Genomic DNA, 183455 nt, shown 5'->3' with positions numbered 1-183455 from the left:
CCTCGCGCCATCAGAGATGTGTATAAGAGACAGGGTCTGCCCCCACGCCGACCTGGGCGACTGGGGCGTCGAGGGCGACCGCGAGTGGACGCAGTACCTGTTCCGCGAGGACGACGACGCGAGCCCGGACGCCTGTCCGCTCCGCCCGGCTCGCGACCACCCGAAAGCGCCCGAAGCGCTGCTGGAACGGGGCGCGTGGCGCCGGTTCGTCGACTCGGCCGCGCCCGAGGACGACGGGGACGCCGGGGCCGTGATCAGGGGGCTCGGCGATGACTGACTCGTCGCGGTCGGCGGTCGCGGACGCCGCCCCCGCGCCCGTTCCCCTCGACGACGCCGTCCTCCTCCTGATCGACTTCCAGACCGGATTCGACGAGCCGGGGTGGGGCGAGCGAAACAACCCCGACGCGGAGTCGGTCGCGGCAGGGCTCCTCGCGCGGTGGCGCGAGGCCGGCCGTCCGATCGCGCACGTGCGACACGCGTCGACCGAGGCGGACTCCCCGCTGAGACCAGACGCGCCGGGGTTCGCGTGGAAGCCGGAGACCGCGCCCGCCGAGGGCGAGCCCACGTTCGCGAAGTCGGTCAACGGCGCCCTCCTCGACTCCGGGCTCGACGAGTGGCTCCGCGAGACGGGCCGCGAGTGGCTCGTCGTCTGCGGGCTCACCACCGACCACTGCGTCTCGACGACGGCTCGGATGGCCGAGAACCGCGGGTACGAGGTCGTCGTCGTCGCCGACGCCACCGCGACCCACGCCCGAACGGCCCGCGACGGCGACCGGATCGACCCGGAGACCTCCCACCGCGTCGCGCTCGCGCACCTCGACGGCGAGTTCGCGACGGTCGTCGAGGCCGACGACCTCGGCTGACGAGCGCGGGGGCGGACCCGTCCGAGAGGCGCCTCACCTCAGCCGTCCGTCGGGTCCGCGCTCTCGCCCTCGACCGCGCGCTCGGCGGCGTTCGAGAACATCCCCCGCCGGGTCGTGTACGCGAAGTACGCCCCGAGTCCGAGGAATCCGACGACGTTCGAGACGGCGACCGCCCAGAACGCGGCCTCGACCCCCCAGCCGAGCCCGGGCGTGACCGCGACGCCGAACGCCCCGAACGTCGCGGCCGCGGGCACCGCGGCGATCGCGATGGGGAACCGGATCGCCCAGTACTTGACCAGGTCCGCGACGAAGGAGGTCCGGGTACGAGAGGCGCCGTTGAAGCCGGCGAGCAGGGTGTACGTCCCCCCGAGCGCCCAGTAGGTGACCGCGAGGATCCGCAGGTACAACACCGAGAGCGACCGGCCGGCCGCGGTGAGGTCGGGTGCGAGGAAATCGGCGATCGCTCCGGCGAACACGAATTGGACGGCGCCGAGCGCGAGGAAGCCGGTGACGACGATCCCGGTCCCGACCACCGTGGTCCGCCGGGCGCGGCGCGGGGCGTTCGCGCCGAGGTTCTGGCCGATCATCGACTGGATCGCCTGTTGCATCCCTAGAGCGGGGACGATCGCGAGCGTGGAGACGCGTGCGCCGACCGTGTACGCCGCGATCCCGGCCGAGCCGCCGGCGATCGTGACCAGCCCCACGACGAGCACGCGGACCAGTTCGCTCACCCCGCGCTGGCCGCCGAGCGGGAGCCCGACGTCCGCGATCTCGCGCACGACCGACCGATCGACCGCGAACGCCTCGCGGGTGAGTCGGAACGTGTCCCGCCCGATCCCCGCCGCGTACGCGAGCACGTGGGCGAGCCCGACGACGCCGGCGATCACCGTCCCGAGGGCCGCGCCGGCGACCCCGAGCGCCGGGACCGGGCCGACGCCGAAGATGAGCACGGGCGCCGCGACGAGGTTGACGAGGACGCTGGTGAGGCTCACGTGGAGGACGGCCCGCGTGTCGCCGTAGGCGGTGAAACAGTTCTCTACCGTGTCGCTGACCGCGCCGAACGGGAGGACGGCGACGATGATCGCGAGGTACGTCGCGGTGGTGCCCGCCAGGGCGGGGTCCGCGCCCAGGAGCCGTACGAGGCCCTCGGCGTAGGCGACGACGGGGATCGCGATCGCGCCGGTCACCGCGAGCGCGAGGAGCGCGCCGTTGACCGCGACGCGGCGCGCCCCCGCGTCGTCCTCGCCGCCGGCGCGCTGCGCGACGAGGATCTGCGTTCCGACCGCGGCGACGACCACCGTCGCGCCGAGGAGCGACTGGATCGGGAGGCTGAGGCCGACCGCGGCGACGGCGTCCTCGCTCACCCGACCGAGCCAGAACGTGTCGACGAGCGCGTTCGCGACGTACACGAGGTTCTGCGCGACGAGCGGGGCCGCGAGCAGTACGAGCACTCGCCCGACCGGCCCGTCGGTGATCGCCTCGCGGTCGACGTCGAACATCGAATAGTTCCGTATCGGATACGGATAATAAAAGAATGCTGGTGTTAGATACGATACGGATCTCGACGCCGGCGGCCGATCGGTACCTCCCGATCGTCGCCCGGATCCTCACGTTTTTGCACGCGGCCGCCGTGGCTCCGGTATGCAACGCGGCCGTCGGAAGCCGGACTGGCTGAAGTCGCGTCCACCGTCCGGGTCTCGGTTCACGGAGATCAAAGATCGCCTCCGCGAGCGCGACCTCCACACCGTCTGCGAGGAGGCCAACTGTCCCAACATGGGCGAGTGCTGGTCCGGCCGGGACGGACCGGGAACGGCGACGTTCATGCTCATGGGCGACCGCTGCTCGCGTGGCTGTAACTTCTGTGACGTGGAGACGGGCGGGATGGAGCCGCTCGACCCGGACGAGCCCGCGAACGTCGCGGACGCGGTCGTCGATATCGGGCTCGACTACGTCGTGCTCACGTCGGTCGACCGCGACGACCTCGCGGACGGCGGCTCCGCGCACTTCGCCGAGACGATCCGAGCGATTAAGCGGCGCGACCCGGAGATCCTCGTCGAGACGCTGATCCCGGACTTCCAGGGCGACCCCGAGGCGATCGACCGGATCGTCGACGCCGGACCGGACGTGATCGCCCACAACGTCGAGACGGTCGAGCGGCTCCAGTGGCCGGTCCGAGACCGGCGGGCGAACTACGAGCAGTCGCTCGCGGTGCTCGATCGGGTGGATCGGGAGTCCGACATCCACACGAAGACGAGCCTCATGCTCGGCGTCGGCGAGTACCACCACGAGGTGTACCGCACACTCGGCGACCTCAGCGAGGTCGGCGTCGACGTGGTCACCTTCGGGCAGTACCTCCAGCCCTCGCGCTCGCACCTCGACGTGTTCGAGTACGTCCACCCCGACGCCTTCGAGACGTGGCGCGCGGTCGCCGAGACGGAGTTCGACTTCCTCTACTGCGCCTCGGGACCGATGGTCCGCTCGTCGTACAAGGCCGGCGAGCTGTTCGTCGAGGCGCTGCTCCGGAAGGGGCGCGCCCCCGAGGACGCCCGGCGACACGCTCGGGCCGCGGGCGGAGACTGACGATCCGCCGCGGACGGGGCCGCCACAGCGGATCCACGCGTCCACATTCTGTCATTAGCACCCCGAAACCGATCGCGGGCAAGGTGGCGATAATACCCCTTATGTGTGTGTATCTGTCAGGAATTGTGGGGTAGTTGACAGGGATATACTTATGAAAGTGGACTCTATATGAGTGGGTATGTCATACCACAGAAGACGGCGTGACGTGCTGAAGACCGTCGGTGTCGCCGGCGCGATCGGGCTCGCCGGCTGTTCGGGTAACGGCGGCGACGGCGGCGACGGAATGGACGACGGCGACGGCGGCGACGGCGGCGACGGAATGGACGACGGCGACGGCGGCGACGGTGGCGACGGAATGGACGGCGGAGACGGTGGCGACGGCGGCGGCGGTCCGGACCTGCTCACCGTCATCGGCTACCCCGAGAGCGGGATCCAACTGTTCCGCGACTACTACGCCGCGTCTGACGGTGCGGAGGACATCCTCATTCCCGACGGGCTTCAGGACCCCTCGCTGCCCGGGCAGGTCGGCAACGACATGAACAACGTCACCGGGACCGCGCCGGCGGCGGGCGGTCCGAACCAGGAGGCGTTCTCGAGCCTGTACCAGGACACCTACGACGAGACGCCGGGCGTGTTCACCTCGCAGTCGTACGACTCGGCCGCGGCGCTGATCCTCGCGAACGTGGCGGCGGGCGAGAACGACGGCACCGCGATCCGCGACCAGCTCCGGCGCATCGCGAACCCCGACGGCACCTCGTACGGCCCCGGGGAGTTCGTCGACGCCGTCGAAGCGGTCGCGAACGGCGAGAACATCAACTACCAGGGCGCGTCGAGCGCCGTTAACTTCGACCAGAACGGCGACCCGGCGTCGGCGGCCTACCAGATCTGGGAGTTCGCCGGTCAGAGCGCCGACTCCGTCAACGTCCAGGAGACGCAGAACTTCGAGGGCGAGAACCCCGACGGGGCGGGCCCGTCGGCCGACTCGTCGCCCGGCGGACTCGGCCGCGAGGTGAGCGTCGGAATCCTGCTGCCCGAGACAGGCGACCTGGCGTCGACGGGACAGCCGATGATCCGCGCGGCGGAGCTCCCAGCCCAGCAGGTCAACGAGTCCGACCTCGACCTCACCGTGAACGCCCAGTTCGAGGACACGAACACCTCGCCCGACCAAGGCGTCACCGGCGCCGAGTCGCTGGTCAACGCGGGGGTTCCCGCGGTGTGCGGGACCGCCTCTTCCGGCGTGAACGTCCCCGTCTGTCAGGAGACGCTCATCCCGAACGAGGTCGTCGGGTGCTCGCCGTCCAGCACGGCGCTGTCGGTGACGAACCTCGAGGACGACGACTACATCTTCCGGACCGCCCCGAGCGACCAGCTCCAGGGTCGGGTCATGGCGCAGGTCGCCTCCGAGCGGCTCGGCGCCTCGACCGCCGCGACGCTGTACGTCAACAACGACTACGGTCAGCAGCTCTCCAACCGGTTCAGCAGCGTGTTCGAGGACACCTTCGACGGTGAGGTGTACGACCAGATCAGCTTCAACATCGGCGAGTCGTCGTACTCCAACGTCATCGAGCAGGCGCTCACAAGCGGGAACTGACCGCGATCGGAACTGACCGCGATCGGAACCGACGCGTCATCGAGCGGCCGGCCGAGCGCTCTCGCTTTTTCCGGACGACCCGACCGAGAAGCGGCGCGTCGCTCGCGAGAGCGCTACGCGTCGCTTCCGCGCCTTCCGCTCCGCCTCACAAAAGCCACTCCGCTGACCGGCGGTCGAGGCGAGACCGACTAGCCGCCGAGGAACTCCCGGCGGACCTCCTCGTCGTTCAGGAGCACGGCCCCCTCGTCCTCGAACCGGTTCTGTCCGTTCGCGAGCACGTACCCGCGGTCACAGCGTCTGAGCGCCTCCTTGGCGTTCTGTTCGACCATCAGGATCGCCGTCCCCGTCTCGTTGATCTCGTCGATCTTGTCGAACATCTCGTCGACGAGGTCGGGCGCGAGCCCCGCGCTGGGCTCGTCGAGCAACAGCAGTTCGGGGTCGAGCATCAGCGCCCGGCCCATCGCGAGCATCTGGCGCTGCCCGCCGCTCAGGGTGCCCGCCTGCTGGTGTTTTCGCTCCTCGAGTATCGGGAACCGGTCGTACACCTTTCGGAGCTCCTCCTGCGGGACCTCGTCGAGGATGTACGCGCCCATCTCCAGGTTCTCCTCGACGTCGAGCTCCGCGAAGACGTTCTGACTCTGCGGAACGTACCCCAGCCCCTTGTGGATCACGTCCTCTGGCTTCGTCCCGCTGATGTCCTCGCCGTCGAACGTCACCGTCCCGCCCATGTGGGCCGTCAGTCCGAAGACCGACTTCATGACGGTCGACTTGCCGGCCCCATTCGGGCCGACGATGGTGACGTACTCGTCGTCGTCGACGTCGAGGTCGACGTCGGTGAGGATCTGGAGGTCGCCGTAGCCGGCGTCCAGGTCGCGGACCTCCAGGAGGCTCATACCTCACCCCCGAGGTACGCCTCGATGACCTCCTCGCTCTCTTTGATCTCCGTCGGCGTCCCGTCCTTCAGGATCCGGCCTTGGTGCATGACGATAACCCGCTCGCAGTTGTTCATGATGAGGTCCATGTCGTGTTCCACGATGAGGAAGGTGTACCCCCGCTCCCGGAGCTCGTGGATGTGTTCGAGCAGCCGCTTCTCCAACGACGGATTGACGCCCGCGAACGGCTCGTCGAGGAGCAGCACGTCGGGATCGGTCAGGAGCGCCCGAGCCATCTCCAGCAGCTTCCGCTGGCCGCCGGAGAGATTTCCGGCGTACTCGTCGGCGAGGTGGTCGATCTCGAAGAAGTCGAGCACCTCCCAGACGCGTTCGAGCTGTTCGGTCTCCTGCTCGCGCACCGACCCGCGGGTTATCGGCAGAATCGACCGCCACAGCGACTCACCGACCTGTCCTTTCGGCGCGAGCATCATGTTCTCGAGGACGGTCATCTCCTCGAGTTCGCGGGCGATCTGGAACGTCCGTGCCAGCCCCTGGTTCGCGATCTCGTGAGGTTCGAACCCGGTGATGTCCTCGCCGTTGAACCGGACCGTCCCCTCGTCGGGGTCGAGCATCCCGGTGATGAGGTTGAACGTGGTCGACTTCCCCGCGCCGTTCGGACCGATAAGTCCGGTGAGCGTCCCTTCCTCGACGTCGAAGCTGACGTCGTCGACGGCGACTATCCCCCCGAACTCCTTCCGGAGCCCCTCGACTTCGAGGGGCGCGTATCGGGCTCCGTCGTCTCCGGTGTGGGTTTCGGGATCGTCCTCGACCAGCTCCGTCAGGTCGGCGTCGGACGACGACTCCGCAGGAGCAGCGTCGTCCGCGGCCGACGACGGCTCCTCGTCGGTCGCCGCTCCCTCGACCGGCGTCGAATCACTCGCGGTGGACTCGTCCGTTTCGCTCATTGCTCTTCACCTCCGTCGGCGGCCGCCGGGTTCCCGGTTGACCCGCCGCTTCCCGGCCGCGCGAGGTCGACGCTCGAAGCGGTCTCCTTGCGGTGGCCGAGCAGGCCCTCCGGCCGGTTGTGCATCAGCCAGATGAGCACCACGCCCATGATCACCAGCCGCAACTGGCTGATGCTGTCGAGCGTGTACAGCACGAACGGCATCGGGTCGAGCGAGGCGAACCCCGCCATCGCCTCCCCGAAGTTCCGCGGCGCGTCGCCCAGTTCGAAGGCGGTCTCGACGAGGTTCTTGAAGTACCGCGGTCCCTCGTACAACAGTCCGGCGAAGATCGCCCCGCCGAGGAAGCTCCCGGTGTTCGATCCCGCACCCCCGATGATCAGCGCGATCCAGATGAAGAACGTGATGTTCGGGCGGAACGAGGGCGGCGTGATGCTCCCGCGGCCCGAGTACCAGAGGATTCCGCCGAGCCCCATCAGCGCGGCGCCGAGCACGAACGCCGTGAGCTTGAACCGGTCGGTGTCTTTCCCCAGCGCGTTCGCGACGTCCTCGTCCTCGCGGATCGCCTTCAGGACGCGGCCGAACGGGGACTTACCGGTCCGTGAGAGCAGCAGGTAGAACAGCCCGACGCCGACGAGAAGGACGATTCCGTACACTACCCCGTCGATCACCGGTTTGGGGTTGTTCGAGATGAAGTTCTGCTGGACGAACGCGACGAACCCGAGGTACGGCTCCCAGAGGAAGAGGGCTCGCAGCAGCGCTTCGAGCGGGTCCGTGTAGTTCAGGATGAGCCCGCCCCCGCCGCCGAGGCCGACCGTGTCGGCCGCCGGGTCGAAGGTGAACAGCCAGAGGTCGATCGTGTCCGGCACGGTGAACGTCTGGAACGTCCGGGACATCATCGTGAACCGGACGATCTCCGAGAACGCCACCGTGACGATCGCGAGGTAGTCGGCCCGGAGCCGGAGCGCGGGTAACGCGACCAACAGTCCGAACAGCCCCGCCACGACCACGCCGGCGAGGACGCCGACGAACAGCGGGAGGCCGAACCCGCCGACCTGTGCGGCGCCGCCCTCCGCGACCGGCGGCTTCGAGACCAGCGCGGTCACGTAGATCCCGATGCCCATGAAGCCGACGATGCCGATGTTGAACAGGCCGGTGTACCCCCAGTGGAGGTTCAACGCCAGCGCGAGCATGCCGAACACGCCGATGTAGAACGTGAGGTTCGCGATGGAGTTCAGCTGCCCGCGGAGCTCGTACCCGAACGCGACCCCGGCCAGAATGTACGCGAGGTAGATCGTGCCGAGGACGGCGAGCACGAGCGTCACGTCCCGCTCGAAGAGCCCCTCGAACCGCCCGCGGAGGTCGTCGACGCTCATGCTGTGGACCTCCCGCTGAAGATGCCTTCAGGCTTGAACAACAGGATCACGATCATCACCATGAACGCGGCCGCGCGACCGAACTCGGAGGGGATCCAGATCACCGAGACCGAGGCGGTCAGACCGATGACGATCCCGCCGCCGATCGCGCCGTAGATCGACCCGATCCCGCCGAGAATCACCGCGGCGAACACGAGCAGCAGCAGCAGCCAGCCGTCGTTGAAACCGAGCGTCCCCTTCCAGAGGACGAACATGTAGCCCGCGACGCCGGTGAGGCCCGCGCCGACGATCCACGTCGTGCGGATGACCTGCTCGGTCGGGATCCCGGTGATCCGCGCGAGGTCCTCGTTGTCGGACATCGCGCGCATCGCCTTCCCGAGTTTCGTCCGCTGGAGCAGCAGATGGACGCCGAGCATGAGCCCCGCCGCGACGACCACGAGACTGATGTCGTGGGCCGTCACCCGGAACGTCCCGTCGATCGCGGGGACGTTCACGCGCGGGACCGATCCCGCCGCGGTCGTCCCTCGCACGCCGGCCCCGAAGACGAACTGGAGCAGGTACCGGAGCGCGAACGCGACCCCGATGCTGGTTATCAGCAGCGCGATACCGCTCTCGTCGCGGATCGGCCGGTAGACGAGGCGGTCGATCACTAACGCCAGCGCGATCGTCGCGACCCCCGCCAGGACGGCCCCGAAGACGACGGCGATCGGCGCGGTCGTGATCCCGATGCCGAGCGCGCCCCCGAACACCGACCCGCCCGCACCGACGAGCAGGAGCGCGCCGACGCTGTTCTCGCCGATCCCGGCGATGAGGTAACTGGTCGCCATCCCGGCGAACGCCCCGCTGGTGAGGTAGTCGCCGTGCGCGAAGTTCGCGAAGTTGAGAATACTGTACGTCATCGAGAGTCCGATACCCGCCAGACCGATGATCAGCCCCCGGAGCAACCCGTCCCAGATCAGGGACGCGAGGCTGCTGATCTGAATCCCTCCGCTCGCGAGCCCAGTTACGAGTGACCACACCATCCACAGGGCCACGAGCACGACCCCGATGGCGAGCGGTTCCTCGCTGAGGGTTCGGCGGTATCGAACGTACGTTTCAGAGACACTCACGTGATAACACTCCTCACCATAGCGTGTGAATCAACCTATAAGACGTTTTCTACCGTCCAGCTCCCAGAAGTGTCCGTCGTCCGTCGTCTTCACCCACATTGGGTGGTATCTCAAGAACATAAACACGCCCGCCGTTCGGTCTCGCCGTCGCTATCGCGATCGGTCAGTACCCCTGGGCGTTCCCGTCCTTCCGCGGCTCGGTTGCCGCCGAGAGGACGCCGTCCCGCGACCGCGCGATCTGGGCGCCGCCGAACATGGTCGGCGGGAGGGTCAACACGTCGTGGCCCTTCCGAGCCAACTTCGCGGCGATCGCCCCGTCAGCCTGCGGTTCGAGCGCCAGTTCGCCGCTCTCGCGGTAGCGCCACCGCGGCTCGTCGAGCGCGCGCTGGAGGGGCATCTCGTAGTCGACGAGGTTCGAGATCACCTGCACGTGCCCCTGCGGCTGCATGTACCCGCCCATCACGCCGAAGGCGGCCCAGTCGTCCTCGTCGAACCGGACGAGTCCGGGGATCAGCGTGTGGAACGGTCGCTTCCCCGGTTCGAGGCGGTTCGGGTGCTCCGGGTCGAGCGAGAACGACGAGCCCCGGTTCTGGAGGGCGATCCCCGTCTCGCCCGCGACGAGCCCGGAGCCGAACCCGGCGAACCGAGAGTTGATGTACGAGACGACGTTCCCCTCGTCGTCGGCGACCGTCAGCAGGACGGTGTCGGCGTCCTCCGCGTTGGCGTCGGGGACGCCGAAGCTCACGCCGCGGTTGGCCGTCTCACCGACCTCGGCCGCTCGTCGTTTCGCCCACGCCGCGGAGGCGAGCGGCGGGACCTCCTCGTAGGCCGGGTCGGTGATGTAGCGGTGGCCGTCGTGGAAGGCGACCTTCAGCGCCTCCGCGAAGTAGTGGACGCGCTCGGGCGAGTCGTAGTCGTACTCGCCGGCGCCCACCTCGGCCGCGACGTTGAGCGCCTCCAGCGCGACGAGCCCCTGGTTGTTCGGCGGGAGTTCGTACACCTCCGCGCCGTTGTACGTCGTCGACACCGGCTCCGGCCACTCGACTTCGAAGTCCGACAGATCCTCGGCGGTCATGAACCCGCCCGCCGCCTGCACCTCCGCGGCGATGGCCTCGGCGATCTCGCCCTCGTAGACGGCGTCGGCGCCCTCCTCGGCGATCAGTTCCATCGACTCCCCGAGCCGCGGGAGCGTCACCCGCTGCCCGACCGCGGGCGACTCGCCGTCGAAGAGGTACGCCTCGCGGGCGTGGTCGCTCTCGAACAGGCCCTCGCCCTGGGTCCACGCGTCCGCGATCACCTCGCTGACCGGGTAGCCCTCCGTCGCGTAGCGGATCGCCGGCCGCAGGAGTCGGTCGAGGCCGAACTCGCCGAACCGCTCGGCGGTCGCCTCCCACCCCCGCGCGGTCCCCGGAACCGTCACCGTCTGCGCCCCGGTCGTCGGCATCTCGACCGCGCTCGGGTCGTCCTCGTCCACGTCGTCGTCGGCCGCGAGCGACGCCCGGACGTTCTCGATCGTCGCGTCGGCGGGCGCGCCGCCGCACGCGCGCATGGCGCCGACCTCGCCGTCGGCGGTGCGGTACAGCGCGAACACGTCGCCCCCCAACCCCGTCGACGTGGGCTCGACAACGTTGAGTGCGGCGGCGGTCGCCACCGCGGCGTCGAACGCGTTCCCGCCGTCGCGCAGCACCTCGATCCCCGCCTCGCTCGCGAGCGGCTGACTCGTGGCGACCACGCCGCGCTGCCCGTACACCGTCGACCGCCGAGAACCGAACCGGTCCACGTCTGGGTCCATGGCAACACGTTCGACGGAACCCGGTTAAACGTCCCCCCGGACAGTTCCGGTGTGGTTCGAGACGACGGTTGTGAGTCGGTACCATTTACCGTATCGGGGTCCTGAGATCACGGGATCAGATGACCGGTCGAGACGAGGAGACGAACGGGGAGTCGAGCGGCGAGGGCCCACCGAGCGGCGGGTCTCCCGAGGACCCCGGCCGACGCCGCGTGCTCGGGTACGCGGGACTCGCCGCGCTCGCGGGCGGCGGCGTCGCCGGCGCGTGGTACCTCTCGCGGCCGGCTCCCGCCCCGGCGTCCGGCGGGGAGGACGGGGCGGACGAGAACGGCGGCGATCCCGAGAACGACGGCGATCCCGCCGACGAGGACGCTCTCGCGGACGCGCCCGCGGAGATCCCCGCGGTGGTCAGTCGGTACGCGCCCGACCTGTACTTCGGGGCGTTAGAGAAGTGGTACCCCACCGACCCGCGACCGTACGTCGTCGAGACCGACGAGGGCGCCGTCGTCGACGGGTTCACCGCGCTCGACGAGTACTCGGCGGCGTTCCGCGAGACTGGGTCGCCGCCCGCGCCCACCGTGTTCTACAACGTCGTCGAGGCGGCGCCGGGCGTCGACGCGGTGCAGTACTGGCTCTACTCGGCGTTCGACCAGTTCACCGTCAACTTCCACTGGCACGACTGGGAGCTGTTGCAGGTGTTCGTCGACCGCGAGAGCGGCGACCCGCTGCTGCTCTCGGCCAGCGCGCACTCCCGCGCCAGCCCGAACAACGAGTTCCTCGATCCGGAGATCCCGGACGGCTCGCGGCCCGGGATCCTCTCCGAGGTGGGCTCGCACTCCAGCGCCAGCGAGGTCAACGGACTCGTTCCCAGCTTCGAGCGACTTCCGGTCGGCGACCTGGTCTCCGACGTGACCAACGACGCAATCGACGTCTCCGCGAGCCTCCGCGCGCCCTTCGCCTACGGCCTCCCCCGGGACGAGGGGGCGCGGCTCCCGTTCGTCCTCCCGGAGCTCGACGGCGCCCCCCTCCACGAGCACCCGTCGCTGTCGATCGAGCGGACCGACCTGATCGACGAGCGGGTGACCGTCGGGTCGTGGCGCGGGCTCCCGACCCCGCCCGAGGACCTCCCCCTGCGCGAGCCCGGGCTCGTGCTCGCCCACCCGGACAGCGCCGTCGACGCGGACGCGACCTACGCGCTCGAACCGCTCTCGCCGCTCGGCGAGGCGATCGACGGCTTCGTCGGCCCGCAGTTGAGCTTCGAGTTCGCGGTCCCCGGATTCGCCGAGGATGTGCTCGCGAGCCACATCACGTCGGTCGGCACGCCGTGGGAACAGGAGCGGTTCGCCGACCCGCTCTCGGACGTCACCGACCCCGCGCACCGCCGGCGGATCGACGGGTCGGAGCCCGACGGGCTCACGAACCGCGTCGCCGGTCGGGTGCGACAGCTCCGGGCCGGGACCGGCGGTACGCTCGACGGGGTCACGGACGGAGCCGCCGACGCGGTCACGGGCGTCGCCGGCGTGTCGCTGTTCCCGCTCTCGACCGAGCTGGCCGTCCGGCTCGCGAGCGAGGACCCGACCGCGACGGTCACCCGCGGCGGCGTCTTCGAGTACCTCCGCGTCGAGCCCGGTCCGCACCTCCTCGTCGCCAACGGGCCGGGGATCGCGCCGATCGCGTCCCGATTCACCCACGATGGCGGGCTCGTCCGGGTCGGCGGCGACGGGGACCTCGCGGTCGTCGCCAGCGGGGACGCCGGCTGGATCCGGGGCGACGCGCGGGAGGCCGACGGGGTCGAACGCGTGCGCGTGGTCGAGGACTATGCCGGCGTCGTCTACGAGGGCGCGCCGGTCGAGACCGATCGGTTCGCGGTCGCGGTCCACCGCGAGGGTCGGTACACGGTCGAGGTGGTCGACCGGGCGGGCGCGACGGGAGCGTACCGCGTGACGCCGGATTCGTTCGACGAGAACGGCGAGGCGGTGCGCGAGCGGGTCGAAACCGGGAAGGCCGCGCTCGCCCGGACGCTCCGAGGCGAGCTCGACGAGCTGTACGCGCTCGCCGAGTCGCTCAGCCCGGACGACGACGACGCGGACGACACTCCCGAGAACGGGACGGCCGGGGAGACGGATCGGGACCGGAACGGAACCGCGTCCGACCCGGTGCTCGACGGGATCTCCCGCGCGCGGGAGTCGGCGGCCGGAGCGGTCGCCGCCGCCGAGAACGACGAGGAGCGGGCGGCCGACGACCGGCTCTCCGCGGCCGCCTCAGCGCTGTGGCGGGTCAGGGACGCGTTCGCGACCGACGACCAAGCCGGGTACGACGACGGCGCGGTCGAGGCGCTCGATCCGAAGGCGCTCGCCGGGATCGAGCGCGCCAACGACGCCATCGACGCCCCGCTGTGAAGGCGACGCGCGTCGCCGCCCCGACTCACGGAAGACTCCCGATCCCACGACCGTGTCTCGACCTCCCGATCGGCAGCCCCGCGCTCCGCGTTCCGTTATAAGGCGATGCCGGCGTCGTCGCGTCGATGATCGCTGTTACCGGCCAGAGCGCCGGATTTCGCGTCGAGGGCGCGACGGCGCGGAACTGCGGTCGTGTATCGATAAGCGCTATATCAATTTGGCGTCCGGCAGTTGATCGTCGCCCGGTATGGGGCGAACCCGTGGAGCGGTCGGATTCGGGGACGCGGGCAGGTTTGGTCGTCCATTTTTTGTCCGGGCGGTCGCACGTCCGACGATGACCCACCATATTCCGAAGGGGGTGAGCCTCGACACCCTCCTGCAGATCGTCGCCGGTTGGTCCGCTGTCGGCGCGGCGGCCGAACCGAAGTACACCTCGACCGTCGAGGACGCGACGGACATCGCCGACGCGGTCGGGCGACAGACCCGCTTCCTCGAAGAGCTCGGGCTGCTCGAACCGGAGGGGCAGCAACACCGCCTCACGGATCGCGGCCAGGCGCTGGCCGGAGCGGTCGCCGTCGAGGACGAGGTGCAGGCGCGGAAACACGCTCGCGAGGCCCTCGCGGAGTGGCCCGTGACCGATCAGGTCCGCGGAATCGTCCGCGAGAACCCCACGGCGGAGGCGGACCTGGTCCCTCTCGTTGCGGCCGTCACCGGTCAGGACCTCGACGCCGACCGAGTCCGGAGCGGGCTCACTACGCTGCTGGAGCTGTACGACTGGGCCGGTCTGCTCGACCGGGACGAGGAGGGGCGGTACCGCCTCCCGGAGACCGAGCGCGCCGGGGAAGCCGCCGCCGAGGAGGCCGACGACGTGGAGGGGTCCACAGAGGGCGAGGAGAACGCTTCCGAGAAGAACGCTTCCGAAGAGGGCAACGCGGCCGAAGAAGCGCCGAAGGGGACCGTGACGGAAGCCGAATCGGCGGCTGAGGACGCCGAGGAAACCGGTGAAGAAGCGACCGAGGAAGTCGAGGACGCGGCCGCAGAGGCCGCCGAGGAGGTGGAGGGGGCCGCCGAGGAGACCGCAGAGAGCGCCGAAACCGCTGCCGCCGAACTCGGTGAACTCCCCGAAGGGATCCTCTCCGATCTCACATCGCTCGTCGACGAGGTCGAGAGTGCAGCCGAGGAGACGAAGACGGCCGCCGAGAAGGCGGAGGTAGCGGCAGAAACAGCGCAGGAAGCGGCGATGGGGGCGGGCGACGACGAGGCGGCAGCCGCCTCGGATCACACCCGACCAGCGACCGGGCAGCATGCGCTCACGCTCGGCGTCGATCTCGACGCCGACGCCGAGAGTCTCGAAGCGCTGATCCGGGGAATTCGGCGGGGAATCGTGGTGGAGGAAGAGCAGTCGCCGACGGCGTCCGAGCGCGACTCCGAGTGACCGCCGTCCCGACGATCCCAGGGAGTCGGGCTGCCGTGCTCCTGATCCCGTCGAACCTCGACTTCGCTCGGCAGCCGCTACCGACAGAAGGCGGCCTCGGCACTCATAGGGCTCGTCATCGCTGGTGCCGAGGCAGCTCGGAGCGGTGCATCGTCATCGGCCGCTCGCGACTACTCGCCTCGTCGTCTAAAAGGGTCCGGGCGCGGAGCGGGTCAGTCCCCGCCGTGACACGACCCGGCGTACGCGTTCCACCGTCCGGTCCCGTTCGGGATCCGCCCCGTGTCCGTCGCGTCGAACGTCGCCGCGCACTGCGCGACCGCCTCGGCCGCGGTGGGCAGGTCGTCGCTCTCCTCGTCGTCGCCCGGCGCGTCGTCGGTCGACGACGCCGGTTCCGTCTCGATGCTCGTCTCGCGCGTGCTCGGACCCTCGGGACCGATCGCCGTCTCCGATTCCGAGCTCGGGTCAGCAGTGTACTACGGGTGGCACGTCTCCCCCGATGAACGCATCCTTAATAATTGTTCATGTTTGTTCGTGCGGCGCGGCGCTCCGACGTCGACCCGTCCGCCTCACTCGAACGACTCGGGCTCGATCCCGGAGAGCCGCATCGCGTTGCCGGTGACGCCGAGGCTCATCCCCATGTCGCCGACGACGACCGCGACCGCGACGCTCACCAGCCCCAGCGGGACGCCCAGCGCGAGCAGGAACTTCACGCCGAGGCTCGCCCAGACGTTCTGGCGGATGACGCCGTTGGCGGTGTGCGACAGCGCGTACAGGTACGGGAGCTTCGCCACGTCGTCGCCCATCAGCGCGATGTCGGCGGTCTCCAAGGCGGTGTCCGTCCCCGCGGCGCCCATCGCGACGCCGACCTCGGCGGTCGCCAGCGCGGGCGCGTCGTTGATCCCGTCGCCGACCATCGCCACCTCGCCGTACTCGGTCTGCAGCGACTCGACCGCCTCCACCTTCTCCTCCGGCAGCAGCTCGGCGCGGTACTCGTCGACGCCGACCTCCTCGGCGATGGCTCGCGCGGTCCCCTCGTTGTCGCCGGTCAGCATCACGACGCGCTCCACGCCGAACTCCCGGAGGCGCTCGACCGCCCGCTTCGAGTCGGGCCGCACCTCGTCGGCGACCGCGACGGCCCCGGTCAGCGCCGTCGCCGTCCCGACGAGCACCACCGTCTTTCCCTCGCGTTCCAGCGCGGCGAGGGCTCCCTCGGCGAACTCGCCGGGCTCGGCGTCGGCCGCGAAGCCGTCCTCGGCGGCCTCCTCGCCGTCGCGGCCCTCGGCGACGACCCCGCCGTCGGTCTCCGCTCGGGCCCGCGAGAGGTCGAACCCGAGCTCCTCGAACAGCGCGGGCTTCCCGGCGTAGTACGTCTCGCCGCCGATCTCGGCCCGGATCCCCTTCCCCGTCAGGCTCTCGAAGCCCGTCGGCTCGGGGAGGTCGGTCACGCCCGCGCGGTCGGCGCGGTCGAGGACCGCGGTCGCGATCGGGTGTTCGCTCCGTCGCTCCAGCGCCGCGGCCCGGCGCAGCAGCGTCGCCTCGTCGGCGTCGCCCAGCGGGAGCAGGTCGGTGACGGCGAGTTCGCCCTTCGTGAGCGTCCCGGTCTTGTCGAGCGCGACGGCGTCGACGTCGCCCATCGCTTCGAGGTGGTTGCCGCCCTTGATCAGGACGCCGTTCTTCGCCGCGCTCGTGATCCCGGAGACGACCGAGACGGGCGTCGAGATGACGAACGCGCAGGGACAGGCGATCACGAGCAGCGTGAGCCCGCGGACGAACCACGTCCCCCAGTCCGCCGCGAAGACGAACGGGTACCCCGCGAGGTCGACGGTCACCGGCTCCGCGATGACCAGCGGCGGGATCGCGGCCGTCAGGACCGCCAGCACCACCACGACCGGCGTGTAGTACCCCGCGAAGCGGTCGACGAACCGCTCGGTCTCGGTCTTCTCGGCCTGCGCGCCCTGCACCAGTTCGATGATCCGCGCGAGCGTCGAGTCGCCCGCGGTCGAGGTCACCTCGATCTCCAGGTACCCCTCCTCGTTGATCGCGCCCGCGAACGCCTCGTCGCCGGGCGCCTTGTCGACGGGGACGCTCTCGCCGGTGATCGGCGACTCGTCGACCGCGCTCTCGCCCTCGATCACGGTCCCGTCGAGCGGGACCTTCTCACCGGGGCGGACGACGACGGTCTCGCCGACCGCCACGTCGTCGGTGGGGACGGTCGATTCTTCGCCCTCTCGCCGGACGGTCGCCTCGTCCGGAGACAGCTCCATCAGCTCGCGCAGGGAGTCGCGCGCGCGGTCCATCGCGTAGTCCTCTAACAGCTCCGCGACGCTGAAGAGGACCGCGAGCGTGGCGGCCTCGACGAAGTAGCCGATCCCCGTCGCCGCGACGATCGCCGTCCCCATCAGCAGGTCGATGTCGAGGCTCCGGTTGCGCGCCGAGTAGTAGCCGCCGCGGACGACGGGGATCCCGCTGGCCGCGACGGCGCCGATGAACAGGACGTCGGCGAGTGAGAGGGGGGCGCCGAGCACGCTCGCGACGGCGGGATTTCGCCCGGTCAGGACGAACTCGAACAGGAGCCCGGCGACCACGAGCGCCGCGCCGAGCCACGTCTTCTTCGCGCGCGGCGTCGTCCAGACCTCGGCGGGGGGCGCGACGGCGACGCCGCCGGACCCCGCGTCGGCGCCGCTGGCGCCTCCGGCGTCGCCGTCCCCACCGCCGGCCGACCGCCCGCCCGTGACCTCGTAGCCGGCGCCCTCGATCGCCGCGACCACGTCGTCCTCGTCGACGGCGTCGGGGTCGTACGTCACCGTCGCCGTCCCGGCGGTCGGGTTGAGCGCGGTGTCGGTCACTCCGTCCAAGCGCCCGAGCGCGCTGTCGACCTTGCCGGCGCAGGAGGGGCAGTCCATCTCGGGGACCGCGAGGCTGGCGGTCAGCTCCCGGCGCCTACCGTCGGTATCGGAACCGCCGCCACCGTCGGCCCCGTCGGTTTCGCTTGAGCCGTCTCTCATTACGTGGAGAGTGGGCCCGTATATCGATAAGCCTTGGTTGGAATATTCCAAGTGCTGCGAGCCGAATGAGCGGGGCGACGTCGAGGCCGCCGTCTCACTCCGAGGCCGGTCCGGCGTCGACGACCCGCTCCTCGGCGACGTGCGCCTTCGCGAGGCGCTCCTCGGCCCGACGGAGCCGGTGGGTGAGCGTCGACCGCGGCACGTCGAGGTGGTCGGCGAGGTCGCCCGCGTCGACCTCGCGCGGGGACTCGTAGTATCCGTGTTCGACGGCGGCCCTGAGCGCGGCCTCCTGCTCGGGGCTGAGGCCGATGTCGCCCCCGTTCGAACCCGGCCCGTCGGTCGCGCCCGAGGCGCTCGCCGTCTTGAGCAGTTCGGTCCGGGCGGCGTCGCCGACGGCCGCTCGGAGCGCGTCGAAGAAGTCGCCCACGTCGCCCTCGCCGGAGTGGATGAGCCGCCAGGTGTAGTGGCGCCCCTCGTGGCGCGTCTCGAACAGCACGCTCTCCCCGAGGTGGTCGCGCGCGATGTGTGGCACGGACGCGCAGACGGGCGTGGGTTCCCAGTCGGTGTACAACACCAGCGCGTCGTCGGTGTGATCGAGGACGCGAGTGGTCTGGGTCGCTCCGCAGTGCTCGGTCGCGAGGCAGTCGGCGTAGTAGTCGCCGTCGAGGAACGCGGCCTCGACATCGTCGAGCGCGGCCGGGGTGCCGGCCGCGTGGTCGACGCGCCAGAGGTGGTCGTCGGTGGCGTGGACCGACAGCGACCGGACCCGGGCGCCGGGGTGGTCGGCCAGCGCGTCGGCGACCCTGTTGCGCCCCGGCTCGTACTCGAGGGCGAAGACGAGTTCGCGCATACCGGGCGGTAAGCGCTCGGCGGGTATTAACGCGCGCCTCGCTGACGACCCGGCCTATTCGAAGTCGCCGCTGACGATGTCCGCGACGCGCTGGCGGTCGAACAGCTCCTCGTCGACTCCGTACACCTGACCGGCGGCCCGCTCCGTCAACACGAGGTTCGTGATCGGTCCCTGATAGAGCGACCCCCCGCGGTAGACGTCTCCGTTCTCGACGGCGGTGAGCCGGCTCGCGACGTTGTGGTCCTCCATGAACGAGACCACCGTGTCCCGGAACTCGGCCTCGGTCTTGGCCTCGTTGCCGCGGAGCAGCAGCACGTCGGGGTCGATTTCGAGCAGCGTCTCGTAGTCGACCTGCCCGCGGTCGCTGTGGAAGTCTCGGACTCCGGTCGTGGCGAAGGCGTCCTCGACGCCCAGGTCGCGCCACTGCTTGAAGCTCGTCCCCCCGTCGATGAGGTACGGGGAGAACGCCGTGGGCTCGTCGACCGGCTGGGGCCACATGATGGCCACGGACGGTCGCTCGCCCTCCGGCGGAACGATCTCGTCGACCCGGCCGAGGAACTCCTCGTGAACCGCGTCGAACGCCTCGTAGCGCTCCCGCTCCTGAAAGACCTCGGCGAGCTTCTCGAAGGCCTCGTACAGCGAGAGGTACTCGTAGTCGTGCCACCCGTAGCCGCGTGAAAAGATGCTGTTGCCGAAGAACGGCGTTCCCGCCGACTCGATCTGGTCGATGTCCTCCTGTTCCCAGTTGCTGGTCCGACCGAGGATGAAGTTCGGATCTATCACGAACACGTCCGCGTCCTCGCCCAGTTCGAGGAAGCTCTCGACGTCCAGCTCGCTCTCCCACAGGGAGGTCATCCCGCTCTTGTCGACGCTCAGCCCCGGGATCTCGTCGTAATACTGCGTGTGGTACCGCGACGTGAGGTACACGGCCTCCGGCGGGGCCTGCCCGAGCGCGATCCCCATGTCCGCCCAGCTCCCGTTGTTGGCGACCCACGTCTCGGGGACGCCCTCGAACTCGACCGATCCGACCGGCTCCATCGTCACCGTGTACGTCTCGGGCGCGGATTCCTCCCCGGACTCGTCGTCGGTCCCGTCTCCGCCACTTCCGTCGCTCCCGCCTCCGTCGTTCCCGCCTCCGCCGCTCTCGTTTCCGGCGTCACCGTCTCCCCCACCCGTCGGGCCCGCGTCCGTGCTGTCGGTACACCCGGCGAGCAGCCCGGTGGCGGCGATCGAGCCGCCGTACGCCACGAAGTCTCGCCGAGTCGGCGCGCTTTTTCCCGCCTGTTCTCCCGTCGCGTGGTCTTCTGCCATATGTTTTAGGCCAGACTAAAACTTAATAACGACTTCGATTTTTAGGCGAGCCGAAATCCTTCGGCGTCGCGCACGTCGTGGCGGTCCCGCCTCCCGAAGCCGGTAATCCGACGCGAAAGACGATTTGATATACCGAAATATGATTCATACGTTCGCCGTCCGAACGTGTTCGGGCGCGTTTCGCGGCCGTGGGAACCCTCGAAACCGGGTTCGGTGGGTCGTGAGTACTCCGGGTATGGTCGAGAAGACTGACCGAACCGGCGGATCGGGCGGAGCGCGCTCCGTGGACGGCCGACGCTTCGAGGTGTTCGTTCGCGAGGAGGAGACGGACCCGCTCCGTCACGTCGGGACCGTCGCCGCGCCGACGCCCGACGCCGCCCACGAGGAGGCGAGCAAGCTCTTCGCGTGGTACGCCCGCGACGTGTGGGTGTGCCCCGCCGACGAGACCCACCGGTACTCCGCCGAGTCGCTCGCGGGCGACGAAGCGGGAGGGGAGGCACCCGCCGACGCCGACGAGCCACGCGTCTACAAGGAGACCGAGGGGACTCCGACCGTCTCGTGCGGCGGGGCGCCTGCGGCCGACGCGGCCGACAACGACGACGCGGAGGGGTCCCGATGATCTCCGTCAGCAAGCTCCTCTGCGGCCTCGACGCCGAGAGCGACGGGCTCCGGTACGACGCTGCCGACGGGTCGGAGAAGCCCCAGATCACGGACGACAAACAGCGGCGCCCGGTCGTCGTCTGGAACACCACGAAGCGGTGTAACCTCTACTGCGAGCACTGCTACGCCGCCGCCGATCAGGCGGGCGCGCCGAACGAGCTGTCGACCGCGGAGGGGAAGGCGCTCATCGACGACCTCGCCGAGTTCGGGGTGCCGGTGATCCTCTTCTCCGGCGGCGAACCCCTCGTCCGCGAGGACCTCCCCGAACTGGTCTCCCACGCCGCCGACGCTGGGGTCCGCCCCGTGCTCTCGACGAACGGGACCCTCTTGACTCGTGATCGCGCTCGCGAGCTGAAGGAGGCCGGCCTCAAGTACGCGGGCGTCTCGGTCGACGGGCTCCCCGAGCGCAACGACCGCATCCGGGGCGAGGAGGGCGCGTTCGACGCCGCGGTCCGCGGGATCGAGGCGTGTCTCGACGTGGGGCTCAAGACCGGGCTCCGGTACACGATCACCGAGCACAACGTCGAGGACCTGGCGGGGGTCGTCGACCTGCTCGTCGACGTGGGCGTCGACCGGTTCTGCTTCTACCACCTCGACTACGGCGGGCGCGGCGCCGACATCTCAGACGTGGACCTGAGCCCGGAGGCGACCCGGCGAGCGGTCGCCGACCTGTGTGACCTCACCCGGGAGTACCACGAGGAGGGCGAGGAGATCGAGACGCTGCTCGTCGGCAACTACGCCGACGCGGGCCACCTCGTCGAGTACGCCGACCGCGAGATGGGGACCGACCGCGCGCGGCTCATCTACCGGTACCTCGAACGCAACGGGGGCGACCCCACCGGCGAGCGCGTCGCCGACGTCGACCCCGTCGGCAACGTCCACCTCACCCAGTTCTGGCAGGGGTACTCGCCCGGAAACGTCCGAGACCGGTCGTTCGGCGCGATCTGGTCGGACGAGTCGAACCCGCTGCTCTCCGGGCTCCGGAACAGGGAGGACCGCCTCTCCGGGCGGTGCGCCGACTGTGCGTACCAGTCGATCTGCCGCGGCGGCTCGCGGCTCCGCGCGCTGGCAGCCCACGACGACCCGTTCGCTCCCGATCCGAAGTGCTACCTCACCGAGGCCGAACGCGACGGGAACGCGGCGCTGAGTCGGGTTCGGGGCGGCTCCGCGGCGGACGCGGACTGAGCTATCGGTCCGACTGCCGCCGTCGGCGGCGGTCGACGCCCGCGCCCGCGAAACTCACAGAGGAACAAGGAGGAAGCCCACGGCTTCAGCCGTGGGAGGAATCCGACTCCGCTCCTTCGATCTCGTCGAACACGTCGGTGACGAGCTTCGCCTGGGCGGTCCGGAGCCGCTGTGAGAGCGCGGACTTGCTAATCCCTAGCTCGGCGGCCAGCTCGCCGAGCCCCACGTCGCGGTCGCCGTCGAAGTAGCCGCGGACCACCGCGAGTTCGAGCCCCTCCCGCTGTTTCGGCGTGAGCGCGGAGAGGTCGAAGGTCACCTGCTCGGTCGCCTCCGGGCCCTCGACGACCGCGAGCCGGACCAGCCGGACGTGATCGAGGACCTCCCTGAGCTCCCCGACCACGTCGCGGACCGTGTCCCGGTCGTCGACGTAGGCGGTCACGAGCATCGTCCCGTCCTCGACGCGCCGGACATGCGGGACGCACCCGAACCCCTGGAAGATCCGACAGAGGCAGTCGTCGGAGACCTCACCGCGAGCGCGGACCAACCCGTCGCCGTCGGCCGGCTGCACGTCGACGGTGCACTCGTGACCCACCGCGTTGACGGCCACGTCGCTCGCGTCGGGGACCTCGGAGACGATGGGGCAGTCCCAGTCGTCGCTCGGATCGATGTCGAGGTCGACGCGGAGCCGGCGTCCGTCCCCTGCGGCTTCGGCCATGGACCTGCTTGTCCGGCCGGCGGCTTAGACGCTCGGCGGATCCTCAGTGCCCGAGAACGCGCCGTTTATGTGCCGCGCCGCGGTGGAGGAAGACGACGTGCGCGAGACAGCACGCGGAGCCTTCGAACTGGCACGCCCGGGCAACTGCGTCGCCGCCGCGGTCCTCACGGCGACCGGCGCGTTCGTCGCCGGTACCGGCGACGCGCTCGCCCCGGCGGCGATCGCCGCGGTCACCACCGCGTTCGCGGTCGCCGCCGGCAACGCGATCAACGACTACTTCGACCGCGAGATCGACGCCATCAACCAACCGGACCGTCCGATTCCGCGGGGTGCGGTCTCGCCGCGGGGCGCGCTCGGGATCTCCGGCGTCTGGTTCGCGGCCGCCGTCGCGCTCGCGCTGGCCCTTCCGCTGCTGGCGCTCGCCATCGCCGCGGTCAACCTCGTCGCCCTCGTCACCTACACGACCGTCTTCAAGGGGACGCCGGGGCTCGGCAACGCCCTCGTCTCGTATCTCGTGGGCTCGACGTTCCTGTTCGGCGGCGCCGCCGTCGGGCGGCCTCGGGCGGTCGTCGTCCTGGCGCTGCTCGCGGCGCTCTCGACGTTCGCCCGCGAGGTGATCAAAGACGTCGAGGACGTGGTCGGCGACCGGGAGGAGGGGCTCCGGACGCTCCCCGTCGCGATCGGCGAGCGCCGGTCCCTGTGGATCGCGACCGGCTCGCTCGTCGTCGCCGTCGCCGCCAGCCCGCTCCCGTACCTCTCCGGGACGTTCGGCGGCGCCTACCTCCTCCTCGTCGCGGTCGCCGACGCGGTCATGCTGTACGCCTGCTACGAGGCGTTCGCCGACCCGGCGGCGGCACAGCGGCGGTTCAAATACGGGACGTTCCTCGCGGCGGTCGCGTTCGTCGCCGGTCGCGCTGCGCTGCTTGTTTAAAAATGCGATCCGTCCGGTCGCGATCGGTTACGCCGTCGCTCGTCGGACGGAACCACTGAAAAATCCGGGAACCGAAACCCGCGAACCGCTCGACGACGGACAGTTAGGTGACGGTCACGCGACGTTGAAGCCCTTATCGCGGAGGAAGTCCTCCACGCGACCCGAGTGGTTCCCCTGCAGTTCGATGGCGCCGTCCTCGACGGTGCCACCGCAGGCGAACTTGGACTTGAGATCCGACGAGAGGGAGCTCATGTCCACGTCTTTCGGGTCGAATCCTTCGATGACCGTTACCTCCTTACCGTACCTGCGCTCGTCGATGCGGATGCTGATCTGCTGGGACTCTTTCGCGACGTCCTCGCAGACGCAGAGTTCCTGGGGCAGTCCGCACGTCGAGCAGACTTCCGACATTACGACCGAAACTACAGGATGCCCGTATTAAATAGTGTCGGGAGTGCGAGCGCCGTGCACGGCGAGCGCGGTCGCCCCCCGCCCGGGACCGCTTCACTCCCCGTCGAACAGCCGACCGATCACGGGCGTCCGCTCCAGCGCGAGCCGGCGGACCGTCCGCCGCGCCTCGTCCGCCTCCGCGCGCGTCACGGACCCGGCGTACGCCGCTCGCTCGTACGTCTCGCCGACCGTCCGCGCGCGCTCGTCGCCGTCGCGGAGCGGGAGGTCGTCGAGGTACGCCCGCGGCGTCTCTCCGGGCCGCCGCTCGCGGTAGCGCCGCGCCAGCAGCCGCTCCAGGTCCGCGAACGCCCGCTTCGCGTCCTCGGCGGGCTCGTCGCGGCCCCAGGGCACCCGAATCCGGACGGCGCGGCGCGCGCGCGCCGCGAGGCCGAACCGGCGGGCGCCGGCGACGCCGACGATCACGACGAACAGCCAGTACGCGACCGCCTCCCGCGACGGAAGCGGGAACCCGCCGTCGCCCCCGCTGGCGCCCGGATCGGCGCCGCCGGCGGGCGTCCCGTTCCGGATGAGTCGCTCCTGTGAGAACCCGCCTTGGGCGGGCAAGCTGTCGGTCCCGGTGGCGTCGCCCGCCCCGTCGCCGGCGGTCCCGTTGCTCTCGTTCGTCTCCGAGAGCGGTTCGTCTTCCGACCCGGAGGTCGTGCCGGATTCCGGGGCGGGCGTCGGCTCGCCGTTCGGCTCCGCCCCCTCGGCGTCGACGTCCGCATCGCCGCTCTCGCGAGCCTCGGCGAGGCGCTCGCTCCGGGCCTCCTCGCGCTCGCTCGGCGGGGTCGGGTCGAACTCGACCCAGCCGTGCCCCGGGAAGTACGCCTTCACCCACGCGTGGGCGTCCTGTCCCCGGACGACGTATCGGTCCTCGCCGACCCGCTCGCCCTCGGAGTAGCCGGTCGCGAACTGCGCCGGGATCCCCTGCGAACGCAGCATCGCGACCATCGTCGTCGCGAAGTAGGTGCAGTAGCCGGCGTCCATCTCGAAGAGGAACGCGTCGGCCACGTCGCCCTCGGGCTTCTCGACGGCGAGCGAGTAGTCGTACTCCTCGATCAGGTACCGCTCGATCGCGGCGGCCTGATCGTAGGGGTTCTCGGCGTCCGCCGCCTCGACGATCGCCTCGGTGCGCTCGCCGACGCGGTCGGGCGTGCTCTCCGGGAGCTGGGTGTACCGCTCCTCGATCGCGGGGTCGTACTCCGCGCTGGCGTTCCGGAGCGCCGCGGGCTCCGCGTCGAGCACCCGACTCTCGACGGTCGTCGTCTCGCCGGGACGCAGCGCGGCGCCGAGCCGGAGCGCTCCGCGCTCGTCGACCTGCGCGGTCGAGGCGCCCGAGCCGCGCACGTCCACGGCCTGCCACGGCGCGGGCAGCGCCGTCGACTTCACCTGCGGGGTGACGGTGACGTTCGCCGTCGTCGTCTCGCCCGGCGGGCCGTCGAGCGATCCCTCCAGCGTCGACCGTTCGCCGGACCGCACCCAGCCGTCGCCGGTGTAGGTGTCGTAGGCGGCGACGTGCCAGTTCGACTCGACCGGGCTCTCGATCTCGTACCGCACCTCGGGCGACAGCCGCGTCTGTCCGACCACCTCCACCTCGTCGCCGGCGCCGAGCGACGACTCCAGCGTCTGGCCGCGGTCGGCCGTCCACGGCTGCGCCGCGCCCGCCGGCAGCACGGTGACCGTCGCGCTCACGAGGACCATCGCCGCCAGCACGGCGGCGAACTGGTCGCCGTGGCTCCGTAGCGCGTCGAGCGTTGACAGCGTCGAGAGCCCGGCGGCGAGCGCGGCGCCGACGACGCCGATCAGCGCGGCCAGCCCCCCGGCGTCGCCGGTGCACACGAGGAATCCGAGCGCGCCGCCGGCGACCGCAGTGGCCCCGGCGTGTCGCCCTCGGCCGGCGAGGTACGCGACGAGGAACGTCGGCACCGGCGCGACCGCCAGCACCCACACGTCCGCGAGCGCGAGTCGGAGGATCGAGAGCCCGGTCAGAAGCGACACCACGTCGAGCGCGACGCTCTCGACCGAGAAGAGCGCCCGCCGGCTCGCGGGGACCGCGAAGTAGTAGCCGGCGAGCCCCGCGGCGAAGAGGACCGCGGTCAGCCGGACGGCGGTGCGCTCGGCGACGACGCGCGAGAGGACCGCGCCGGCGACTCCCGCGACCGCGACGGCCGCGGCGGTCCGCGCCGTCCCGCCGACCACGTTAGTCGCCTCGAAGAACACGCCGAGGTACGCCGCGGTGACGAGCGCGACGCCGACGATCGCGGGATCCGCGAACCCGCTCCAGTCGTCGGCGGGGGCGTCGGCCTCCTCGCGGCCGAGGTCCGGTGGCTCCCCCGACGCTCGGTGGCGATTGGCGGTAGTTCGTCGCCGCCCGTTTCCGGGCGTTCGTCCGCTCATCGCCCGCCCGCCTCCGGTTCGGGGCGAGCCGGGAGCTCCGCGTCCGCCGGTTCTTCGCCCTCGCCCGCGGACGCCCGGAGGTCGTCGACGGCGACGGTTCGCCCCCCGGTCCGATATCGAGCGCCGTCGGCGTCGGCGATCACCTCCACGTCGGCGTCGTCGACGGCGACCGCGCCGGGACCGGTCACCGCGGCCAGTTCGAGCGCGGCGCGTCGCCCCTGTGGGCCCGGGAGGACCGACACGCTCCCCGCCGGCAGCGTCAGATCGACGGGGACCCCGTCGTCGAGCAAGGCGAGCGCGAGGCTGGCGGCCGCGCTCGCGAGGGCGTCGGCCCCCTCACGCTCGCCGGCCGTCCCGCCCGCGATCGACACCCGTCCGCGCCGCGTCTCGGCGGCGAACTCCTTGACCACGATCTCGTCGCGCTTCGCGGTCGTCGGCCAGTGTACGTCCCGGAGGGCGTCGCCGCGCGCGTACTCCCGCAACCGGTCGAACTCCTCGCGCTGCCGGCTCACGCCGACCGCGTCGTCGGCGTACAGCGCCCGCCGGAACCGCGCCGGGATCGGGTGGCAGGTCGGATACGCGATCACCGCGTCCGTGTCGTCGACGACCACCTCGCGGTCGAAGAGCCCGAACACGTCCGTCGCGGTCACTCTGGTCGGCCCCAGCCTGCGCTCTCCCCGCCGCAGGTACCGGACCCGATACGTCACCGAGCCCCCTCCGATCGACGCGCGGATCGGCGCCTCCGGGCCCTCCAGCCCGTCGTCCGTGTCGTCGTCGATCGCCGCCAGAAAGGTCCCGGACGCCCCCGCGGTCGCGGGTCGGAGCTCGAGACGGACCTCGGCGCGCTCGCCGACGAACCCGTCCGCCGGCGGGACCCGCCGCACCTCGGGGTCCTCGACCCGCGCCAACTGAACGTAGCCGGCGGCGAGCGCGACGATCCCCGGGAGGACGACCGCGTCGAGCGCGCGTCCGCCCGCCGCCAGCCCCAGCAGGCCGCCGAGCACGCAGACCGCGCCGACGACGCGGCCGCGCCGGGTGAGGGTCGCCTTCGGCATCGGCTCACTCCACGGGGACCCGGTCGAGGGCGTCGGCGACGATCTCGGCGCCGTCGGCGCCGCCCGAGTCGGACCGGATCCGGTGAGCGAACACCGTCGGCGCCTCGGCCTGTACGTCGTCCGGGATCACGTAGCCGCGACCGTCGAGCGCGGCGCGCGCCTGCGAGGCCCGCAACAGCGCGAGGCTCCCGCGCGGGCTGACGCCGAGGCGGGCGTTCCGTCGGGTGTGGACCGCCAGCCGCGCCACGTACCGGCGCAGCTCCTCGGTCGCCTCGATCGCGCCAACCGCGGTCCGGGCGCGCCGAACGTCCTCGATCGTCGCGACAGGCTCGACCGACTCGACGGGGTGGTCGCCGGCCATCCGCCCGATGATCTCGGCCTCCTCGTCGGTGTCGGGGTAGCCGAGCCGGATCTTCTTGGTGAACCGGTCGACCTCGGCGACCGGCAGGTCGTACGTCTGCCCGGGCTCCACGTCGTTCTGGGTCGCGATCACGCAGAACGGGTTCGGGAGCTCGCGGGTCACCCCGTCGGTCGTCACCTGCCGCTCCTCCATCGCCTCGAGGAGCGCCGACTGCGTCTTCGGGGGCGCGCGGTTGATCTCGTCGCCGAGCACCACGTTCGCGAACACCGGCCCCGGCTGGAACTCGAACTCGTCGGTGCGCTGGTCGAACACGTTGACGCCCGTCACGTCGGAGGGGAGGAGATCGGGGGTGAACTGCACGCGCTTGAACGAGCCGTCGACCGAGCGCGCGACCGCCTTCGCGAGGGTCGTCTTCCCGACGCCGGGCACGTCCTCGACGAGGAGGTGGCCGCGGGCGAGCAGGGTGACGACGACGTGCTCGACCGCCTCCCGCTTCCCGACGATCACCTCCTCCACGTTGTCGGCGACGCGCTCGGCGAGTTCGGCGACCGCCGCGGGCTCCATCGCGGGCCCCTCGGCGGCGTCCGGGGCGTCCGCCGCCGAGGCGACCGTCCCAGAGTCGCCGTCCGCGTCGGGCTCGCCGACGCCCGCCCCGAGCGGGCCGGATTCCCCCGGATCAGTCATGGCGTCGCCCGTCGTCACGGACCGCGGTCCGCGGTCCACGTGTGGCGACCCGGTCCGGGCGGGCGCCCACCTCCGCGGCGGTGACGGGTCGGCGCGCGCCGTCCCGCCGGGGGTCGACCGTGCGAGTAGTACCCACAGTCATCGACATAGCTCGGATTAGGGTGGAAGCGGCATATGCGTTCCGCCGAGCCGCGTGCGGCGCGGGCTTCGGGACGCGCCGTCCGTCGACGGGGACGAACGACCTATCGCTCCCGCACGTTCCGGCCGGCCGGCTCGCCGAACGACTCCGCGCCGGTGACGGGGTCGCGCTCGTAGACGACCTCGCCGCGGACCGTCGTCAGCTCCGGGAACACGCCCAGAAGACCCTCGAAGGGGGTCCAGTCCGCCGCGCCGTGGAGCGCGCCGGCCTCGATCTCGCGGGGGTTGGTCATGTCGACGAGCACGAGGTCGGCGTCGGCCCCCGGCTCGATCCGGCCCTTCCCCTCGATCCCGAAGATCGACGCCGGGTTGGCGGCGACCACGTCGCGGACGCGCTCCAAGGAGAGGTTCCCCTTCCGGACGGACTCCAGCAGGAGCGGGTAGAGCGTCTCCACGCCCGGCACGCCGCTCGGCGCGTCGACGAGTCCCCGCCGCTTCTCGGCGACCGTGTGGGGCGCGTGGTCGGTGGCGACCACGTCGACGTCGCCGTCGCGGAGTCGCCGGAAGACGCCGGCCCGCCGCTCCTCCGAACGGAGCGGGGGATTCATGCGCCCGAAGGTGCCGAGCCGCCCCGCGTCCTCGCGAGACAGGAAGAGGTGGTGCGGCGTCACCTCGCAGGTGGGCGGGGCGTCGCCCGTCGCCCCCTCCCGCGCCTCGACGACCGCGTCGATCCCCTCGGGTGTCGACGTGTGCGCGACGTGCACCTGCGCGTCGCTCTCGGCGCCCGCGTCGAGGGCGCGCTCGACCGCCGCGGCCTCGGCCTCCGCGGTCCGGTAGGCCGACCACGCGTCGGCGTTCGCGGCGGTGCCGACCCCGCCGAGGTCGCCGTCGAGCGCGCTCTCGTCGAACAGCGTCTCGTCCTCCGCGTGGACCGTGACGGGGACGTCGCGGGCGGCGGCCTCGGCGAGCGCCTCCTCGAACAGGTCGAGGGCGATCCCCATCTCGCCGGTCGAGTCCGCGAGGAACACCTCGCCGAGCGCGAACAGGGGGCACTCGAAGAGACTCTCGGGGTCCCAGTCGGCGGTGACGCCGCCGTTGATCCCGTAGTCGACGAGCGACGGCGCGGCGAGGTCGGCCTTCTCGTCGAAGGCGTCGCCGTCGACGGTCGGCGGCGAGGTGTTCGGCTGGTCGACGACGGTCGTGACCCCGCCAGCGGCCGCGCCCCGCGAGCCCGAGGTCCACGTCTCCTTGTGGCTCGCGCCCGGCTCGCGGAAGTGGACGTGCGCGTCGACGGCGCCGGGGAGGAGGTGGCGCCCCCGCGCGTCGACGACGCGCTCGCCGGCGTCGGCGTCGAGTCCCGCGTTCGTCGGTTCGACCGCGTCGACGGTCCCGTCTCGGACCCGAACGTCGCGGACTCGTCCGTCGGCCAGCTCCGCACCCGTGATGAGCATGGCTACGCGCTCGCGGCGCGCCGCTTAAACCGTGGTGGTTCGGGCGTCGCGGTCGCCGCGGTCGTCGCGGGGGAGTCGGACCCGGCCGCAACGCCCCCGAGCCACCACAAAGCGTTTGTCTCGCGCGAAACCCGTTCGGGTATGGCCCTCCCCGCGCTCTCCACGCCCGCGTCCGTTCCGGTCGTCACGGCGCTCGTCGACGCGGCGATCGGCTGGCTGTGGACGCTCGCGCTGTTCCTCTTCCCCGGCCTCGTCGCCGCGGGACTGGGCGCCCCGTTCCTCGCCGCCGAACGCCTCCGGTCGCTGTTCCGCGCGCTCCCGCCGGATGGTCGGATCCTCACCTCGTACGTCGGCGTCTCGATCGCGCTTTCGGTTCCCTACCTCGCCGGCGTCGTCCTCACCGTCGCGCGCGCCGCCGAGGCGGGCCCCGCCTGGAGTTCGGGGTTCTTGCTCACGACGCTGCTCTGTGGGATCGGGGTCGGGCTCGTCGCCCCGGCGGTCGCCGTGATCGGCCTCCCGCGGCTCGGCGTCGATTGGGACCCGACCGGCTACGGCCCCTCGACGTGGGGGCTCCTCTTCGCCGCCGGACTCGCGTACGCGGTCGCCGCCGCGATCCCCCTCGTCGCGCTCGCGATCGGCATGGCCCTGCCCGGCGGGTACTGACAGTTGGCGACGGTCGGTCGGAACGGGCGCGGAGCCTCGCGGCACCGACCGGAAGCGTAACTTTTTGTAGATTCCCGTGAGGCCCTCCCGATATGCTCCCCGCACCGTTCCGGTTGTTCTTCGTCGCCGTCCCCCTCCTCGTCGCCGCCGGCGCGCTCGCCATGGCGGCGTTCCCCCGTCGGATGACGAGCTGGCAGGCCCGCGGTCCCGAGGGCACGACGCGGATCGAGCCGAGCGAGACGCGGATCCTGCTGATGCGGATCATGGGCGTCGTCGTCGCCGGACTCGCGCTCCTGATGGTGGTCGCGAACTTCGCGTTCATCCCCTGACTGGGACGCCGCGTCCCGAACTCCGAACACCGAACCCACCGTGCCAACCGGTGCCGACGCTCCGATACGGTTTTGGGGCGGCCGGCGGAACCACCGGTAAATGCTGTCTCGACAGTTCGTCCGGGAGAACCCCGAGGTCGTCCGCGAGGCGCTCGCCAACAAGGGCGTCGACGTGGACCTCGACCGGATACTCGACGTCGACGAGGAGTGGCGAGAGCTGAAGAGCCGGGGCGACGACCTCCGGCACGAGCGCAACGAGGTCTCCTCGAAGATCGGCGACCTGAAACAGGCCGGCGACGAGGAGGCGGCCCAGGAGGCGATCGAGCGCTCTCAGGAGCTCAAGGCGGAGCTCCAGGAGATCGAGGAGCGCGCCGACGAGCTGGAGGCCGAACTGGAGGCGTCCCTGCTCGAGCTCCCCCAGATCCCGCAGGAGTCGGTGCCGGTCGGCGAAGACGAGTCTGAGAACGTCGAGCGGCGCCGCGAGGGGTTCGACGACCTCCGCGAGCTGCCCGACGACGTGGAGCCGCACTACGACCTGGGCGAGGACCTCGAGATCCTCGACTTCGAGCGCGGCGCGAAGGTCGCCGGCGGCGGCTTCTACGTCGCGAAGGGCGACGGCGCCCGCCTGGAGCACGCGCTGATCCAGTTCATGCTCGACGTGCACCGCGAGCAGGGGTACGAGGACGTGTTCCCGCCGATCCCGGTCAACTCCGCGTCGATGCGCGGCACCGGCCAGCTCCCGAAGTTCACCGAGGACGCCTACCGCGTCGAGGGGACCAACGAGGACGAGTACGACGACGACGACCTCTGGCTGCTCCCGACCGCGGAGGTGCCCGTCACCAACCTCCACCGCGACGAGATCCTGCTCGGCGAGGACCTCCCGCTGAAGTACCAGGCGTACACGCCGAACTTCCGGCAGGAGGCGGGCGAGCACGGCACCGAGACGCGCGGGATCGTCCGCGTCCACCAGTTCAACAAGGTGGAGATGGTGAACTTCGTGCGCCCGGAGGAGAGCGACGAGCGCTTCGACGGACTCGTCGACGAGGCCGAGGAGGTGCTCCGGCGCCTTGAGCTCCCGTACCGGATCCTGGAGATGTGCACCGGCGACCTCGGGTTCACGCAGGCGAAGAAGTACGACATCGAGGTGTGGGCGCCCGCCGACGACATGGACGAGGGGCCCGCCGAGGGCGGCCGCTGGCTGGAGGTCTCCTCCGTCTCGAACTTCGAGGACTTCCAGGCGCGTCGCGCTCAGATCCGGTACCGCGAGGAGCACCACGAGTCGGCCGAGTTCCTCCACACCCTGAACGGCTCGGGGCTCGCGGTCCCGCGGATCGTCGTCGCGATCTTGGAGTACTACCAGAACGACGACGGCACCGTCACCGTCCCCGAGGCGCTGCGCCCGTACATGGGCGGCACGGAAGTCATCGAGGGCCACGACGCGGTCGGCGAGACGAAGTTGGGCGGGGAGTAGGCGACGCGGACGGCCTCCGATGTCGAACGCCGCTGCGGCCTCCGACGTGAACGCCGCTACTGGTTCTCTAAGGCGTCGAGGATACACGCGGCGGCGACGACCGCCTCCTTCGGCACGTCGCTCGCGTCGTCGATGGTGACGGTGTAGGCGTCGCGCATCGAGAACTTGCCCTCGATGTCGCCGACGTGACCGCCGTCGGCGTCGAATATCTCGTACTTGTTCGGGAAGAGGTTCGCGGCGCCGACGAGGTGCCGGAGCGCCGAGAGGAGTTTATTCTTCGACCGAATGGTCGCCAGCGCCTCTCCGGTCTCGGGGTCGCGGATCGTCCAGTTCTCCACGAACAGCGAGTAGTCCTCGTCGAGGACGACGACCTCCTCGCCGGTGCCCGCGTCGGTGATGGCGTAGCTGCCCGCGACGTCCATGATGCCGCCCGCCTTCACCGAGAAGGCGTCCTCGTCGTCGCCGGTGACGAACGGGAACTCCTCTTTCAGCTTGAACATCTTCTGTTTCCCGCGCAGGACGACGTTCCCGGCGCCGTCGCGGACGGTGTACTTGTTCCGGACCATCGACTGTTTCACCTCGTAGCGGTCGTCGCTGAGATCGACCGTGGAGATGTCGTAGGCGTCCGAGTCGGAGGGGAACACGGAGTGCTCGCTCATGGCCGGCAGGAGGATCAGGCGTCGGAAAACGATTCCGCTCCGCGCGACGGGAGCGAACCGCCCGCGACAGCGCCCCTCAGGGAGTGAGTCGACCGGGATTCAGGGCGTGAGTCGACCGACCGAGAGCCACTCCACGTCGGCGTCGCGGGCCGCGTCGCGCTCGGCGGTATCGTCGCGATCGTCGTCGCTCACCGCCGTCAGCGCGAACACCATCTCCTTGCGGACACCGCCGGCGAGCCGCACGTCGAGCGACAGTTCGCGGGGCGAAAACCGGTGGTCGGCCTCGACGACGCGCACGAGGTGCTCGGAGTGGGGCAGGTCCTCGACCGTCTCCACGTCGAGGTAGGTCCGGAAGTCCGCGCCGAACTTGAACCCGGTCTTCGGGACGGCGTCGGCCTCGCGGAGGCGTCTGTAGATCGCGAGCCGCCGGTCGAACCGCTCCCCCTCCACGTCGCGACCGCGGGCGACGACCGCGGCGGCGGGGCCGTCCGCCTCCGGGGCGCCCCCGCTGGAGGACTCCTCCGCCGCGCCCGCCGCGTCCACCGACGCCGACAGCGACAGCACGCCGTCGGCCGCGAGCGACGCCGCCTCGACTAAGGAGAGCTGGACCGCGCCCTCGACCGCCGCGGCGCGGCCGGTGAGCGGCTGGCCGTAGAACCCGCGCTCGTAGAGCCCCTCGGGGGCGTCCCAGACGACGACGCGGTCGGCGAGGAGGACGCCAGTCAGCCGATCGGGCGGGTCGTAGTCGGTCGCGCCCGCGATCGTCCCGTCCTCCGCCGCGAAGTAGGTGATGTCGGACTCCTCGTCGACGACGGCGAGGGTTCGCCCCGCGAGCCCGGCGGCCGGGAGCGACTCGCGCTCGCCGACGACCTGCACGGGGTACTTCACGTTCCCCGTGTCGGGGGTCGAGCCGCGCTCGTAGGCGACGAAGTCGACCGCGTCGGGCGCGTCGACGTCGCCGCCCGGCCACGGCTCGCGGGCGGGCGAGAGGTAGAAGCCGCGGTCGCGCAGGTCGGCGTAGACGAGGTAGCGCACCGCGAACCGGTCGGCCGCGGCCGCGCTCTCGACGAAGAAGCGCTCGAAGCCGACCTCGCCGTTCCCGTCGCCCGCGCCGTCGCCGAGGGCGACGCCAGAGAGGTCGCCGCGGAACAGCAGGTGGGCCGCCTCGACTCGCGAGAGCGCGATCTCGTCGCCGCCGAGCGGCCGGCCGTAGCCGCCGGAGTCGTGGAACCGCTGGCGGGCGTCGCCGGCGACGTGAACCGCGTCGCCGCGCAGGTGCCCTGTCGGTTGCATACCGAACGACGGGTCCGGGCGGGGTAAGGGGGTTGCGGTCGGCGGCGGGCAGACCGGCGGCGGACCTCCTCAGCGCCGGGTAAGGGTAAAGGGTCAGTGGCCGGAACGGAGCGTATGAACGACACCGCCGGCCTCCGGCTCACGGTTCGCGCCGCCGAGAAGCGGGACGCGGGCCGGGGCATCGCTCGGCTTCCCGAATCCTCTCGGAAGCGACTCGGCCTCCTCAGCGGCGACACCGTCGAGATCCGCGGCGACCGCACCGCGGTCGCGAAGGTGTGGCCCGGCGGCGCGGACGCGCGGGACGGCTCCGTCCTCATCGACGCCGACACCCGCGCGAACGCCGGCGTGAAGGTCGGCGACACCGTCACGGTCGCCGCGGTCAACGTCGAGGACGCCGACCGGATCGCGCTCGCCGCGCCCGCGGAGCTCGCCGACGTCGACGTGAGCCGCGAGGTGGTCGAGCGCGCGCTCGCCCGCGACCTCCGCGACCGCCCCGTCACCGAGGGCGAGGCCGTCCACGTCGAGCGGCTCGGCGGGATCCGGTTCGTCGTCAGCGAGACGGACCCGGCTGGCACGGTTCGCGTCACGAACCGGACCGACGTGTCGGTGACGTACGGAGGAGCGGACGAGTCCCGGTCCGACGCGAGTACCGGAGGCGGTCGCCGGACCGCCTCCGGACCGGAGTCGGGCGGCGGCGCTCCCGCGGACCGATCCGCCGGGAGCGGCACGGCCGGGAACGACGTCGCCGGCACCCCCGGAACCGACGCTCGACCCACCGGCGGGGGCACCGCGCCCCCGGAAGAGCACACCGCGGGCGCGACCTACGAGGACATCGGCGGGCTCGACGAGGAGCTGGAGTTGGTCCGCGAGACGATCGAGCTCCCCCTCTCGGAGCCCGGCGTGTTCACCCGGCTCGGGATCGACCCACCGAAGGGCGTCCTGCTCCACGGGCCGCCCGGCACCGGGAAGACGCTGATCGCGCGAGCCGTCGCCAACGAGGTCGACGCGACGTTCATCACCGTCGACGGCCCGGAGATCATGTCGAAGTACAAGGGCGAGTCGGAGGAGCGCCTGCGAGACGTGTTCGAGCGGGCCGCCGAGGAGGCCCCGGCGATCGTCTTCTTCGACGAGATCGACTCGATCGCGGGCAAGCGCGACGACGGCGGCGATGTCGAGAACCGCGTCGTGGGACAGCTCCTCTCGCTGATGGACGGGCTCGACGCCCGCGGCGACGTGATCGTCATCGGCGCGACGAACCGCGTCGACACGCTCGACCCCGCGCTCAGGCGGGGCGGTCGGTTCGACCGCGAGATCGAGATCGGCGTCCCCGGCGAGGCCGGCCGCCGGCAGATCCTCGACGTGCACACGCGCCGGATGCCGCTCGCGGACGACGTGGACCTCGACCGGATCGCGGCCCGGACCCACGGGTTCGTCGGGGCCGACATCGAGGGGCTCACGCAGGAGGCCGCGATGACCGCGCTGCGGCGCGCCCGCGAGTCGGACGCCGAGGCGCTCGACGACGTGACCGTCGGGAAGGCCGACTTCGAGGCGGCCCACGCGAGCGTCGAGCCGAGCGCGATGCGCGAGTACGTCGCCGAACAGCCGACGACCGACTTCGCCGACGTGGGCGGCCTGCCGGAGGCGAAGGAGAAACTGGAACGCGCCGTCACGTGGCCCCTGACGTACGGCCCCCTCTTCGAGGCCGCCGACGCCGACCCGCCGACGGGAGTCCTGCTTCACGGGCCGCCCGGTACCGGGAAGACCCTCCTCGCCAGGGCGATCGCTGGAGAGAGCGGCGTGAACTTCATTCAGGTGGCCGGGCCCGAACTGCTCGACCGGTACGTCGGCGAGTCCGAGAAGGCGGTCCGGGACCTCTTCGACCGCGCTCGGCAGGCGGCGCCCGCGATCGTCTTCTTCGACGAGATCGACGCGATCGCGGCCGACCGCGACGGTGCCGGCGGCGACGGCTCCGGAGTCGGCGAGCGCGTCGTCTCACAGCTGCTCACGGAACTGGACCGCGCGAGCGACAATCCGAACCTCGTCGTGCTCGCGGCGACGAACCGCCGGAACGCACTCGACCCCGCGCTGCTCCGCCCCGGGCGGTTGGAGACCCACATCGAGGTCCCCGAGCCCGACCGCGACGCGCGCCGGAAGATCCTCGACGTGCACACCCGCGAGAAGCCCCTCGTCGAGACCGTCGACCTCGAACACCTCGCCGACGAGACCGAGGGGTACTCCGGCGCCGAGATCGCGTCGCTGTGCCGGGAGGCTGCCCTGATCGCCATCGAGCGCGTCGCCGACGAGCACGGCGAGGCGGCCAACGACCACGCCGACGAGGTCGGGGTCACCGCCGACGACTTCGCGGCGGCGCTGGAGAGCGTCCGCCCGGCGACGCCGTAGGGGGGAAGATGTCGGCCGACGCCGGGAGGCAGGCTCCCCCCGACTCGGACTCGCCCACCCTCCGCGGCCTGCTCGCGTCCGTCCTCGCCGCGGTCCGGTCGCGGCCACCGTCGGAGTTAGGGCTCGTCGCCCTCCCGCTACCGGCGCTGCTCGTCGGCGTGAACCTGCTTCCCGGCGTCGAGGCGTGGAGCTTCTCGCTCGCGACCGAGGGGGTGTTCGAGAGCCGGTGGGCGCTGTGGACCGCGTTCGCGTCGAGCTTCGTCCACGCCGACACGGTCCACCTCGCCGACAACGTCGTCAACTACTGGCTGCTCGTCGCGGTCGCGTACCCCCTCTCGGTCGTCGCCGGCTGGCGGCGACGGCTCCTCGGCTCGGTCGCGGTCTACCTCGCGGTCGTCCCGCTCGTCTCCGCCTGGGCGACCGTCGTCGCGCTCGGCGGCCTGACCGACGCGCCGACAGCCGGCTTCTCGGACGTGAACAGCGCGCTCCTCGGCTACCTCGTCGCCGTCTGGTTCGCCGCGCTGGCGGCGGAAAGCGGTCGGAGCCGAAGCGGGGGTCCGCCCGGCGTCGACCCGCGGTGGTCGGTCGTCGCCGTCTTCGCGTCGCTCGCGGTCGCGTACTTCGCGCCGAGCGGCGCCGGCTACTTCCCCCCGCTGCCCGCCGTGGGGTCGCTGTTCGCGGTCGGGGCGGTCGTCGCCGCGGTCGGTCTGTACGCCGCGGTCGGCCGCCCGCGGGTGGCGGAGCTCGATCTGGCTCCGGAGCGCGAGCTCCTGTACGTCACCGGTGCGAGCGTCGCGGCCGCCGGCGTGATCGGGTCGCTGGTGCTCGTCCCGTTCGGCAGCAACGTGTTCGCGCACCTCGCCGGTTACGTCGTCGGGTTCGCGGTGCCGTTCGTCGGCGTCCTGGTCGACGGGACGGCCGATCGCGGAGGCGGCTGAAAAAGCCCGCGCCGCTCCGCTCAGTCGTCGTGGCCGTGGCCGTGACCGTTGTCGCCCGCGTGGTCGCCGTCGGCGCCGAACTCGTCGACCGGCGTCACGCTGTAGTCGACGGTGAGCGTGTCCTTCGTCGCGCGGACCTTTCCGACGAACGTCGAGATGTCCGCTAAGCGCCCTTCTAGCACGAATAGCTCCATGCAGTACCGCGAACCGATATGGTTGTGGAAGTTGGAGGCGACGAGCCCCTCGTGTTCGTGGCGGAGCCGCATCATCCGCTCCTCGACGCTCGTGGTCTCGTAGTCGAAGAGCACGGTCACCACCGCCATCAGGTCTCTGTCCTCCAACTTCGCGTCCTCGAACTCGCCGAGGAGGTTCCGAGAGGCCTCGCGGACGACCTCGCTACGCCCGGTGTAGCCGTGTTCGTCGGCGAACCCGTCGATCCGCTCCAACAGCTCCTCCGGCATCGAGACGCTGACGACCGTCATGTATTAACTGAAGGCACCGATCTTGTTAATCCTTGAGGTTCGGACCGCCGGTGCCGGCGGTCTCGCCGTCGCTGACGCCGGCGGTTTCGCCGTCGCTGACGCCGCCGGCCGGCGGTTCGTCGGGGGCTCCGCCGCCGATCCGTTCCGAGAGCCACTCGTAGTGATCGAGGAGGGCGCGCTCGCCGGCGTCGGTGAGCGCGTACACGTCGGCGAGCCCCTCGGTCCGCCGATCGAGGAATCCCGACTCCACGAGCGAGGTCAGCGTGGCGTAGAAAGACTGCGGGTCGATCCGCTCGTCGTAGTGCGATTCGAGCCGGCTCTTCAGCGACTGCGCCCGCAGCTCGCCGGCGTCGTACAGCAGCGCGCACAGGTCGCGGCGGCGGCCGCTGTGGAGCCACTTCGTCATACGTCCGGTTCCGCCCGGCGCCTCACGACCGTTTCGGTCGCGGGTGACGGACGCGATCTGGGTGCGAGATTGCCCTCTTCCGAAGAGACAACATGTTTTGTTCTCTCGGCCTTTTGCCCTCGAATATCTATTTACCCTCGGTTATTCTGGCCGATTGATGCGTATTATGTGTATAAACATGTGTGTACGGAACTTTAATCAGTCACAAGCGTCTGTCGTTTCGATATGCACGAGACGATCGAACGTCTGGTCTGTCGACACCGGTACGAGCGACGGGCGGTGGTCGTCGATCCGAACGAGGTCGTGGAGCGCTGTGCGAAGTGCGGCAAGGAGCGCGTTCGGGGTGCCGCCGGGTCGTAGTGATCGACGGCGGGCCTCTCAGGTCGGCCCGAACAGTTCGTCGAGTCGGCTGACGCGCCGGTCGCCGAGCACGCATCGCCCGCGGTCCTCGTGGCCCACTCGCTCGACGTGGACCGCGTCGAGCCCCGCGTTCCACGCGGCGCCCACGTCGCTTTCGCCGTCGCCGACGTAGTAGCCGCGGTCGCTCCGAGGGTCGACGCCGAGGTCCGCCATCGCCAGTTCGATGGGGTCCGGGTCGGGTTTCCAGCCTGTCTCGTCGGTACAGCAGACCACCGCGTCGAACCGGTCGCCGAGGTCGAGCCGGTCGAGCACGGGCTCGGCGAGGAACCGCTGACAGTGGGTGACGAGCCCGGTCGGGCCGCCGGCGTCGTCGACGCGGTCGAGCAGCCGGGCCGCGTCGTCGTGGAGATACGTCGCCTCCGCGCGAGCGACGGGATCCTCCTCGGCGTGGAACGCCGGCCAGAATGCGTCGGGGTCGACTCCGAACTCCCGGAGGGTGTCGCCGCGGGCGCCGCCGAGCCCGTGCCAGAGGACGTACGCCTCCCGGTCGGAGAAGGGGCGGCCGAGCCGGTCGCCGACGCGGTCGAAGACGCCGCGGGTGTACGACCACTCCGCGTCGACGAGCGTCCCGTCGAGGTCGAACAGGTGGAAGTCGTAGTCGGCGACGACCATGGGACCGACCGTAGGCAGTCGGGCGATAAGTGCGTTGTGGGGGCGCGGTTCCGAGCCGGTCACTCCCCCCGCAGGTGGATCGACGACCCGAGGTACTTGTGCAGAACCTCGTCGACCGAGTCGGCGTTGAACCGGTCGAGGTCCGCGGCTATCGCCGACTCCAGCGCGTCGAGGTGTTCGCGGTCGGTCCGGAGCTCGCGGAAGTCAGCGGCGACGACCTCGACGCCGAGCCGGTCGCTCGCGAGGCGCCGGAACGAGGGGGCGTCGCCGATATCGCCGCGCCAGAGCCGGTCGCGGAAGAACAGCCAGCCGTCGGTTTCCGGCTTCTCCGCCGGGATCTCCATCGTCGCCTCGAACCGATCCGGGTCGACGGCGGCGCCCTCGGGATCGAGACGGAACTCGACGCGGAAGACGTAGGCGGCGTCCATCGGCGGCGGATCGGTCCGCCAGAGGATAAAAGTACATACCCCTCGGTCGTGTCGGTCGACACGTATGTTGGATCGCCTCCGCGACCTCGCCGAACGCGCGTACCGCCGGCACCTCCGCCGCGAGATCGAAGACGTGCCGACGCACGTCGCGATCATTCAGGACGGGAACCGGCGGTACGCCCGCGAGCATGGCGACGACGCGCCCGACGGCCATCGAGCCGGGGCCGCCACCACCGAGCGCGTGCTCGACTGGTGCGCGGACCTGGGCGTCGCGGAGCTGACGCTGTACGCCTTCTCGACCGAGAACTTCGAGCGCCCGGACGAGGAGTTAGAGCCGCTGTTCGACCTGTTGGAAGGCAAGCTCCGCGAGTTCGCCGACGCCGACCGCGTCCACGATCAGGGGGTCCGCGTCCGCGCGATCGGCGACATCGACCGCCTCCCGGGGCGGGTTCGCGACGCGGTGGACTACGCGGAGCGTCGCACCGCGGACAACGACCGGTTCACGCTGAACGTCGCGCTGGCGTACGGCGGGCGGACGGAGCTGCTCGACGCGGCGACGGCCATCGCTCGCGACGTCGACGCGGGAGACCTCGACCCCGCCGACGTTGACGTCGGGACCGTCGAGGACCGGCTGTACGACCGCCCGGTACGCGACGTCGACCTCATCGTCCGGACCGGCGGCGACGAGCGCACCTCGAACTTCCTGCCGTGGCACGCCAACGGCAACGAGGCGGCCGTCTACTTCTGTGCGCCGTACTGGCCCGAGTTCTCCGAAGTGGAGTTCCTCCGCGCTATCCGCACGTATCAGTCTCGCGAGGAGTCGTGGCGCCGGGACAGAGCGGATCGGGCGGTCGCGCTCGTCCGGGCGGTCGCCGAGGTCGAGATCGTGGAGGCCCGGGCCGTCGCGGGGCGGCTCCGCGACCGGCTGCCCGCCGTCGACGCCGGGGCGCTCCGGGACGCCGTCCCCGGCGAGGACAGCGGTCCGGGGGCGGTCGAGATCGAGACCGACTCGCGACGGAGCGACGCGGACGAGGCGTCGACTGACTGATCGCGGAGCGACGCGGACGAGACCGGCGCGCCGCTCCCCCCGGACGAGGGCTCAGACCTCTTTCCGGGTCATCTTGTCGAACGCGACCGTGACCGATTCGGTCGCCATGTCCCCGTCGGCGCTCGCGTCGAGTTCAGGCGGGCTGTACTCCTTGATCCAGGCCCCCTCGAACCGCCACTCGAGGAGCGGCTCCGGATTCCCGCCTCGCCCGTCGAGCAGTTTAACCGCGATCTCCTTCCGCCCCTCGTCGGCCTTCCCCGCTCTGACCGCTTCGTGCCAGTCGTAGAGGCGGTTGACGTCCTCGCGCTGGATCCCCCGCTCCATCTCGAGGTCGTCGAACGTCGTCTGTCCCCAGACCTTCTTCTCGTAGTCGGCGTCGTTGCCCTCGCGGTACTCATCCTGTTCCGTGGAGCGACCCGGGATGGTGACGGTCTGCCAGCCGGACACCGCCTCGCCGTCGAACTCGACTTCGAACCGGTCGGTCCGCAGCGCGTCGTGTCGGCTCAGCGCGGCGGCGTCGGCGGTCGCCTCCGTCTCCGCCTCCGCCGCGCTGGACGCGAGGCCCAGCGCACCGGCGACGCCGATCGTTTGCAGCACTGTTCGCCGTCCGATGGTCGGTAGCATGGTCTTGTCCTCTCTGTGTGCAGCGACGGCCGCGCAGTCGTTCGTTCGGACGGTTCACCTCGTGTGCGATCGTTCGGACGGTTCACCTCGCGCGGTGCGTATCGACGCGGCGTCGGCACGCGTCGCGGGCGTCGGCGTGTGCCGTCCATCCGTCCCGACCACGCCGAACGCCCCCTTACAGTTGCGTATGTCACATTTAAATATTACCGATCTTTTAAAACATATCAGACAGAACGGACGACAGAACGCAACGACTCGGCCGCTCTCGGCTCCGATCAGTCCGATCGCTGTCAGACGTCGGCGGGACGCCCGTTCAATCGCTCACGCCGGGTTCTTCCGCGTCAGGTCGCTGCCGCAGATCGGACACCGCTCCTTGTTCTCGTCGAAGGTGCGGTTGCAGCCGACGCACTGGAACTTCCACTCGCGCTCCTCGGTGATCCCGTCGCGCGCGATCGCTTCGACCGTGATATCGAGCCGCTCGGCGACGTTCTGCATCGCGTAGTCGTCGGTGACGAGCGTCGCGCTCAGCTCCAACGCGGTGGCGATCAGGCGGGTGTCGGTGTCGGACAGCTCCGCGGCGTCCCCGGAGCCGCGTGCGGCGCGGCGCACGTTGTCGAGGACCTCCGGGGCCGGGACGTGGATCGTCATCCCGGAACCCTCCATCGCGTCGAAGCGGAGCGCTCCCTCGCCGGTGAGCTCTTCGTGGACTTCGGGCACCGAGACCACGTCGTCGTCGGTGGTGTACTCGTGGATGAACGCCGATGTGTCGAGGACTTCCATCAGCGGGCGACGACGATGTAGTCTTTCACCGCCTGCACGTTCGCAACCGGCACTTTCAGACGGCCCATCTCGTCGATGTCGAAGCCCGAGCGCTCCGGGCTGAGGTGCTCGTGGGGGCTCACGAGGAGGTCGGAGAGCTCGCCCGACTTGAGGTCCATCGTGATGTTGTAGAGGTCCCCGAGTTCGGTTCCGTCCGCGCTCATCACCGCCTTCCCGGAGAGGTTCTCCGCGAGGATGTCGACCATGTTCGCACGGTCCCGGGCAACGGTCTTAAACTCCACGGGGGCGTCGGACGGGCGACAGACGGGTTCGGGGCGCGACGACCCCGGCCGGCGCGGCGAGACGCGGCGAGACGCGACGGCCTCGGACGCCCTCGTCCACTCGATCCGGGCGGACGCGTTTTGAAAGGCTTAACTGACGTCCGGGCGGAACGGTAGACAACCGACCTTTTCGGGGCGATCACTGATGACCGACCACACAAACGCGGACACCCTTCGGACGCCGATCGTCGCCGTGCTGGGCCACGTCGATCACGGCAAGACCAGCCTGCTCGACAAGATCCGCGGCTCCGCCGTCAGCGAGGGCGAGGCCGGCGCGATCACCCAACACATCGGGGCGACCGACATCCCGCTCGACACCATCTCCGGGATGGCGGGCGAGCTCATCGACCCGACCGACTTCGACCTCCCCGGTCTCCTCTTCATCGACACGCCGGGTCACCATTCCTTCTCGACGCTGCGCGCCCGCGGCGGCGCGCTCGCCGACATCGCGGTGCTCGTCGTCGACGTGAACGACGGCTTCCAGCCGCAGACGGAGGAGGCGATCGACATCCTCCGCCGGACGGGCACCCCCTTCGTCGTCGCCGCCAACAAGGTGGACACGACGCCGGGGTGGAACCCGCAGGAGGGAGAGCCGATCCAGCGGAGCCTGGAGGCGCAGTCGGAGCGCGCCGAGTCGATGCTCAACGAGAACCTCTACGAGATCATCGGCCAGCTCTCCGACGCCGGCTTCTCCGCGGACCTCTACTGGCGCGTCCAGGACTTCCAGAAGAACATCGGCGTCGTCCCCCTCTCGGCGATCACGGGCGAGGGCGTCCCCGACCTCCTCACCGTCCTGATGGGCCTCTCACAGCGGTTCATGAAAGAGGAGATGGCGATCGACGTCTACGGGGCCGGCGAGGGAACGGTCCTGGAGGTGAAAGACGAGCGCGGCTTCGGCGCCACCATCGACACGGTGGTGTACGACGGCGTGGTCCGCAACGGCGACCAGGTCGTCGTCGGCGGGCAGGACGAACCGATCGTCACCGAGATCCGGGCGCTGCTCCAGCCGCGACCCTTAGAGGAGATCCGCACCGAGAAGAAGTTCGAGAAGGTGGGCGAGGTCGGCGCCGCCGCCGGCGTGAAGATCGCCGCGCCAGACCTCGACCGAGCGATGGCGGGCGCGCCGGTGCGGGTCGTCCGCGACCGCCCGGTCGACGATGTCGTCGAGGAGGTGAAAGCCGAGCTCGCGGAGATCGAGGTGGACACCGCCGAGGACGGCGTCGTGGTCAAGGCAGACACCCTCGGATCGCTGGAGGCGATGGCGAACGCGCTCCGCGAGGCCGAGGTCCCGATCCTGCGCGCGGAGGTCGGCGACATCGCCCCGCGCGACATCGCCGTGGCCGAGACCGCGAACCAGGACGAGCACAAGGCCATCCTCGGGTTCAACGTCGATCTGCTCGCGAACGCGGAGACGGAGCTGGAGAACGCCGACGTGAAGCTGTTCACCGACGAGGTCATCTACCAGCTGATCGAGGAGTACGAGACGTACGTCGAGGAGAAACAGCGCGCACAGCAGGAGACGGTGCTGGACAAGGTCGTCCGCCCCGCGCGGTTCCGCATCCTCCCGGACCACACGTTCCGCCAGAATGACCCCGCGGTCGTCGGCGTCGAGGTCATCTCCGGCACGGTCCAGAACAACCGCAACGTCGGCTACTTCGAGGGCAACGAGTTCACGCGCGCCGGCCAGCTGTCCGGGATTCAAAAGCAGGGCGACGACGTCGACGAGGCGCGCGCCGGCGAGCGCGTGAGCATCGCCATCGACGGCCCCACCGTCGGCCGCGACATCGAGGAGGGCGACACGCTCTGGACCGAGGTCCCCGAGAAACACGCGAAGATCTTAGAACAGGAGCTGAAAGAGGAGATCACCGCCGACGAGCGCGAGGCGCTGTCGGCGTACTTGGAGACCAAGCGGAAGCGGGACCCCTTCTGGGGCAAGTAGGTCCTCGAACCGACGACGCGGCTCCGTTCGAACTCCGTCCACCCGGCGCGGGCGGAAGCCCGATTATCCCGGAGGGCTTGCGGTCGCGTATGGAGTACTCGGCGGAGTTCGATCGCGAGATCGAGGCGATAGAGGAGACGGCGATCCGTCTCGCGGACGCCGAGTCGGGCCAACGGACGGGCGACGACGAACGGAACCTCCTCGTGGCCCAGCTCGACCACGTGCTCAACACCTACCCCGTCAGCTGTGACGCCGTCGTCCGGCACATCGAGGAGGTCAAACGGATCCGAAGGACCCGCGATCACTGGTCCACCGCCAGCAAACACGTCGCGACCGTTCACGAGGCCTTCCTGGCCGACATCTGTGACGACTACCGCCCGACCTACTGACCCCAGCGGCGATCGGGCGCCGACACGACAGCCGGGCGACTAGCCCACCAGCCGCGTCGCGGTCGCCTTCCACCGGATCGCCACCTCGTCGCCCGTGTCCAGGTCCAACCGCGCGGCGCTTTCCGCCGTGATCAACACCCGGAAGACCGCATCCTCCGTCTCTCCCACCGCGACCCGGACCGTCGACACCGTCTCGCCGGCGTCGACGCCGACGACCACGCCGCGCCGGCGGTTGCGGGCGCTCGTCGCGTCCGGGTCGACCGCCTCGTCGCCCCGATAAACCGTCACCGCGTCCGCGCCGATCCGCACCTGCACGGCGTCACCGGGGGCCACGCCGCCGGCCTCGGATTCGTCCGTCCCGTCGCTGACGCCCGTCCCGTCGTGGAGCCCGCGCACCCGTCCGATCGCGGTGTCGACGTCGGCCAGCTCGCCGTCGACGCCCGCGACCGTTCCGTCGAGCACCGTCTCCGGAACCCGCGCGGTCGCGGCGAGCACGGCCTGGAGGCGGTCGTACCGGTCGAGGAGGGCGCGGCCGCCCGCCGAGAGCCGACTCCCGCCGCCGCCGGAACCGCCGCGCTGACGCTCGACGAGAGTCCCGAACGCGTCCTCCAGCGCCTCGATCCGCGAGAGGGCCCGAGCGCGGGAGCGACCCAGCTCCGCGGCCGCCCCCGCGACCGACCCCGCCTCGTGGACCGCGCGCAGAAGCGCGGCGTCGCGCCCGTCGAACTCGACGCCGTCCTCGATGAGCGCGGCTCGGCCGCGGCCCCTGGCGCCGGTACCGCTGCGGTCCGCCGTCTCGTCCATATCCGGGCGGAGGAACTCGGGCGTGTTGGCGCTTTCGGCCGGTGCCCGCCACGAGGCGGGGGAACCGACCGGTCCGGAGGGCCGAGGCGCGGGACAAAAGCTATATCCGATATCGGTCCCCGGTTGTATCTATGCCGATACAACGGCGGAAGTTCGTGGCGGCGCTGGGCGCCGGGGCGGTCGCGAGTACAGCCGGCTGTTCGTCGACGGACAGCGGCAACGGAGACGGGGGCGACGGGACCGGCGGGAACGGAACCGACGGAAGCGGGAGCGCCGGCGAGTCGATCGGGGTCGCCGGCGAGACCCTGACGCTCACGACGACGACGAGCACCTACGACACCGGGCTCCTCGACGCGATCCACACGGACTTCGAGGAGATGTACGGCGTCACCGTCGACGCCGTCGCGCAGGGGACGGGCGCGGCGTTGGAGACGGCCCGCAACGGTGACTCGGACATCGTGATGGTCCACGCCCGCGGACTTGAGGACGAGTTCATGCGGAACGGGTACGGGATCAACCGCCGCGACCTGATGTTCAACGACTTCGTGATCGTGGGTCCGGAAAGCGATCCGGCGGGGATTCAGGGGATGTCCTCGGCGACGGAGGCGCTCACGACGATCGCCGAGGCGGAGGCGGCGTTCGTCTCGCGCGGCGACAACTCCGGCACGCACACGAAGGAACTCAATCTCTGGGAGGCCGCGGGCACCGAGCCCGGCGGCGACTGGTACCAAGAGACCGGCTCCGGCATGGGCGAGGCGCTGAACATCGCGAACCAGCAGGGCGCATACACGCTCTCTGACCGCGGAACATTCATCTCCCAGCGCTCGGAGATCGACCTCACGATCCTCGTCCAGGGCCCCATCGAGGACGGGCCGGAGATCCTCGCGAACCCCTACGGAGTCATGGCCGTCAACCCCGGGGTCCACGACAACGCCAACTACGACCTCGCGATGGCGTACATCGGGTGGATCACGAGCCCGGGCGTCCAGGAGTCCATCTCGGAGTACCAGATGAACGGCGAGCAGCTGTTCTTCCCGGAGGCCGTCTCGGAGAACCCCGACTTCCAGCAGTACGTTCCGGAAGGTTGGAGTAGCGAGTCGTCCGACGAGTGAGCGTGCCGATCGAACCAGTCGCACAGCTGCTCTCGGTGGCCCTCGACAGTTCGGTCCTCCTCGGCGGTTCGGGTCCCCTCGACCTCCCGTTCAGGGAGGGGTACGTCTGGAGCATTATCTACGTCTCGCTGTACGTGAGCCTCACCGCCGTGACGCTGAGCACCCTGTTTAGCGTGCCGGTCGCCGTCCTGCTCGGCTTCGCCGAGTTTCCGGGGAAGGGGTTCGTGAAGTCCGTCATCAACACCGGAATGGGCTTTCCGAGCGTCGTCGTCGGCCTGGTCGTGTTGTTCGCCGTCTCCAACCAGGGGCCGCTCGGGGCGCTGGAACTCATCTTCACCACGGAGGCCATGATCATGTCGCAGTTCGTGCTCGCGACGCCGCCGATCACGGCCATCACCCTCGCGTCCGTCTCTGGGGTTGACGACGGCGTCCGCGACGCTGCGCGCGCGCTCGGCGGAACCCGCCTCGACACGGCGCTCGTCGTCCTGAAGGAGGCGCGGTACGGGATCGCAACCGCGATCCTGGCCGGCTTCGGTCGAGCGATAAGCGAGGTCGGCTCCGTCCTCATCGTCGGCGGCAACATCACGAGCGCGGACGGGATCTCGAAGACCCGGACGCTGACCACCGCCATCCAGCTGGAGGCGCGTCAGGGGCAGTACGGGACGGCGATGATCCTCGGCGCGGTCCTCGTCGCGCTCGTGTTGACAGTCAACGCCGTGGTCGTTCACTTCGGCGACAGCGGGGTGACGCGGTGATGCTCCGTGCGACCGGCGTCTCGAAGTCGTTCGGCGGCGAGCGCGTGTTCGACGACCTCTCCGTCGAGGTGGACTCCGGCGAGGTCCTCGGCGTTATCGGCCCCTCCGGCGTCGGCAAGACGACGCTCCTCCGGACGCTCGCGCTCTCGCTCGAACCGGATGCGGGAACCGTCGCGCTCGGCGGCACGGACGCGTGGGCCGCCGAGGAGGCCGACCGGCTCGCCCTGCGTCGACGCGTCGGGATGGTGTTCCAGGAGGCCAGCCTCTTCGACGCCTCCGTGGGTCGCAACGTCGAATACGGGCTCCGGGTCCGGAGCCCGTGGGCCGACCGGATCGCCGCGTCGCTGGGACTCACCGGCACACCCGACGCCGTTCGCGAGTCGCTCGCCGTCGTCGGACTGACGGAGAAGGCGAACCAACACGCCGACTCGCTGTCGGGCGGGGAGGCCCAACGCGTGTCGTTCGCCCGCGCGCTGGCGTACGACCCGGACGTACTGCTGCTCGACGAGCCCACGTCCGACCTCGACCCGCGGAACACCGCCGTCATCGAGGAGGCGATCGAGGAGGCCCGCGCCCGCGGTATCGGCGTCGTCGTGGCGACCCACGACATGCATCAGGCCGAGCGGGTCGCGGACCGCGTCGCGGTGCTGCTCGACGACGGGATCACGGAGGTCGGCCCGACCGAGGTCATCTTCGAGAACCCGTCGGACGAGCGCACCCGTAAGTTCATCTCCGGCGAACTGGTGTACTGACGGCGATCAGACGTCGAAGTCGAGTTCGACCGCGTCGCCGGCGTCGACGTCGCCCGAGTCGACAACGTCGTCGCCGGCGGCGAACCCGGCGTGGAGGTGCTCGTAGGTGCGGTCGATCGCCTCCACGATCACCTTCGTGCCGCCCGTGACCGGCATGAAGTTCGTGTCGCCGTTCCACCGCGGGACGACGTGGGTGTGGAGGTGGTCGATCGAGCCGCCGGCCGCCGAGGCGCCGAGGTTCTGTCCGGTGTTCACCCCGTCGGGACCAACGTCGCGGCGCAATGCCGACAGCGTCGCCGCCTTCAGCTTCGCGTGATCGAGGAGGGTCGCGTCGTCGAGGTCGGTGGGATCCTCGACGTGTTCGTCCGGGATCACCATCGCGTGACCGGGGTTGTACGGCGCGTTGTTCAACAGGACGTAGTTGCGCTCGCTGCGGGCGACGACCCGCGCGTCCCGGGCGTCCTCGCGCCCGGGGAGGACGCAGAACGGACAGCCGTCGATCGGGTCCGCGTCGCGCTCGACCCACTCGATCCGCCACGGCGCGTAGATCCGGTCCATCAGTCGTCGAAGCCGTGGATACCGGCGGTCGTCACCTCGACGCCGTCGTCGGTGATCAGGAGGGTGTGCTCCGCCTGACTGACGAGGGCGTCGTCGGCCTCCTTCAGGACGGGGTACCCCTTCACCGCGTTCGCCTGCTTCAGCCGGCGCAGCGCCATCTCGGCGCGGTCGGTTTCGAGCCACCGCGCCGCGAACGGGAGGTCGTCGAACGCCTCTATCTCTTCGAGGGCCTGTCGCGCTCGGCGGTCGCGGACGCTCGCGGTTCCCTGCCGCTCGAAGATCTCCTCGTCGGTCCCCTCGCCGACCTTCCCGCGGCCGTCGGTGGCGAACGGCTCGATGGCGACCGCCTGCCCCGGCTCCAGCTCGGCCGAACGGTCGACGCCGCGGTTCGGGACCGTCGGCCCCGTGTGCGCGTCGTAGCGCTCGACGCCGTGACCGGAGAGGTTCAGGACGGGCGTGTAGCCGTACCCGCGGATCACGTCCTCGATCGCCTGTCCGACGACGCCGACCTCGACGCCCGGGCCGGCTTCGTCGACCGCGGCCTCCAGCGCCATCTCCGCGGCCTCGACCAGCTCGGGGGTCCCCGTGTGATCGACCGTGACCGCGGCGTCGGCGATGTAGCCGTCGACGTGGACCCCGACGTCGAGACACACCATCTCCTCGCCGAACTCGGTGTCGTCCTCGCGCCCCGGCGTGGCGTGGGAGGCTTCGGGGTCGACGCTGATGTTGACGGGGAACGCGAGCCCCGCGTCCTGCTCCCGGATGAAGTCCTCCGTCCACTCGGCGACTTCGAGGTGGGTTCGTCCCGGCTCGACCATCTCGCGGGCCTCGTTCATCGCCTCGACCAACACCGAGCCGGCTTCTCGGTAGCTCTCGACCGCGTCGTCGTCCAGGGATCCGTGGCTCATGTCTCCGGATTTGGCGACCGACCGCAAAGAGGTTGCGGAGGGAGTGCGTGGCCGCTCACCGCGTCACGGCGCGGAGTCGCGGTCGGGGCTCAGACCGCCGTCAGCCGGCTTCCTTCGCTCTGTCGTCTCGCCTCGTTCTGTCGTCTCGCCTCGTTCTGTCGTCTCGCCTCGCTCTGTCGTCTCGCCTCGTTCTGTCGTCGCGTTATCGGGCGTCGGGAGCCACATCGTGATCAGGGTCCCCGTCGGCTCGCGCGTGTGAATTCCCAGTTCCCCGCCGGACTCGGTGACGATCCAGTGGACGAGCCAGAGGCCGAGCCCGCTCGCGTGTTCGAGCGCCGTCTCGCGGGCCTCCGAGAACACGCTCCGCTCGACCGGCGGGATCCCGGGACCGTTGTCCGCGACGGCGATACGGTATCCGTCGCCGTCCGGATCGACGGCCACCTCGACGATCGGCTGCTCCCCGTCGTTGTGGACGACCGCATTCTCCAGTACGTTCCGGATCGCGGACTCCAACAGCTCGTCGGCGCACGCCACCGCCGCGTCCGGCGTCGACACCGTCACCGTCGCCTCCGGGAACGACGAGTCGAGCGACTCGCAGAGCCGCGTGACCAGCTCCGACAGATCGATCTCCGCCCGCGAGCCGTCGCTGTGGAGCGCGACGTCGATCTCGCGGGCCTGGTCGCTGAGGTGCGTCAGCGTCTCCACCTTCCGGTCGATCACGTCGAGGTACTCGTCCCCCTCGTCGTCGACGTGGTCGCGCAGGAGGTCCGCGTACCCGCCGATGACGTTCGTGTCGTTCTTCAGATCGTGTCTGAGGACCCGGTTGAGCACTTGGAGCCGCTGTTCGTACCGCCGGCTCTCGGTCACGTCGGTGGCGGTGATCACCGCTTCCTCGGTGTCCTCGAACAGGCGCTCGACCACCGTCTCGAACTGGCGCCAGTTCCCGTCTGCGTGAGCGATCCGGTGGTCGAGCGACTGCGGCTCGTCCGTCTCGAAGGCCCGCTCGAAGGCGCGTTGCGCCTCTCGGCGATCGTCGGGGTGGACCAGATCGATCGCCGGTCGCCCCTCGATCGCCGCGGGCGAGTGGCCGAGGAGTCGCTCTATCGACGGACTCACGTACCGGAGCAGGCCGTCGGTCCCGCAGACGGCGATGACGTTCGGCGACTTCTCGATGAGCGCCCGGTAGCGGCGCTGAAGCGTCTCCTGCTCGGTAACGTCTCGGAACAGGAGGACGGTTCCGCCCGCCGCGGGCGCCGCCTCACTCCCGACCCGATATCCGGTCCCCGCCGTGGCGATCGGGTGAGCGGTGACGGTCAGAAACCGGGAATCTGGCCCGCCGTCGACGGTCACTCTGAGACCGTTTTCGGGATCCGGACCGGGGCCGCGGCCGGATCGACCCCCGTCGGCGGTCTCGGTCGACAGCGCGAGGTCGGCCACGGCCGGAGCGCGCTCGAACGCCGTTTCGACGCCGCAGCCGACCTCTGCAGACGGGAACAGCCCTCGGGCCGGACGGTTCAGATCGACGACACGGCCGTCGTCGTTGACGACCACGACGCCGTCGGAGAGGTTAGAGAACACCGCGTCGCGGGCGATCGGCGAGAGGTCGAGGAGCCGGTAGCGGAACACGACCCAGCCGAGGAGGCCGGACGTGGCCGCGAACGTGACCGGCGTGAGGTCGACGAACACGGGACCGAGAAACCCCGCGATCCCGACGACGCCGACGGTCATCGGCGCCACGGCCGCGGCGAGCAGCAGCGCGGCCTGCCGCCGGAACACGCCGCCGCGGACGAGCGCGGCGTAGCCGAGCACGCCGAAGGTGAACAGGTTCACGGCGTAGCTGTACGTCATGAAGCCGACGAGCGCCGGCGTCGGCAGGTACTCCATGACGAGGTACCCGTTCGAGCCGTCCAGCGACGGCGACGTGTAAAACAGCGGGTCGGCGCCGATCACCAGGACCCCGCCGACGGCGGCCGCGGGGACGAGACACAGCAGAGCGAAGCGACGGGGTCGGAGCCACGACCGCCAGCCGACGTACGCGAACACGAACGCGGGCCAAGCGACGCCGAGCACCGCGATCCCGACCCAGACGAGGCGGTTCCACAGCAGGGTCGCCTCGAGCGTCGCCGCCGACAGCTGTGCCGCGTACGCCAGCGACCAGAGACCGCTGGCGACGGTGACCGCGACGAAGCTCCGCACGAGCGGCAGGTCTCCCCGCGACCGGTTCCGGACGGCGTACACGGCGAAGGAGAACGACGCGAGCGCCGCCACGAGCAACGGGGCCGTGTACGGCGTCGGTTGCCACTCCATCGATACCGCGTGGATGACTGTGGCAGATAAAAAGGAACCGGACCGAACGTCCTAATACCGGGGCGAAACACCGGAACGTATGCTCGAACCGGGCGATCCCGCACCCGAAGTTGCGCTGACCGATCAGCACGGCGACGCCGTCACCGTCGATCCGTCCACCGCGCGCTACACGGTGGTCTACTTCTACCCGCGCGCCGACACGCCGGGCTGTACGACCGAGGCCTGCGGTTTCCGCGACGAGTGGGATGCCTTCGAGGACGCCGAGGTCGCGGTGGTCGGGATCAGCGACGACCCTCCCGAGGACCTCGAACCCTTCGCCGAGGAGTACGACCTCCCGTTCACGCTCCTCTCGGACCCCGACGGCGAGGTCGCGAGCGCGTACGACTCCTACGGCGAGAAGCAGATGTTCGGCAACACCTTCGACGGCGTGTTCCGGAACACGTACGTGCTCGACCCGGACGGGACAGTCGTCCTCGCCTACGAGGGCGTCTCCCCCGAGGACCACGCGAGCGAGATCCTCGACGACATCGAGGCGCTGGAGGGCTGAGCTGACGACCGGGCGACACCACCCGTACCCCGTACTATTATTACCCGGTGGCGTGCAGGTGAAATGATGCCCTCCAAACGCGCGTTCGCGAAGCGCCTAGCGGCGCTCGCGGCGACCGGGCTGGGAATCGGCGAACCGATCGACTCGCTGACCGGCCAGCCCCCGCCCGACGCGGTGCTCGCGGCCGACTCGGCCCCGGCCGGGGGAGCCGGGGGCGCCGCCGACTCCGGCCCCACCAGCGAGACGGCGAGCGACCGCGCCGGCGCGGGAGGCGACGGCCCGCGGTCAGCGGTCGCAGCCGGTACGTACGACCCGGCTTCGACGGCGTCGGCGTCGGCCGACACGGTCGTGACCGGTCGGCTCGACCCGACCGCCCTCGCGGCCACCGGCCTCCCGGGCGGGGTTGGCGGCCGCGTCCGTCGACTCCTCGGCCGCTACGACGCCGTCTCGCTCGCCGGCGTGCGGCAGGCGACCGGCGGCGCCGCGCTCACCGACGACGGAGTCGAGGGGTGCGCGGTCGCCGTCGGCGACGTCGACGCGGCCGCCATGATCGCCGAACTCGACTCCGACCCCGAGGTCGTTCGCGAGCCGGACGACGGCTCCGGGTTCGTCCGGTTCCGGGCCCGCACGCTCGGGTCGGCGGTCGCCGTCGCGGACGGCGAACTCGTGGCCGCGCACGGTCCCGATCCGACCGTCGCCGGGACGCACCGAGACGCCGGGACCGGAGGCGGTGCGGCCCGCACCGGCCGGCGACGAGCGGCCGCGACGGCGAACTACGGACCCCTCCCTGGGCTGCTGGGCGGCGACGCCACGGTGTGCGTCGACCTCGGCCCGGACGCCAGGGCGCACCTGCGGGACGCGCTCGCCGACGCGCCGGCAGAACTCCAGACCGCGCTCGACGCGTCCGGCGCGGTCGGCGCGTCGCTCCGAGTGATCGACGACAGCGACGACCGCGACGACGGCCCGCGGGTCGCGCTGCGGTACGGCGCGGTCGCCGACCCGCGACGGCTCGACCTGGACACCGCCGAGGCGCTCGCCCGAGCGGCCCGCGAGGGGGAGACCTCGCTGTCAGAAGCGACGGTCACCCGCCACGGGCGAACCGTGATCGTCGACGGCGCCGCTGACGGCGACCTCTTCGCGTCTCACGCCTCGCTGCTCGGGGCGGGCGTCGGCGACCCGATCGAGGTGACTGACGGGTGAGGGGTGCCGGCGAACACGGCGGAGGCGAGACGATATCGGCGACGACCGAACAGACGAGACGGTATCGGCGATGACCGAACGCACGAACTCACGATGACGACACCACACGACACCACGACGCGACGGCGACATAGACCGGGGGCGGGCCGATGAGCGCCGACGGCCCTCCCTCGAAGACACCGGACGACGCGGACGACGAGACGACCGACGACCCGACGGTCCGAAACGCTTCCGCGACCGAGCCGACCTCGAACCCCGCTGGTACCTCCACCAGCGGGGCGCTCGCGGCGCTGTCCGACCGCGTCGAGACCCGACACGCGATCGGGGTCGCGGCGGTTCTCGCGCTGGTCGCGGGACTGCTCGTCGCCCCCGGCGTGTACGGCGCCGTGAGCGGGCCTGACGGGACGGTCGCGGTGGTCGAGATCGACGGCAGTATCGACTCCGCGACCGCCCAGCACGTCGAGGACAACCTCCGAGACGCCCGCACGAACGACTCGATCGAGGCGGTCGTCCTCGAAGTCGACAGCGGGGGCGGCCTGCCAGCACAGAGCGAGCGAATGTACGCCGCGGTCGACCGGACCGCCTCGGTGATGCCCGTCTTCGCCGCCGTCGACACGCTCGGCGCGTCCGGCGCCTACCTCGCTATCGCGCCGGCCGACCGGATCTACGTCGCGCCCTCCGCGCAGGCGGTCGGCAGCGTCGGCGTCGCCGGCACCGCGCCGGCTCCGAACGGGCCGAACGCGGGGACGACCGGCCCGGACAAGGCCGGAAGCGATCCGGACACCCAGCGCGAGCGGCGGCAGACGCTCGCGAACCTCTTCTTGGAGAACGTGATCGAACAGCGCGGCGACGAGATCGAACTCGACCGGGAGGCGATCGCTCACGCCGACGCCTACCTCGGCACCGAGGCGGTCGAGAACGGGTTCGCCGACCGTTTCGGCTTCGTCGACGGCGCGGTCGCCGACGCCGCCGCGGAAGCGGGGATAGACGACTACGCGGTCGACACGCGCCGCACGGAGAGCGCCGTCCCCGCCGGGATCCCGCTGCTGGAACGCGACGACGGAACGGTCGTCGTCGCCGGCGACCGCGGGGACGAACTCGGCGACGGCCTGATCCTCGCCGTCGCGCCCGAGGCGTGGGACGAGACCGTCGGCGACGACATCGCTATGACGAGCTACACCGGCCGGCTGCCCGCCGAGGAGCGCGGCGCGGGGTCGACGGACGGCGGCGAGGCGGAGTCGACGAGCGACGGCGAGCGAGAGTCGGCGAGCGGTCCGGTCGCGGCGACCGGGGGTGAGAGCCGATGAGCGTCGACCTCCGAACGACGGTCGGCGCGTTCGCCGTGGTCTTCCTCGCGGTGGTCGGCGTCGCCGCCGCGGGCGGCGTCGTCCTCGACGGCGCCCCGCCCGAGACGGACGCGGTCTCCGACGACCACTGGGAGCTGGAGACGGTCGAGCCGGAGACCGCCGACGAGGGCGGCGCGATCGAAATGGCGAGCGACGAGCCCGCGAACACGGTCGTGATCCACGTCGGCAGCGCGGCCGGCGGGCTCGGCGGCGGGACCTCGATCCTACCGATCGAAGACGACGCCGGCCCGGACGAGGCCGACGTGGGCACGCTCGGCGGCGTGGACCGCGGCGTCGCGCCGCTCGCCGCGGCGCTCGTCGAGAGCGGCCACGAGGTGACGTACTACCGCGGTCCGGTGTCGGGAACGTCGCTGCCGTCGCTGCTCTCGGAGGCCGACGCGTTCGTCACCACGAGCCCCGGCGCACTGTCGGCGACCGACGCCGACGCGGTCGTGTCCTTCGCCGAAGCCGGCGGCCGGACGCTCGCGACGAGCGACCCCGGAAGCGCCGGCCCGCTCACCGACTTCGCCTCGTCGCTCGGCGTCTACGGCGATGCGGGCTACGTCTACGACATGGAGAACAACGACGCGAACTACCTGAGCGTGTTCGTCGAGCCGACCGGCTCGGCGGCGCTGACAGAGGGCGTCGAGCGGGTCGTCTTCCGCGGCGCCGCCCGCGTCGGTGGCGCGGACGAGTCGGCGATGCTCGCCACCGCGGAGACCTCGCGGCTGTCGACGACTCGCGAGGCCGGGTCGTACGGCGTCGCAGTCCGCAATGAATCGCTCGCGGTGGTCGGCGACTCGAGCTTCCTCGAACCGGAGAACGCCGACCGCGCCGACAACAACGTCCTGATCGGCAATCTCGCCGACTTCCTCGTGACGGGCGAGAACCCGGACGTCTCGTTCGGTCCGGGCGCCGGCCCGGGCGGGGCGGTTCCGCCGGGCGGCACGGCGCCGCCGGGCGGGTCGCCGACGCCGCCTTCGGAGCCGAGCGATCCCCCGGAGAACGCGACCGCGACGTAGCCGCTCTCCCTTTCGGATCTCTCTTTCTCCCTTCTCGCTTCTCTCTTCTCCCTTCTCGCTTCCACCTCCTCGACCGCCGTCACCCGGGGAACCGAACTCCGGCCGCGGCGGCGGCGATCTCGCGCCGCTTCAACAGACCGAACCCGGTGACGATGACGGCGAACCCGGCGACGGTGAGCGGCGTGATCGGCTCGGCGAGCAGTACGGCCCCCGTGACCGTCGCGACCACGGGGACGACGTAGGAGACGAGGTTGATCTCGAAGGGGCCGAGCCGGTCGAGCAGCGTGAAGTAAATCGTGTACGCCACCGCCGACGAACAGAGCCCCAGGAACGCGAGCGCGACGAGCGGGCGCGGCGCCGTCACGGGTGGCTGTTGGGCCTCGCCGAGTCCGAGGCTGAGCCCGTGGATGAGCAGCCCGCCGAACAGCATCGCCCAGCCGGTGAGCGCGATGCTCGAGAAGCTCGTCTCAACGGTGCGGAGTCCGACGCTGCCGACCGCGACCGCGAGGACGCCGATAGAGATGAGCCCGACGCCGATCGTGACGCCGCCGCCGAGGCTCGCGGGGTCGGGCTGGGCGACGAGGCCGACGCCGACGAACGCGAGCACCACGCCGAGCGCGCCGCGAGCGTCGAGGTCGGACCCCCCGATCCAGACGGCCGCGACCGCCGCGGTCGCGATGGGAACGAGGCTGTAGGTGATCGAGGCGATCCCGCTCGTCGTGTACTGCTGACCGACGAACAGCAGGGAGTTGTTTGCGGCGACGGAGAGCCCGCCGCTGAACCCGATCGCGGCCAGGTCGCCGCGGGTCCGCGGGAGCGGGCCGCTCTCGGTCAGGAGGACGTACGACACGAGCACCAGCGCCGCCAGATCGAACCGGTATGCGGCGTACAGCACGGGAGGGTAGTAGTCGAGGCCGACCTCGATGGCGACGAAGGAGCCGCCCCAGAGCAGCGCGAGCGCGAAGAACAGTGCGACGTCTCGATACCGGGACACGAACGGAGAGAGAGATCCAGAGAGTAAAGCGGTGTCCGTTTCGCCTCAGTAGCCGCGGACGATCAGGTAGTCGGCCAGATCGGCCAACAGCCCGCGGGACCCGCTTTCGGGGAGGATTTCGAGGTGTTCCTTCGACCGCTCGGTGAGGTCCTCGGCCGTCTCGCGGGCGTACTCGATCGAGCCGACCTCTTCGAGGGAGGTCACCGCGTCGTCGATGGCTTCCTCCGTCACCTCGGCGGGGGTGTCGGCGTCGACCAGCCCGTCCACGTCGACGCCCTGCTGGCGGGCGTGGAGGGTGATCAGCGTCTCCTTCCCCTCGACGAGGTCGGAGCCGCGCTGCTTGCCCAGGTCCTCGGAGGGGACGGTCAGGTCGAGCACGTCGTCTTGGATCTGGAACGCTCGTCCCGAGTCGATCCCGTACTGGTAGAGGGCGTCGACGACCTCCTCGTCCGCGCCGAGCAGGAGCGCGGGCGTCGCGGCCGAGGCGCCGTAGAGGACGGCGGTCTTCAGCTCCACCATCTCCAGATACTCCTCCGGGAGAATGTCATCGCGCGACTCGAAGGAGACGTCGAGCGCCTGCCCCTCGCAGATCTCCGTGCAGGTGGACGCGAGCATCCGCATCGCCTCCAGCCCGTTGGCCGGGTCCGATCCGGTCTCCGTCATGAACTCGAACGCCTTCGAGTAGAGCGTGTCGCCGGCGAGGATGGCGGTCGAGGTGTCGTACTGCTCGTGGACGGCCGGGACGCCCCGCCGGAGGTCGTCCTCGTCCATGATGTCGTCGTGGATCAGCGTGAACGACTGGATCACCTCGATGGCGACCGCGGCGCGCATCACGTCGACGGTGTTGCCGTCGAGGGCCGCGAACTCGCGGAAGTCGCCGCTCATCGGCTCGGTGCCCGTCACGGCCTCCGCGGCCAGCGTCGTCACCGTCGGCCGGAGCCGCTTGCCGCCGGCTTCGAGGATGTATCGCGTCGCCTCGTAGAGCCGCTCCGGGTGTTGTACCGGCAGCTCCTCGTCGATAGCGGCGTTGACGAGCTCACGCCGCTCGCGGATGGCCTCCAGCACCCGCGCCTCCTTCGTCTCGCTCGTCATTCGACGAGCTGGATGACGCTCCCGTTCTGCGTGACGTGCACGTCACGTCCGAGCTTGTACCCCTGCGACTTCGCGAGGTCGACGTACGGCGAACGACCCTTCAGCGTCTGGTGACCGGGGATAAGGTGCTGGGGCTGGAGCGCCTGCAGCATCTCGTAATGCCCCTCCTCGCGGAGGTGCCCGGAGACGTGGATGTCGTCGTAGAGGCGCGCGCCCTGCATCCGGAGGAGCTGTTCGGACTGGTACCGCTGCCCCTCGTTGGTCGGCTCCGGGATGACGCTCGCGCTGAAGACGACCTTGTCCCCGTCGTCGATTTCGTACGGGGTCTCGCCGCGGCCCATGCGGGTGAGCATCGCTCGCGGCTCGCCCTGGTGGCCCGTCACGATGGGGAGGAAGTTCCCCTTCCCCTCCTTCATGATCCGCTTGAACGCGCGGTCGACCGACTTCCGGTGGCCGTACATGCCGACGTCGCCCTGGAAGTCGACGAAGTCGAGGCGCTCGGCGGTGCCGGAGTACTTCTCCATCGAGCGCCCGAGCAGGACCGGCTGCCGGCCGATCTCGCGGGCGTACTCGACGAGGGTCTTCACGCGGGCGATGTGGGAGGAGAACGTCGTGGCGATGATCCCGCCCGAGTAGTCCTCCATCGAGGTCAGCGTGTCCTCGACGTGCTTCTTCGCGTACGACTCGGAGGGCGTCCGGCCCTTCTTCCCGGCGTTCGTACAGTCCTCGATGTACGCGAGAACGCCCTCGTCCTGCCGGCCGATCTCGCGGAAGCGGTCCATGTCGATCGGGTCGCCGATGACGGGCGTGTGGTCCAGCCGCTTGTCGAGCCCGTAGACGATCGCGCCCTCGGGCGTGTGGAGGACCGGGTTGATCGCGTCGATGATCGAGTGGGTGACGTTGACGAACTCCATCTCGACCTGCTCGGAGTCGCCGATGGCCATCGTGCCGCCCGCCTTCATCTTCACGAGGTCGTTGTCGACCTGGAACTTCCCCTCGTCGGCGATCTGCTGTTTGACCAGCTCGATCGTGTACGGGGAGCCCACGATGGGCGCGTCGTACCGGTGCGCGAGCTTCGGGATGCCCGCGATGTGGTCGAGGTGACCGTGGGTGGGGACGATCGCCTGCACGTCGCCCTCCAGCTCGCTCATGACGCGGTCGTCCGGGATCGCGCCCATGTCGATCAGGTCGAGGCTGTGCATGCTCTCGGTCTCCACGTTGTCGTGGATGAGGACCTTACTGAGGTTCAGGCCCATGTCGAAGATGACGATGTCGTCGCCCGCTCGGACCGCCGTCATCTGTCGACCGACCTCTTCGTAACCGCCGAGTGTCGCAATTTCGATTTCCATAGTTTGTGGGTTCGAACGCCGTGGTGGCGTCCATCACTGAAACCCCGCAAGGAGCCGTCAGCGCTACGTTCGTCCGCGCGTCGTTGAGGCCCCGCTACGGCCGAGCCGACGTCGACTCACCGTGTCCCGCGGGAGTGTGGTGTCCGGAGGTACAGTAGCCCGTCTTAAAAACACCCGGGTTCGGACGCGCTCTCGTCGGCTCGGTGCCGGCGGCCGCAACGCATTTCGGTTCGCTGGGCGAACCGCCGCCGATGTCAGATCTCCCCCGCCGCCGAGCCCTCCTCGCGGCCGCGTCAGGGATCGCCGCCCTGGCCGGGTGTTCCGGCAGCGACTCGGCGTCGAACAGCTACCCGAGCAGGAACCGACCGATCGACGACTACGAACTCGAACACGCGCGTGACGAAACCGGCGGCGCCCTGTTCGCGCAGGGCGATAGCCTCCCGTCGCCGCCGAGCGACGCCCGCGCGCCGCAGCGTCGCCGGGGCCGCCGCGTGCTGACGGGCGAGGCGGCCCTCTCGGAACTCACCTTCGCCGACGCGCCCGCGGCGCGGACGCTGCGGTCGTTCTGTGCCGCCACCGACTTCGACGCCGCGTCGGTGTACCTGCTCGCGATGCCCGTCGGCGCGTGCCGGGAGATCCGGTTCCGGTCGGTCTCCGTCGAGCGTGACGAACTCGCGAACGGCGACCTCCACCCGCACGCCGACTTCTGCCGGGCCTACCGCCCGGCGAACGTCGACTGCGACGCCGACGAGACCCACACCGTCGGCTTCGCGATCCGGCTCCCCGTGGCGGCCGACCGGTCGACCGGAGCGGGGCGCGGCATGGCCGGCTCCTGTCAGGGGCCGGCCGGGCGCCCGGAGGTGTTCAACGGCTCCGTGACGGTCGACGGCTCCGTGACGGTCGACGGCTCCGTGACGACTCCGAACGGAGGTGACGACGCGTGACGCCGCGTCGGACTTCCCGTCGCCGGCTCCTCGCGGGGCTCGGTTCGGCCGCCGCGTCGGCGCTCGCCGGCTGTTCGGGGCTTCCGGTCGGGGACGAGTCCGGTCCGGATCAGCCCCCGGTGTCGCTGGCGACGGACGACATCGGGCCGGTCGCGTGGCCGGAATCCCCGTTCCCGGTCGCCGTGCCCGGATCGCTCGCGGACGCTCACGAGGCGCGCGCTCGCGCCCTGCTCGACGAGGTCCCGACCGAGCCGTCGATTCCGAACGAGGCGGTCGCCGCGGACCTCGGGAGCGACCGGGAGCGGGCGGCGTCGGGGATCGACCGCGCGGTCGACGACCCGTGGCCGCTCGGCGCGCTGGCGGCGTGGCGGCGGCGCCGCGAGCGCGCCGCGACCGTCCGCGGCGCGTACCGAGCCGCGACCGGCGACGGAGACGCGGCGGCCGCGGCGGAGCGGCGCCAGGCGGTTCGCGCCGACCTGCGGGCGTTCGAGGCCGACGTGACGTACCGGGCGCGGTCGACGCGAGAGGCGGTGCTGGCGTACGATCCGGTCGAGTCGCTGCTCGCCGACGCCGAGCGACACGTCCGCCCGACGCCGGCGTACCCGGACGACCCGGTGGGCGAGCCGTTCCGGGCCGGCAAGGCGGTCGGGCACGTCGAGACCGCGCGGGCGACGCTCGACGACGCGACGGGCCTCCGCGAGGCGTACCTCGCCGAGCGGTCGGGGACGACCGCGCGGTGGACTGACGTGGCCGCGGCGGCCGAGGCGCTCGGCGGGTCAGCGCGTCGGACGCGAGGAGCGGTTCGCGAGTCGCTCAGTGGCGTTCCGTCGGGCGACGACCTCCAGGACACCGTCGCGCGAGAGCTGCTCCGCGAGACGGTGTGGATCGTCGAATCGCGGATCGACGACATCGACGGGGCGATGGACCGCGGCGCGTACGCGACCGCGGTGGTCGCGGCCGGGCGGGCGCTGGCGGCGATCGAGGCCCGCCGCGCGGCGGGCGAGGCGATCCGCGACGGCGCGTATCGAGAGCCCGTCACGCGGGCGTCGGTGCGGGCGACGGCGGACCGAGCCCGCGCCGCCGTCGCCGATATCGAGGAGGCCGAAGCGCCGCGGCTGGCCGCGGCGTTCGGGCGTCCCGCCCTCGACCGAATCCGGTACGCGTCCGATCTCGTCGAGGACGGATACGGGAGCGTCGTGCGCGTTCGGGCGCTGTTGGTCCACGCCGTCCTGCTCGCCCGGTCGGCACCGGCGGCGGCGACGTTCGTCGACGAGCGGCTCTGACGAGGCTCGTCGACGAGCGGCTCCGACGCGCGTTCTCCCCGCACGTGCGTCGTCCCGGTATTTTTATTAGTGCGACGGGCGGCGGTACGGACAATGAGTGGACGACCCCTCGACGTGCTCGAAGCGTCGCTCGAGGACCCGGTGACGGTACACCTGAAGGACGGAACGACCTACTACGGCATCCTCGCCGGTTACGACCAGCACATGAACGTCGTCATCGAGCCCGAGTCCGACGTGGGCGATCGCGTCGACGACGATCTCGAAGGCGAGTTCGCGGTCGCGATCGAAGACACAACGATTATACGCGGCGATAACGTCGTCACCATCAAAGCATGACCGGCTCCGGAACGCCCTCTCAGGGGAAGAAGAACAAGACGGTTCACGTGAAGTGCCGCCGCTGCGGCGAGAAATCCTACCACGTCAAGAAGGAGCGCTGCGCTTCGTGCGGCTTCGGCGACTCGCCGTCCCGTCGCGACTACGCCTGGCAGTCGAAGACCGGCGACAACTGACGACCGCGCTCTCTTTCGACGCTTTCGTTTCTCACGTCACTAGCCGCTGCGCCGGGGCTGATCGGCCGCGAGCCGCTTTCGATCCCCCGACGCGACCGCCGGGAGCCCAACCGTTAACGGCGGCTGTCGCCGACGGCGGGTATGGATCTCTCTATCGTCGACCTCTCGCCGGTCCCCGCTGACGGAACCGCCGCCGACGCGTTCGCGAACACGGTCGCGGCCGCGGAGCAGGCCGAGCGGCTGGGCTACTCGCGGTTCTGGGTCGCCGAGCACCACGGAATGGGCGATCGCCTCGCCGGGACGACCCCGGAGGTTCTCCTCGGTCGCCTCGCGGGCGCCACCGAGGAGATCCGGATCGGCTCCGGCGCCGTCCTGCTCAACCACTACAGCCCGTACAAGGTCGCGGAGGCGTTCGGCACGCTCGACGGGCTCGCACCGGGACGGATCGACGCCGGCCTCGGCCGGGCGAACGGGTCGCCGGCGTCGGACCGCGCGCTCGGCACGGACCGTCGCGTCGAGAACCCCGACGAGGACCACGAGGAGCGGATCCGCGCGGTCGTGAACCACCTGTACGATGCCTTCCCCGACGACCACCCGTACGCCGACCTGACGGTCCCGCGATCCGGGGCGGCTCCCCCCGTCCCGTGGGTGCTCGGCTCCAGCCCGTCGAGCGCGGCGATCGCCGGCAAGCTCGGCGCCCGGTTCTGTTTCGCGGCGTTCATCCGACCGGGGCTCGCCGAGCGCGCCTTCGAGACCTACCGCGAGGAGTTCGAGCCCGCGGAGGTCGGCGACGGCCCCGAGGAGCCGTACGGGATGGTCGCGGTCAACGCGGTCGCCGGCGAGACGGACGCGGCCGCGGCCCGGCGCCGCGCGCCCGCGGAAGCGACCTTCAAGCGGATGCAGCGCGGTGTGGTGGGATCGATTCCCTCGGTCGAGGAGTCGATCGCGGAGCTCGGCGGCGCGCCCGACCCGACGCCAGGGACCCTCGATCCCGACGAGTGGCCGCGAGCGATCTCGGGGAGCCCGGAGACGATCGAGGGCCTGCTCGAACAGCTCGCCGATCGGGTCGGCGCCGACGAGATGATGATCCAGCACACGGTGCCCGACCACGAGGACGCGCTGGCGTCGCACGCGCTGCTCGCGGAGGCTGTCGGGCTGGGGGGCGACTAGCAGACGGGGTCGCCGCTGTTCCTTCCCCCTCCTGCCGCTATTCGACCCGCGGCGGATTCCGGAACAGCCCGTCGACCATCGGTAGACAGCCCGCGAGCGCGGCGACCGCGGTGGCGGCCGGCCACGCGTCGAACGCCGCCGTCCCGAGCGCGTAGCCGCCCGCGAACAGCAGCGGCATGCACGCGAGTATCAGGTCCGCTCGCGAGAGGCGCTCTGGCAGTCCGGCGACGCGGTCTTCGACCATCCCGGTCACTCCATGTACCCCAGGTCTCGGAGCTTCTGGCCGATCCGGCGGGCCTCCGCCTCGCTGATCTCGTCGTCCGACTCCATCTCCTGAACGACCACGTGTTTCACGAACTCCTTGACCGAGCCGAACGGCTCGTCCTCGATGTACTCCTCGACGTCCGCCACGAACTCCTTGCGTAGCGAGATAGTGGTGTAGTCGCTCATTGCCTCTGGTCACTCGTTCCGGGGTGAAAAGTCTAATTACATGTAATTACAATTCACGGCCACTCGTTTTCGGCCGAACCGCGTCTGCGCGACGCTGATGACCGAGCGACCGCCGGTTCCATGCTATCCGTTGCGGCGGATCGACGCTGAACTCCTCCAAAGCCCCAGCCGGCGGCAACGCCGCCGGCGACGCCACCGCAGATCGGTTTACAAACGAACGTCGCCGTCGGTCGCAGCGCTACTCCACGCGCTCCCGGGCGGCCGCGATCAGCATCGGCAGCATGACGGTCGCGTCGCCGTGGACGGAGGCGTTGCGCGCGTCCTTCTCCAGTTTCCCCCACGACCGGGCCTCCTCGAGGCTGGCGCCGGAGAGCCCGCCGGTCGCCTCTGGGTCCATCGTGATCTGGACCGCGTAGTCGTAGGCCCGCGGCGTGACGAGCATCGTCTGGAGCGTGAAGTTCTTCGGCACGCCGCCGCCGACGAGCAGGCAGCCGGCCTCGTCGGCGTCGAACGCCAGGTCGGTCAGCGCCGTCATGTCGTCCAAGGCGTCGAGCGTGAAGTCCGCGGTCTGGGCGTACATCCAGGCCTGGAGCCCGAGAACGGAGTCCTGTACGGCGGGGCAGTAGACGGGCACGTCGCAGTCGTAGGCCGCGGCGGCGACGCCGGGGTCCTCGGCCACGTCGTCGCGCTCGTTGACCGCGGCGTTGGCGCGGCCGAGTTCGCGCGTGAGGTCGGCGATACCGACGGCCCCGTCGTCGCCGTCGCCGTCCGGATCGGCCTCCAGCTCCGGGAACACCTCCTCGCGCAGGTGGCCCTCGAAGGCGGCGAAGTGCTCCTGCGGGAGGTAGACGTTGTAGATGCGGTCGACCCCCTCGTCGCGGAGCCCCTCGTCGTGTTCGCGAGGGGTCTTCTCGGGGTCGTGGGTCCGACCGTGGTGGTGTTTCCCGCCGATGGCCTCGATGGCGTCGTGGGTGAGGTTCGCGCCCGTCGTCACCAGGGCGTCCACGTAGCCGTCCCGGATGAGATCGGAGACGATCCGTCGCATTCCGGCGGGCACCATCGCGCCCGCCAGCGAGAGGAAGACGGTGCAGTCCTCGTTCGCGAACATCTCCGCGAGCACGTCGCCCGCCTCGTTGACCGACGCCGCGCCGATTCCCGCGTCGCCGTACCCCTCGACGAGCTGCCCGACCGTCATGCCGGCCGTCGCGCGGGTGTGCCCGACCGGGTCCTCGTGGAACTCCTCGCGCGGCGGGTCGCCTCCCGGGTCCTCCGGCTCGCGGCCGCCGTCACCGCCGCTGTCCCCGGCGGGGTCGATCTCTCCGTGGTCTTCGTCGCCGCTATCGCTCATGGTGAGAAGTGCGGCGCGCGACCGTTTGAAACGACCGATCCATCAGTCGCTCATCGAACTCTCTCGCCCGCTCTATCGCCCGACCGCGCCCCCGCTCACCGGCGGGAACAGCGCCAGCTCGTCGCCCGCTTCGAGGGTCGCGTCCATCCCGCCCTCTCGGCGGACGTTCCGACCGTTCCGGAGGACGTTAATGTGATCGGCGACCTCGCCGTCGTCGAGCACCCGGTCGCGGAGGTCCGGGTGAGTCTCCAACAGCGCCTCGAGCGCGTCGTCGACCGTGTCGCCCGGCTCCGCCGCCACGTCGATCTCGCGTCCGCCGGCGATCTCCGCGAGGTCGGCGAACAGCTTCCACTCCATACGCGGATCCCCGCGCGGGCGACTCAAGAGCGTTGCGCCCGGTCGGCGTCGTCGGGGGTCTCGTCGCCGGGTTCGCTGTCGCCGGGTTCGCCGTCGCCGACCGCGCCATCACCCCTCCCGCCGTCGCCGGCCCCGTCGCCTCTCCCGCCTGCGGGCGCCGCCTCGGCTCCCGCCGCGGCGGCCGCCTCGAACCGGCGGATCGCGTCCGGGCGGCCGACGAGGTACACGAGGTCACCGGCGCTGAACGCGTACGCGCGAGACGGAATCGGCTGGACGGACCCCTCCTTCGGCCGGACCGCGGCGACGACGGTGTCGACGTCGCCGACGGTACTCCCGTCGAGATCGCTTCCCGCTTCGACGGTCACGGACGCCATCGTCTCGTCCGCGTTCCGCAACAGGGAGGCGAACTCGCGGTCCGCCTGCGGCTCCGCGGGGAGCGTCACGATCCGGTACCCGCCCTCGTCGGTCAGGCGCTCGGCGTCCGACTCGTCGAGAACGAGGGTGACGGCGTCGCCGGCCACCCCGCGCAGCTCGCCGGTCGCGACGCGTTTCGGTTCCGGGTCGTCCCGCCACAGCTGGACCGTGTCGCCGACGGTGGCGTTGTTCGGCGGGTCCGCGGCGACCGCGACCGCGGCGGATCCGGGCGCGAGCGTCGGTCCGAGCCCGGCGGCGCGGGACCCGACCGCGAAGTACTCGACGCCCCCGTCGGCGTCGAGGTCGACGTCGACGTAGCCGACGCCGTACTCCTCTTTGAGTCGCGAGACGAGCCGCTGTCGGAGCTCCTCCTCCGAGATCTTCCGCGGGAAGAGCAGGGTCGTCTCCGCGAGCTCCGCCTTCTTCTCCGGGGAGACGGGATCGTACGTGTCCATGTCGCCGATCTCGTCGTCCGACGGAAGCGTCACCGCCGTGAACCGACCCACCGCGCGCACGATCCCGCTCAGCTCGCCGTCGAGCTGTTTGGCCCCGGAGAGCGCGAACACGTCGACCGCGAGCCGGTCGCCCGCGTATCGACCGACGGGGGCCATCACCGCCGCGACGCCGAGCGAGACGAGGTTGAAGAACACGCTCTCGGGCGCCAGAAGCGCCGGGTTGTCGCCGATCGCGACCGACCCCAGCGAAGTCGTATTGAGGTACAGCGCGACGACCGCGACGCCGAGCAGACCGGTCACCCCTTCGGGGATCTCCGTGCGGAAGTACCAGCGGTACGCCAGCGCCGCGCTCCCAGCGACGAGGACGGCGAGGACCGCGAACGTGACGAGGGTGACAGCCGCCTGCCGCGGCCGCGCGAAACCGACATCCACGGCGGCAGTGACGGCGGCGACGCTCGCCGCGTCCGCGCCGGCGACCGCGGCGAGCGCGGGGGTCACGCGGCCACCTCCGCGAATCGGTCTATCGCGTCGCGGCTCCCGACGACGAACAGCTCGTCGCCGGCCGACAGCGACTGCGACCCGTTCGGCGCGATCGTCCACGACTCGTGGCGCGCCGCGAGGACGGCGACGTCGTACGCCTCTCGGATCTCGGCCTCGCCGATAGTGTGGCCGTCGAGCGGCCCGCCGGCGACGACGGCGACCTTCCGGAACCGCTTGCCGGTCCGCCGCAGCAGCGCGGTGAGCTCGTACTCGCGGCGGGTGCCGCGCGACAGCACCAGCACGCGCCCCCGGTCGGCGCGCAGGAGGGCCGTCGCCTCGGCGCGGTCGACGGCGACCGTCACCCGCCCCTCGCCGCCGGTCGTCGTGGGCGCGGTCGCCGCCGGCGGGGAGGCGACGGTTTCCTCCCCGCCGTCGGTCTGGAGTGCGTCGTCCGGGTTCACGCCGTCGCCGCCGGGAGAGGCGGGAGCGGACGCCGCACCGGCTCCCGGCTCCGGCTTTCCGCTCGACCGCGCGGCGAGCACGGCCCCCTGGACGTCGAGGTCCGGGGTGACCACGCGAACGAGGTCTCCGCGAGCGATCCCGGTCGGCACGAGCGCCGACACCGACACCGCGCGCTTCCCTGCCGGCACCCGCTTCGAGAGCGCTCCGGTCGGCGGCGCGGCGGACACCGTCGCGCGCGCCTGCTCGTCGATCCGGACGGCCACGTCGGCCAGGTCGAGTTCGGTCTGTAACCGCTCCGCGAATCGGTCCTCCAGCTCCGCGAGCGGGAGGTCGGCCGGGAAGGTCCAGTCGCCGTCGAGGATCGCTCGGCGCGTCTCGGCCGGCAGCGGCGGGTACCCCTCCATGTCGTTCACCTCGCCGGTCACCTCGACGGAGACCCGGCCGCGACCGCCGACGAGCTCGATCACGTCGGTCGAAAGCGTCCGGTCGCGGAGCTGTTTGAGCGAGATCCGCTTGGGGACGCTGGCGCCGAGCCGGTCACCCTGCGCGTGGGCGTACATCGAGAGCATCAACACCACGACGATCGCCGTGAGGATCGCCGGCGCGCGCTCCGACGACCGGATCGTCTCGTCGTTGAGCGCGAGCAGCCCGCCGTTGACGCCGGCGATCGCGAGCGACAACACGACCACCCCGAGGCCGGGGATCGTCACGTCGGTGACGTACTTGAACACGAACCCGAGGACCCCGGCCACCAGCGCGGGGACGATCCCGGTGATGACGCCGAGGTAGATCCCGAAGACGATCTCGACCGGCAGTGACATACGCCCCCAAACCGGCGGCGCGGTTATACGTGTGTCGGCGCCGGGCGCCTCACGGGGCGTCCGTCACGCGCTTCGGAGAGCCCGTCGGCTTCGCTCGCGGGGTTTAAGTCCGCCGTCGGCGACCACCTCGCATGGAGCTGACCCGCGATTGGGTGACCGTGCGGGCGTCTATCGCCCTGACGTTCGCGGTCGCGATCCTGTCCATCCTCGCCGGGCTCGCCCAGATCGGCGGACTCGGGGTCGACGGCCCCTTGGCGCCGTACGTCCCCGGAGTCGTCCGGCAGACCGTCGGATTCACCGGGACGATAACCGGGTTCGCGATGCTCGGAAGCGGCTTCGCGCTGCGGAACGGGTACCGCGTCGGCTGGTACTCCACAGCCGTTCTGCTCCCCCTGACCGCGGTTCAGGGACTGATGCAGGCGTCGGTGCTGTCGTTCCCGCTTGTCGCGCTGTCCGTCCTGTCGGTGCCCGCGCTGGCCTACAACCGGCGGCGGTTCGACAGGAGCTACTCGCCGTCCCCGACGCAGCTCGCGGCCGGCGCCGCGCTCGTGAGCGCTATCGCCTACGGGACGATCGGGTCGTACGCCCTCCGCGACCAGTTCGAGGGCATCGAGACGATCGTCGACGCGTTCTACTTCACCGTCGTCACCGCCTCGACGGTCGGGTACGGCGACGTCCACCCCGCGGGCGGTCCCGCCTCGGACATCGCACAGCTGTTCGTGCTCTCCTCGCTCGTGATGAACGTCGCCGCGTTCGCGGTGGCGCTCGGTGTCCTCCTCACGCCCGCCATCGAGGCGCAGCTCTCCAAAGCGCTCGGAAAAATGACCGACAAACAGATCGACCTCCTCGACGACCACGTCCTCGTGCTCGGATACGGGGACCTGACCGAACCGATCCTCGAAGAACTCGACGCCCGAGCCGGGACCGAGTACGCCGTCGTGACGACCGACGAGGCCGCCGCGAGGCGCCTGACCGAGCGTGACGTGTCGGTGTTCAGCGCGGACCCGAGCGACGTCGACCCGCTCGAACGGGTCAACATCGAAGGCGCCCGCGCGGTCGTCGTCGCAACGAACGACGACGCGCGGGACGCGCTCGCGATCCTCACCGCCAGACAGCTCAACCCCGACGTGCGGATCGTCGCAGCGGTGACTCAGCGAGAGAACGTCAACAAGCTCCGCCGAGCCGGAGCGGACCAAGTGATCTCGCCCGCGACGCTGGGGGGCCACATCCTCATCGACTGCGCGTTCGGCGCGGACAGCGAGGACGCGACGACCGACCTCCTCGGCGACGCGGTCGACGACGTCGAGGACCTCGACGACGCGGCCGACTGACGGCGCCTTTTCGCCGCTGCCGACTCCTCAGCGACTCCGCCGTCCCTTCGTCTGCCGGTAGTCTCTGCTCAACACGTTCTCACGCATGTGCTCTCGGAACGCGTCGGCGTCGGCGTCGGCCATCTCCGCCGGCTCCTTCATCGGGACAAGCTCGAAGCCGCGCCCGCGGATCGTCGTCGCGTGCTCGGCGTCGATGTCGAAGGAGTCTGGGCGTCGAGTGGTGTACTCGACAGCGAGTTCGCGGAGCGGTCGCTCGCCGACGGGGACGATGATCTGCGGGTTGATCATCCGGATCTCCGCGTTGAGGAACGGCTCGCAGGTCTCCACCTCTCGATCGGTCGGCTCGCGCTCGGGGTGACGACACCGCGTCAGGTTCGTGAGAAAGATGTTCTGTACGTCGGGCTCCGCGGCGTCCGGCGCCGACCGGACGAATCCGAGGTCGGCGAGGATCGACTGCACTCGCTCGCCGGCGCCCGAGCCGGTGAACGGGACGCCGTTTGACTCGGCGCTCGCACTCGGTCCCGCGCCGACGACGAGGAATTCGCCGCCTACGTCGCCGTAGCCGTGGACGACGCGGTCGCGGGAGCCGCACAGCTCGGGACAGTTCTCGCAGTCTGCGTCCATCCCGAACGGGTTCCGGAGCTCTTTCTGGTTCGCGTCCACGGCCCCACTGCGTCCCGAGGGCTGGTAAACGCTCCGCTGGCGGGAACAGAGGCGTGGAGAACAGCGGAGGCCAACCCAGCCGTACCGTCAGTTCAGCGCGTAGGTGTCGCCGTCGCAGTCGACCATTCCCTCCTTCCGGAGGGTCTTCAGAATGCTGTACAGCGAGAGCTTCTTCATGCCCAGCGAGTCGCCCATCTCCGAGACGGTCGCGTGGCCGTTCGTCGTCAAATACAGGTACACAAGCTTCGCGCGAGGGGACTGCAGCTCCGGCGGGAGGGCCGGTGCTGCGGTTCGTGCTGTCTGTGTCTCTAACATCTTGTCCGATCCATTGTGTTCGACGATAATAAACCCCCTATTCAACGATCGTCGAAGTCACCTGAAGAGCCGATAGAGAATGGAACACGAACGAACCGCGTCGAAACGCGATCAAGGACGATGATTCTTCGGTCGTCGCCGTCGCGAGATCGCCGCGGGTTTCGACCGATGACGGATAGGAGACCGTGATCGATCCGGATCGATAGTGGCCGACTCCGCTTCAGCACGCGTTCAGCACGCGTTCAGCACGCGTTCAGCACGCGTTCAGTACGACCGGTTCTTCGGCTCGTAGGTCTTGTTCTCGCCTTCGAGGATCGTCGGCTTGTACCACAGTTCCGGCTCACCGTCGTTCCACGAGACGAGCGTGTGTTTCAGCCAGTTCTCGTCTTTCCGCTCCTGGTGTTCCTTCCGCCAGTGGGCGCCGCGGAACTCCTTACGTGCGAGCGCGCCCATCGTGAGCGCCTCAGCGATGTCGAGGATGTTCCGGGTCTCCATCGTGTGGATGAGATCGGTGTTGAACGTCCGGGACGGGTCCGAGACGGCCACGTCCTTGTACGCCTCGCGCGCCTCGCGGAGGTCGTCGAGCGTCTTTTCGAGTCGCCCCTCCTCGCGGAACACGTTGACGTTCGCGGTCATCGTCTGTTGGACCGTCGAGCGGATCTCGGCGTGGTTCCGGCCCTTCCGCGAGAGCAGTTCCTCGACGCGGGCCTCGGCGCGCTCGACTTCGGCTTCGAGCACGCCGTCGGGGTCCGTCGCCACCGCGCCGCCGTCGGCCGCCGCCGGACCCTGCCCGCCGGTCTCGCCGACCTCGGTCTCGAACTCGTAGTCGGCGGCCTCCCAGTCGCCGTCCTTGCCGGTCGTGACCTCGGCCTCGCCCATCTCCTCCCCGGCCGCGTGGCGCCCGGCGCGCTTGCCGAAGACGATGAGCTCGGGCAAGGCGTTGCCGCCGAGGCGGTTCGCACCGTGGACCGACGCACAGGCGCACTCGCCGGCGGCGTAGAGGCCGCCGATGACGGTCTCGCCGAACTCGTTCGTCTCGATGCCGCCCATCGCGTAGTGTTGGCCGGGCTTGACCGGCATCGGCTCGGTGAGTCCGTCGGCGCCCTCGAAGTCCTCCGCGAGGTGGAGGATGTTCTCCAGCCGGTCGAGGATGCGCTCCTCGCCGAGGTGCCGCATGTCGAGGTGGACGTACTCGTCCTCGATGCCGCGTCCCTCGTTGACCTCGGTCAGCTCGGCGCGGGAGACCACGTCGCGGGAGGCGAGCTCGCCGTCGTTGTTCGCGTACCCGTGCTCGAACATGAACCGCTCGCCCTCCTCGTTATAGAGGATGCCACCCTCGCCGCGGACCCCCTCGGAGATGAGGACGCCCGTCGACGGCAGCGTCGTCGGATGGAACTGAATGAACTCCATGTCCTCCATCGGGGCGCCCGCGCGGTACGCCATCGCGACCCCGTCGCCGGTGTTCGCGACCGCGTTCGTGGTGTGATCGAACACCTGTCCCATCCCGCCGGTCGCGAGGATGACGCCGTTCTCGGCGCGGAACCCGCTGATCTCGCCGCTCTGGATGTCGTAGGCGACGACTCCGTGACAGGTCCGATCGGCCGGGTCGTCCTCGTCCGTGACGGCGAGCTCCATCACGTGCCACTCGTCGTACACCGTGATTCCGCGTTTGACCACCTGCTCGTACATCGTGTGGAGCATCTGGTGGCCGGTCTCCGCGCCGGCGTACGTCGTTCGGGGGAAGGACAGGCCGCCGAACGGTCGCTGGGACACGCGTCCGTCCTCCTCGCGCGAGAAGGGCATCCCCCAGTGTTCGAGCTGGATGACTTCCTCCGGGCTCTCCTGACAGAGGGCCTCGACCGCCGGGGCGTCCCCGAGGTAGTCGGACCCCTTCATCGTGTCGTAGGCGTGGTCCTCCCAGGAGTCGGCGTCGCGCAGCGCCGCGTTGATTCCTCCCTCGGCCGCGCCCGTGTGCGATCGGACCGGGTGAAGCTTCGAGACGATGGCCACGTCGGCCCCCGCTTCCTGTGCCGCGATCGCCGCCCGGAGTCCCGCCCCTCCGGCGCCGACAACGATAACGTCGTGTTCGTGCATTGTTGTATGGAATCTCGTTAGGTTCGAAGTGACTTGAGCGTGTCCACCACGCTCACCAGAACTTCAGGTTGTTCTTGACGGCCTCGCGTTTCAGCTCCTGGATGTGCTCGGTGAGGGGGATGTCCTTCGGGCACACCTCGGTACAGGAGAACTGAGTCTGACACCGCCAGACGCCGTGCTCCTGCTCGATGATCTCCAACCGCTTCTGTTTGATGTCCTCGCCCTCGCGCTCGTCCATCGCGAACCGGTAGGCCTTGTTGATCGCGGCGGGGCCGAGGTACTCGTTGTCGCCGGCGGCGATGTTACACGATGACATACACGCGCTACACCAGATACACCGGGTCGACATCTTGATCTTCTCGCGGTTCTCCCGCGTCTGGCGCTGCTCTTCCAGTTCGCCGTCGGGGTACTCGTTCGTCTGGAAGTACGGCTCGACGGCCTCCATCTGGTCGTAGAAGTGCTCCATATCGACGACGAGGTCCTTCCGGACCTCGGCGTGCGGGAGCGGCTCGACGCGGATCGGCTGTTCGAGCTCGGCGATCTGGGTCTTACACGCCAGCTTCTGGCCGCCGTTGACGAACATCGCGTCGGAGCCGCAGACGGCCTGTCGGCAGGAGTGCCGGAACGTGAGCGAGGAGTCGTACGTGTCCCGCGAGTACATCAGCGCGTCGAGGACGGTCATCCCCTTCGTGAACGGCACGTGGAACGTGTCGAACCGGGGCTCCTGTTTCCCCTCGACCTCGGGGTCGTACCGGAACACCTTCAGCTCGACCGTCTCCTCGTCGGCGGCGGCCTTCTCGGCCTCCTCGGCCTGCCGGCGCGCGCGCTCCTCGGCGGCGCGCCGTCGTTTCTCGTCCCGGCGCTCGTCGCCCTTCGAGGGAACGTCCGCCTCGGCGTCGGTTTCGCTCGATTCCTCCGTCTGTGTCGGTGTCTGCGTACTCATAGTTCAGAGAAGCGGGAAGCCGCCCGCCCATGCGTTCGCCGTCCGAATCCCCTGGAACAGCAGCACGACGCTCGCGGCCACGAGGGACCACTTGACGACCGTGCGTTTGGTGCCGGTGAGACCCTGGTTGACGAGGGCGTTGTACACGCCGTTGACCCCGTGGAACGTCGCGGTCACGAGGAACAGGATCATCAGCGAGTAGTAGCTCAACTGCTCCATCCGCGCCGAACTGGCCGCGAGCGAGACCTCGTCGGCGTGGTGGACGAAGTGGAGCAGGAAGAAGTGGAACGCTAACACGATCAGCAGAAACGCCGCCGTGACGCGCTGGAGCAGCCACATCCGACCGCCGGAGTTGAACGAGGAGTAGCGCTCCGCCATCTCAGAACGCCCCCGCGATGAAGGTCGGAACGGACGCGACGGTGATCGCTCCCGTGAGGATCAGCGACGCGTAGAAGCTCTTGTCCTGTGCCTCCAGCCCGACCCCGAGGTCGACGAGGAGGAGCCGGGTGCCGTTGAGCATGTGGAAGACGGCGACTGCGAGCAGGCCGACCTCCAGGATGCGCACCAAGAGTAGCCCTTCGAGGCTGACGATCGTCCCCGTGAACACGTCGGTTTCGGACCCCTGGAACATCATCGTCGCGCCGTCGGCTGCCGGGATCGCGGTACTCAACACGGCGATGTGGGTGAAGAGATAGCCTATCAGCACCCACCCCGTGAACTTATGGAAGATCCAGGCCCACATCCCCGCCTCGAACTCCCGCCAGCGGCTGAAGTCCTCGATGAGGCCTCGATTGTACGACTGGCTCATACCTAACGGTTCTGAACCGGGGTCGTATAGTAGTTACTAACACGGCGGGATCCACCCCGACGGATCCCCCTCCCGTGTCCGGGTGTGATCTGCCACCTCGTCGGCGTGATCTGCCACCTCGTCTGTATGTTACTCACTGCCCTGTCACTCACTACCGCGTCTGTGTGTCACCCGGGTCACGGCTTACCTTAGCAGGGCGATCCTGCTCGCGGAAGCCTTTTATGTGCTGCCCCCGGTCTTACGGATGCAATGGCGAAAGGCGAAGTTGACTTCTTCAACGACACTGGCGGCTACGGATTTATCGAGACTGACGACGCGGACGAAGACGTGTTCTTCCACATGGAGGACGTCGGCGGCCCGGACCTCGAAGAGGGTCAGGAAGTCGAGTTCGACATCGAGGAAGCGGACAAAGGTCCGCGCGCGACGAACGTCACCCGCCTGTAGATCCGGCGACGACGTTCAGTCAGGGTGTATCGGCTTTTCGACTGTTCTACACCGCTGAGCCGCTGCTCCGTCCGCCGTAGCGGCCGAGCGTTCCCCGACCGATAGGGATTTACTAACTGCTGACTGACCAGTCAGTCAATGAGCGAACAGCCGAGCGCGGCCGACGAGATCATGGACGGGGTCTACCGCGCGCTCCGCGCCCACGGCTACGCCGACGTGACGATGCAGGACATCGCCGACGAGTGCTCGAAGAGCAAGTCGCTGCTCCACTACCACTACGACACGAAGGAGGACCTGCTCGTCGCCTTCCTCGATCGCGTCATCACCGACTCGGAGCGGCGGATCGCGGCTCACGCCGACGACCCGCCCGCGGAACGGCTCGCGGGGTTCATCGGATGGTTCGTCTTCGAGCCCGGGGCGGTCGACCGCGAGGCGTTCCACATCGCGCTCCTCGAACTCCGCACGCAGGGGCCGTTCAACGAGCCGATCCGCGAACAGCTCGCCCGGAGCGACCGGCTGCTCCGCGGCACCGTCGTCGACATCCTCGAATCGGGCGTCGAGGAGGGCGTCTTCCGCGACGTCGACGTCGAGGAGACGGCGGCGCTGCTGGTCGCGACCCTCGACGGGGCGCGGACGCGACAGATCACGCTGAGTCGCGGGGCGAACGCTGACGACGGTAACGGTTTCGGCGACGACTCGGACGCGGACGGTTCGAACGCGGACGGTTCGGACGCGGACGGTTCGGACGCGGACGGTTCGGACGCGGACGGTTCCGGTCCCAGACCGAGCGACGACACGGACGGAGTCACCGAGATCGCCGAGCCGGATCCGACGTACACGCGGACGGTCGCGGAGGCGACGTTTCGGCGGATCGTCGAGCCACTGCTCGCTGAAGGTGCCGAGTCGCCGTCGCTCGAAGCGGGGATCGCGGCGATGGAGCCCGTCGACGAGGGCGGGAGCGAATGACCGGCAGTCGGAGGCGGGGTGACTGAGATGGGGCCGTTCGGGATCGACCGCCCGCCGACCGTGCTGCTCGCGGTGATCGCCAGCACCTTCTTCGTCGGCTTCGGCGGCGGGGTCGTCTTCCCGATCCTCCCGAACCTCGGCGCCGTCCTCGGCATCTCGGCGTTCATGGTCGGCGTGATCCTCTCCGCGAACCGGTGGGTGCGGCTCGTCGCGAACGCGCCGGCCGGCGCGCTGGTCGACAAGTACGGGACGCGCACGCCGTTCGTGATCGGGCTGTTCGTCGAGGGCGTCGCCACCCTCGGCTACGTCGTCGCGCTCGCGATGCCCCCCGCCGAGTCGCTCCGCCCCCTCGCGACCTCGCTGCCGACGCTCGCGGCCGGTCCGGTGACCGTCGGTCCCGAGGGGTGGTTCGCCGCGATCGCGGCGGCCGTCGCGCCCGAGACGTGGTTCCTGATCGCGCGGGTGCTCTGGGGCTTCGGCTCCGCCGCGGTGTTCGCGACCGCCTACACCATCGCCGCCGACCTCTCCGACAGCGGTTCTCGGGGGACGAACATGGGCGTCGTCCGCGGCGGGATCACGATGGGGTTCCCGGCCGGACTCGTGCTCGGCGGGATCGTCTCCGCGGTCGCGGGCAACGTCGCCGCGTTCGTCGTCGCCGCCGCGTTCGCGCTGACGGCCAGCGTCGTCGCTTATCGTTACGTCCCGGAGACGCACGTTGCGGGCGACCGCTCCGGGGACGCGATCAAGCCGTGGGACGTCGACACCGCGGTCCCCGCGCTGACCGTCGGGCTGGTCAATTTCGGGCTGATGTTCGCGTACATCGGCGCGTTGTTCTCCACGCTCGTGTTGTTCCTCGGCGCGAACGATATCTCCCTGCTGGGGCTCGCTCCGCAGGGAACCTCCGGACTGTTCATGGCTGGCACCGTCCTCTCGGCGTCCTTCTTCATGCTCGTCGGGGGGCGGATATCGGACACTCGTGACTCCAGAACGCCGATTCTGTTGACGTTCCTCGTGGTCTCGTTCGTCGGGTTCCTCCTGCTCGCCCGCGCGGGATCGGTGGTCTCGCTCGGGCTCGCCTGCGTCTTCATCGGCGCAGGACAGGGCGGGACGAGCGGCCCGATGATGGCCCTGCTCGCGGACCTGACTCCCGACGAGCGGATGGGCCGCGCGTCGGGGACGAACAACGTCCTCGGGGACGTTGGCGGCGGCCTCGGTCCGATGGTGTCGCTGCCGCTGATCGAGGCGGTCGGCTTCGCGCCCATCTACGCCGCCTGCGCGGTCCTCCCGCTCGCCGCGGGCGTCACGCTGCTCCTCGGCGTCCGCCGTGAGACCGGGACGTTCCTCCCCGGGCGCACCGCGGGGGAGACCGCCCCGAGCGAGGGGTCGGCTCCCGCGGATTCATAACCCGACCCCCGGCTGCCTGAGGCGCGAAGCGCCTCGCTGTCGCGAGGACAAACCGCCGATAAGCGAACGGACGGGCCTTGGAGAAGTTCACCACTCCCGAGCCCTTATAAGCGATCACCGAACCGGCCTCATTCCGCGAAGCGAAGTACCGACCGCCCCGAGCCCGATATCGGAAGTGTGCGAACCGCTAGCTCCCCCTGCCCGAAAGAACAACCGTTAAAAGTCGCCGTCGGGTTCGTACGGACATGGCTGGAACTATCGAAGCGCTCGTCCCCGGCGGGCAGGCCAATCCCGGTCCGCCGCTCGGTCCCGAGCTCGGGCCGACGCCCGTGGACGTTCAGGACGTCGTGTCGCAGATCAACGAGGAGACCGCCGCGTTCGACGGCATGGAAGTGCCCGTCACCATCGAGTACGACGACGACGGCTCCTTCACGATCGAGGTCGGCGTCCCGCCGACGGCCGAACTGATCAAAGACGAGGCCGGCTTCGAGACCGGCTCCGGCGAGCCCCAGGAGGACTTCGTCGCGGACATGTCGATCGACCAGGTGAAGAAGGTCGCCGAGCAGAAGTCGACCGACCTGCTCTCGTACGACGTGAAAAACGCCGCCAAGGAGGTCGGCGGCACCTGCGCCTCCCTCGGCGTCACCATCGAGGGAGAGGACGCCCGGACGTTCGACGACCGCGTCGACGCCGGCGATTACGACGACGTCCTCGAAGCGTAACGACGCGTTCCGACGCGACTCCGCGGTAACCCGCCGCGATTTCGATTTTTCCGTCGTGAGTTTCCCCGTACCGCTAGCGCGTCGCGTGCCGGTGCGGTTCTCCGGGCCTCCCGCCAGAGACCCCACCGCCTTTTTACTCGCGACGCGCCGAACCGCTACCATGCCCGATCTCCACCCCGTCGCGAAGCGGATCCACAACGTCCAACCCCGACCCGTTCGGCTCGCCCTCGACGACGGCGAGACCGGCGTCTTCGAGTTCTCCTCGACCGAGTTCTTCCAGCGGGAGTTCCGCGGCGAGGGCGTTCGCATCGACGCGGACGGCGACGCCGAGTTCCGCCTGATCACTTCGGACGACTACGAGTCCGTGCTGCTCGGGCGGTCGGGTCCGGAGGAGGAGGGGTGGACCGTGGTCGGCGAGGTCGTCGAGGCGGAGCGCGCCGAGGCGTGACCGTCGGGGACCGCGCTTCGATCCCTCGTCACCGAACGACGGTGACGGGGACCTCGGCGCGGCGGACCACGGCCTCGGCGACGCTCCCGAGGAGGACCCGAGAGAGCCCGGTCCGGCCCTGACTCGCCAGCACGACGTGGTCGAACGGTTCGCCGGGGTCGTTCCCCTCGCCGACCGGCTTCTCGCCGCCCGCCACGGCGAGGATCGTCGTCGTCGGTCGCCCGACCTCCAGCCGCGTCTCGACGTCGCGTTCGACCGCCCCGACCGCCTCGTTCAGGATCCGCTCGCCGCGCTGCTTGGCGCTCTCGTACCACTGATCGGCGGCGCCGGGGAACCCGCCCTCCGCGCCCGTCGCGGAGTCGGCGGGGTTGATCACGTGTAGCGCCGTCAGATCGGCGTCGGGCCACTCCGACGCCGCGAACTGGAGCGCCTCGGTCGCCTCCGTCGATCCGTCGACCGCAACGAGGATCCGTTTGGTCATGTCTGCGCTTCTCTCGCTCGGCGCAAAAAGGCGGCGGCGTCTCGTCAACTGTGCCGCGTCACGCACTCCGAGAGCCCGATCAGCTCGACGGGCTCGGAGTTGTCCGGCGAGTAGACCACCATCTGTCCCTTCTCCATGTACGGCACCTTCCCGGCGAGGTTGGCGGGGATGTTGACGCTGGAGATCGCGTCCTCGTCGCCGAGGTTCAAGACGATCTTGGTGTTGATCTGTTTGAACACCGACTCGGCCACGTCCTGGGGGTCCTGCGTGATCAGGAAGAGACCGAGCCGCTCCTTGCGACCCTGCTTGGCCGCCTCCGTGAACTTCTGGACGACCTTTCGGGCCTGCACCGTGTCGGCGTCGGCGAGGAAGTTGTGCGCCTCGTCCATGCCGATGAGGAGGGGCGTCTCCTCGATCCGGTCGCTGTCGGGGTCGTTCGAGAGCTTGTCGTCGACGAGCAGCCCCGCGACCGCGAGCACGACGATCTCCTTCTGTCTGGAGGTCGGGAGGTGGTACGTGGGAACCACCGAGAGCCCGCCCGGTCGAACGAGGGTGTGGTCCAGCTCGGTGATCGGCTTCGCGTCCTGGTCGAAGACGCCGCCGGGGACGCCGCGGACTCGGCGTTTGACGGCGTCGAACGTCGCCTCGTGGACCCGGCCGCTCTCGTCGAGCTCCTCTTTGAGCGCCGGGTCGTCGAGGTACGAGAGGAACTGGCTGTAGGTGCCCGAGTCGCCGTAGTCGCGGAAGAAGCGGTTCAGCAGGGTCAACAGGGCGGGGTACTGGTTCTCGTTGAGCCCGGAGCCGGCGACGAGCCACGGCATGTCCCGCGCCAGCGAGAAGGGGATCGTGAACTCAACGCGCTCCGCGCGGTGTCCCTCGCCCGGATACGTCGCGTTCGCGACCCGCGGCACCAGCGCGACGGTGTCGTCGTGACCGCCGTGCGCGATCCCCTCGCGGTCCAGCCGCCGGGCGAAGTCGGCGTCGAGGTCCGGGTTGTCGTCGTGCATCTGCGCGTACTCGTCCTGCGGGTCGAACTGGACGACCGCCATCCGCGACTCCCGCTCGTCGCCGGTCGGGTAGGTGCGGTCCGCGTCGAGGTACTGCCGGAGGACGTTCTTCGAGGCGTGGGTCTTCCCGGACCCGGTCCCGCCGGCGACGAGGGTGTGCCGGAACGCGAGCGGGTCGCCGTCGGCGTAGTCGTCCTTCACCCGGTAGTCGACCGTCGGGGGCTCCGCGGCCGTCCGCACCTTCTCACCGCCGACGGAGAGGTGACCAAGGAAGACGCCGTCCTCGGGGATCTTCAGCCCGGTCTTGATCTCGGCGTCGTCGGACGCCTCCTCGACGACCGCGCCGGGTTTGGGCACCCGGTCGGTCATCCGGCGTTTCATGTCGTCACCCTCGCCGTACACGACCGACATCGGCTCCAGCTCGGCCATGAACTTGTAGTCGCGCTCGGCGAAGTCGTCGCGGCGCATCTGCCGACGCGCGTGGATCTCGGTGGCGTCGTCCGACCGGAACTCCTGGGCGTACTCCAGCCCGGTGATCCGGCAGAACAGCCGCTCGCCGTCGGGGTACGGGATCAGGAGGTACTTCCCCAGCCGGACCGCCTCGCGGTTCCCCGTGGTGACGAACGCCCGCAGCGTCGTCTCCTCGGCCTCCTCGGCCACGCGGAGCCCCTGCGAGACGGAGACGACGCCGAGCCCCGTGTCCTCGCCGGTCGGCTCCACGCCGTACGCGGCGAATCCGTCGTCGGCCGGTCCTTCGCCGTCGGCCGGTCCTTCGCCGTCGGCGTCGGCGTCGGCCTCGGCTGCGCTACCGCCGTCGGTCGCGCCGCCGTCGTCGACCGTGTCGTCGTCACTACCCACGATACCACCGGACTCGGCGGTCGCGGAGTCGGCGGCGTCGGCGTCTCCGCCGCCGTCGCCCTCGTCGTCGCCGAACTCGGTGAAGTCCTCCAGCGTCATGGCGGACCCACCGCCTCCGACGCCGAAAGCGTTTCCCCCTCGTCGTCCGGCCCGGGCCGTCCTCGCGGGCCCCTTTTGAGTCTCCGGGCCGTATCGGTGACATGATACTCGTTCGCGGCAGCGGCGGCGGGACGGAGCTCACCGGCACGGTGTTCGAGCGCGGTGAGGAGCCGCCCGCCTACAAGGGAGCCCCCGACGAGGACGCCCCCTACGTCTGGGTGTGCGACTCCTTCTACGAGGTCGAGAGCGGCGGGTCCGCCCTGCTCGTCGACGGCGAGGAGATTCGGGTCGCCTTCGAGGAGCCGATGCCCCGCGGGTTCGACACCCGCGAGCAGGCGCTGACCGCGGCGAAAGAGCACGTCCGGACGCAGTTCGCCCGAATCGGCGTCGCTCCCGACGACGTCGAGGTCGAAGTGACGAAGGAGGATCCGGCCTGAGCGCGCGATCAGCCGGCGTCGTCGCCCCCCTCGCCGTCCTCGGGGTCGGAGACCCCGAGCGGGAGGGTCTCGCCGCGGGCGGCGTCGCCGTCGAGCCCCTCGTAGGCGTCGTCGATGAGCCGGGCCAGCTGCTCCTCCGGACTCACGCCGCGGGCGGCCGCGAGCGCCGCGAGCCGCTCGTACTGCTCGTCCGGCACCGACACCGTTCCCTCGTTCATACGCGCCGGTGCGACCCGGAAGTACAAAAGCGTTGTTCGGAACCCGACGCTACCGGCTCGTTTCGGGCCGGTTTCGCCGGGTGGCCCCCGACCCGCTCTCCCCGGGTAGGCCCAACTCTTCGAACCGCTCGAACAGTGCGTTCATCACCGTCGACTCCGCCCGAGAGAGGTGTTCCCACACGGTGGTGGATCCGAGGTCGAGCTCCCCGGCGACCTCCTTGACGCCGACGCCGACGCCGTGGTCGTAGTACCCCGTCGCGATGGCCGTCGCGAGCACCTCGCGCTGCCTGTCTGTGAGTCCGTTGAGAATCCCCGCTGCGGGCAGTCGCGGAGGGCGGTCGAGGTCGGCGAGCTCGACGTTGCGGGCGAGCTCGACTTCGTTTCCGCCGCGTTCGATCCCGCGGATCAGCCCCGAGAGGTCGTCGTCGGCCCGCAGGGACACCGTCCAGTGCTCGATCCCGCCGGAGATGGTCGTGCCCATTCGGTAGTGAACGCCGAGCCCCGCGAGCCGCTCGCCGATCCCCTCCCAGCCGGCGGTGTCGGTGGTCAGCGCGACGTACGCGTGACCGCCGTCGACCGGCGAGATCGGTTCCGTTGACATCACGGGGTCGGCGCGGCGGAACTCGGTCAGGAACGACTCGATCTCGGCGGTCGGCCCGCGGAACTCCACGATCCGCTTCCGCACCCCGCCCGAGCCGGTCATCGAGGAGACCGAGCGGAGCGTCACCTCCGGGTGTCGGGCGCTCACCTCCGACTCCGGGCCGCCCCGGTGGCGGACCCGCAACGTCACTTCGCGCATGGGTGACCGAGGTCGCCGGCGTTCAAACCGCTTCCGACGGCGCGCTTATTGTACCGCGCCGCCAAGGGAATCCCGAATGCCCGACCGACCCTCCGGCGGCGGAGAAGAGACGGAGCCGTCGATCGACCCGGAACAGACGACCGTCGACGCCGAGCGCGGTGTCGATGCCGGGGCGGCCGCCGGCGACGATGCCGGGCCGGCCGCCGGCGGCGATGTCGACGGCGAGGGGGCGACCGAGGTCGACGACGAGGTCCGGCGCCGCCTCCGGGAGGCCTACCTCAACGACGCGGATCGGGAGCTGATCGTGACCGGGGTGCGGTCGGCCGACGAGGAGGTCGTGGTGGAGTTCCGGACCCCGCACGGCGACGCGACCCACACCGAGCGGTTCCCCGCTCCGCGACACGGGTCGCTGGCGGAGTCGGAGGCGTTCCTCGCGTTCCTCGAAGCCGCCGGGGTCTCGCCGCTCGACGTCGACGAGGTCGTCGGCGCCCGCGTGCCGGCGACGTACGAGGGCGACGGGTGGCGGCTCGACGAGTCGTACCTGCCCGACGCCGCTACCGAGGCGCGCGACGGCGACGCGGAAAGGGGAACCACCGGTGAAAGCGACGCCGGCGGCCCGCGGTCGACGTTGGAACGGTCGAGGGAGTGGCTCTGGACGTACCGCTACTGGCTGTTCGCGGCGGCGCTGATCGGCGGCGAACTGCTGTTCGTGGCGCTCGTCATCGCGCTGTTCACCTGAGGCCTCCCGACGGCAGACCGCGTCGGCGGCCCGCTACTCCTCTTCGAGTATCTCGCCGGCCTCGTCCCGCTCGGCCTCCTCCACGTCGGCGCGCTTCCGGACGTCGACCCGGTAGTCGGTGAGGATGTCGCGACCGAGGAGGAGCGGGTACTCCATGTGCCCGCGGTCCTCGACGCTGGCGGTGACGGTGTGCTGGTTGCCGCCGATCCCGATCACGAGGTCGACGACGGGACGGGCCTTCCCGCCCTTCACGCTCCCCGACTTCACGCGCGTCATGCTCTTGATCGGGCCGGCGCCGATCTCGGCGGCGAGCTGGGTGTCGATGCTCGTTCGGGTCGCGCCCGTGTCCGACTTCGCGAGCGCCTGCGTGGAGCCGGAGGTGCCGGTGACGACGACCTCCTCGATGTAGCCGATCACCGGCTGTTCGGTCGGGGTCGGCTTCGGCATCGGCGCGCAGGAGGGCCGCGAGTCGTCGAGCGTCGCGGCGATGCGATCGACGTCGTCGCCGTCGACCTCGCCGCCGACCTCCTCGATCGCGAGCTTCGCGATGTGAGGGGCCGGGCTCGTGCCGGTGGCCTCGAAGAGCCCCTTGAACCCCGCCGTCGGGTTCACTTCGAGCACGTACCAGCCGTCGTACCCCTCGACCAGGTCGACGCCGGCGTAGTCGAGGTCCATCACGTCGGCCGCGTACAGCGCGGTCTCCGCGGCCTCGTCGGGCATGTCGTCGGTGGCGTCCTCGACCGCGCCGCCGAGCGCGACGTTGGTCCGCCAGTCGCCCTCGGGCGCGTAGCGGTACATGGAACCGATGATCTCGTCGCCGACGATGTACACGCGCAGGTCGCGGTGCTTCTCGTCGTCGCGGTCGATGAGCTTCTGGAGGAACGCCTGTCGGTTGCCGACCTTCGGGTTCACGCGCTCCGTGAGATCGACCTTCCACGTCCCGCCGCCGTGGGTGCCGATCGCGGTCTTGTACACGCCGACCTCGCCGAAGCGCTCGCGCCCCTCGTTGAGCCGGTCGTTCGACAGCGCGAGGAGCGCGTCGGGCACGCGGATGTTCCAGTCGGCGAGCGTCGCCGCCGTGGCGAACTTGTGGATCGACGCGAGCACGGCGTTCGGCTCGTTGAGCATCGGCCTGATGCGCTCGAACGTCGTCGCCAGCCCGAGCAGCTCCGCGGGCTGGTCGGTGTTCGAGAGCAGCAGCCGGTTCGCGATCACGTCGACCGCGGGCTCGACCGACACGTCGCCGTCGTCGACGCTGATGGCGGCGTTCTCCTCGCGGAGCCAGACGGGCTCGTGCCCGAGGTCCTCGACCGCGTTACAGATCGCCTTCGTCTCCTTGCTGTTGTGCAGCGAAAGCACTCCCACCCGTACTGGGTCCGAACTCATGCGAACACCTGCACAGGCATTCGTAAAAGGTCGACCGATCGGTGCCGTTCTCCGGAGCCCCGACCCGGGGGGCCGGAACGCCGCCGACCCGCGGGTCGCCATATATATACTCCCCGCCGTGCTCCGGTTTGGCATGAGCGACGATCGGATGTTCACGTACAACGGCGGCGCGGTGCCGCCGGGCGAGACGCAGAACATCCGCTACGGAATCAGCGAGACGTACCTCGGCGACCCGGTCCGGATCCCCGTGACGATCGTCAACGGCGAGCGCGACGGCCCCACCGCGTTCCTCACGGCGGCCGCCCACGGCGACGAACTCAACGGTATCGAGGTCGTCCGCGAGGTCGCCCACGAGTGGGACCTCTCGGCGCTCGCGGGCACGCTCGTCTGTCTCCCCGTGCTCAACGTTCCCGGCTTCATCGCCCAGCAGCGCTACCTCCCCGTCTACGACCGCGACCTGAACCGGTCGTTCCCCGGGAAGGCGGGCTCGACCAGTTCGAAGCGGATGGCCCACCAGATCTACGAGAACTTCATCGCGCCCTGCGACTTCGGGCTCGACTTCCACACCTCCACCCGCGGCCGGACGAACATGCTCCACGTCCGCGGCGACATGACCGACGACGGCGTTCACCGCCTCGCGCTCGCGTTCGGCTCGAAGGTTGTCATCGACAGCGACGGCCCGAGCGGCACCCTCCGCGGCGAGGCGACGGACGACGGCATCCCGACGATCACGATCGAGATGGGGGAGGCGCACCGCTTCCAGCGCCCCCTCATCGACGACGCGCTCGCCGGCGTGCGCTCCGTCTTCGCCGAGTACGGGCTGCTCGACACCGACACGGTGCGCTGGCCCGGCTGGCGGACGATCGTCGCCGGCACGGGCGAGAAGACGTGGCTCCGGGCGGACTCGGGCGGCATCGTCGACACGCACTTCGAGAGCGGCTCGCTCGTCCGCGAGGGCGAGCGGATCGCGACGATCACCAACCCGTTCAAGAAAGACGAGGTCGCGATCGAAGCGCCCTTCACCGGGCTGCTGATCGGCCTCCTGGAGAACCCGGTCGTCTACCCCGGAAACCCGCTGTGTCACCTCGTCGAGATCGACGAGTCGACCAGACGGGCGATCGAGGCCGGCGACGCGCCCAAGCCCGTGGGACAGCCGACCGCGACCGACTGAGGGAAGACCCGATCGGTCCCGGGTGCGGTCGGGCCCTACCGCCGATCCGACCGCTCCCGGAACCCGAGCGCCGCCGCGGCCAGCACCGCGAAGAAGCCGCCGAGGAACGCGAGCGGCTGGACCGCGATCCGCTGGGCGACGACGGCGCCGGGCTCGCGCTCGACGGTCCGGGTCCAGAACTCGTAGCGCTCGCCCTCGTACTCGACCACGAGGAGCCCGTCGCCCAGCGTCGGCTCGGCGGGGTACGACAGCGAGTCGACGCGCTCGTCCGGTTCCTCGACGCCGAAGCCGGCCTCCGCGTCGAGCGCGCGGTCGAACGCCGCCCGGGCTTCGGAGTCGAGGTCTGCGTAGTCGACGACGCCGTCGGCGGTCTCGTTCCCCGCCTCGGGCGCGTCGACACCCGCCACGGGCGACCCGCTCTCGACCGGCTGGACGGTGTGAGTGTACGCGGGGTCGGGTTCGCCGATCGGAACCGGGAGGTACAGCGGGTTCGCCATCAGGAGGACGCCGACGGCGACGAGGCCGGCGACGGCGAGCCGGGTGCGCATGGGCGGGGCTTCGGCGGGGGAGGATTTGAGGCTTTCCGCGGGGAGCGGGGCGCGCGGAGCGGTTCCCGTCTACTCGAGAGGTGTCATAGAACGGTTTACACACCTCAGTGACCGATCCGTGAATCGCTCAATACAGAGCGTCTGTGCAGCATAGTATCGATCTGCAACTGATTCAAACCGTGCTATTTGACAACGCTAGTTAATTTTTCGGCACCCATTTACAGGATGTCGACTTCCTCGCCAGAGTTTATCACTCCGGTTTCGATCCTGCCCGTTGCGACCTTATCGCCCTTCGATAGCTCTCCGGCACCAGCGAGATGGACGAGCGGTGCGTCCAGTGCTGCTACAGTCAGCTTTTCCGCCCCCATCCCGAGGATGTAAACTTCCTCGCCACCGCCGTCAGCCATCTGCTCGTCGTTGTCTCCCTCGAGGATACCATTTAGGGGGCCTGGCATCATCCCAGAGTCAGCGACAGATTCGGGGGTCCCACTGACCAAAGCCGAGCCGAACCGACTCCGGTCGCGGGAGAACTGCTCGACGATGCGGCCGTCGTAGTCGTCGCTCCCGATGTCCTCCGGGGTCACGCTCGCGACTTCGGTCGGCCCCTCCGCGAACAGGAGCGTCACCGAATCCTCGAAGAGCGCGCCCTCGTCGAGGACCCATCCGCCGGCGAAGACGATCTGGTCGTCGTTACGGATCCGCTCAAGGTAGAACAGCCCAGGCAATGGAGTCGGGCTGTCTTCGGGCGTCGCGGTGACGGGACAGACCAGCGTCGGGCTTACCGGCGTCGGGCTTACCGAACCGTCGCCGCCGGAGTCACCCGACGACACATTATCTCCCGGCATCACCATGTCTCTGTCTTCGCCCAGGATGATCTCACCCGTGACATCTCCGGACGCGAGGAAGACGCGTTTCCCGTCGGTGTCGGCCGACGCCGCCGCGGCACTGACGACGGCGCCGCCCTCAGTACCGTAGCCGACGATGGCCCGGTTCTCGGTGGTGTAGGTGTCCAGTTCCGCAGAGAGGATGTTCTGGCGGGCGACGTCCTCGTGGAGCGAGATGGGGCCGTCGAGTTCGATATAGTCGTCGGTGTAATCGAAGCAGCACACCGGGTCATATCGGTTGTTGAACGGCGTCCGTCGCCCGTCTGGTTCGTACGAGGACGCGAAGTACGCCAGCACGTGGTCCAGTGTGAGAACCTCGGCCAGCGAGCCACGGTCGCCCGGGAGACTGGCGTCGGGCAGACACACAGTGAACGACTCGCCGATGGTCGGCGCGTCTCCCAGATACTCGATGATATCGATGAACCGCGGCCGGCCCGGGTAGCGCTCGACGAGTTCGTCGTCGAGGCGTTCGATATCGCCGAGGACGATTTCCTCGACACCTTCGAGTTCCCGCTTTGCAGCGGTCCAGTCCCCCTCGTCGACGGCTCCGCGGGCGATCCGGATCCCCTGGACTCGACCATCCGAGTTCTCCCGGACAGTCCCACAGACGTCCGTTTCACACTCGTCGAGTGCCGGTCGGAGTGCCTTCGTGGTCGCGTTGATGAACGCGTCGAACGCTTCTCTGGCCGCGGTCGGGTCTTCTCGATCCACGGCAGCCTGTGCGGTCGTGACGTGACCGAGCAACGCCAGTTCGACGTCGTGAATCGCTTCGAGGACGTCTCCATCCCCATCATCGTCGTCCTCGTCGTCGGGTCCGGCCCACCACTCGAATTTGTTCGAGCGCGAGGAGTTGTAGTCCTGGGCGCGACCGAGAGCACTCCCTTTGATTATGGGCGTATTGTCGCCTTCGTAGTCCGGTGCCTTCGTCACCGCGCTGGTCGACCAACCTTCGAGTTCGATCGACTGGGAGTCCGCTCGGACCGTCGCCGGGACGTGCTGGACCTCGGCCGGACCATTGCTGAAGAACTGAGTCCCGTTACTATTCGTCTGCTCGCTAGTACTACTGGCCGACCCATCCGAGGGCGGCCGTCCTGCGTAGAACGCCGCCGGTGCGGACACCGTCGTCCCGACCACTAGGTCGCCTGCACTGTCTAACAGGCCATCGAGCGCGGAACACCCAGCTAACCCACCGAGTGCGACAGCCCCACCCGCTGCGAGGAGCGCTCTGCGGGTCGCTAGCGGAGTACTACTGGCAGTATCCAACGGCTCAACATCTGCACGACGTTTCTCACTCATTATTAATATTATAATTGACACTAGTATTTAAGTTAGTATTATCATACATTCGACTGAGCATGACGGATCGAAGACTTCTCTAGTTCGATTCGGCACACGAAATCGTTTCCCGTGATCGCGTTCCGAACGAGAGACACTCTCTGCAAGATACGCAGGTCAATTCTGACGGCTGATTCACCTAATCACGGGTGAAATCAAACCCTTGCGAATAGTTCTGAGACACCCTCGTCTACTTGAGGTCTCCCAACTACTCGATGTCCGGCGCCTTCTCACCGGCGGGGACGACGATCTCCAGCCAGTTCTCCTCGGGCGGAAGCGGGCAGGAGAACGTCTCGCTGTACGCGCAGAAGGGGCTGTACGCGAGGTTGAAGTCGATCGTCACCGCGTCGCCGTCGGCGAGGTCGCCGTCCGGCTCAAGCTCCATGTACCGCCCGTTGCGGTACGTCTGCTGGCCCGTCGTCTTGTCGCGGAAGGGGACGAAGACCGCGCCGTCGTCGCCCTCCTGCCGGTACCCCGCGAGGGTGTGTTCCTCGCCGTCGACCTCGAACGCGAAGGTGACGATCCGGAGGTATCGGACGGGGTTGCTCGCGGTGGTCTCCATCTCGACCGGTTCGGGGTCGTCGTGGACGGTGACGGTCGCCTCGACCCGGTAGTCGGGGTTCGGCGCGAAGTAGTCGAGGCCGTCGAAGTCGTCGCGGTGCTCGGGCGGGATCGGCGACTGCGGGTGTTCGGCGAAAAAGTCGTCCTTCTCGCGGCGGTTCGCGCGGAGGCGCTCGGCGTAGTCGTCGGTCATGTCCGAGTCGAGGGTCGCCGGGGGTTTCAGGGTCGCGGTCCGGGGGCGGATCGCCGACGAGGCCAACCCCCCTGCGGCGACCGCCTCAGAGCGCCTGCAGGTCGGCCAAGCAGTCGTCCAGATCGCGAGTGGAGGTCGCCAGCGAGAACCCGTCGACGCGGGCGAGGTCGGCGGCGTGGTCCCACAGGTCGCCGTCCTCGATCCCGTGGAGCACGACCGCGTTCGGCGTCGGGCTCACGACGCGCAGCGCGACCAGCGGCGACTCGCCGCGCGTGACGCGGGTGAACACGAGCGCGCGGTTCGTCGACTGGCCGTACAGCCGGTAGAACTCCTCGCTCGACAGGCGGGTGATCGCCTCGATCGAGTTGATGACGGTGTGGCCGTTGACGTGGTCCTGCTCGCCGCGCACGATCTCCGTCGCGCCCATCGCCTCGTAGAACTCTTCGAGGGGAACCGCCGTCGAGTACTCCCGGAGGTCGTGGACGATGTCGCTCTCGAACCCGGCGGAGAGCACGCGCGCGTACTGTCGGAGCCGCCCGCCGCCGCGCCGCTCGTCGATGTCCAGGAGCCCCTCGACGGTCCGCCGGACGACGCCGATCCCCGGGCTCTCCCGGCGCCCGCTCTCGTAGTCCGAGACGACCGACGAGGAGACGTCGAGCTGGTCGGCCAGCTCGGTCTGGGAGACGTCGAAGTCGGTCCGCCACTTCCGCAGCGTCGCTCCGGGGTCGTCGCTGAGCGTTATCTCACCGGCGATCCGGCGAGAGAGCTCCTCGCGTGCGTCGCTCATGACGCGATCCGAGAACGGAACGCCGCAAAAGACTATCGAAAACGGGGTTCGTCGAACGTCGACAGCTGGCCGAGAACACGCCGTCGTGCGACCTCACTCCACCGTCAGCGAGTAGACGATGACGCCGAACCCGACCGCTGTCAGCAGGCTGTTGATCGCGATCCCGACGGCCAGGCTCGACCCGATGATCTGGTGGGAGACGCCGCCGATCAGCGCCCCGACGGTGACGATGCCGAAGCCGATGCCGAGCGCCCGAAGCGAGGGATCGCCGGTCCGGCCGTACGCCCGGAGCGCGTAGTAGGTGATGCTGCCACCGAGCGCTAGGATGGCGGTCTTTGCGACGATGACGAACAGATTGATGTACGTATTCATGTTTCCTCGCGGAGCTCCGACCACAGGTCGGCCAGTCGTTCGTCCCGGGTGCGCTCCGGACGGGTGAAGTCGACCTCGAACTCGCGGTCGTCCTCCTCGTCGATCGAGACGGTGACCGTCTCGAACGAGACCGAGTAGCGGGTCGTGTGCTGCCCGTCGCGGCGGATGTCCGTCGACTCCGACAGCAGGGACGCGTCGGTGAGCAACTCCAGCTTCCGGTAGGTCGTCGACAGGGGGATGTCGCACTCCTCCGAGATGTCGCTGGCAGTCTTCGGCTCGGAGAGCGCGGTCACGATCCGCCGTGCGTCGTCGTCTGCGAGCGCGTCCAACACGTCGCCTACCGACGGCGGATCCTCCTCGCGCGACGAGTCCCGCACCATACGTGTCCGTTCGACTGCCGGGACTTAAAGCATCGAACTTCGTCTCGCGGCGCCGCGGAACGCGCCCCGTTTTTGTGGGTGGGCGGCGTACGACGGTTCCATGGACTCGTGGAAGCGGCGGGTCGCCGGGTACTCGGCGTTCGTCCTCTTCGTGCTGGTCTTCACCGCGGTCGTCTACCGCTACGGGATGCGGGTGTACGAGGGGGACCCGCGGACGATGATCGAGGCGCTGCGCTTCTCGGTCGAGATGTTCACGACCACCGGATTCGGCGGGGACTCGCCGTGGGAGAGCCAGCAGTTGAACGCGTTTATCGCGGTGATGGACCTGGTCGGCATGGTGCTCCTGATCGGCGCGCTGCCGGTCGTGGTGACGCCGCTCTTGGAGGAGGCGTTCTCGACGACGGTTCCCAGGTCCCTGGACGAGGATCTGTCCGGTCACGTCGTCGTCTGTTCGGACACCTCGCGGTCGGCGGCGCTCATCGAGGAGTTCGACTCGCACGCGATCCCGTACGTGTTCGTCGAGCCGGACGACGAGAGAGCGGTGCGGCTCCACGAGGCAGGGCGGACCGTGGTCCGCGCGGACCCGGAGTCGACGGCGGGGCTGGCGGCCGCGAACCTCACCGACGCGCGGGCGCTGGTGACGGACCTGTCCGACCAGGTCGACGCGAGTATCGTGCTCGCCGCGAAAGAGCTGGACCCGGAGATACGGGTCATCAGCGTCGTGGAGAATCCCGAGCGCGAGCGCTACCACCGGCTCGCCGGCGCCGACGAGGTGCTCTCGCCGCGGTCGCTGCTCGGCGAGAGCCTCGCCGCGAAGGTGACGACCGCCCTGCAGACGGACCTGGGCGAGGCGGTCGTGATCGGCGACTCGCTCCAACTCGCGGAGGTGTCGGTCCCGCACGGGAGCTCGCTCGCCGGGTCGACGCTCGCCGACAGCGGGATCCGCGAGCGCGCCGGCGTCAACGTGATCGGAGCGTGGTTCAACGGTGAGTTCGATGCGGCGCCCCCGCCGGACGCGACGCTGTCGGCCGGGACGGTCCTGCTCGTCTCCGGACGGTCGGACCAGTTGGAGCGGCTCGTCGAGCTGACGAACTCCGCCAGGCGGCGGTTCGGCGCCGGAGAGACCGTGGTGGTCGGGTACGGACAGGTCGGTCGAAGCGTCGCCGAGTCGGTCGCGGACGCCGACCTGTCCGTCACGGTCGTGGACCGGGAGGACGCCGAGGGCGTCGACGTGGTCGGTGACGCGACCGATCCGGAGACGCTGCGCGACGCCGGGGTCGAGACGGCACAGACGGTCGTGCTCGCGCTGCCGGACGACACCACGACGGAGTTCGCGACGCTCGTGATCCGCGATCTGGCGCCGAACACGCAGGTGCTCGCTCGCGTCGAGGAGGCCGCGAGCGTCCGGAAGATGCACCGGGCGGGCGCCGACTACGTGCTCTCGCTCGCCACCGTCACCGGGCGGCTGTCCGCCTCGACCGTCATCGAGGACCGCGACGTGCTCTCGCTCAACCAGCAGATCGAGGTCGTCAGGAGCCGCGTCTCCAGGCTGGCCGGGAAGACGATCGGCCGGGCGGATGTCCGCGAGGCGACCGGCTGTACCATCATCGCGATCGAGCGCGGCGACGAGACCGTGACCGAGATCGGCCCCGACACGCGGATCGAGCCGGACGACGAGCTCGTCGTCGTCGGCACCGACGAGGGTATCCGGGAGTTCGAGCGCCGGTTCGTCTGACCGATCCCCGGGCGGCAAGTCGGGGGTGTCCGCCCCGCCTCGCCGTCGGTCTCGGCGGGCTCGACGCCGGAGCAAGTCGAACGCTTCAAGTATTCGCTGGCTGTTCGTCCCTGTATGAAAGACCAGGGACGCTCCACGCGCAAGCGGACGGGCGGTCGACTCAAGCACGCCTCGAACAAGAAGCGCCACCAGCTCGGCCGCGAACCGGCCGAGACGACCGTCGGCGAGACGCGGGTCCAGTACATCGACTCCCGCGGCAACGAGAAGAAGGTCCGCGCGCTCTCGACGAACGTCGCGCAGGTCGCCGACGGCGACGAGGTCAGCGAGGCCGAGATCGAGAACGTCTCCGACAACCCCTCGAACGTCAACTACGCCCGCCGAAACATCATCACCAAGGGCGCCGTCATCGAGACGTCCGCGGGCCGCGCCCGCGTCACCTCGCGTCCCGGCCAGACCGGGCAGGTCAACGCGGTCCTCCTCGACTGAACGGCTTTCCGCTCCCTCACGACCGACCGCTTTCTGAACCTATTTACCTGTTCGAGACGACGAGCGACGCGTGTATCTCGGCGTCGACGAAGCCGGCAAGGGTCCCGTGCTCGGACCGATGGTCGCCGCGGCGGTGCTCGCCGACCCCTCGGACCTCCCGAGCGACGCCGACGACTCGAAGCGGATCGCCCCGTCTCGCCGCGAGTCGATCGACGCCGCCATCCGGGAGGCCGCCGACGTCGCGGTCGGCGTCGCGTTCGTCGAACCCGCCGAGATCGACCGGCCGGACACGGACATGAACACCCTCACCGTGCGCGGCCAGGCCCGGGCGGTTCGGGCCGCGCTCGACGGCGGCGTCGCAGTCGGCCTCAACGGGCCGGTCCGCGTCGTCGCCGACGCGGGTGACACCAGCGAGGCGCGGTTCGCCCGGCGGCTCGGCGAGTTTATCGCCGATCGGGACACCAACGCCGGCGATCCCGGCCTCCCAACCGTCGACGTGTCCGCCGCCCACGGTGCCGACGAAGACGATCCGGTCGTGGGCGCCGCGAGCGTCGTCGCCAAGGTGGCGCGCGACCGGCGAATGGCGGACATCGACGCCGACTACCCCGCGTACGACGGGCTCGGCAGCGGCTATCCGAGCGATCCGACGACGCGGGACTTCCTTCGAGCGTACGTCGACGATCACGGCGATGTTCCCGACTGCGCGCGGCGCACGTGGGCGACCTGCGAGGACGCGCTGGCGGCCGCCGAGCAGTCCGGGTTGGACGAGTTCTAGCGAGAGAGACGGCCCCTCTGATCCCCCTTCGCCCTACACTACCCCGGCAGCCGCCGTACTCACGGCCTCGATGAACGTCTCCCAGACGGAGAAGTCGGTGAGGATCGAGAGCACGGTGTCGGCGCCGAAGAAGGCGAACAGCGCCGCGGACGCGAGATGCGCCCGGCGCATGTCGAACCGGTGGGCGAAGGTGTGGAAGAAGTACGCGTTCGCGAGGCTGATCGGGATGATCGCCAGCATCTCGCCCAGCCAGATGGCGGAGGTCGCGCCGTACTGGACGGCCAATCCGATCGTCACCAGCTGGGTCTTGTCGCCGAACTCGCCGGTGGCCATGAGCACGAAGATCGGGAGGAAGCCGCCGAACGAGCCGGCGTATCGCTCGAGCGGCCTCGGAAGCGTCACAGATTCCAACGCGTCGAGGGTCGCGTCGTTCGGCTCCGGGGTCGACTCGGTCGCTTCCGGGCCATCGTCGTCCCCGTCGACGGCGATCCGTTCCGGCTCCCGGTCCGGCATCGACCGGTACAGCAGGTACGCGAACACGAAGAACAGCGTCGCGGTCACTGCGTCGAGCGCGACGCCCGGGAGCGCCGCCTGCAGGGCTTGGCCGAAGGCGATCTCCACCGCGGTCCAGCCGGCGAACGCCGATCCCGCGGCCGCGACGACCACCTTCGGGTCGTACCGAGTCGACAGCGCGGCGATCATGAACTGCACCTTCTCGCCCGGCAGCACCGCGAGCTGCGCGACGAACGCGACGATCAGTATCTCCGAGTAGGCTGTCATACGTTTCGGTCTCCGTTTTGAGTGGTGCAGGCTGGCCCGAGCGAGCCCGCTCGCGCGACGGCTGTCGCCCCGATTGACGTGTCAGCCGAGCTCCGGGGTTCGAGTCGGCCGTCCGTCGACATGGACGATTTAGAGGAGTCTAAAATAATAATTTGTCGTCTTCCTTTTCACTCTACATAAACCGGGTGAGCCGGCGTCCCGCGCCGCCTCACCGGATCGTCAGCAGGCGACGCAGGATGTCGCCGTACGCGGGACGGGTGATCAGGACGCCGATCAGGACGCCGAGGATGGTGAAGATCGCGAACCCTGACAGGTCGCCGAGCGACAGCACCATCAGCGGCGACATCGCGATGATCGTGGTCGCGGCGGCCGCGCCGATCACCCAGAAGGCGCGCCGGAACCGGGAGTTGAACACCTTCCGAGAGTTCACCTCGCCCTCGCTCATCACCTCGTCGGCGATGATCACGAGGTCGTCGACCCCCGTTCCGACGACCGCGATGAAGCCGGCGATCACGGCCAGCTCGAGCGGGTAACTCAACAGCGCGGCGATTCCGAGCAGCGCGTACACCTCCGCGAGCGCCGTGACGATCATCGGGAGCGCCACCGCGGGCTCGCGGTAGCGCAGGAACACCATCCCGGCGACCGCGAAGACGGCGAGGATCCCGGTCACCAGCGAGTAGGTCTTGTAGTTCTCACCCTGCGTCGCCGAGATGGACCGGGAGGTCCCCTGCCCGCTGATGTCGAGCTCGGCCGGGAGCGCGCCGGCGCGCAGGTTGATCGAGATCTGCTCGGCCTCGCTGAACTCGCTCGTCGTCAGCCGGAAGCCGCCGTCGGTGGCCCAGCCCCCGCTCGCCATGCTGTCCGCGAGTTCCGCGTCCATCCCGAACGAGTTGACGACCTCGCCGTCGACGGTGAGCAGGAGGCACGGGTTGCGCTCGCCTGAGAGGGAGCCGTTGGCGTACCGGCACTGGTCCTGGTTGGAGTTGTACGCCGAGGCGAACCCGCGGTCGTCGACGGCCTGCTGGAAGCTATGGGCCGGCGACTGCTCGCCCTCCGGCGCGGTGTTCCGGACCGTCACCGGCACGTACGCGCCGGTGCCTCGATCGGCCTGAGCGGCGGTGCCGATGTCCTCGAAGTCGTCTTGGATCAGGACCTCCTCTTGGATCGCCGTCCCGTTCTCTGTCGCGTACGCGATGTCGATCTGGACGGTCCCGCGCTCTTCGAGGAGCTCGATCACGTCTTCCCGTCCCTCGCCGGGGACCTCGACGAGGATGAAGTACTCGCCGGTGAGCGACTGGACCTGCTGGACGCTCCCGCCGGAGAGGCCCGCCTCGTTGATCTTGCTCGTGATGACCTCCTGTGCGATGTCGCGGGTCTCCTGCGTGACGCCGGAGCGGATGTCCTCGTAGGCGTACCCCGAGGCGTCCATCGCCGCGCGGAACTCTGACTCGGTGACCGTCGGGTTCGTCACTTCGACCGCGTTCTCCTCGGGGACCGCCCCGATGTCCCGTGCGGAAGCGTTCTCCAGCTCGGCCGCGACCGCGCGCGCGACCTCGTCCGGCTGGTCGCCCCCGAAGTCGACCTCGGTGGCGGTGTAGCCGATGAGGGGGGCTCGGACCCGCGTCCCGCCCGCCAGATCGAGCCCGTACTGGAGGTTCGTGACGCCCTGTTGGGCCTCGGAGACGTTCTCTCCGGGCGCGGTCTGCGGGCCGAACTGCGGCGCAAACAGCGCCACGGTCGCGCCGAGCACGACGACGACCAACAGCAGGATCCGCCAGTTGTTCTTGATCGGTTCGAGCATTAGCGCTTCACCCCCTCGAACTTGTACCAGCGAAGCAGCGAGACGTTCAGCAGGTACGTGTTCATCAGGTCGGCACAGAGGCCGACCGAGAGGATGATCCCGATGTTCCGGAGCAGGTCGACGCCGAACAGCGCCGCGACGATCGCCATCACGATCATCGCCGCCATCGACGTGAGCGTCATCGTCACCCCGGTCCGCATCGCGCGGTTCACCGACTCGTAGAACTCACCGGTCCGGCGTAACACGGAGTTGTTCAACAGGATGTCGGAGTCGACGCTGTACCCGATGATCATCAGGAGCGCCGCGATCGTCCCGAGCGTCATCTGGATCCCGAGGAGGTTCATCACCGCAATGGGGACCACCAGGTCGGAGAACGCCGACGCGACGACCGCGAGCGACGGGACGAACGTCCGGAACATCGCGAACACGAGGACGCTCATCCCGAGGAAGGCGAGCGCGACGCCGATGATCGCGGTCCGAGCCGTGTCGGACGCGAAGCTGGGTGACACCTGGTCGATCGCGTTCGTGGACAGCCCGGCCTCCTCGGCCTGTGTCGACAGGTCGTTGGCCAAGCCCTCCGGGTCCTCGTCGGCCGCTCGGAACGTCACCACGTACACGTCGTCCGCGGGGATCGATCGGACCGAGTCGGGCTGCCGGTCGAACGCGGTCTCGATCTGCTGTTCTACGTCGCCGCCGTCGTCGGCGATCCGGAGCTCCACGCCGCCCGTGAACTCCAACCCGAGATTCGCCGGCGCGCCGGTGACGAGGAACCACCCGCCGATGATCGCGAGAGCGAGAACGAGGACCGCGAGCGGGATCGCCACGAGCTGCCGGTTCGAGTACTCGGTGTAGTTGACCTCCGGTACCTCGATCGCTACCATAAATACCGCTTCCTGCGCGGGCGCGAATAAGCCTTCTTACTCATCCCTCGTACCTTCTTACTCATCCCTCGTACTCGTCTACGGTGTCGCCGCCACCCGCGATTCGCTCTCCCTCATCACACCGTCGACCGGTCGAACGACGGCGCGTCCCGCCGCAACGAATTAGCGTCCCGACCCCGTACCGTGACGTATGGAACCGACCGCCACCCGCGTCGTCCTCTCGTACCCGGAGGGGCTCAGCGACTGGGGACGCGATCAGGTCGAAACGGACCGCTATCGGGGCTACTTCGCCCGGGTCCTCGACCGCGTCGCCGTCGGGGACGCCCGCGAGGAGTTCGTCGACGTCGGCTGTTGCGGCGACAGCCTCGACGTGCCGTTCCGCGTCGAGCGGATCGAGGTCGACGGCGACCCGGTCGACGCGGCGGTCGTGACCGACGCGACGGCGGTCGACTACGAGACGAGGGCCGGCGGCGTCGAGGGGGGCTGGCGCGTCCAGAGCGCGGCGGGGCCGTCGAGTGGGGCCGCCGATCGGGAGTGACCGGCTCACCGACTCCGGGGACCGCCCGGGGACCGGCTCAGGGCATGTACCGCACGCTGACCACGCCCGGCTCCGACCGGATCTCGACGCGGTTTACGCCGAGCCGAGCCGCTCGCGACAGCGTCGCCTCGCGGTCGTCGATCACGTCCGCGACCGCGTCCGCGGTGTCCGCTTCCGGCGGCGTCAACACGTGGACCTCGCCGACGCCCGCTCGCTCCTCGCGTGCGAGCTCGCCGGTCTCCGTCTCGGCCGCGAGCTCGCGCTCGTGGACGGTCGGGGGCTCGTCGCTCTCTTCGATCGATAGCGAGCGGCGCTCGGCGACCTCGACGACCTGATACGTGACCTCCATCGGCGGGTCCGGGGCGACGGTCGCCTCCACGGCGTCGTCGACCGCGAGCCCGGGGTTCGAGCTCAGCGTGTGCACCTGGCCGTCGTGGACGTCTTTCAACACCGCGGAGTCGCTCTCGACGTGCGTGACGAGGAACGTGCTCTCCTTCTCGTCGGTCATTACCGATCGTAGGCGACCGAGCCTTTTCCGGGTTTCGAGCCGCGTCAGCACCGACCAACGAGGCGGCGAGTCAGTCCCGGACGACCCGCGCGTTCCCGTCCTCGACGACCACGTCCAGTCCGCGTTCGTGGACGAACGCGGCGGTGTAGTCGGGGACGACGCGCTCGGCGGCGAACCGGGCGCGGAGGACGGGCACGGCGTCGAGCAGGTCGTCGCCGTCGACCATCGCGGGAGAGGACTCTAAGAACTCCACGTCGAGGTCGGCGTCGGCGCCGCGCGCCGCGAGCGTCGGGAGGCTGGGGTCCTCGAACGCGCCGTCGAAGTCGATCGGCGCGGTGAAGCCGGCGAAGTAGGTGCGTCCGCGGGTGGAGGGGCCGAGCACGACCTCGTTGGTCCGGAGCTTCATCGCGGCCGAGTCGATCACGGTCCGCGAGAGCAGCGGCGCCTGCGGGGTGACGACCGCGACGGAGTCGGCGTTCTCCTCGCGGAGCAGGTGGGTGACGGTGTTGCCCGCGCGCGCGCCGAACGACGACCCGACCTGTCGCTCGAACCGGACCTCGTCGGTGCCGCCGAGGGTGTCGGCGACGAGGGTGCGCAGTTCGGCCTCGGGGCTCGTGTCGGTGCGGTGCTCTGCGGGGAGGTCGTCGTCGACGGGGTAGTTCACGAGGAGCTCGCCGCCGGAGCGGTCGACCGCGAGGACAGCGTCGCGGAACAGCGCCTCGTACAGGTCGGCGGCCTCGGCGGTCGACAGCGGCGTCGACTCCGCGAGCCCGGTCGCGACGAGCCCCTCGCGGGGCGGCTTCGCAAGCACGGCGACGACAGTCATGTCTCGAACCGAATCGCCCGCGCGCCTTCAAGTCGCCGCTTCGGTCGCGGGGACGCGGCGGCGATCGCGCCCTACGAGAAGTCGCGCCGCATCGCGATCTCGAACCACGGACAGAGGCGGAGCTGCCGGTACAGCTCCGGGTTCTCGTGGAGGTGCTCGTAGTCGGCCCACAGCATGCCGCCGATCTCCTCCTCGTCGGGGTCGAGCGAGGCGTCGTCCAGGGTCACCTTCAGGACCGAGCAGACCTCCCACTCGACGCCCTCGTTGGGGTAGTAGCGCTTGTACTCGAACTTGTCCGTCACCCGGAGGTCGTCGTACTGATCGGGGGTGATCCCCAGCTCCTCCTCTAAGCGCTGTTCGGTCGCGTCCTCCTGTGACTGCCCCTCGACGGGGTGGGATGCGACCGTCCCGTCCCAGTGTGCGTCCCACAGCCGCTTGGTGGGCGCGCGCTGGGCCAGCAGGATCCGGCCGTCGGTGTCGTACACGAGACAGGTGAACGCCCGGTGGCGGATCCCGTCGCCGGTGTGGGCGTCGAGCCGGTTCACCGTCCCCCGCTCGGCGTCCTCGGGGTCGACGGCGATCACGTCCTGGAGCGCGTTCTCGTGGTCCGCGTCGGCCTGACCGGCGGAATCGCCGGTCGCGGCCGCGTCCTCGGAGCTCATGCGAGGTAGGTCGATCACCAGGGCTAATAAGCGTTCGATACATCTTCCGCCGACTGATGGGCGAGTCGGTCCGCCGCGCCCCTCATCGCCGCCGCTCGCGACCGCGGTCCGACGCGCTTAACCGCGTCCCGCGGCTACGTCGCGCGGATGAGTGACCCGGCGCTCGACGTCGTCGAGTTCGTGTTGACGACGCACCTCTACACCGAGAACCGCGACCTCGACGAGAACGACCTGCCGCCGCGCTTCCGGCAGGTGTTCTGGTCTGACGACGCCGCCGACGACGCACCGGGCGGCGTCGAGCGACCGCTCAAGGCGACGAGCGAGACGACCCGCACCGCGACGGGAGTCGACCACCCGTGGGACGCCGTCTCCGACCTGCTGTTCACCCAGCGGACGGAGTTCTCCGGCGAGATATCCCTGACCCAGCCCGCGATGGCGCTGGAGTGGTACCGCGACCACGCGGACGACGACCGGATCGCCGAGAACCCGACGATCGTCGCCGCGCTCGAGCTCGCGGAGGACCTCGACGCGCCCGTGACCCACGAGACGGCGCGCGACAGCGTCCGCCCGATCCAGGCCGACCGCGTCTGGATCGACGCCCTGCTGGAGGAGTACTTCGACGAGGACGAGGACGGAGAGATGCTCGATCTCGTCAACGTGCAGGCGCCCGAGGAGATCGAGACGACGCTCGCCGACCTCGTGCTCACCGGCGACCAGGAGGGAGAGATCCAGAAGATCGTCAAGGCGATCGAACACCGTGAGTACCTCGCGAGCATCGGCCTCCGCGAGATCGGGAAGCTCCTGTTCGTCGGCCCGCCGGGGACCGGAAAGACCACCGTCTCGCGCGCGCTCGCTCACGAGCTCGGCATTCCGCTCGTCGAGGTGAAGATGTCGATGATCACGAGCCAGTACCTCGGCGAGACCGCGAAGAACGTCGAGAAGACCTTCGAGGTCGCCAAGCGGCTCTCGCCGTGTATCCTCTTCATCGACGAGTTCGACTCGGTGGCGAAGACCCGGCGCTCCGACGAGCACGCCGCCCTGAAGCGCGCGGTCAACACCCTCCTCAAGTCGATCGACGAGGTGTCGCTCGTGCGCGACGAGGTCCTCCTCATCGGCGCGACCAACCACCCCGACCAGCTCGACGCGGCCGCGTGGCGCCGCTTCGACGAGATCGTCAACTTCCCCAAGCCGGACCGCGACATGCGCGCGGACATCCTCCGGGTCGTCACCCGCGAGATGCAGATCGCCGACTTCGACCCGGACGAGGTCGCCGACCGAACCAGCGGGCTCACGGGCTCGGACCTCCGGATGGTGCTGCGCGAGGCCGTCCTCGGCGCGCTCACCGAGGACCGGATGACGATCACGCAGGAGGACGTGATGGAGGCCGTCGAGGACTTCGAAGAGCGGGATAACCTCAAGAATATGGACATGATCGACGGCGAGGGCGCGGAGGTGCTCGGCGAGACGGACTCGGGCGAGCAGGACCACACGCACGATGACGAGGGCGACGCCGCCCACGACCACGGCGCGCACAGCCACTCGCACGACTGACGCGCGGAGAAAAGCGCAGAAGGCGCGTCGATTCCGACTTACGCGAACGTGTCGACGATCGTTCCGCTGTCCTCGCCGGTGGTGTAGTAGTAGCCGTTCTCCTCCGAGAGCGTCCCCCAGTCGGCCCAGCTCCCCTCGTAGTTGCGCACGTCCTCGAAGCCGAGCTGATCGAGGACGAACCAGCCGACGGACGCGCGGATCGCGGTCTGGCAGTAGGCAACCGCCGTCTCGTCCGGCGAGAGGCCGGCGTCGTCGATCCACAGCGTCTCCAGCTCTTCGGGGGTCCGGAGCCGGCCGGCCTCGTCGTCGATGCTCTGGACGAAGTTGAGGTTGGTCGCGCCGGTGACGTGGCCGAAGCGGTCGAGGTCGCCGCGCTGGTCCTCGCCCCAGTACTCCGCGGGCGAGCGCATGTCGAGGATCGGGATCGCCGCGCCGTCCTCGTCGACGTTGTCGGCGACGAACTGCCGCGTCGCCACCACGCCGGTGTCGAGTTCGGTCTCGTACTCACCCTCCTGCGCCTCGGGCGCCTCCGAGACGGTCTCGCCGCCCGCGGCGTCCCAGACGGAGAACCCGCCGTCGAGCAGGCTCACCTGCCCCTCGTGGCCGAGGGCGTTGAGGGTGTAGATCGCGTACGTCTCCCAGAGGTTCGCCTCCTCGCCGTACACCACCACGTCGTCGCCGCGCTCGATCCCCGCCTCCGCGAGCGTCCACGCGATCGCCTCCGGGGAGACCTCGAACCCGTCTTCGGTCTCCTCGGCGTAGGTGTCCAGCATCTCGGAGTCCGGGAAGTGGTACGCGCCGGGGATCCGGCTCTCGCCGAACGCCTCCTCGTCGCGGGCGTCGAGCAGGTGCACGTCGTCGAGGTTCGAGTCGAGCCACTGGCTGTCGACGACGCCGTCGAACTCGGCGGCCGCGGGCGTGGTGTACGCCGCCGGCCGTTCGCGGCCGCTCTCGGTCGAGCCGAGACAGCCGGCCGTCGCCGCGAGCGCCGCGCCCGCCGAAGCCAACACCGATCGCCTGGAGGTCCGCGTGGATCTGTCGTCCATTCGGTCGCGAGTTGCGTCGTGACCACGATAACCCTGTTAGTGGAGGCCCGTGTTACCGTCGGCTCCGACGAGAGCGGCGACGCCGTCCTCGTCACCGGACAGATTTGCGAGGCCGGATCCCCCGCCGGCGCCCTCTCCTCACTCCGCCGACCCTCACTCCCGCACGCCGACGACCGTGTAGGCGAATCCGCGGTCGACGATTCGGGGGTCGAACCCGGCGTCAGCGAGGTCGTCGGCGAGGGCGTCCGGCGCCCGGAACCGGGACTTCATCCCGATCGCGTGCTCGCTCGCGACGAGGGCCCGGCCGAGCGGGTTCGTCGGGTCGAACTCCCGGATCACGAGCGCGCCGCCGGGGGCGATCACGCGCGCGGCCTCCTCGATCGCGGCCGCCTGGTCGGGCAGGTGGTGAAACGCGTCGACGATCGTCGCGGCGTCGACCGACCCGTCGCCGAACGGGAGTCGGCCCGCGTCCCCGGCGACGCCCGAGAGTCCCCGGTGCTCCCGAGCGCGGGCCAACATCACGAGCGAGGCGTCGACGACGGTGATCTCGGGACCGGCCAGGGCGGTCGTCGCGCGTCCGGAGCCGCCGCCGACATCGAGCAGTCGATCGATCGGTCGCGTCGCGTGATCGAGCCCGGCGGCCAGCGCCTCGCCGTCTGCCGGCGGCATGACGCGGTCGTACAGCGGCGCGATCCGGTCGAAGAAGCCAACGTCGCCGAGGCCGTACATGGCGGCGATCGGTCGCGGACGAACTTAAAAGGCGTTCGCGGCGAGCCCCCGCTCATTTACATCGGCGAGCCGTACCGGTCGCCATGGAGTACGCGTTCCTCGGCGGTCCGGGCTCGGGGGCGACGCTGCGGCTCGACTACCGGGCGTTCGCCTACGCCGGCAAGTTCGTCGTCGGCGCGCCGGGCAAGGCGGCGCTGCGGACCCCCGACGGCTCGCCGGCGGTCCCCGAGTGGGAGCCGGACGAGCCCCTCCCGCCGACCGTCGAGGCGAGCGAGTTCGACGACGACGTGGTCGCGGCCGTCTCCTTCTCTCCCGACCGGACCGACCCCGACTGCTGCCGTCTCCGGTACGTCACCGTTCACGTCGCGCGCCGCGGCGAGGGGCTCGGCCCGCGGCTGATCGACCGGACCGTCTCGCGGCTCGCGACCGACGGGTACGACCGGGTGAAGATCGCGGTCAACAACCCGTTCGCCTACGCGGCGCTCTCCAAGTGCGGCTTCGCGTACACGGGCGAGACGACGGGGATCGCCGAGCTGGTGCTGGAGCGCCCCGCGGCCGAGCCGGCCGCGGTGAGCGGGAGTGCCGGAGGGAGCGAAACCGCGGGCGATCGGTACCGCGACGGGCTCCGCGCCTTCCGCGACGGCGACCGCGACCTCGACCCGGTTGAGCGGGAGTTCGTCGCGGCGCGGCTCGGGGAGCGCGAGGAGTAGCCGGTCCGTCAGTTCAGCGCCCAGATCCCGTAGTTGAGCGCGGTCGCGAAGCAGACCCACGCGAGGTACGGGACGAGAAGGAGCGCGGCCCGCCGGTCGACCCGGTCGAACGCGACGATCGCCGCGACCACGAGCGGGAGCAGGAGTCCGAGGACGACGAGTCCGAGGTCGGCGCGTTCGAGCCCCCAGAAGACGGGCGACCACGCGACGTTGACGGCGAGTTGGACGGCGAACAGCCCGAGCGCGATCCGGGCGTCGCGGCCGAGCCGTGCCGCTTCGCCGGCGCTCCCCTCCACCTCGCGTCCGCCGAGGTAGACGAGCGCGGCCGCGGCGCCGATCAGCGCGTACAGGATCGGCCAGACGACGCCGAACGCCCAGCTCGGCGGGTAGTAGGCGGGCAGGTCGAGCCCGCCGAACCACGCGCTCTCGGTGGCGGTGAAGGGGACGCCGACCGCGCCGATCAGGTTGACCCCGACCGCGGCGGCGACGACGAGCAGTGCGTCGCGGCGGTCCGGGAGGCGCGCGGCGGAGGTGGACATGAAGCGCGATACGCGCCCGACCGGTTTAAAACGTCCTCAGGCGCCGTCAGATCACGTCGTAATCCTCTCGGAACGTCTCCAGCGTGGCCGCGAGCACGCCGATGACGATGGGACCGACGAACAGCCCGGTGAAGCCGACGGAGTAGATCCCGCCGAACACCCCGAGGAGGATCACCGCGGGGTTCAGGTGGGCCTGCTGGTCGATGACGATCGGGCGCGCGTAGTTGTCCACCATCGCGATGACGAGGACTCCGTACACCGCGAGGAAGACCCCCGCGGTCACCTGATCGATCGCGACGAGGTACACCACCGCGGGTCCCCAGACGAAGAACGCCCCGACCAGCGGCACCAGCGCCAGCACCGCCATCACGAAGGTCCAGAAGACGACGTTGGGGATCCCGGCCGCCCAGAGGCCGATCCCGGCGACCAGCGCCTGCAACAGCGCCACGACGATGTGCCCGATCACGACCCCGCGGGTCATCGCGTCGACGCGGTCCACGAGGTCCGCGGTGACGTTCGACGGGAGCGGGCTCGTCAGCCGGAGCCACCGCACGAACGCCGGCCCGTCGAGCAGGGTGTAGTACACCAAAAACAGCGCCAGCGAGAGCCCGACCGAGGCGCGGATCGCGGTGGTGACGATCCCGCCGACCCCGCCGAACAGCGTGTTCGCGAGCAGCTGGCCGATCGTCGCGAGGACGTCGCCGACCTCGACCTGCTCCCCGGTGAGCGCCGTGATCTCCGCCTCGATGGCCGCGACGTCGATGCCGGTGTTCCCCCGCGCGATCTCTGTGAGGTCGCGGACGAACACCCAGGAGATGTACGCGAGCGGCAGGATGACGGCGACGATCGACGAGAAAATGAGGAGCAGCGCGGACAGCATGTTCCCCAGCCGGCGCGACAGCGACTCGCGGAGCCGGTCGGCGAGGGCTCTCCGGAGTCGCCGCGAGAGCCGAACGTGAAACGGGTAGAGGACGTACGCCAGGATCGCGGAGGCGATGACGTACTCGATGAACGGGCTGATGACGAACAGCGTCAGGAGCGCGACCGAGCCGATGAGGAGGAGGAGAAACGATTGCCCGCGGTTCATGTCGGTCGGTCACGCCGCCGACGTATAAACGTGGGCGGGAGCCGGCGAGTCGCGGATCCCCGGTCAGGCGCTCGCCTCGTCCTCGTCGAGCCCCGGCGCGGCGGACGGGTCGACCTCGTCCGGCTCCTCGCGATCGCCGCCGACGACCGTCTCCCCGTCGTCGGTCTCGACGTACACGTCGTCTGCGAAGCCGGCCAGCGCGTTCTCGTACTCCGCCGTCTCCAGCTTCTCGGGCGTCTCGGGAGCGTCGACGACGCCCTCGGCGGGTCGGAACTCCCCGAGCGGGTCGTCGATCGTGATCCCGTGGTCGGCGAAGAAAGACTCGTAGCGCCGGTAGTGCGGCTCCAGCTCGTCGCCCGGGATCTCCATCATCTCCGTCCAGCCGTGGTTGAAGAAGTCGAAGTTGGCCTGTACGTGGGTGATCTCGCGGGCCTCCGCCTCCGGGAAGCCGGCCTCCAGCGCGGCGACGTAGGTGTCCATCGTCGCGTCGAAGAAGCTGTCGAGGTGGGCGCGGCGCTCCTCGCGGCGGTCCTCGTCGGCCTTGTTGAGGAAGATGCTCGTGTGGAGATCGACGAGCTTGTCGTTCGCCACGTCGCCGACGACCGGCGTCGTCAACGCCTTCTTCGCGGCCCAGTGACGGATGTTCTGCCGGATCTTCATAGCCGCTGTTGGAGAGCGACGACCTTGAATCTGTGGCGCGGCGCTCGTCACCCGTCGATCCTCGGCGCTTCGCCGACGCCGGTCTCCCCGGACGAAAGCGTTATTGCACGAAATGCCCAATATACCTGCATGACCGAGACGAGCCCCGACGACGACTGGGCCGCACAGATCGAGGCGCAGCGGCGGGCGAAACGCGAGCATTTCCGGGACTCCCCGCGGTCACCGCTTCCGGCGTCGATGCGCGGCGACGACTTCCCCGGGCTGGCGTACTTCGATCCGGACCCGGCGTATCGGTTCGCCCTTTCGCTTCACGAACACGACGAGAAGGAGACCGTGACCGTCGAGACGACCGCGGACGGCGAGCAGACGTATCGCCGCTGGGGGGAGTTCCGGTTCGAGGTCGACGGCGAGTCCGTGACGCTACAGGCGTATCGCCCGACCGACGGCGGCGACCGCTTCTGGGTGCCATTCCGCGACGAGACCAACGGCGAGGCGACGTACGGGGCGGGGCGGTACCTCGACTTAGAGCCCGACCGCGACCGCGTCGACGGCGAGTGGGTTGTGGACTTCAACGTGGCGTACAACCCCACGTGCGCGTACAACCACGCGTACGAATGCCCGCTTATCCCGATGGAAAACTGGCTGGACGTGGCGATCGAGGCGGGCGAGAAGGAGTTCCCCGCAGCCCCCGCCGGCGCCGACCGCTGACGCGGGCCGGGTCGTCGTCGGACTGCTCCGTGCCGAGCGACTGTCAATCGCCTCGTCGAGCGGCATTGCGGGTAATTCACACTGTGTCACGCGCGGATGACAACCCACATTAACCATGAATCCGAACCCCCGCGTATGAGCGATTCGTACGTGATCGTCGGTGACGGTATCGCGGGGGCGTCCGCGGCCGAGACGCTCCGCGAGGAAGCGCCCGACGCCGAGATCACGGTTCTCACTGACGAGGGGGAGTCCCTCTACAATCGGATCCTGATCAAGGAGTACGCGAAGGGGAAACTCCCCGAGGCTCCGATTTCGATCCATCAGGAATCGTGGTACGACGACCACGACGTCGACCTCCGGCTCAACACGGTCGTCGTCGACATCGACATCGAGAACGACGCGATTCACACCCACGAGGGCGAGACGTTCGAGTACGACTCCCTCCTGCTCGCGGTCGGCGGCACCCCCCAACAGCTCCCGGTCGGTAACGCCGACGCCGACGGGATCCACCACTTCTGGACGTTCCAGGACGCCCGCAAGATCAAGGAGAGCGTCGAGGACGCCGAACGGGCCGTCATCGTCGGCGCCGGCCTCCTCGGCATCGACTTCGCGGCGATCTGCGGCGCGCAGGACGTCGAGGCGAAGTACCTGATGCGCGGCGACAACTGGTGGCGCTACGCCCTCTCCGAGGAGGGCGCGGAGATCATGCACGACGCGATGCGCGAGCGCGGCGTCGAGCCCGTCTTCGATTCCGGGGTCGACCACTTCGAGGTCGACGACGACGGCCACGTCGAGGCCGCGGTAGACCCGAACGGCGAGCGCTACGAGTGCGACTTCGCGGGCGTCGCGATCGGGCTCGACTTCAACACCGAACTGGTCGAGGACACGCGGCTGGAGACCGAGAACGGCATCGTCGTCGACGAGTTCATGCGCACCAACGTCGACAACGTGTTCGCCGCCGGCGACATCACCACGTTCAACGACCTGGTCTTGGGCCAGCAGGCGAAGAACGGCTCGTGGGGGTCGGCCAAGGAACAGGGGACGATCGCCGCCCGCAACATGGTCGAGTACGGCAGCGAGGAGTTCGAGTGGGTCTCCTCGTACTCGATCACCCACTTCGACTTCCCGTTCCTCTCCTTCGGCCACCCGACGCTCGGCGACGACTCGGTCGAGGCGACCACGGCTGAAGGCGAGTGGCGCCGCGTGGCCCTCAAAGACGGGAAGATCGTGGGGGGCGTGCTCATCGGCGACCTCTCGCCGCAGTCGGCGTTCAAACAGCTCATGCGCGAGGGCCGCGACGTGAGCGACCAGACGGAGCTCCTCATGGAGCCCGGCTTCGCCGTCGACGACCTCCCGGCCGCGACCGAACAGCAGTGAGCGACGTCTGAACGGGTCGGGAACCGCCGCTCGAACGACGCCGCCCGTCCTACCCGACTTCGACACCATCCGACCGACACCTCCCTACCGACACCGCCCGTCCCGCCCGTCCCGCCCGTCCCGCCCGTCCCGCCCGACGCGCCGGTCAGTAGGTTTTCACCGCTCGACACCGACCTCGATTTATATGACACAGGAAACCGACGACGGTAGCGATTTCTCGCCGCCGGACGGCGAGTTCTTCGCGTCCGTCGTCGAGGGGAGCGCGGACCCGATCGTCTCGATCGACGGAGACGGGTCGATCGTCTACGCCAACCCCGCCGCGGAAAACGCGCTCGGCCATGACGCCGCGTTCCTCACGGGCGGTCGACTCGCCGAGCTGATCTCGGACGAGACCGCCGAGCAGCGGGCCGCCTCACTCCGCGCTCGGCTCGGCGACCCGGCGGGGCTCGTCGACGCGGGCGACGTTTCGGTGCCGCTGAAGACGGCCGACGGGGAGACGCGCACCTTTTCGGCGCGGTTCCACGCGCACGAGGCCGGCGGCGAGACCGTGTACTCCGCCGTGTTCCGCGAGCGGAGCGCGGGCGATCGGGACCGCGAGCTCCGGACGTTCCGGAACCTCGTCGAACACGCGGGACACGCGATCTACGTCACAGACACCGACGGGACGATCGAGTACGTCAACCCGGCGTTCACTCGCCACACCGGCTACGAGCCCGAGGAGGTGATCGGGGAGACCCCGGCGGTGCTCAACTCCGGTGAGATGTCCGACGAGTACTTCGCGTCGCTGTGGGAGACGCTCCGCGCCGGCGAGGTGTGGAAGGAGGAGATCGTGGACCGGCGGAAGGACGGGAGCCGCTATCACGCCCATCAGACGATCGCGCCCGTGTTCGACGACGCGGGGAGCGTGTCTCGGTTCGTCGCCATCCAGACCGACGTGACGGAACGGAAGGCGGCCGAGGGGAAGCTGAAACAGTACCGCGACATCGTCGAGCGGCTCGACGACCCGATCCTGTTGCAGGACCGCGACGGCACGTTCGAGCTGCTCAACGAGGCGGTGAGCGAGTTCGCCGGCGTCGCCCGCGAGGACCTGTACGGGGAGGACGAGACCGCGTTCATGGACGCCGAGACGGCCGCGGAGATCGACGAGCGGCGACGAGAGGTGCTCCGGACGGAGGAGCCGGCCGACTACGAGGTGTCGCCGTCGTTCGAGCGGACCGGCCGCGAGGCGACGTTCAGCACTCGGCGGTACCCGTACTACGACGGCGACGGGGATCTCGCGGGGACGTTCGCGATCTGTCGTGACGTCACCGAGATCAAGGAGCGGGAGATCGACTTGGAGCGGTTCAAGCGCGCGGTCGACGGCGCCACGGATCTGATCGCCGCGGTCGACCGCGACGGGCGGTTCCTGTTCGCGAACGAGCGGTACCGGACGTACCACGGGATCGGCGACGCGGACGTCACCGGGCTCACGCTGTCGGACGTCGTCGACGACGGCCGCTACCCGGACGTGCGACGGCAGGTGTCCCGGGCGCTCGCGGGGCAGTCGGTGGAATACCGCGCGACGCGGACGCACCCCGGTCGCGGAACCAGAACGTTCGACGTGCGGTACTATCCCCTGGAGGGTCCCGACGAGGGTGACGATAGCGTCGTCGGCGTCGTCGGGGTCCTCCGCGACGTGACGGACAGCGAGAACCGCGCGCACCAGCTCCGGGTCGTGGACCGCGTGCTCCAGCACAACCTCCGGAACGCGATGACCGTGGTCCGCGGTCGGGCGCGGCAGATCGCCGCCGACGCGGAACCGCGCGAGGAAATCGCGGACGAGGAGCGGGCGACCGGAGGCGACGACCCGATCGCGACGGCGGCCGACGACATCGTCGCGCGGGCCGAGGCGCTGCTGTCGACGAGCGAGAAGGCCCACCAGATCACCGAGGTGTTGAGCGATCCGCCGGAGACCGAGCCGGTCGACATCGCGCGCACGGCCGGGACGCTCGCGGCCGAGGCCGGCGACGAGTTCCCCGAGGCGTCGGTGACCGCGTCGACGCCGGACGGGACGGTCTACGCGTCGGCGACGGCGTGGATCGACCGGGCGATAGACGAGCTGGTCCGAAACGCGATCGTCCACCACGATCGCGAGTCCCCGACCGTCGAGATCGCGGTCGCCGCGACCGACGACGAGGTCGCGATCACCGTCACGGACGACGGCCCGGGGTTGACCGGGATGAACCGAGACGTGTTGGAGACCGGCGAGGCCGTCGACGCCCTCTACCACGGCAGCGGGCTCGGTCTCTGGCTCGTCTACTGGGTGGTCCAGCAGTCGGGCGGCGAGGCGACGGTCCGCGAGGCGGTGCCCCGCGGGTCGGTCGTGACGGTCACGCTTCCGCGGTCCGACCGGTGACGGACCGGACGGACTGCGGCGACGAGAGCGTCTCCCGCGGAGGCCGACACCACCGATGGATTTATCACAATTTACCATGTTATTAGTTACCGTATGCCACTCCGAGAGACGGACAGGCGCATGCGGCTCCGGCGAACCGGAATTATCCCGGCCGACGCGCGGGTCCGCCACTACGACGAGCTCGACGAGGAGACGCAGGTGACCGTCCGAGAGCTCGCGGGGCGACCGCGGACGGCCCCGGAGGTCAACGACCTCGACGACGGCGACGTGGTGAAGTTCACCGACTACTACGAGGTTCGCGCGCGCTGAACCGGTCGCGCGGTTGATCGCCCCGTCGGTCGTCGCGGTCGGTTCCCGCGAAACGCGAGCGATCCCGGAAGCGAAGTTGTTTTCGCCCGCCGCGAGAACGGTTCACCATGGACAGTGGCGGATCTACCGACATGACGCTGGCGTTCGAGCTGAAGGCGTTGAAGGCCCTCGCGGACCCTAACGACGTGTTCAACAACGCCCGGCAGTGGACGGAGTACGTCGGCGTCGTCAGCGAGAAGCCGACCTACGTCGTCACGAACTTCACCCGCAAACACCGCGTGCGCCAGGACTTTTTCTCCGGGCCGCGCGGCGTCGAGGAGAGCCTGGAGAACATCGCCCAGCAGTTCGACACCGAGCGGCACGTGTTCGTCGGCGTCGACGAGGAGGACGAGGCGATGGCCGAGACGACCGGCTGGGAGTTCCTCCACGTCGAGGACGCGGCGGACGCCGCGGGCTGGATCCTCGCCACCGGGGACGAGGAGACGGAGACCACCGAGGAGTCCTCGCGCGACGACTGGCCGTAATACGGTGTCCAGCGTCCGCGAATCGATCGATCGCCGCGTCGGAGAGGTGTTTTCACCGTCGACGAGATACGTGGGACCATGAGCGACGCGCGCGACCACGACGAGGAGAGCGACCACCACGGTGAGGACCACCACGGTGAGGACCATCACGATGAGGACCACCACGGTGAGGACCATCACGATGAGGACCACCACGGTGAGGACCATCACGATGAGGACCACCACCACAGCCACGACCACCACGGTCACGACGTCGACTCGGTGGCGTTCGGCGTCGTGACGGTGTCCTCATCGCGGTCGCTGGACGACGACCCCTCCGGCGAGTACCTCGTCTCGGCGTTCGAGGAGGCCGGCCACGAGGTCGTCGTCCGCGAACTCGTCCCCGACGAGTACGACAGCGTGCAGGGGACCGTCGACCGGCTCGCGCGCCGGAAGGACACCGACGCGGTCGTGACCACCGGCGGAACCGGCGTGACGCCCGACGACGCGACTCCCGAGGCCGTCAAGGGGCTGTTCGCCAAGACGCTCCCCGGATTCGGCGAACTGTTCCGCCGGCTCTCCTACGAGGAGGTCGGGACGCGCACGATCGGCTCGCGGGCGGTCGCGGGGATCGTCTCCGCCACCCCGGTCTTCTGTCTGCCCGGCTCCGAGAACGCGGTCCGACTCGGCGTTGACGAAGTGATCCTCCCGGAGGTCGGTCATCTCGTGGGGCTCGCGGGGCGAGGCGTGGACGACGGGGAGGAAGGGGAGAGTGAGGACGACGGAAAAGCGGACGCGGACGGCGCGGAGAGCGACGACGGCGAGTGAGGCGGTGACGGCGCGGTCGCGGTTGGTCCCCCTCAGACCGTCGCGAGGAAGTTCCGGATCAGGTCGTGGCCCGCGGCGGTCAGCACGCTCTCGGGGTGGAACTGCACCGCCTCGATAGGGTGCTCGTGGTGGCGGATCCCCATCACGATCTCCTCGCCCTCGTGGTCCGTGGTGGCGGTTACCTCGAAGGCGTCGGGGACCTCGGTGGCGGCCAGCGAGTGGTAGCGCCCGGCGCGGAACCCCTGATCGATCCCGGCGAACACCCCCTCGCCGTCGTGGTCGACGGGGAACGCCTTGCCGTGGATCGGTTCGGGCGCGTGGCCGACCGTCCCGCCGTACTCGAACACGGCGGCTTCGAGGCCGAGGCAGACGCCGAGCGTCGGGACTTCCGGCGAGAGATCGCGCAACACCGGCATCGTCACGCCCACGTCGCGCTCGTTCTTCGGGTGGCCGGGGCCGGGGCTGACGAGGATCGCGTCCGGGTCGGCGTCGCGGATCTCGGCCAGCGACGCGGTGTTCTTGAACACCTCGACCTCGATCGGCTCCGGCTCCCCGCTCGCGTCGCCGTCGAGCGGCTGGTCGGAGACGTACTCGACGAGGTTGTACGTGAACGAGTCGAAGTTGTCGACGACGACGACCTTCATTCGTCGACCTCCGTACCGGCGGGGAGGGGGCCGTCCGCGGCGTCGGTTCCGGTGTCGCCGTCGTCCCCGCTGCCCTCTCCGCCGTCTCCGCCTCCCTTCCGGATCCGGTCGATCGCGGCCAACGCGCCGTTCATCTTCTGTTCGGTCTCCTCGTACTCGGCGGTCGGGTCGGAGTCCGCGACGAGGCCGGCGCCGGCGCGGACGGTGACCGCGGTCTCGTCCGGACCGCTCGCGTCCGGCGGCGACTCGTCGAGCGTCGCCGTCCGGATCACGATCGCGAAGTCGGCGTCGCCGGTCCACGAGTAGTAGCCGACGCCGCCGCCGTACGCCTCCCGCGGGGTCGTCTCCAACTCCTCGATGATCTCCATCGCGCGTACCTTCGGCGCGCCCGTGAGCGTGCCCGCGGGGAACGTCGCGCGCGTCGCGTCGAAGGCGTCGGCGTCGGCCGCCAGCGTCCCCGTCACGGTCGACTCGATGTGCTGGACGTGGCTGTACTTCAGCACGTTCATGAACTCCTCGACGCGGACGGAGCCCGCCTCCGAGACGCGCCGCACGTCGTTGCGCGCGAGGTCGACGAGCATCGTGTGCTCGGCGCGCTCCTTCGGGTCCGCGAGCATCTCGCCGGCCAACCGCCGGTCCTCGACCGGACTCGTCCCTCGGGGGCAGGTGCCCGCGATCGGGTTCGAGACGACCCGATCGCCGCGCACCGACACCAGCGTCTCCGGGCTCGCGCCGACGATGCTGCGGTCGTCGTGGCGCAGGACGTACATGTACGGCGAAGGGTTCACCTCGCGCAGCGCCGCGTACAGCCCGAGCGAGTCGACCTCGCCGCGGAGCTCGCGGCTCCGCGAGATCACGCCCTGGTAGATGTCGCCGTCGAGGACGTGCCGCTTGGCGGTCCGGACCGCCTCCTCGTACTCCTCGCGGGGACCGGCGGACTCGTCGTCCACGCGGATCCCGTCCGGCGCCGGCGGCTCGGCGTCCCGGAGTTCGGCGCCGACCCGCTCCGCCTCTGCGAGGAGGTCGTCGTAGACGGCCGCGGGGTCGTCGTCGACGCCGACCACGGGAGTGAAGACGAGCTCGACGGTCCCCTCCTTGTCGTCGAAGACGACGGTCCGGGTCGTCAACGCGAACTCGGCGTCCGGGAACTCCGTCTCGGGGCGGTCGACGCCGACTTCCTCCAGCCAGAGGTCGTAGACGGCCTCGTACGCGAGGAACCCGACGAACCCGCCCGAGAGGATCTGCCGGTCGGTGTCCGGGAAGCCGCGCAGGCTCACGTCCGGGAACGCCGCGCGGATCCGGTCAATCGCGTCGCCGCTGTCCGGCGATAGGCCGTCTTTCGCGCCCCCATCGACGAACTCCGCCGCCGGACCCAGCCGGGTCACGTCCGTCCGGTCGGGGTGGACCGAGACGATCGCCTCTGGGTCGTAGCCGACGAACGAGTACCGGGCGTGCTTGTCGGCGTCGCCGTCGGCGGTGAACGCGCCGTCGGGGTCGCTGGAGGCGACCTTCTCGCCGGACTCGAGGAGGAACCCGTACGGCCCCTCGCCCACCAGCGTCGCGTACGCCGACAGCGGGGTCACGTCGGCATCGAGCGACGCGGACGCGCGCACCACGACCGGCCGCTCGGCGTCGGCCGCGAGGTCGACGAACTCCGCCTTCGTGCGGTCGAGCGGGGTCGCAGGATCGGTCATGCCAGCTCCATCTCCCGGCCCGCGTTCGCCACGAAGCGGGCGACCGCGTTGTGGTCCTTCCGCCCGTCAGACAGCTCGACGCCGGAGGCAACGTCGACAGCGAACGGGTCCGCGGCGCGGACCGCCTCGGCGACGTTGTCGGCAGTGAGTCCGCCGGCGAGGACGACCGGCGAGGTGAGCCGGGCGGCGAGGTCGCCGGCCCGCTCCCAGTCGTGGGTCTCGCCGGTGCCGCCCGCGCCGGAGTCGTCGGTCGAGTCGATCACGAGGGCGTCGGCGACCGCGTCGAACTCCTCGGCGCGGCCCGGGTCGTCGGCGTCGACCGCGAGCAGCACCTTCCGCTCCGTCTCCGCGCGGATGAACCGGATCTCGTCGGGGGTCCACTCGCCGTGGAGCTGGACGGCGTCCGGGGTGATCATCCGCAGGAGTTCGACCGCGCGCTCGGCCGACTCGGGCATCGTCACGAGCGTCGCGGTGACGAACGGCGGCACGTCCGCGAGCAGCTCCGCCGCCGTCGCCGGGTCGACCTCGCGGGGGGAGTCGACCGGCACCTCCGAGATGACGCCCACCGCGTCGGCGCCGGCGTCGACCGCGGCCCGGAGATCGGCGCCCCGCGTCAGCCCGCAGATCTTCACCCGCGCCATCAGTCGTCCTCCGGGGTGACTTCTGCGACCGAGTCGCCGCAGAGCGCCGCGAACTTCTCCGCGGCCGCGCCGGAGTCGATCGCCTCGGCCGCGCGCTCGACGCCCGCCGCGAGCGTGTCGGCCTCGCCGGCGACGTAGATCGCGGCGCCCGCGTTCGCGAGGATGAGGTCGCGCTTGGGACCGGTGACGGTGCCGTCGACGATCCCGCGGAGGTCGGCCGCGTTCTCCTCGGGCGTCCCGCCGGAAACCGCCTCGATCGGGGCGCGGTCGAGACCCAGGTCCTCGGGCGTGATCGTGAACTCCCGCACCTCCTCCCCCTCGACCTCGGCGGCGACCGTCTCCGAATGGATCCCGATCTCGTCCATCCCCGCGCCGTGGACGACGAGGGCGCGCTCGACGGGCATGTGCGCGAGCGACCGGGCGATGAGGGGGACGAGCTCCGGGTCGTACACGCCGAGCACCTGCGCGTCGGCCCCGGCGGGGTTGGTGAGCGGACCGAGCACGTTGAAGATCGTCCGCATCCCGAGCTCCTTTCGCGGGCCGATGACGGCCTTCATCGCCGGGTGGAAGACGGGAGCGAGCATGAACCCGATCCCGTCCCGCTCGATCGCCTCCTCGACCGCCGGCGGCTCGGCCTCCACGTCGGCGCCCGCGACCTCCAGCACGTCGGCGCTCCCCGACGAGGAGGAGACCGAGTAGTTGCCGTGCTTGGCGATCGGCACGCCCGCGCCCGCCGCGACGATCGCGGCCGTCGTCGAGACGTTGATCGTGTCGTAGTCGTCGCCGCCGGTCCCGCAGGTGTCGACGAGCGGCTCCCGGTCGGGCTCGATCGTCCGAGCGGCGTCGCGCATCCCCTGTGCGAACCCGGCGATCTCGGCCTCCGTCTCGCCCTTCGCGCGTAGCGCGGCGAGCAGCGCGCCGATCTGCGCCTCCGTCGCCTCCTCGAAGACGAGCTGCGCGGCCTCGCGCGCCTCGTCGACCGTCAGGTCCGCCCCGTTCGTCACGTGCTCGACCGTGTCGTTGATATTCATTGTGTACACCGATGTAGTGTTTCGCGTTATGATGTACAAGTATGTACATCGGTATAACGCTGTCGCCGGACCGAGAACCGATAGCACGCGACGAGGAGAAGAGGGATCCGGGGGAAGGAGAGCGGAGGAGGAAGGGCCGCCGGCCCGAGTCAGTCGTCCGCGGCCGCGGGCGCGACCGGCCGCTCCGTCTCGGGCGCGGCCGGCTCGGTCGCCGTCGACTCGGACACCGGCTCCCACGCCATGTCGCGCTCGTACTCGAACGCGCGGTGGTCCTGCGTCGGGTCGACGACCGTTAGCGAGAGCCAGCCGTTGTCCAACAGCTGGGTGAGCTCCTCGTGGTCGGCCAGGGCGTCGGTGACGCGCTCGACCGGCGCGTGGACGACCGTCGAGAGGCGGAGCGGCTGGTGGTACGGGGTCTCGTCGTCGGCCATCAGCGACTGGAGCGGGAGCCCGGTCATCAGGTCGCCGCCGTTGCCCTGGTAGACGCCGACGTTGCCGACGGGGTTCTGCGTCACCTTCGACCCGCTGCCGTAGACCGCGTTGTCGACGGTCGAGAAGTAGTACTGGGCGTTGATCCACTGGGTGACGACCATCGGCCCCGTGAGGATCGCTTCGAGCGCGTCCCCCTCGGGGTCGGTCGCCCAGTCGTACGAGTGGAGGAAGGCGCGACCGTCCAGGTCGAGGTCGCTCGTCAGCTCGCGCGGCCCGACGACGAAGCCGGCGTTGCCCGCCAACCCCCACTCGGGACGCGTCTCGGCCCAGTCGGCGGCGCGGCGCTCGGCGTCGTCGACGCTCGCAGACGCGTCACCGCCCATCGACTCGACGCGCTCGGCGGTCGCGTTCTCGCGGGCGGTGTCGAGATCCGCGCGTAACCGTTCGATATCGTCCGCGTGGCTCTCGGGCACGTCGCCGTACAGTTCGATCTCGTCGGTCGTCGTGTTGTGCTCGCCGGCGAGGAAGACGGTGTCGCCGGGCACGTCGAAGCCGCGTTCGCGCAGCGCCGCCTTCACCTCGGGGTCGGCGCAGATGTTCGCCAAGACGCGCGCGTTCGGTCCGCCGGGGTTGCCGGCGCACGCGCCGCAGTCCAGGCTCGAGTCGTAGGGGTTGTTGGCCGTCTCGCTCGCGTGGCCGGTGAACACGACGAGCCGACCGAACTCGGTCCACCCCATCAGTTCGAAGGCGGTCGCGGCGTACTCCACCTTCTCCTCGCGGGTGAGCCCCACCGGAAGCCCGTCGGCGTGAGTGTGCTGATGCTGGACGATCTGGTCGCAGAACTCGTGGCCGTCCGGCACCGCGTCGTCGGCGGTAGTCAACAGATCGCGGACGCGGCCCGGCACGAGCGTGCGCGCCGCGAGCGCTACCCCGTAGCCGCTCCCGGCGTTCTCGACGAAGCCGAAGGCGCTGGCCGGATTCGTCTTCAGCGTCTTGACGACCTCTCCCGCGGCCTCGCGGAGACTAGACCACCGGTCGTGACGGTCCTGCGTGTCGCCGTCGGTCGGGACCTCGCTGACCCGGTGTTGGGGGTCGAGGATGGGCGGACAGGCGTCGACCGACACCTCGGCGTCGTACCCCTGATACTCCATCGGGACCCCGAAAAACCCGGCGTAGCCGTGCGTCTCGTACTCGCCCGTCGCCTCGATGTGGCGGCGGATCACCTCCGAGCGAGTGTCGATACAGAACACCAGTTGCGCGTCGGGGCGGTCCGCCGACTCGCTCTCCTCCCGCTTCCGGCTCTCGGCGGCGACACGGTCGACGACCTCGGACCGGTAGCTCGCCTCCCACGCGGTCAGGAACGCCTCGGCGATCTCGTCGGCCGAGTCGGAGCCGGCGCTCCCGGGGCCGATTGACGGCTCGATCTCGGCACCGAACCCGTCGAGGAGAGAGAGGCGGACCGCGAGGTAGTCCGCCAGCGTGATCGGGTGGGCCGACTGCCACGTCCCCCCGTCGTCGTCACGCTGCTTGATGAAGCCGGTCCACCCCGGGAGCGCGGCCAACTGTTCCTCGAAGACCGGTACCCACTGGCTCTCCGGATACGGTTCCAAGACGGCCTCGATGGCCTCGGTCGGGGTTTCGGGGAGCGACGCCGCGACCCCGTCGGGGACTTCGCCGTCGTGTTCGGCCACCTCGCGGAAGGCGGCGTAAAACCCGTCGTCGCGGTTCGGCATCGACCACTTGGCGTGTCCCTCGTCGAGGAAGGCCGACAGCCACTTCGTCAGCACGTGATCGGCCCGCTCGGCCTCGTCGTCCGGCGCTTCCGGCTCGACGCCGGTGTCGACGCGTTCGAGCAGCGCCTCCGGCTCGCCCTCGTAGCCGCGGTCGGCGAGCTCCGATGCGAGCGTCTCGCGGTCGATCTGCCCGTCGTCGAGCGCCGCCCGGAACGTCTCCCGACTCGGGTAGCCGCGCCCGCCCAACAGGTCGGCCGCCTGCGTTACCGCCTCGCCGAACGGCACGTCCTCGAACCCCGAGAGGGGGTTGGCCGTCACGAACGAGTGGATCGGCCAGACCGCCCCGACCGTCTTCGCCGCGCTGTCGATACCGTCTTCGATGGTGGATTCAGTACTCATTGGGATCCTCCGTTGTCGTACTCCTCCGCGTTCGTCAGGACCGTGCTGGACGACGGGTGGCTCGCGTTCAGAAGCGTAACGTAGAGCCGACGACTGCGTTCGTAGAGTCCGGCTTCGATGCCGACGTACGCGCCGAGGAAGGCGATGGCCACGAGACCGTGGACCGCGGTCAGTTCGGCCGGGGCCGTGACGACCGGGACCCCGGACAGGACCGCCGATATCCCCTCGTAGACGAGCGCGTACACGGCGATCGCCGGTAGGAAGACGAGGGGAACCGCTCCGTAGCGGACCGCCGCCGGAAGCGACGTGTTCCGGACCGCGCCGCGGGCTCCATGGAGGGTCGTGAACGCCACGAACAGGGCGAGCAAGAGCCCGGTGTCGACGCTCGTTCCCTTTCCGGTCAGCAGGGCGAACACCGCGCCGCCCGCCAGTCCGGTCGCCAGCGTCACGGCGACGTCGACGACGCTCGTCGAGTGGTCCGTCGTCTTGCCCGGGCTCTTCCGTTCGATCTCTCCGCCCGCGCTGAGGAAGTGGTAGGCCTTATAGAATCCGTGCAGAACCAGGTGAGTGATCGCGGCTCCGAAAAATCCCAGGCCGGCCTGCATGATCATGAACCCCATCTGTCCCACCGTCGAGCAGGCCAGTTTGCTCTTCACGTCCGGGCGGACCGCCTTGAAGAGCTTCCCGAGCAGCGCGCTGGCCGCGCCGATCGCGACGATCCCGAGCATGAGGGTGCCGTCGACGGTGACGACCGGCGCGAAGCGGAGGAGGAGGACGCCGCCCGCGTTGACGAACCCGGCGTGCATCAGCGCCGACGCCGGGGTGGGGGCGGTCATCGAGGAGAGCAGCCAGCCGTGGAACGGGACGAGCGCGGACTGGATCATCGCCGCGAGGACGAGCGCGACGGCGGCGACGACCCACACCGGCCCGCCGAGCGTGTCGGCGCTCGCGGCGATACCGGACACCGTCGTCGCGCCGGTCGCCCACCAGAGCGCCGTCAGCGCGACGCCGAGGAGGGCGCTGCTGGCGAGGAAGTACCGACGGGCGACCGCCGCGGCCGCCTGCGCCTGCTTCCACCCGTCGACGATGCCGATCAGCCTCGCCATCACGAGCCCCATCGCCAACCACAGAAGTCCGAACAGGGCGAGGTGGTCGGCCGCGACGAGCGTCATCACGATCGTCGCGAAGCCGAACACGGCGAGGAAAAAGCCCGTCTCGTGGGCCTCCCCCGCCATGTAGCGGCGCGAGTAGCTGTGGACGATACCGCCGAAGAAGGTGACGACCACCCACATCAGGACGGTCAGTCCGTCGACGGCGATCACGCCGGGAATCTCCGGGGCGAAACCGAATCGGACCCGGCCGACGAGGGCCGCGACGCTCGCGGCGAACAGCGACCAGATGAGCCACGTGAGTGCGACGGGCACGAGCGGCGATTCCGCCGTCGTGTCCGGGAGCGCTCCGACAGTCGGTTTCGAGGTGCGTCCTGCCATCGTTCAATCCATCCGACCGCTCTCGGCAGCCGACGCGAGTCGGCGAACCGATATTGGTCGTCTCTACACCCACAAGAGAACAGATTGCCTATTAAATCTACTTGTGTTCACAAATCGTTCGTTAGAATGTCGTTAAAGAACATTATAATCATCTGTCGTTGTCGCGTTCGCGGCCGGGCGGCGCGCGTCGTCTTCGAGAGCGCCTCGCACGACCCGGTCGAGCGGCTGACCCGATCGAGCGGCCGATCCGATCGAGTGGCCGATCCGATCGAGTGGCCGATCCGATCGAGCGGCCGACCCGGTCGATCAGCCGTCAGCGGTCGTCCGGCGCGCGATCCCGACGACGACCGGTTCGTCGTCTACGAGTCGGTCTCGGCGTCGAACTCGCCGAAGGGCGTGGCCTCGTGGCTTCGAACGAGGACCTCGTCGGCGACGGTGAGCCCCATGTCGAGGAGCTCTTGCGCGACGGGCGTGATGTCGTCGTCCGACTCGCCGACCGCCGTCACGAGGAGGTTCTGCTCGCCGGTGACCAGCTCCTGGACCGAGATGACGCCGTCGATCGCCAGAATATCCGGGAGCATCTCGCCGCGCTCCGGTATCGAGGCGGTGCAGTAGAGCAGCATCCGGAGCGGATACCCGGACTTCTGGTAGTCGATCTCGGCGCTGTACCCCTTGATGATCCCGTCGGACTCCAGCCGCTGGATGCGCTTGCGGACGGTGCTGTCCGACGTGCCGGTACGCTCCGCGATGTCTCCGGACGACATGTTTCGGGCGTCCTCCTGTACCGCGTACAGGATCGCCCTGTCCACGTCGTCGATCGCTTCGTCGGCCATACCGGTGGATCCGTGGCATAGCCACTTTATGCTTGTATGTCGATTTCAGCGTCCGAACACGCCGATCGGGTGGACGCTCCGCCGCGAAACGCGGAGTCCCGACGACGGATCGCCGCGAGAAGGTCCCGGTCTACGCGAGGTCGAGGGCGGCTTCGCCGTCCGCCTCGACGACGACTACGGGGACCTCGGCGTCGTCGATCACGGTGTCGGTGGTGGAGCCGAACACGAAGCGCCCGACGGTGCCGGTCGTGGGTGCGCCGACGACCACGAGGTCGTAGTACGGGGACTGCTCGACGATCGCGCCCGCGGCCGACCGGTCCTCGACGAGCCAGCGGTCGGCACGGTCGAACCCGCCGAGGCGGTCGCGGGCGGCGTCGAGCAGCCGCTCGCCGGTCGCGGCGTAGTCGTCGCCGTCTCCGGGATCCGGGGCGTCCCCGTCACTCCCGGCGTCGCTCCCGTCCGCGCTCGCCGGACCGTCGGCGAGGGCACCGTCGGTGGGGACGACGTGGAACAGTTCGAGCCACGCGTCGGTCGCGCCCGCGATCTCCCGCGCCACGTCGACGGTCGCTCCCGAGTGCGGGCCGGGACCGACGGCGACGAGGATCGACGAGACGCGGTCGGGACGCGCCGCGCGGTCGATCCCTTCGAGCGTCGCGTCGGCCGCGGCCGGTGCCGCCGCGAGCGCCTCCGTCACGGCGGACTCGACGATCGGCTCGCCGGCGGCGTCGTCCAGCGTCGTGTTTTTTGCGCTCAGATCGTCCGTAACCGCCTCCCCACTGATTTCCGGGTCCGCAGCTCGGCCGCCCCCGTCGTCGGCGCCGCTCCCGTTCATGTCGTTACCGTCAGACGTGCGTCTGATAAATCCCGTTGGTCCGGAGTCCGGCGCTGTCACTCGCGGAAGAACTCCTCGCGCTCGAACGGCTCGTCTTCGCCCTCGACGACGACCACGTCGAGCGCGGTGACCTCGGCGCCGACGCCGAGCAGGCCGGCGAGGCTCGGCTCCGTCCGGCCCTCGTCGCCGGAGATCAGCTCCTTGATGTAGAGCCCGCCGGCGCCGCGGATCTCGACGGTCGCGTGGCGCGGGTCGTCGAGGTCGGCGGTCGCCTCGTACACGTCGCGCTCGCGGGTGAGGCTCGCCCGGCGGTGGTCCACCCGGTTCGGGGTGTACTGCTCGACGGTCGTCCCCTCCAGCTCCTCGACCGCGGCCGCGAGCGCGTCGGCGTCCACGTCGGCGTCGAACGCCACCTGCGCGCGGTAGCGCTTCGCGGCGTCGTGCTCCTTCACGCGCTCGACCATGTCGTAGGTCGCGAGCCGGAGCCCCTCGACCTCCACGGCGCCGTCGGCGAAGGCGTTGATGTCGCTCTGGAGGCGATCGGTGTCGACTCGGCGCCGCCGCGGCTCCTCGACCTCGATCACGAACGGGCGCCCGGTGCCGAGCATCAGCGCGTCCACGTCCTCGCGTCCCGCGCCGTGGAACGTCGCCTCCGTGCCGTCCATCACGTCCTCGACGACGGGCGCGGTGTACTCCTCGACGCTGTCGTCGTAGAGATAGCCGGAGCCGCCGCAGTGGTCGCAGGGGTCGGCGCCCTGCCGCCCCGAGCCCTTGCACTCCCGGCAGGGCCACTCGGTCTGGGGGATGTCGCGCTCCAGTTTCCTGTATCGCCCGTACACGAACGTGGAGTTTACCTTCGCGTCGACCTCGTCTTCGGCCAGGTCGATCGTGAACTGCACGTCCGGGCGGTCGAAGGAGACCTCCGCCCCCGTGAGCCGACCGAACCGCTTGCCGACCTCGCGGTTGAACTCCGACTTGAACGGCTCGCCCGCGTCGTCGTCGAGCCCGGCGTCCGCGCGGAGCAGCGCCTCGTTCTCCTCGATCAGCGGCGGCGGGCGGGTGCCGACGTTGTAGGTGGCGAACTCGACCCCTTCGACCGCCTCGGCGGCACGCTCGGCCCACTCGTCGAACTCGGTGCAGCGCCCCTCGCACACCCAGCAGTCCGCCGTCTCGACCGGCTCGTGGTCCTCGTCGTCGCGCAGCGCGAGGGAGACGCGCAGCGCCGATCCCCGCTCGGCGTTCGACAGCCCGAAGCTCCGGTCGGCGACGAGCCGGCCGAGACACGCGTCGCACACCGGCCCCGTCCCGGTCGCCCGCGCCGCGACCTCGAGTACGTCCATACGGTCCCCAGCGTCGCCCGTGGTAACTGTCTTACTACATCGCGGGGCTCGCTCGCGGACGCGCTCGGGGCCGTCGAGCGCGACCCGCCGCGGCCGACTCCCGGCCGACTTAAGGCGGTCCGCGTCGTTTCGCCGGGCGTGAACGAGTCGGCCTCGCGAGAGGAGAAACTGGAGCTCGGCGTCGAGCTGTTGGCCCACCTCGAACACGAGGAGCTGGCCCTCCCCGACGCGATCGACCGGATCGAGACGGTGACGACGAGCCCCTCGCTCACCCGCGAGATCCTCGACGCCGCCGAGAAGCGCGGCGTCATCGAGCGCGAGAACGCCAGCCTCCGGGTCCAACGCGGCGGGACGTACGTGAACTACGAGAGTCAGGTCGTTCAGCGCGAGGGTTCGTTCGAGTGCCGCCGCTGCGGGACGGCGATCACGACCGGCCACTTCGTGCAGTTGGACGCCGGGGAACTGGGGCCCTTCGGCTCCTCGTGTATCCGGAAAGTGACCGGTCGGGACCGCGACGACGGCGACGCCCGGACGGAGTAGCCGTCGCGGGCGTCATCGAAGGGGTCGCAAACGTGATCGATAGCGGAACGTCGCCGCGCGCTCCGCGTCGCCGGGGCCCGGCGGAACACGGATCAGCGCCGTGACCGTACCGTTCGCCATGTACTTCCCGACGCACCTCGCCGCCGCGGCGCTTCTCGGTCGGTGGTCGCGGCTGTCCGTCCCGTGGCTCGTCGTCGGCGCCGCCCTTCCGGACCTCGTCGACAAGCCGCTGGCGCTGCTCGGCGTCGTCGACCTGTATCACACGGTGGGACACACGGCGCTGCTCGCGCCGCTGACCGTCACGGTCGCGTTCGCGTCCCCGACCGGTCGGGCGCTCGCCGCCGGGTGGGCATCACACCTGTTCCTCGACGCCCTCCACGTCGTCATCAACGGTCGCCCCGGCGACGCGCTGTTCCTGGGCTGGCCCCTCGTCGTCCCGCCGGACCCGCTCGCGATCCCGCCGGGCGAGTTCTTCGTCTATTACCTCTGGTCCCCGTCGTTCGTCCTCGAGTGCGTCTTCTGGGGAGTCCTCGGTGTGGTCCTCCTGCGAGCGGCTCGTTCGAATCGCCCGCTCCGGGAGCTGTGGGACCCGTCGCTCCGACAGTCAGAGCCGCGCTCGAACCGAGACGACGCCGATCGATAGGGCACTATCGGTCGCCGCCGTGCCCGACGAAGTCAGGATTCACGCCGGTAGAGAACCACGAGCACCGCGACGAGGCCGACCTGTGCGGCCTTATCGACGTATCCGAGCGCCGAGAAATCGGGTGCGTTGACGACGTACCAGACGACGACCTGTCCCAGCGTGAACGGGATCCCGAGGAGGTACACGAGCGCCCGCCGGTAGTTCGCGACGACGGCTGCGCAACCGGCCAAGAAGCCGACCCCGGCGACGGCGAACGACAGCCCCATCGGGCTCGGGACGAAGAGCGCGGCCAGGTAGAGGTGCAATACCCCGGAGACCGCAGCCAGCGCGACTCCGACCAGATGTAACGTCGACAGCGATCCGGTCTCGACGCGGGATTGTGTCGCGGTATCAGTTGACATAGCGGCCTATGGGGCACGCGCGTATTCAATCCACGGTTCGGTCCACGGCGTCGCGGAGCGCCGCGCCGAAGCGGTCGCGGGCGAAACGGTCGCGGGCCGTCGACGGCGGTTCGCCGTCGCTGGCCGCGTCGCTCACGAGGTCCGCGGCGTCGGAGACCGAATCGAACAGGCGGTCCTCGCGCTCGTCGAGTACCTCGCGCTGGCCGCCGCTGTCGGGGGCGAACGCGACCATCCCCGCCGCGACGTACTCGGCGACGGACATCCCGAAGTGCTCTTCGGGTTTCGTGTTGAGCCCGTAGCGATGGGTACACAGAAGCGTCTCCAGGCGAGCGCGCCCGACGTCTCGTTCGACGGTGACGTACGGTCGTTCGGCGGCCGCGGCCGCGATCCGGGCGGCGTAGTCGCGGTACGCTCGCGGCGCCGACCCGACGACGTGGAGGTGGACGCGGTGCCCGCGCTCGCGGACCTCGTCGACGATACGGATCGCGTCGAGCGGTCGCTTGTCGGGTGCGAAGCGGCCGACCGTGACGATCCCGTTCTCGCGGTCGGTCCACGGCGTTTCGCATTCCACCGGGTCGACGGGCGGGTGGACGACCGCGGGGCGCGTGCCGTAGAGCCGGTCGACGACGTCGGCGGTCCACGCGGAGTTCGCGAGCAGCGTCACGTCCGGACCCATGAGCGTGTCGTCCGACGGCGCGGACAGGCGACTCCAGAGTCGGTCGAGGCGACCGGGGTCCCCGTCCGGGAGCCGATCGAGTCGGAACTGCGGGTAGTGGACGTACTGGACCGACGGGATCGGGAGGTCGAGCTCGTTCGCGGTGCTGATCGCGACGTCGAACCGGTCGGCGATCCGCTCGAACGAGCGCTGCAGAAAGGCGCTCCGAGCGGCGAGTTGCGGACCGATCCGAGGGGCCGCGACCGACAGCACCCCAGCGACCGCCCGCCCGAGGGGCGGCACGTGGACCGCCACGCCGTCGAGGTCGTATCCGAACCGGTCGGCCAGGGCCGCGGGCTCCGTCTCCGAGGCGGTGACGAGGGTCACGTCGTGCGCCGACGCGAGCGCCTCGCAGGTCGCGAGGCAGACCGCGTCGGCGCCTCCCTGGAAGTCGAGCGTGTTGTGCAACACCGCCACCCGAGCCATGACACGGGATTAGGACTACCTCATGTTAATCTCTCCCGTACGCTTTTGTGGGTTTAGCCGAAGGTCCGCCAATGGAGTGCGCATTCATCGGTGCCGGTTCGGTCGCACGCCGATACGCGGCCGGAATCGACGGGTCGAGGCTCGAACTGGCGGCGGTGTGTGACCTGGACGGCGGTCGGGCACGCAGCCTCGCGAACCGTCACGACGCGGCGGCCTACGAGGATGTCGACGCGATGCTCGCCGACGTCGCGGCGCCGCTCGTGGTCAATCTGACGAGCCACGGCTCCCACGCGTCGGTGACCCGACGAGCGCTGTTGGCCGACAGGCACGTGTTCAGCGAGAAACCGCTGGCGCTCGACGCCGAGGAGGCCGCCGACCTCGTCGCGACCGCCGAACGCCGCGAGCTGGCGCTAACCTGTGCACCGATAAACCATCGCTGTGACGCGCAGCGTCACGTCCGCTGGCTGCTCGGTGACGGGCGACTCGGGCCGATCCGCCTCGGCTACGCTCACGCGCACGTCGGCAGGGTCACGGAGTGGCACGACGATCCGGCGTCGTTCCTGGCGGTCGGACCGCTGTACGACGGCGCCGTCTACCCCCTGAACTGTCTTATCTCTTGGTTCGGACCGATCGGGCGCGTCAGAGTCGCGGACGGGTTCGCTCCCTGGCCCGACCGGGAGACCGAGACGCCCGGACGGGACAGCCACGTCGAGGCCACCCTGGAGTTTCGGACCGGTCCGACGGTCCGCCTCACCGCGAGCCTGTACGCGCCCCACCGGAGTCGCGAGTTCAACAGCCTCGAACTGCACGGCGACGACGGGTCACTGTATCTCGCAGACAGCGGCGCACTCGCCGCCGACTCCGACACCGTGAGGGTGGGGGGCGACGGTCGCAGATACGTCGACGCGCCGCATCCGGCACCGCGACGGGAGAGGCGGTACGTCGACGGACCGGCGCGCGTCGCGGCCGCCGTGGCGTCCGGCCGCCGGCCGGTCGCGAGCGCGCGTCGGTCGACACACGTCGTCGCCGTCTGCAACGCCGTCGAGTCCGCGGCCGCGGACTGCGGCCCCGTGACCGTCGACGCGCACGGGGTCGCCTCACCCGACCTGTCCCCGCCGCCGGTCCGACCGCACCGCGACGGACGGGAGACCGGGCGCGCAGGGGCCGCCCTCGGGGCGGGAGGCGGCGCGTCCCGCGAGGCGGCGGTCAGGCTCCCGCCCGTCGGATTCGGCTGCTCCCGGTACCGCGACGGCGAGTACGTCGACCGGATGGGCTCGGTCGCGACCGCGCTGGACGCCGGGTACCGACTGCTGGACTCCGCCGAGCTGTACGGCAACGAAGCGCGGATCGGCGACCTGCTCGCCGCGCCCGGAAGCCCGGACCGCGAGGGGCTGTTCCTCGCGAGCAAGGTCTGGAACACGAACCACGAACACGTGGCGGAGGCCTGCGAGGGGACCCTCGAGGCCCTCGGCGTCGACGCCCTGGACTGCTACATGCTCCACTGGCCGACCGCCTGGGCGTACCAGGGCCCGCTGCGGGACTTGGCAGAACGGCCGCCGGCGGAACAGGAGGCGCTGACGTTCCCCACCGACGACGACGGTGATCCGGAGACGGTCGACGCGTCTCTGACGGAGACGTGGACGCGGCTGGAACGCGTTCACGAGCGCGGTCTCGCACGGACGATCGGCGTCTGCAACGTCGGCATCGACCAGCTCGAACGCATCGCAGCGGAGGCCGACGTGCTCCCGGCCGTCGTCCAGGTCGAATCGCACCCCTATCTGCCCCGGGAAGAGCTCGTCGAGTGGTGCCACGAGCGCGGGATCCGCGTCGTGGCACACTCCCCGCTCTCGGCGCCCGGGCTCCTCGACGACCCGGCTCTGCACGAGGTCGCCGCCGACCGCGACGCCACCCCGGCGCAGGCCGCGCTCGCCTGGCAGGTCGACCGCGGGGTCGTCCCGATCCCGTCGAGCACCGACCCCGAGCACGTCGTCGAAAACGTCGCGGCGACACGGGTCGAACTCTCGGCGGGGGACCGCGAGCGTATCGCGTCGCTCGCCGACTCCGATTTCGAACGATGACCGACGGGCGGTCGCCGCGACTGCGCCGACAGTGGCGCGGCGTCACCGTCGCGCTGGCGGCGGCACTGATAACCGCCGGAATCAGCCTCGACGCGTCGCCCGCGCTACCGCGGCTACCCGGACTGACCGACAGCGCCGCGGTCCAGTGGGCGGTCCCGACCGCCGCGACCGGCGGGTTCGTCGTCTGGTTCTGCCGGCGCCACCTCGACGCGAATCGTCACGACACGACGGCGAACGCTGGCGAAGAGCGGTCGAGCGCCGAAGGCGAATCGCCGTCGACGTACGCGACGCTCGGCGTCGCGAACGCCGTGACGGTGGGGCGCGGGGGGTTGTTCGCGGCGGTCGCGGGGTTCGTGGCCGTCGACCCGGCGGGCCGGGTGGTCTGGTTGCCCGCCGTCTGTTACGGGACCGGTTGCGTGCTGGACCTCGCGGACGGCGCTATCGCGCGGCTGCGCGGCCGCACGACGATTCTCGGCGCGAAACTCGATATGGCCGTCGACACGCTCGGATTCCTGGTCGCGCCGGTCGTCGCCGTCGTCTGGGGTCGTCTCCCGGTCTGGTACCTGTCGCTGTCGGCCGCTCGCTACCTGTTCAAGGCCGGACGCGGCTACCGTCGCGCCAGCGGGCGACCGGTGTACGACCTCCCGCCGAGCGCGGTCCGTCGCCCGCTGGCCGGCGTCCAGATGGCGTTTATCTCGATCGCGCTCGCGCCGGTCCTGCCGGCTGCGACCGTGCGAGCGCTCGCGGCCGTCGTTCTCGCTCCGTCGCTCGCGGTGTTCGCGCGCGACTACCTCGTCGTCTCGGGCCGCCTGTCGCCGGGCACTGATGACGGGTGAGTCCCGCGCGAGTGGCCCGAACAGTAATGAGGGAGTAATCCTGATGACACGTATTCAGTGACAGACGCGATACAAATGGCGCTCGTTCAGATCGACGAGTACGGACCGTGGACGGTCACGCCGAGCGTCCGTCGGGAGACCGACCTCCAGTCGCTTCAGGCCGACCTGTACGCCGACTTCGCCTCGTTCGTCGGCGAGCGGGACGGCTACGCGTTCTACAACCGCTTCGACAACATGGTCGCCGTGACGAACGGACGCGACGCGGAGAGCCACCGCCGGTTCCAACAGCGGGTCCGGAACCGCTATCCGGTGACCGTCAGCGTCGGCGTCGGCCGCGCAGCCACTCCGGTCGCGGCGCTGGGGCTCGCGAGCGAGCGACTCCAAGCCACCGGGAGCGCGCAGTCGGCCGACCGTCGCGAGGCGTTCGCGACCGGCGAGACGAACCCTGTCGCGAACGCGCGCGAGCGCGTGACCGTGGCGCATTTCGACGTGGTCGACGCCACCGGGTCGCTCACGGATCGCGAGAACGCCGTCGACGCGACGCTCGCCGTCCGGCGGGCGACCCTGGAGCTCGCGACCCACCTGCGCGACGCGCACGACAGCATCGCTCACTTCGTCGGCGGCGACAACGTGATCGCCGTCTGTCCCGACCTGGACGCGAGCGCGTTCGACCGCGCCGTCTCGCGGGTCCGCGAGGCGACCGGAATCGAGTTACAGGTCGGGGTCAGTCGAGGCGAAACGGCCCACGAGGCCGGTCACGGGGCCAAGGAGGCCCTCGAGGTCTGCCGAGAGACCGGGACGCGCGTCCAGGGCCTCGACGGGGTGAGCGCCGACGACTGATGAACCGCACGTCGCTGTACTTCACCGGGCCGCAGACCGTAGACCGACGGCGGACACCCGTCGACCCCTCGGCCGACGAAGTCGTCGTCGAGACGCGGGTCTCGGCGATCAGCTCGGGGACCGAACTGCTCATCTACCGCGGCGAGGCACCGACCGACGTCCCCGCCGACGAGACGCTGGACGCGCTCGACAGCGACCTCTCGTATCCGGTGAAGTACGGGTACGCGGCCGTCGGCGACGTGATCGCCACCGGGGCCGCCGTCGCCGACGAGTGGCTCGACCGCGCCGTCTTCGCGTTCAACCCCCACGAGTCGCGGTTCGCGACGACGACGGACGCGCTCGTTCCAGTTCCGAACGAGGTGAGCGCCGAGGTGATGGCCATGGCCCCCTCGGTCGAGACGGCGACCTCGCTCGTCCTCGACGGCCGCCCAAGAATCGGCGAGCGCGTCGTCGTCTTCGGCGCCGGCGTCATCGGGCTCTGCACCGTCGGCGTCCTGTCGTCGTTCCCGCTGGACCGGCTGGTCGCCGTCGACCCCATCGACGCGCGCCGCGAGCGCGCCGTCGACCTTGGTGCCGACCGCGCGGTCCGCCCGGACGAAGTCAACGGTCTCGTCGCCGACTGGCCCGACCCCGGAGGGGCGGACCTCGTGTACGAGCTGTCCGGGCGCCCGGCGACGCTCGATAGCGCGATCGATACGGCGGGGTACGACGGGCGCGTCGTCGTCGGCTCGTGGTACGGCGAGAAGGAGGCGACCGTCGAGTTGGGAACGGACTTCCACCGCGGCCGCATCTCCGTCGAGTCCAGCCAGGTCAGCACGCTCGCCCCGGAAACCCGCGGCCGGTGGACCAAGGGCCGTCGGATGGACACCGCGTTGTCGCGTCTCACCGGCCTCGATCTCGACTCGCTCGTGACCCACCGCGTGCCCTTCGACGAGGCCGAGTCGGCCTACCGACTGCTCCACGAGCAGACGGACGACCCCCTGCAGGTGCTGCTCACCTACGACTGATCGACCGGTATCGAACTGAAACCCCCCCGGCCATCGAAACGGAACACACCGACCATGACAGACCCCCGACACCAATACCGACTGACGGTCACGCGCGAGTTCGTCGCACAGCACTACCTCACGGTTCCGGATCCGGAACCGCCGGAGGGGGAAGTCCACAGCCATCAGTTTACCGTGGAGGTCCGTTTTGCCGGCCCCGAACTCGGGGAATACGGATATCTCGTCGATATCGACGCCGTCGAGTCGACCGTAGACGACCTCGAGGAGCGGTATCGGGACGCGCTGTTGAACGACCTCCCGGAGTTCGAGGGACTGAACCCGAGCGTCGAGCACTTCGCGAGGCTGTTCGGCGACCGAGTCGCCGACGCGATGGTGGATCCGAACCCCGAGGCGCTGGCCGTCCGCATCTGGGAGGACGACTTCGCGTGGGCCAGCCATCGCCGCGCGCTCGACGGATGAACCACGCGGCGACGCGGTACCTGGAATCCAAGCGGTCCGTCGACGAGCGCGCGCGCTCGCCGCGAGTGCGCGACCGCCTGCTCGCCGCGCTTCCCGAGGCGCCGCGCGTCGTCGAGGCGGGCTGCGGGACCGGCGTCACCGTCCCGACGCTGCTCGAGTGGGGCGTCGACGCCGCGACGTATCTCGGTATCGACAGCGACCCCGGCGTCGTCGACTTCGCTCGGGCCGTGCGGCCCCGGGAACTGCGTCGCCGCGGGTACGACGCGCGAGTCGCCGACGGAACGCTCTCGGTGGGCGACCTGACCGCCGCCTTCGAGACGGGCGACGCGCTCGCGGCGCTCCACGCGGAATCCGAGGCGGACCTCGTCGTCGCGCAGGCGTTCGCCGACCTCGTCGATCCCGGTACGCTGATCGACGCCGCCGAATCGGCGCTCCGGCCCGGCGGGCTCGCGTACCTCCCGATAACCTTCGACGGCGGGAGCATCTTCCAGCCGGACCACCCGGCCGACCGCGCGGTCGAACGCGCGTACCACGCGGCCATCGACACCCGGCCGGACCGGGACGTCCACGCGGGGCGCCACCTCGCCGACCTGTGTCGACGGCGGGCGGGGACGCTCCTCGGCATAAAGAGTTCCGACTGGATCGTCAGACCTCGGGGCCACGGCTACCCCGCCGACGAGTCGTACTTCCTCGAACGGATCCTCGATTTCGTCGCCGACGCGCTCTCGAACGCCGATGTCGACCGCGGTAGCGACTGGCTCGAATCCCGGCGCAGGCAGTTGCGGGGCGGCGAACTCATCTACGTCGCACACCAGTACGACCTCCTGTACCGCACACCCGACGGCGACTGAACGCTATCGGCGGCGCTCGGCGGGGATCGCGCGCGACGCCCGCAGCCGTTGTTTATAAGCATCGCCCGCCCTCTCTCTCCGCTATGACCGACGACCTCGACACGCCGGTGCTCGACAACCACCTCCACCTCGATCCGCGTCACGGTCGCGGGATCGACGCCGTCGAGGACTTCGTCCGGCTCGGCGGCACCCACCTGCTCGTGGTGAACAAGCCGTCGTGGCACCTCGGGGTCGAGCCCGACGAGCCCGCCGACTTCCGGCCCGTCTTCGAGGAGACGATCGAGGCGGTCGCGAACGCGAACGAGGTCCTCCCGGGGCGCGCGTGGCCGGTCCTCGGCGTCCACCCCGGCCTGATTAGCCGGCTCGTCGACGAACGGGGGTTCTCGCCCGAGGACGCCCGCGACCTGATGCAGGGCGGGATCGAGGTCGCGAGCGAGTTCGTCGCCGACGGAGACGCGCTCGCGCTCAAGTCGGGACGCCCCCACTACGAGGTGAGCGACGCGGTCTGGGACGCCTCGAACGCGGTCACCCGGCGCGCGTTCGAGCTGGGGGCCGCCATCGGCTGCGCCGTCCAACTGCACACCGAGGCCAGCGAAGATCTGACTGACCTCGCGGCGGTCGCCGAGGAGTCCGGACTCGACCCGACGAACGTCGTGAAACACTACGCCGAGGGACGGCTCGCGGGGCCGACGCCGAGCGTGATGAGCGAGAAGGACCGGCTGGAGCGCGCCGCCGAGTCGGGAGCGCCGTTCCTGATGGAGACCGACTTCGTCGACGACCCCGAGAAGCCGGGGATGGTGCTCGGCCCGAAGACGGTCCCGCGCCGCGTCCGCTGGCTGCTGGAGGAGGGGTACGACGACGCGGTCCGCACCGCTCACGTCGAGACCCCCCGCGCCGTGTACGGGATCGACACCGAGGCGACGCTGGATCGAGAGGCCTGAGCCGCGACGCCCGAATCCCGCCGTCGAGCGGGTGAGAGGGCGTCTCGGGCGACGATCGATAGGAAAGACATTTGAGTAGTACGGGCGACGTACGGTACATGACCGACGACGACGCCGTCGAGACCTTCTATACCGACGAACGGTGGCAGAACTGGCTCGACAGGCTCGAAGAGGAGGATTTGGACCCAGAAAACGAGGACTCCGCGCGGCTCCTGTTGAACCTCCAAGACGACGCCGCGATCGCGGTCGTGAAAGTGCTCGCGGCGCTCGACGACGGGCGAATCGACGAGGACCGCGCGGTCGAGGAGATCCGCACCGTCCGCGACATCGTGCTCGCCGACGTCGAGTTCGACGACGAGGACAAGGTCATGCTGATCGACGGCGTCCAGACCTCGCTCGTCCCCGTCTTCTACGCGGCCGAGGAGTACGTCGTCGGCGGCGTCGTCGAGGGCGACGTGAGCGAGTTCGTGCGCGCGGCCGCCGACGCGGAGGCCGACGACGACCTCGACGCCGCGCTCGGCTACGTCGTGCAGGCCGGAACCCGGATCATCGACGGCGAAGCCCTCGACATCGACCTCGTCGAGGACCTGGAGTACGGGCTCGTCTCCGAGTGGGTCAACGGGCTGGACTCGCTGCAGTCCGCCATCGAGGACCCGGAAGTCGTCGAAGAGGAAGAGGGCTGAGCGCGGCGGTCGGTTCGATCCCGCCTCTCTCGGATCCCGCACTTTCTGCACCCCTCGCAACCTCCGCATTTTCCGTACCCCTCGGATCCCCGTTTCGATCGCTTTCGCGGCTTCCGGCCCACCGAACGCCCGCAGTGACTGCGAAGCGGTTCGTCCGAGATGAACCGTTTTGAACTCACGTGACGTTACCCCCGTATGGCCCCCTCAGCGGCCGGAATAGCGATCGTGTTGCTCGCCGGCTGGACGGTCAGCTCGTTCGTCCCGTTCGTGCCGAGCGGCGTCCTCGCGGCGCTGACCGTCGTCGGCTACGCGTACACCACCGGCTTCGCCGAGCCGGGCCTCGGAGTTCTGCTCGCGCTCGTTCTTGTCTCGCTTCTGGCGTCCGCGGCGGAGCTGTTGGCGGGGCTGATCTCCGGGAGACTCGGCGGCGCGTCGACGCGTGCCGTGGCCGTCGGCACCCTGGCGGGTATCCTGTTGCTGTTCGTCGTGGGCCCGATCGGTCTGGTGGTCGGGGTGGGCGGGGCCGCGTTTCTCGAGAGCCTCTACGAGGACGCCGGCGAGCCGCGTGTCGCCGTCCGGCGGTCGGTGTACGCGGTGGTCGGGGTCTTCGCCGGCCCGTTCGTCCAAGCGGTCATGTTGGCCGGCGTCGCCGTCGTGTTCGCCCTCTCCGTCCTGTGAATCTGATTGGGAACCTCACCCGGCGACCGCGAACAGCAGCAGGTTGTGCGCCGCCGGGCCGAGCCCCATCGCCGCGACGAACCCCAGGAGCAGGTACCCCTCCGTCGGCCGGTCACGGACGTACTCCGCGAAGAGCCAGACGACCGCGCTCGCCACCGCGAGCTTCACCAGCAGGAACAGCCACCCCTCGCCGATCACCGGGACCGACGGGATCCAGTCGAACTCCAGCAGGATCCGCGAGAGCGGCGTGCGTTCGCCGAAGCCGAGCTGAGTCGTCCCGACCGCGGTCGAGACGCCGTCGAGCGCGTGGCCGAACACCGCGAGCGCACCGACGCCGCCGGTGATCGCGGTCTCGGGGCGGAACCGCGTCAGGCCGACCCAGGCGGCGCCCGCGATCGGGAGAGTGAGCGCGAGCGCGACCGTCGACCAGCGCGCGCCCGCCGGCGAGAGCCCGGTCGAGACCGCGACCGCGACGACCGGGGCGAGGCAGAGGGCGCCGGCGACCGCGAGGGTCTCCGCCACGCGGTCCGGGCGGGCGGCGTCGGCGGCGAGCCACGCCGCGCCCGCCAGCGATCCCACCGTGAGGTAGACGGTCGGCGAGCCGGCGAAGGGGGCGAGGACGGGCGGGAGCGCGTCGACGACGTAGAGGACGTGGGCCGCCGAGCCAAGCGCCATCCACGGGGCGAGCGCGAGCACGCGCCGGCCGGTGACTCGGGGGCGCCGCCGGCGGAGCGCGGCGACGACCCCGCCGGTCGCGAGCAGGACGGCGAGGAGGTACGGCGCGGGCGGCAGCGTCGTTCCCGCCGGGAGGAAGGGGAGGCCGCCGACCATCAGACGGACAGCACCGGCTGGCTGGCGTACAGGAGGACGTACTCGGCCGCCTTCCCGAGCACCTCGCCGGGGTCGCCGGAGACGGGCTCGCGGGGGACGACGATGAAGTCTGACTCCAGCTCCTCGGCGGTGTCGAGCACGACGCTGCCGGGGTGAACCGTCTTCACCGTCGTGGAGAAGCCGTAGGCGATGGAGTTGCTGTGGGAGACGCCCGCCGCCTCCGCGCGCCGCGCCACGGAGTCGGTGAACGCCTCGGTGTCGTCGGCCACGTCGCTCTCGTCGACCACGCCGTGGTCGATGGCGCGGACCACGTCCTCGTCGAGCACGTACAGGGCGTGGACGCTCGCGCCGTACTCGGCGGCGACGGCGATCGCGTAGTCGACCGCCTCGTGGGACTCCTCGCTGCCGTCCACCGACACGAGGACGAGGTCGATGTCGAGATCGGTCATACGCGAGTCGTCGGCGGGGGAGGGCAAAAAGCCCGCCCTCTGCGGTCGCCGCCGAGGCGGACGCGCGAGCGAGCGGACGATCGGAGCGCCCGCCCTCAGAACTCCGCGAGGTCGCGCTGTCCGGCCTCGCGTCGCTCGGCCGGCGGCACGTTGGTGGCGACGATCTCGTCGACCTCGTCGCGGTTCCCCGCGTCGCTGTTGATCGCGCGGGTCGCGCCCTCGCGATCGACGCGGAACCCCGCCTCCGCGTACGGCTCGTACATCACGCCGCTGTTGCTGAGGACGACCCACACGCCCGCCTCGTCGAGTTCGGCCGCCACGTCGAGCAGTCGGCGCTGGTCCTCGCGGTCGAACCCCTCGGCGCTGTACTCGTTGAAGCTCGCGGTCGCGCTCATCGGCTCGTAGGGGGGATCGAAGTAGACCAGGTCGCCCGGATCCGCGGCGTCGAGGACGTACGCGAAGTCGTCGTTTCGGACCGTCGAGTCCGCGAGCGCGTCGCTCGCGCGCCGGATCCGGTCGCGCTGGACCCAGTCGGGGTTCGCGTACCGGCCGACGGGGACGTTGAACCCGCCGTCGGCGTTCTCGCGGTAGAGGCCGTTGTAGCAGGTGCGGTTGAGGTACAGGAGGAGCGCGGCCTCCTCCAGCGGGTCGAACTCGCCCTCGTACGGGCGCCTGTTGAACCGCGCGCGCTGCTGGTAGTAGTAGCTCTCCACGTCGCGGCCCCGAGCGGTCTCCTCGGCGTAGGGAAGGGCGGAGTCCGGCTCGGCGTCGGGATCGGCGAACGACTCCAGCCGTTCGATCAGCGCCTCGGGGTCGTCGCGCACCCGCTCGTAGAAGTTCACCAGTCGCGGGTTCGCGTCGTTGACCGTCGCGTCCGGCGGTTCGAGGTCGAAGAACACGGCGCCGCCGCCGAGGAACGGCTCGTGGTAGCGGCCGTACGTCGCCGGGAACCGGGCGTACAGCTCGTCGAGGAGCTGCCGCTTCCCGCCGGCCCACTTCAGTATCGGCTCGGCCATGCGATGTCTGGGGTCGCCCGCCGCGGCGTAAAAACGTCTCGGGCGCGGGGCGGAGGGCTACGGACGCGGGTCGGAAGGCTACGGACGCGGGTCGCGGACAGTCGAGGGGTACGGACGCGGTCTCGTACCGATGCGGTCAGTCGTCGGCGGGCTCCCCGTCCGGATTCGGGAGGTCGGCGAGGTGCTCGGCCACCTCATCGAAGTTCGGACCGGGCTCGATCGTCTCCTCCTCGCGGTCCCACTCGATGTATCCCGCCTCCTCCAGCGCGGGGAGATGGGTTTCGCGGAGTTCGGCCGCGATCTCGTCGGCTCGCCCACGGACCTGCAAGTCCGCGACCGTCCCGACGGTTCCGTCCGCGAGCCCGGCGATGACTCGGCGGCGTTCCGGGGTCGAGACCGTCTCCGTCCGTTCGGAAGGGGTATCGTGAGTCGTTGACATTGACTGTTCGTATCTACATCACGAATCGCATCGGAATAAAAGTACGGGCCGCGAGACGTCGTGCGCGTCCCGCTATCGGACCCGCAGCCCGCGGTGGAGCGTGTACGCGGGAACGAGCAGGAACAGAAGGGGGGTCCCCGTGAGCGGGTGCGCCAGCAGGGAGCCGGCCGCGAGGATCAGGTACCCCTTGGCCGGCGGCGACCACGCGGTCCGGGTCCCCATCGCGTCGAGCTCCGCGGCGAAGGCGTACAGGAACCCGCCGGCGACCGCGAGCCACAGCGCTCCGGCAACGAGCGTCGCGGAGAGCGTGCCCGCCGCGTCGACGACTCCCGGGGGCACGCTCCGCCCGGCGGCGTACGTCGGATCGACCAGCGCGCGGGCGGCGATCGACGCCGGCAGATACAGCGCGGCGACGGCGACGGTCGTCCAGAAGGTGACGTCCTCTCGCCCGCCCGACGCCGGAGCACCAGTCATAGTCGGAGGGTGGCGATCGAGCGGGAGAGGCCTTCCGATACCCGATCGGTATCCGGTCCGGATTCCCGCTCTACCCCTTCCCCTCCGGAGGCCCTTCGGAACGCCTCTCCGAACGCTCCTCGCGGCGTCGATCCCGCGAAACACGGCCATACGTACTAGATATCTTACGGGTGTATGAAACAGTACCATGACAACAATTACACCGCATTAACGAACGTTTTAGACCGTTTGAAGGCGCGTACCGTGGTACCACTTCTCAGAACATATTTGTGATATGAAAGTTTTTACCCAGGTGGTTCGTACGCGTATCTATGCAACCGATGAAGAACGGCCCCTCGTCCGCCGGCCGCTCGCCGGGACCCAACGCCTCCCCCGACGGCAGCGTCCGTGCCTCGTTCGCGTTCCTCGCGCTCGTCGCCCTGGGCGTTCTCGTGGCCGCGTACCCGCTCGTCTCGCTCGGCGTCCTGACCGGCGTCGTCGCCCTCGCGATCCTGGCGCGCTCGCTCTCCCGCCACGTCGACCGCGAGACGGTCGGCCGCGTCAGTATCCCCGGACTGGGCACCGTCGAGTACCGATTCACCCGAAGCTGACGACGCGACGCGTCGGACCACCGCGAGTCGGTCCGGCCCGGAGGAACAGGCGTTTCCCCTCTTCTTTGCGGCGCCCGAATCAGACGGAGGCGACCCGCTCGCCCACGTCGAGCCCGTTCGCGAGCGCGGCGTGGAGCCGCCCCTCGCCGGCGACCCAGTCGCCGAGGAGGTACAGGCCCTCCCGACGGGCGGAGTCGATCGGCCCGTGAGCGACGCCCGCCTCCGGTTGCGCGTACCGCCAGCCCTGGTGGTCGGTCCACGCCGGGTCCGCCAGTCGGTCGTCGCCGACGATCTCGGCGGCGTGGTCCGCGAGCGCCGCGACGTTTTCGGCTGGGTCCGCGTCGTAGCGCTCGACCGACCACTCGTGGTTCGCCTGCACGACGAGCAGGCTCTCTCCCTCCGGAACGTGGCCGGGCTTGCACTCCTCGCGGGATATCCACCCGATCGCGTGTTCCTTGTCGGTGTTGACGAGGCCGTAGTAGGGCACGTCCAGCGAGAAGGGGTAGCGCAACACCGCGGTCCAGACGGTGCGGTACGGCACGTCGCCGACCGCGTCGACGAGCGCCTCGCGGACGGGCGAGTCCCACTCCGCGTCTCGGAGCAGCGCCGCGGTCTGCGGCGCGGGCGGGTTCAACAGGAGGGCGTCGAACGGGCCGCGCGTCGCGCCGTCGGCGTCATCGACTTCCCACCGGTCGCCGACCCGGCGGACCGTCTCGATCCGCGTCCGCCGGTGGACCGTCGCGTCGGTCCGGCCGAACAGCCGCTTCGCGATCTGGGTGAGCCCTCGTCGGTAGCTCCACTTGTGCTCGTCCGCCTCGCGGCCGGGCGAGACCTCGCCGTCGGCGTCGAAGACGTGGACCGGCTCCGCGACGTCGACGAGCCCCTCGTCGTCGAGCGTCTCCGTGATCAGCTCGACGACGCGCTCGTCGTCGGCCTTCAGGTAGTTCGCGCCGTAGTCGTACGTCAACTCTCCGTGGCGGCGGGTCGCCGCGCGGCCGCAGAGCCCGCCGGACTTCTCGAAGACCGTCACGTCCGCGTCCGGGAGCGCGCCGTCGACGGTGAACGCCGCGGCCGCCGCCCCCGCGCCCGCGCCGACGATGCCGATGTGTGTCACGGTCTCGCGAAGGGGGCGCAGTCACTTAATCGGTCGCTCGCGATCGACTCTCCCGTCGGGAGCGACGCCGCTTCGACCCGCAGCCGAGCAGGCAAGAACCACCCCGACGAGGCGTTTTATTCCCGCGTGCCGACAGCGTGCGGACACGAACCGCGGCCCGACGGGCGGACGGGCCGGCCTCCGACACTCCCATGACCCACGACACGACCGGACGCGCGACCGACGGTGACGATGACTGACGGCGGCGCTCCCCCGGAGGACGCAGGCGTCGACTACGCCGGGCGGGCCGCCGACATCCTCGGCTTCTCGCGCTGGTGGCAGATCGTCGCCGCCGCGGGGATGATGGCGGCGGTGAGCCCCTATCAGTACGTCTGGTCGTCGATCGAACAGCCGCTGGCCGAGAGTCTCGACCTCGCGCTCCCGGCGCTCGGCGCGGTGTTCTCCTTCTACGTCGTCTTCCAGTCGCTCTCGCAGTTCCCCGCCGGGAAGTGGCGCGACAGCCGCGGGCCGGGTGCGCTCACGTTCCTCGCCGCCCTGCTCGCCGGCGGCGGGTATATCGGCCTCGCGTACGCGACGACCCTCTGGCAGCTCTACCTCCTGTACTCGCTCGGCGCGATCGGCGTGGGGATCGTGTACACGGTCGCGGTCAACACCGCCGTCAAGTGGTTCCCTGACCGCACGGGGCTCACCACGGGCGTCGGGACGATGGCGTTCGCTGGCGGCAGCGCGCTCGTGGTCCCGTACGTCCGCGCGAACGCCACCGTGGCCGCCTACAGCGACGTGCTCCGGAACGTCGGGATCGGTATCCTCGTCGTGACGCTCGTCGGCGCGTACCTCCTCCGGGACCCGCCTGACGACTGGCTCGGGCTGGAGGACCGCGACGACGACGGCGACGACGAGGGGATCGCGGCCTCGCTTCGCGGGCGCGCGTACACGACCCGCGAGATGCTGTCGACGTGGCAGTTCTGGCTGCTGTACGCGATGTTCGTCGCGATGGCCGGGGCCGACCTGATCGTCATCGCCAACGTCGTCAGATTCGCCGAGCAGTTCGGCCTGGCGGCGGTCGTCGCGACCGCGGCCGCGACCCTGCTTCCCGTCGCCGCCGGCGTCTCGCGGATGATCCTCGGGGAGGCCTCCGACCGCTTCGACCGGAAGAAGGTGATGGCCGCCTCCTTCGTGCTCGCCGGGGTGTTCCGGCTCGCGCTGATCGGCGCCGGGCGGGCCGAGGCCGGGGTCGCGTTCGTCGCGCTGGTGATGGCGGCGATGTTCTTCTCCTCGCCGCTGTTCGTCTACTTCCCGTCGGTGATCGCGGACTACTACGGGTCGCGTAACTCCTCCGGCAACTACGCGGTCCTCTACACCGCGAAGGTCGGCGGGGGGATTTTCGCCGGCACCGTGACCGGCTACCTCGTCGCGACGGCCGGCTGGGTCCCGACGTTCGCGCTCGGGGGCGGCCTCGCGATCGCCGCGGGGCTGGCGGCGCTCCTCCTCCGACCGCCGAGCGGCTCCGGGCTGGAGGCGGACGCGGCGACCGCGCCCGACTAGACCGCTGCCGATTCGCCGCCCGATCGTTCTCCGTTCTCCCGCTCACCCGCGCCGCAGTTCGGGAACGGGCGTGGGCCTGAACGCGGGCGGCGGTCCTCCTTCACCACCACGGCACGTCTTGGTCGTGAGCGTTCGGGTCCTCCGACTTCAACACGAACGGCGTCACGAGTTTGAGGATGAACGCCTCGCCGCCTTCGAGACGCGAGTAGTCCAACGCCTCCAGGTCTACAACCTGCGTGTCTTTCAGCCGCGTGATGCCGTAGCCGTAGTTGCGTTCCCGCCGAACTGGAGGCCATCCAAGGCGCTCTCGTCGAGCGGGAGGACATCGTCCCGGTCGGCGTGGAGGTACGCGTTGATGTACCACTTCGTCGTCTGCTGTTGCGAATCGACAGCTACCGTTGAAATCCCGCCACAGTGGCTCTCTCCTGTAGGACGACCAGCGTTAATCCGAACGCCAGTCGGTGATATCTGTGACAGTCTCGTTTTCGAGGTCGACTGTGGCAGAGTAATACATCTCGTCGGTGGAAGGGTTGCGGATCCTGATGGCGGCCTCGCCTTTGACGTATTCGGGATGACGGTCGACGGTGACCGTACCTGTCTCGTCACTGTCTTCGACTGTGAGGGTGAACGTCTCCGCTCCCTCGGCTGTCTCATTTTCCGTCGAGGTACTATTGAGGCCGGTGAAGGTCGTGGTCTGGACAGAGTCCACGGTCAGTTTGTGGATCGGTTCAACGGTCAGTTCGTACTGTTCCACGTCCTGAAGTACCTGCTGTACGGTCGCGTTGTCATGGGCGATCGCTTTGGCGTGGCTGCGTTCGCTGTCCGTCAGTGGGTCCTCGGTCTCCGTGTTCACCTGATAGGTTCCACTTCCTTGTTGTTCGATTTCGATACTGTCGACCCGGGTCATGTTGTCGACGACGGTAACCTGCTGATCACCCTGTTCGACGGTGACGTTGTCTTCAGACACGACGAACGCTGTACCCGGCCCGGAAGGGTCGTGAGGAGTAGTGTCACCGACCGCGGTGCCGATGACAGCAAGCCCGACACCGAGAACGGCAAGGACCACCAACAGGGTGAGACGGGACTGTAGATCGGATGCCATTCGTGTTTTGGACTTAGGTGAAAGACCACATCAGTACTGCGTGAAACCGGTTGGGAAACGGTTGGAAATGCGTTTCACAGGCGTTTCATCCCGGTTTTACAGCGAAAGAGCGATACGCATTAGACGGAGTGCTCATTACCCTGTTCATATGGACGTGTCAGCCCTCCGCGGCAGGCGCCTTATCGCGGCGTCCGCGTTCGTCGCCGCGGTCCTCGTGCTTGCCATCCAACTGATCACCCCCTCACCGGTTATGGTCTCGATCGGTGACAACGGCGCGCAAACCACCCAGCTCGGCCAGTACTTCACGTACACCGACGTCGCCCTCATCACTGTCGCAGCCTCCCTCCTCGGTGCCAGCGGCACCTACCTCTTACTCCACGACCACACCACCACAGTCCCGACAACCGAGTCAGCGACACCGCATCCCATCGCAAACGACGGAGAACACCCACCGACACGACAAGCGGTCAGTGACGGACACGGCAGCGGCGCTGTCCAGCACAACACAACGGCCCCTGAGGAACGGTGGGAGGAGACGGTTGACCGGTTACACAACAACGAGGAAATAATCTACACCGTCGTGCTTGAAGCCGATGGTGAACTTCCACAGCGGGATATCGTCGAGGGAACCGAGTTGTCTAAGGCTACGGTCAGCCGAACCTTGGATACCCTCGAAAGCAAGGGCCTGGTCGAGCGGAAACGCAAAGGGATGGGTAACGTCGTCGTCCTCACATGATCTTCGGTGAACTACCGGCTGAAACGGGTTCCAAACCGGTTCCGTAATGCGTTTCCAATCAATCACTTTCAGGTCTTTCATCTAACGGTCTACGTGGAGAGCACCCCTCCTCCAGGGTTTGGGGGTTTCGGTGGTGTCTCCACGCTACCAGGTGATTGACGAACTATGCGCACGAAACTTGCCGTCCTCGCGGTCGCCGCACTGCTCGCCCTCGGTACGGGTAGTGTCGTCGCCGCAATGGACACTCCTACGGCCGACACAGCGTCGGATGATGCATTGCCAGCCAACTACACCGTTGACGTCATCAACCCCGGAGAGGTGAGCGATGAAGAGGTCGATCAGGCCATCGAGACAGCTTGGGCGAACCAGACAGTCCGGAGTTACTTCGATGAGGTAGCTGCCGTTCATTTCGAGGTATGGGCCTCCGGGTTGGACGAGAATGTGATCTACGTCAAGGTTGCTCCGATTGAGGAGCCGGACGAGACACGGGTCATCACCGACGTCAACCTCTCAACGAAGCAGGTCACCGACATCGATGAACCGGTGAAACTCAACGCCTCCAACGCCATCACGATCGACGCAACCGACTACGATCTCAACGATACGGAACACAGTCAGAACACGAACAATGAAGAAAACGCCACGAGACTCACAGCTGACCAAGCCACCCAGATAGAGCTGAACGACAGATCGATTGAACGTGGGGGAGACGGCACCTTCACCTTCGAAGTCGAAGACGACGACGAAACCACCACGACCGTCCCCTCAGAAGAGATTATCAGGATCGACCTGCCTCCAGAGAACCAGACAGTCAACGGCGAATAAGACTAACCGGCATTAAAACACGCTCCAGTCCTCTTTCTTTCCAACGCTTGTGAGATGGAGATTGTTGGTGAACTACACTTGAATGAGGAGTTCTGGGTTGGTGTTGACGATCACATTAGCACCACATCGTCTGTAAAAAGAGACAAAAAGAGTGTGAAACAGTGCCAGATTCATTCGTTCATGGTATAGAATTAAAAAGAATTGAAGTCTAGGTGATGCTGCTGAATAGAATAGCCGTGTTTTCAACTACTACTAATCATCATTCCGGTGAGCTTCGCGGCCGACGGGAAACGCACATCCGTGCGCCGCCCCTACGGTCGGGCGATGGAGGTCGCGCTGATCACGGTCGGCGACGAACTGCTCGCGGGCGACACGGTGAACACGAACGCCAACTGGCTCGCCGGGGAGCTGAGCGACCGTGGCGTCGCCGTGAAACGGGTCCTCTCCGTGCCTGACGACCGCGCCGTCATCGCGGAGCGCGTCCGGGCGTACGCCGACGCGTTCGACGCCGTGATCGTCACCGGCGGACTCGGCGGGACTCCGGACGACGTGACGATGGAGGCGGTCGCCGACGCGTTCGACCGCGAGCTGGCCCCGACCGACCTGACGCGCGAGGCGGTCGAGCGGCGGTTGGCCGAGATCCGCGAGCGCCTCCCCGACAGCGACGTCGACGTGGACGTCGAGGCCGAGGCCGCGGTCCCGACCGGGAGCCGCCCGCTCCTGAACGACCCCGGGCTCGCGCCGGGCTGCGTCGTCGAGGGCGTCTACGTCATGCCGGGGATCCCCGATGAGCTGAAGGCGATGTTCGACTCGGTCGCCGACGAGTTCGCGGGCGACCGGCGGTCGCGGTTCCTCTACACGGTCGAGCCCGAGTCGGACATCGTCCCCGCGCTGGAGGCGGCGGGCGAGCGATTCGACGTCGCGGTCGGCTGTTACCCGGACCGCGAGGCGGCGCACAACCGGCTGAAGGTGACGGCGACCGACGCGGACGCGCTCGACGAGGCGACCGCGTGGCTGCTGGCGAACGTCGATGCCAGCGAGACGCCGGTGCGGCGCGAGTGGGGCGAGGAGTGACGGTGCGGGATTTATTACTGTCGGCGACGCTACCCTACCACGACCCGTCCACGGGGCCCCAATGTCGATGTCTCACTCCGCCGGAACGAGTGGCCCGAGCGAGCGACGCGCCGCGTCGAGTCCTCGCCGATGACTGACTCCCTGCGCGGCTTCTTCGACGAGATCGACGCCCCGAGCCGGTCGCTCGTCGTCGTCAACCGGACCGAGCCGGAGCCGGTTCGGAGCCTCCTCGACTCCCTCCTCGAGGAGCAGTCGGTCGCGATCACCGAGCGCGACATCCCGGACACCGACTCGGACGTCGTCATCCTCGTCGAGGACGGCGAGGTGATCGCTCGCTCCACGCTCGACGACCTGCTCGACTCGGTCCTGCTGATCAACTCCGACCTGTTCAAGACCGGCGCGATCGACCTCGACGAGGTCGTTCTCCCGGACGTGCTCGCCCGCCTCGACGAGGTCCCCTTCCGGCTCCGGGGGTACCCCCATTCGAACAAGGAGAAGCTGCTGTTGGTCGTCGTCTCCCGCGTCATCGAGCGGATCGCGGCCGAGGCGGGCGGCGGGACGCTCCGCGCGTCCTTCCAGCGCCTCTCCCGGATCCGAGACGAACGCGGGACCCGAAAGGTGTACGAGGCCCTCGGTAACGCCGGCGTCGACGTCCACGTCTACGGGATCGGCGACGCGGACCCGTCGGCGTCGCTCCCGGTGACGGTCCACCGGGGTCGGTCGTACCCCTACCGCCGATCGTGGTTCGTCGTCTTCACGCCGCCGGAGTCGGATGTCGGCCGCCCCGCCGCGCTCGTCGCCCTCGAAGACGAGCCGAACGTGTGGGACGGCTTCTGGACGTTCCGCCCGGAACTGGTCTCTCGGATCGACCGCCACATCGCGTCCGCGCTCTGAGCGGCGTCGGCCGAACCGACGCTGTCTCACTCCTCACTCGTTCGATAGCTCCGCCCGCGCCGACCGCCACCCCTCGAAGAAGGCGCCGACGGGGTGGTAGTCGGGCTCGACGCCCGGCGGGTCCTGTGCGACCAGGTCGCCGTCGGCGTCCGGCGGCAGCCGCTTCTCGTACCAGACGCCCGCTGGCCCGCGGAACAGGTCGGTCCGGACGAGGAACCGCCGGTGCCAGTTCCGGAACCGATCGGCCTCGTCGATGTCGCCGCGGGCCGCCGCGCGCTCGGCGAGCGCGGCGGACGCGCCGATCGCCTCCGCGAGCGCCCACCCGTACCGGTCCTCGACTATCGGCGACCCGTCGGCCGCGTGAGTGTACACGAACCCGTTCTCCGACCAGCCGTGGTCGACGGCGGCGTCGAAGAGCTCGCGGGCGCGGGCGTACCAGTCGGGGCTCGCCGACGTATCGCCGCCCGCCCCGTCCTCGCCCTCTCCGCGCTCGTACCGATCGAGCAGCGCGAGCAGCTTCGCCCACTCCGCGTGGTGGCCCGGCTGGTACCCCGGCGGTCGGAACTGGTGGCGCGGCTCGTCCTCGTTGTACGCGAAGTCGTGCTCCCAGTCGGCGGTGTAATGTTCCCACAGCAGGCCGCCGGTGTCGGCGGCGAAATCGACCGCGATCGCCTCGGCGACGCGCCGCGCCCGGTCGAGGTACTCCGAATCGCCCGTCGCCTCGTAAGCGGCGAGGTACGCCTCGCAGGCGTGCATGTTCGCGTTCTGGCCGCGGTACGGCTCCCGCTCGGTCCAGTCGGCGTCGCAGTCGCTCCGGAGGAGCCCCCGGTCGGCGCGGAAGCGGTCGTCGATCAGGTCCCGGGTCGCGTCGAGGTCGGCCTCGGCGCCGTCGATCCCGGCGTCGACCGCGCGGGCGTACGCCAGCAGGGCGAACGCGTGGCCGTACGCCGACCGCGTTCGGTCAACCGGTTCGCCCTCCCCGGTGACGACGAGGCGGTACCCGCCGTCGTCGGCGCGGTGCGCCTCGCGGAGGAACCGCAGGCCGTGCTCGGCGGCGTCGAGACACCAGTCTGGGCCGTCGGCGAGCGCGCCGACCGCGAAGTTGGCGACAGACCGACAGGTCGCGACGAGGTGTCGGCGGTCCCCGGCGTACGGGTCGCCGGTGGTCGGGTGGAGCAGACGGTAGCCGCGGTCGGTCAGCGCGTCGGGGTACTGCACGCGCAGGACCGAGAGCAGCCGCGCCCGGTGCGATCGCGCCCGCGTTCGGACCGCCTCGCGTGTCGTCTCGTCCATCGGCGGCCGGTTGGGCCGCGACCGGGTAAAACCGGTGCGTTCCGAGCGCCGGTCGCGACGAGTCACCACTCGACGTAAGCGAGGTACGTAGCGCCCTCGTACTCCAGGAGCCACGTCCCGTAGAAGTCGTCTTCCCTGATCCCCTCGTGGTCTCGGATCCGCTCGACCACCGATCGGAAGGCGTCGTCGTCCTCGAAGTACGCGCCGTCGATCGACTCCTCGACGACCTCGCGCTCGGCGTCGGAGAGCCCCGAGAGCACGAACAGGTACCGGTCTCGGACCTGCTCGGCGAACGTCTCCACGTCGGGCGCCACCTCGGTCGTCTCGTACCGGTACTCGACTTCCGGCGCGGTTCGCGAGTCGACCGCGACTCGGTACCGCTCCCCCTCGTAGACGAGCACGTCGTACCGCCGCTCCGGCACGAACACCGAGTCGTTCCCGACCTCCTCGGCGCTCCCGTAGCTGACGCCGATGTCGTAGCCGTCCCCCTGGGGCGGGTCCGCCTCGGAGAGGATCGGTTCGAGGCGCTCGCGGTCCGTCTCCGGGAGGTCCTCGAACGCGATCTCGCCCAGGTCGGGCGTCGCGTCTTCCGGGTCGAAGTCGACGAGCACCTCGTACACCGTCACCTCGCTGCTCGCGATCCGGGTCTCCGAGACCTCGTAGAAGGCCCCGTCGACCCGGACGGTGTCGGTGCGGTCGAACAGCTCGTACCGCCCGCGCCGCGTGGCGGACCCGTTTTCGATCGCCGACGCGACGAGGTCGTACTCCTCCGAGCCCGGATCGGGCTCCATCGACACCTCGTCCGCGATGTCGTCCGCGGTCGCCGCGTTCAGGTCGAGGACGACGGAAGGGTGGCCGCAGCCGGCGAGGGCGACGGAGAGGAGGGCGGTTCCGCTCGCGAGGAATCGGCGGCGTCGCATGCCGTAGGTGACAGCGAGTCTGAACGAAAGCGTTGCGGTTCCGCGAGGGGCGGGGGCAGCCGGTGCGCCGGGAAGCGGCGGCCCACCTCGCCGGCGCCGCGGTCGAGCCGGCAGAGGCCGATCGGACCGCCAACCGATCCGTCAGTTAAAAACCACCGGATGGATACGGCACCATCTCCACACGGGTCGAACCCGTCTCTCGACACGATGACGGCGCAGGCATCTCCAGCGTCGAGACAGTCGTCGACGAGAGACGACGTACAGTTCGCGCCGGCCGAGGGGCAGGAGGGCGACCGCCGGATCGCGTACGCGGAGTACGGGGTCGAAACCGGCTCTCCGGTGGTGTTCCTCCACGGCACGCCGGGGTCGCGGCGGCTCGCGGAGCTGTTCGAGCCGGCGGCGCGGGACAGCGGCGTCCGGCTGCTCGCGCCCGACCGCCCCGGATACGGCCGCTCCGACCCCTGGCCCGGCCGATCGATACGAGACGGCGAACCGATCGTCCGCGCCGTGCTCGACCACGCCGGAATCGACGCCGCGCGCCTCGTCGCGTTCTCGGGCGGCGCGCCGTACGCGTTCGCGGCCGCGGCGGGGATGCCGGCTCGGGTGAATCGGGTGGACGCGGTCGCGGGCGCGACCCCGCCGGAGTACGTTCACGAGCCCCCCGCGGTACAGCGGGTGCTGAGCGGGGTCGGGTCGACGGCCCCGCCGGTCCTCGCCGCGCTGTTGCGCGCCCAGCGATGGGTCGCGGCGCGCCGCGACCCGTCGTTCGTCGTCGCCCAGTACACCACCGGCGATCCGACCGCCGCCGTCTCCGACCGCGCGGCCGAGGTCGTCCGGGGGGACTTCCTCGAAGCGCTCGCCCGGCACCGCAGCGGCGCGGTGGCCGAGTTCCGACAGACTGCGGCGGAGTGGGACGTCGATTTCGGCGACATCGACGCGCCGGTGCGGCTCTGGCACGGCGACGACGACGAGAACGTCCCGATCGCGGCGGTTCGACGCTTCGAGGCGGCGCTCCCGACCGCCCGGCTGGAGGTGCTCGACGGCGCGGACCACCTCGGGACGCTGCTGCGCTCCGTCCCCGCGACCCTCGGCGACTGAAACACGAGCGTTGAAATGTCGGCTCCCCGAAGGTCGTACGACGGCGAAATGAAACGCGTCCAGTTCTCGGCGACGTATCCGGACGGGCTCGTCCACCCGCTTCACCGGCGGGTGACCGACCCCGGTCCGGTCACCCGCGCCGAACTGTTGACGTGGAGCCCCACTGCGGACGCGACGACGCTGTTCTGGTGTGACGCGGACGCGGACGCGACGGCGTCGGTCGTGCGGGCCGTCGACTCGCTCGTCGAGACGGAACTCGTCGAGGACGGGGAGGGGACGTACGCGTTCCTCCGGCAGGACGGCTACGAGTTCGCGCCGGCGGTGCTGGACGCGATCGCGGCCGCCAGCGTGGTCTTTCTCCCGCCGGTCGCCTTTCTGGAGACCGGCGCCGTGCGGTTCGAGGCGGTCGGGGAAGCGGGGGCGCTCGGCGCGTTCCACGATGCGCTCGCCGACCTCGGCGACGTCGCCATCGAGCGGGTCCACGAGTTCGAGCGGTCGGCGTCGCCCTCGCGGCTCACCGACCGACAGCGGGCCGCGCTGGAGGCGGCGGTCGAGGCGGGGTACTACGAACTCCCCCGCGACGGGACGATCGCGGACGTGGCCGCGGCTCTCGACTGCTCGACCAGCACGGCGGGCGAACTGATTCGGAAGGCCGAGGCCGCGGTGATCCGCGAGTTCGTCGCGGGCGGCGGACGGGACGCCCATTCCCGATAGAGGCGATGGCGCGCTCGGCTCGGAACCCGAAAGCTCGCCGCTATCGCTTACGAATCCGCCCGGAGCGCACCGGCGAGGTCGTCGGCCACGTCCGCGACGGCCTCGGTCGCCCGGTCCACCTCGCTGAGCGTCATGAACCCGTGCACCTGGTCCGCGTAGTTCTCGTAGCGGGTCGGCACCCCGTCGCGGACCAGCTGCTCGGCGTACGCCCTCCCGCCGTCGCGGAGCGGGTCGAAGCCCGCGGTGACGACCGTGGCGGGAGCGACGCCCGACACGTCCCCCGCGTTCGTCGGGTCGGCGTACGGGTTGCGCTCGTGGAGCTCGTGGTCGTAGTAGCAGTCGAAGAACCACTCCAAGTCCGCCTCGTCCAGAACGATGCCGGCGTGCTCCTCCATCGACGGCTGGCCCGCCTCGACGCCGACGCCGGGGTACAACAGCGCCTGGTACGCGATCTCGGGGCCGTCGCGCTCGGCGGCCATGAGCGCGGCGACGGCGGCGAGCGCGCCGCCCGCCGAGTCGCCGGCGACGGCGACCCGCCCGGTCCCGTCGATCGCGTCGGGGTTGGCCGCCGCCCACTCCACCGCCGCGTACGCGTCCGCGACCGCCGCGGGAAAGGAGTGTTCGGGCGCGAGCCGGTAGTCGACCGAGAGGACGGCACAGCCGCTCTCCCGCGTGAGGCGGCGACAGAGCCGGTCGTGAGTGGCGACGCTCCCGAGCACGAACCCGCCGCCGTGAAAGAACACGACCGTGGGAAACGGGCCGTCGGCGTCGGGGAGGTACAGCCGCGCGTCGAGGTCTCCTGCCGGCCCCGGAATCGTCCCGTCCACGGTCTCCCCCACTGTCGGCGGATTCCGGTTCCGAATCCGCATCGCCGGCCCCGTGAGCAGTCGCGTGAGCTTCAGCCCCCACCGGCTGTGCGGTATCGGGACCCGCTCTTGGCGCTCGACCGCCGCCCTCGCCTGCGGATCGATCTCGTCGGCGTGCATGGTCGACCCTGTGGCGAAGTGAGAGTAAGCCTTGGGGACGGCGAGCGGGTGAGTACCTATTTGACGAAGCGGACGGACACGTCGACACGAAGGGACGGCGTCGGTGTCCGCCGACCGCACCCGAGTTCCACCCGGCGTCCCGCTCTCTTTCCCCTACGATGAGCAAGGAGCAATCGGCGGCCGGCCGGGAGGAAACGGGCCCGCTAGCGACGTTCCGTCAGTTCTTCGCCTTGGAACGGGACGTGCTGGTGGTGTCGCTGGCGATGTTCGCGTTCAGCCTCGGCTTCCAGATGACGAGCCGGTTCCTCCCCGAGTACATGGTGGCGCTCGGCGCGTCCGGCTTCGTCGTCGGGCTGTTCGGAACGTTCGGCAACGTCATCTCCGCGATGTACCCGTACCCGGGCGGCGCGGTCTCCGACCGGATCGGGTCGCGGTACGCGCTGACCGCCTTCGGACTCGTCTCGACCGTCGGCTTCGCCGTCTGGTTCGTCGCCCCGAGCGTCGGGGCGGTCACGGTCGCGGGCGTGACGGTCGAGCCGTGGATCTGGATCTTCGTCGGGCTAGTCCTCGCGCAGGCGTGGAAGTCGTTCGGCCTCGGCGCGACGTTCGCCGTGGTCAAGCAGGCGACGGACTCCTCTCGGCTGGCGGCCGGGTTCGCGAGCACCGAGACGTTCCGACGCACCGCGTTCCTGATCGGTCCTGTCCTCGCCGCGGTCCTCATCGGCCTCCACCCGGCGTTTACGGTGAGCTTCCGGTACGTGCTCGCGGTCGCGATCGCCTTCGGGATCGTCGGGACGCTCGCCCAACACGTCCTGTACGACGCGAGCGGCGACGCCGTCGGCGGCGGGCGGTTCGAGGGGATCGCTCGGATCCGGCGGGACCTCCGCGAGATGCCCGACCCGCTCCGCCCGCTGCTGATCGGCGATACGCTCGTCCGGTTCGCGAACGGGATGGTGTACGTGTTCTTCGTGCTCGTCGTCACGCAGGTCTTCTCGGCCGGACTGGAGACGACGGTCGCGGTCGGCGGCTTTTCGTACGCCGTGGACCTCTCGCCGCAGGCGTTCTTCGGCTACCTGCTCGGCGTCGAGATGGCCGTCGCGCTGGTGACGATGGTCCCGGCGGCGAAGCTGGCCGAGCGCGTCGGGCTCAAGCCGGTCGTCGCGCTCGGCTTCTTCGTGTACGGCGCCTTCCCCGTCGTCCTCGTCTTCGGCCCCGAGCTCCTCTCGTCGATCCTCTCGCTCCAACCGGCGCTCGTCCTCGTGTTCGCGTTCTCCGGGCTCCGGTTCGCCGGGCTCCCCTCGCACAAGGCGCTCATCGTCGGCCCCGCGGACCGGGGCGCCGGCGGTCGCGTCACCGGGACCTACTACCTGCTCCGGAACACGCTCGTGATCCCGAGCGCCGCGATCGGCGGCTACCTGTGGGACTTCGTCAGCCCCGAGGTCGCCTTTTCCGTCGCCGCCGTGATCGGGATCGCCGGAACCGGCTACTTCCTCGTCTTCGGCGAGGAGTTCGAGGCGTACGCGTGAGATTGCGAGCGTCCCGATCGATAGTGGGAGTAGGTGTTGCAGATCTGAGGTGGTGATTGAGTATTTAAATAGTGATGAGCGACGGTGACGATCGCTTATAAACCGACACTGTGCGGTGGCGCGCGCCTCCGAGTGGCCGAGAGGCCACGAGGAGCGCGTGCGAGGTCGCCGGCGCGTAGCGCCGGCTGCCAGAGGGACCTCGGGTCCCTCGTTGGAGTCAGTCGCCCGAAGCAACGCGGAGGGCGACTGACGAGGTTGGGGAGGTGTGAGGTGCGTGCTGTGCGGTTCGGGTGGGACTCAAAGGGGCAGCCGCGAGGGCGAAGCACGCCGCAGCAAGCACCGCAACGAGGGAGCGGAGCGACCGAGAGCGGAGCGCAGCAAGGCGCGCGAGCCGTCGCGACTGGGGCTTTGGAGGTCCTCACCGCAACGTCGTCAGAGACTTATAAACAGCCGATAGCAACATCACTCGATCGCTTATAAACAACTATTTCACCAATTCGCTATACCNTCACCGCAACGTCGTCAGAGACTTATAAACAGCCGATAGCAACATCACTCGATCGCTTATAAACAACTATTTCACCAATTCGCTATACCCACTCCCGGCATCAACCAGTTTTCACTGTACCGACGCATCGGACTCCGAGAAAAACGATCGAACGTGGTTCGAGCGCGCCTTACGACGACGACGGCGACATCTCGATGTTGAGGCTCTTCTGGACGATCTGGGTGAACGCCATCGAACAGAGGAAATACCAGACGATCCACATCTGGATCGGACCGACGAGACCCGCGGTCCACTCGACGGAGCCCGCGATGGGGACGACGAGCTGCCCAAGTTCGTACTGGGCCTCGCTGCCGCGGTAGCCGACCGCCCAGTACATCCACAGGAACGCCGGGATCGTGAGGAACATGATCCACACCATCGGGCGGAACTGCTCTTTGAACATCCCGAGCTGGTCGCCCATCGCGTCCATCTGCTCCTCCTGGATGGCGTCGAGCGCCTCCTGGTCGTCCCGTTCCTTCGCCTCTTTCCGACGGTCCTGGATGTCCTTCATCCGGTCCTGGTACGCGCTCATCTTCTCCATGTCCATGAGCCCCGCACGCAACAGGGTCGAGTACAGCCCCGTCGCGAGCGCGATCACCATGATAACGACGTAGAAGGGAACGACGTTGAGGAGCGGTCCCAGCACGACGTCGAAGGCGCCGGCGATCGCGTTACGGACCGGATTGACGGCGTAGCCGACGAACGCGCCGATCGTCGCGACCGCGGCGATCTTGTCCCACTTCGTCCACGTGGTCGTCTCCGGGGTGTCGACATCGCTGCCGCCGGTCAGACCGCCGTCGTCGCTCTCCAGCCCCGCTTCGATGGCGTCGCGGTCCGCCAGGGCGAAGCCGGTATCGCCGTCGACGAGGACCTCCTTCTCGATGAGTCGGCCCCACTGGCCGCTCGTGATCTCGTCGCGGACGTCGACCCACTGAACCTCTCCGTCAGTGGCGTTATCGAGGACGACCTCGACCGCGTCTCGCATCTCGCCGTCATCGCTGACCAGCGAGCGGACTCTCCGTTCGACCTTGCTCATTATCGCTCGGTTGTCGTCGGACGGTTAAGAACCTTGCAGGATCGCCGGCGATGCGGAAGTCGCTGCGATCCCGGTATCGACGACCGGGTCCCTACTCGTCGAGAACGCCGCGGATGCGCTCGAAGACCTCGTCGGGCGTCGCCTCGCCGTCGACCTCGACGAGGTCGCCCTCGTCGCGGAAGTGCTCGATGACGGGCTCGGTGTTCTCGTAGAACACGTCGAGGCGCTCGCGCGCGGTCTCCTCGGTGTCGTCGTCGCGCTGGATCAGCTCGCCGCCGCACTCGTCGCAGACGCCCGGCTCCTCGGGCGGCTGGAAGTCGACGTGGAAGTTCGCGCCGCACTCGTCGCAGACGCGACGACCGGTGAGTCGGTCGACGAGGACCTCCTCGTCGACGTCGAGGTAGATCACGGCGTCCAGGTCCGTGATCTCGGAGAGGTACTCCGCCTGTTCGAGGTTGCGCGGGTAGCCGTCGAGCACGAACCCGTCGGCGTCCGCCAGCGCGGCCTCGACGATCTCGTTGACGACCGGGTCCGGGACGAGTTCCCCGGCCTCCATGAACGAGCGGGGCGTGCCGTACTCGGTCTCCATGTCCTTGTTCGCGCGGAGCGCGTCGCCGGTCGTGACGTGCTCGACGCCGTACTCCTCGGCGAGCTTCGCGCTCTGTGTTCCCTTCCCGGCGCCGGGTGCCCCCAACAGCAGAATTCGGTGACTCATACCGGACCGGTCGCCCGCCGCCCCTAAAGACTTGAAGATTCCGGCCAACGCTACGCGCCCTCCGGGTGGCGTCGGCCGAGGCCCCTCCGACGCTACCGTTCGCCTCCGTTCTCCTCCGGGTCGGTGTCCGGGTCGGCGTCGGCGTCCGCGTCGGCGTCCGCGTCGGCGTCCGCGTCCGGGTTCAGCCGGAGCCCCATCTCCAGCTCGAAGCTCTCGGCGTCGGAGGTCTCGAACCCGATCTTCTTGTACAGCGAGACGGCCGCGCGGTTCCACCGCTCGACGGTGAGCCACACCTTCCGAATCCCCTCGGCCTGTCCGTGGCCCAACAGCCCGCGGATGAGATGGGTGCCGATGCCGGCGCGCTGGTACTCCTGGTGGACGAAGATCGCCAGCTCGTAGGCGTCGCCGTCGGGCACCAGCGTCGCGTGGCCGGCGACCTCGTCGCCGCACCACGCGATCACGTTGAGGCAGTCGTCGCCGAGGATCGCGTCCAACCACTCGCGGATCCGCGTCTCCCCGCCCGGCGGGATCCCCTGCGCGCGGTCGGCCGGATCGAAGGCGTCGTACATCTCGACGAGCGCCTCGTACCCATCCTCGGTACTCTCGTAGGGGCGGATCTCGATGGGACGTTCCTCCCGATCGGTGAACTCCGTGGGGGGGACGGGGAACTCGTCGGCCACCGCCTCGGGGTATCCACGGTCGCTCATCTGACCAGCGTGACGGACGTCTTGGCGTTCAGCAGTACGAACTCGGCGATCGACCCGATCGTGATCTTCCCCATCGGGCTCGTGTGTCCCCCGCCGAGGACGATCTCCTCGAACCCCTCCGTCTCCGCGAGCTCGACGAGCCGGCTCCCCGGATCGCCCTCGATCAGTCGGACCTCGGCGTCGATCCCCGCCTCCTCGACCGCCGACTCGGCCCGTCGCGCGATCTCCGCCGGGTCGATCGACGAGTCCGGGTTCTCGACCACCGCGACGGTGAGGTCGTCGTCCGCGACCGCCGCACGCTCGACGGTCCGGTCGAGCGCGCGGAACGAGTCGTCGCTGCCGCCGATCCCGCAAAGCACCTTCATACGTCCCCGTCCGTGCGCCGGTACAAAAATGGATCTCCGATCTCGGGAGGCTGTCGAACGCCGCCGACCGGCCGTCGTCACAGATGGGCAAGGCGGAAGCCCGCGGTGTCAGCCGTGCGACTCTGACTGACCGACAACCCTTTTGTTCGGGGGTCGGGTTACTAAACACATGAACGACCCCACCGATCCCGCGTCTGACGGGGGATCGGACCCCTCCAACGGGACCGCGGGCTCTGCGGCGGACGCGTCGGAATCGACCGACCCATCCCGACAGCGGGACGCCGACGCCATCGCGGACGAGGGTGCCGGCGGCGACGCGAGCGGAAACGCCGTGAGCGGTGCTGACGCCCCGAGCGACGGTGAGGACGCCGAGGCCGCCCCGAGCGACGGTGAGGACGCTGCGAGCTCCGATCGGAGTCAGGAACAGGTACCCCCGGAGGTCCGCAAGTACGAGCGGTTCAAGAAGATGGACGGCGCCCGCTACGAGCGCGTCAACGAGTTCCTCCGCGACCGGACGTACATCACGGCCCGCGAGTGGGCGATAGCGCGGCTCTGCGCCGACTTCCGCACCGAGACGGGCGTCGAGATGACGAAGATCGGCGAGAACCTCCCCGAGCTGGTCCCCTTCATGACCGACACGTACACGCCGCAGGCGGTCAATCAGGCGCGCTACTCCTTCGAGGAGAAGGTGACGAAGGCGGGCGCGACGTTCCTCTACGGTGCGATGTCCGGCTTCTTCACGGCCGAAGACCTCGACGAGATGATGTACGAGGTGACGGAGGTCGCGAAGTTCCTGTTGGAGGTCGAGGGCGTCGACCTCGCGGTCGCCGACGAGCTCGAAGCGGAGGACCGGATCAGCGAGGTGATGCGCGAGGTGCGCGCGTCCTCCGCCGACCTCCGGGGCGAGGAGGTCCGGTGTCCCGAGTGCGGGCACGTTCACGAACCCGCCGAGGAGTAGCGATGGAGAGATTCCCGGAGGCGCTCGACGGCATCCCGGACGCGGTCGTGATCGTCGACGGCGACGGCGTCGTCCGGGCCGGAAACGAGCGCGTCGAGGAGGTCCTCGGGTACACGCCGACGGAGGTGGAGGGGACGGACTTCGAGTCGCTGCTGTACGACCCGGGTACGGGCGGGGCCGGTGAGGAGCTCCACCGCTACGTCGTCGACCCCGAGCCCCGCTCGATGGCCGCGAGTCTGGACCTCTGCGCGCGGCGCGCCGACGGGACGGAGGCGCCCGTGACGCTCAGCCTCGGCCCGTTCGAGCGCGACGGCGAGACGTTCCTCGTCGCCACGATCGTCGACGTCAGCGAGGAGCGCGCCGACCAGGCCGAACTCCACCGCCGGACGCGGACGCTGGAGGCGCTCCACGAGGCGACCCAGCACCTGCTGAAGACGACCGACCGGGAGTTCGCCGCTGAGGCGGCGGTCGAATACGTCGAGGGGGTGCTCGGCCACCCGATCGCGGCGATCTGGCTGTACGACGAGGACCGCGACGCTCTCGTCCCAGTCGACTGGACCGAGGCGGCCGACGAGATCGTCGGCGATCACCCGACCTTCGGGCCCGACGAGCCCAGCATCTCGTGGGAGGTGTTCGAGTCCGGCGATCCGATGTACGTGGAGGACACGCAGACGGAGTCGGACCGACACAACCCGAATTCGGCGATCCGCAGCGAGCTGATCCTCCCGCTTGGTCGGTACGGGCTCATCAACATCGGGTCTACGGGCCGGGACGCGTTCGACGAGTCCGACCTCGCCGTGGCGCGCCTCTGGGCCGCCACAGTCACGATGGTGTTCGTTCGGATCGAGCGGGAGCGCCAGCTTCGGGTTCGCGAACAGGAGATCGCCCGCGAACGAGACCGGCTGGAGGAGTTCGCCAGCCTCGTCTCCCACGATCTCCGGAGCCCGCTCAACGTCGCGACGGGGAACCTCGACCTGATCCGCGAGCGCCTTCGAGAGGAGCACGAGGACCTGTCCCAGATTGACACCATCGCCCGCTCGCTCAACCGGATGGAGACGCTCGTTGAGGACATGCTGACGCTCGCTCGGCAGGGGGCCGCCATCGACGAGACCGAGTCGGTCTCGCTCGCGACGCTGGCGGAGGAGTGTTGGGAGGGCGTCGACACCGCGGCCGCCGAGCTCGTCGTCGTCGACGACTTCCGATTCCGAGCCGACAGGAGCCGGCTCCGGCAGGCCGTAGAGAACCTGTTCGGCAACGCGGTCGCGCACGCCGGCGAGTCGGTCCGCGTCGAGGTCGGCCCGCTCCCGGACGGAGACGGCTTCTACGTCGCCGACGACGGGCCCGGTATTCCGGCGGACCGCCGCGACGGGGTGTTCGACGCCGGTGTCTCGACCGACCCGGAGGGAACCGGCTTCGGACTCAAGATCGTCGCCGAGGTGGCCGACGCGCACGGATGGGCCCTCGACCTCGTCGACGCCGCGGACGGCGGCGCGCGGTTCGAGTTCCGGGGGATCGAGCCCGCAGATACCGACGCCTGAGAACAGGGGACGTGCGTCGCGGGCTCAGACACCCTCGAACGAGGGGAGGTGCCACGTCGAGACACCGTTCCTGTCGACCGCGATATCGACGTTCGGCCCGCGATCGGCGCTCGGGAGCTCGACCTCGATCCGGCCCTCTCCGGTTATCCCGTTGTCCTCCATGCGGCCGATAATGCGGTACCCGCCGCGCACGTCCGTTATCGACCGCACCTCGACGGCTGTCTCCGGATCGATCGCGACATCGAAGTCGGCGACCCTGTCCTCGGCCTCCCCGTCGCGGTCGGCGGTCGCCCGTCGCGTCACGGTCACCGCGAGCTCGCGCGCTTCCTCGGTGACGTTGAGGAGGCGGACGCCGAGCGGAGGCGAGGTGCGCTCGTCGTCGGAGGCGGTGTCGCCGTCGTCGCCTCGGTCGTCGGTCTCGATCGCCCGCCGCTCCACGCCCAGCCGCAGGGTCCGCTCCGGCGTCACCAGGTACGGGACGGGATCGCCGTACAGTTCGCCCACGGAGCGGGCGCCGTCGTCGTTCTCGTGGTACACCGACCCGGCGTGCTGCGCGGTCGCGTAGTGGTCGTCCCCGGAGGCGTGATCGAACGTCGCGACGGCGTCGATCGTCACCTCCACCGCCCCCTCCGCCGCGTGACGGTTGTGCGCGCGGATCTCCTCGTACGCGGCGACGTACTCCGCGACCGACTCCGGTCCGAGGTCGTCGGGGCGTTCCGGGAGGTCGCGCTCCGTGACCCCTCCCTCGCCCCCGCCATCGGCGAGGTCGGTGCAGCCCGCGAGCCCGGCGCACACACCGGTCGCTCCGACCCCGAGGAGGAACGCGCGTCTGTCCATGCGCGAGTCTCCGACCGGGCCGTTGAAAAGGTCAACGGAATAACAAACGCGCGCTTGTGTCGTCGGGCGCACGCGCCTCCCGGACCGCTCGTCCGAGGCCCTACACGTCGAGCACGTGATGAGCCACCGCGTCGGGATCCGCCCTCCCGTCGCCGGCGTCGGTGTCGAGGACCGCGACTCGGAAGTCGTCGTCCGCGCCGTCGACGGGGATCGGGAGCCCGCCGGGGTTCACCCGCACCGTGCCGCCGCGCTCCTCGACGCCGTGCGCGTGGGTGTGGCCGTGGAACACGTAGTCGTAGTCGCCGCAGTCGACGAGGGCGTCGACGACGACCGCGCTCGTGCCGTGAGTCACGGCGACGTCGACGGCGCCGTCGCCGAAGGAGAGCGTCCCCGCCTCGCCGAGGTACGTTCCGAAGGAGTCGACGGTCGACTCGACCGCCCACTCGCCGTCGTTGTTGCCGCGAACGGCGTAGAAGTCGAACCCGGCGTCGGAGTCGTTTCCGGCGTCGGAGTCGTTTCCGGCGTCGAACGGGGTCACCGAGAAGGGCGCGACGAAGTCGCCGCAGTGGACGACTGCGTCGACGTCCTGGCGTTCGAACAGCGCTACGGCCGCCTCGACGGCGGCGAGGTCGTCGTGGGTGTCGGAGACGATGCCGATCCGCATTGTCACCTCGCGGATCGCGCCGCGCGGTGATAAAACGTGGCCGGCGACGCTACTCGAACACGTATAAACCAATCGGCCCCCGACCGCGTTCTCACGATCCGTGGATCCTGTTTCCGGTTTATCAGTCTCACCCGTTCATGTTCGGTCGTCATGAACGACGAGAGCGATTCCGGGCGGCGCACTGTTTCCAGACGCGGCTATCTCTCGGCGGCCGCGGCGCTCGGAACGGTCGGGATCGCGGGGTGTGGCGCCCCGCGTGCGGACGCCGGAACCGGCGCGGAGAACGCGGCCGGCAGCGGAGACGTGGTCGAACAGGTCGAGGAGTGGTCCGGGAGCGACTCCACGGGCGTCGAGACGGACCACCCGTACACGTCGCCCCGAACGACGATCGACCTCGACGAGCGGGACGGGGCGATCACGATGTCCACGACCCCGTGTCGCCACCAGTTGCTCGGCGAGGACACGCGCGGCGGCCCGTGGGAGCTGCCCGAGGTCTGGGCGTGGCAGACGCCGGACACGGACCCGAGCGTTCCCGGCCCCCTGCTCCGGGTCACCGAGGGGACCGAACTGGAGATCACCTACGATAACTCGGAGCACAACCGCCCGCACACCTTCCACGTTCACGGGCTCTCGAAGAGCTGGATGGACGACGGCGTTCCGACGACGACGGGCCAGCAGGTCGCGCCGGGCGAGGAGCACACCTACGAGATCACCGCGAACCAGCCGGGTACCCACCTCTACCACTGTCACTACCAGACCCAGAACCACCTCGACATGGGGATGTACGGGATCCTCCGCGTCGATCCCGAGGGGTACGAGGCACCCGACAAGGAGGCGTTCATGACGATCAAAGACTGGGACACCCGCCTGTCGGCCTCGATGGCCGGCGGCGACGTGGAGTTCAGCCACCGCGACCGCAACCCGGACGCGTTCACGGTCGACGGGCGCTCCGCGCCGTACACCTTCCACCCCGAGGAGGCGTCGCCGCTGATCGTCGAGGAGGGCAATCGGGTGCGGATCCACTACGTCAACGCCGGCTACGAGTCGCACGCGATGCACACCCACAACCACGGCTTCACGCTGGTCGAGAAGGACGGCGGCGTCATCCCCGAGGCCGCCCGCCACCGCGAGGACGTGATCCCCATCGCGCCCGCCGAGCGCAAGACCATCGAGTTCACCGCCAGCGCCGACCCGGGCGTCTACGCGCTCCACTGCCACAAGGTGAACCACGCGATGAACGGCGACGCCTACCCCGGCGGCATGATCGGCGGGATGGTCTACGAGAGCGTGATGGGGTCCGAGCAGTTCGCCTCCGTCATGGACCTGGCCGGCTACGAGGTCTGATCCGGGCTCTCACGGGTCGTCTCCCCGTGAGCCTCGCTCGCTCGCCGCCGGCGTGACGACCGCCCCGGCCGACGCCGACTAACAGCAGAACATGAACGGGTACACCAGCGCGACCCGGTCGCCGTCTTCGATCTCGGTGTCGAACCCCTTCTCGTTCTCGTTGAAGTGACCGTTCACGAGGATCCGGGCGTACGCGATCGTCTGCTCGCCGACCGGGTTCTTCGTCCACGTCCCCGGCAGCTCCTCGGGCGTCGGTGCCCAGCCGCCGTGGGTCGCCTCCTCCTCGCTTTCCGCGATCAGCATCTCCTGGAGCTCCGGGTACTCCTCGAACAGCTCGTCGAGGAACTCCCTGAGTGTGTCCCCCTCGAACGTGTACCCGAACTCGTACTTCCCGAGCTCCGTGCGGACGTGACCGGTACACCGCACCGTGACCGTGGTCTCGGCGGTCGTCTCCGACGCGGTCTCGGCGGTCGTCTCCGACGCCCTCTCCGACTCCGACGCCGCCGGCTCGCTAGTCGTTGGCATACCCTCCCGTACGCGGTGTGCCCCGGTAAGCCACCGTACGAACATGTTCGTGCAGTCGGCTCGCGTGGCCGATCGGCGACCGTTGCGTCCGCGACGGCGGACGGTGTCAGTCACTGGGAACGGCGTCCGAACATGTTGCCGCCAAACTGATAGTCCGTGTGGCGGTAACGCGGACTTGATGGAGCTCACACGCAAGACGATCGCGAAGGTCATCGTCGCGGCGTTCCTGTTGAACCTGGTCGTGATGGGCGCCGGGGCGTGGTTCGCGTATCAGGAGGCGCCGCCGATCCCCGAGGAGGTCGTCGGTCCCGACGGCGAGACGATCGCCACCGCGGAGACCGTCCAAGAGGGGAAGGCGGCGTTCCAGCAGTACGGGCTCATGAACCACGGGTCGATACTCGGGAACGGCGCGTACTACGGCGAGGACTACACCGCCGGGGCGCTGGAGCTGAAGACCGAGCACATGCGCGAGTACTACGCGCAGGAGGAGTACGGCGCCGGCTACGGCTCGCTCGACTCCGCGGAGCGCGCGGCGGTCGACCAGACGGTCCGCGACGACCTCGACAGCGCGCACGACGGGAGCGACGTCGTCCGGTACTCCGCCGCGGAGGCGTACGCCCACGAGCGGGTGCGCGAGACGTACGTCGAGCGCTACCACGAGGGCGACCACGACCGCGGCGTCCCGGTCGGGATGATCGACTCGACCGAGGAGGCCGAGGACTTCGCCGACTTCGCGCTGTGGACCGCGTGGTTCTCCCACACCGACCGGCCGAACAGCGACAACTCCTACACGAACGAGTGGCCCTACTCGCCGGGCGCCGGCAACGACGCCACCGGCGCCGCGATGACGTGGAGCGTGATCGCGATGGTGCTGCTCGTCGGCGCCGCGGGCGCGGCGATCCTCCTCTACAAGTCGGTGAAGCTCCCCGAGCCGTCCGCCGCGGGAATCTCCGTGCCGGAGCCGGGCGACGTGAGCGTCTTCCCGAGCCAGCGCGCCGCGCTCCGGTTCATCCCCATCGCCGCCGGGCTGTTCTTGGCGCAGGTGTTGCTCGGCGGGTTGCTGGCGCACTTCTACATCGAACGGGCCGGGTTCTTCGGGATCGAGGAGGTGTTCGGGATACACATCCTCCAGATCCTCCCCTTCTCGATCGCGAAGACGTGGCACATCGACCTGGGAATCCTCTGGATCGCGTCGACGTGGCTCGGCGCCGGCCTGTTCCTCCCGCCGCTGCTCACCGGCCACGAGCCGAAGCGCCAGTCGAGGTACGTCAACGTCCTGCTCGCCGCGTTAGTGACCGTCGTCGTCGGCGGGATGGGCGGCATCTGGCTCGGTGCGAACGGCTACTTCGACGGCCAGCTGTGGTGGCTCCTCGGCAACGAGGGGCTGGAGTACCTCGAAGTCGGGAAGGTGTGGCAGGGCGGCCTGCTTGTCGGGTTCATCCTCTGGGCGATCCTCGCGATCCGCGGGCTCAAGCCGCTGCTCGACCGGGAACCCGTCTACGGGCTCGCGCACATGATCCTCTACGCGGGCGGCTCGATCACCCTGCTGTTCGTCGCCGGCTTCATGTTCACGCCGACGACGAACATGGCCGTCACGGAGTTCTGGCGGTGGTGGGTCGTCCACATGTGGGTCGAGGGCGCCTTCGAGTTCTTCATCGTCGCGATCATCGGGCTCACGCTCGTCTCGATGAACCTCCTCACGCGGCGCAGCGCGGAGAAGGCCGTCATGCTGCAGGCGCTGCTCGTGATGGGGACCGGCGTCATCGGCGTCTCGCACCACTACTGGTGGATCGGGATGCCCGACTACTGGGTGCCGATCGGGAGCGTCTTCTCGACGCTGGAGCTGCTCCCGCTGATCTTCATCCTCTACGAGGCGATCGGGCAGTACCGGGCGATGACCGAGACCGGCGGGTTCCCCTACAAGCTTCCCTTCATGTTCATCGTCGCCAGCGGGGTGTGGAACTTCGTCGGGGCCGGCGTGCTCGGCTTCTTCATCAACCTCCCGCTCATCAACTACTACGAGCACGGCACCTACCTCACCGTCGGCCACGCCCACGCCGCGATGTTCGGCGCGTTCGGGTTCCTCGCGCTTGGGATGGTGGCGTACATGCTCCAGCTGTCGATCGACCCCGAGCGCTGGGACGGCTCGTGGCTGCGGGCGTCGTTCTGGCTGTGGAACGTCGGGCTCGCGCTGATGGTGTTCGTCTCGGTGCTCCCCGTCGGCTTCCTCCAGTTGGAGGTCGCGTTCACGGAGAGCTACGCCGCGGCGCGCAGCCTCGCGTTCTACGAGCGACCGCTCGTCCAGACGCTGTTCTGGGCGCGGATGCCCGGCGACAGCCTGCTCATCCTGGGGACCGTCGTCTACTTCGCCGACCTGATCCGCAAGCGGTTCGTGCTGCGGAGTTCCGCCGAGGACCCGACGATCGACGACATGGCCGTCGCGGAGGGGATCATCGACGACGACTGAGGGCCCCCGGAAGCCCGGTCACCCGTCGAGCCGGTTCTCGCGGCTCGACCACCGCTCCGCGTCGGTCGCCAGATCGCGCACCTCCCGTCTGATCCCGGCGTAGTTGTCGACGATGTCGACCGTCGTGACGATTCCCACGGGCGTCATCCCCTCGACGACGACGAGTTTCTTCACTCCCTCAGACCGCATGCGGTCGGTCGCTGTCCGGAGGGTCTTCGTCGGTTGGACCGTCGCCAGCGGGCCGCTCATCGCCTTCCGAAGCGGGATAGCCGAGAAGGGGGCGTCGGTGACGCACGCCGCGTGGAGCACGTCGGCCTCGGTCGCGATCCCCGCGGGCGTCTCCCCGTTCGTGACGACCACGCTGCCGACGCGGTTCCGGAGCATTCGCTCGGCCGCGTCCCTCACTGACGCCTCGATGTCACAGGTGACGAGATCGGTCGACATCACCTCTTCGACGAGCATGCGGCCCGGTACTCGGGACGGCTACTTGAGGGCGAGGGTCGGTCCGCGGGCGCGCTCGCGACGCGGTCCGGTCACTCCGCGCGCCACTGCCCGCCGAGCTCGTCGCGCTCCATCGACTCCGCGCCGCCGTCGCGGAACACGCTCACCCGCCCCGTCTCCTCGCTCAGCGTCACCGTCGCCACGACCTCCGGGCGGACGGAGGTCTCGATCGCGCTCATGTGGCGCGATCCCATCCACGGCTCGTAGCTCACGTCGTCGACCAGCTCCGTCTCGCCGCTGCGAGTGCCCAGGTCACGGAAGCGCACCATCTGCGACTCGATCTCGCCGTCGACCGCGACGACGATGCCGCCGTCCTGCTCTCGGCTCACCGACTCGGCCGCCTCGACGAAGCCGTCCGCCGCGAACGCCGTCGGACAGCTCTCGCGAGGCCAGCAGTTGTCGCCCATGGGATCGGCGTAGTCGCCGTAGTCGCGGTCGGCGACGACCGCGAAGTAGAGCCCCGGCCCCTTGACGTGCGGCTCGTCCCACCCGTCGAACGCGAGGCTGACGTGTTCGACGCAGTAGGTCAGGCGGTCGACGATCTCTCGGACCCGGTCGTGAGAGCCGTACTCGATCGCGAGCCCGCTCATTCGGTCCCCTCCGGTCGGTGGTCCGTGACGCGAACGCTCATACGTTCAGAAACGGGCGGGTCGTATATAAGCGGTCCCGAGTCGGGTCGGGTCGAGTCGGGTCGGGTCGAGTCGGGTCGGGTCGAGTCGGGTCGGGTCGAGTCGGGTCGGGTCGAGTCGGGTCGGGTCGAGTCGGGTCGGGTCGAGTCGGGTCGGGTCGGGTCGGGTCGAGTCAGGTCGGGTCGAGTCGGGTCGGGTCCGGTCGCGCCGCCTCACCGCCACTGCGTGAACAGGGCGGCGTCGAACCGGTCCGCGCGGACGAGTCCGACGCCGAACGCGACCGCCACGGCGGCGGGGAGCAGGTTCCCGTACCAGAGGTTGATCCCGCCCCAGAGGATCACGAAGCTCACCATGTCGTCGAGCATGAACTCGCAGTCGCGCAGGCGGTCGTTGAGCGCCCCGATCTCGAAGGCGCGGTCGAGCGCGGCCACCGCGACCGTCGCCGACAACACCCATCCGGCGTAGTTCGAGAGGGGGACGCCGAAGAAGGCGCCGCCGCCGAAGCTCCAGAAGCCGAGCGCGACCGCGCCGGGGTCGAGCACCACGTCCATCGCGACCACCGCGGCGATCACGCTCGCGAGCCGGACCCAACCGTTCGACGCTCGCGGACCGAGGAGGAGGAGACACAGCAGGTAGGCGTTCACCACGAGCGGGATGAAGAAGACCGGGAGCGCCAGCGGCACTCCGCCCAGCATCGGCCCGAGGCTCACGGTGTACTCGAAGGAGCCGTAGGGCCAGCCCGTGGCGACGCCGAACAGCTCGATCGCGTAGGTGTACGCGATCAGGACGCCGACCCACCCGACCGCGCGGCGGTCGAGCGCGGGCAACGCCCCGACCACGAGCGGGGAGCGCATCACCAGCACGCCGAACAGCACGAACCACGGGTTGAAGGCGAGCGGCTCGGGCACCCACCCCTCCGCGCTGCCGACGAGCGCGACGGCGCCGACGAGGGGGAACAGCACGGCGATGGTGAACCGGTTCTCGCGGACGACCCGGTCGAGCAGGCGCTCCGCCTCGCGGCGCGTGTCGGGGAGGCGGGCGCGGAGCGCCCCGAGCCGTCCCGACACCGAGGCGGAGGGTGGGGAGTCGCTCACGCGAGCGCCTCCGTGATCGGGTAGACGCGCCAGATCCCCCCCATCGCCAGCAGGGCGCCGACGGCGGTGTTCAGCGCCGGGAACCACCAGTACGCGCGGTCGACCGCGATCGACGACCGGGCGACCCACGCGACGAAGACGGGGTAGACGGAGAGCAGCGCGCCGAGCCGGAGGTCGACCGCGGCGAACGCGACCGCGGCGGCGATCCAGCAGGCGGCGCAGTAGGCGTACGTCCGGTCCTCGCCGAGTACCGTCGCCGTCGTCCGGATCCCCGCGGCGCGGTCGGGCTCGATGTCGGGGATCGCGGAGAAGGTGTGCATCCCCATCGCCCAGAGCCACGCGCCCGCCAGCGCCACGAGCGGCGGGTGCGTCCCCGCGACGGCGGCGTACGCGGCCGCGCCCGGTAGGACGTACAGCCCGTTCGAGGCGGAGTCGAGGAGCGGCGTCGTCTTGAACCGCACCGGCGGGGCGCTGTACGCGGCGCCGAGCAGCAGGAAGCCGGCGAGGTACGGCCACGCGACCCGCGGCGTGGCCGCGAACGCGGCGAGCCCGAGCGCCCCGGAGGCGACCACCGCGATCGAGACGAGTCGGTCGCCGCGCCAGCGCGCCTCGCGGCTCTCCTTCTTCGGGTTCAGCTCGTCGATGTCGGCGTCGAAGGCGTCGTTGACGCCGTAGAGGAACACGTTCGCGGGCACGAGGAAGTACGCCGCGAGCCCCACCGTCACCGGCGTGAACAGCCCTCCCACGTCGGTGACCCCGTAGGTGACGCCGACGGCGACGGGGCCGGCGAGGTATAACCAGAACCGCGGCCGCGACAGCACCAACAGGTACCGGAGGAGGTCCGGGATCGATCGCCGATCGGAATCTGTGGGTCGGTCGGTGTCGCTCACGGCTCCGATCACGCCGTCTTCGACAGCTCCTCGGCGGTCAGCTGTCCGCTGATGAGACACATCGGGACGCCGATACCGGGGGTCGTCGTCGACCCCGTGAAGTAGAGCCCGTCGACCGCGTTAGAGCGGTGCGGCGGCCGGAGCAGCGAGGTCTGGCGCAGCGTGTGCGCCAGCCCGAGCGCGCTTCCCCGATAGCTGTTGTACCGGTCTGCGAAGTCGTCGACGCAGAACGTCTCCTCGAAGACGATCCGGTCGCGCAGCTCCGTGCCGGTGTTCTCGGCGATGTCGTCCAACACGAGCTCGCGGTACTCCTCGCGCAGCTCGGGGGTGTCCTCCAGCCCGGCCGCGATGGGGACTAAGGCGAACAGGTTGCTGTGCCCCTCGGGCGCGACCGTGTCGTCGGTCTCGGAGGGGACACAGAGGTAGTACGCGGGGTCGTCGGGCCACGACGGGTCGTCGAATATCTGCTCGAAGTGGTCGTCCCACCCCGTCGGCAACACCAGCGTGTGGTGTTCGAGGTTCGGCACGTCGCCCTCGACGCCGAGGTACAGCAGGAACGCCGAGGGCGCGTACGTCCGCGACTCCCAGTACTCCTCGCTGTACTGGCGCTTGTGTTTCGGGAGCAGCTCCTGTTCGGTGTGGGCGTAGTCGGCGTCGGAGACGACCAGATCCGAGAGGTAGCGCTCGCCGTCGGCGGTATCGACCGCGAACCCTCCCCGCCGCCCTTCGATGGCGGTCACCTCGGCGTCGGTGACGTACTCCACGCCGAGGTCGTCGCCGAGCTCGACGATCCCGTCGACGACGGCGCCGATCCCGCCCTCGGGGTAGTAGACGCCCATGTTGTAGTCGACGTGGCTCATCAGGTTGTACAGCGCCGGGGTGTTGTACGGCGAGCCGCCCAGGAAGACGAGCGTGTACTGCATCAGCTGCTGGAGCTTCGGGTGGTCGAAGTAGCTCTCGACGTGCCCCTGCATCTTGCCTAAAAGCGAGAGCCCCCAGGAGTAGCGGAGCACGTCTTTGTCGACGTAGTCGCGGAGCCGCGGGCGGTCCTCGTAGACGAAGTGCTCCATCCCGATCTCGTAGGTGCGCTCGGACTCCTCCAGGTAGGCCTCGAACGCCTCGCCCGCGCCGGGCTCGTACTCCTCGAAGAGGGCCTTGTTCGCCTCGCGGTCGGGGAGCACGTCGACCCTGTCGCCGTCCTTCCAGAACACCCGGTAGTGCGGGTCGAGCCGCTCTAACTCGTAGAAATCCGACGGCTCGCGTCCGAAGTGGCCGAAGAACCGCTCGAACACGTCCGGCATGAGGTACCACGACGGCCCCATGTCGAACCGGAAGCCGTCGGCCTCCAACCGGCTCGCGCGCCCGCCGAGCTGCTCGTTCTTCTCCAAGAGGGTCACGTCCGCGCCGGCGTCCGCGAGGTAACACGCGGTCGAGAGGCCGCCGAATCCGCCGCCGATCACGACGACGGACTCGCCGGCCACGGCGTCGATGTCCGGGGCCACGTCCATGTCCGATCGTACGGCGGCAGCGGTATAAATACCGGCCAGGCGGTCGGACGGAGCTGGCGTCGGGAAGGGCCCCGGACGCGCTCCGAGTGGGTACGCCTAAGTCGGCGACGGCCCTACCGAGTTGCACATGGATCCCACGGTCGCGATCACCGGCGCAACGAGCGGGATCGGGCGGGCGGTCGCCGAGGCGTTCGTCGACGAGGGGGCGTTCGTCGCCGTCTCCGGACGCGACGGCGACGCGGTCGACCGGACGGTCGCGGCGCTGAACGAGGGCGAGGGAGCAGACGGAGACGGAGACGGTGGCGAGACCGCCGGCACCGCGTGGGGCGCTCGCGCCGACGTGCGCGACGAGTTCGACTTGGAGCGGTTCTTCGAGGGCGTCGCCCGCGAGGCCGGGCCGATCGACGCGGTGTTCGCGAACGCGGCCGTCTTCCACGGCGGGCCGGGCGAGAGCCCGATCGACGAGGCGAGCTACGCCGGCTACGACGACACGATGCGGACCAACGCTCGCGGCGTCTTCGCGACCATTTCGGAGGCGGTCCCGCACCTCGCCGAGGACGCGCGTCTCGTCGTCCCCTCCGGCGCCGTCGCCAACGAATCCCGACCGGGGATGGGGGCGTACGCCGCCTCGAAAGCGGCCGCCGAGGGGATCGCGCGGGGGTTCGCGGCCGACCTCGACGCGACTGTCGGCGTCGTCGACCCCGGGCTCGTCGCGACCGACCTCACCGGGAAGGAGCGCGCCCGCGACCCCGAGAGCGTCGCGCCGCTGTTCGTCTGGGCCGCCACCGAGGCGCCCGCCGAGGACCTGAACGGCGAGCGGCTCGGCCTGCGCGAGTGGAAGGCGGCGACGCGGTGAGCGCCCCGAAACCGACCGGCCCTGCCCGGATCAGACCTTCTCGATCCGCGACGCGACGTCGAGCGCGGGCCGCTCCGACGCCAGCGCGGCCACCGCGTCCATGAACGCCGTCCGGTAGCTCGCCGGCCCCGCGGGGTCGCGCTCGGCGGCGCGCTCGCCGGCGAGTCCGTACGCGGCGCACCCGGCGAGCGCGGCCTCGGTCGTCGACGCCGGCGGTCCGTCGCCCTCCCCGACCACGGCCGCGAACGTCCCGAGCGTGCTCGCGAGCATGCAGCCGGAGCCGACGAACGAGCCCATGCGCTCGTGGCCGACCGCCAGCTCGTACGCTCGCTCGCCGTCGGCGACGATATCTGTCGCTCCGGACGCGACGACGACCGCCCCCGTCTCCGCGGCGAGCGCCCGCGCCGCGTCCGCCACGCCGGCGTCGCTCTCGCCCACCGACTCGACCCCGCGAACCGTCGCCTCCTCGCCGGCGAGCCCGCGGACCTCCCCGGCGTTCCCCTTGATCACGTCGAACGCCACCGCGTCCAGCAGCCTGCCGACCGACTCGACGCGGTGTGGCGTCGCGCCGTAGCCGACCGGGTCGAGCACGACCGGGACGCCCGCCTCGTTGGCGCGCCGCCCCGCGTCGACCATGGCGTCCACGTCGGTCGTCGACGCCGTCCCGGTGTTGATAACCACCGCGTCCGCGCCGGCTGCCATGTCGCCCGACTCCGCCGGGGCGTCGGCCATCACCGGGAGGCCGCCCCAGTGGAGCGTGACGTTCGCGGTCTCGCTCGTCGTCACGTCGTTGGTGAGGTGGTGCACGAGCGGCGAGGCCGCCTCGACCGCCGACAGCAGCTCGCCGACCGACAGGTCCTCGATCGGGCCGCCGTATTCGTCCTCGCTCGGCTCACCGCTCATCGTCGACCACCTCCCGGATCTCCGCGGTCGCGGCACGCGGGTCGTCCGCGGCTGTGATCGCCGAGACGACCGCTACGCCGGCCGCGCCCGCCGCCGCGACCGCCCCGGCGTTGCGGGCGTCGATCCCCCCGATCCCGACCACGGGGAGGTCGACGGCGCCGGCGATATCGGCGACGCGATCGGGGCCGAGCCCGTTCGTCTCCGCCGGCACGTCCTTGGTGTCGGTCGCGTACACCGCGCCGACGCCGAGGTAGTCCGCCCCCGCGTCGGCGGCAGCCCGGGCCTCGGGGACCGTCGACGCCGACACCCCGACGATCGCCTCGTCGCCCAGGCGCTCGCGGGCGACCGCGGCCGGCAGGTCCGACTGCCCGAGGTGGACCCCGTCGGCGCCGACCGCGGCCGCCAGGTCGACCCGGTCGTTGACGATCAGCGGGACGCCGGCGTCGGCGGTGAGTTCGCGGAGCCTCCGTCCGAGTTCATACCGCTCGCGCGCCGGTCTGCCCTTCTCGCGGAGCTGGACGACATCGACGCCGCCGTCGAGAGCCGATTCGACGATCGCCGCCGTCTCCCGGCCCGCCGACCGGCTCTCCTGTGTCACGAGGTACGCCCGCCACTCGTTGGGATTCATTAGTGGTACCTTCGAGTGGTCAGTGAAAAGTGATTCCGTCCGCGTCGGCGAGCGCGCGTCAGCGAGCGCCCGCGTCGTCGTCGGCCCCTACTCGCCGTCGGCGATCGATTCGATGACCTCGACGCTGCCGGTGAGCTGCCGGTGGACGTACGGCATGTCGATACCGGCGTCGTCGAACGCCTCCTTCACATCGGTGACGTACTCGGAGCGCACGCGGACGAAGTCCCCGCGGTCGGGCTCGTCGATCCACCAGCGCGACTGCAGCCCAACGGCGGAGTCGCCCAGCTCGACCACCCGCACCGAGGGCGCGGGGTCGTCGAGGATCTCCGCGTGGGCCTCGGCCTTCTCGACGATGATGTCGGTGGCCTCGGCGATGTCGTCCTCGTAGCCGATCCCGAAGACGAACTTCTGGCGGAGCGTCTCGTAGGCGACCGGGTTCGTGACCGCGTTGTTCGCCAGATCGCCGTTCGGCACCGTGACCCGCTCGTTGTCGAAGGTGCGGACGCGGGAGACACGGAGGTCGATGTCCTCGACTCGTCCCGCGTTCCCGTCCCACTCGATCCAGTCGCCGACCTCGAACGGCTTGTCCTTCAAGATGAAGATCCCGGCGACGAAGTTGCCGAGGAGGTCCTGTGCGGCGAAGCCGACCGCGAGCGCGACGGCGCCGCCGAAGACGGCGAACGCCGAGAGGAAGGCGCCGTAGCCCGCGATCGTGAACCCGATCGCGACCGCGGCGACCCAGACGACCGCGTTCGCCACGCTCGACGCGAGGCTTCGGACGGCCTCCTCCAGTCCTCGCGACTCGATCGCTCGCTCCACGCCGGGCACGAAGACGGCCTTCCCCACTAGTAGGGTGGCGACGAACCCGACGACGAACAGGAACACGGTGAGCAGGAATCCGGCGGCCGTCGCCGCGATCCCGCTCAGTCCGAACTGTAGTGGTAGCATCATCATCCCATTCGGAGGGGTATTTAAAGAAGCTACTGGCAGCGCAGTTGTTTATCGGGGGTCGGCCGTCGCGATCGGACCGGGGTCGGTCGTCGCGATCCCTCGCTCCGCTCCCCTCACCTCAGTCGCCCCGCGCCGGGCGAGGGTCGAGCGGCCCGTCCCCGCGCGCGACGCCCCGGAGCCGCCGCCCGTGCGGGTCGTCCGCGCGCATTCGGTTGCGGACCGCCAGCGGGACCCACGCGTCGCGGTCCGCCGGAGGCCCGGCCGCCTCCGTCCCCGAGGGCCTGAGACCGTCGGGGAGGTACCGCGCGTAGGTCGGGAGTCGCTCCCGCAGCGGCATCCCCCCCGCGTCGGCGACCGCCCGGAGCCCGTCGAGGTCTGGCCACGCGTAGGCCGGGTTGACGTAGTCGTCGGTGACGGGGGAGACGCCGCCGAGATCGTCGATCCCGCAGTCGACGAGGTCGGCCGCGGGCGAGAGGTTCGGCGGCACCTGCACAGACACCTCCGGCGGGAGCGCGGCCCGCGCCATCGCGACCACGCGGCGCATCGTTTCCAAGCCCGGCTTCGCGAAGTCCGAGCGCTCGTTCGGCACGACGTTCTGGACGATCACCTCCTGGACGTGACCGTGCCGCTCGTGGAGCTCGCGGATCGCGAGCAGGCTCTCCGCGCGGTCGCGCCAGCCCTCGCCGATGCCGACGAGGATGCCGGTCGTGAAGGGGACGCCCTGCCGCCCCGCCGCGCGGATCGTGTTGAGCCGCTGGCCGGGGGTCTTCCGGCGGCCGCCGCCGTGTGCGTCGACGTCGGCGGTCGTCTCAAGCATGACGCCCATCGAGGCGTTCACCTCGCGGAGGTCCGCGAACGCCGCCTCGGTGAGATCGCCGGGGTTCGAGTGGGGTAAGAGCCCCTCCTCTAAGGCGATCTCGCAGGCGCGGTAGAGGTACTCCAGGATCGAGTCGTACCCCCACTCGTCGAGCGTCTCGTGGATCTCGGTGTACCGGTCGTCGGGCTCGTCGCCGAAGGTGAACAGCGCCTCCGTGCAGCCGGCGTCGGCGCCGACGCGACAGCGCCGCCTGACCTCCTCTGGCGACAGCAGCGACGCCTCGCCCGGCACGTCGTAGTAGGTGCAGTAGGTACAGGTGTACCGGCACGCGGTCGTCAGCGGGACGAAGACGTTCCGGGCGAAGGTGAGCCGGTCGGCAGGCTGGACGTCGGCGGGCGTGACCGAGAGCAGCCGCTCGACGCGCTTCGCGTCGGGCTTGATCTCGATCCCGTACTCCTCGGCGGCCGCGAACACGGTCGCCTCTCGCCGCCCGGACTCAAAAAGGATCGCGGTCCCGGATCCGAGCGCGCTCACTGGGGGTCGCCGTCGGCCCGGTGCGAACCGATCTCACTCCCGCCCGATCCCGACCCGCCCGTCGGTCGCGTCGAGCGCGAAACCGGCGTCCCGGAGCCACCGCGCCGCTCTCCCGCCGTCGGCTTCGTCGTCGGCTTCCGCGTGGATCAGGAGCTCCGCGAGATCCGCCGGCTCGTCGGCGTCGGTCGCGAGTCGGTGGGAGTCGACGACCGCGACGCTCGCGTCGATCTCGTCGGCGATCCGGTGGTGATCGAGGTAGGAGGCGCCGTGGTAGTCGACCCGGAACTCGGGGCGGGAGACGACGAGCGCGTTCGTCCCGCCGCCGCGGCCGGGCGCGATCGCCACGTCGGCCTCGCGGCCGGCCGCGAACAGCTCTCGCAACGACTCCGGGGTCGCGAGCGCGAGGTCGGCCATGACGACCGCGACGGGCTCCTCATCTCCCTCCGCCTTCCCGCCGCTCCCGAGCCGTGCGTCCAGAACGGCGTTGACCGCGTCGGTCAGGGGCCGATCGTCGACCGTCACCGGACAGGGGAGGTCGGCGTCGACCGCGCCGGTCGCCAGCACCCGCGGCTCGCCGCCGGCCCCGCTGATCGCGTCGAGCACGTCCCGGAGCATCGCGTGCGCGAACGCGGCCCGCTCGTCGGGCGTGAGGACGCCGGAGAGTCGCGACTTGGGGCGGTCGGTCGAAAACGGGACGAAGACCTCCATTGCGGGCGACGGCGGCCCTTAGAACAGCGATTCCAGCTCGTCGCTGTCGTCGCTCACGAGGTCGTCGAGGTTCTCGTCGCTCTCCTCGCGGATCTCGTCTAAGTTGTCCTGCGCCTCGATGGCGACCTGCTGGAGCTCCTTGATCCGCGGGACGTTCGTGACGCCCGCGAGCAGGATGACGGTCGCGACGAAGCCGGCGCCGCGGTACGGGTAGTCGCCGCCCCGGACCTCCATCGAGCCGGTCTGCTCTTCGAGCCACTTCCGGCCGCGCTCGATACCCTTCCGGTTGAGGTACTCCGGCGGCCCCGCGAGCACGAGCAGCGCGCGCTCCGCGCCCTCGATCTCACAGGGGAGGGTGAGCCGGCCCAGCGCCGCCTTGCGGACGAGGCTGGTGATCCGGTTCGTGGTGTGCGCGCTGTCGAGCTCGTCGTCGCCGTCGTCGTTGCGGAGCCGCGAGAGCAGTCCGCCCGAGGTGCGCTCCTCGACTTCCTCCTCGGCGTAACCGACCGTGGAGACGCCGCCGCCCGAGAGCGTGTTGATGATCTCCGAGGAGTCGACGACGCTCTCTGCGACCTCCTGGCCCTGCTGGACCTCGCCGGCGCCGAAGAGGATTCCGAACCGCCGGACGATCTCCTCGTTGATCTCCTCGTAGCCGCCCTGGACGGACTCGCCCGTCTTCCGCCAGGCGTCGTTGTCGAACACCATCAGGTTGTCCACCTCGCGGACGAACGTCTGGAACGAGCGGGCCGCGTTCAGGGTGTAAATACCTCCCTCGTCGCTGCCCGGCAGGATGCCGAGCCCGTAGACGGGCTCGGTGTAGATCCGCTTGAGGTGCTTCGCGAGCACCGGCGCGCCGCCGGAGCCCGTACCGCCGCCGAGCCCGGAGACGACAAGGAACGCGTCGACCTCGTGGACCGGGATCGAGTCGATGGCTCCCTGCACCTCGTCGATATCCTCCTCGGCGATCTCCGCGCCGAGCTCGTTGTCCGCGCCGACGCCGTGCCCCTTCACCCGGGACTGCCCGATGAGCACGCGCTGGTCCTCGGCGATGTGTTCGAGTCCCATGAGATCGGCCTTGGCCGTGTTGACGGCCGCGGCCGCGCGGACGATCTCCGATCCCGTCCGCTTGTCGTACTCCAGGAATTTGTCGACGACTTTCCCCCCCGCCTGTCCGAATCCGATCATTGCAAGTTTCATCGTGTGCTCCCTCCGCGTTTGAAATGAACAGAACGTGATCGCATATTTAAGCCTTCGGTTGGCGTTATTACCCGTGATATTCGACTCGCTGACAGGAGGGGGTGGTCGGCGCTCGGATCGGGGGCAGTGCGGCGGCGCAGTCCCGCCGAGCGCGTCGCATTCGCCTCCATCACGCCACCCCCAGGTGCTCTCCGAGGGTGGTCAGCTCCGCGGGGTCGACGCCGAACGCGGCCACGTCGTTGTCGGCGGTCGTGTTGTCGAACTTCAACGATCGATACTGGTCGGGACCCATCGGGAATCCGGGGACGGCGCCGAGGACGCTGAGCCCGATCCGAGCGAGCGGCATCGGCAGGGGGAGGATCGTGACCCCCTTCTCCTCGGCCTCGTACACGAGGTCGGTCACCTCGCGCAGGGTCAGCGTCTCCGGCCCGCCGACCTCGTACGTCTCGCCGACGTGCTCGTCGCCCTCCAGCGCCGCGACCAGCATCGGGACGAGGTCCTCGACGTGGATCGGCTGGAAGCGGGTCTTCCCGCCGCCGGGAAGCGGGTACAGGGGGATGCCGGGCGCGAACATCCCCTTCAGCCGCTTGGTGAAGGAGACGAACTCGCCCCCCTCGCCGAAGACGACGGACGGTCGGAAGATCGTCCAGTCGAGGCCGCTCTCGCGGACGATCTCCTCGGCGGCCCCCTTCGCGCGGATGTAGGCGGTGTCGCCGTCGGGGTCGGCTCCGAGCGCGCTGAGTTGGACGAACCGCTCGGCGCCGCCGTCTTCGGCCGCCCGCACGAGGTTCTCGGTGCCGCCGCGGTGGATCCGGTCGTGCATGACGTTCCCGCCCTTCGGCTCGAACAGCGGCGAGAGCGCGACCAGATTCACCACCGCGTCCTGTCCCTCGACCGCCCCGGCGATCGAGTCGTAGTCGGTGACATCGCCGGTCGCGGACGCGACCCCTTCGGGAGTGTCGCCCGGCGATCGCGAGAGGGCCGTCACCTCGTGGCCCCCGTCCGCGAGTGCGCCGCAGAGGTACGACCCGATGAACCCGGTTCCGCCGGCTACCAACACTTTCATGCACAGTACGTCGGGCGGAACGCCCGTAAACCTACCGCGGCGTCAGACGCGGCGGTGACGGGAACGCGGAGCGTGCGAAACGGGGGATACCGGAGGGGAGCGGGGAGAGCTCCGGCCGACGCGGCGAATCAGTCCCCGTCGCCCGGGTCGGGGACCGTCAACACCGGCACCGGAGACGTGCGGACGATGCGCTCGGCGACGCTCCCGAGCAGGTACCGCTCGATCCCGGTGCGCCCCTGCGTCCCCATGACCACGAGATCGATCGCGTTTCCGTCGACGTACGCCTGGATCCCGCGCGCCGCGGACGACCCGACCTCGACCGTCTCCACGGTATCGACGCCGGCCTCCTCGGCGGTCGCCGCCGCCTCCGCGACCGTCTCTTCGGCCCCCTCGACCAGCGTATCCACGCCCGCGTACCCCTCGTGACCGATCACCCCGACGTCGACGACGGAGAGGACGTGGACGGTCGCGCCCGCGCGGTCGGCGAACGTCAGCGCGCGATCGAGGGCGTCGCCGGCGCGCTCGCTCCCGTCCGTCGGCACGAGGACGTTCCGGTAGGGGTACCGCACCGTCTCGCCGTCGGGCCGAATACTGAGAACCGGCACGGTCGACTCCCGGACGACGCGCTCGGTGGTGCTCCCGAGGAGCAGGCGGTCGAAGCCCGTCCGGCCGCGGGTCGGCATGGCGACGAGATCCATCCCGTACTCCCCGGCGTACGTGCCGATCGTCTCGGCGACGCCGCCCTGGAGCACCTCGGTCACCGTCTCGACGCCCCGGTCGGCGGCGCGGTCCGCGGCCGCCTCGACGACCTCCTCGCCCTCGCGTTCGAGCACGTCGACGACCTCGCCGCCGATTCGCGTGACGCTGTCGTGGGTCGTGTCGGCGACGTTGAGGACGTGGACCGTCGCGTCGTGGTCGTCCGCCAGATCGAGGACGTGGTCGAACGCGGCGCTCGCCCCGTCGCTGCCGTCGGTCGGGAACAGGATGCGGTCGAACATACGCGTACGCTCACAGCGTGTGGTGAAAAGGTTCGCGACGGTCCCCTCCCTCCCCCGAAGGCACCGATCAGGAGGCGATCGGTCGGCGCGACCGACCGCGGTCAGGCGCCGCCCGGCCCGCCGGAGCCGTCATCCGCCTCGTCGCCGGCCCCGTCGGCCTCCTCGATCCGGACCGTCGAGATGCGGGCGCCGTCGACGGCCGTGACTTCGAAGCCGTAGTCGCCGGCCGCGACCGTGTCGCCGGCCTCCGGAGTGCGACCGAGGCGGTCGAGCACGAGCCCGCCGAGCGTCTCGAACCCGTCGCCGGCGAAGTCGGTTCCGAGCGCGTCGTTGACGACGGACAGCGAGACCGATCCGTCGGCCTCGTAGGCCCCCGCTCCGGTCTTTCGGACCGCGTACTCGCCGCGGTCGGCGTCGAACTCGTCGCGGAGGTCGCCGACGAGCGCCTCGACAGCGTCCTCGACCGTGGCGATCCCCTCGAAGGCGCCCCACTCGTCGACGACCGCGGCCATCTGGCGGCGCTCGTCGCGGAACTGCACGAGGAGATCGCTGAGCGACGTGGTCTCCGGGACGATCACGAGATCGCGCGCGAGGTCGGCGGCGGTGACCGACTCGCCGCCCGCTTCCCCCGCGCGCAGCACGTCCTTCACGTCGACGAAGCCGACCACGCGGTCCGCGTCGTCGGCCGCCACCACCGGATACCGAGTGTGGCCCGCGTCCAGCACGGTCGCGCGGATCGCGGCGAGGTCGGCGTCGGCCGGGATGCTGGTCACGTCCGGCCGGGGGACCATCGCTTCCCGGACCACGGTGTCGTCGAGTTCGAAGACGGCGTCGATCATCTCGACCTCGACGTCGGCGACGTGACCGGCCTCGCCGGAGCGCGCGAGCACGCGGCGGATCTCCCGCTCCTCCATCGTCTCGTCCGTCTCCGAGGCGGGCGGGACGCCGATCATGCGCGTGAAGGCGTTCGCCGCCCCGTTGAACACGACGATGCCGGGCGAGAACAGGTAGTAGGAGAGCTTCATCGGGGGGGCCAGGAGCATCGCGACGCGCTCCGCCTGCGCGATCGCGATCGTCTTCGGCGCCAGCTCCCCGAACACGACGTGGAGGAACGTGATGACGCTGAACCCGATCGCGAACGCGACGAGGTGGACGAGGTTCGCGGGTAAAAGCGGTCCGAGAACCGGCTCGATCAGCGCGGCGACCGCGGGCTCGCCGATCCACCCGAGCCCGAGCGAGGCGATCGTGATCCCGAGCTGCGTCGCCGCGAGGTAGTCGTCGAGGCTCTCCATCACGTCCTGGAGCGCGCCGGAGCCGGGGCGACCCTCCTCAACCAGCTGCTCGACCGAGGTTGAGCGGACGCGGACGAACGCGAACTCGGACGCGACGAAGAAGCCGTTCAACACCACCAACACGAGCGCCGCGACCACCCGGCTGACGGAGATCGCGACGTCTACCATCGACGCCTCCGCGGTGCGCGGGCGTGGCGGGTGTGATTGGTGCGACGCGCGTGAGGAGTGTCGGCGACCATGCCGTCGGTTCCACGCGAAGGCACTAAAAAGGGGGTTCGTCGGAACCCGCGCCGTTTATTCCTCACCGCGCCGGAGCGCGACCATGCTGATCACGCTGGAGGGGCTCGACGGCAGCGGGAAGACCACCGTCTGGGAGGCGCTCCACGACGTTTACCCCGACGCGACGTTCACCCGCGAGCCCACCGACAGCTGGTACGGCGAGGCGGTCGACCGGTCGATCGCGGCCGACGACGCCGACCCGCTCGCGGAGCTGTTCCTGTTGACCGCGGACCACGCCGACCATCTCTCGGGGACGATCGAGCCCGCCCTCGCCGACGGCGACCTCGTGATCTCCGACCGCTACTCCGACTCCCGGTTCGCCTATCAGGCGGCGACGCTCGCCGCCAGCGACGTCGACATCGACCGCCCGCTGGAGTACATCAAGGGGATCCACGCCGCCTTCTCGCGGCCGCCGGACGCGACGATTTACCTCGACCTGGACGCGCGCGAGGCCGCCGAGCGCGCGGGCCGGACCAACAAGTTCGAGCAGGACGGCTACCTCGCCGCGGTCCGGAAGAACTACGAGCGGCTGATCGACGCCGAGCCGGACAGGTTCGTCCGCGTCGACGCCTCGCGGTCGCCGGAGGCCGTCATCGCACGGATCGAGGAAGCGATCGCGGAGCTGGTCGGCGAGTAAGGTCCTGAGCCGAAATTACTCTGTGTCCGGGAGCTCCACGTCGTCCGGTGACGGGACGTAGAGGTAGTCGATCGTCGCCCCGAGCACGACGGGAAGCCCGATGAGCAGGGCGGCGAGCAGCGTCGGACTGCCGAGGTCGATGCCGGCGCCGACGTTGAGGACGCCGGCGAACACCAGCATCGAGAGCAGCAGCAGCATCGGGGTCAACACGAGGGTGTACACGACCGACCCCCACGAGGTGTTCAGCCGGAGCCGGAAGAATCGGGTCGCCACCCCGGCGATCAGCGTGTGGAAGGCCACGAGGGCGATGAGGCTGACGAACCCGAACAGCGCGAGCATACCCGACGTACGGGCTCCCGGCATTTGCCCCTATCGGCCGGCGGGCGGCGCGCTCGGTCGGCGGGTTCACGGCCGGCGGGCGGCCTAGAACCCGCCGCTGTTCCCCTGCTGGCGCGCCGCGGACAGCAACCCGTCGAGCGGCTCCGTGTACTCGTAGCCGGGGATGACGCCCTGCACGTACGTCCCCTCGACGAAGTCGATCAGCGCCCCGGCGTCGTCGACGCCGCGACGCTCGTTGATATCGGTCAGCTCGAAGTCGACCTCGATCTCGTCGTCGCCGACCGCGACGGTCGGGTCGAACTCGCGGTCGCCGCGGGTGACGCCGCCCACGTCGACGACGCGGAGCTCGAACGTCTCGATCCACCCCTCCTCGACCACGTCGGCGACCTCGTCGGCCGCGGTCGCAGAGAGGGTCGGCACCCGAACGGTCACCGCGAACCGGACTCGGCCGTCCGCGGCGGGCTCGGCGCGAACCTCGGCGTCGAAGGGGGTCGTCTCCGCCGTCCAGACGCCGTCGCCCGCGGGCTCGAAGGAGCCGTGGTCCGCGAACGCGCGGCGGACGCGGTCGGGGAGCTCGCCGCCGCCGGTCCCCCGACCGGTCGCTCCGTCGCCCTCGTCGCCGCCGATCCCGCCGTCGTCCTCGGCTTCGGTCTCGCGTTCGCTCATACCGGAGCGGAGGCGACACGCGAGTAAAAGCGCGTTGCGTCGGGGATGCGACTCGGGCCGGGGATGCGGCGCTCCGTCGCCGCCGACGGCGGCGCCCTCGTCACCGGTAGTGGCACGCCGGGCCGGTACTGGTGCGCCTTTGTATCCGGACCGACGAGAGGGGATATGGCTGAGCAGTTCCGCTCGACGGAGGCGCTGATCGACGCGCTCGCGGACGTCTCGTTCGACCGCCCGCCGGCGCTCGTCAGCAACGCACACGTGACCGGACTCGGCGTCGCCCGCGCGCTCGACGCCCACGACGTCCCGGTGATCGCGCTCGACCGCCCCAGCGACGGCGCAAGCGGGACCGAGAGCGGCGGGGCGGGAAGCGACGGCACCCGCCGCCACGACGGGCTCGCTCCCCCCTCGGACGCGGTCGACTTCGCGGGCGCGGTGACGTACCCGCTCGACGACCTCGACGGGTTCCGCGAGGACGTGGAGGCGATCGTCGACGCGATCGGCCGCGAGGCGGTCGCGTTCGGCTGCATGGACGAGTGGGCGCTGGCGTACGCGCGGGCCGACCCCGAGGGCGTCCGTCTCCCCTTCGCCGGGGTCGACACGCTCGACGACGTGTTGAACAAGTCGGAGCTGTACGCGACCTGCGAGGCGCTCGGCGTGCCGTACCCCGAGACGTACCGGCTCGCGGAGACGGCGGACGCGGCGACGGGATCGCCCGAGCCCGACGCCACGCTCGACGAGGCGGCCGAGGCGCTCGGCTTCCCGCTCGTGGTGAAACCCGAGCTCAAGCGCGACTTCGAGGAGGCGTTCGGCACCAACGTGCTGGAGGTCGCCAACCGCGAGGAGTTCGCGGACGCGGTCGGGGCCGCCGCCGAGGAAGGGATCGCCGTGATGGCCCAGAAGCGCGTCGACATCGCGACCGGGCGGGACCACTCGCTCGCGTCGTACGTCCCGCCCTCGGGCGTCGAGGACGCGCTCGCGGTCGTCGGCAACGCCGCGGTGCGATTCCCTCAGCAGTTCGGCACCTCCTGTCTGGTGGAAACGGCGGACGAGCCTGACATCGAGGCGCGCGCGCTGGCGGTGCTCGACGACGCCGGCTACCACGGGATCAGCGAGTCGGAGTTCGTGTACGACGACGACCGCGGGGAGTTCCTCCTCCTCGACGTCAACACCCGCCCGTGGAAGTGGATCGGGATGCCGGTCGCCGCGGGCGCGAACCTCCCGATGGCGGCGTACGCCGCGGCCACCGACGCCGAGTACGAGTCGCCGGGGACCGAGCCGACGCGGTGGGTGTACCTCCGCGACTACCTCGCGCTGCTCGCCGGCGACGACGCGTTCTGGGACCAGCTCTCCGCCGACGACTGGCGGCGGCTCGTCTCCGGCGACTTCGAACGCGGGGGGAACCTGACGACCGGCGTCTACCGCCCCTCGGACCCCGCGCCGGCCGCGAAGCTGTTCGAGACGGAGTTCGTCGACCGCGACTACTACTGCGCCTGCTGAGGGCGCTCCGCGCGTTCCTCGTCGTGTCTGCGAACGAGCGATCCGACGTACCAGAACTTCAGGGCCATCGAGGCGGCTCCGCCGAGCGCCGATCGAACCGGGTTTCTCCGGTAGGCGGAAACGAACGCGTACCCCGTCAGCGGGACGTTGAGCAGGTTCAGCAGGTTCGGATACGACGGCCCGAGGACGCGCTCGCCGCGCTCTTCGACCCACCACTCCTCGGCGAGCACGACCCGCGTCATCCACGCGTCGTCGTCCTCAGGCGGCGAGAACAACACCGGGTTGACCAGCGTGAACGCGACGGCGGCGACGGCGAGCCTCCAGTTCCGGTGATACACCGCGTAGAGGAGGACGGGGAGCACGAGCACGCGGCTCCACCCGCTTTTCGGGTTCGAATGCCGCTCCCAGAACGATCGCTTGGCTCGTTCGACTACTCCCATATCCGATTTGAACCCCGCTCGGCACAAATGCGTTTCTCCCGGTCAGTCGCGGAGCGCCGTACGCGTCACAGAAGGACCGGATCGCGAAGTGCTCGCAGCAGGGATGCGGGGGAAGGGATTCGAACCACGGTCACTCCGCTCGCTGCGCTCGCTTCGTTCCCTGATTCGAATCCCTCCAGATCCGAGACGCGGCGCTCACGAGGTGTGAGCGCCGCGATATGCGGGGGAAGGGATTCGAACCCTCGAACCTCTACAGGAGCGGATCTTAAGTCCGCCGCTTTTGGCCAGGCTCAGCCACCCCCGCGCGGATTCGGATTCCGGCGGCGGGGTCAAACCCCTTTCGGATGCCGCGGCGACGCCCGAGATACAACCGGGGCGCCCGCGGAGCCGGACGCCCCTACCAGTCCACCGAGAGCGTCCCGTCGCCGTGCGGGTCCGGCGCGATCTCCTCGTCGGTGCGGCGGTCGACGACGTGGATGACGCCCTGCTCCTTCTTCGCGGGACACACCTCGGCGGCCCGCACGTTCTCCTCTAATTCGTCCTCGCCGATGTAGTACGAGCGCGGCTTCGCCATCCCGCTCTGCACGTCCATCACCCAGTTGTCGGCGACCTCGGCGCACTTGCCCGCCCCGAAGCACTTGTTCGCCTCGAAGACGATCTTGTAGGGCTTCTCGTCGATCGGGGGTCCCTCACCGCCGATGTCGCTCGCGCGCAGCACCTCGTCGTCGGCGTCCGCCTCGTCGCTCATACCCGTGATCGACGCCGGCGGGACTTTCGTCTGTCGGTCGTTCTCGTCTCCCGGCCGCTCTCGACGCGAGGGTTAGCGAGGGTTAGCGAGGGTTAGCGAGGGTTAGCGAGGGTTAGCGAGGGTTAGCGAGGGTTAGCGAGGGTTAGCG

The 183455-nt window shown here is 69.9% G+C and carries 190 protein-coding genes, 1 tRNA gene and 1 pseudogene; 79 read left to right on the top strand and 113 right to left on the bottom strand.

The window, feature by feature from the left end; genetic code table 11:
- A partial coding sequence (locus tag C471_RS04050) for a YqcI/YcgG family protein (protein ID WP_193366107.1) occupies positions 1-277 on the top strand: 277 nt, incomplete at its 5' end.
- On the top strand, positions 270-863 hold the full coding sequence (locus C471_RS04045; protein WP_004046750.1) for a cysteine hydrolase family protein: 594 nt from the start codon (positions 270-272) through the stop codon (positions 861-863). The genes C471_RS04050 and C471_RS04045, both read left to right, overlap by 8 nt.
- A 38-nt stretch (positions 864-901) precedes the next feature.
- Here the strand turns inward: C471_RS04045 and C471_RS04040 are convergent, their stop codons facing one another.
- A complete protein-coding gene (locus tag C471_RS04040) occupies positions 902-2362 on the bottom strand; it encodes an MATE family efflux transporter (RefSeq protein ID WP_004046749.1) in 1461 nt (486 codons plus the stop codon).
- Positions 2363-2504: 142 nt separating this feature from the next.
- Here C471_RS04040 and lipA point away from each other — a divergent pair, with 142 nt between their 5' ends.
- Both lipA and C471_RS04030 read left to right on the top strand, forming a co-directional pair.
- Positions 2505-3443 carry a lipoyl synthase gene (gene lipA, locus C471_RS04035; RefSeq protein WP_004046748.1) on the top strand — a complete coding sequence of 313 codons (939 nt, stop codon included), beginning with the start codon at positions 2505-2507 and terminating at the stop codon, positions 3441-3443.
- A gap of 319 nt (positions 3444-3762) precedes the next feature.
- Positions 3763-5034 (top strand): ABC transporter substrate-binding protein, encoded by a 1272-nt coding sequence (locus C471_RS04030; RefSeq protein WP_394295187.1) that lies wholly within the window; start codon positions 3763-3765, stop codon positions 5032-5034.
- A gap of 188 nt (positions 5035-5222) precedes the next feature.
- Here C471_RS04030 and C471_RS04025 read toward each other — a convergent pair whose 3' ends face one another.
- The 5 genes from C471_RS04025 to ggt all read right to left on the bottom strand — a co-directional run bounded on the left by C471_RS04025 (position 5223) and on the right by ggt (position 11145).
- The gene (locus C471_RS04025) at positions 5223-5927 is read right to left on the bottom strand and encodes an ABC transporter ATP-binding protein (protein WP_004046746.1); all 705 of its coding nucleotides are present in this window, start codon (positions 5925-5927) and stop codon (positions 5223-5225) included.
- Complete coding sequence (locus C471_RS04020; RefSeq protein WP_004046745.1) at positions 5924-6871, bottom strand: ABC transporter ATP-binding protein; 948 nt, start codon at positions 6869-6871, stop codon at positions 5924-5926. Before C471_RS04020 ends, C471_RS04025 begins: the two co-directional genes overlap by 4 nt.
- Positions 6868-8244: a branched-chain amino acid ABC transporter permease gene (locus C471_RS04015; protein ID WP_004046744.1), complete on the bottom strand. Its 1377-nt coding sequence runs from the start codon at positions 8242-8244 to the stop codon at positions 6868-6870. Before C471_RS04015 ends, C471_RS04020 begins: the two co-directional genes overlap by 4 nt.
- A complete protein-coding gene (locus tag C471_RS04010) occupies positions 8241-9353 on the bottom strand; it encodes a branched-chain amino acid ABC transporter permease (RefSeq protein WP_004046743.1) in 1113 nt (370 codons plus the stop codon). The genes C471_RS04015 and C471_RS04010 overlap by 4 nt, the downstream gene beginning before the upstream one ends.
- A gap of 163 nt (positions 9354-9516) precedes the next feature.
- The gene (ggt, locus tag C471_RS04005) at positions 9517-11145 is read right to left on the bottom strand and encodes a gamma-glutamyltransferase (RefSeq protein ID WP_004046742.1); all 1629 of its coding nucleotides are present in this window, start codon (positions 11143-11145) and stop codon (positions 9517-9519) included.
- 119 nt (positions 11146-11264) lie between these two features.
- Here ggt and C471_RS04000 point away from each other — a divergent pair, with 119 nt between their 5' ends.
- Together C471_RS04000 and C471_RS03995 are read left to right on the top strand one after the other, a co-directional pair.
- The gene (locus C471_RS04000) at positions 11265-13541 is read left to right on the top strand and encodes a hypothetical protein (RefSeq protein ID WP_004046741.1); all 2277 of its coding nucleotides are present in this window, start codon (positions 11265-11267) and stop codon (positions 13539-13541) included.
- Between the two features lie 334 nt (positions 13542-13875).
- Positions 13876-14976, top strand: a complete 1101-nt coding sequence (locus C471_RS03995; RefSeq protein WP_004046740.1) for a hypothetical protein — start codon at positions 13876-13878, stop codon at positions 14974-14976.
- Positions 14977-15542: 566 nt separating this feature from the next.
- Here C471_RS03995 and C471_RS03990 read toward each other — a convergent pair.
- The 3 genes from C471_RS03990 to C471_RS03980 form a co-directional block, all read right to left on the bottom strand.
- The gene (locus tag C471_RS03990; protein ID WP_004046739.1) at positions 15543-17981 is read right to left on the bottom strand and encodes a heavy metal translocating P-type ATPase; all 2439 of its coding nucleotides are present in this window, start codon (positions 17979-17981) and stop codon (positions 15543-15545) included.
- A 94-nt stretch (positions 17982-18075) separates the two neighbouring features.
- Complete coding sequence (locus C471_RS03985; RefSeq protein ID WP_004046738.1) at positions 18076-18831, bottom strand: helix-turn-helix domain-containing protein; 756 nt, start codon at positions 18829-18831, stop codon at positions 18076-18078.
- 54 nt (positions 18832-18885) lie between these two features.
- Positions 18886-20142 carry an ABC transporter substrate-binding protein gene (locus tag C471_RS03980; RefSeq protein ID WP_004046737.1) on the bottom strand — a complete coding sequence of 419 codons (1257 nt, stop codon included), beginning with the start codon at positions 20140-20142 and terminating at the stop codon, positions 18886-18888.
- Between the two features lie 235 nt (positions 20143-20377).
- Here C471_RS03980 and C471_RS03975 point away from each other — a divergent pair, with 235 nt between their 5' ends.
- Both C471_RS03975 and C471_RS03970 read left to right on the top strand, forming a co-directional pair.
- Positions 20378-20761, top strand: coding sequence for an Htur_1727 family rSAM-partnered candidate RiPP (locus tag C471_RS03975; RefSeq protein WP_004046736.1), 384 nt, complete (start codon positions 20378-20380; stop codon positions 20759-20761).
- Positions 20758-21987, top strand: a complete 1230-nt coding sequence (locus C471_RS03970) for a TIGR04347 family pseudo-SAM/SPASM protein (protein ID WP_004046735.1) — start codon at positions 20758-20760, stop codon at positions 21985-21987. Before C471_RS03975 ends, C471_RS03970 begins: the two co-directional genes overlap by 4 nt.
- Before the next feature lie 85 nt (positions 21988-22072).
- Here C471_RS03970 and C471_RS03965 read toward each other — a convergent pair whose 3' ends face one another.
- Complete coding sequence (locus C471_RS03965; protein ID WP_004046734.1) at positions 22073-22702, bottom strand: helix-turn-helix domain-containing protein; 630 nt, start codon at positions 22700-22702, stop codon at positions 22073-22075.
- 67 nt (positions 22703-22769) lie between these two features.
- Between C471_RS03965 and C471_RS03960 the strand changes: the two genes are divergently transcribed.
- On the top strand, positions 22770-23633 hold the full coding sequence (locus C471_RS03960) for a geranylgeranylglycerol-phosphate geranylgeranyltransferase (RefSeq protein ID WP_004046733.1): 864 nt from the start codon (positions 22770-22772) through the stop codon (positions 23631-23633).
- 114 nt (positions 23634-23747) lie between these two features.
- Here the strand turns inward: C471_RS03960 and yciH are convergent, their stop codons facing one another.
- The 5 genes from yciH to C471_RS03935 all read right to left on the bottom strand — a co-directional run bounded on the left by yciH (position 23748) and on the right by C471_RS03935 (position 30166).
- The gene (yciH, locus tag C471_RS03955) at positions 23748-24041 is read right to left on the bottom strand and encodes a stress response translation initiation inhibitor YciH (protein ID WP_004046732.1); all 294 of its coding nucleotides are present in this window, start codon (positions 24039-24041) and stop codon (positions 23748-23750) included.
- Between the two features lie 93 nt (positions 24042-24134).
- Positions 24135-26477: a transglutaminase domain-containing protein gene (locus tag C471_RS03950; protein ID WP_004046731.1), complete on the bottom strand. Its 2343-nt coding sequence runs from the start codon at positions 26475-26477 to the stop codon at positions 24135-24137.
- Positions 26474-27532: a DUF58 domain-containing protein gene (locus tag C471_RS03945; RefSeq protein ID WP_004046730.1), complete on the bottom strand. Its 1059-nt coding sequence runs from the start codon at positions 27530-27532 to the stop codon at positions 26474-26476. The genes C471_RS03950 and C471_RS03945 overlap by 4 nt, the downstream gene beginning before the upstream one ends.
- A gap of 4 nt (positions 27533-27536) precedes the next feature.
- Positions 27537-28577 (bottom strand): AAA family ATPase, encoded by a 1041-nt coding sequence (locus C471_RS03940; protein ID WP_049908953.1) that lies wholly within the window; start codon positions 28575-28577, stop codon positions 27537-27539.
- A 242-nt stretch (positions 28578-28819) separates the two neighbouring features.
- Positions 28820-30166, bottom strand: coding sequence for a dihydroorotase (locus C471_RS03935; RefSeq protein ID WP_004046728.1), 1347 nt, complete (start codon positions 30164-30166; stop codon positions 28820-28822).
- A gap of 141 nt (positions 30167-30307) precedes the next feature.
- Between C471_RS03935 and C471_RS03930 the strand changes: the two genes are divergently transcribed.
- From C471_RS03930 to serS, 3 genes are all read left to right on the top strand, one after another.
- Positions 30308-30829, top strand: a complete 522-nt coding sequence (locus C471_RS03930) for a hypothetical protein (protein WP_049908952.1) — start codon at positions 30308-30310, stop codon at positions 30827-30829.
- A gap of 92 nt (positions 30830-30921) precedes the next feature.
- Positions 30922-31158: a hypothetical protein gene (locus C471_RS03925; protein ID WP_004046727.1), complete on the top strand. Its 237-nt coding sequence runs from the start codon at positions 30922-30924 to the stop codon at positions 31156-31158.
- A 100-nt stretch (positions 31159-31258) separates the two neighbouring features.
- Positions 31259-32629, top strand: a complete 1371-nt coding sequence (gene serS, locus C471_RS03920; protein WP_004046726.1) for a serine--tRNA ligase — start codon at positions 31259-31261, stop codon at positions 32627-32629.
- A 56-nt stretch (positions 32630-32685) separates the two neighbouring features.
- Here serS and C471_RS03915 read toward each other — a convergent pair whose 3' ends face one another.
- Positions 32686-33288, bottom strand: a complete 603-nt coding sequence (locus C471_RS03915) for an LURP-one-related/scramblase family protein (RefSeq protein WP_004046725.1) — start codon at positions 33286-33288, stop codon at positions 32686-32688.
- Positions 33289-33387: 99 nt separating this feature from the next.
- On the bottom strand, positions 33388-34581 hold the full coding sequence (gene endA, locus C471_RS03910; protein ID WP_004046724.1) for a tRNA-intron lyase: 1194 nt from the start codon (positions 34579-34581) through the stop codon (positions 33388-33390).
- 114 nt (positions 34582-34695) lie between these two features.
- On the opposite strand from endA, the gene C471_RS03905 reads away from it, so the two are divergent.
- Positions 34696-36981 carry an AAA family ATPase gene (locus C471_RS03905; RefSeq protein ID WP_004046723.1) on the top strand — a complete coding sequence of 762 codons (2286 nt, stop codon included), beginning with the start codon at positions 34696-34698 and terminating at the stop codon, positions 36979-36981.
- Positions 36982-36989: 8 nt separating this feature from the next.
- On the top strand, positions 36990-37919 hold the full coding sequence (locus C471_RS03900) for a rhomboid family intramembrane serine protease (RefSeq protein ID WP_004046722.1): 930 nt from the start codon (positions 36990-36992) through the stop codon (positions 37917-37919).
- Between the two features lie 20 nt (positions 37920-37939).
- On the opposite strand, the gene C471_RS03895 is transcribed toward C471_RS03900, so the two are convergent.
- Positions 37940-38401, bottom strand: coding sequence for a CopG family ribbon-helix-helix protein (locus C471_RS03895; RefSeq protein WP_004046721.1), 462 nt, complete (start codon positions 38399-38401; stop codon positions 37940-37942).
- Between the two features lie 25 nt (positions 38402-38426).
- The gene (locus C471_RS03890) at positions 38427-38807 is read right to left on the bottom strand and encodes a PadR family transcriptional regulator (RefSeq protein WP_004046720.1); all 381 of its coding nucleotides are present in this window, start codon (positions 38805-38807) and stop codon (positions 38427-38429) included.
- Between the two features lie 225 nt (positions 38808-39032).
- Here C471_RS03890 and C471_RS18170 point away from each other — a divergent pair, with 225 nt between their 5' ends.
- Positions 39033-39167, top strand: coding sequence for a hypothetical protein (locus C471_RS18170; RefSeq protein ID WP_275039930.1), 135 nt, complete (start codon positions 39033-39035; stop codon positions 39165-39167).
- Between the two features lie 18 nt (positions 39168-39185).
- On the opposite strand, the gene C471_RS03885 is transcribed toward C471_RS18170, so the two are convergent.
- Positions 39186-39839 carry an HAD family hydrolase gene (locus tag C471_RS03885; RefSeq protein WP_004046719.1) on the bottom strand — a complete coding sequence of 218 codons (654 nt, stop codon included), beginning with the start codon at positions 39837-39839 and terminating at the stop codon, positions 39186-39188.
- A gap of 59 nt (positions 39840-39898) precedes the next feature.
- Positions 39899-40267, bottom strand: a complete 369-nt coding sequence (gene lwrS, locus C471_RS03880; RefSeq protein ID WP_004046714.1) for an LWR-salt protein — start codon at positions 40265-40267, stop codon at positions 39899-39901.
- 64 nt (positions 40268-40331) lie between these two features.
- On the opposite strand from lwrS, the gene uppS reads away from it, so the two are divergent.
- Complete coding sequence (gene uppS, locus C471_RS03875; protein ID WP_004046708.1) at positions 40332-41315, top strand: polyprenyl diphosphate synthase; 984 nt, start codon at positions 40332-40334, stop codon at positions 41313-41315.
- A 51-nt stretch (positions 41316-41366) separates the two neighbouring features.
- Here the strand turns inward: uppS and C471_RS03870 are convergent, their stop codons facing one another.
- The 3 genes from C471_RS03870 to C471_RS03860 all read right to left on the bottom strand — a co-directional run bounded on the left by C471_RS03870 (position 41367) and on the right by C471_RS03860 (position 42964).
- Entirely contained in the window at positions 41367-41912 is a 546-nt protein-coding gene (locus tag C471_RS03870; RefSeq protein WP_004046706.1) for a phage tail protein, read from the bottom strand.
- Positions 41913-42260: 348 nt separating this feature from the next.
- Positions 42261-42719, bottom strand: coding sequence for an NOB1 family endonuclease (locus C471_RS03865; protein ID WP_004046704.1), 459 nt, complete (start codon positions 42717-42719; stop codon positions 42261-42263).
- Entirely contained in the window at positions 42719-42964 is a 246-nt protein-coding gene (locus C471_RS03860; RefSeq protein ID WP_004046702.1) for a PRC-barrel domain-containing protein, read from the bottom strand. Before C471_RS03860 ends, C471_RS03865 begins: the two co-directional genes overlap by 1 nt.
- Here C471_RS03860 and C471_RS17340 point away from each other — a divergent pair.
- The 3 genes from C471_RS17340 to C471_RS03850 all read left to right on the top strand — a co-directional run bounded on the left by C471_RS17340 (position 42963) and on the right by C471_RS03850 (position 45367).
- The gene (locus C471_RS17340; protein WP_160163121.1) at positions 42963-43124 is read left to right on the top strand and encodes a hypothetical protein; all 162 of its coding nucleotides are present in this window, start codon (positions 42963-42965) and stop codon (positions 43122-43124) included. The genes C471_RS03860 and C471_RS17340 overlap by 2 nt on opposite strands.
- A gap of 60 nt (positions 43125-43184) precedes the next feature.
- Entirely contained in the window at positions 43185-44978 is a 1794-nt protein-coding gene (gene infB, locus C471_RS03855; protein WP_004046699.1) for a translation initiation factor IF-2, read from the top strand.
- Positions 44979-45067: 89 nt separating this feature from the next.
- Positions 45068-45367, top strand: a complete 300-nt coding sequence (locus C471_RS03850; RefSeq protein WP_004046698.1) for a hypothetical protein — start codon at positions 45068-45070, stop codon at positions 45365-45367.
- Between the two features lie 39 nt (positions 45368-45406).
- Here C471_RS03850 and C471_RS03845 read toward each other — a convergent pair whose 3' ends face one another.
- Entirely contained in the window at positions 45407-46171 is a 765-nt protein-coding gene (locus C471_RS03845) for a TOBE domain-containing protein (protein WP_004046696.1), read from the bottom strand.
- 131 nt (positions 46172-46302) lie between these two features.
- Between C471_RS03845 and C471_RS03840 the strand changes: the two genes are divergently transcribed.
- Genes C471_RS03840 through C471_RS03830 form a run of 3 tightly spaced genes read left to right on the top strand, consistent with a single transcriptional unit; the run spans position 46303 to position 48790 of the window.
- Positions 46303-47283 (top strand): substrate-binding domain-containing protein, encoded by a 981-nt coding sequence (locus C471_RS03840; RefSeq protein ID WP_004046694.1) that lies wholly within the window; start codon positions 46303-46305, stop codon positions 47281-47283.
- A 2-nt stretch (positions 47284-47285) separates the two neighbouring features.
- The gene (locus tag C471_RS03835; protein WP_394295186.1) at positions 47286-48038 is read left to right on the top strand and encodes an ABC transporter permease; all 753 of its coding nucleotides are present in this window, start codon (positions 47286-47288) and stop codon (positions 48036-48038) included.
- Positions 48038-48790 carry an amino acid ABC transporter ATP-binding protein gene (locus tag C471_RS03830; RefSeq protein ID WP_004046691.1) on the top strand — a complete coding sequence of 251 codons (753 nt, stop codon included), beginning with the start codon at positions 48038-48040 and terminating at the stop codon, positions 48788-48790. Before C471_RS03835 ends, C471_RS03830 begins: the two co-directional genes overlap by 1 nt.
- A gap of 6 nt (positions 48791-48796) precedes the next feature.
- On the opposite strand, the gene C471_RS03825 is transcribed toward C471_RS03830, so the two are convergent.
- From C471_RS03825 to C471_RS03815, 3 genes are all read right to left on the bottom strand, one after another.
- On the bottom strand, positions 48797-49348 hold the full coding sequence (locus C471_RS03825) for an HIT family protein (RefSeq protein WP_004046689.1): 552 nt from the start codon (positions 49346-49348) through the stop codon (positions 48797-48799).
- Positions 49348-50256, bottom strand: a complete 909-nt coding sequence (gene map / locus C471_RS03820) for a type II methionyl aminopeptidase (RefSeq protein ID WP_004046686.1) — start codon at positions 50254-50256, stop codon at positions 49348-49350. The genes C471_RS03825 and map overlap by 1 nt, the downstream gene beginning before the upstream one ends.
- A gap of 63 nt (positions 50257-50319) precedes the next feature.
- Entirely contained in the window at positions 50320-52563 is a 2244-nt protein-coding gene (locus C471_RS03815) for a histidine kinase N-terminal 7TM domain-containing protein (RefSeq protein ID WP_004046685.1), read from the bottom strand.
- Between the two features lie 79 nt (positions 52564-52642).
- Between C471_RS03815 and bcp the strand changes: the two genes are divergently transcribed.
- From bcp to C471_RS03795, 4 genes are all read left to right on the top strand, one after another.
- The gene (bcp, locus tag C471_RS03810; RefSeq protein ID WP_004046684.1) at positions 52643-53110 is read left to right on the top strand and encodes a thioredoxin-dependent thiol peroxidase; all 468 of its coding nucleotides are present in this window, start codon (positions 52643-52645) and stop codon (positions 53108-53110) included.
- 66 nt (positions 53111-53176) lie between these two features.
- Positions 53177-54310 (top strand): hypothetical protein, encoded by a 1134-nt coding sequence (locus tag C471_RS03805; protein WP_049908945.1) that lies wholly within the window; start codon positions 53177-53179, stop codon positions 54308-54310.
- A gap of 149 nt (positions 54311-54459) precedes the next feature.
- Positions 54460-55617 (top strand): S49 family peptidase, encoded by a 1158-nt coding sequence (locus C471_RS03800; protein ID WP_004046682.1) that lies wholly within the window; start codon positions 54460-54462, stop codon positions 55615-55617.
- Positions 55614-56678: a hypothetical protein gene (locus C471_RS03795; RefSeq protein ID WP_004046681.1), complete on the top strand. Its 1065-nt coding sequence runs from the start codon at positions 55614-55616 to the stop codon at positions 56676-56678. Before C471_RS03800 ends, C471_RS03795 begins: the two co-directional genes overlap by 4 nt.
- A gap of 79 nt (positions 56679-56757) precedes the next feature.
- On the opposite strand, the gene C471_RS03790 is transcribed toward C471_RS03795, so the two are convergent.
- From C471_RS03790 to C471_RS03780, 3 genes are read right to left on the bottom strand one after another with little or no spacing between them, the layout of a single operon-like run.
- Positions 56758-57672 carry a DMT family transporter gene (locus C471_RS03790; protein ID WP_004046680.1) on the bottom strand — a complete coding sequence of 305 codons (915 nt, stop codon included), beginning with the start codon at positions 57670-57672 and terminating at the stop codon, positions 56758-56760.
- Between the two features lie 45 nt (positions 57673-57717).
- Entirely contained in the window at positions 57718-58764 is a 1047-nt protein-coding gene (gene idsA3, locus C471_RS03785; RefSeq protein ID WP_004046679.1) for a geranylfarnesyl diphosphate synthase, read from the bottom strand.
- The gene (locus C471_RS03780; RefSeq protein WP_004046678.1) at positions 58761-60113 is read right to left on the bottom strand and encodes a ribonuclease J; all 1353 of its coding nucleotides are present in this window, start codon (positions 60111-60113) and stop codon (positions 58761-58763) included. The genes idsA3 and C471_RS03780 overlap by 4 nt, the downstream gene beginning before the upstream one ends.
- Before the next feature lie 251 nt (positions 60114-60364).
- Here C471_RS03780 and C471_RS03775 point away from each other — a divergent pair, with 251 nt between their 5' ends.
- From C471_RS03775 to C471_RS03755, 5 genes are all read left to right on the top strand, one after another.
- Positions 60365-61057, top strand: coding sequence for a hypothetical protein (locus tag C471_RS03775; RefSeq protein ID WP_004046677.1), 693 nt, complete (start codon positions 60365-60367; stop codon positions 61055-61057).
- Positions 61054-62340 carry a hypothetical protein gene (locus tag C471_RS03770; RefSeq protein ID WP_004046676.1) on the top strand — a complete coding sequence of 429 codons (1287 nt, stop codon included), beginning with the start codon at positions 61054-61056 and terminating at the stop codon, positions 62338-62340. The genes C471_RS03775 and C471_RS03770 overlap by 4 nt, the downstream gene beginning before the upstream one ends.
- Before the next feature lie 93 nt (positions 62341-62433).
- Positions 62434-62676 carry an LSM domain-containing protein gene (locus C471_RS03765; RefSeq protein WP_004046675.1) on the top strand — a complete coding sequence of 81 codons (243 nt, stop codon included), beginning with the start codon at positions 62434-62436 and terminating at the stop codon, positions 62674-62676.
- A complete protein-coding gene (locus C471_RS03760; protein WP_004046674.1) occupies positions 62673-62849 on the top strand; it encodes a 50S ribosomal protein L37e in 177 nt (58 codons plus the stop codon). Before C471_RS03765 ends, C471_RS03760 begins: the two co-directional genes overlap by 4 nt.
- A 141-nt stretch (positions 62850-62990) precedes the next feature.
- Entirely contained in the window at positions 62991-64019 is a 1029-nt protein-coding gene (locus tag C471_RS03755) for an LLM class flavin-dependent oxidoreductase (RefSeq protein WP_004046673.1), read from the top strand.
- 37 nt (positions 64020-64056) lie between these two features.
- Here C471_RS03755 and C471_RS03750 read toward each other — a convergent pair whose 3' ends face one another.
- The 6 genes from C471_RS03750 to C471_RS03725 form a co-directional block, all read right to left on the bottom strand.
- On the bottom strand, positions 64057-64263 hold the full coding sequence (locus tag C471_RS03750; RefSeq protein ID WP_004046672.1) for a hypothetical protein: 207 nt from the start codon (positions 64261-64263) through the stop codon (positions 64057-64059).
- 5 nt (positions 64264-64268) lie between these two features.
- Positions 64269-64469, bottom strand: coding sequence for a hypothetical protein (locus tag C471_RS03745; protein WP_004046671.1), 201 nt, complete (start codon positions 64467-64469; stop codon positions 64269-64271).
- Between the two features lie 238 nt (positions 64470-64707).
- Positions 64708-65817: a deoxyhypusine synthase gene (locus C471_RS03740; RefSeq protein WP_004046670.1), complete on the bottom strand. Its 1110-nt coding sequence runs from the start codon at positions 65815-65817 to the stop codon at positions 64708-64710.
- 72 nt (positions 65818-65889) lie between these two features.
- A complete protein-coding gene (locus tag C471_RS03735) occupies positions 65890-66174 on the bottom strand; it encodes a ubiquitin-like small modifier protein 1 (RefSeq protein ID WP_004046669.1) in 285 nt (94 codons plus the stop codon).
- Between the two features lie 23 nt (positions 66175-66197).
- Positions 66198-67541, bottom strand: coding sequence for a cation:proton antiporter regulatory subunit (locus tag C471_RS03730; protein WP_004046668.1), 1344 nt, complete (start codon positions 67539-67541; stop codon positions 66198-66200).
- Entirely contained in the window at positions 67538-68806 is a 1269-nt protein-coding gene (locus C471_RS03725) for a potassium channel family protein (RefSeq protein ID WP_004046667.1), read from the bottom strand. The genes C471_RS03730 and C471_RS03725 overlap by 4 nt, the downstream gene beginning before the upstream one ends.
- 131 nt (positions 68807-68937) lie before the next feature.
- Here C471_RS03725 and C471_RS03720 point away from each other — a divergent pair, with 131 nt between their 5' ends.
- Positions 68938-70137 carry an NAD-binding protein gene (locus C471_RS03720; RefSeq protein ID WP_004046666.1) on the top strand — a complete coding sequence of 400 codons (1200 nt, stop codon included), beginning with the start codon at positions 68938-68940 and terminating at the stop codon, positions 70135-70137.
- A 27-nt stretch (positions 70138-70164) separates the two neighbouring features.
- On the opposite strand, the gene C471_RS03715 is transcribed toward C471_RS03720, so the two are convergent.
- The 6 genes from C471_RS03715 to sdhC form a co-directional block, all read right to left on the bottom strand.
- Positions 70165-70800, bottom strand: coding sequence for a uracil-DNA glycosylase (locus tag C471_RS03715; protein ID WP_004046665.1), 636 nt, complete (start codon positions 70798-70800; stop codon positions 70165-70167).
- 87 nt (positions 70801-70887) lie between these two features.
- A complete protein-coding gene (locus C471_RS03710) occupies positions 70888-71115 on the bottom strand; it encodes a TrmB family transcriptional regulator (protein WP_049908944.1) in 228 nt (75 codons plus the stop codon).
- 264 nt (positions 71116-71379) lie between these two features.
- A complete protein-coding gene (locus C471_RS03705; protein WP_004046663.1) occupies positions 71380-73209 on the bottom strand; it encodes an FAD-binding protein in 1830 nt (609 codons plus the stop codon).
- Positions 73210-73261: 52 nt separating this feature from the next.
- Positions 73262-74152 carry a succinate dehydrogenase/fumarate reductase iron-sulfur subunit gene (locus C471_RS03700; RefSeq protein ID WP_004046662.1) on the bottom strand — a complete coding sequence of 297 codons (891 nt, stop codon included), beginning with the start codon at positions 74150-74152 and terminating at the stop codon, positions 73262-73264.
- Between the two features lie 3 nt (positions 74153-74155).
- Positions 74156-74530, bottom strand: coding sequence for a succinate dehydrogenase subunit D (locus tag C471_RS03695; protein ID WP_004046661.1), 375 nt, complete (start codon positions 74528-74530; stop codon positions 74156-74158).
- Between the two features lies 1 nt (position 74531).
- Entirely contained in the window at positions 74532-74960 is a 429-nt protein-coding gene (sdhC, locus tag C471_RS03690; protein ID WP_004046660.1) for a succinate dehydrogenase, cytochrome b556 subunit, read from the bottom strand.
- 249 nt (positions 74961-75209) lie between these two features.
- Between sdhC and C471_RS03685 the strand changes: the two genes are divergently transcribed.
- The 5 genes from C471_RS03685 (at position 75210) to C471_RS03665 (ending at position 78944) form a co-directional block, all read left to right on the top strand.
- Positions 75210-75404 carry a cold-shock protein gene (locus C471_RS03685; RefSeq protein WP_004046659.1) on the top strand — a complete coding sequence of 65 codons (195 nt, stop codon included), beginning with the start codon at positions 75210-75212 and terminating at the stop codon, positions 75402-75404.
- 138 nt (positions 75405-75542) lie between these two features.
- A complete protein-coding gene (locus C471_RS03680) occupies positions 75543-76370 on the top strand; it encodes a TetR/AcrR family transcriptional regulator (RefSeq protein ID WP_004046658.1) in 828 nt (275 codons plus the stop codon).
- A gap of 27 nt (positions 76371-76397) precedes the next feature.
- The gene (locus tag C471_RS03675) at positions 76398-77774 is read left to right on the top strand and encodes an MFS transporter (protein WP_004046657.1); all 1377 of its coding nucleotides are present in this window, start codon (positions 76398-76400) and stop codon (positions 77772-77774) included.
- A 245-nt stretch (positions 77775-78019) separates the two neighbouring features.
- Entirely contained in the window at positions 78020-78496 is a 477-nt protein-coding gene (locus C471_RS03670; protein ID WP_004046656.1) for a 50S ribosomal protein L11, read from the top strand.
- A gap of 160 nt (positions 78497-78656) precedes the next feature.
- Positions 78657-78944: a hypothetical protein gene (locus C471_RS03665; protein ID WP_004046655.1), complete on the top strand. Its 288-nt coding sequence runs from the start codon at positions 78657-78659 to the stop codon at positions 78942-78944.
- Between the two features lie 28 nt (positions 78945-78972).
- On the opposite strand, the gene C471_RS03660 is transcribed toward C471_RS03665, so the two are convergent.
- Complete coding sequence (locus C471_RS03660; RefSeq protein ID WP_004046654.1) at positions 78973-79425, bottom strand: universal stress protein; 453 nt, start codon at positions 79423-79425, stop codon at positions 78973-78975.
- A gap of 44 nt (positions 79426-79469) precedes the next feature.
- The gene (locus tag C471_RS03655; protein WP_004046653.1) at positions 79470-81389 is read right to left on the bottom strand and encodes an ATP-binding protein; all 1920 of its coding nucleotides are present in this window, start codon (positions 81387-81389) and stop codon (positions 79470-79472) included.
- A 101-nt stretch (positions 81390-81490) separates the two neighbouring features.
- Here C471_RS03655 and C471_RS03650 point away from each other — a divergent pair, with 101 nt between their 5' ends.
- The gene (locus tag C471_RS03650; RefSeq protein WP_004046652.1) at positions 81491-81826 is read left to right on the top strand and encodes a DUF7113 family protein; all 336 of its coding nucleotides are present in this window, start codon (positions 81491-81493) and stop codon (positions 81824-81826) included.
- A gap of 8 nt (positions 81827-81834) precedes the next feature.
- Here C471_RS03650 and C471_RS03645 read toward each other — a convergent pair whose 3' ends face one another.
- Both C471_RS03645 and C471_RS03640 read right to left on the bottom strand, forming a co-directional pair.
- Positions 81835-82044, bottom strand: a complete 210-nt coding sequence (locus tag C471_RS03645) for a ribbon-helix-helix protein, CopG family (protein WP_004046651.1) — start codon at positions 82042-82044, stop codon at positions 81835-81837.
- Positions 82045-82093: 49 nt separating this feature from the next.
- Positions 82094-82843, bottom strand: a complete 750-nt coding sequence (locus tag C471_RS03640) for a helix-turn-helix domain-containing protein (protein WP_004046650.1) — start codon at positions 82841-82843, stop codon at positions 82094-82096.
- 76 nt (positions 82844-82919) lie between these two features.
- Between C471_RS03640 and C471_RS03635 the strand changes: the two genes are divergently transcribed.
- Entirely contained in the window at positions 82920-83582 is a 663-nt protein-coding gene (locus tag C471_RS03635) for a hypothetical protein (RefSeq protein ID WP_004046649.1), read from the top strand.
- Between the two features lie 33 nt (positions 83583-83615).
- On the opposite strand, the gene C471_RS03630 is transcribed toward C471_RS03635, so the two are convergent.
- A complete protein-coding gene (locus C471_RS03630) occupies positions 83616-84968 on the bottom strand; it encodes a putative ATP-dependent zinc protease (protein WP_193366106.1) in 1353 nt (450 codons plus the stop codon).
- A gap of 133 nt (positions 84969-85101) precedes the next feature.
- On the opposite strand from C471_RS03630, the gene C471_RS03625 reads away from it, so the two are divergent.
- Complete coding sequence (locus tag C471_RS03625; protein ID WP_004046645.1) at positions 85102-86139, top strand: succinylglutamate desuccinylase/aspartoacylase family protein; 1038 nt, start codon at positions 85102-85104, stop codon at positions 86137-86139.
- A gap of 35 nt (positions 86140-86174) precedes the next feature.
- Here C471_RS03625 and C471_RS03620 read toward each other — a convergent pair whose 3' ends face one another.
- The 6 genes from C471_RS03620 to C471_RS03595 form a co-directional block, all read right to left on the bottom strand.
- Complete coding sequence (locus C471_RS03620; protein WP_004046643.1) at positions 86175-86687, bottom strand: hypothetical protein; 513 nt, start codon at positions 86685-86687, stop codon at positions 86175-86177.
- 218 nt (positions 86688-86905) lie between these two features.
- Positions 86906-88501 carry a hypothetical protein gene (locus C471_RS03615; protein ID WP_004046638.1) on the bottom strand — a complete coding sequence of 532 codons (1596 nt, stop codon included), beginning with the start codon at positions 88499-88501 and terminating at the stop codon, positions 86906-86908.
- A 613-nt stretch (positions 88502-89114) separates the two neighbouring features.
- A complete protein-coding gene (locus C471_RS03610; RefSeq protein ID WP_049908950.1) occupies positions 89115-89660 on the bottom strand; it encodes a DUF1684 domain-containing protein in 546 nt (181 codons plus the stop codon).
- Between the two features lie 85 nt (positions 89661-89745).
- Positions 89746-90447, bottom strand: a complete 702-nt coding sequence (locus C471_RS03605) for a helix-turn-helix domain-containing protein (protein ID WP_004046634.1) — start codon at positions 90445-90447, stop codon at positions 89746-89748.
- 93 nt (positions 90448-90540) lie between these two features.
- On the bottom strand, positions 90541-90819 hold the full coding sequence (locus C471_RS03600) for a DUF7521 family protein (RefSeq protein WP_004046633.1): 279 nt from the start codon (positions 90817-90819) through the stop codon (positions 90541-90543).
- Positions 90816-91199, bottom strand: a complete 384-nt coding sequence (locus C471_RS03595; RefSeq protein WP_004046631.1) for an ArsR/SmtB family transcription factor — start codon at positions 91197-91199, stop codon at positions 90816-90818. Before C471_RS03595 ends, C471_RS03600 begins: the two co-directional genes overlap by 4 nt.
- Positions 91200-91299: 100 nt before the next feature.
- Between C471_RS03595 and C471_RS03590 the strand changes: the two genes are divergently transcribed.
- From C471_RS03590 to rnhB, 3 genes are all read left to right on the top strand, one after another.
- Positions 91300-92934 (top strand): potassium channel family protein, encoded by a 1635-nt coding sequence (locus C471_RS03590; RefSeq protein ID WP_004046630.1) that lies wholly within the window; start codon positions 91300-91302, stop codon positions 92932-92934.
- Positions 92935-93048: 114 nt separating this feature from the next.
- Positions 93049-93420, top strand: coding sequence for a 30S ribosomal protein S8e (locus C471_RS03585; RefSeq protein ID WP_004046628.1), 372 nt, complete (start codon positions 93049-93051; stop codon positions 93418-93420).
- Positions 93421-93490: 70 nt separating this feature from the next.
- Positions 93491-94195 carry a ribonuclease HII gene (gene rnhB / locus C471_RS03580; protein WP_004046626.1) on the top strand — a complete coding sequence of 235 codons (705 nt, stop codon included), beginning with the start codon at positions 93491-93493 and terminating at the stop codon, positions 94193-94195.
- 33 nt (positions 94196-94228) lie between these two features.
- On the opposite strand, the gene C471_RS03575 is transcribed toward rnhB, so the two are convergent.
- The 3 genes from C471_RS03575 to secF form a co-directional block, all read right to left on the bottom strand.
- Positions 94229-94975, bottom strand: a complete 747-nt coding sequence (locus C471_RS03575; RefSeq protein WP_004046624.1) for a TMEM165/GDT1 family protein — start codon at positions 94973-94975, stop codon at positions 94229-94231.
- Between the two features lie 208 nt (positions 94976-95183).
- Positions 95184-96776: a preprotein translocase subunit SecD gene (locus C471_RS03570; protein WP_004046622.1), complete on the bottom strand. Its 1593-nt coding sequence runs from the start codon at positions 96774-96776 to the stop codon at positions 95184-95186.
- On the bottom strand, positions 96776-97657 hold the full coding sequence (gene secF, locus C471_RS03565) for a protein translocase subunit SecF (protein WP_004046621.1): 882 nt from the start codon (positions 97655-97657) through the stop codon (positions 96776-96778). The genes C471_RS03570 and secF overlap by 1 nt, the downstream gene beginning before the upstream one ends.
- A 190-nt stretch (positions 97658-97847) precedes the next feature.
- Here secF and C471_RS03560 point away from each other — a divergent pair, with 190 nt between their 5' ends.
- Positions 97848-98195 (top strand): hypothetical protein, encoded by a 348-nt coding sequence (locus C471_RS03560; protein ID WP_004046620.1) that lies wholly within the window; start codon positions 97848-97850, stop codon positions 98193-98195.
- A 37-nt stretch (positions 98196-98232) separates the two neighbouring features.
- Here the strand turns inward: C471_RS03560 and C471_RS03555 are convergent, their stop codons facing one another.
- The 3 genes from C471_RS03555 to C471_RS03545 form a co-directional block, all read right to left on the bottom strand.
- Entirely contained in the window at positions 98233-98703 is a 471-nt protein-coding gene (locus C471_RS03555) for a DUF5812 family protein (RefSeq protein ID WP_004046619.1), read from the bottom strand.
- Positions 98704-98773: 70 nt separating this feature from the next.
- On the bottom strand, positions 98774-99529 hold the full coding sequence (locus C471_RS03550; protein WP_004046618.1) for a DUF2064 domain-containing protein: 756 nt from the start codon (positions 99527-99529) through the stop codon (positions 98774-98776).
- A gap of 71 nt (positions 99530-99600) precedes the next feature.
- A complete protein-coding gene (locus C471_RS03545) occupies positions 99601-100191 on the bottom strand; it encodes an NUDIX hydrolase (protein WP_004046617.1) in 591 nt (196 codons plus the stop codon).
- Positions 100192-100338: 147 nt separating this feature from the next.
- On the opposite strand from C471_RS03545, the gene C471_RS03540 reads away from it, so the two are divergent.
- Positions 100339-101742 carry an ATP-binding protein gene (locus tag C471_RS03540; protein ID WP_004046616.1) on the top strand — a complete coding sequence of 468 codons (1404 nt, stop codon included), beginning with the start codon at positions 100339-100341 and terminating at the stop codon, positions 101740-101742.
- 38 nt (positions 101743-101780) lie between these two features.
- On the opposite strand, the gene C471_RS03535 is transcribed toward C471_RS03540, so the two are convergent.
- Positions 101781-102788, bottom strand: a complete 1008-nt coding sequence (locus tag C471_RS03535; RefSeq protein WP_239638612.1) for a sulfurtransferase — start codon at positions 102786-102788, stop codon at positions 101781-101783.
- A 153-nt stretch (positions 102789-102941) separates the two neighbouring features.
- Positions 102942-103517 carry a class I SAM-dependent methyltransferase gene (locus C471_RS03530; protein ID WP_004046614.1) on the bottom strand — a complete coding sequence of 192 codons (576 nt, stop codon included), beginning with the start codon at positions 103515-103517 and terminating at the stop codon, positions 102942-102944.
- A gap of 83 nt (positions 103518-103600) precedes the next feature.
- Between C471_RS03530 and C471_RS03525 the strand changes: the two genes are divergently transcribed.
- Complete coding sequence (locus C471_RS03525) at positions 103601-104227, top strand: GNAT family N-acetyltransferase (RefSeq protein ID WP_004046613.1); 627 nt, start codon at positions 103601-103603, stop codon at positions 104225-104227.
- Between the two features lie 8 nt (positions 104228-104235).
- Here the strand turns inward: C471_RS03525 and C471_RS03520 are convergent, their stop codons facing one another.
- The 3 genes from C471_RS03520 to C471_RS03510 form a co-directional block, all read right to left on the bottom strand.
- Complete coding sequence (locus C471_RS03520; protein ID WP_004046612.1) at positions 104236-104766, bottom strand: TspO/MBR family protein; 531 nt, start codon at positions 104764-104766, stop codon at positions 104236-104238.
- Positions 104767-104812: 46 nt separating this feature from the next.
- Entirely contained in the window at positions 104813-105853 is a 1041-nt protein-coding gene (locus tag C471_RS03515) for an AI-2E family transporter (RefSeq protein ID WP_004046611.1), read from the bottom strand.
- 63 nt (positions 105854-105916) lie between these two features.
- Complete coding sequence (locus tag C471_RS03510; protein ID WP_004046610.1) at positions 105917-106513, bottom strand: DUF6149 family protein; 597 nt, start codon at positions 106511-106513, stop codon at positions 105917-105919.
- Between the two features lie 129 nt (positions 106514-106642).
- On the opposite strand from C471_RS03510, the gene C471_RS03505 reads away from it, so the two are divergent.
- From C471_RS03505 to C471_RS03480, 6 genes are all read left to right on the top strand, one after another.
- Positions 106643-107221 carry a DUF1684 domain-containing protein gene (locus C471_RS03505; protein ID WP_004046609.1) on the top strand — a complete coding sequence of 193 codons (579 nt, stop codon included), beginning with the start codon at positions 106643-106645 and terminating at the stop codon, positions 107219-107221.
- A 135-nt stretch (positions 107222-107356) separates the two neighbouring features.
- Positions 107357-108598, top strand: a complete 1242-nt coding sequence (locus tag C471_RS03500) for an NAD(P)/FAD-dependent oxidoreductase (RefSeq protein WP_004046608.1) — start codon at positions 107357-107359, stop codon at positions 108596-108598.
- 184 nt (positions 108599-108782) lie between these two features.
- On the top strand, positions 108783-110993 hold the full coding sequence (locus C471_RS03495) for a PAS domain S-box protein (protein ID WP_004046607.1): 2211 nt from the start codon (positions 108783-108785) through the stop codon (positions 110991-110993).
- Between the two features lie 93 nt (positions 110994-111086).
- Positions 111087-111302, top strand: coding sequence for a hypothetical protein (locus C471_RS03490; protein ID WP_239638611.1), 216 nt, complete (start codon positions 111087-111089; stop codon positions 111300-111302).
- Between the two features lie 107 nt (positions 111303-111409).
- Positions 111410-111826 (top strand): DUF7124 domain-containing protein, encoded by a 417-nt coding sequence (locus tag C471_RS03485; RefSeq protein WP_004046605.1) that lies wholly within the window; start codon positions 111410-111412, stop codon positions 111824-111826.
- Positions 111827-111904: 78 nt separating this feature from the next.
- Positions 111905-112633, top strand: coding sequence for a MogA/MoaB family molybdenum cofactor biosynthesis protein (locus C471_RS03480; RefSeq protein ID WP_004046604.1), 729 nt, complete (start codon positions 111905-111907; stop codon positions 112631-112633).
- 32 nt (positions 112634-112665) lie between these two features.
- Here C471_RS03480 and trpG read toward each other — a convergent pair whose 3' ends face one another.
- The 9 genes from trpG to C471_RS03435 form a co-directional block, all read right to left on the bottom strand.
- Positions 112666-113277, bottom strand: coding sequence for an anthranilate synthase component II (gene trpG, locus C471_RS03475; RefSeq protein ID WP_004046603.1), 612 nt, complete (start codon positions 113275-113277; stop codon positions 112666-112668).
- Positions 113274-114971 (bottom strand): anthranilate synthase component I, encoded by a 1698-nt coding sequence (gene trpE / locus C471_RS03470; protein ID WP_004046602.1) that lies wholly within the window; start codon positions 114969-114971, stop codon positions 113274-113276. The genes trpG and trpE overlap by 4 nt, the downstream gene beginning before the upstream one ends.
- Positions 114968-115612 carry a phosphoribosylanthranilate isomerase gene (locus tag C471_RS03465; RefSeq protein WP_004046601.1) on the bottom strand — a complete coding sequence of 215 codons (645 nt, stop codon included), beginning with the start codon at positions 115610-115612 and terminating at the stop codon, positions 114968-114970. Before C471_RS03465 ends, trpE begins: the two co-directional genes overlap by 4 nt.
- The gene (trpD, locus tag C471_RS03460) at positions 115612-116643 is read right to left on the bottom strand and encodes an anthranilate phosphoribosyltransferase (RefSeq protein WP_004046600.1); all 1032 of its coding nucleotides are present in this window, start codon (positions 116641-116643) and stop codon (positions 115612-115614) included. The genes C471_RS03465 and trpD overlap by 1 nt, the downstream gene beginning before the upstream one ends.
- A gap of 149 nt (positions 116644-116792) precedes the next feature.
- Entirely contained in the window at positions 116793-119207 is a 2415-nt protein-coding gene (locus tag C471_RS03455) for a DUF2309 domain-containing protein (RefSeq protein WP_004046599.1), read from the bottom strand.
- Complete coding sequence (locus C471_RS03450; protein WP_004046598.1) at positions 119204-120697, bottom strand: proton-conducting transporter transmembrane domain-containing protein; 1494 nt, start codon at positions 120695-120697, stop codon at positions 119204-119206. The genes C471_RS03455 and C471_RS03450 overlap by 4 nt, the downstream gene beginning before the upstream one ends.
- Positions 120698-121056: 359 nt before the next feature.
- Entirely contained in the window at positions 121057-121530 is a 474-nt protein-coding gene (locus C471_RS03445) for an Lrp/AsnC family transcriptional regulator (RefSeq protein ID WP_004046597.1), read from the bottom strand.
- Between the two features lie 130 nt (positions 121531-121660).
- On the bottom strand, positions 121661-122362 hold the full coding sequence (locus C471_RS03440) for a universal stress protein (RefSeq protein ID WP_004046596.1): 702 nt from the start codon (positions 122360-122362) through the stop codon (positions 121661-121663).
- 56 nt (positions 122363-122418) lie between these two features.
- Positions 122419-123702 carry a tRNA pseudouridine(54/55) synthase Pus10 gene (locus C471_RS03435; RefSeq protein ID WP_004046595.1) on the bottom strand — a complete coding sequence of 428 codons (1284 nt, stop codon included), beginning with the start codon at positions 123700-123702 and terminating at the stop codon, positions 122419-122421.
- A gap of 138 nt (positions 123703-123840) precedes the next feature.
- Between C471_RS03435 and C471_RS03430 the strand changes: the two genes are divergently transcribed.
- Both C471_RS03430 and C471_RS03425 read left to right on the top strand, forming a co-directional pair.
- Positions 123841-124242 carry a DUF5830 family protein gene (locus C471_RS03430; RefSeq protein WP_004046594.1) on the top strand — a complete coding sequence of 134 codons (402 nt, stop codon included), beginning with the start codon at positions 123841-123843 and terminating at the stop codon, positions 124240-124242.
- Positions 124243-124360: 118 nt separating this feature from the next.
- Positions 124361-124885, top strand: a complete 525-nt coding sequence (locus C471_RS03425) for a hypothetical protein (RefSeq protein ID WP_004046593.1) — start codon at positions 124361-124363, stop codon at positions 124883-124885.
- A 32-nt stretch (positions 124886-124917) separates the two neighbouring features.
- Here the strand turns inward: C471_RS03425 and C471_RS03420 are convergent, their stop codons facing one another.
- Together C471_RS03420 and C471_RS03415 are read right to left on the bottom strand one after the other, a co-directional pair.
- Complete coding sequence (locus C471_RS03420; protein ID WP_004046592.1) at positions 124918-125286, bottom strand: DUF7475 family protein; 369 nt, start codon at positions 125284-125286, stop codon at positions 124918-124920.
- A 25-nt stretch (positions 125287-125311) separates the two neighbouring features.
- Positions 125312-126427, bottom strand: a complete 1116-nt coding sequence (locus C471_RS03415; protein ID WP_004046591.1) for a glycosyltransferase — start codon at positions 126425-126427, stop codon at positions 125312-125314.
- A 71-nt stretch (positions 126428-126498) separates the two neighbouring features.
- On the opposite strand from C471_RS03415, the gene C471_RS03410 reads away from it, so the two are divergent.
- The 9 genes from C471_RS03410 to C471_RS03370 all read left to right on the top strand — a co-directional run bounded on the left by C471_RS03410 (position 126499) and on the right by C471_RS03370 (position 134800).
- Positions 126499-128505 carry an aldo/keto reductase gene (locus tag C471_RS03410; RefSeq protein ID WP_004046590.1) on the top strand — a complete coding sequence of 669 codons (2007 nt, stop codon included), beginning with the start codon at positions 126499-126501 and terminating at the stop codon, positions 128503-128505.
- A complete protein-coding gene (locus C471_RS03405) occupies positions 128502-129341 on the top strand; it encodes a CDP-alcohol phosphatidyltransferase family protein (RefSeq protein WP_004046589.1) in 840 nt (279 codons plus the stop codon). Before C471_RS03410 ends, C471_RS03405 begins: the two co-directional genes overlap by 4 nt.
- 75 nt (positions 129342-129416) lie before the next feature.
- The gene (locus tag C471_RS03400; protein ID WP_004046588.1) at positions 129417-130181 is read left to right on the top strand and encodes a GTP cyclohydrolase IIa; all 765 of its coding nucleotides are present in this window, start codon (positions 129417-129419) and stop codon (positions 130179-130181) included.
- Positions 130181-131188: a zinc-dependent alcohol dehydrogenase gene (locus C471_RS03395; protein WP_004046587.1), complete on the top strand. Its 1008-nt coding sequence runs from the start codon at positions 130181-130183 to the stop codon at positions 131186-131188. Before C471_RS03400 ends, C471_RS03395 begins: the two co-directional genes overlap by 1 nt.
- Before the next feature lie 54 nt (positions 131189-131242).
- Positions 131243-131647: a 6-pyruvoyl trahydropterin synthase family protein gene (locus C471_RS03390; protein ID WP_004046586.1), complete on the top strand. Its 405-nt coding sequence runs from the start codon at positions 131243-131245 to the stop codon at positions 131645-131647.
- Positions 131644-132498 carry a class I SAM-dependent methyltransferase gene (locus C471_RS03385; RefSeq protein ID WP_004046585.1) on the top strand — a complete coding sequence of 285 codons (855 nt, stop codon included), beginning with the start codon at positions 131644-131646 and terminating at the stop codon, positions 132496-132498. Before C471_RS03390 ends, C471_RS03385 begins: the two co-directional genes overlap by 4 nt.
- Positions 132499-132581: 83 nt before the next feature.
- Complete coding sequence (locus C471_RS03380; protein WP_004046584.1) at positions 132582-133439, top strand: TatD family hydrolase; 858 nt, start codon at positions 132582-132584, stop codon at positions 133437-133439.
- 98 nt (positions 133440-133537) lie between these two features.
- Complete coding sequence (locus tag C471_RS03375) at positions 133538-134122, top strand: DUF2150 family protein (protein WP_004046583.1); 585 nt, start codon at positions 133538-133540, stop codon at positions 134120-134122.
- 195 nt (positions 134123-134317) lie between these two features.
- Positions 134318-134800, top strand: coding sequence for a DUF456 domain-containing protein (locus C471_RS03370; RefSeq protein WP_049908942.1), 483 nt, complete (start codon positions 134318-134320; stop codon positions 134798-134800).
- 15 nt (positions 134801-134815) lie between these two features.
- On the opposite strand, the gene C471_RS03365 is transcribed toward C471_RS03370, so the two are convergent.
- The 5 genes from C471_RS03365 to C471_RS03345 form a co-directional block, all read right to left on the bottom strand.
- Positions 134816-135631 carry a DUF63 family protein gene (locus C471_RS03365; protein ID WP_004046581.1) on the bottom strand — a complete coding sequence of 272 codons (816 nt, stop codon included), beginning with the start codon at positions 135629-135631 and terminating at the stop codon, positions 134816-134818.
- Positions 135631-136080, bottom strand: coding sequence for a universal stress protein (locus tag C471_RS03360; RefSeq protein ID WP_004046580.1), 450 nt, complete (start codon positions 136078-136080; stop codon positions 135631-135633). Before C471_RS03360 ends, C471_RS03365 begins: the two co-directional genes overlap by 1 nt.
- Positions 136081-136175: 95 nt before the next feature.
- Complete coding sequence (locus tag C471_RS03355) at positions 136176-137096, bottom strand: DNA adenine methylase (protein ID WP_004046579.1); 921 nt, start codon at positions 137094-137096, stop codon at positions 136176-136178.
- A 136-nt stretch (positions 137097-137232) separates the two neighbouring features.
- Positions 137233-137535 carry a hypothetical protein gene (locus C471_RS03350; RefSeq protein ID WP_004046578.1) on the bottom strand — a complete coding sequence of 101 codons (303 nt, stop codon included), beginning with the start codon at positions 137533-137535 and terminating at the stop codon, positions 137233-137235.
- A 72-nt stretch (positions 137536-137607) separates the two neighbouring features.
- A complete protein-coding gene (locus C471_RS03345; RefSeq protein ID WP_004046577.1) occupies positions 137608-138009 on the bottom strand; it encodes a hypothetical protein in 402 nt (133 codons plus the stop codon).
- Between the two features lie 311 nt (positions 138010-138320).
- Between C471_RS03345 and C471_RS03340 the strand changes: the two genes are divergently transcribed.
- A complete protein-coding gene (locus C471_RS03340; protein WP_239638609.1) occupies positions 138321-138599 on the top strand; it encodes a hypothetical protein in 279 nt (92 codons plus the stop codon).
- Between the two features lie 79 nt (positions 138600-138678).
- On the opposite strand, the gene C471_RS03335 is transcribed toward C471_RS03340, so the two are convergent.
- Positions 138679-139713 carry an NAD(P)/FAD-dependent oxidoreductase gene (locus tag C471_RS03335; protein ID WP_004046575.1) on the bottom strand — a complete coding sequence of 345 codons (1035 nt, stop codon included), beginning with the start codon at positions 139711-139713 and terminating at the stop codon, positions 138679-138681.
- A gap of 231 nt (positions 139714-139944) precedes the next feature.
- Here C471_RS03335 and C471_RS03330 point away from each other — a divergent pair, with 231 nt between their 5' ends.
- Positions 139945-141258 (top strand): MFS transporter, encoded by a 1314-nt coding sequence (locus C471_RS03330; protein ID WP_004046574.1) that lies wholly within the window; start codon positions 139945-139947, stop codon positions 141256-141258.
- 103 nt (positions 141259-141361) lie between these two features.
- On the opposite strand, the pseudogene C471_RS18315 reads toward C471_RS03330, so the two are convergent.
- Positions 141362-141639 (bottom strand): annotated as a pseudogene (locus C471_RS18315) (hypothetical protein); the annotation flags it as partial.
- Positions 141640-141700: 61 nt separating this feature from the next.
- On the bottom strand, positions 141701-142360 hold the full coding sequence (locus C471_RS03320; RefSeq protein WP_204365924.1) for a hypothetical protein: 660 nt from the start codon (positions 142358-142360) through the stop codon (positions 141701-141703).
- 148 nt (positions 142361-142508) lie between these two features.
- Here C471_RS03320 and C471_RS03315 point away from each other — a divergent pair, with 148 nt between their 5' ends.
- From C471_RS03315 to C471_RS03300, 4 genes are all read left to right on the top strand, one after another.
- Positions 142509-143096 (top strand): helix-turn-helix transcriptional regulator, encoded by a 588-nt coding sequence (locus C471_RS03315; protein WP_004046572.1) that lies wholly within the window; start codon positions 142509-142511, stop codon positions 143094-143096.
- 165 nt (positions 143097-143261) lie between these two features.
- Positions 143262-143921, top strand: coding sequence for a hypothetical protein (locus C471_RS03310; protein ID WP_004046571.1), 660 nt, complete (start codon positions 143262-143264; stop codon positions 143919-143921).
- Positions 143922-144245: 324 nt separating this feature from the next.
- Positions 144246-144995, top strand: coding sequence for a competence/damage-inducible protein A (locus tag C471_RS03305; RefSeq protein ID WP_004046570.1), 750 nt, complete (start codon positions 144246-144248; stop codon positions 144993-144995).
- Positions 144996-145124: 129 nt separating this feature from the next.
- The gene (locus C471_RS03300; RefSeq protein ID WP_004046569.1) at positions 145125-145889 is read left to right on the top strand and encodes a DICT sensory domain-containing protein; all 765 of its coding nucleotides are present in this window, start codon (positions 145125-145127) and stop codon (positions 145887-145889) included.
- A 33-nt stretch (positions 145890-145922) separates the two neighbouring features.
- Here C471_RS03300 and C471_RS03295 read toward each other — a convergent pair whose 3' ends face one another.
- Positions 145923-147182: an AGE family epimerase/isomerase gene (locus C471_RS03295; protein WP_004046568.1), complete on the bottom strand. Its 1260-nt coding sequence runs from the start codon at positions 147180-147182 to the stop codon at positions 145923-145925.
- Positions 147183-147244: 62 nt separating this feature from the next.
- Entirely contained in the window at positions 147245-148102 is an 858-nt protein-coding gene (locus tag C471_RS03290; protein WP_004046567.1) for a hypothetical protein, read from the bottom strand.
- 207 nt (positions 148103-148309) lie between these two features.
- On the opposite strand from C471_RS03290, the gene C471_RS03285 reads away from it, so the two are divergent.
- Positions 148310-149200: an alpha/beta fold hydrolase gene (locus C471_RS03285; RefSeq protein WP_004046566.1), complete on the top strand. Its 891-nt coding sequence runs from the start codon at positions 148310-148312 to the stop codon at positions 149198-149200.
- Between the two features lie 48 nt (positions 149201-149248).
- Positions 149249-149914: a helix-turn-helix domain-containing protein gene (locus tag C471_RS03280; RefSeq protein ID WP_004046565.1), complete on the top strand. Its 666-nt coding sequence runs from the start codon at positions 149249-149251 to the stop codon at positions 149912-149914.
- A 47-nt stretch (positions 149915-149961) separates the two neighbouring features.
- Here the strand turns inward: C471_RS03280 and C471_RS03275 are convergent, their stop codons facing one another.
- Complete coding sequence (locus C471_RS03275; protein ID WP_004046564.1) at positions 149962-150900, bottom strand: alpha/beta hydrolase; 939 nt, start codon at positions 150898-150900, stop codon at positions 149962-149964.
- A gap of 158 nt (positions 150901-151058) precedes the next feature.
- Here C471_RS03275 and C471_RS03270 point away from each other — a divergent pair, with 158 nt between their 5' ends.
- A complete protein-coding gene (locus C471_RS03270; RefSeq protein WP_004046563.1) occupies positions 151059-152426 on the top strand; it encodes an MFS transporter in 1368 nt (455 codons plus the stop codon).
- Between the two features lie 677 nt (positions 152427-153103).
- On the opposite strand, the gene C471_RS03265 is transcribed toward C471_RS03270, so the two are convergent.
- From C471_RS03265 to C471_RS03250, 4 genes are all read right to left on the bottom strand, one after another.
- Positions 153104-154009, bottom strand: a complete 906-nt coding sequence (locus C471_RS03265) for a DUF106 domain-containing protein (protein WP_004046562.1) — start codon at positions 154007-154009, stop codon at positions 153104-153106.
- A gap of 91 nt (positions 154010-154100) precedes the next feature.
- Positions 154101-154724 (bottom strand): adenylate kinase, encoded by a 624-nt coding sequence (locus C471_RS03260; protein WP_004046561.1) that lies wholly within the window; start codon positions 154722-154724, stop codon positions 154101-154103.
- Positions 154725-154816: 92 nt separating this feature from the next.
- Positions 154817-155431, bottom strand: a complete 615-nt coding sequence (locus C471_RS03255) for a GNAT family N-acetyltransferase (RefSeq protein ID WP_004046560.1) — start codon at positions 155429-155431, stop codon at positions 154817-154819.
- Positions 155428-155796 carry a universal stress protein gene (locus C471_RS03250; protein WP_004046559.1) on the bottom strand — a complete coding sequence of 123 codons (369 nt, stop codon included), beginning with the start codon at positions 155794-155796 and terminating at the stop codon, positions 155428-155430. The genes C471_RS03255 and C471_RS03250 overlap by 4 nt, the downstream gene beginning before the upstream one ends.
- Before the next feature lie 169 nt (positions 155797-155965).
- On the opposite strand from C471_RS03250, the gene C471_RS03245 reads away from it, so the two are divergent.
- Both C471_RS03245 and C471_RS03240 read left to right on the top strand, forming a co-directional pair.
- Complete coding sequence (locus C471_RS03245; RefSeq protein ID WP_004046558.1) at positions 155966-156754, top strand: DUF5806 family protein; 789 nt, start codon at positions 155966-155968, stop codon at positions 156752-156754.
- A gap of 2 nt (positions 156755-156756) precedes the next feature.
- Entirely contained in the window at positions 156757-158292 is a 1536-nt protein-coding gene (locus C471_RS03240; RefSeq protein ID WP_004046557.1) for a sensor histidine kinase, read from the top strand.
- A gap of 24 nt (positions 158293-158316) precedes the next feature.
- Here the strand turns inward: C471_RS03240 and C471_RS03235 are convergent, their stop codons facing one another.
- Together C471_RS03235 and C471_RS03230 are read right to left on the bottom strand one after the other, a co-directional pair.
- Positions 158317-159129, bottom strand: a complete 813-nt coding sequence (locus C471_RS03235) for a hypothetical protein (protein WP_004046556.1) — start codon at positions 159127-159129, stop codon at positions 158317-158319.
- Between the two features lie 100 nt (positions 159130-159229).
- Entirely contained in the window at positions 159230-159793 is a 564-nt protein-coding gene (locus C471_RS03230; protein ID WP_004046555.1) for a YfcE family phosphodiesterase, read from the bottom strand.
- Positions 159794-159943: 150 nt separating this feature from the next.
- Between C471_RS03230 and C471_RS03225 the strand changes: the two genes are divergently transcribed.
- Entirely contained in the window at positions 159944-161137 is a 1194-nt protein-coding gene (locus tag C471_RS03225) for a multicopper oxidase domain-containing protein (protein WP_004046554.1), read from the top strand.
- 78 nt (positions 161138-161215) lie between these two features.
- Here C471_RS03225 and C471_RS03220 read toward each other — a convergent pair whose 3' ends face one another.
- Entirely contained in the window at positions 161216-161662 is a 447-nt protein-coding gene (locus C471_RS03220) for a MoaD/ThiS family protein (RefSeq protein ID WP_004046553.1), read from the bottom strand.
- 178 nt (positions 161663-161840) lie between these two features.
- Between C471_RS03220 and C471_RS03215 the strand changes: the two genes are divergently transcribed.
- A complete protein-coding gene (locus tag C471_RS03215; protein ID WP_004046552.1) occupies positions 161841-164129 on the top strand; it encodes a nitric-oxide reductase large subunit in 2289 nt (762 codons plus the stop codon).
- A gap of 18 nt (positions 164130-164147) precedes the next feature.
- Here the strand turns inward: C471_RS03215 and C471_RS03210 are convergent, their stop codons facing one another.
- The 5 genes from C471_RS03210 to C471_RS03185 form a co-directional block, all read right to left on the bottom strand.
- The gene (locus tag C471_RS03210; RefSeq protein WP_004046551.1) at positions 164148-164591 is read right to left on the bottom strand and encodes a CBS domain-containing protein; all 444 of its coding nucleotides are present in this window, start codon (positions 164589-164591) and stop codon (positions 164148-164150) included.
- Between the two features lie 71 nt (positions 164592-164662).
- Positions 164663-165220 (bottom strand): diadenylate cyclase, encoded by a 558-nt coding sequence (locus C471_RS03205; RefSeq protein ID WP_004046550.1) that lies wholly within the window; start codon positions 165218-165220, stop codon positions 164663-164665.
- A 251-nt stretch (positions 165221-165471) separates the two neighbouring features.
- Positions 165472-166353 carry a bisanhydrobacterioruberin hydratase gene (gene cruF / locus C471_RS03195; RefSeq protein WP_004046548.1) on the bottom strand — a complete coding sequence of 294 codons (882 nt, stop codon included), beginning with the start codon at positions 166351-166353 and terminating at the stop codon, positions 165472-165474.
- Positions 166350-167255: a prenyltransferase gene (locus C471_RS03190; RefSeq protein ID WP_004046547.1), complete on the bottom strand. Its 906-nt coding sequence runs from the start codon at positions 167253-167255 to the stop codon at positions 166350-166352. The genes cruF and C471_RS03190 overlap by 4 nt, the downstream gene beginning before the upstream one ends.
- Entirely contained in the window at positions 167252-168751 is a 1500-nt protein-coding gene (locus C471_RS03185) for a phytoene desaturase family protein (RefSeq protein WP_004046546.1), read from the bottom strand. Before C471_RS03185 ends, C471_RS03190 begins: the two co-directional genes overlap by 4 nt.
- A gap of 127 nt (positions 168752-168878) precedes the next feature.
- Here C471_RS03185 and C471_RS03180 point away from each other — a divergent pair, with 127 nt between their 5' ends.
- Complete coding sequence (locus C471_RS03180) at positions 168879-169607, top strand: SDR family oxidoreductase (protein ID WP_004046545.1); 729 nt, start codon at positions 168879-168881, stop codon at positions 169605-169607.
- A 30-nt stretch (positions 169608-169637) separates the two neighbouring features.
- Here C471_RS03180 and thiM read toward each other — a convergent pair whose 3' ends face one another.
- The 9 genes from thiM to C471_RS03135 all read right to left on the bottom strand — a co-directional run bounded on the left by thiM (position 169638) and on the right by C471_RS03135 (position 178869).
- Positions 169638-170510, bottom strand: a complete 873-nt coding sequence (gene thiM, locus C471_RS03175; protein WP_004046544.1) for a hydroxyethylthiazole kinase — start codon at positions 170508-170510, stop codon at positions 169638-169640.
- Positions 170500-171138 (bottom strand): thiamine phosphate synthase, encoded by a 639-nt coding sequence (gene thiE / locus C471_RS03170; RefSeq protein WP_004046543.1) that lies wholly within the window; start codon positions 171136-171138, stop codon positions 170500-170502. The genes thiM and thiE overlap by 11 nt, the downstream gene beginning before the upstream one ends.
- 87 nt (positions 171139-171225) lie before the next feature.
- Positions 171226-172086 (bottom strand): mechanosensitive ion channel family protein, encoded by an 861-nt coding sequence (locus C471_RS03165; protein ID WP_049908948.1) that lies wholly within the window; start codon positions 172084-172086, stop codon positions 171226-171228.
- A gap of 121 nt (positions 172087-172207) precedes the next feature.
- Positions 172208-173380, bottom strand: coding sequence for a 7,8-didemethyl-8-hydroxy-5-deazariboflavin synthase subunit CofG (cofG, locus tag C471_RS03160; RefSeq protein ID WP_049908947.1), 1173 nt, complete (start codon positions 173378-173380; stop codon positions 172208-172210).
- A gap of 93 nt (positions 173381-173473) precedes the next feature.
- Positions 173474-174148 (bottom strand): 2-phospho-L-lactate guanylyltransferase, encoded by a 675-nt coding sequence (cofC, locus tag C471_RS03155; protein ID WP_004046540.1) that lies wholly within the window; start codon positions 174146-174148, stop codon positions 173474-173476.
- 18 nt (positions 174149-174166) lie between these two features.
- Complete coding sequence (locus C471_RS03150; RefSeq protein ID WP_193366105.1) at positions 174167-175345, bottom strand: tubulin/FtsZ family protein; 1179 nt, start codon at positions 175343-175345, stop codon at positions 174167-174169.
- A gap of 169 nt (positions 175346-175514) precedes the next feature.
- The gene (locus C471_RS03145) at positions 175515-176411 is read right to left on the bottom strand and encodes a complex I NDUFA9 subunit family protein (RefSeq protein ID WP_004046538.1); all 897 of its coding nucleotides are present in this window, start codon (positions 176409-176411) and stop codon (positions 175515-175517) included.
- 128 nt (positions 176412-176539) lie between these two features.
- The gene (locus C471_RS03140) at positions 176540-177409 is read right to left on the bottom strand and encodes a universal stress protein (protein ID WP_004046537.1); all 870 of its coding nucleotides are present in this window, start codon (positions 177407-177409) and stop codon (positions 176540-176542) included.
- A gap of 101 nt (positions 177410-177510) precedes the next feature.
- Entirely contained in the window at positions 177511-178869 is a 1359-nt protein-coding gene (locus tag C471_RS03135; protein ID WP_004046536.1) for a hemolysin family protein, read from the bottom strand.
- A 154-nt stretch (positions 178870-179023) separates the two neighbouring features.
- Here C471_RS03135 and tmk point away from each other — a divergent pair, with 154 nt between their 5' ends.
- Positions 179024-179617: a dTMP kinase gene (tmk, locus tag C471_RS03130; RefSeq protein WP_004046535.1), complete on the top strand. Its 594-nt coding sequence runs from the start codon at positions 179024-179026 to the stop codon at positions 179615-179617.
- A gap of 15 nt (positions 179618-179632) precedes the next feature.
- Here the strand turns inward: tmk and C471_RS03125 are convergent, their stop codons facing one another.
- Both C471_RS03125 and C471_RS03120 read right to left on the bottom strand, forming a co-directional pair.
- Entirely contained in the window at positions 179633-179956 is a 324-nt protein-coding gene (locus C471_RS03125) for a hypothetical protein (protein ID WP_004046534.1), read from the bottom strand.
- 84 nt (positions 179957-180040) lie between these two features.
- Positions 180041-180622 (bottom strand): DUF5813 family protein, encoded by a 582-nt coding sequence (locus C471_RS03120; protein ID WP_004046533.1) that lies wholly within the window; start codon positions 180620-180622, stop codon positions 180041-180043.
- Positions 180623-180787: 165 nt separating this feature from the next.
- Between C471_RS03120 and C471_RS03115 the strand changes: the two genes are divergently transcribed.
- Positions 180788-182119, top strand: coding sequence for a carboxylate--amine ligase (locus tag C471_RS03115; protein ID WP_004046532.1), 1332 nt, complete (start codon positions 180788-180790; stop codon positions 182117-182119).
- On the opposite strand, the gene C471_RS03110 is transcribed toward C471_RS03115, so the two are convergent.
- The 3 genes from C471_RS03110 to C471_RS03100 form a co-directional block, all read right to left on the bottom strand.
- Complete coding sequence (locus tag C471_RS03110; RefSeq protein ID WP_049908941.1) at positions 182104-182559, bottom strand: DUF6653 family protein; 456 nt, start codon at positions 182557-182559, stop codon at positions 182104-182106. The genes C471_RS03115 and C471_RS03110 overlap by 16 nt on opposite strands.
- A gap of 219 nt (positions 182560-182778) precedes the next feature.
- Positions 182779-182863 (bottom strand) — tRNA-Leu (locus C471_RS03105).
- A gap of 93 nt (positions 182864-182956) precedes the next feature.
- Positions 182957-183307 carry a ferredoxin gene (locus C471_RS03100; RefSeq protein ID WP_004046530.1) on the bottom strand — a complete coding sequence of 117 codons (351 nt, stop codon included), beginning with the start codon at positions 183305-183307 and terminating at the stop codon, positions 182957-182959.
- Between the last annotated feature and the right edge of the window lie 148 nt (positions 183308-183455).

Source organism: Halorubrum saccharovorum DSM 1137, assembly GCF_000337915.1.
GTDB lineage: Archaea > Halobacteriota > Halobacteria > Halobacteriales > Haloferacaceae > Halorubrum > Halorubrum saccharovorum.
This window is presented reverse-complemented; position numbering and strand designations above follow the sequence as displayed.

Coding starts and splice junctions, on each gene's coding strand:
- C471_RS04045 (WP_004046750.1), top strand. CDS start 270: ATGACTGACTCGTCGCGGTCGGCGGTCGCGGACGCCGCCCCCGCGCCC.
- C471_RS04040 (WP_004046749.1), bottom strand. CDS start 2,362: ATGTTCGACGTCGACCGCGAGGCGATCACCGACGGGCCGGTCGGGCGA.
- lipA (WP_004046748.1), top strand. CDS start 2,505: ATGCAACGCGGCCGTCGGAAGCCGGACTGGCTGAAGTCGCGTCCACCG.
- C471_RS04030 (WP_394295187.1), top strand. CDS start 3,763: ATGGACGACGGCGACGGCGGCGACGGTGGCGACGGAATGGACGGCGGA.
- C471_RS04025 (WP_004046746.1), bottom strand. CDS start 5,927: ATGAGCCTCCTGGAGGTCCGCGACCTGGACGCCGGCTACGGCGACCTC.
- C471_RS04020 (WP_004046745.1), bottom strand. CDS start 6,871: ATGAGCGAAACGGACGAGTCCACCGCGAGTGATTCGACGCCGGTCGAG.
- C471_RS04015 (WP_004046744.1), bottom strand. CDS start 8,244: ATGAGCGTCGACGACCTCCGCGGGCGGTTCGAGGGGCTCTTCGAGCGG.
- ggt (WP_004046742.1), bottom strand. CDS start 11,145: ATGGACCCAGACGTGGACCGGTTCGGTTCTCGGCGGTCGACGGTGTAC.
- C471_RS04000 (WP_004046741.1), top strand. CDS start 11,265: ATGACCGGTCGAGACGAGGAGACGAACGGGGAGTCGAGCGGCGAGGGC.
- C471_RS03995 (WP_004046740.1), top strand. CDS start 13,876: ATGACCCACCATATTCCGAAGGGGGTGAGCCTCGACACCCTCCTGCAG.
- C471_RS03990 (WP_004046739.1), bottom strand. CDS start 17,981: ATGAGAGACGGCTCAAGCGAAACCGACGGGGCCGACGGTGGCGGCGGT.
- C471_RS03985 (WP_004046738.1), bottom strand. CDS start 18,831: ATGCGCGAACTCGTCTTCGCCCTCGAGTACGAGCCGGGGCGCAACAGG.
- C471_RS03980 (WP_004046737.1), bottom strand. CDS start 20,142: ATGGCAGAAGACCACGCGACGGGAGAACAGGCGGGAAAAAGCGCGCCG.
- C471_RS03975 (WP_004046736.1), top strand. CDS start 20,378: ATGGTCGAGAAGACTGACCGAACCGGCGGATCGGGCGGAGCGCGCTCC.
- C471_RS03970 (WP_004046735.1), top strand. CDS start 20,758: ATGATCTCCGTCAGCAAGCTCCTCTGCGGCCTCGACGCCGAGAGCGAC.
- C471_RS03965 (WP_004046734.1), bottom strand. CDS start 22,702: ATGGCCGAAGCCGCAGGGGACGGACGCCGGCTCCGCGTCGACCTCGAC.
- C471_RS03960 (WP_004046733.1), top strand. CDS start 22,770: ATGTGCCGCGCCGCGGTGGAGGAAGACGACGTGCGCGAGACAGCACGC.
- yciH (WP_004046732.1), bottom strand. CDS start 24,041: ATGTCGGAAGTCTGCTCGACGTGCGGACTGCCCCAGGAACTCTGCGTC.
- C471_RS03950 (WP_004046731.1), bottom strand. CDS start 26,477: ATGAGCGGACGAACGCCCGGAAACGGGCGGCGACGAACTACCGCCAAT.
- C471_RS03945 (WP_004046730.1), bottom strand. CDS start 27,532: ATGCCGAAGGCGACCCTCACCCGGCGCGGCCGCGTCGTCGGCGCGGTC.
- C471_RS03940 (WP_049908953.1), bottom strand. CDS start 28,577: ATGACTGATCCGGGGGAATCCGGCCCGCTCGGGGCGGGCGTCGGCGAG.
- C471_RS03935 (WP_004046728.1), bottom strand. CDS start 30,166: ATGCTCATCACGGGTGCGGAGCTGGCCGACGGACGAGTCCGCGACGTT.
- C471_RS03930 (WP_049908952.1), top strand. CDS start 30,308: ATGGCCCTCCCCGCGCTCTCCACGCCCGCGTCCGTTCCGGTCGTCACG.
- C471_RS03925 (WP_004046727.1), top strand. CDS start 30,922: ATGCTCCCCGCACCGTTCCGGTTGTTCTTCGTCGCCGTCCCCCTCCTC.
- serS (WP_004046726.1), top strand. CDS start 31,259: ATGCTGTCTCGACAGTTCGTCCGGGAGAACCCCGAGGTCGTCCGCGAG.
- C471_RS03915 (WP_004046725.1), bottom strand. CDS start 33,288: ATGAGCGAGCACTCCGTGTTCCCCTCCGACTCGGACGCCTACGACATC.
- endA (WP_004046724.1), bottom strand. CDS start 34,581: ATGCAACCGACAGGGCACCTGCGCGGCGACGCGGTTCACGTCGCCGGC.
- C471_RS03905 (WP_004046723.1), top strand. CDS start 34,696: ATGAACGACACCGCCGGCCTCCGGCTCACGGTTCGCGCCGCCGAGAAG.
- C471_RS03900 (WP_004046722.1), top strand. CDS start 36,990: ATGTCGGCCGACGCCGGGAGGCAGGCTCCCCCCGACTCGGACTCGCCC.
- C471_RS03895 (WP_004046721.1), bottom strand. CDS start 38,401: ATGACGGTCGTCAGCGTCTCGATGCCGGAGGAGCTGTTGGAGCGGATC.
- C471_RS03890 (WP_004046720.1), bottom strand. CDS start 38,807: ATGACGAAGTGGCTCCACAGCGGCCGCCGCCGCGACCTGTGCGCGCTG.
- C471_RS18170 (WP_275039930.1), top strand. CDS start 39,033: ATGCACGAGACGATCGAACGTCTGGTCTGTCGACACCGGTACGAGCGA.
- C471_RS03885 (WP_004046719.1), bottom strand. CDS start 39,839: ATGGTCGTCGCCGACTACGACTTCCACCTGTTCGACCTCGACGGGACG.
- lwrS (WP_004046714.1), bottom strand. CDS start 40,267: ATGGACGCCGCCTACGTCTTCCGCGTCGAGTTCCGTCTCGATCCCGAG.
- uppS (WP_004046708.1), top strand. CDS start 40,332: ATGTTGGATCGCCTCCGCGACCTCGCCGAACGCGCGTACCGCCGGCAC.
- C471_RS03865 (WP_004046704.1), bottom strand. CDS start 42,719: ATGGAAGTCCTCGACACATCGGCGTTCATCCACGAGTACACCACCGAC.
- C471_RS17340 (WP_160163121.1), top strand. CDS start 42,963: ATGTTCGCACGGTCCCGGGCAACGGTCTTAAACTCCACGGGGGCGTCG.
- C471_RS03860 (WP_004046702.1), bottom strand. CDS start 42,964: ATGGTCGACATCCTCGCGGAGAACCTCTCCGGGAAGGCGGTGATGAGC.
- infB (WP_004046699.1), top strand. CDS start 43,185: ATGACCGACCACACAAACGCGGACACCCTTCGGACGCCGATCGTCGCC.
- C471_RS03850 (WP_004046698.1), top strand. CDS start 45,068: ATGGAGTACTCGGCGGAGTTCGATCGCGAGATCGAGGCGATAGAGGAG.
- C471_RS03845 (WP_004046696.1), bottom strand. CDS start 46,171: ATGGACGAGACGGCGGACCGCAGCGGTACCGGCGCCAGGGGCCGCGGC.
- C471_RS03840 (WP_004046694.1), top strand. CDS start 46,303: ATGCCGATACAACGGCGGAAGTTCGTGGCGGCGCTGGGCGCCGGGGCG.
- C471_RS03830 (WP_004046691.1), top strand. CDS start 48,038: ATGCTCCGTGCGACCGGCGTCTCGAAGTCGTTCGGCGGCGAGCGCGTG.
- C471_RS03825 (WP_004046689.1), bottom strand. CDS start 49,348: ATGGACCGGATCTACGCGCCGTGGCGGATCGAGTGGGTCGAGCGCGAC.
- map (WP_004046686.1), bottom strand. CDS start 50,256: ATGAGCCACGGATCCCTGGACGACGACGCGGTCGAGAGCTACCGAGAA.
- C471_RS03815 (WP_004046685.1), bottom strand. CDS start 52,563: ATGGAGTGGCAACCGACGCCGTACACGGCCCCGTTGCTCGTGGCGGCG.
- bcp (WP_004046684.1), top strand. CDS start 52,643: ATGCTCGAACCGGGCGATCCCGCACCCGAAGTTGCGCTGACCGATCAG.
- C471_RS03805 (WP_049908945.1), top strand. CDS start 53,177: ATGCCCTCCAAACGCGCGTTCGCGAAGCGCCTAGCGGCGCTCGCGGCG.
- C471_RS03800 (WP_004046682.1), top strand. CDS start 54,460: ATGAGCGCCGACGGCCCTCCCTCGAAGACACCGGACGACGCGGACGAC.
- C471_RS03795 (WP_004046681.1), top strand. CDS start 55,614: ATGAGCGTCGACCTCCGAACGACGGTCGGCGCGTTCGCCGTGGTCTTC.
- idsA3 (WP_004046679.1), bottom strand. CDS start 58,764: ATGACGAGCGAGACGAAGGAGGCGCGGGTGCTGGAGGCCATCCGCGAG.
- C471_RS03780 (WP_004046678.1), bottom strand. CDS start 60,113: ATGGAAATCGAAATTGCGACACTCGGCGGTTACGAAGAGGTCGGTCGA.
- C471_RS03775 (WP_004046677.1), top strand. CDS start 60,365: ATGTCAGATCTCCCCCGCCGCCGAGCCCTCCTCGCGGCCGCGTCAGGG.
- C471_RS03765 (WP_004046675.1), top strand. CDS start 62,434: ATGAGTGGACGACCCCTCGACGTGCTCGAAGCGTCGCTCGAGGACCCG.
- C471_RS03760 (WP_004046674.1), top strand. CDS start 62,673: ATGACCGGCTCCGGAACGCCCTCTCAGGGGAAGAAGAACAAGACGGTT.
- C471_RS03755 (WP_004046673.1), top strand. CDS start 62,991: ATGGATCTCTCTATCGTCGACCTCTCGCCGGTCCCCGCTGACGGAACC.
- C471_RS03750 (WP_004046672.1), bottom strand. CDS start 64,263: ATGGTCGAAGACCGCGTCGCCGGACTGCCAGAGCGCCTCTCGCGAGCG.
- C471_RS03745 (WP_004046671.1), bottom strand. CDS start 64,469: ATGAGCGACTACACCACTATCTCGCTACGCAAGGAGTTCGTGGCGGAC.
- C471_RS03740 (WP_004046670.1), bottom strand. CDS start 65,817: ATGAGCGATAGCGGCGACGAAGACCACGGAGAGATCGACCCCGCCGGG.
- C471_RS03735 (WP_004046669.1), bottom strand. CDS start 66,174: ATGGAGTGGAAGCTGTTCGCCGACCTCGCGGAGATCGCCGGCGGACGC.
- C471_RS03725 (WP_004046667.1), bottom strand. CDS start 68,806: ATGTCACTGCCGGTCGAGATCGTCTTCGGGATCTACCTCGGCGTCATC.
- C471_RS03720 (WP_004046666.1), top strand. CDS start 68,938: ATGGAGCTGACCCGCGATTGGGTGACCGTGCGGGCGTCTATCGCCCTG.
- C471_RS03710 (WP_049908944.1), bottom strand. CDS start 71,115: ATGTTAGAGACACAGACAGCACGAACCGCAGCACCGGCCCTCCCGCCG.
- C471_RS03705 (WP_004046663.1), bottom strand. CDS start 73,209: ATGCACGAACACGACGTTATCGTTGTCGGCGCCGGAGGGGCGGGACTC.
- C471_RS03700 (WP_004046662.1), bottom strand. CDS start 74,152: ATGAGTACGCAGACACCGACACAGACGGAGGAATCGAGCGAAACCGAC.
- C471_RS03695 (WP_004046661.1), bottom strand. CDS start 74,530: ATGGCGGAGCGCTACTCCTCGTTCAACTCCGGCGGTCGGATGTGGCTG.
- sdhC (WP_004046660.1), bottom strand. CDS start 74,960: ATGAGCCAGTCGTACAATCGAGGCCTCATCGAGGACTTCAGCCGCTGG.
- C471_RS03685 (WP_004046659.1), top strand. CDS start 75,210: ATGGCGAAAGGCGAAGTTGACTTCTTCAACGACACTGGCGGCTACGGA.
- C471_RS03680 (WP_004046658.1), top strand. CDS start 75,543: ATGAGCGAACAGCCGAGCGCGGCCGACGAGATCATGGACGGGGTCTAC.
- C471_RS03675 (WP_004046657.1), top strand. CDS start 76,398: ATGGGGCCGTTCGGGATCGACCGCCCGCCGACCGTGCTGCTCGCGGTG.
- C471_RS03670 (WP_004046656.1), top strand. CDS start 78,020: ATGGCTGGAACTATCGAAGCGCTCGTCCCCGGCGGGCAGGCCAATCCC.
- C471_RS03665 (WP_004046655.1), top strand. CDS start 78,657: ATGCCCGATCTCCACCCCGTCGCGAAGCGGATCCACAACGTCCAACCC.
- C471_RS03660 (WP_004046654.1), bottom strand. CDS start 79,425: ATGACCAAACGGATCCTCGTTGCGGTCGACGGATCGACGGAGGCGACC.
- C471_RS03655 (WP_004046653.1), bottom strand. CDS start 81,389: ATGACGCTGGAGGACTTCACCGAGTTCGGCGACGACGAGGGCGACGGC.
- C471_RS03650 (WP_004046652.1), top strand. CDS start 81,491: ATGATACTCGTTCGCGGCAGCGGCGGCGGGACGGAGCTCACCGGCACG.
- C471_RS03645 (WP_004046651.1), bottom strand. CDS start 82,044: ATGAACGAGGGAACGGTGTCGGTGCCGGACGAGCAGTACGAGCGGCTC.
- C471_RS03640 (WP_004046650.1), bottom strand. CDS start 82,843: ATGCGCGAAGTGACGTTGCGGGTCCGCCACCGGGGCGGCCCGGAGTCG.
- C471_RS03635 (WP_004046649.1), top strand. CDS start 82,920: ATGCCCGACCGACCCTCCGGCGGCGGAGAAGAGACGGAGCCGTCGATC.
- C471_RS03630 (WP_193366106.1), bottom strand. CDS start 84,968: ATGAGTTCGGACCCAGTACGGGTGGGAGTGCTTTCGCTGCACAACAGC.
- C471_RS03625 (WP_004046645.1), top strand. CDS start 85,102: ATGAGCGACGATCGGATGTTCACGTACAACGGCGGCGCGGTGCCGCCG.
- C471_RS03620 (WP_004046643.1), bottom strand. CDS start 86,687: ATGCGCACCCGGCTCGCCGTCGCCGGCCTCGTCGCCGTCGGCGTCCTC.
- C471_RS03610 (WP_049908950.1), bottom strand. CDS start 89,660: ATGACCGACGACTACGCCGAGCGCCTCCGCGCGAACCGCCGCGAGAAG.
- C471_RS03605 (WP_004046634.1), bottom strand. CDS start 90,447: ATGAGCGACGCACGCGAGGAGCTCTCTCGCCGGATCGCCGGTGAGATA.
- C471_RS03600 (WP_004046633.1), bottom strand. CDS start 90,819: ATGAATACGTACATCAATCTGTTCGTCATCGTCGCAAAGACCGCCATC.
- C471_RS03595 (WP_004046631.1), bottom strand. CDS start 91,199: ATGGTGCGGGACTCGTCGCGCGAGGAGGATCCGCCGTCGGTAGGCGAC.
- C471_RS03590 (WP_004046630.1), top strand. CDS start 91,300: ATGGACTCGTGGAAGCGGCGGGTCGCCGGGTACTCGGCGTTCGTCCTC.
- C471_RS03585 (WP_004046628.1), top strand. CDS start 93,049: ATGAAAGACCAGGGACGCTCCACGCGCAAGCGGACGGGCGGTCGACTC.
- C471_RS03575 (WP_004046624.1), bottom strand. CDS start 94,975: ATGACAGCCTACTCGGAGATACTGATCGTCGCGTTCGTCGCGCAGCTC.
- C471_RS03570 (WP_004046622.1), bottom strand. CDS start 96,776: ATGCTCGAACCGATCAAGAACAACTGGCGGATCCTGCTGTTGGTCGTC.
- secF (WP_004046621.1), bottom strand. CDS start 97,657: ATGGTAGCGATCGAGGTACCGGAGGTCAACTACACCGAGTACTCGAAC.
- C471_RS03560 (WP_004046620.1), top strand. CDS start 97,848: ATGGAACCGACCGCCACCCGCGTCGTCCTCTCGTACCCGGAGGGGCTC.
- C471_RS03555 (WP_004046619.1), bottom strand. CDS start 98,703: ATGACCGACGAGAAGGAGAGCACGTTCCTCGTCACGCACGTCGAGAGC.
- C471_RS03550 (WP_004046618.1), bottom strand. CDS start 99,529: ATGACTGTCGTCGCCGTGCTTGCGAAGCCGCCCCGCGAGGGGCTCGTC.
- C471_RS03545 (WP_004046617.1), bottom strand. CDS start 100,191: ATGAGCTCCGAGGACGCGGCCGCGACCGGCGATTCCGCCGGTCAGGCC.
- C471_RS03540 (WP_004046616.1), top strand. CDS start 100,339: ATGAGTGACCCGGCGCTCGACGTCGTCGAGTTCGTGTTGACGACGCAC.
- C471_RS03535 (WP_239638612.1), bottom strand. CDS start 102,788: ATGGACGACAGATCCACGCGGACCTCCAGGCGATCGGTGTTGGCTTCG.
- C471_RS03530 (WP_004046614.1), bottom strand. CDS start 103,517: ATGTACGGCCTCGGCGACGTTGGCTTCTTCGACCGGATCGCGCCGCTG.
- C471_RS03525 (WP_004046613.1), top strand. CDS start 103,601: ATGGAGTACGCGTTCCTCGGCGGTCCGGGCTCGGGGGCGACGCTGCGG.
- C471_RS03520 (WP_004046612.1), bottom strand. CDS start 104,766: ATGTCCACCTCCGCCGCGCGCCTCCCGGACCGCCGCGACGCACTGCTC.
- C471_RS03515 (WP_004046611.1), bottom strand. CDS start 105,853: ATGAACCGCGGGCAATCGTTTCTCCTCCTCCTCATCGGCTCGGTCGCG.
- C471_RS03510 (WP_004046610.1), bottom strand. CDS start 106,513: ATGAAGATCCGGCAGAACATCCGTCACTGGGCCGCGAAGAAGGCGTTG.
- C471_RS03505 (WP_004046609.1), top strand. CDS start 106,643: ATGACCGAGACGAGCCCCGACGACGACTGGGCCGCACAGATCGAGGCG.
- C471_RS03500 (WP_004046608.1), top strand. CDS start 107,357: ATGAGCGATTCGTACGTGATCGTCGGTGACGGTATCGCGGGGGCGTCC.
- C471_RS03495 (WP_004046607.1), top strand. CDS start 108,783: ATGACACAGGAAACCGACGACGGTAGCGATTTCTCGCCGCCGGACGGC.
- C471_RS03490 (WP_239638611.1), top strand. CDS start 111,087: ATGCCACTCCGAGAGACGGACAGGCGCATGCGGCTCCGGCGAACCGGA.
- C471_RS03485 (WP_004046605.1), top strand. CDS start 111,410: ATGGACAGTGGCGGATCTACCGACATGACGCTGGCGTTCGAGCTGAAG.
- C471_RS03480 (WP_004046604.1), top strand. CDS start 111,905: ATGAGCGACGCGCGCGACCACGACGAGGAGAGCGACCACCACGGTGAG.
- trpG (WP_004046603.1), bottom strand. CDS start 113,277: ATGAAGGTCGTCGTCGTCGACAACTTCGACTCGTTCACGTACAACCTC.
- trpE (WP_004046602.1), bottom strand. CDS start 114,971: ATGACCGATCCTGCGACCCCGCTCGACCGCACGAAGGCGGAGTTCGTC.
- C471_RS03465 (WP_004046601.1), bottom strand. CDS start 115,612: ATGGCGCGGGTGAAGATCTGCGGGCTGACGCGGGGCGCCGATCTCCGG.
- trpD (WP_004046600.1), bottom strand. CDS start 116,643: ATGAATATCAACGACACGGTCGAGCACGTGACGAACGGGGCGGACCTG.
- C471_RS03455 (WP_004046599.1), bottom strand. CDS start 119,207: ATGAGTACTGAATCCACCATCGAAGACGGTATCGACAGCGCGGCGAAG.
- C471_RS03450 (WP_004046598.1), bottom strand. CDS start 120,697: ATGGCAGGACGCACCTCGAAACCGACTGTCGGAGCGCTCCCGGACACG.
- C471_RS03445 (WP_004046597.1), bottom strand. CDS start 121,530: ATGGCCGACGAAGCGATCGACGACGTGGACAGGGCGATCCTGTACGCG.
- C471_RS03440 (WP_004046596.1), bottom strand. CDS start 122,362: ATGAACGGGAGCGGCGCCGACGACGGGGGCGGCCGAGCTGCGGACCCG.
- C471_RS03435 (WP_004046595.1), bottom strand. CDS start 123,702: ATGGACGTACTCGAGGTCGCGGCGCGGGCGACCGGGACGGGGCCGGTG.
- C471_RS03425 (WP_004046593.1), top strand. CDS start 124,361: ATGTACTTCCCGACGCACCTCGCCGCCGCGGCGCTTCTCGGTCGGTGG.
- C471_RS03420 (WP_004046592.1), bottom strand. CDS start 125,286: ATGTCAACTGATACCGCGACACAATCCCGCGTCGAGACCGGATCGCTG.
- C471_RS03415 (WP_004046591.1), bottom strand. CDS start 126,427: ATGGCTCGGGTGGCGGTGTTGCACAACACGCTCGACTTCCAGGGAGGC.
- C471_RS03410 (WP_004046590.1), top strand. CDS start 126,499: ATGGAGTGCGCATTCATCGGTGCCGGTTCGGTCGCACGCCGATACGCG.
- C471_RS03405 (WP_004046589.1), top strand. CDS start 128,502: ATGACCGACGGGCGGTCGCCGCGACTGCGCCGACAGTGGCGCGGCGTC.
- C471_RS03400 (WP_004046588.1), top strand. CDS start 129,417: ATGGCGCTCGTTCAGATCGACGAGTACGGACCGTGGACGGTCACGCCG.
- C471_RS03395 (WP_004046587.1), top strand. CDS start 130,181: ATGAACCGCACGTCGCTGTACTTCACCGGGCCGCAGACCGTAGACCGA.
- C471_RS03390 (WP_004046586.1), top strand. CDS start 131,243: ATGACAGACCCCCGACACCAATACCGACTGACGGTCACGCGCGAGTTC.
- C471_RS03385 (WP_004046585.1), top strand. CDS start 131,644: ATGAACCACGCGGCGACGCGGTACCTGGAATCCAAGCGGTCCGTCGAC.
- C471_RS03380 (WP_004046584.1), top strand. CDS start 132,582: ATGACCGACGACCTCGACACGCCGGTGCTCGACAACCACCTCCACCTC.
- C471_RS03375 (WP_004046583.1), top strand. CDS start 133,538: ATGACCGACGACGACGCCGTCGAGACCTTCTATACCGACGAACGGTGG.
- C471_RS03370 (WP_049908942.1), top strand. CDS start 134,318: ATGGCCCCCTCAGCGGCCGGAATAGCGATCGTGTTGCTCGCCGGCTGG.
- C471_RS03365 (WP_004046581.1), bottom strand. CDS start 135,631: ATGGTCGGCGGCCTCCCCTTCCTCCCGGCGGGAACGACGCTGCCGCCC.
- C471_RS03360 (WP_004046580.1), bottom strand. CDS start 136,080: ATGACCGATCTCGACATCGACCTCGTCCTCGTGTCGGTGGACGGCAGC.
- C471_RS03355 (WP_004046579.1), bottom strand. CDS start 137,096: ATGGCCGAGCCGATACTGAAGTGGGCCGGCGGGAAGCGGCAGCTCCTC.
- C471_RS03350 (WP_004046578.1), bottom strand. CDS start 137,535: ATGTCAACGACTCACGATACCCCTTCCGAACGGACGGAGACGGTCTCG.
- C471_RS03345 (WP_004046577.1), bottom strand. CDS start 138,009: ATGACTGGTGCTCCGGCGTCGGGCGGGCGAGAGGACGTCACCTTCTGG.
- C471_RS03340 (WP_239638609.1), top strand. CDS start 138,321: ATGCAACCGATGAAGAACGGCCCCTCGTCCGCCGGCCGCTCGCCGGGA.
- C471_RS03330 (WP_004046574.1), top strand. CDS start 139,945: ATGACTGACGGCGGCGCTCCCCCGGAGGACGCAGGCGTCGACTACGCC.
- C471_RS03320 (WP_204365924.1), bottom strand. CDS start 142,360: ATGGCATCCGATCTACAGTCCCGTCTCACCCTGTTGGTGGTCCTTGCC.
- C471_RS03315 (WP_004046572.1), top strand. CDS start 142,509: ATGGACGTGTCAGCCCTCCGCGGCAGGCGCCTTATCGCGGCGTCCGCG.
- C471_RS03310 (WP_004046571.1), top strand. CDS start 143,262: ATGCGCACGAAACTTGCCGTCCTCGCGGTCGCCGCACTGCTCGCCCTC.
- C471_RS03305 (WP_004046570.1), top strand. CDS start 144,246: ATGGAGGTCGCGCTGATCACGGTCGGCGACGAACTGCTCGCGGGCGAC.
- C471_RS03300 (WP_004046569.1), top strand. CDS start 145,125: ATGACTGACTCCCTGCGCGGCTTCTTCGACGAGATCGACGCCCCGAGC.
- C471_RS03295 (WP_004046568.1), bottom strand. CDS start 147,182: ATGGACGAGACGACACGCGAGGCGGTCCGAACGCGGGCGCGATCGCAC.
- C471_RS03290 (WP_004046567.1), bottom strand. CDS start 148,102: ATGCGACGCCGCCGATTCCTCGCGAGCGGAACCGCCCTCCTCTCCGTC.
- C471_RS03285 (WP_004046566.1), top strand. CDS start 148,310: ATGACGGCGCAGGCATCTCCAGCGTCGAGACAGTCGTCGACGAGAGAC.
- C471_RS03280 (WP_004046565.1), top strand. CDS start 149,249: ATGAAACGCGTCCAGTTCTCGGCGACGTATCCGGACGGGCTCGTCCAC.
- C471_RS03275 (WP_004046564.1), bottom strand. CDS start 150,900: ATGCACGCCGACGAGATCGATCCGCAGGCGAGGGCGGCGGTCGAGCGC.
- C471_RS03270 (WP_004046563.1), top strand. CDS start 151,059: ATGAGCAAGGAGCAATCGGCGGCCGGCCGGGAGGAAACGGGCCCGCTA.
- C471_RS03265 (WP_004046562.1), bottom strand. CDS start 154,009: ATGAGCAAGGTCGAACGGAGAGTCCGCTCGCTGGTCAGCGATGACGGC.
- C471_RS03260 (WP_004046561.1), bottom strand. CDS start 154,724: ATGAGTCACCGAATTCTGCTGTTGGGGGCACCCGGCGCCGGGAAGGGA.
- C471_RS03255 (WP_004046560.1), bottom strand. CDS start 155,431: ATGAGCGACCGTGGATACCCCGAGGCGGTGGCCGACGAGTTCCCCGTC.
- C471_RS03250 (WP_004046559.1), bottom strand. CDS start 155,796: ATGAAGGTGCTTTGCGGGATCGGCGGCAGCGACGACTCGTTCCGCGCG.
- C471_RS03245 (WP_004046558.1), top strand. CDS start 155,966: ATGAACGACCCCACCGATCCCGCGTCTGACGGGGGATCGGACCCCTCC.
- C471_RS03240 (WP_004046557.1), top strand. CDS start 156,757: ATGGAGAGATTCCCGGAGGCGCTCGACGGCATCCCGGACGCGGTCGTG.
- C471_RS03235 (WP_004046556.1), bottom strand. CDS start 159,129: ATGGACAGACGCGCGTTCCTCCTCGGGGTCGGAGCGACCGGTGTGTGC.
- C471_RS03230 (WP_004046555.1), bottom strand. CDS start 159,793: ATGCGGATCGGCATCGTCTCCGACACCCACGACGACCTCGCCGCCGTC.
- C471_RS03225 (WP_004046554.1), top strand. CDS start 159,944: ATGAACGACGAGAGCGATTCCGGGCGGCGCACTGTTTCCAGACGCGGC.
- C471_RS03220 (WP_004046553.1), bottom strand. CDS start 161,662: ATGCCAACGACTAGCGAGCCGGCGGCGTCGGAGTCGGAGAGGGCGTCG.
- C471_RS03215 (WP_004046552.1), top strand. CDS start 161,841: ATGGAGCTCACACGCAAGACGATCGCGAAGGTCATCGTCGCGGCGTTC.
- C471_RS03210 (WP_004046551.1), bottom strand. CDS start 164,591: ATGCTCGTCGAAGAGGTGATGTCGACCGATCTCGTCACCTGTGACATC.
- C471_RS03205 (WP_004046550.1), bottom strand. CDS start 165,220: ATGAGCGGGCTCGCGATCGAGTACGGCTCTCACGACCGGGTCCGAGAG.
- C471_RS03185 (WP_004046546.1), bottom strand. CDS start 168,751: ATGGACGTGGCCCCGGACATCGACGCCGTGGCCGGCGAGTCCGTCGTC.
- C471_RS03180 (WP_004046545.1), top strand. CDS start 168,879: ATGGATCCCACGGTCGCGATCACCGGCGCAACGAGCGGGATCGGGCGG.
- thiM (WP_004046544.1), bottom strand. CDS start 170,510: ATGAGCGGTGAGCCGAGCGAGGACGAATACGGCGGCCCGATCGAGGAC.
- thiE (WP_004046543.1), bottom strand. CDS start 171,138: ATGAATCCCAACGAGTGGCGGGCGTACCTCGTGACACAGGAGAGCCGG.
- C471_RS03165 (WP_049908948.1), bottom strand. CDS start 172,086: ATGCTACCACTACAGTTCGGACTGAGCGGGATCGCGGCGACGGCCGCC.
- cofC (WP_004046540.1), bottom strand. CDS start 174,148: ATGGAGGTCTTCGTCCCGTTTTCGACCGACCGCCCCAAGTCGCGACTC.
- C471_RS03150 (WP_193366105.1), bottom strand. CDS start 175,345: ATGAAACTTGCAATGATCGGATTCGGACAGGCGGGGGGGAAAGTCGTC.
- C471_RS03145 (WP_004046538.1), bottom strand. CDS start 176,411: ATGAAAGTGTTGGTAGCCGGCGGAACCGGGTTCATCGGGTCGTACCTC.
- C471_RS03140 (WP_004046537.1), bottom strand. CDS start 177,409: ATGTTCGACCGCATCCTGTTCCCGACCGACGGCAGCGACGGGGCGAGC.
- C471_RS03135 (WP_004046536.1), bottom strand. CDS start 178,869: ATGGTAGACGTCGCGATCTCCGTCAGCCGGGTGGTCGCGGCGCTCGTG.
- tmk (WP_004046535.1), top strand. CDS start 179,024: ATGCTGATCACGCTGGAGGGGCTCGACGGCAGCGGGAAGACCACCGTC.
- C471_RS03125 (WP_004046534.1), bottom strand. CDS start 179,956: ATGCTCGCGCTGTTCGGGTTCGTCAGCCTCATCGCCCTCGTGGCCTTC.
- C471_RS03120 (WP_004046533.1), bottom strand. CDS start 180,622: ATGAGCGAACGCGAGACCGAAGCCGAGGACGACGGCGGGATCGGCGGC.
- C471_RS03115 (WP_004046532.1), top strand. CDS start 180,788: ATGGCTGAGCAGTTCCGCTCGACGGAGGCGCTGATCGACGCGCTCGCG.
- C471_RS03110 (WP_049908941.1), bottom strand. CDS start 182,559: ATGGGAGTAGTCGAACGAGCCAAGCGATCGTTCTGGGAGCGGCATTCG.
- C471_RS03100 (WP_004046530.1), bottom strand. CDS start 183,307: ATGAGCGACGAGGCGGACGCCGACGACGAGGTGCTGCGCGCGAGCGAC.